211 protein-coding genes, 3 tRNA genes, 2 pseudogenes and 1 riboswitch (1 of these 217 cut by a window edge) are annotated in these 230,686 nt (G+C 66.8%); of the genes and pseudogenes, 103 read left to right on the top strand and 113 right to left on the bottom strand.

The features are described 5' to 3' along the window. Nucleotides 1-28: the beginning of an amidohydrolase family protein gene (locus ACLQ3I_RS07585; protein WP_425800982.1), read on the bottom strand. The gene continues 1,118 nt to the left of window position 1, outside the view; 28 of the gene's 1,146 nt are visible here — the first part of the coding sequence; its start codon is at nt 26-28; its stop codon lies off the left edge, out of view. 135 nt (nt 29-163) lie between these two features. On the opposite strand from ACLQ3I_RS07585, the gene ACLQ3I_RS07580 reads away from it, so the two are divergent. Beyond that, nucleotides 164-1,315 (top strand): FAD-binding oxidoreductase, encoded by a 1,152-nt coding sequence (locus ACLQ3I_RS07580; RefSeq protein WP_425792313.1) that lies wholly within the window; start codon nt 164-166, stop codon nt 1,313-1,315. Nucleotides 1,316-1,348: 33 nt separating this feature from the next. On the opposite strand, the gene ACLQ3I_RS07575 is transcribed toward ACLQ3I_RS07580, so the two are convergent. The 5 genes from ACLQ3I_RS07575 to dnaK all read right to left on the bottom strand — a co-directional run bounded on the left by ACLQ3I_RS07575 (nt 1,349) and on the right by dnaK (nt 6,906). After that, entirely contained in the window at nt 1,349-2,488 is a 1,140-nt protein-coding gene (locus tag ACLQ3I_RS07575; protein WP_425792312.1) for a hypothetical protein, read from the bottom strand. A gap of 63 nt (nt 2,489-2,551) precedes the next feature. Further along, nucleotides 2,552-2,947 (bottom strand): heat shock protein transcriptional repressor HspR, encoded by a 396-nt coding sequence (locus ACLQ3I_RS07570; RefSeq protein WP_425792311.1) that lies wholly within the window; start codon nt 2,945-2,947, stop codon nt 2,552-2,554. Between the two features lie 2 nt (nt 2,948-2,949). Further along, on the bottom strand, nt 2,950-4,149 hold the full coding sequence (gene dnaJ, locus ACLQ3I_RS07565; protein ID WP_425792310.1) for a molecular chaperone DnaJ: 1,200 nt from the start codon (nt 4,147-4,149) through the stop codon (nt 2,950-2,952). A 196-nt stretch (nt 4,150-4,345) separates the two neighbouring features. Further along, nucleotides 4,346-5,053: a nucleotide exchange factor GrpE gene (gene grpE / locus ACLQ3I_RS07560; protein ID WP_425800980.1), complete on the bottom strand. Its 708-nt coding sequence runs from the start codon at nt 5,051-5,053 to the stop codon at nt 4,346-4,348. Then, complete coding sequence (dnaK, locus tag ACLQ3I_RS07555) at nt 5,050-6,906, bottom strand: molecular chaperone DnaK (protein WP_425792308.1); 1,857 nt, start codon at nt 6,904-6,906, stop codon at nt 5,050-5,052. The genes grpE and dnaK overlap by 4 nt, the downstream gene beginning before the upstream one ends. 400 nt (nt 6,907-7,306) lie before the next feature. Between dnaK and ACLQ3I_RS07550 the strand changes: the two genes are divergently transcribed. Then, nucleotides 7,307-7,876, top strand: coding sequence for a TetR/AcrR family transcriptional regulator (locus tag ACLQ3I_RS07550; RefSeq protein WP_425792307.1), 570 nt, complete (start codon nt 7,307-7,309; stop codon nt 7,874-7,876). Between the two features lie 118 nt (nt 7,877-7,994). Here the strand turns inward: ACLQ3I_RS07550 and lon are convergent, their stop codons facing one another. Further along, nucleotides 7,995-10,322, bottom strand: a complete 2,328-nt coding sequence (gene lon, locus ACLQ3I_RS07545) for an endopeptidase La (protein ID WP_425800978.1) — start codon at nt 10,320-10,322, stop codon at nt 7,995-7,997. Between the two features lie 106 nt (nt 10,323-10,428). Continuing rightward, nucleotides 10,429-11,004 carry a hypothetical protein gene (locus ACLQ3I_RS07540; protein WP_425800976.1) on the bottom strand — a complete coding sequence of 192 codons (576 nt, stop codon included), beginning with the start codon at nt 11,002-11,004 and terminating at the stop codon, nt 10,429-10,431. A gap of 140 nt (nt 11,005-11,144) precedes the next feature. On the opposite strand from ACLQ3I_RS07540, the gene ACLQ3I_RS07535 reads away from it, so the two are divergent. The 3 genes from ACLQ3I_RS07535 (at nt 11,145) to ACLQ3I_RS07525 (ending at nt 14,286) form a co-directional block, all read left to right on the top strand. Beyond that, the gene (locus tag ACLQ3I_RS07535) at nt 11,145-12,656 is read left to right on the top strand and encodes an MFS transporter (RefSeq protein WP_425800974.1); all 1,512 of its coding nucleotides are present in this window, start codon (nt 11,145-11,147) and stop codon (nt 12,654-12,656) included. Between the two features lie 285 nt (nt 12,657-12,941). Then, entirely contained in the window at nt 12,942-13,589 is a 648-nt protein-coding gene (locus ACLQ3I_RS07530; RefSeq protein WP_425800972.1) for a cutinase family protein, read from the top strand. Between the two features lie 94 nt (nt 13,590-13,683). Continuing rightward, nucleotides 13,684-14,286: a dihydrofolate reductase family protein gene (locus tag ACLQ3I_RS07525; RefSeq protein WP_425792302.1), complete on the top strand. Its 603-nt coding sequence runs from the start codon at nt 13,684-13,686 to the stop codon at nt 14,284-14,286. Here the strand turns inward: ACLQ3I_RS07525 and ACLQ3I_RS07520 are convergent. The 3 genes from ACLQ3I_RS07520 to ACLQ3I_RS07510 form a co-directional block, all read right to left on the bottom strand. Further along, nucleotides 14,258-14,908 (bottom strand): dihydrofolate reductase family protein, encoded by a 651-nt coding sequence (locus ACLQ3I_RS07520; RefSeq protein ID WP_425800970.1) that lies wholly within the window; start codon nt 14,906-14,908, stop codon nt 14,258-14,260. The two genes, ACLQ3I_RS07525 and ACLQ3I_RS07520, sit on opposite strands and share 29 nt — an antisense overlap. A 71-nt stretch (nt 14,909-14,979) precedes the next feature. Continuing rightward, on the bottom strand, nt 14,980-15,399 hold the full coding sequence (locus ACLQ3I_RS07515; protein WP_425800968.1) for a hypothetical protein: 420 nt from the start codon (nt 15,397-15,399) through the stop codon (nt 14,980-14,982). Nucleotides 15,400-15,501: 102 nt separating this feature from the next. Next, nucleotides 15,502-16,086, bottom strand: a complete 585-nt coding sequence (locus ACLQ3I_RS07510; RefSeq protein WP_425792299.1) for a TetR/AcrR family transcriptional regulator — start codon at nt 16,084-16,086, stop codon at nt 15,502-15,504. Nucleotides 16,087-16,150: 64 nt separating this feature from the next. On the opposite strand from ACLQ3I_RS07510, the gene ACLQ3I_RS07505 reads away from it, so the two are divergent. Next, nucleotides 16,151-16,921: an SDR family NAD(P)-dependent oxidoreductase gene (locus ACLQ3I_RS07505; protein ID WP_425800966.1), complete on the top strand. Its 771-nt coding sequence runs from the start codon at nt 16,151-16,153 to the stop codon at nt 16,919-16,921. 59 nt (nt 16,922-16,980) lie between these two features. On the opposite strand, the gene ACLQ3I_RS07500 is transcribed toward ACLQ3I_RS07505, so the two are convergent. Further along, nucleotides 16,981-17,364 (bottom strand): VOC family protein, encoded by a 384-nt coding sequence (locus ACLQ3I_RS07500; protein WP_425800964.1) that lies wholly within the window; start codon nt 17,362-17,364, stop codon nt 16,981-16,983. 54 nt (nt 17,365-17,418) lie between these two features. Between ACLQ3I_RS07500 and ACLQ3I_RS07495 the strand changes: the two genes are divergently transcribed. Further along, complete coding sequence (locus ACLQ3I_RS07495; RefSeq protein WP_425800962.1) at nt 17,419-18,177, top strand: helix-turn-helix domain-containing protein; 759 nt, start codon at nt 17,419-17,421, stop codon at nt 18,175-18,177. On the opposite strand, the gene ACLQ3I_RS07490 is transcribed toward ACLQ3I_RS07495, so the two are convergent. From ACLQ3I_RS07490 to ACLQ3I_RS07475, 4 genes are all read right to left on the bottom strand, one after another. After that, on the bottom strand, nt 18,152-18,640 hold the full coding sequence (locus ACLQ3I_RS07490; RefSeq protein ID WP_425792297.1) for a DinB family protein: 489 nt from the start codon (nt 18,638-18,640) through the stop codon (nt 18,152-18,154). The genes ACLQ3I_RS07495 and ACLQ3I_RS07490 overlap by 26 nt on opposite strands. Before the next feature lie 57 nt (nt 18,641-18,697). Beyond that, complete coding sequence (locus ACLQ3I_RS07485; protein WP_425792296.1) at nt 18,698-19,309, bottom strand: glyoxalase; 612 nt, start codon at nt 19,307-19,309, stop codon at nt 18,698-18,700. Nucleotides 19,310-19,386: 77 nt separating this feature from the next. After that, entirely contained in the window at nt 19,387-20,523 is a 1,137-nt protein-coding gene (locus ACLQ3I_RS07480; protein WP_425801891.1) for an epoxide hydrolase family protein, read from the bottom strand. 17 nt (nt 20,524-20,540) lie between these two features. Beyond that, nucleotides 20,541-21,902: a glucose-6-phosphate dehydrogenase gene (locus ACLQ3I_RS07475; protein WP_425800960.1), complete on the bottom strand. Its 1,362-nt coding sequence runs from the start codon at nt 21,900-21,902 to the stop codon at nt 20,541-20,543. 77 nt (nt 21,903-21,979) lie between these two features. Here ACLQ3I_RS07475 and ACLQ3I_RS07470 point away from each other — a divergent pair, with 77 nt between their 5' ends. Together ACLQ3I_RS07470 and ACLQ3I_RS07465 are read left to right on the top strand one after the other, a co-directional pair. Then, entirely contained in the window at nt 21,980-23,743 is a 1,764-nt protein-coding gene (locus ACLQ3I_RS07470; RefSeq protein WP_425800958.1) for a glycoside hydrolase family 15 protein, read from the top strand. 179 nt (nt 23,744-23,922) lie between these two features. Continuing rightward, entirely contained in the window at nt 23,923-24,060 is a 138-nt protein-coding gene (locus ACLQ3I_RS07465) for a hypothetical protein (RefSeq protein ID WP_425792293.1), read from the top strand. Nucleotides 24,061-24,279: 219 nt separating this feature from the next. Here ACLQ3I_RS07465 and ACLQ3I_RS07460 read toward each other — a convergent pair whose 3' ends face one another. After that, on the bottom strand, nt 24,280-25,026 hold the full coding sequence (locus ACLQ3I_RS07460) for an SDR family oxidoreductase (protein WP_425800956.1): 747 nt from the start codon (nt 25,024-25,026) through the stop codon (nt 24,280-24,282). Nucleotides 25,027-25,201: 175 nt separating this feature from the next. On the opposite strand from ACLQ3I_RS07460, the gene ACLQ3I_RS07455 reads away from it, so the two are divergent. Continuing rightward, on the top strand, nt 25,202-26,032 hold the full coding sequence (locus ACLQ3I_RS07455) for a helix-turn-helix transcriptional regulator (RefSeq protein ID WP_425792291.1): 831 nt from the start codon (nt 25,202-25,204) through the stop codon (nt 26,030-26,032). A gap of 257 nt (nt 26,033-26,289) precedes the next feature. On the opposite strand, the gene ACLQ3I_RS07450 is transcribed toward ACLQ3I_RS07455, so the two are convergent. From ACLQ3I_RS07450 to ACLQ3I_RS07435, 4 genes are all read right to left on the bottom strand, one after another. Further along, nucleotides 26,290-27,231, bottom strand: coding sequence for an oxidoreductase (locus tag ACLQ3I_RS07450; RefSeq protein WP_425800954.1), 942 nt, complete (start codon nt 27,229-27,231; stop codon nt 26,290-26,292). A 184-nt stretch (nt 27,232-27,415) separates the two neighbouring features. Continuing rightward, nucleotides 27,416-27,691 carry a GlsB/YeaQ/YmgE family stress response membrane protein gene (locus ACLQ3I_RS07445; RefSeq protein ID WP_425792289.1) on the bottom strand — a complete coding sequence of 92 codons (276 nt, stop codon included), beginning with the start codon at nt 27,689-27,691 and terminating at the stop codon, nt 27,416-27,418. Nucleotides 27,692-27,741: 50 nt separating this feature from the next. Beyond that, nucleotides 27,742-27,939 (bottom strand): CsbD family protein, encoded by a 198-nt coding sequence (locus tag ACLQ3I_RS07440; RefSeq protein WP_425792288.1) that lies wholly within the window; start codon nt 27,937-27,939, stop codon nt 27,742-27,744. Between the two features lie 94 nt (nt 27,940-28,033). Continuing rightward, nucleotides 28,034-28,561 (bottom strand): hemerythrin domain-containing protein, encoded by a 528-nt coding sequence (locus ACLQ3I_RS07435; protein ID WP_425801889.1) that lies wholly within the window; start codon nt 28,559-28,561, stop codon nt 28,034-28,036. A 170-nt stretch (nt 28,562-28,731) separates the two neighbouring features. Between ACLQ3I_RS07435 and ACLQ3I_RS07430 the strand changes: the two genes are divergently transcribed. Next, the gene (locus ACLQ3I_RS07430; RefSeq protein WP_425800952.1) at nt 28,732-29,910 is read left to right on the top strand and encodes a zinc-dependent alcohol dehydrogenase; all 1,179 of its coding nucleotides are present in this window, start codon (nt 28,732-28,734) and stop codon (nt 29,908-29,910) included. Here the strand turns inward: ACLQ3I_RS07430 and ACLQ3I_RS07425 are convergent. After that, nucleotides 29,888-30,736 (bottom strand): RNA polymerase sigma factor SigF, encoded by an 849-nt coding sequence (locus ACLQ3I_RS07425; protein ID WP_425801887.1) that lies wholly within the window; start codon nt 30,734-30,736, stop codon nt 29,888-29,890. The two genes, ACLQ3I_RS07430 and ACLQ3I_RS07425, sit on opposite strands and share 23 nt — an antisense overlap. A gap of 237 nt (nt 30,737-30,973) precedes the next feature. On the opposite strand from ACLQ3I_RS07425, the gene ACLQ3I_RS07420 reads away from it, so the two are divergent. After that, a complete protein-coding gene (locus ACLQ3I_RS07420) occupies nt 30,974-31,384 on the top strand; it encodes an STAS domain-containing protein (protein ID WP_425800950.1) in 411 nt (136 codons plus the stop codon). Here ACLQ3I_RS07420 and ACLQ3I_RS07415 read toward each other — a convergent pair. After that, nucleotides 31,362-31,814, bottom strand: a complete 453-nt coding sequence (locus ACLQ3I_RS07415; protein ID WP_425800948.1) for an anti-sigma factor — start codon at nt 31,812-31,814, stop codon at nt 31,362-31,364. The genes ACLQ3I_RS07420 and ACLQ3I_RS07415 overlap by 23 nt on opposite strands. A 124-nt stretch (nt 31,815-31,938) precedes the next feature. Between ACLQ3I_RS07415 and ACLQ3I_RS07410 the strand changes: the two genes are divergently transcribed. After that, nucleotides 31,939-32,670, top strand: coding sequence for a HemK2/MTQ2 family protein methyltransferase (locus ACLQ3I_RS07410; protein WP_425800946.1), 732 nt, complete (start codon nt 31,939-31,941; stop codon nt 32,668-32,670). Then, complete coding sequence (locus ACLQ3I_RS07405; RefSeq protein WP_425792282.1) at nt 32,667-32,876, top strand: CDGSH iron-sulfur domain-containing protein; 210 nt, start codon at nt 32,667-32,669, stop codon at nt 32,874-32,876. Before ACLQ3I_RS07410 ends, ACLQ3I_RS07405 begins: the two co-directional genes overlap by 4 nt. A 5-nt stretch (nt 32,877-32,881) precedes the next feature. Here the strand turns inward: ACLQ3I_RS07405 and ACLQ3I_RS07400 are convergent, their stop codons facing one another. From ACLQ3I_RS07400 to ACLQ3I_RS07375, 6 genes are all read right to left on the bottom strand, one after another. Next, nucleotides 32,882-33,880, bottom strand: coding sequence for an iron-containing redox enzyme family protein (locus tag ACLQ3I_RS07400; protein WP_425792281.1), 999 nt, complete (start codon nt 33,878-33,880; stop codon nt 32,882-32,884). A gap of 110 nt (nt 33,881-33,990) precedes the next feature. Further along, a complete protein-coding gene (locus ACLQ3I_RS07395) occupies nt 33,991-34,173 on the bottom strand; it encodes a hypothetical protein (protein WP_425800944.1) in 183 nt (60 codons plus the stop codon). After that, nucleotides 34,163-34,321 (bottom strand): hypothetical protein, encoded by a 159-nt coding sequence (locus tag ACLQ3I_RS07390; protein ID WP_425800942.1) that lies wholly within the window; start codon nt 34,319-34,321, stop codon nt 34,163-34,165. Before ACLQ3I_RS07390 ends, ACLQ3I_RS07395 begins: the two co-directional genes overlap by 11 nt. A 428-nt stretch (nt 34,322-34,749) precedes the next feature. Next, on the bottom strand, nt 34,750-35,046 hold the full coding sequence (locus ACLQ3I_RS07385; RefSeq protein ID WP_425800940.1) for a hypothetical protein: 297 nt from the start codon (nt 35,044-35,046) through the stop codon (nt 34,750-34,752). 337 nt (nt 35,047-35,383) lie between these two features. Next, the gene (locus tag ACLQ3I_RS07380; RefSeq protein WP_425801885.1) at nt 35,384-35,788 is read right to left on the bottom strand and encodes a CinA family protein; all 405 of its coding nucleotides are present in this window, start codon (nt 35,786-35,788) and stop codon (nt 35,384-35,386) included. A 162-nt stretch (nt 35,789-35,950) separates the two neighbouring features. Continuing rightward, entirely contained in the window at nt 35,951-37,312 is a 1,362-nt protein-coding gene (locus tag ACLQ3I_RS07375) for a styrene monooxygenase/indole monooxygenase family protein (RefSeq protein WP_425800938.1), read from the bottom strand. Between the two features lie 200 nt (nt 37,313-37,512). On the opposite strand from ACLQ3I_RS07375, the gene ACLQ3I_RS07370 reads away from it, so the two are divergent. Both ACLQ3I_RS07370 and ACLQ3I_RS07365 read left to right on the top strand, forming a co-directional pair. Beyond that, nucleotides 37,513-39,651 carry an acyltransferase family protein gene (locus ACLQ3I_RS07370; RefSeq protein WP_425800936.1) on the top strand — a complete coding sequence of 713 codons (2,139 nt, stop codon included), beginning with the start codon at nt 37,513-37,515 and terminating at the stop codon, nt 39,649-39,651. A 264-nt stretch (nt 39,652-39,915) separates the two neighbouring features. Next, nucleotides 39,916-41,091, top strand: coding sequence for an acyltransferase (locus ACLQ3I_RS07365; protein WP_425792810.1), 1,176 nt, complete (start codon nt 39,916-39,918; stop codon nt 41,089-41,091). Between the two features lie 17 nt (nt 41,092-41,108). Here the strand turns inward: ACLQ3I_RS07365 and ACLQ3I_RS07360 are convergent, their stop codons facing one another. Then, nucleotides 41,109-41,723: a SanA/YdcF family protein gene (locus ACLQ3I_RS07360; protein WP_425801882.1), complete on the bottom strand. Its 615-nt coding sequence runs from the start codon at nt 41,721-41,723 to the stop codon at nt 41,109-41,111. Nucleotides 41,724-41,859: 136 nt separating this feature from the next. Between ACLQ3I_RS07360 and ACLQ3I_RS07355 the strand changes: the two genes are divergently transcribed. From ACLQ3I_RS07355 to ACLQ3I_RS07330, 6 genes are all read left to right on the top strand, one after another. Further along, on the top strand, nt 41,860-43,260 hold the full coding sequence (locus ACLQ3I_RS07355) for a WS/DGAT/MGAT family O-acyltransferase (RefSeq protein WP_425800934.1): 1,401 nt from the start codon (nt 41,860-41,862) through the stop codon (nt 43,258-43,260). Between the two features lie 265 nt (nt 43,261-43,525). Next, a complete protein-coding gene (locus ACLQ3I_RS07350) occupies nt 43,526-46,933 on the top strand; it encodes a heterodisulfide reductase-related iron-sulfur binding cluster (protein WP_425801879.1) in 3,408 nt (1,135 codons plus the stop codon). A gap of 146 nt (nt 46,934-47,079) precedes the next feature. Beyond that, entirely contained in the window at nt 47,080-48,333 is a 1,254-nt protein-coding gene (locus tag ACLQ3I_RS07345) for a pyridoxal phosphate-dependent aminotransferase (RefSeq protein ID WP_425792267.1), read from the top strand. Nucleotides 48,334-48,450: 117 nt separating this feature from the next. Beyond that, nucleotides 48,451-50,238 (top strand): SDR family oxidoreductase, encoded by a 1,788-nt coding sequence (locus ACLQ3I_RS07340; RefSeq protein ID WP_425800932.1) that lies wholly within the window; start codon nt 48,451-48,453, stop codon nt 50,236-50,238. Nucleotides 50,239-50,251: 13 nt separating this feature from the next. Continuing rightward, a complete protein-coding gene (locus tag ACLQ3I_RS07335) occupies nt 50,252-51,187 on the top strand; it encodes a metal-dependent hydrolase (RefSeq protein WP_425800930.1) in 936 nt (311 codons plus the stop codon). A 14-nt stretch (nt 51,188-51,201) separates the two neighbouring features. Then, nucleotides 51,202-52,341, top strand: a complete 1,140-nt coding sequence (locus ACLQ3I_RS07330; protein WP_425800928.1) for a PDR/VanB family oxidoreductase — start codon at nt 51,202-51,204, stop codon at nt 52,339-52,341. On the opposite strand, the gene ACLQ3I_RS07325 is transcribed toward ACLQ3I_RS07330, so the two are convergent. Next, a complete protein-coding gene (locus tag ACLQ3I_RS07325; RefSeq protein WP_425800926.1) occupies nt 52,303-53,880 on the bottom strand; it encodes a DHA2 family efflux MFS transporter permease subunit in 1,578 nt (525 codons plus the stop codon). The genes ACLQ3I_RS07330 and ACLQ3I_RS07325 overlap by 39 nt on opposite strands. Nucleotides 53,881-54,045: 165 nt before the next feature. Here ACLQ3I_RS07325 and ACLQ3I_RS07320 point away from each other — a divergent pair, with 165 nt between their 5' ends. Further along, nucleotides 54,046-54,621: a TetR/AcrR family transcriptional regulator gene (locus tag ACLQ3I_RS07320; RefSeq protein WP_425792262.1), complete on the top strand. Its 576-nt coding sequence runs from the start codon at nt 54,046-54,048 to the stop codon at nt 54,619-54,621. A 35-nt stretch (nt 54,622-54,656) separates the two neighbouring features. After that, nucleotides 54,657-55,427 (top strand): MerR family transcriptional regulator, encoded by a 771-nt coding sequence (locus ACLQ3I_RS07315; RefSeq protein WP_425792261.1) that lies wholly within the window; start codon nt 54,657-54,659, stop codon nt 55,425-55,427. A 1-nt stretch (nt 55,428) separates the two neighbouring features. Here ACLQ3I_RS07315 and ACLQ3I_RS07310 read toward each other — a convergent pair whose 3' ends face one another. From ACLQ3I_RS07310 to dcd, 3 genes are all read right to left on the bottom strand, one after another. Continuing rightward, complete coding sequence (locus ACLQ3I_RS07310; RefSeq protein ID WP_425800924.1) at nt 55,429-56,742, bottom strand: hypothetical protein; 1,314 nt, start codon at nt 56,740-56,742, stop codon at nt 55,429-55,431. A 64-nt stretch (nt 56,743-56,806) separates the two neighbouring features. Further along, nucleotides 56,807-58,228, bottom strand: coding sequence for a UDP-glucose dehydrogenase family protein (locus tag ACLQ3I_RS07305; protein ID WP_425800922.1), 1,422 nt, complete (start codon nt 58,226-58,228; stop codon nt 56,807-56,809). 126 nt (nt 58,229-58,354) lie between these two features. Continuing rightward, nucleotides 58,355-58,924, bottom strand: a complete 570-nt coding sequence (gene dcd / locus ACLQ3I_RS07300) for a dCTP deaminase (RefSeq protein WP_267630612.1) — start codon at nt 58,922-58,924, stop codon at nt 58,355-58,357. Between the two features lie 197 nt (nt 58,925-59,121). Between dcd and ACLQ3I_RS07295 the strand changes: the two genes are divergently transcribed. Beyond that, nucleotides 59,122-60,552 (top strand): hypothetical protein, encoded by a 1,431-nt coding sequence (locus ACLQ3I_RS07295; protein ID WP_425800920.1) that lies wholly within the window; start codon nt 59,122-59,124, stop codon nt 60,550-60,552. A gap of 23 nt (nt 60,553-60,575) precedes the next feature. On the opposite strand, the gene ACLQ3I_RS07290 is transcribed toward ACLQ3I_RS07295, so the two are convergent. After that, the gene (locus tag ACLQ3I_RS07290; RefSeq protein ID WP_425800918.1) at nt 60,576-61,637 is read right to left on the bottom strand and encodes a hypothetical protein; all 1,062 of its coding nucleotides are present in this window, start codon (nt 61,635-61,637) and stop codon (nt 60,576-60,578) included. Nucleotides 61,638-61,830: 193 nt separating this feature from the next. On the opposite strand from ACLQ3I_RS07290, the gene ACLQ3I_RS07285 reads away from it, so the two are divergent. The 5 genes and pseudogenes from ACLQ3I_RS07285 to ACLQ3I_RS07265 all read left to right on the top strand — a co-directional run bounded on the left by ACLQ3I_RS07285 (nt 61,831) and on the right by ACLQ3I_RS07265 (nt 63,429). Next, nucleotides 61,831-61,904, top strand: a tRNA-Gly gene (locus ACLQ3I_RS07285). A gap of 291 nt (nt 61,905-62,195) precedes the next feature. Further along, entirely contained in the window at nt 62,196-62,480 is a 285-nt protein-coding gene (locus tag ACLQ3I_RS07280) for a DUF2249 domain-containing protein (protein WP_425800916.1), read from the top strand. Beyond that, entirely contained in the window at nt 62,477-62,827 is a 351-nt protein-coding gene (gene fdxA, locus ACLQ3I_RS07275; protein WP_425792245.1) for a ferredoxin, read from the top strand. The genes ACLQ3I_RS07280 and fdxA overlap by 4 nt, the downstream gene beginning before the upstream one ends. A gap of 5 nt (nt 62,828-62,832) precedes the next feature. Further along, nucleotides 62,833-62,961: pseudogene (locus ACLQ3I_RS07270) on the top strand (helix-turn-helix domain-containing protein); the annotation flags it as partial. Between the two features lie 72 nt (nt 62,962-63,033). Further along, nucleotides 63,034-63,429 carry a hypothetical protein gene (locus ACLQ3I_RS07265; RefSeq protein ID WP_425792853.1) on the top strand — a complete coding sequence of 132 codons (396 nt, stop codon included), beginning with the start codon at nt 63,034-63,036 and terminating at the stop codon, nt 63,427-63,429. Nucleotides 63,430-63,483: 54 nt separating this feature from the next. On the opposite strand, the gene ACLQ3I_RS07260 is transcribed toward ACLQ3I_RS07265, so the two are convergent. Beyond that, nucleotides 63,484-63,933, bottom strand: a complete 450-nt coding sequence (locus tag ACLQ3I_RS07260; RefSeq protein WP_425800914.1) for a hypothetical protein — start codon at nt 63,931-63,933, stop codon at nt 63,484-63,486. Between the two features lie 185 nt (nt 63,934-64,118). On the opposite strand from ACLQ3I_RS07260, the gene ACLQ3I_RS07255 reads away from it, so the two are divergent. Continuing rightward, nucleotides 64,119-64,643 (top strand): DoxX family protein, encoded by a 525-nt coding sequence (locus ACLQ3I_RS07255; RefSeq protein ID WP_425800912.1) that lies wholly within the window; start codon nt 64,119-64,121, stop codon nt 64,641-64,643. A gap of 79 nt (nt 64,644-64,722) precedes the next feature. Next, complete coding sequence (locus ACLQ3I_RS07250; protein WP_425800910.1) at nt 64,723-65,892, top strand: alpha-hydroxy-acid oxidizing protein; 1,170 nt, start codon at nt 64,723-64,725, stop codon at nt 65,890-65,892. A 22-nt stretch (nt 65,893-65,914) separates the two neighbouring features. Here the strand turns inward: ACLQ3I_RS07250 and ACLQ3I_RS07245 are convergent, their stop codons facing one another. Next, nucleotides 65,915-66,466 (bottom strand): dihydrofolate reductase family protein, encoded by a 552-nt coding sequence (locus tag ACLQ3I_RS07245; RefSeq protein WP_425792241.1) that lies wholly within the window; start codon nt 66,464-66,466, stop codon nt 65,915-65,917. Between the two features lie 242 nt (nt 66,467-66,708). Here ACLQ3I_RS07245 and ACLQ3I_RS07240 point away from each other — a divergent pair, with 242 nt between their 5' ends. Beyond that, on the top strand, nt 66,709-68,292 hold the full coding sequence (locus tag ACLQ3I_RS07240; RefSeq protein WP_425800908.1) for a DUF222 domain-containing protein: 1,584 nt from the start codon (nt 66,709-66,711) through the stop codon (nt 68,290-68,292). An 18-nt stretch (nt 68,293-68,310) separates the two neighbouring features. On the opposite strand, the gene ppk2 is transcribed toward ACLQ3I_RS07240, so the two are convergent. Both ppk2 and ACLQ3I_RS07230 read right to left on the bottom strand, forming a co-directional pair. Beyond that, entirely contained in the window at nt 68,311-69,075 is a 765-nt protein-coding gene (gene ppk2 / locus ACLQ3I_RS07235; protein WP_425801876.1) for a polyphosphate kinase 2, read from the bottom strand. A 481-nt stretch (nt 69,076-69,556) separates the two neighbouring features. After that, entirely contained in the window at nt 69,557-69,802 is a 246-nt protein-coding gene (locus ACLQ3I_RS07230; protein ID WP_425792236.1) for a three-helix bundle dimerization domain-containing protein, read from the bottom strand. 261 nt (nt 69,803-70,063) lie between these two features. Here ACLQ3I_RS07230 and ACLQ3I_RS07225 point away from each other — a divergent pair, with 261 nt between their 5' ends. From ACLQ3I_RS07225 to ACLQ3I_RS07200, 6 genes are all read left to right on the top strand, one after another. After that, complete coding sequence (locus ACLQ3I_RS07225; RefSeq protein WP_425800906.1) at nt 70,064-70,582, top strand: MarR family winged helix-turn-helix transcriptional regulator; 519 nt, start codon at nt 70,064-70,066, stop codon at nt 70,580-70,582. Then, nucleotides 70,582-71,418, top strand: coding sequence for an MSCRAMM family protein (locus tag ACLQ3I_RS07220; protein WP_425792234.1), 837 nt, complete (start codon nt 70,582-70,584; stop codon nt 71,416-71,418). Before ACLQ3I_RS07225 ends, ACLQ3I_RS07220 begins: the two co-directional genes overlap by 1 nt. Next, nucleotides 71,415-72,236 carry a YceI family protein gene (locus tag ACLQ3I_RS07215; protein WP_425800904.1) on the top strand — a complete coding sequence of 274 codons (822 nt, stop codon included), beginning with the start codon at nt 71,415-71,417 and terminating at the stop codon, nt 72,234-72,236. Before ACLQ3I_RS07220 ends, ACLQ3I_RS07215 begins: the two co-directional genes overlap by 4 nt. 14 nt (nt 72,237-72,250) lie before the next feature. Beyond that, a complete protein-coding gene (locus tag ACLQ3I_RS07210; RefSeq protein WP_425800902.1) occupies nt 72,251-74,899 on the top strand; it encodes an MFS transporter in 2,649 nt (882 codons plus the stop codon). A gap of 142 nt (nt 74,900-75,041) precedes the next feature. Beyond that, the gene (locus tag ACLQ3I_RS07205) at nt 75,042-76,082 is read left to right on the top strand and encodes an NAD(P)-dependent alcohol dehydrogenase (protein WP_425800900.1); all 1,041 of its coding nucleotides are present in this window, start codon (nt 75,042-75,044) and stop codon (nt 76,080-76,082) included. After that, complete coding sequence (locus tag ACLQ3I_RS07200) at nt 76,079-77,680, top strand: FMN-binding glutamate synthase family protein (RefSeq protein ID WP_425800897.1); 1,602 nt, start codon at nt 76,079-76,081, stop codon at nt 77,678-77,680. The genes ACLQ3I_RS07205 and ACLQ3I_RS07200 overlap by 4 nt, the downstream gene beginning before the upstream one ends. A 5-nt stretch (nt 77,681-77,685) precedes the next feature. On the opposite strand, the gene ACLQ3I_RS07195 is transcribed toward ACLQ3I_RS07200, so the two are convergent. Continuing rightward, nucleotides 77,686-78,156 (bottom strand): nuclear transport factor 2 family protein, encoded by a 471-nt coding sequence (locus tag ACLQ3I_RS07195; protein WP_425792230.1) that lies wholly within the window; start codon nt 78,154-78,156, stop codon nt 77,686-77,688. 217 nt (nt 78,157-78,373) lie between these two features. Between ACLQ3I_RS07195 and ACLQ3I_RS07190 the strand changes: the two genes are divergently transcribed. From ACLQ3I_RS07190 to ACLQ3I_RS07155, 8 genes and pseudogenes are all read left to right on the top strand, one after another. Further along, complete coding sequence (locus ACLQ3I_RS07190; protein ID WP_425800895.1) at nt 78,374-79,510, top strand: DNA adenine methylase; 1,137 nt, start codon at nt 78,374-78,376, stop codon at nt 79,508-79,510. A 27-nt stretch (nt 79,511-79,537) separates the two neighbouring features. After that, entirely contained in the window at nt 79,538-80,419 is an 882-nt protein-coding gene (locus ACLQ3I_RS07185; RefSeq protein ID WP_425801873.1) for an LLM class flavin-dependent oxidoreductase, read from the top strand. Nucleotides 80,420-80,611: 192 nt separating this feature from the next. Then, nucleotides 80,612-81,807 (top strand): annotated as a pseudogene (locus ACLQ3I_RS07180) (NAD-dependent epimerase/dehydratase family protein). Beyond that, the gene (locus ACLQ3I_RS07175; RefSeq protein WP_425800893.1) at nt 81,804-83,714 is read left to right on the top strand and encodes a hypothetical protein; all 1,911 of its coding nucleotides are present in this window, start codon (nt 81,804-81,806) and stop codon (nt 83,712-83,714) included. The pseudogene ACLQ3I_RS07180 and the gene ACLQ3I_RS07175 overlap by 4 nt, the downstream one beginning before the upstream one ends. Next, nucleotides 83,711-85,576, top strand: a complete 1,866-nt coding sequence (locus tag ACLQ3I_RS07170; RefSeq protein WP_425800891.1) for a glycosyltransferase — start codon at nt 83,711-83,713, stop codon at nt 85,574-85,576. Before ACLQ3I_RS07175 ends, ACLQ3I_RS07170 begins: the two co-directional genes overlap by 4 nt. Nucleotides 85,577-85,679: 103 nt before the next feature. Then, the gene (locus tag ACLQ3I_RS07165) at nt 85,680-86,681 is read left to right on the top strand and encodes a TIGR00341 family protein (RefSeq protein WP_425800889.1); all 1,002 of its coding nucleotides are present in this window, start codon (nt 85,680-85,682) and stop codon (nt 86,679-86,681) included. 97 nt (nt 86,682-86,778) lie between these two features. Then, on the top strand, nt 86,779-88,668 hold the full coding sequence (locus ACLQ3I_RS07160; protein ID WP_425800887.1) for an alkyl/aryl-sulfatase: 1,890 nt from the start codon (nt 86,779-86,781) through the stop codon (nt 88,666-88,668). A gap of 209 nt (nt 88,669-88,877) precedes the next feature. Beyond that, nucleotides 88,878-89,669, top strand: coding sequence for an SDR family NAD(P)-dependent oxidoreductase (locus ACLQ3I_RS07155; RefSeq protein ID WP_425792223.1), 792 nt, complete (start codon nt 88,878-88,880; stop codon nt 89,667-89,669). On the opposite strand, the gene ACLQ3I_RS07150 is transcribed toward ACLQ3I_RS07155, so the two are convergent. Beyond that, entirely contained in the window at nt 89,654-90,958 is a 1,305-nt protein-coding gene (locus tag ACLQ3I_RS07150) for a PucR family transcriptional regulator (protein ID WP_425800885.1), read from the bottom strand. The genes ACLQ3I_RS07155 and ACLQ3I_RS07150 overlap by 16 nt on opposite strands. Before the next feature lie 204 nt (nt 90,959-91,162). On the opposite strand from ACLQ3I_RS07150, the gene ACLQ3I_RS07145 reads away from it, so the two are divergent. The 5 genes from ACLQ3I_RS07145 to ACLQ3I_RS07125 all read left to right on the top strand — a co-directional run bounded on the left by ACLQ3I_RS07145 (nt 91,163) and on the right by ACLQ3I_RS07125 (nt 98,143). Continuing rightward, entirely contained in the window at nt 91,163-91,933 is a 771-nt protein-coding gene (locus tag ACLQ3I_RS07145; RefSeq protein WP_425792221.1) for an SDR family NAD(P)-dependent oxidoreductase, read from the top strand. 10 nt (nt 91,934-91,943) lie between these two features. Further along, nucleotides 91,944-93,422, top strand: coding sequence for a class I adenylate-forming enzyme family protein (locus ACLQ3I_RS07140; protein WP_425800883.1), 1,479 nt, complete (start codon nt 91,944-91,946; stop codon nt 93,420-93,422). Nucleotide 93,423: 1 nt separating this feature from the next. Then, entirely contained in the window at nt 93,424-95,280 is a 1,857-nt protein-coding gene (locus tag ACLQ3I_RS07135) for a DUF3556 domain-containing protein (protein WP_425800881.1), read from the top strand. After that, on the top strand, nt 95,277-96,704 hold the full coding sequence (locus tag ACLQ3I_RS07130) for a phytoene desaturase family protein (protein WP_425792218.1): 1,428 nt from the start codon (nt 95,277-95,279) through the stop codon (nt 96,702-96,704). Before ACLQ3I_RS07135 ends, ACLQ3I_RS07130 begins: the two co-directional genes overlap by 4 nt. 68 nt (nt 96,705-96,772) lie before the next feature. Continuing rightward, a complete protein-coding gene (locus tag ACLQ3I_RS07125) occupies nt 96,773-98,143 on the top strand; it encodes a DUF1254 domain-containing protein (RefSeq protein WP_425792217.1) in 1,371 nt (456 codons plus the stop codon). 45 nt (nt 98,144-98,188) lie between these two features. On the opposite strand, the gene ACLQ3I_RS07120 is transcribed toward ACLQ3I_RS07125, so the two are convergent. After that, nucleotides 98,189-99,148, bottom strand: coding sequence for a hypothetical protein (locus tag ACLQ3I_RS07120; RefSeq protein ID WP_425800879.1), 960 nt, complete (start codon nt 99,146-99,148; stop codon nt 98,189-98,191). Between the two features lie 150 nt (nt 99,149-99,298). Then, complete coding sequence (locus tag ACLQ3I_RS07115; protein WP_425792215.1) at nt 99,299-99,952, bottom strand: GAP family protein; 654 nt, start codon at nt 99,950-99,952, stop codon at nt 99,299-99,301. Nucleotides 99,953-100,105: 153 nt separating this feature from the next. On the opposite strand from ACLQ3I_RS07115, the gene ACLQ3I_RS07110 reads away from it, so the two are divergent. Then, the gene (locus ACLQ3I_RS07110) at nt 100,106-101,794 is read left to right on the top strand and encodes a SulP family inorganic anion transporter (RefSeq protein ID WP_425792214.1); all 1,689 of its coding nucleotides are present in this window, start codon (nt 100,106-100,108) and stop codon (nt 101,792-101,794) included. A 45-nt stretch (nt 101,795-101,839) separates the two neighbouring features. After that, nucleotides 101,840-103,249, top strand: coding sequence for an amidohydrolase family protein (locus tag ACLQ3I_RS07105; protein ID WP_425792213.1), 1,410 nt, complete (start codon nt 101,840-101,842; stop codon nt 103,247-103,249). 91 nt (nt 103,250-103,340) lie between these two features. On the opposite strand, the gene ACLQ3I_RS07100 is transcribed toward ACLQ3I_RS07105, so the two are convergent. Further along, a complete protein-coding gene (locus ACLQ3I_RS07100; RefSeq protein WP_425792807.1) occupies nt 103,341-104,438 on the bottom strand; it encodes a carboxylate--amine ligase in 1,098 nt (365 codons plus the stop codon). A 234-nt stretch (nt 104,439-104,672) separates the two neighbouring features. On the opposite strand from ACLQ3I_RS07100, the gene ACLQ3I_RS07095 reads away from it, so the two are divergent. Then, the gene (locus ACLQ3I_RS07095) at nt 104,673-105,746 is read left to right on the top strand and encodes an EamA/RhaT family transporter (protein ID WP_425792212.1); all 1,074 of its coding nucleotides are present in this window, start codon (nt 104,673-104,675) and stop codon (nt 105,744-105,746) included. A 12-nt stretch (nt 105,747-105,758) separates the two neighbouring features. Here ACLQ3I_RS07095 and ACLQ3I_RS07090 read toward each other — a convergent pair whose 3' ends face one another. Further along, the gene (locus tag ACLQ3I_RS07090; RefSeq protein ID WP_425792211.1) at nt 105,759-106,643 is read right to left on the bottom strand and encodes an SCO6745 family protein; all 885 of its coding nucleotides are present in this window, start codon (nt 106,641-106,643) and stop codon (nt 105,759-105,761) included. Nucleotides 106,644-106,724: 81 nt separating this feature from the next. Between ACLQ3I_RS07090 and ACLQ3I_RS07085 the strand changes: the two genes are divergently transcribed. Both ACLQ3I_RS07085 and ACLQ3I_RS07080 read left to right on the top strand, forming a co-directional pair. Then, complete coding sequence (locus tag ACLQ3I_RS07085) at nt 106,725-107,177, top strand: nuclear transport factor 2 family protein (protein WP_425792210.1); 453 nt, start codon at nt 106,725-106,727, stop codon at nt 107,175-107,177. Beyond that, nucleotides 107,177-107,899: a phosphoribosyltransferase gene (locus tag ACLQ3I_RS07080; RefSeq protein WP_425792209.1), complete on the top strand. Its 723-nt coding sequence runs from the start codon at nt 107,177-107,179 to the stop codon at nt 107,897-107,899. Before ACLQ3I_RS07085 ends, ACLQ3I_RS07080 begins: the two co-directional genes overlap by 1 nt. Here the strand turns inward: ACLQ3I_RS07080 and ACLQ3I_RS07075 are convergent. From ACLQ3I_RS07075 to ACLQ3I_RS07050, 6 genes are all read right to left on the bottom strand, one after another. Continuing rightward, nucleotides 107,892-109,283, bottom strand: a complete 1,392-nt coding sequence (locus ACLQ3I_RS07075) for a wax ester/triacylglycerol synthase domain-containing protein (RefSeq protein WP_425792806.1) — start codon at nt 109,281-109,283, stop codon at nt 107,892-107,894. The genes ACLQ3I_RS07080 and ACLQ3I_RS07075 overlap by 8 nt on opposite strands. 41 nt (nt 109,284-109,324) lie before the next feature. After that, the gene (locus tag ACLQ3I_RS07070) at nt 109,325-110,809 is read right to left on the bottom strand and encodes an HAD-IB family hydrolase (RefSeq protein WP_425792208.1); all 1,485 of its coding nucleotides are present in this window, start codon (nt 110,807-110,809) and stop codon (nt 109,325-109,327) included. Next, on the bottom strand, nt 110,806-113,055 hold the full coding sequence (locus ACLQ3I_RS07065; protein ID WP_425792207.1) for a glycerol-3-phosphate 1-O-acyltransferase: 2,250 nt from the start codon (nt 113,053-113,055) through the stop codon (nt 110,806-110,808). The genes ACLQ3I_RS07070 and ACLQ3I_RS07065 overlap by 4 nt, the downstream gene beginning before the upstream one ends. A 113-nt stretch (nt 113,056-113,168) precedes the next feature. Next, on the bottom strand, nt 113,169-115,784 hold the full coding sequence (locus ACLQ3I_RS07060; protein WP_425792206.1) for a LuxR C-terminal-related transcriptional regulator: 2,616 nt from the start codon (nt 115,782-115,784) through the stop codon (nt 113,169-113,171). A 49-nt stretch (nt 115,785-115,833) separates the two neighbouring features. Further along, nucleotides 115,834-116,586, bottom strand: a complete 753-nt coding sequence (locus ACLQ3I_RS07055; RefSeq protein ID WP_425792205.1) for an ABC transporter permease — start codon at nt 116,584-116,586, stop codon at nt 115,834-115,836. Then, complete coding sequence (locus tag ACLQ3I_RS07050) at nt 116,583-117,545, bottom strand: ABC transporter ATP-binding protein (RefSeq protein WP_425792204.1); 963 nt, start codon at nt 117,543-117,545, stop codon at nt 116,583-116,585. Before ACLQ3I_RS07050 ends, ACLQ3I_RS07055 begins: the two co-directional genes overlap by 4 nt. Nucleotides 117,546-117,614: 69 nt before the next feature. Here ACLQ3I_RS07050 and ACLQ3I_RS07045 point away from each other — a divergent pair, with 69 nt between their 5' ends. Continuing rightward, nucleotides 117,615-117,905: a DUF1330 domain-containing protein gene (locus tag ACLQ3I_RS07045; RefSeq protein ID WP_425800877.1), complete on the top strand. Its 291-nt coding sequence runs from the start codon at nt 117,615-117,617 to the stop codon at nt 117,903-117,905. A 196-nt stretch (nt 117,906-118,101) separates the two neighbouring features. Here ACLQ3I_RS07045 and ACLQ3I_RS07040 read toward each other — a convergent pair whose 3' ends face one another. The 3 genes from ACLQ3I_RS07040 to thiO all read right to left on the bottom strand — a co-directional run bounded on the left by ACLQ3I_RS07040 (nt 118,102) and on the right by thiO (nt 120,210). After that, on the bottom strand, nt 118,102-118,884 hold the full coding sequence (locus ACLQ3I_RS07040; protein WP_425800875.1) for a thiazole synthase: 783 nt from the start codon (nt 118,882-118,884) through the stop codon (nt 118,102-118,104). Next, on the bottom strand, nt 118,877-119,074 hold the full coding sequence (gene thiS / locus ACLQ3I_RS07035; protein ID WP_425792201.1) for a sulfur carrier protein ThiS: 198 nt from the start codon (nt 119,072-119,074) through the stop codon (nt 118,877-118,879). The genes ACLQ3I_RS07040 and thiS overlap by 8 nt, the downstream gene beginning before the upstream one ends. Continuing rightward, nucleotides 119,071-120,210 (bottom strand): glycine oxidase ThiO, encoded by a 1,140-nt coding sequence (gene thiO / locus ACLQ3I_RS07030; RefSeq protein ID WP_425800873.1) that lies wholly within the window; start codon nt 120,208-120,210, stop codon nt 119,071-119,073. The genes thiS and thiO overlap by 4 nt, the downstream gene beginning before the upstream one ends. Continuing rightward, a riboswitch (TPP riboswitch) is annotated at nt 120,195-120,309 on the bottom strand. Its footprint overlaps the gene before it by 16 nt. Nucleotides 120,310-120,328: 19 nt before the next feature. On the opposite strand from thiO, the gene thiE reads away from it, so the two are divergent. Then, nucleotides 120,329-121,009, top strand: coding sequence for a thiamine phosphate synthase (gene thiE / locus ACLQ3I_RS07025; protein WP_425800871.1), 681 nt, complete (start codon nt 120,329-120,331; stop codon nt 121,007-121,009). On the opposite strand, the gene ACLQ3I_RS07020 is transcribed toward thiE, so the two are convergent. Further along, a complete protein-coding gene (locus ACLQ3I_RS07020; protein WP_425800869.1) occupies nt 120,999-121,241 on the bottom strand; it encodes a hypothetical protein in 243 nt (80 codons plus the stop codon). The two genes, thiE and ACLQ3I_RS07020, sit on opposite strands and share 11 nt — an antisense overlap. A gap of 369 nt (nt 121,242-121,610) precedes the next feature. Here ACLQ3I_RS07020 and ACLQ3I_RS07015 point away from each other — a divergent pair, with 369 nt between their 5' ends. Then, nucleotides 121,611-122,018: a hypothetical protein gene (locus tag ACLQ3I_RS07015; protein ID WP_425792197.1), complete on the top strand. Its 408-nt coding sequence runs from the start codon at nt 121,611-121,613 to the stop codon at nt 122,016-122,018. On the opposite strand, the gene ACLQ3I_RS07010 is transcribed toward ACLQ3I_RS07015, so the two are convergent. After that, nucleotides 121,993-122,475 (bottom strand): NUDIX hydrolase, encoded by a 483-nt coding sequence (locus ACLQ3I_RS07010; RefSeq protein ID WP_164310488.1) that lies wholly within the window; start codon nt 122,473-122,475, stop codon nt 121,993-121,995. The genes ACLQ3I_RS07015 and ACLQ3I_RS07010 overlap by 26 nt on opposite strands. 347 nt (nt 122,476-122,822) lie before the next feature. Between ACLQ3I_RS07010 and ACLQ3I_RS07005 the strand changes: the two genes are divergently transcribed. The 3 genes from ACLQ3I_RS07005 to ACLQ3I_RS06995 all read left to right on the top strand — a co-directional run bounded on the left by ACLQ3I_RS07005 (nt 122,823) and on the right by ACLQ3I_RS06995 (nt 127,844). Then, nucleotides 122,823-124,268 carry a hypothetical protein gene (locus ACLQ3I_RS07005; RefSeq protein ID WP_425800867.1) on the top strand — a complete coding sequence of 482 codons (1,446 nt, stop codon included), beginning with the start codon at nt 122,823-122,825 and terminating at the stop codon, nt 124,266-124,268. A gap of 71 nt (nt 124,269-124,339) precedes the next feature. After that, a complete protein-coding gene (locus ACLQ3I_RS07000; RefSeq protein ID WP_425792805.1) occupies nt 124,340-125,296 on the top strand; it encodes a glutamate ABC transporter substrate-binding protein in 957 nt (318 codons plus the stop codon). Nucleotides 125,297-125,315: 19 nt separating this feature from the next. Then, nucleotides 125,316-127,844: a tetratricopeptide repeat protein gene (locus tag ACLQ3I_RS06995; protein ID WP_425800865.1), complete on the top strand. Its 2,529-nt coding sequence runs from the start codon at nt 125,316-125,318 to the stop codon at nt 127,842-127,844. 20 nt (nt 127,845-127,864) lie between these two features. Here the strand turns inward: ACLQ3I_RS06995 and ACLQ3I_RS06990 are convergent, their stop codons facing one another. The 6 genes from ACLQ3I_RS06990 to fgd all read right to left on the bottom strand — a co-directional run bounded on the left by ACLQ3I_RS06990 (nt 127,865) and on the right by fgd (nt 135,404). Beyond that, a complete protein-coding gene (locus tag ACLQ3I_RS06990) occupies nt 127,865-129,076 on the bottom strand; it encodes an acetate kinase (protein WP_425800863.1) in 1,212 nt (403 codons plus the stop codon). Continuing rightward, nucleotides 129,073-131,175 (bottom strand): phosphate acetyltransferase, encoded by a 2,103-nt coding sequence (gene pta / locus ACLQ3I_RS06985; RefSeq protein ID WP_425800861.1) that lies wholly within the window; start codon nt 131,173-131,175, stop codon nt 129,073-129,075. Before pta ends, ACLQ3I_RS06990 begins: the two co-directional genes overlap by 4 nt. Before the next feature lie 28 nt (nt 131,176-131,203). Further along, nucleotides 131,204-132,871, bottom strand: coding sequence for an FAD-binding oxidoreductase (locus ACLQ3I_RS06980; RefSeq protein WP_425800859.1), 1,668 nt, complete (start codon nt 132,869-132,871; stop codon nt 131,204-131,206). An 88-nt stretch (nt 132,872-132,959) separates the two neighbouring features. Next, nucleotides 132,960-133,523, bottom strand: coding sequence for a TetR/AcrR family transcriptional regulator (locus ACLQ3I_RS06975; protein ID WP_425800857.1), 564 nt, complete (start codon nt 133,521-133,523; stop codon nt 132,960-132,962). A gap of 51 nt (nt 133,524-133,574) precedes the next feature. Next, nucleotides 133,575-134,219 carry a hypothetical protein gene (locus tag ACLQ3I_RS06970; RefSeq protein ID WP_425800855.1) on the bottom strand — a complete coding sequence of 215 codons (645 nt, stop codon included), beginning with the start codon at nt 134,217-134,219 and terminating at the stop codon, nt 133,575-133,577. A 171-nt stretch (nt 134,220-134,390) separates the two neighbouring features. Next, nucleotides 134,391-135,404, bottom strand: coding sequence for a glucose-6-phosphate dehydrogenase (coenzyme-F420) (fgd, locus tag ACLQ3I_RS06965; protein ID WP_425792189.1), 1,014 nt, complete (start codon nt 135,402-135,404; stop codon nt 134,391-134,393). A gap of 298 nt (nt 135,405-135,702) precedes the next feature. Between fgd and ACLQ3I_RS06960 the strand changes: the two genes are divergently transcribed. Continuing rightward, complete coding sequence (locus tag ACLQ3I_RS06960) at nt 135,703-137,259, top strand: DUF222 domain-containing protein (RefSeq protein ID WP_425800853.1); 1,557 nt, start codon at nt 135,703-135,705, stop codon at nt 137,257-137,259. A gap of 60 nt (nt 137,260-137,319) precedes the next feature. Continuing rightward, nucleotides 137,320-139,227, top strand: coding sequence for an ABC transporter ATP-binding protein (locus ACLQ3I_RS06955; RefSeq protein ID WP_425800851.1), 1,908 nt, complete (start codon nt 137,320-137,322; stop codon nt 139,225-139,227). A gap of 4 nt (nt 139,228-139,231) precedes the next feature. Here the strand turns inward: ACLQ3I_RS06955 and ACLQ3I_RS06950 are convergent, their stop codons facing one another. From ACLQ3I_RS06950 to ACLQ3I_RS06935, 4 genes are read right to left on the bottom strand one after another with little or no spacing between them, the layout of a single operon-like run. After that, a complete protein-coding gene (locus tag ACLQ3I_RS06950; protein ID WP_425800849.1) occupies nt 139,232-139,648 on the bottom strand; it encodes a TIGR03668 family PPOX class F420-dependent oxidoreductase in 417 nt (138 codons plus the stop codon). 7 nt (nt 139,649-139,655) lie between these two features. After that, nucleotides 139,656-139,901 carry a hypothetical protein gene (locus ACLQ3I_RS06945; protein ID WP_425792185.1) on the bottom strand — a complete coding sequence of 82 codons (246 nt, stop codon included), beginning with the start codon at nt 139,899-139,901 and terminating at the stop codon, nt 139,656-139,658. A 43-nt stretch (nt 139,902-139,944) separates the two neighbouring features. Next, on the bottom strand, nt 139,945-140,394 hold the full coding sequence (locus tag ACLQ3I_RS06940) for a YidH family protein (RefSeq protein WP_425792184.1): 450 nt from the start codon (nt 140,392-140,394) through the stop codon (nt 139,945-139,947). Next, complete coding sequence (locus ACLQ3I_RS06935) at nt 140,339-141,313, bottom strand: alpha/beta hydrolase (protein WP_425800847.1); 975 nt, start codon at nt 141,311-141,313, stop codon at nt 140,339-140,341. The genes ACLQ3I_RS06940 and ACLQ3I_RS06935 overlap by 56 nt, the downstream gene beginning before the upstream one ends. 249 nt (nt 141,314-141,562) lie before the next feature. Between ACLQ3I_RS06935 and ACLQ3I_RS06930 the strand changes: the two genes are divergently transcribed. Then, on the top strand, nt 141,563-145,450 hold the full coding sequence (locus ACLQ3I_RS06930; protein ID WP_425800845.1) for a Pls/PosA family non-ribosomal peptide synthetase: 3,888 nt from the start codon (nt 141,563-141,565) through the stop codon (nt 145,448-145,450). A gap of 76 nt (nt 145,451-145,526) precedes the next feature. On the opposite strand, the gene ACLQ3I_RS06925 is transcribed toward ACLQ3I_RS06930, so the two are convergent. Further along, a complete protein-coding gene (locus tag ACLQ3I_RS06925) occupies nt 145,527-145,952 on the bottom strand; it encodes a DoxX family protein (RefSeq protein WP_425792804.1) in 426 nt (141 codons plus the stop codon). Nucleotides 145,953-146,193: 241 nt separating this feature from the next. Between ACLQ3I_RS06925 and ACLQ3I_RS06920 the strand changes: the two genes are divergently transcribed. Both ACLQ3I_RS06920 and ACLQ3I_RS06915 read left to right on the top strand, forming a co-directional pair. Then, the gene (locus tag ACLQ3I_RS06920; RefSeq protein WP_425801870.1) at nt 146,194-147,549 is read left to right on the top strand and encodes a M1 family metallopeptidase; all 1,356 of its coding nucleotides are present in this window, start codon (nt 146,194-146,196) and stop codon (nt 147,547-147,549) included. Between the two features lie 25 nt (nt 147,550-147,574). Further along, nucleotides 147,575-148,855, top strand: coding sequence for a lipopolysaccharide biosynthesis protein (locus tag ACLQ3I_RS06915; RefSeq protein WP_425792180.1), 1,281 nt, complete (start codon nt 147,575-147,577; stop codon nt 148,853-148,855). Here the strand turns inward: ACLQ3I_RS06915 and ACLQ3I_RS06910 are convergent. Further along, nucleotides 148,798-149,670, bottom strand: a complete 873-nt coding sequence (locus tag ACLQ3I_RS06910) for a glycosyltransferase family 2 protein (protein ID WP_425792179.1) — start codon at nt 149,668-149,670, stop codon at nt 148,798-148,800. The two genes, ACLQ3I_RS06915 and ACLQ3I_RS06910, sit on opposite strands and share 58 nt — an antisense overlap. Nucleotides 149,671-149,721: 51 nt before the next feature. On the opposite strand from ACLQ3I_RS06910, the gene ACLQ3I_RS06905 reads away from it, so the two are divergent. Next, a complete protein-coding gene (locus ACLQ3I_RS06905; RefSeq protein ID WP_425792178.1) occupies nt 149,722-150,426 on the top strand; it encodes a glycosyltransferase family 2 protein in 705 nt (234 codons plus the stop codon). 19 nt (nt 150,427-150,445) lie between these two features. Then, nucleotides 150,446-150,787 (top strand): DUF2304 domain-containing protein, encoded by a 342-nt coding sequence (locus tag ACLQ3I_RS06900; RefSeq protein ID WP_425800843.1) that lies wholly within the window; start codon nt 150,446-150,448, stop codon nt 150,785-150,787. Nucleotides 150,788-150,792: 5 nt separating this feature from the next. Here ACLQ3I_RS06900 and ACLQ3I_RS06895 read toward each other — a convergent pair whose 3' ends face one another. Both ACLQ3I_RS06895 and rfbA read right to left on the bottom strand, forming a co-directional pair. After that, nucleotides 150,793-151,425, bottom strand: coding sequence for a dTDP-4-dehydrorhamnose 3,5-epimerase family protein (locus ACLQ3I_RS06895; RefSeq protein ID WP_425800841.1), 633 nt, complete (start codon nt 151,423-151,425; stop codon nt 150,793-150,795). Next, on the bottom strand, nt 151,426-152,301 hold the full coding sequence (gene rfbA, locus ACLQ3I_RS06890) for a glucose-1-phosphate thymidylyltransferase RfbA (RefSeq protein ID WP_425800839.1): 876 nt from the start codon (nt 152,299-152,301) through the stop codon (nt 151,426-151,428). A gap of 54 nt (nt 152,302-152,355) precedes the next feature. On the opposite strand from rfbA, the gene rfbB reads away from it, so the two are divergent. Continuing rightward, nucleotides 152,356-153,360, top strand: coding sequence for a dTDP-glucose 4,6-dehydratase (gene rfbB, locus ACLQ3I_RS06885; protein WP_425800837.1), 1,005 nt, complete (start codon nt 152,356-152,358; stop codon nt 153,358-153,360). A 7-nt stretch (nt 153,361-153,367) separates the two neighbouring features. Here the strand turns inward: rfbB and ACLQ3I_RS06880 are convergent, their stop codons facing one another. Beyond that, nucleotides 153,368-154,264, bottom strand: a complete 897-nt coding sequence (locus ACLQ3I_RS06880) for an alpha/beta hydrolase (RefSeq protein WP_425800835.1) — start codon at nt 154,262-154,264, stop codon at nt 153,368-153,370. Nucleotides 154,265-154,348: 84 nt separating this feature from the next. Between ACLQ3I_RS06880 and galE the strand changes: the two genes are divergently transcribed. Next, nucleotides 154,349-155,368 (top strand): UDP-glucose 4-epimerase GalE, encoded by a 1,020-nt coding sequence (galE, locus tag ACLQ3I_RS06875; protein ID WP_425792172.1) that lies wholly within the window; start codon nt 154,349-154,351, stop codon nt 155,366-155,368. Here galE and ACLQ3I_RS06870 read toward each other — a convergent pair. The 3 genes from ACLQ3I_RS06870 to ACLQ3I_RS06860 all read right to left on the bottom strand — a co-directional run bounded on the left by ACLQ3I_RS06870 (nt 155,353) and on the right by ACLQ3I_RS06860 (nt 159,389). Then, nucleotides 155,353-157,419 (bottom strand): DUF6541 family protein, encoded by a 2,067-nt coding sequence (locus ACLQ3I_RS06870; RefSeq protein ID WP_425800833.1) that lies wholly within the window; start codon nt 157,417-157,419, stop codon nt 155,353-155,355. The genes galE and ACLQ3I_RS06870 overlap by 16 nt on opposite strands. A 72-nt stretch (nt 157,420-157,491) precedes the next feature. Next, nucleotides 157,492-158,739 carry an MFS transporter gene (locus tag ACLQ3I_RS06865; protein WP_425800831.1) on the bottom strand — a complete coding sequence of 416 codons (1,248 nt, stop codon included), beginning with the start codon at nt 158,737-158,739 and terminating at the stop codon, nt 157,492-157,494. After that, nucleotides 158,736-159,389 (bottom strand): GntR family transcriptional regulator, encoded by a 654-nt coding sequence (locus ACLQ3I_RS06860; protein ID WP_425792169.1) that lies wholly within the window; start codon nt 159,387-159,389, stop codon nt 158,736-158,738. The genes ACLQ3I_RS06865 and ACLQ3I_RS06860 overlap by 4 nt, the downstream gene beginning before the upstream one ends. A 249-nt stretch (nt 159,390-159,638) precedes the next feature. Between ACLQ3I_RS06860 and ACLQ3I_RS06855 the strand changes: the two genes are divergently transcribed. Further along, nucleotides 159,639-160,868, top strand: a complete 1,230-nt coding sequence (locus tag ACLQ3I_RS06855) for an NAD(P)-dependent malic enzyme (protein WP_425800829.1) — start codon at nt 159,639-159,641, stop codon at nt 160,866-160,868. A 444-nt stretch (nt 160,869-161,312) separates the two neighbouring features. After that, nucleotides 161,313-161,900 (top strand): hypothetical protein, encoded by a 588-nt coding sequence (locus tag ACLQ3I_RS06850; protein WP_425800827.1) that lies wholly within the window; start codon nt 161,313-161,315, stop codon nt 161,898-161,900. Nucleotides 161,901-161,902: 2 nt separating this feature from the next. On the opposite strand, the gene ACLQ3I_RS06845 is transcribed toward ACLQ3I_RS06850, so the two are convergent. Continuing rightward, a complete protein-coding gene (locus tag ACLQ3I_RS06845) occupies nt 161,903-162,571 on the bottom strand; it encodes a VOC family protein (protein WP_425800825.1) in 669 nt (222 codons plus the stop codon). A gap of 47 nt (nt 162,572-162,618) precedes the next feature. Between ACLQ3I_RS06845 and ACLQ3I_RS06840 the strand changes: the two genes are divergently transcribed. The 4 genes from ACLQ3I_RS06840 to ACLQ3I_RS06825 all read left to right on the top strand — a co-directional run bounded on the left by ACLQ3I_RS06840 (nt 162,619) and on the right by ACLQ3I_RS06825 (nt 165,096). Further along, complete coding sequence (locus ACLQ3I_RS06840) at nt 162,619-163,215, top strand: hypothetical protein (protein ID WP_425792165.1); 597 nt, start codon at nt 162,619-162,621, stop codon at nt 163,213-163,215. An 18-nt stretch (nt 163,216-163,233) separates the two neighbouring features. Beyond that, nucleotides 163,234-163,704, top strand: a complete 471-nt coding sequence (locus tag ACLQ3I_RS06835; RefSeq protein WP_425800823.1) for a helix-turn-helix domain-containing protein — start codon at nt 163,234-163,236, stop codon at nt 163,702-163,704. Nucleotides 163,705-163,763: 59 nt separating this feature from the next. Next, nucleotides 163,764-164,195, top strand: coding sequence for a VOC family protein (locus ACLQ3I_RS06830; RefSeq protein WP_425792163.1), 432 nt, complete (start codon nt 163,764-163,766; stop codon nt 164,193-164,195). Between the two features lie 79 nt (nt 164,196-164,274). After that, nucleotides 164,275-165,096, top strand: a complete 822-nt coding sequence (locus ACLQ3I_RS06825; RefSeq protein ID WP_425800821.1) for a lipase family alpha/beta hydrolase — start codon at nt 164,275-164,277, stop codon at nt 165,094-165,096. 210 nt (nt 165,097-165,306) lie between these two features. Here the strand turns inward: ACLQ3I_RS06825 and ACLQ3I_RS06820 are convergent, their stop codons facing one another. The 4 genes from ACLQ3I_RS06820 to ACLQ3I_RS06805 form a co-directional block, all read right to left on the bottom strand. Continuing rightward, a complete protein-coding gene (locus ACLQ3I_RS06820; protein WP_425800819.1) occupies nt 165,307-165,795 on the bottom strand; it encodes a hypothetical protein in 489 nt (162 codons plus the stop codon). Between the two features lie 341 nt (nt 165,796-166,136). After that, nucleotides 166,137-166,439, bottom strand: coding sequence for a hypothetical protein (locus ACLQ3I_RS06815; RefSeq protein ID WP_425800817.1), 303 nt, complete (start codon nt 166,437-166,439; stop codon nt 166,137-166,139). 512 nt (nt 166,440-166,951) lie between these two features. Continuing rightward, nucleotides 166,952-169,387, bottom strand: a complete 2,436-nt coding sequence (locus ACLQ3I_RS06810) for a hypothetical protein (RefSeq protein ID WP_425800815.1) — start codon at nt 169,385-169,387, stop codon at nt 166,952-166,954. A gap of 3 nt (nt 169,388-169,390) precedes the next feature. Further along, nucleotides 169,391-169,765, bottom strand: a complete 375-nt coding sequence (locus ACLQ3I_RS06805; RefSeq protein WP_425792159.1) for a hypothetical protein — start codon at nt 169,763-169,765, stop codon at nt 169,391-169,393. Between the two features lie 127 nt (nt 169,766-169,892). On the opposite strand from ACLQ3I_RS06805, the gene ACLQ3I_RS06800 reads away from it, so the two are divergent. The 3 genes from ACLQ3I_RS06800 to ACLQ3I_RS06790 all read left to right on the top strand — a co-directional run bounded on the left by ACLQ3I_RS06800 (nt 169,893) and on the right by ACLQ3I_RS06790 (nt 171,340). Continuing rightward, a tRNA-Thr gene (locus tag ACLQ3I_RS06800) sits at nt 169,893-169,968 on the top strand. Nucleotides 169,969-170,102: 134 nt separating this feature from the next. Continuing rightward, nucleotides 170,103-170,315, top strand: a complete 213-nt coding sequence (locus ACLQ3I_RS06795) for a hypothetical protein (RefSeq protein ID WP_425800813.1) — start codon at nt 170,103-170,105, stop codon at nt 170,313-170,315. Between the two features lie 101 nt (nt 170,316-170,416). Next, nucleotides 170,417-171,340: a LysR family transcriptional regulator gene (locus ACLQ3I_RS06790; RefSeq protein ID WP_425800811.1), complete on the top strand. Its 924-nt coding sequence runs from the start codon at nt 170,417-170,419 to the stop codon at nt 171,338-171,340. Between the two features lie 3 nt (nt 171,341-171,343). Here ACLQ3I_RS06790 and ACLQ3I_RS06785 read toward each other — a convergent pair whose 3' ends face one another. Further along, nucleotides 171,344-172,603: a DNA polymerase III subunit delta' gene (locus tag ACLQ3I_RS06785; RefSeq protein ID WP_425792156.1), complete on the bottom strand. Its 1,260-nt coding sequence runs from the start codon at nt 172,601-172,603 to the stop codon at nt 171,344-171,346. A 171-nt stretch (nt 172,604-172,774) separates the two neighbouring features. On the opposite strand from ACLQ3I_RS06785, the gene ACLQ3I_RS06780 reads away from it, so the two are divergent. Continuing rightward, a complete protein-coding gene (locus ACLQ3I_RS06780; RefSeq protein ID WP_425792802.1) occupies nt 172,775-174,271 on the top strand; it encodes an adenylate/guanylate cyclase domain-containing protein in 1,497 nt (498 codons plus the stop codon). Nucleotides 174,272-174,483: 212 nt separating this feature from the next. On the opposite strand, the gene topA is transcribed toward ACLQ3I_RS06780, so the two are convergent. From topA to ACLQ3I_RS06765, 3 genes are all read right to left on the bottom strand, one after another. Continuing rightward, on the bottom strand, nt 174,484-177,504 hold the full coding sequence (gene topA, locus ACLQ3I_RS06775; protein ID WP_425800809.1) for a type I DNA topoisomerase: 3,021 nt from the start codon (nt 177,502-177,504) through the stop codon (nt 174,484-174,486). Between the two features lie 174 nt (nt 177,505-177,678). Beyond that, entirely contained in the window at nt 177,679-178,266 is a 588-nt protein-coding gene (locus ACLQ3I_RS06770; protein ID WP_425792154.1) for a hypothetical protein, read from the bottom strand. A 157-nt stretch (nt 178,267-178,423) separates the two neighbouring features. Continuing rightward, nucleotides 178,424-178,627, bottom strand: coding sequence for a cold-shock protein (locus ACLQ3I_RS06765; RefSeq protein WP_004022110.1), 204 nt, complete (start codon nt 178,625-178,627; stop codon nt 178,424-178,426). Between the two features lie 330 nt (nt 178,628-178,957). On the opposite strand from ACLQ3I_RS06765, the gene ACLQ3I_RS06760 reads away from it, so the two are divergent. Continuing rightward, nucleotides 178,958-181,285 (top strand): DEAD/DEAH box helicase, encoded by a 2,328-nt coding sequence (locus ACLQ3I_RS06760; protein WP_425792153.1) that lies wholly within the window; start codon nt 178,958-178,960, stop codon nt 181,283-181,285. Next, nucleotides 181,278-181,829: a hypothetical protein gene (locus ACLQ3I_RS06755; protein WP_425792152.1), complete on the top strand. Its 552-nt coding sequence runs from the start codon at nt 181,278-181,280 to the stop codon at nt 181,827-181,829. Before ACLQ3I_RS06760 ends, ACLQ3I_RS06755 begins: the two co-directional genes overlap by 8 nt. A gap of 7 nt (nt 181,830-181,836) precedes the next feature. Here ACLQ3I_RS06755 and ACLQ3I_RS06750 read toward each other — a convergent pair whose 3' ends face one another. Continuing rightward, on the bottom strand, nt 181,837-182,886 hold the full coding sequence (locus tag ACLQ3I_RS06750; protein WP_425792151.1) for a TIGR03857 family LLM class F420-dependent oxidoreductase: 1,050 nt from the start codon (nt 182,884-182,886) through the stop codon (nt 181,837-181,839). A 93-nt stretch (nt 182,887-182,979) separates the two neighbouring features. Here ACLQ3I_RS06750 and ACLQ3I_RS06745 point away from each other — a divergent pair, with 93 nt between their 5' ends. Further along, nucleotides 182,980-183,579 (top strand): TetR/AcrR family transcriptional regulator, encoded by a 600-nt coding sequence (locus ACLQ3I_RS06745; RefSeq protein WP_425800807.1) that lies wholly within the window; start codon nt 182,980-182,982, stop codon nt 183,577-183,579. Between the two features lie 89 nt (nt 183,580-183,668). Beyond that, nucleotides 183,669-186,083 (top strand): AAA family ATPase, encoded by a 2,415-nt coding sequence (locus tag ACLQ3I_RS06740; protein ID WP_425800805.1) that lies wholly within the window; start codon nt 183,669-183,671, stop codon nt 186,081-186,083. Here the strand turns inward: ACLQ3I_RS06740 and ACLQ3I_RS06735 are convergent. The 10 genes from ACLQ3I_RS06735 to ACLQ3I_RS06690 form a co-directional block, all read right to left on the bottom strand. Beyond that, nucleotides 186,024-188,789, bottom strand: coding sequence for an AAA family ATPase (locus ACLQ3I_RS06735; RefSeq protein ID WP_425800803.1), 2,766 nt, complete (start codon nt 188,787-188,789; stop codon nt 186,024-186,026). The genes ACLQ3I_RS06740 and ACLQ3I_RS06735 overlap by 60 nt on opposite strands. 219 nt (nt 188,790-189,008) lie before the next feature. After that, entirely contained in the window at nt 189,009-190,442 is a 1,434-nt protein-coding gene (locus ACLQ3I_RS06730) for a hypothetical protein (RefSeq protein WP_425800801.1), read from the bottom strand. A 128-nt stretch (nt 190,443-190,570) separates the two neighbouring features. Next, nucleotides 190,571-190,924, bottom strand: coding sequence for an Rv3654c family TadE-like protein (locus ACLQ3I_RS06725; protein ID WP_425792146.1), 354 nt, complete (start codon nt 190,922-190,924; stop codon nt 190,571-190,573). 5 nt (nt 190,925-190,929) lie between these two features. Next, a complete protein-coding gene (locus tag ACLQ3I_RS06720) occupies nt 190,930-191,316 on the bottom strand; it encodes a TadE family type IV pilus minor pilin (RefSeq protein WP_425800799.1) in 387 nt (128 codons plus the stop codon). Nucleotides 191,317-191,320: 4 nt separating this feature from the next. Continuing rightward, complete coding sequence (locus ACLQ3I_RS06715; protein ID WP_425792144.1) at nt 191,321-191,539, bottom strand: DUF4244 domain-containing protein; 219 nt, start codon at nt 191,537-191,539, stop codon at nt 191,321-191,323. Nucleotides 191,540-191,635: 96 nt separating this feature from the next. After that, entirely contained in the window at nt 191,636-192,280 is a 645-nt protein-coding gene (locus ACLQ3I_RS06710) for a type II secretion system F family protein (protein WP_425792143.1), read from the bottom strand. Then, complete coding sequence (locus ACLQ3I_RS06705; protein ID WP_425800797.1) at nt 192,277-193,071, bottom strand: type II secretion system F family protein; 795 nt, start codon at nt 193,069-193,071, stop codon at nt 192,277-192,279. The genes ACLQ3I_RS06710 and ACLQ3I_RS06705 overlap by 4 nt, the downstream gene beginning before the upstream one ends. After that, nucleotides 193,068-194,243 (bottom strand): TadA family conjugal transfer-associated ATPase, encoded by a 1,176-nt coding sequence (locus ACLQ3I_RS06700; protein ID WP_425800795.1) that lies wholly within the window; start codon nt 194,241-194,243, stop codon nt 193,068-193,070. The genes ACLQ3I_RS06705 and ACLQ3I_RS06700 overlap by 4 nt, the downstream gene beginning before the upstream one ends. Continuing rightward, complete coding sequence (gene ssd, locus ACLQ3I_RS06695; protein ID WP_425800793.1) at nt 194,240-195,301, bottom strand: septum site-determining protein Ssd; 1,062 nt, start codon at nt 195,299-195,301, stop codon at nt 194,240-194,242. Before ssd ends, ACLQ3I_RS06700 begins: the two co-directional genes overlap by 4 nt. Before the next feature lie 129 nt (nt 195,302-195,430). After that, nucleotides 195,431-196,396 carry an esterase/lipase family protein gene (locus ACLQ3I_RS06690; RefSeq protein ID WP_425800791.1) on the bottom strand — a complete coding sequence of 322 codons (966 nt, stop codon included), beginning with the start codon at nt 196,394-196,396 and terminating at the stop codon, nt 195,431-195,433. Between the two features lie 318 nt (nt 196,397-196,714). Between ACLQ3I_RS06690 and ACLQ3I_RS06685 the strand changes: the two genes are divergently transcribed. Next, nucleotides 196,715-197,632 carry an HAD family hydrolase gene (locus tag ACLQ3I_RS06685; RefSeq protein WP_425800789.1) on the top strand — a complete coding sequence of 306 codons (918 nt, stop codon included), beginning with the start codon at nt 196,715-196,717 and terminating at the stop codon, nt 197,630-197,632. Nucleotides 197,633-198,311: 679 nt separating this feature from the next. On the opposite strand, the gene ACLQ3I_RS06680 is transcribed toward ACLQ3I_RS06685, so the two are convergent. After that, nucleotides 198,312-199,067 (bottom strand): oxidoreductase, encoded by a 756-nt coding sequence (locus tag ACLQ3I_RS06680; protein WP_425792137.1) that lies wholly within the window; start codon nt 199,065-199,067, stop codon nt 198,312-198,314. A gap of 267 nt (nt 199,068-199,334) precedes the next feature. Here ACLQ3I_RS06680 and acs point away from each other — a divergent pair, with 267 nt between their 5' ends. The 5 genes from acs (at nt 199,335) to ACLQ3I_RS06655 (ending at nt 204,674) form a co-directional block, all read left to right on the top strand. Further along, nucleotides 199,335-201,287, top strand: coding sequence for an acetate--CoA ligase (gene acs / locus ACLQ3I_RS06675; protein ID WP_425792136.1), 1,953 nt, complete (start codon nt 199,335-199,337; stop codon nt 201,285-201,287). Nucleotides 201,288-201,399: 112 nt separating this feature from the next. Then, complete coding sequence (locus tag ACLQ3I_RS06670; RefSeq protein ID WP_425800787.1) at nt 201,400-202,077, top strand: HEAT repeat domain-containing protein; 678 nt, start codon at nt 201,400-201,402, stop codon at nt 202,075-202,077. Next, nucleotides 202,071-203,069, top strand: coding sequence for a MerR family transcriptional regulator (locus ACLQ3I_RS06665; protein WP_425792134.1), 999 nt, complete (start codon nt 202,071-202,073; stop codon nt 203,067-203,069). The genes ACLQ3I_RS06670 and ACLQ3I_RS06665 overlap by 7 nt, the downstream gene beginning before the upstream one ends. A gap of 117 nt (nt 203,070-203,186) precedes the next feature. Continuing rightward, nucleotides 203,187-203,726, top strand: a complete 540-nt coding sequence (locus ACLQ3I_RS06660) for a phage holin family protein (protein ID WP_425800785.1) — start codon at nt 203,187-203,189, stop codon at nt 203,724-203,726. Nucleotides 203,727-203,729: 3 nt separating this feature from the next. After that, nucleotides 203,730-204,674: an alpha/beta fold hydrolase gene (locus ACLQ3I_RS06655; protein ID WP_425792132.1), complete on the top strand. Its 945-nt coding sequence runs from the start codon at nt 203,730-203,732 to the stop codon at nt 204,672-204,674. A gap of 59 nt (nt 204,675-204,733) precedes the next feature. Here the strand turns inward: ACLQ3I_RS06655 and ACLQ3I_RS06650 are convergent, their stop codons facing one another. The 4 genes from ACLQ3I_RS06650 to nth are packed head-to-tail and all read right to left on the bottom strand — an operon-like array spanning nt 204,734 to nt 208,402. Next, nucleotides 204,734-205,933, bottom strand: a complete 1,200-nt coding sequence (locus ACLQ3I_RS06650; protein ID WP_425800783.1) for a MarP family serine protease — start codon at nt 205,931-205,933, stop codon at nt 204,734-204,736. Beyond that, nucleotides 205,930-206,814, bottom strand: coding sequence for an NUDIX hydrolase (locus tag ACLQ3I_RS06645; protein ID WP_425801868.1), 885 nt, complete (start codon nt 206,812-206,814; stop codon nt 205,930-205,932). The genes ACLQ3I_RS06650 and ACLQ3I_RS06645 overlap by 4 nt, the downstream gene beginning before the upstream one ends. A gap of 41 nt (nt 206,815-206,855) precedes the next feature. Next, nucleotides 206,856-207,608 carry a TlpA disulfide reductase family protein gene (locus tag ACLQ3I_RS06640; protein WP_425800781.1) on the bottom strand — a complete coding sequence of 251 codons (753 nt, stop codon included), beginning with the start codon at nt 207,606-207,608 and terminating at the stop codon, nt 206,856-206,858. After that, entirely contained in the window at nt 207,605-208,402 is a 798-nt protein-coding gene (nth, locus tag ACLQ3I_RS06635) for an endonuclease III (RefSeq protein ID WP_425800779.1), read from the bottom strand. The genes ACLQ3I_RS06640 and nth overlap by 4 nt, the downstream gene beginning before the upstream one ends. A gap of 158 nt (nt 208,403-208,560) precedes the next feature. Between nth and ACLQ3I_RS06630 the strand changes: the two genes are divergently transcribed. Both ACLQ3I_RS06630 and ACLQ3I_RS06625 read left to right on the top strand, forming a co-directional pair. Continuing rightward, on the top strand, nt 208,561-208,833 hold the full coding sequence (locus ACLQ3I_RS06630; RefSeq protein ID WP_425792128.1) for a hypothetical protein: 273 nt from the start codon (nt 208,561-208,563) through the stop codon (nt 208,831-208,833). A gap of 190 nt (nt 208,834-209,023) precedes the next feature. Then, on the top strand, nt 209,024-209,698 hold the full coding sequence (locus tag ACLQ3I_RS06625) for a Crp/Fnr family transcriptional regulator (protein ID WP_006330855.1): 675 nt from the start codon (nt 209,024-209,026) through the stop codon (nt 209,696-209,698). Nucleotides 209,699-209,778: 80 nt separating this feature from the next. Here the strand turns inward: ACLQ3I_RS06625 and ACLQ3I_RS06620 are convergent, their stop codons facing one another. From ACLQ3I_RS06620 to ACLQ3I_RS06600, 5 genes are all read right to left on the bottom strand, one after another. After that, complete coding sequence (locus ACLQ3I_RS06620; protein WP_425792127.1) at nt 209,779-210,618, bottom strand: MBL fold metallo-hydrolase; 840 nt, start codon at nt 210,616-210,618, stop codon at nt 209,779-209,781. Between the two features lie 78 nt (nt 210,619-210,696). Continuing rightward, entirely contained in the window at nt 210,697-211,809 is a 1,113-nt protein-coding gene (locus ACLQ3I_RS06615; protein WP_425800777.1) for an SPFH domain-containing protein, read from the bottom strand. Nucleotides 211,810-211,951: 142 nt separating this feature from the next. Continuing rightward, entirely contained in the window at nt 211,952-212,155 is a 204-nt protein-coding gene (locus tag ACLQ3I_RS06610; RefSeq protein WP_425792800.1) for a hypothetical protein, read from the bottom strand. Between the two features lie 86 nt (nt 212,156-212,241). Next, the gene (locus ACLQ3I_RS06605; RefSeq protein WP_425792125.1) at nt 212,242-212,715 is read right to left on the bottom strand and encodes a RidA family protein; all 474 of its coding nucleotides are present in this window, start codon (nt 212,713-212,715) and stop codon (nt 212,242-212,244) included. A 5-nt stretch (nt 212,716-212,720) separates the two neighbouring features. Next, nucleotides 212,721-212,885, bottom strand: coding sequence for a DUF4177 domain-containing protein (locus ACLQ3I_RS06600; RefSeq protein WP_161061438.1), 165 nt, complete (start codon nt 212,883-212,885; stop codon nt 212,721-212,723). Nucleotides 212,886-212,928: 43 nt separating this feature from the next. Between ACLQ3I_RS06600 and ACLQ3I_RS06595 the strand changes: the two genes are divergently transcribed. Continuing rightward, on the top strand, nt 212,929-213,954 hold the full coding sequence (locus tag ACLQ3I_RS06595) for an ArsA-related P-loop ATPase (protein ID WP_425792124.1): 1,026 nt from the start codon (nt 212,929-212,931) through the stop codon (nt 213,952-213,954). Next, entirely contained in the window at nt 213,955-215,148 is a 1,194-nt protein-coding gene (locus ACLQ3I_RS06590; protein WP_425800775.1) for an ArsA family ATPase, read from the top strand. Between the two features lie 161 nt (nt 215,149-215,309). Here the strand turns inward: ACLQ3I_RS06590 and ACLQ3I_RS06585 are convergent, their stop codons facing one another. Continuing rightward, entirely contained in the window at nt 215,310-215,624 is a 315-nt protein-coding gene (locus ACLQ3I_RS06585) for a WhiB family transcriptional regulator (RefSeq protein WP_161061435.1), read from the bottom strand. Between the two features lie 352 nt (nt 215,625-215,976). On the opposite strand from ACLQ3I_RS06585, the gene ACLQ3I_RS06580 reads away from it, so the two are divergent. The 3 genes from ACLQ3I_RS06580 to ACLQ3I_RS06570 all read left to right on the top strand — a co-directional run bounded on the left by ACLQ3I_RS06580 (nt 215,977) and on the right by ACLQ3I_RS06570 (nt 220,183). After that, nucleotides 215,977-218,421, top strand: a complete 2,445-nt coding sequence (locus ACLQ3I_RS06580; RefSeq protein ID WP_425792799.1) for a penicillin-binding protein — start codon at nt 215,977-215,979, stop codon at nt 218,419-218,421. A gap of 62 nt (nt 218,422-218,483) precedes the next feature. After that, nucleotides 218,484-219,485: a metallophosphoesterase gene (locus tag ACLQ3I_RS06575; RefSeq protein ID WP_425800773.1), complete on the top strand. Its 1,002-nt coding sequence runs from the start codon at nt 218,484-218,486 to the stop codon at nt 219,483-219,485. 23 nt (nt 219,486-219,508) lie between these two features. Next, nucleotides 219,509-220,183 (top strand): haloacid dehalogenase type II, encoded by a 675-nt coding sequence (locus ACLQ3I_RS06570; protein ID WP_425792121.1) that lies wholly within the window; start codon nt 219,509-219,511, stop codon nt 220,181-220,183. A gap of 43 nt (nt 220,184-220,226) precedes the next feature. On the opposite strand, the gene ACLQ3I_RS06565 is transcribed toward ACLQ3I_RS06570, so the two are convergent. After that, nucleotides 220,227-220,670, bottom strand: a complete 444-nt coding sequence (locus ACLQ3I_RS06565) for a nitroreductase family deazaflavin-dependent oxidoreductase (RefSeq protein ID WP_425792120.1) — start codon at nt 220,668-220,670, stop codon at nt 220,227-220,229. Between the two features lie 182 nt (nt 220,671-220,852). Here ACLQ3I_RS06565 and ACLQ3I_RS06560 point away from each other — a divergent pair, with 182 nt between their 5' ends. Then, nucleotides 220,853-221,272: a DUF7144 family membrane protein gene (locus ACLQ3I_RS06560; RefSeq protein ID WP_425792119.1), complete on the top strand. Its 420-nt coding sequence runs from the start codon at nt 220,853-220,855 to the stop codon at nt 221,270-221,272. Nucleotides 221,273-221,297: 25 nt separating this feature from the next. Here the strand turns inward: ACLQ3I_RS06560 and ACLQ3I_RS06555 are convergent, their stop codons facing one another. Continuing rightward, entirely contained in the window at nt 221,298-222,224 is a 927-nt protein-coding gene (locus tag ACLQ3I_RS06555) for a crotonase/enoyl-CoA hydratase family protein (RefSeq protein ID WP_425800771.1), read from the bottom strand. Here ACLQ3I_RS06555 and ACLQ3I_RS06550 point away from each other — a divergent pair. Continuing rightward, nucleotides 222,223-222,873 (top strand): LppP/LprE family lipoprotein, encoded by a 651-nt coding sequence (locus ACLQ3I_RS06550; RefSeq protein WP_425800769.1) that lies wholly within the window; start codon nt 222,223-222,225, stop codon nt 222,871-222,873. The two genes, ACLQ3I_RS06555 and ACLQ3I_RS06550, sit on opposite strands and share 2 nt — an antisense overlap. A 29-nt stretch (nt 222,874-222,902) precedes the next feature. Here the strand turns inward: ACLQ3I_RS06550 and ACLQ3I_RS06545 are convergent, their stop codons facing one another. Together ACLQ3I_RS06545 and ACLQ3I_RS06540 are read right to left on the bottom strand one after the other, a co-directional pair. Next, complete coding sequence (locus ACLQ3I_RS06545; RefSeq protein WP_425792117.1) at nt 222,903-223,181, bottom strand: hypothetical protein; 279 nt, start codon at nt 223,179-223,181, stop codon at nt 222,903-222,905. Between the two features lie 101 nt (nt 223,182-223,282). Next, nucleotides 223,283-223,356: transfer RNA gene (locus ACLQ3I_RS06540), tRNA-Pro, on the bottom strand. A 215-nt stretch (nt 223,357-223,571) separates the two neighbouring features. On the opposite strand from ACLQ3I_RS06540, the gene ACLQ3I_RS06535 reads away from it, so the two are divergent. Together ACLQ3I_RS06535 and ACLQ3I_RS06530 are read left to right on the top strand one after the other, a co-directional pair. After that, nucleotides 223,572-224,009 carry a DUF7144 family membrane protein gene (locus ACLQ3I_RS06535; RefSeq protein ID WP_425792116.1) on the top strand — a complete coding sequence of 146 codons (438 nt, stop codon included), beginning with the start codon at nt 223,572-223,574 and terminating at the stop codon, nt 224,007-224,009. A gap of 89 nt (nt 224,010-224,098) precedes the next feature. Further along, nucleotides 224,099-224,725, top strand: coding sequence for a lipocalin family protein (locus tag ACLQ3I_RS06530; protein WP_425800767.1), 627 nt, complete (start codon nt 224,099-224,101; stop codon nt 224,723-224,725). 31 nt (nt 224,726-224,756) lie between these two features. On the opposite strand, the gene ACLQ3I_RS06525 is transcribed toward ACLQ3I_RS06530, so the two are convergent. The 4 genes from ACLQ3I_RS06525 to ACLQ3I_RS06510 all read right to left on the bottom strand — a co-directional run. Then, nucleotides 224,757-226,397, bottom strand: coding sequence for a hypothetical protein (locus tag ACLQ3I_RS06525; RefSeq protein WP_425800765.1), 1,641 nt, complete (start codon nt 226,395-226,397; stop codon nt 224,757-224,759). Between the two features lie 345 nt (nt 226,398-226,742). After that, nucleotides 226,743-228,293 carry an acyl-CoA synthetase gene (locus ACLQ3I_RS06520; protein ID WP_425794513.1) on the bottom strand — a complete coding sequence of 517 codons (1,551 nt, stop codon included), beginning with the start codon at nt 228,291-228,293 and terminating at the stop codon, nt 226,743-226,745. 88 nt (nt 228,294-228,381) lie between these two features. Next, on the bottom strand, nt 228,382-229,974 hold the full coding sequence (locus tag ACLQ3I_RS06515) for a GMC oxidoreductase (protein WP_425801866.1): 1,593 nt from the start codon (nt 229,972-229,974) through the stop codon (nt 228,382-228,384). Nucleotides 229,975-230,101: 127 nt separating this feature from the next. Further along, on the bottom strand, nt 230,102-230,686 hold a 585-nt coding region (locus ACLQ3I_RS06510), incomplete at its 5' end, for a TetR/AcrR family transcriptional regulator (RefSeq protein ID WP_425800763.1).

Genomic DNA, 230,686 nt, shown 5'->3' with positions numbered 1-230,686 from the left:
CCGGCACCACGCCATCGAGCGAGCTCACATCACTGAGCCTGCCACACACTGCGCGAACCCGACATCGAATGATGGATCATCAGTCCTCGTCGAACGACCGCTAGGGTGATTAGTCTTGGGCGGGAAAATCCGCGGTACCGGTACAGGGAGGTGACCCCACGACGTGCCCAGCCACTCACGGCATACGCTCCATCACCTACGCACGGTGATCGGGCGCGATCCCGATCGATTCTCCGCAAACGTCTACACCAGGATGTTTGCCATCGATCCCGACCTCCGCGAGCTCTTTCCTGCGGTGATGGCGGGACAGCGGGATGCGTTCTATCACGTCATCGACCACGTCCTCGACGTGGTGCCACGCGAGGACGGACACGACGAACTGATCGAGTTCCTTGCACAACTCGGTCGGGACCATCGCAAGTTCGGCGTGCGGCCCGAGCATTACGGCATCATCTATCAGGCTTTGATCGCCGAGTTCGCATCGGTGCTCGGCGACTACTGGGACGACGAATCCGCGCAGACCGTGACGCAGGCGATGATGCTGACCACGGGTGTCATGCGTGGTGCGGCCGAGACGGCCCCGCATCCCGCGTTGTGGTCGGCCGAGGTGGTGGAGAAGTTCCGGATCACCCGTGACCTGGCGGTGGTTCGCCTGATCACCAAGGCACCGTTGCGCTTCGTCGTCGGGCAGTACCTGGAGGTGCAGATCCCGCAGCGACCTCGGATGTGGCGGAACCTGTCCCCTGCCATTCCGCCGAACCCCGCCGGTGAACTGGAATTCCATGTGCGCGCGGTGGCCGGTGGAACGGTCAGTTCTGCGATCGTCGGGGAGACCCGGAGCGGTGACACCTGGTATTTCGCGCAAGGCCACGGAACTTTACATGTCGAGCGTGATCAAAAGGTGCTCATGGTGGCGGGCGGCACCGGTCTCGCGCCGCTGCGGGCGCTGCTCATCGAGATGTCGAAGCGAGCGGACTCGCCGCCGACGCACATCTTCTACGGGATGCGTCATCCCGGTGAGCACTACGACCTTGCCGTGCTGCGCCGCATCGCCGGCACCAATCCGTGGCTGACCGTCACCGCCGTGTCGGAGGAGACCAGCGACCCGTGGTGGATCACCTCGACGGCGACGCCGGAAGCCCTCGGCATCGAGCACATCATCGGCACGCTGGGAGATGCGGTGGCCCAGACCGGTCCCTGGGATGACCGTCAGGTCCTCATCGCGGGTTCAGCCCAGATGATCGAGGCGACGCGGCGGCGGCTGCTGATCGCGGGCGTCCCGGCGAGCCGGATTCAACACGATCCGGTGACCTGAGCGCGGTCATCCGCGCCGCCGACCCGGGTCCGTTCACCGGCTGGGCTTGTCCTTCGTGTGCTTCGAAGCCCGTGGCGCCCACTTGTTCGCGGAGGCCTCGCCACCACCGCCGAACCTGGTCTCGGTCGTGGTCTCGGTCTCGGTCTCCGTCTCGGTGACCGTGGCCGGGTCCGACGCCGACTCCGTCTCGGTGGTCGTTTTGGTGACCGTCTCCCGATCCCGGGTCACCGTCGAGGTCTCGACGGCGGTCTGGGTCTCCGTGGTCGGCTGCGCCGTCGAGGTGACGGTGATGGTCGAGGGCGCAGCAGTCACCGTCGTCGTGGTCGGCGCCTTCTCCTCGGTTGCGTCGACGCCCGCGAAGACCGCCGACGCTGCGATCGCACCGAGCACCAGGGCACCGGCCATCGCTGCGCCGATCAGCCACCAACGGCGATTCGACGAACCGCGCGGCACCGCTCCGGGCCGCAACGCCAGGATCGCAGCGCCCACCGCGGAGGACAAGGCCGGCTGGTCGGCAGCGGCCACCGGGCGAGCCAATGCGTAACCCAATGCAGCTACCGCACCGGGCACGTCGGCGCCCGGTCCGGTGCACAGCACCGACGTCACCGACGATCCGCCGGGCGCCGCGATCACGGCCTCTGCGACCGAGGTGGCGTGTGCCGGATCGGTCACGGGTCCTGGCGAACCGTAGGCGAACTCCGCGGTCCCGAGCACCTCGCCGGTCGCCGAGTCCAGCGTCACCACGGACGAGCCCGGCGACGGGACGGCGGTCCGATCCAGATCGACGACGGCGATGATGCCGCGGACGCCGGCTGCGCCCCGCGCAACCTCGGCGAGCGCGGCGGGCATGTCGGTGACCGCGACCTTCTCGTACCAACCCGGACGTGACGTCCCGGGCGAGAGGTTCGCCTGCAGATAGCTCTGGGTGGCCGGTCGCGCACACGCGATGCCGATCCGGTCGATGTCGTACGGCACGGAGTCGACCAGCTCATGGATGGCGGTCTGCGCGCTCTGCGCCGAAGGGTCGGAGAGATCGACCAGATTGCTCGCGACGATCTCGCCGTCGGCACCGCGCACGACCGAGACGATCTGGTCTTCGATGACGGAGATGCCGAGCACCGAGCCGGCCGAGATCGAGCTGCCCTGGGTGCGGGTGCTCTGCGTCTCGGCCATGGTCCTGTCCTGTCTCCGGCGACGTTGTCGGGAGTCAGGGTAGCGGGTGGTTCCCGACGGCGATCAGTCGGCTTTGCGCTTGCGACGCGGCTGCCATACCACCAGTGCGCTGGTGCGCGGGACCGGCACGAGCTCGCCGCTGCGGCGGTGCGGAATGTTGTCCACCTCGGTCTGGAGTTCGCGCACCCGCTGTTGCAGAGCGTCGACCTGATTGCTCAGATCGATGATCCGCTTGATTCCTGCGAGGTTGACGCCCTCCTCCTGGGAGAGCCGTTGGATCTCGCGGAGCAAGTCGACGTCGCGCGCCGAGTACCGCCGCCCGCCGCCGCTGGTGCGCTGGGGTGTGACGAGACCGAGCCGGTCGTAGGTGCGCAACGTCTGAGCGTGCATGCCGGCGAGTTCGGCGGCAACCGAGATCATGAAGGTCGCGCCGCCCTCACTCTCGAACTTGCCGGCCATCATCATCGCCCCCACCCGGCGCGCGGATCGAAGCCGCCGGCCTTCTCGGCCTCGGCGTAGCGACGCATGGCCTCGGCCGCCGCGTCGTCGAGCTTGGGTGGCACCGCGACCTTCACGGTGACCAGGAGATCGCCTGCCCCACCGGAACGCTTCGGCACGCCTCGACCACGGACGCGGAGTGTGCGGCCGTCGGTCGTGTTGGCCGGGATCTTCACCCCGACCGTCCCGTCGAGTGTCGGCACGGACACCGTGGCGCCCAGGACCAGCTCCGAGATGCTCACGGGCAGTTGGACCTTGAGGTCATTACCGCTTCGGGTGAAGACCTTGTCCGAACGTACATGGACGACGACGTACAGGTCTCCCGACGGCGCGCCGCGAGGACCCGCCTCGCCTTGGCCCGCGAGCCGAATACGCTGTCCGTCTTCCACGCCCGCGGGAATGCGGACGTTGATGGTCCGCGCACGAACCCTCACGCCGGAGCCGTCGCAGTCGGTGCAGGGGTCGTCGATACGTGATCCGGTGCCCTGGCAATCCTGGCAGGGTTCGCTGAATCCGAACGCTCCCTGATTACGGCTGACGAATCCGGAACCGTTGCAGTTCGGGCAGACTCGTGGGCTCGTGCCGGGCTTTGCCCCGCTGCCGTGACACGTGGTGCACGGCGCCGGGCTGGTCACCCGGAGCGGGACCGTGGTGCCCTGCGCGGCATCCTTGAAGGTCAGCGTGGTCTCGGTCTCGAGGTCGTTGCCACGCTTGGGACGCGTCGCCGTCGACGACCGCGGCCCGCGATTGAACAGTCCCTCGAAGAGGTCGCCGAATCCGCCTGCCGAGTCGGCCGTACCGCCGCCGTTGCCGAACAGGTCGCCGATGTTGAAGTCGGCGCCACCCGTCGTCGTCGTATAGGTTGTGCCGCCGCCCGGGAAGCCGCCGGGAAAGCCGTTGCCGCCGCCACGGAATCGCCCACCGGCGAACATCGCGCGGGTCTCGTCGTACTCTTTGCGCTTCTCGGCGTCGGACAGCACGCTGTGGGCTTCGGACACCCGCTTGAAGCGCTCCTCGGCCGCCGTGTCACCCGGGTTCGCATCCGGGTGCAGCTCGCGTGCGAGCTTGCGGTAGGCCTTCTTGATCTCTTCAGCCGAAGCGTCAGAAGCAACGCCCAGGTCCTTGTAGAAGTCGTGTTCCAACCACTCACGCTGTGGAGCCACCAGACGTCACCTCCTTCGTTGTCTCAGTTGTCTGGATGTAGTTGTCTTCGCTGTCGCTCCGCTCCCCGAGGTGCGAGGGGCCGCCTCTCCGTTCCCTGAGGTGCGAGCGAAGCGAGCCACGAAGGGGCCTGCCGCAGCCGCCCCTTCGTGGCTCGTCGCTACGCTCCTCGCACCTCAGGGAGCGAGGACGGTTGCCTTATTGTGCACCAGTTTCTTCGTTTTCCGGCACTGCTCCGCCCGTGCTGCCGTCGGGGGTCCCGTCGACCGGATCGGTGACCGTCACCATCGCGGTGCGGATCACCCGCTCGCCGAGACGGTACCCACCGCGATACACCGAACCGATGACCGGATGGGCACCCTCGCCCTCGTGCTGGACCGCCTCGTGGAGTTCCGGATCGAACGCGTCGCCGGACTCTCCGAACTTGATCAGCCCTTCGGCACCCAGCGCAGCGCTGAGCTTGTCGGCCATGGTCCGCATGGGTCCGTCTTCGAGGTCGCCGTGCGCACGGGCGCGGTCGAGATCGTCGAGGATCGGGAGCAGCTTCTCGATCAGCACCTGCTTGCCGTAGGCGACCGATCCCTGCTTCTCGTCTGCGGCACGTCGCCGGAAGTTGGCGAACTGCGCGCGTTCACGCTGCAGATCGGTGGTCAACTCGGCGATACGCGCATCGACCTGATCGGCCGCCGCGTCCGCGTCGGTTTCCGCTGACTGGTCGGATTGCTCGTCTGCTGCCGGCTCGGCGTCCGCCGGGCCCGGTCCGGCGCCCGCCGCGTCGCGCACCTCGCCCGTCTCGGGGTCGATGCGTCGACGGTCGGACACCGTGACCGGCTCGTCGGGTCCATTGGGCCCGCTCGCTCCGCTCCCGGCACCCGGATACGTGCCTGCCGGCTCGCCAGCGGTCATTTGTTGTCCCCGGAGTTCGACGGCTCGTCGACAACCTCGGCGTCCACGACGTCGTTGTCGCCGCCGGCGGCCTCACCTTCGGCTGCCTCACCGTTGGGCGACTCCGCAGCCGAGGCGGCATAGATCGCCTGTCCCATCTCCTGGGACTCGGCCGAGAGCTTCTCGACGGCCGACTTGATCGCTGCGAGGTCGGTGCCCTTGAGGGACTCGTTCGCCTCCGCGATGGCCGCCTCGACCTTGTCCTTCACCTCGCCGGGGACCTTGTCCTCATTCTCCTTGAGGAATTTCTCGGTCTGGTTGACCAGCGACTCGGCCTGGTTGCGGGTTTCCGCCTCCTCGCGACGCGTCCGGTCCTCGTCGGCGTGCGCCTCGGCATCCTTGATCATCCGGTCGATCTCGTCCTTGCTCAGGCCCGAGCCCTCCTGGATGCGGATGCTGTTCTCCTTGCCGGTGCCCTTGTCCTTCGCGGTGACGTGCACGATGCCGTTGGCGTCGATGTCGAAGGTCACCTCGATCTGCGGGACACCCTGCGGTGCCGGGGCGATACCACCGAGCTCGAACGAACCGAGCAGCTTGTTGTGCGAGGCGATCTCGCGCTCACCCTGATAGACCTGGATCTGCACGGACGGCTGATTGTCCTCTGCCGTCGTGTAGGTCTCCGACCTCTTGGTCGGGATGGTGGTGTTGCGCTCGATCAGCTTGTGCATCACGCCGCCCTTGGTCTCGATGCCGAGGCTCAGCGGGGTCACGTCGAGCAGCAGCACGTCCTTGACCTCGCCGCGCAGCACGCCGGCCTGCAGGGCCGCGCCGACCGCGACGACCTCATCGGGGTTGACGCCCTTGTTGGGCTCCTGACCACCGGTGAGCTCCTTGACCAGCTCGGTCACGGCAGGCATACGGGTCGAGCCGCCCACCAGGACAACGTGATCGATGTCGCCGACGGCGATGCCGGCGTCCTTGATGACGGCCTGGAAAGGCGACCGGGTCCGCTCCAGCAGGTCCGAGGTGATCTTCTGGAACTCGCTGCGGCTCAACTGCTCGTCGAGGAACAGCGGGTTCTTCTCGGCGTCGACGGTGATGTACGGCAGGTTGATCGACGTGCTCTGCGAAGCAGACAGTTCGATCTTGGCCTTCTCGGCGGCCTCACGCAGCCGCTGCATGGCCATCTTGTCCTTGGTCAGGTCGATGCCGTTCTGGCTCTTGAACTTGTCGACGAGCCAGTCGACGATGCGCTGATCCCAGTCGTCGCCACCGAGGAGGTTGTCGCCCGAGGTCGCACGGACCTCGACCACACCGTCGCCGATCTCCAGCAGCGAGACGTCGAACGTGCCGCCACCGAGGTCGAAGACGAGGATGGTCTGTTCCTTCTCGCCCTTGTCGAGACCGTAGGCCAGTGCGGCAGCGGTCGGCTCGTTGACGATGCGCAGCACGTTGAGGCCGGCGATCTGGCCGGCTTCCTTGGTGGCCTGACGCTGCGAGTCGTTGAAGTAGGCGGGGACGGTGATCACCGCGTCGGTGACGTCCTCGCCGAGGTAGGACTCGGCGTCGCGCTTCAGCTTCATGAGCGTGCGCGCGCTGATCTCCTGGGGGGTGTACTGCTTGTCGTCGACACCGACGGTCCAGTCACCCTCGCCCATGTGGCGTTTGACCGAACGGATGGTGCGATCAACGTTGGTGACCGCCTGATTCTTCGCCGGCTGCCCGACCAGCACCTCGCCGTTGCGCGCGAATGCGACCACCGACGGGGTCGTCCGGGAGCCTTCGGCGTTGGCGATGACAGCGGCTTCGCCGCCTTCGAGCACGGAGACCACCGAGTTGGTGGTGCCGAGGTCGATTCCAACTGCACGAGACATGTGTTCTCCTCCTGGTTCATGGGTTGCACCCAAGTACGTGGCCGGGCCCGAGCCGTTTACTGCACGAACCGCGGATGTTTCGTCGAGACCCGCGTCGGAACCCGAACTTCAGTGCATCCGACTCATGTCCTACTGAACAAACAAGCCGGAGTCAACCTGGGTTGAGCCTACATGACTCAGGTCTCTCGATTTTCTCAACGGACCCACCTGGCGGATTGTTCCCGGATCGGCCAAGAAAGTTGAGCGAGGTGGACTCAATGTGGGGAGGATCTCCCTGCCCGTACCCCATGGTTTGGTACGGCACCGAATACACTCATGCGGCCGGGCGCACGCTCACGCCCCGGCGATTGCGGGCGTGACCTGGGAAATGATGGAGGCGGCGTGACCACGGATCTCGTTGATGGCTGACCGGCGCAAACTTTTCGGCGAGGCCGCACTCGAGGTCATCTCGACCGGAGGACTCCGTGCCCTCACCCATCGCTCGGTGGACGAGGCGGCCGGACTGCCGCTGGGTTCGGTGAACTACTACGCGCCGACCCGGGCCAGACTCGAGGCGTTGGCGCTGACCGAGGCGTACGAGCAGATGTACGCGATCGCCATCCGTACTTTCGGGCCGATCCTGGAGACCGACGTTCCGTCCACCGATCTCGTCCTCGACTGCACCACCGATTTCGTCACAGCGATGTCGGCGGAGACGGGTCTCGTCGCCGCCCGCCATGCGCTCCTCGTCGAGTCCCAGTTCGACGACGTCCTGCGCGAACAGGTGACGACCAATCGCACCGCCTTTGTCGCGTTCACCGAACCGTTTGTGCGATCGAAGGCGCCGAAAAGCCCGGCACGAACGGCCGAACTCATCGTGGCCCTGGTCGAAGGGCTGATCCAACAGCAGACGCTCGTTGCGACAACCAATTTCCACCGCCCGATGATCCGCGCCGCGATCGCACGGATCTTCGGGTTCGCCGGAGGTTGAGCCGTCCGTCAGCGATATGACTGCGGCGTGAGCGCACCGCGGCGACAATTATTGTCGTCACGGCTCGCCCACGCCGCGGTCGTATTCGGATTCCGATCGGTCGGCGGGCACGCGACCGTCAGGCGGCCGAGACCGCCAATTCCTCGACCGGTTCGAGCGCCTGCGTGATGATGTCGGCGACATCGACCATCGGCTTCACCTCGAGCGCCTCGAGGACCTCGGCCGGGACGTCGTCGAGGTCGGGCTCGTTGCGCTGCGGGATGAAGACGGTCCGCAGTCCATTGCGTTGTGCGGCAAGCAGTTTCTGCTTTACACCGCCGATCGGCAGCACCCGTCCGTTCAGCGTGACCTCGCCGGTCATGCCCACCTCGGCACGGACCTTGCGGCCCGTCGCCATCGACACCAGCGCCGTCACCATCGTGACGCCGGCGCTCGGACCGTCCTTGGGCACCGCACCCGCGGGCACGTGCACGTGGATGGTTTTGTCGAGCGCTGCCGGGTCGACACCGAGTTGCTCGGCGTGTGCTCGCACGTACGAAAGTGCGATCTGTGCCGACTCTTTCATCACATCGCCCAGTTGACCGGTCAGCTTGAGACCCGCCTCACCGTCGGTGCCGTTGACCTCGATGAACAGGACGTCGCCGCCCATGCCGGTGACTGCCAGACCGGTGGCCACACCCGGCACCGCCGTGCGCTCCTCCGATTCGGGAGTGAAGCGCGCTCGACCGATGTACTCCTTGAGGTCGGACTCCCCGATCTCGATCGGCGCCTGCGCCTTGCCGGATTCCAGGTTGGTCGCAGCCTTGCGGAGCAACTTGGCGAGCAGCCGTTCGAACTGTCGCACACCGGGTTCCCGGGTGTAGTTCGCGGCGATCTCGCGCAGTGCGTCGTCGGCGACGGCCACCTCGGCATCGGTCAGGGCTGCACGCTCGGCCTGCCTCGGGAGCAGGAAGTCGCGGGCTATCGCGACCTTGTCGTCTTCGGTGTAGCCGTCGATGGTCACCAATTCCATCCGGTCCAGCAGCGCCGACGGGATGTTCTCGACCACGTTTGCGGTGGCCAGGAACAGGACGTCGGAGAGGTCGAGATCCAGATCGAGATAGTGATCGCGGAAGGTGTGGTTCTGAGCGGGGTCGAGGACCTCGAGCAGAGCCGCCGCGGGATCGCCCCGGTAGTCCGAGCCGACCTTGTCGATCTCGTCCAGCAGCACAACCGGATTCATCGATCCGGCCTCGCCGATGGCCCGCACGATCCGGCCGGGAAGGGCGCCGACGTAGGTGCGCCGGTGACCGCGGATCTCCGCCTCGTCGCGCACGCCACCGAGGGCGACGCGGACGAACTTGCGACCGAGAGCGCGGGCGACCGATTCACCCAGCGACGTCTTGCCGACGCCGGGAGGGCCGGCCAGCACCATCACGGCACCCGACCCGCGCCCGCCGACGACCTGCAGGCCACGTTCCGCGCGACGAGCTCGGACGGCCAGGTATTCGACGATGCGATCCTTCACGTCGACCAGACCGTGGTGATCGGCGTCGAGGATCTCGCGGGCACCCTTGATGTCCGTCGAGTCCTCGGTCCGCTCGCTCCACGGGAGGTCGAGCACGGTGTCGAGCCAGGTACGAATCCAACCGGTCTCCGGTGACTGATCGCTGGCGCGTTCGAGCTTGCCGACCTCGCGCAGTGCGGCTTCGCGCACGTTCTCGGGAAGGTCGGCGGCCTCGACGCGACCGCGATAGTCGTCGGCACCTTCGGGCTCGTCCTCACCGAGTTCCTTGCGGATGGCGGCGAGTTGCTGGCGCAGCAGGAATTCCTTCTGCTGCTTCTCCATACCGTTGCGGACGTCGTCCGCGATCTTGTCGCTGACCTCGGTCTCAGCGATGTGCTCGCCGGTCCAGTCGATGAGCAGCGTGAGTCGCTCGGCGATGTCGGGGGTCTCCAGCAGCTGACGCTTCTGGATGTCGGTCAGCCACGACGAGTAGCCCGAGGTGTCCGCCAGTGCGGACGGGTCCGACATCTTGTTGACGCCGTCGATGATCTGCCACGCCTCCCGGCGCTGCAGCATCGCCAGCACGAGCGTCTTGTACTCGGCCGCCAGCGCCTTCACGTCGTCGGTGATCTCGGGGTCGTCGATCTCGGTGACCTCGACCCACAGCGCGTTGCCGTGGCCGGGCGCACCGGTGCCGATCTGGGCCCGGGACTCACCCTTCACCACCGCGGCGGTCTGCCCGCCGGGCATGCGCCCGACCTGCACGATCGACGCGATCACGCCGTAGCTGGGATACCGGTCGTCGAGTCGCGGCGCGACCAGGAGCTTGCCGGATTCGCTGGCCCGGGCCGCGTCCACGGTCGCCTGGGCGGCGTCGTCGAGTGGAATCGGAACCACCATGCCCGGCAGGACGACGAGGTCCGGAACGAACAGAACGGGCACTGAATATGTCTGTGACATTCATCCTCCAAAGTTCAGTCTGACCGACTCAACCCTGGTGGCGGAATGTTTGTTCCCGGGGATATTTCGCCAGGAGCGGAATGGTTGGCTGCGGGCCTTTCGCGGCTCAGCGCTCCTGCACATCGAGGTCGAGTTCGACAAGGAGGCCGATCTCCCCGTGAATGATGACGTCGACCTCCGGAGATCCGAAGAGCAGCGCTTGTTTGTCGAACCGTCGCGGTGCCACCTCGACGTCTCGATATCGGTGGGGTTCTCCCGGCATCAGCTCCCACCGGTCGCCGGCTGGGGCGTGGTATGGGATCGACACCACCTGCATCCGGGCGACCCGGCCCCGGACCACGCTGTCGGGGTTGTAGGACAGCCGGTACCAGTGACACAGACGGCCGGTCAGGGTGACTGGCCCGCTGCGTGGGCGATCGCCGCGCCAGGACGCCCGCCAACCGTCGCCGTAGAGGTCACCGGTCCAGTACCGGTGCTCACCCGACGAATCACGGGCCCTCTCAAAACTAGGGGTGGGGTGCAGGTCGAGAACACCGTCAACCGTCATCGCCTCGCGCGATGGTTCGAATGTCTCTGTGAACTCGAGCACCACAGCGACGATCGAGCCGATCCGCGGAGGGACCATCGCGCCATCGTCGATGAGCAGCCCATCGATCAGAACAGTGAGCGTACGGCGGCTCATGCGCCTTTCTGTCGACTCGACATTGACAGAATGTAGCACCACAGCGGAGGTTGAACTCGAACAATTTGGACAAACCACCCAAACTGCCGGAGACGCTTGAAGTTTCACCGCCGACCACGTCGACTGCCTACCCTGGAAAGATGTCCGAATCCGGAGTTGCCGACGGCAGGACCTCACCTATTCAGTGGGCGCACGCTCACGTGGTGGAACGTCATCTGCGCTCGCTGGGCGCGTTGATCCGCCGGAAACCGCCACTGACCGAAGAGTCCATCACCGTCGTGGACCAGCCGATGCTCAAGCGAGCCATTGCCGCAGCCGCACTGGGCAACACGATGGAGTGGTTCGATTTCGGCGTGTACGGCTATCTCGCCGCCACCCTCGGAAAGGTCTTCTACCCCGACGCTTCGTCGAGCGCCCAATTGCTGGCCACCTTCGCGACGTTCGCGGCAGCCTTCATCGTGCGGCCGCTCGGCGGGTTCTTCTTCGGCCCGCTCGGCGACCGGGTGGGCCGGCAGAAAGTCCTGGCGGTCACGATGATCATGATGGCTGCCGGCACCTTCGCCGTCGGCCTCATCCCGTCCTATGCCTCGATCGGCATCTGGGCGCCGATTCTGCTGCTCGCGGCTCGCATGGTGCAGGGCTTTTCCACCGGCGGCGAGTATGGCGGGGCCACCACATTCATCGCCGAGTACTCGCCGGATCGCCGCCGTGGATTTCTGGGCAGCTGGCTCGATTTCGGGACGTTCATCGGGTATTCGCTCGGTTCATTCCTCGTCACCGTCCTCAACGCTTGGCTCGGCGACGACACGATGACCTCGTGGGGCTGGCGCATCCCGTTCTTCATCGCCGGCCCGATGGGTTTGATCGGGCTGTATCTACGTCTGCGCCTGGAGGACACACCGGCCTTCCGGAAACAACTCGACGAGCACGACGCCCAGGTCAAGAGGGCCGAGAGCGCCAGCCGTGAGATCGGCGCCATCTTCGTGCGGTTCTGGCGACCGCTGCTGGTCTGCATCGGACTGGTGATCCTCTACAACGTCACCAACTACATGATCACCGCATACCTGCCGACCTACTTCACCGACGTCGTCGGGCGCAGCCAACTCAGTTCCGATCTGCTGGTGTTGCTTTCGATGCTCGTGGTGGTGGCGCTGATCGTGATGCTGGGCCGCCTCACCGACTACATCGGACGACGACCCGTCTTCGCCTTCGGCGCCGTCCTCCAGATCATCGTCGCAGTACCATGTTTCGTCCTGTTCGGAATGGACACACTCTGGGCGCCGATCGTCGCATGCGTCGTATTCGGTGCGATTCTGGCGTGTTTCGCCGCGCCGACCGCCTCGACGCTGCCCGCGCTCTTCCCGACGACGGTGCGCTACGGAGCGCTGTCGATCGGCTTCAACATCGCGGTGTCCGCGTTCGGCGGCACCACGCCACTGGTCGCCTCGGCACTGGTCAGCGCCACCGGAAACCATCTGGTACCGGGCTTCTACCTCATCGCGAGCGGGCTGGTGGGGCTCGTCGCGGTGGTGTTCCTGCGTGAGTCGGCGCGGCAACCACTGACCGGTTCGCCACCTCAGGTCGACTCACCGGCCGAGGCTGCTCGCACCTACGCTGCGGCACGCAAATCGGCTGCTGCGGTGAGCGCCTGACCCTCCGCGGTCTACTGGGCACTCCCCCACGGTCGAGTGACGATCTCCTCGACCGAAAGCCGTGACCGCCGCGCCCGCGCAGTATCGCGGCCGCCATTCGAGTCAACCGGCCCGAACAACTCCCGGAAAACAGGTGGACATCCGACCCATCCGAACGCCATCCACGTCCGAACAATGTGCATGAACCTTGAATCCCACAGTTCAACCAGTGCTCTGTCCAGCGTCGGCGCCCGATTGACCGTGTCGTTTCTCTGTTTGTTCGCGGCTGTTGCCGGCGGGGTGGTGATGAACGCTCCTAAGGCATCGGCCGCCACCTGCTCCGACGTCGCGGTCGTCTTTGCCCGCGGCACGGCCGAACCGGCGCCACCGATCGGATTGACCGGTCAGTCGTTCGTCGGGGCGCTCCGGTCGCAACTGCCGGGCAAGTCGGTGGCCGCCCAGGGTGTGAAATACCCCGCGAGCAGCGATTTCAACAATCGTCCGAAGTTCGTCAAGACCGTGGTGGACGGCGTAAAGGAAGCCCAGAACGAAGTGAAGACCATCGCCGCCACCTGCCCGCGAACCCGGATCGTCCTCGGCGGATATTCGCAGGGAGCCGTGGTCGCCGGTTACGCGACGAGCGGCAAGATCACGATCGCCGATCGCTACCGTCAGTACGAGTCACAGGTGCCCGCCCCGCTGCCCGCCAAGGTGGCGAGCCATGTCGCGGCGGTGGTGCTCTTCGCACCGCCTTCGGACCGGTTCATCAGCGACATCGGTGCACCGCGGATTCGCGTCGGTGCCCCCTATGAGCCCAAGACGGTCCGGTACTGCATCCCCGGCGACACCATCTGCAACGGCGCACCGGTGGGACAGCCCAACGCGCTGCACGTGCTGTACACCGTCAACGGCATGCCACTGGATGCCGCCCACTACGTGGTCGGTCGGCTGTAGAGCCTCACCGTCGAACGTTTCTCGCCCACTCCGATGAGTTCCTCGGTCGCGCCTGGTCACAACTGTTGACCGGCGCGATCGAGGAGGCTCGACCATGGGAAAAGTCATCACGCACATGACGATGTCGCTCGACGGCTTCATCGCCGACCCGAACGACGATCCGGGCGAGCTGTTCGCCTGGTACGACGCCGGCGAGACGGCGGTGCCCAGCGCCAATGAGGACATCGGGTTCCACGTCGACGATGCCGACGCGGACGTCCTCGGCGAGTTGACCGGCAACGCCGGCGCGCTCGTGTCGGGTCGACACCTCTTCGACATCACCGATGGCTGGGGCGACCATCATCCGGTCGGGGTCCCGGTCGTCGTCGTCACTCATCATCCGCCGGAGGACGCCACGGCACGGTGGCCGAACACCACCTTCGTCGACAACGTCGCCGCCGCCGTCTCACGTGCACGAGAGATCGCGGGTGCCGGCGATGTGATCATCGCCAGCCCGACGATCATCCAACAGGCTCTCGACCTCGATCTGGTCGACGAGATCTGCGTCAGCCTCGTGCCGGTGCTCTTCGGCGAGGGGATCCGCTACTTCGGCCCGCTCGCGAACGGCCACCGGCTCCTCGCGGACCCGACGGTCGTCCCCGGTCGCCGCGCCACCCACCTGCGTTATGTCACCGCCGCCAGAACAGGTGATGCGTGACCGCACCGCCAGGACTCGGCACGACGTCGCAGTGATAGCGATCGAGCAGCTCGTCGGGTGACTCCCAGAGTCGCACCCCGGACCCGAGCTCGACCTCCTCGGACACCGCCACGTGCAAGGTGTCGACCAGACCGGCGTCGAGGAATTCCCGCACGGTGGTCGCGCCGCCGCCGAGCCGCACATCCTTGCCGTCGGCGGCCGCCTTCGCTTTGTCGAGGGCCGCCGCCGGGTCGTCGTCGACGAAGTGGAACGTCGTATCCGACAGGGTGAATGACGGTCGCAGGTGATGGGTCAGGACGAACACCGGCGTGTGGAACGGCGGCTCGTCGCCCCACCAGCCGAGCCAGCTGTGGTCCTCCCAGGGTCCGCGGTACGGGCTGAACTTGTTGCTGCCCATGATCTCGGCACCGATGTTGTGGGAGAAGTCGCGGGTCAGGTAGTCGTCGAGCCCGCGGCTGCCGCCGGAGTCGGTGCGATTGGGCCAACTCGCGGTCGCGCCCGCCCACGACATCAGCGAAGCCGGATCGGCATGACCGAACGGCCGTTCGAGGCTCTGTCCGTCACCGGCCCCGAAGCCGTCGCGCGACACGGTGAAGTTCTGCACTTTCAGTAGCTGACCCATTCGACAATCCTGCACTCTCGACGTTGCTGACGATGGTCAGACTGCAAGAGCCCGGAGAAATCATCGGCCCGTCACGAGTTCCCTCGCCGCCGCTCGTCGTGGTCCGGCGACGCAGGCCGCGCGAGGGGGTGGTCGGTGGTCTCGAGGAAATCCAGCAACTCGAGAACACTGTCGCGCCGATCGGGCGGGAGCCGAGCGATCGCCACGGCCATCATCCACAGGTCGTGGTCGACCTCGAGCCGCGCGGTCCGGATCTCGTCGCCGGAGGCCGGCGTATCGCCGGCTTCTGCGAAATACTCCGGAGTGACGCCGAACCCGGCGGCGATGGCGATGACGGTCTCCACCGATGGATGCACGATATGACCAGACCGGGCGGCCGACAGCGTGCCGACGTCGAGGTGGTGGCCCCGCTCGCGAGCGCGCCCCACCACTTCCGCAGCCGTCAGGTCCGGCCAGAACTCGAAGAGCGCGTCGATGCGGTCAGGGATCACCGACACTGCCCACCCCCATCGAAGAATTCCCCTCGTCGAATTCCAGCGTGAGGCCAGCAAATCATAGACAGCGGCGTTTAACATCATCGGGGTTGCATCACCTCACTCGGGCCGCAGGTGCGCGAACAGGACGTCGAGCACGGCTTCGAGGTGAGCCGTGTCCCCCGTCGTCCGGAGAACCGTCACCCCTCCCTGGATACCGGCGATCAATGCGGCCGCGAGACCATCGGCGTCCACACCCGGGCGAGCGATCCCACTCGACTGAAGTGCGGTGATCCCCTGTCGCACTTGCCTTTGCCATCGCTGGAGCAACGCCGTCGCCACATCGGCAGCGCCCGGTGCCGCGCCCACCTGACTCATCAGGGCGGCGAGTGGGCAGTGCGGCCCCTGCGCCCGATACCGCGCGACGAGCACCTCCCGCCAGCGCTCCCACGCCTCCCAGGTGTCCAGGGTGCCCAGATACGGTTGCTGGTCCTCCAGCACCCGGTCCGCCTCGTGCCGGGCGACCTCCAACCACAGCTCCTCCTTCCCGCCCGGGAAGTAATGGAAGAGTTGACTCTTGCTGGTCCCGGTGACCGTGCGCACGTCGTCGAGGGTGACGCCGCCGGGGTCGCCCTGCCGCAGGTACGCGGCCGTCTCCTCGACGATCCGTTTGCGGGTCGCCCGCCCCTTCGTCGTCAATGCCACGTGACCCAGCCTACGACGTTTTTGGACTTGCCGGTCCAGAAATACCCGCCTACCGTCGGCGGACATGCAGCGACTCGACGGCAGGACCGCACTGATCACCGGCTCGACCAGCAACATCGGCCGTGCCATCGCCTATCGCTTCGCCGATGAAGGAGCGCATGTCGTCGTTTCCGGTCGAGACCCCGACCGTGGCCGGTCGGTCGTCGAGCACATCCGCGACCGGGGAGGCCGCGCCGATTTTGTCCGGGCGGACCTCGACGGCAGTTCGTCCGCGAGTGCAACACTCGCCCGCGAGGCCGTATCCGCGGCAGGCGGTCGACTCGACATCCTCGTGAACAACGCGGGGATCTTTCCCTCCTCCACCACCAGAACCGTCGACGACGACACCTTTGATCGGGTGTACGGCGTCAATGTGAAGGCGCCGTTCTTCCTCGTGCAAGCGCTCGTACCGACGATGTCCGCCTCCGGGGGCGGCGTCATCGTCAATCTCGGGAGTTGGGTGGCCAGGCTCGGTATCGGTTCGGGAGCCCTCTATGCGTCGAGCAAGGGCGCACTCGAAACCCTCACGCGTGCATGGTCTGCGGAGTTCCGTGCAGACAACATCCGGGTCAACGCGGTCTCGCCCGGCGTCATCCGCACGCCCGATCTCGACTCCGACGCCGTATATCCCGGGGAGGCCTTGATGATCGGTACGCCTGCCGGCCGCGCGGGCCACCCCGACGCGATCGCGGCCGCGGCGGCCTACCTGGCATCCGACGACGCAGAGTTCGTCCATGGCACCGTCGTCGACGTCGACGGCGGACGTGTCGGCGTCGCGGTCGTCACCGGGAGCTGAAATACCCGGCGTGTCAACATGACCGGTCGAGACGCGACGGTGGCGGTCGGCAGGCCGGGCTACCCCGCCTGATCGTCGTACTGCATCGCCCCGATCGGATTGCCGGCCGGATCGGCGAAGAAGATGAGATGGCCGACACCAGCAATGGTGAATCGCTCCATCAGGATCGTTCCACCCGCGTCGCGCACCGACAGCGCGGTGGCGTCTACGTCGTCGACCGCAAACGTGCATTCCAGCCCCAGGGTGGGGCGCCCGTCGACCAGTTCGCGGCGTTGCTGCAAAGCGCCGTCGACGCCGGGTTCGCCGTCGGAACCGGTGTGGATCTTGAAGAAGCCGGGCGGGCCCCATGCGCTGAACCGCCAGCCCAGCACCTTCTCATAGAACGTCTTGCTCTCGTAGACGTCGTCGGCATTGATGGCGAAGTGAGAAAGATTTGCGGTCACGACATGATCGTTGCACCGCGAATCGACGTCGCGCGACGTAATCTTTGCCAGGAAATGTCGAATACCCGACACGAGTCGGAGCCGATGCTCCGCGGTTACGCGGTCACCCATCCCGGTGGGCGCACCGTTGTTCCCGCGCAGGCCGGCTGGGACCGTCTCGTGTACACGGCCGCGGGAACCGTCACCGTCCATACCGCCCGGGACCTCTGGACCGTCCCGCCCCACCGAGCCCTGTGGCTGCCGGACGGCATCGCGGCCACCCTGGCCAATCGCCACCCGGTCGCGATCCGCACGCTGTACTTCGCGGCACACCTCGACGCCTGCCCTCCGACGGCACACGTGGTGGCACTCCACGGATTTCCTCGGGAGTTGTTGCTCCATGTGGTCCGTGTGTGTCCGCTCGACGATTCCCGCGAGATCGATCGGGCGCTGCTGAGCGTTCTGCTCGACCAGTTGCGTGCGCTGCCCCGCACCGGGCTCCATCTGGCGACGCCGCACACTCCGGAGACGCGACGGGCCGCCGACATCATCCGCGCGGAACCCGACGCAACCCTCGACGCGGTCGCACGGCAGGTGGGCGTGAGCCAACGAACGCTCGAACGGCGATTTCTCGGTGAGACCGGTGTCAGCCTCGGCGCGTGGCGGCGACGTGCACACATCCTGGACTCACTCGAGCCCCTGTCCGCAGGCGAGCCGGTCACCCAGGTGAGTGCCCGCGCCGGCTATTCGACCCCGTCGGCCTTTGTCACTGCCTTCACCCGGGAACTCGGCGAGCCGCCGAGAAGGTTCATGTCGGTGCGGCCTCGGCGGTGATGAGTTCGACCAGGATGTCGGCGTGCCCGGCGTGGCGAGCGATCTCTTCGATCATGTGCAGCATGAGCCACCGAACGCTCACGTCCGCACCGTGCGAGTTCTGAAAGGTGTCGGACATGTCGTACGAGGACACGATCTCGCGCGATTCCGCGGCGGCGCTCCGGAACTCGTCGACGACGTCGTCGAGCGACCGGCCGTCGGGGATGGCAAAGCTCGCCTCCCCCGGGGTGGCCGGTCCGCTACAGTCCTCTTTCGCCCGTCCGTCCAGGATGTGCTGAAACCAGAAACGTTCCGCCGCCGCACCGTGTCTGAGGAGGCCGATCGGCGTTGTCGCCGACGGCACGAGTCGCGACCGCGATGACGCGTCCGAGAGTCGGACGACGGACTCGATCAACGCCTCCCGATTGCGGTCGACCATGTTCTCCAGCAGGGCTCGTTCATCTCCGCTGATGATGCGCTCCATCGACTGATCCACTTCGCCGGGGTACGTGACGGCGACCAGCCTAATGCCCTCCCGGACCTACTGGGCCGGCTCCCACACGAAGCCATCGGGGTCGGTGAACGACGCACCGGAGCTGCCAACCAGCAGCCGATGCGACCCACTGCCCTCCGCATCCACCCCGGCATCCTTGGCCGCGGCGCGCCGTCCGTAGAGTGCCAGCTTCACCGAATCGGGCTCGCTTGCGAACTCGACATACTTGCGGCCGAAGCTCTTCGCGACGTCGAGTCCCTGCTCGACGTAGAACTTCTTGCTCGCGGCCACGTCGTCGGCGCCGATGAGGAGCACGATGTCGTCGAGCTGGCGGGCCGGGGCACCGGACGCCTTCTTGTTCGACGTCGCGACCTTCCAGATGGTGCCGTCCGGCGCCTGCACCACGCCGCCGTAGCCCCAGAAGGACTTCTTGGCGGGCTTGATCTCGGTGGCACCTGCGCCTAGAGCAGGCATGATCAGCGAATCGACGACGCCGGGATCGGCGACGACGAGGGACAGGACGAATCCCCGGAAGCCGGCGGTCGGCTGTTCGGCCGTGCGGAACCGGAGTCGATCGCCCAGGCCGAAGGCTTTGTCGTAGAAGGTCTCCGCGGCGGCGGTGTCAGGAACGTCGAGGGTGATGGCGGTGATTGTTGTCATGCGTATGACGTTAGGCCCGAACGTTCCGTAAGACTTCTCGATTCCTGCTCGATCACGCCGAGCGGTGTGCAGCCTCGTCAGTCTGCGAATCCGCTGCGGAACGGTCGAAAGAAGTCCCGGAGTTCCTGCGCGTACAGCTCGGGCTGTTCGAACGGCGCGAAATGCCCGCCGTGTTCCGGCTCCGTCACGCTGACGACATTCGCTGTTCGTTCGAGCCAGGCCCGCGGCGGTTTGAGCACGTCACCGCCGAACAGTGAGAAGCCCGACGGCACGTCCACATGTCGGGTGTACTGATCGAGCGGGATCACCGCATTGGCGTGGTACATCCGCATCGACGATCCGATACTGCCGGTCACCCAGTACTGGGTGAGCAGGGTAAGGATCTCGTCCTTCGTGAACACCGTCTCGAGGTCACCGTTGCAGTCGCTCCATGCACGCAGCTTTTCGACGATCCACGCCGCGAGGCCGGCAGGCGAGTCGGTGAGACCGACGGCGGCGGTGACCGGCTTGGTGCTGTGCATCGCCGCATACGCGCCTTCGGTGCGCGCCCACACCGTCCCCGTCTCGATCCAGGCGCGTTCGGTGTCGTCGAGTTCTTCCGGGTCTCCCCAGTACTTGGGCAATCCGGCATCCATACGATGCACGGCGACGACACGTTCGGGTTGGTCGAGTGCGAGAAACCTGCTGACCTGACTCCCCATGTCGCCACCGGCGGTACCGAACGTGTCATATCCGAGCTCGGTCATCAGTTCCGCCCACAGCATGGCCACCGCGATCGAATCGTACGCATGGGCCGGGTGATCGGAATATCCGAAACCGGGCATGTCGGGCACGATCACGTCGAAGGCATCGGCGGGGTCGCCACCGTGCGCCCCGGGGTTACTCAGCAGCGGAATCACCTTGAGGTAGCGCCAGAACGAGTCCGGCCAGCCGTGGTTGAGCAGCAGGGGCATCACGGGTCCGGCGCGGTCCGGCGCGCGGGCATGGATGACATGTATCCCCAGGCCGCCGACCTTGACCCGCAGGTGCGGGAGCCGGTCGATCTCGGATTGCTGTGCCGACCAGTCGAATTGGTCCGCCCAGTAGCCGATCAGCTTACGTAGGTAGTCGACATCGGCCCCCAGGGACCAACCGGCGGGAGAGTCCGGCCAGCGGGTTGCCCTCAGACGCATTCGGAGATCCTCGATGACCTGCGGATCCGTTCGCAGCGACATCGACTGCGGGCCGGCGCTCACGGCGCAGGCCAGTCCGTCGGCCCGCTCGAGCCGGCCGGGTACTCGTCAATCGGGACCTGATCGGACCGCCAGGCGTCGAGGATCGGCGCGACGATCCGCCAGCATTGCTCAGCGGTGTCGCCCCGCACCGCGAGAGTTGCGTCGCCGTCGAGGATTCCGGACAACACCTCCGCGTAGGCCCGAGGCGACCCGACCCCCAGATCGGCGTCGAGTTCGGTCGCCTTCAGGTCGAACGGGTGCGAACCGTCGTGCACGTTGAGCCGCAACGACATCGTGTCCGGACCGAAGGAGAACCGGAGAACGTTGCTCGCCGCCTCACCGCGAAACTGTTCCGGCAGATGACGGACCGGCCGGAAGGTGAGGGCGATCTCCTTGACCGCGGGTTCGATCGCCTTGCCCGACCGCAGGGTGAAGGGCACACCCGCCCAGCGGGCGGTACGCACCTCGAAGGTTGCCTCGGCGAGCGTCTCGGTGTTGCGCGACGGATCGACGCCCTCCTCGTCGGTGTAGGCCGGCAGCCGATGACCATCCACCTCACCCGAGGTGTACCGCGCCCGATGGGAGGCACGAATGGGATCGCCCTCCCAGACGCGGGTGGCGCGCAGGGCGGCCGCGGTGGCATCGCGCAGATCTCGCTCGCCCAACGACGCGGGGGAATCCATTGCCACCACCGAGAGGAGTTCGAGCAGGTGACTCTGCAACATGTCGACGAACGCACCGGCTTTGTCGTAATAGCCTGCGCGGCCTTCGAGTCCGAGTGTCTCGTCGTAGCGGATGACGACTGATTCGATGTGATCGGCCGACCACACCGGCTCGAACACACGATTGGCGAACCGCACCCCGATCAGGTCCAGGAGGATCGACTGGCCCAGGAAATGATCGACGCGGAACACCTGGTTCTCCGGGACGAGGTGGGCCAGGGTCTGGTTGAAGGCATGCGCGCTCGCCTCATCAGTGCCGAACGGCTTCTCGAGAGCGAGGATGGTGCCGGACGGTACCTCCACGTCCGTCATGGCCTCACACGATGCCTGTGCGATCGCGGGCGGGACGGCGAAGTAGAGGATCGGTCGGCCCTGCGCCGACCCGAGAATCGTTCGAAGCCCGTCGGCGGAACCGATATCCGCCTGCAGATAGGTCGTCGAGCCGGCGAGTCGGGCCGCGGCGGGCGCCGGCTCGTCACCGAACGCGTCGCGGACGCGGTCGCGCCATTGATCGTCGGAGACCTCTCGCCGCCCTACACCGACGAGCCGAACGTCGCGATCCGGCTCGAGAGCAAGGAGCTGCTCGAGTGCCGGCAACAGCAGGCGGGAGGTCAGATCCCCCGTCGCACCAAGGATGAAGAGTGTCGTCTCGGCCATGCCCGACGGTAACGCGCATCGAACTCGCCAGGGCCGAACTCGCCGATACATCGCACGATGGCGGTAAGAATCGATGTATGCGTCCGAACATCGAGGATTACGCCCTGATCGGCGACTGTCGCACCGCAGCGCTCGTGTCGCGTCGCGGCGAGATCGACTGGTTCTGTGTGCCCCGGTTCGACTCGGCGTCGATCTTCGCCGCGCTGCTCGGCGACGAAGAGCACGGCTGCTGGACGCTGGCACCACGGGAGGGATCGGCGCAGTGCAGTCGTGCGTACACGGGGGACACCCTCGTCCTCGTCACGCGATGGGAGACCTCGACCGGCGTGGCCGAGGTGCACGAGTTCATGCCCCTCGACGGCGGTCGGGTCGACCTCGTCCGACGCGTCGTCGGGCTGTCGGGCCACGTCGAGTTCCAGACCGATCTGCGGATGCGCTTCGACTACGCACGGGCGGTGCCGTGGGTCCTGCAGGTCGGCAACGCCGAGGGGCCCGCGCTGCGTGCCATCGCGGGCCCGGACGCGGTGGTCGTGCGGGGGGCGGCGCTGCACGCCGACGGCAACGTGCACCGCGGGTTCTTCACCGTCGAACCCGACGTGACCGTCGACCTCACGCTCACCTGGTATCACTCGCACCGGCCCGAACCCGACCCCCTCGACGTCGACGCGGCGCTCGACCACGCAGTCGGCTGGTGGACCGGATGGTCGAGCCGCATCGACCATTCCGGACCGCACCACGAGCAGATGGTCCGATCGCTGATCACGCTGCGTGCGCTGAGCAATCTCGACACCGGCGGCATCGTCGCCGCCGCGACCACATCACTCCCCGAACAGTTCGGCGGCAGCCGCAACTGGGATTATCGATATGTGTGGCTGCGCGACGCCTCGCTCACCCTGGAGGCGTTGGTGAATCACGGCTTTCTCCGGGTTGCCGAGCACTGGCGCATGTGGCTGATGCGCGCGATCGCCGGCAACACCAAGGAACTGCAGATCATGTACGGCATCGCCGGGGAGCGCGATCTCGAGGAGCGGGAGCTGACGCATCTGCCGGGCTATCAGAACGCCGCACCGGTTCGGATCGGAAACGGCGCGGTGAACCAATACCAGGGCGATGTGATCGGCGAGGTGCTCTGCGGTCTCGAGTCGGCACGGCAGGCAGGACTGCAGGAAACCCCGATGTCGTGGTCGCTGCAGAAGGCGTTGCTCGAGCAGGTCGAGGCGAATCTCGAACGTCCCGACAACGGGATCTGGGAAATGCGCGGGGACCCGCAGATGTTCACCCATTCCCGCGCGATGATCTGGGCGGCCTTCGATCGCGGTGTCCGTGCGTCCGAAGAGTTCGACCTCGACGGCTCACCCGAGCACTGGCGCGAACTCCGCGCCCGGGTCCGGGCCGAGATCGACAGCGCGGGGGTGGATCCGGCGGCCGGGCGATTTGTCCAATACGCCGGGACCGACGAAGTGGACGCGTCGTTGCTGCTGCTCCCACAGGTCGGTTTCTGCGCCGCCGACGACCCCCGGATGCTCGCGACCGTCGCCGAGATCGAGCGGGTTCTGATGCCCGGCGGACTGGTGCACCGGTATCGCACCGGATCCGGGGTCGACGGGCTCGACGGCGACGAACATCCGTTCCTGGCCTGCACCTTCTGGCTGGTCACGCAGTACGCGATGAGTGGACGGCACCACGACGCGGTGACGCTGATGGCCCGTGCGTGTGCCACCGCCAACGACGTCGGACTGTTCTCCGAGGAGTACGACGTCGGCGCGGGCCGCCAGGCGGGTAACACCCCGCAGGCCCTGTCCCACCTCGCCTTCGTGCGGGCGGCCGACGCGTTGGCGTGACCCTTCGAGACGCTCGCGAGCTCGCTCCTCAGGGAACAGGTCTCCCGACTATTGCGCCACCCGGTCGACCGCGCAAGGATGGACTCCAGCGAGGCTTCACCGGGCAACGTCCGCCCGGGTCGTTGGGTGGTGCCGCGCATCCACGATCGTTCGGTGAATTCCCGAGGGAGACAAGACCGATGAAAAGACGATTCATTGCTGTGCTGGCTGCGTGCGCCGCCATTGCCACAATCGGACTGGCCGGCACGGGCCCGGCGACCGCGGCCTGCATGGGCAACGGGATCGACGACCTGACCGCCGAACCCTGCGGCGACTGACCCACCGAGTAGCCCCACTCGTCCCGCCGATCGAGTAGCCCGGAGCGCTAGCGGAGGGCGTATCGAGATCACTGGCGCACCTGCGGGTTCGAGGGCGATGATCTCGATACGGGTCGTCGCTACGCTCCGTCCCTACTCGATCAACGGTGGGACCGGGTCGTCGCTACGCTCCGTCCCTACTCGATCAACGGGGGTCGCTACTCGATCAACAGGGGAGGATCACCCGGCCTGCTGCGCGAGAGCGGCCATCAGGTCGTCGTAGTTACCCTCATGCGCCGAGAAGCGCAGCGGCTTCACCCGATCAACCAGGATCTCGCGGGTCGCGGTCGGCAGCAGCGACACCACCTCGTCGAGGAAATCGTCGAGCGGCATGGCCCAGTCGGCCTCCGCCTGGCCGGGCATCAGGTCGGTCTGCACGGCCGGCGGAACCAGCTCCAGTACACCGATACCCTTGTCGGCCAGCTGAAGTCGGAGACTGTCGCTGAACGAGTGGATCGCCGCCTTGGTCGCGCTGTAGGTCGGTGTACCCGCCATCGGAGTGAACGCCAGCCCCGACGACACGGTCATGATGACCGCGTCCGGTTGTGCGGCAAGGAACTCGGCGAATGCCGCGACGAGCCGCAGCGGCCCCAGGATGTTCGTCTCGACCTCGGCGACTGCCGTGTCGAGAAAGCCCGCATCACTCAAATCCTCCGATCGCATGATGCCGGCCATCGCGATCAGGACATTGGTCTCGGGGAACCGCTTCTGCACTTCGGCGCAGGCGCGTGTGACATCGGCGGCATCGGCGGTGTCGATCCTGATCGTCTCCATCCCCGGATGGTCCGACGCGATCTGTTCCAGCAGCGCGACCCGGCGTCCGCCGACAATGACGCGATTGCCGGCCTCGTGCAATCGGAGCGCCAGGCCGAAGCCGATGCCGGAGGTCGCGCCGGGGATGAAAATGGTGTTGCCGGTGATCTTCATGATGTCTCCTTCGCTCCGATGTACTGCCACCTACGACTTCACCGCGTCCGCGCCCGCACTTCAAGGAATCGGTCATCCTTGGATTGCCGATCCCTGGATGCGGGCATCGCCATGCGGAACAGTGGTGGGTACCCACCACTCAGTACCCACCCCGCAGCCAGAATCGAGGAATGCAGTGATCGATCGGTCCGGGCTCGCCGAGTTCCTCCGGCGACGGCGTGAATCGCTCGCACCTGCCGACGTCGGGCTGCCACCCGGACAACGTCGCAGGACGAGCGGCCTGCGACGCGAAGAAGTCGCGATGATCGCCGGGATGTCGACCGACTACTACAGCCGCCTCGAACAACAGCGCGGGCCGCAACCGTCCGACCAGATGGTGGCGGCGATTGCACGTGCATTGCACCTCACTCTCGACGAGCGCGACCACCTCTTCCGCCTCGCCGGGCACAATGCCCCCGACCGCATGGCCATTCCCGACCACGTCGGTCCGGGCATGATGCGCATCCTCGATCGGCTCGCCGATACGCCCGCGATGGTGGTGAACAGTGCCGGAGAGACGCTCGTGCAAACCGCGCCCGGTGTCGCACTGGTCGGCGACGAGACACAGTTCACCGGCCTTCACCGCAGCATCGCCTACCGATGGTTCACCGATCCGGCCACCAGACAACGTTTTCCGGTCGACGACCACGATCACCATGCACGGGCACACACCGCCCGGCTCCGGGCGGCGGTCACCCGCGAGGGGGCAGGGTCACACGCGGCCGAGGTCGCCGACGCATTACTCGCGGCGAGTCCGGAGTTCGGCGAGATCTGGGGCCGGCACGACGTCGCCACGTCGCTGACCGATCAGCGCAAACGCCTTCTCCATCCGGATCTGGGGCTGATCGAGGTCTTCTGCCAGACCCTCCTCGACCCCGACGGCACGCAGGCCCTGCTGGTCTACACGGCGACACCGGGCAGCGAGAGCCATCAGAAGCTGGCGATGTTGAGCGCAGTGGGGGTGTGAGGGGCGTGGTCGGGTGATCTCGATACGCCTCGTCGCTACGCTCCTCGGCTACTCGATCAGCGGGGCACCGCCTCGTCGCTACGCTCCTCGGCTACTGGATCAGCGGGGCACCGCCTCGTCGCTACGCTCCTCGGCTACTCGATCAGCGGGGCACCGCCTCGTCGCTACGCTCCTCGGCTACTCGATCGGCGAAGATGCGCGGCCTCCCGCCGGTCGAGTAGCCGCGCGAGCGAAGCGAGCCGGCGTATCGAGACCACTCACCGCCCAAACGCGTACGTGACCCCGGTCAGCTCTTCCGCCTTGTCCCACAAACGCTTTCCGAGTTCTCCGTCGAACACCCGGGGACTCGGCACCACCAGCACCGGCGGTCCGCTGAACTGCCCCGGGCCCGACGGACCGAAATACTGGCCACCGATCACACCCGGATCGGTGGAAGCGCGCACGGACGGCAATGCGCCTTCCGGACCCTCCATGATGAAGGACCTGCGCAACCAGTGCAGCGACGGCGTGGTGAACAGCCACTGCAGCAGCCGGCCCGAATCGCGCATCACCCCACTGTGGGTGGCACCCGGATGCGCGGCCACCGAGATCGGCGCGGTGTGGCCGCTCGCCGACAGCCGACGCTGCAATTCCATCGCGAACACCAACTGCGAGAACTTCGCACGTGCGTAGGCACGTGAGGTGCTGAACGAGTGGTCCATCGTCAGATCGTCGAAATCGATGACGCCGGCGCGATGCGCACTGCTGCCGACCGTCACCACCCGTCCCGCATCCGCCGACAACAGGCGCTCGAGGAGCAGGCCCGTCAATGCGAAGTGGCCGAGAAAACTGGTCCCGAAATCCATCTCGAAGCCGTCGGCGGTGAATTCGCGTCGACCGGCCATGACTCCCGCGTTGTTGATCAGGACATCGACCACCGGATGGCTGTTGCCGATCTCGTCGGCCGCCTTGCGCTCCGACGCGAGGTCACCGAGATCGAGCTGCACGATGTCCAGCCGAGCAGCGGGCACACCGGCGAGGATGTCGGCGCGGGCGGCGGCTGCAGCGTCGACGTTGCGGCAAGCCATCAGCACGTGGGCACCCAGCCGCGCCAGGTGGCGCGTGGTCTCCAGGCCGATGCCCGTGTTGGCACCAGTGACCACCACGGTCTTGCCGTCCATCCGCGGCGCATCTGCCGGCGTCCACCCGTTCTTTGCCATCACCCTCACCCTTGTGTCCGTGTGTCCACCACCCCACGACGTTCGTGCCATTCTTCGCCGCTTCAGCCTGCCACAATGCCCGCCGAGCCCGTTCTGGGTGTCCGCTGCCGCGCTGGCATGAGGCACAGGTGAAATGGCGGCCACCGTGGATCACGGTGACCGCCACAAAGGGTTTCAGGGGAGATCAGTGGTGGCTGACCTGCCGTCCGCGTACCGCGAGGTATGCCGCGATCAGGGCGATGGCCACGACGACCCCCACGATGAACGGGATGACCTCCCAACCACCGTTGCTGTTGCTGTAGCCCACCTGATAAGTCAGCCACGAACCGATCAGTGATCCCAATATCCCGAGCACGATCGTCATGATGACGCCGACATTCTGCTTGCCCGGCATGATGAGCCGGGCCAGTGCACCGACGATCAGACCCACAACGATGGCACTGATGATGGTTCCGATCATGTTTCACCTATCCGTTCTTCGAGTGGCATCGACCGCACGAGATGGCCGGGTCAGTGCCCGGTCAACTTGTCCTTGACCTTGCCGGCTGCGTCCTTGACACTCTCGACGCCGTCTTTCACCGCCGACGACGCCTGGTCTCCCTTGCCCTCGTTCTTGAGATCACCGTCGCCGGTCACGCTTCCGGTGGCCTCTTTGGCCTTGCCTTGCAGGTCTTCTGCCTTGTTCGAGATCTTGTCGTCGAGACCCATCGTGTGCTCCTTGGATCGAATGTCGTTTGCGTACACTCTTGATACCCACCGGGCCGGTGGATCAAACATCGTCCCGCGGATGTCGACGACCCGCTCACCTCACGATCGCGTCGATGGTCTTCTTCAGGGCTGACGGCTGTGCGGGTGAGTGCGGCGCCTTCTTCTTCAATTCCAGCAGCTCTTCACCGAGCCGCTGGAGTTCTTTCCGGCCCAGTGTCTTACGCACCTCGGGAAACCATTCGGACTCTTCCTCCTCGATGTGATGCTCCACGTTCTCGATCAGAACGGTGGTCTTGGCATCGAATCGCTCGTCTTCGGGCTTCATCGTGACGAGTTCCATCACCAGCAGGTCGGCCACGTGGTGCTCTTCATACGACTCGAGGATGTCGTCCTCGACGGCGGGCACGGCCTTGCGGACCGCCGGGTACATCCCTTCGTTCTCGATGTAGGTGTGCACGGTGAGGGCGTCGATGATCTTCCCGACGATGTCACCTTTCGTCTTCGTCGCGTTCGGACCTGCGGCACGGAAATCGTTGAACAGCTTCTTGATCTGCTTGTGGTCGTCTTTCAGGATCACGATCGCATCTGTCGACGTGTGGTCTCCTCGAAGTAATGGTGCGATGGGTCGGCGGACGGTGACCAGGGCCGAGGCGCCGCTGCCCGTTCCGACGCTGACGGTGATGTATGCCCGTGGACCGCTCACGTCAAACCACCTGCGCCCGTCAGATCGGCGGAGGTTTGATCCTGATCCATCGCGGGCACGCTGCGAGTGAACCGATCAGAGGAGATCACATGCGCGCAGTCACTTGGCAGGGCACACGAAACGTCGCCGTCGAGGATGTCCCCGATCCGCAGATCCGAGAGGATTCGGACGCCGTCATCCGGGTCACCTCGACCAACATCTGCGGATCCGACCTCCACCTGTACGAAGTCCTCGGGGCATTCATGAAACCGGGCGACATCCTCGGCCACGAACCCATGGGTGTGGTGGAGGAAGTCGGCTCACAGGTCGGCGATCTCGCCGTCGGGGACCGGGTCGTGATCCCGTTCCAGATCTCGTGCGGATCGTGTTACACATGCACGCAGGAGCTGTACACCCAGTGCGAGACGACTCAAGTGCGCGAACAGGGAATGGGCGCGGCGCTCTTCGGCTTTTCGAGCCTTTACGGATCGGTTCCCGGTGGTCAGGCCGAGTACCTGCGCGTTCCGCAGGCACAGTTCACCCACATCAAGGTCCCTGGTGACGCACCGGATTCCCGATATGTCTATCTGTCCGATGTTCTTCCGACCGCGTGGCAGGCGGTCGCCTACGCCGACATCCCGGCGGGAGGATCGGTCACCGTCCTTGGCCTCGGCCCGATCGGCGACATGGCCGCACGCATCGCGGCCCACCACGGTGCCGAGGTGATCGCGGTCGACCGCGTACCCGAGCGGTTGGCACGCATACGGGCACGCGGCATCCACACCATCGATCTCGACGAGGTCGACGACATCGGAGATGCTGTCCGCGAGTTGACGCATGGTCGTGGCACCGACGCGGTGATCGATGCGGTGGGCATGGAGGCACACGGCTCCCCGGTGAACAAGATGATGCAACGGGTTGTCGCGATGCTGCCGGACACTGTCGCCGAGCCGATGATGCGCAAGACCGGTGTCGACCGCCTGTCGGCGCTCTACTCCGCCATCGACATCGTGCGTCGCGGAGGCACCCTTTCCATCATCGGCGTCTACGGCGGAACCGCCGACCCCCTGCCGATGTTGACGATGTTCGACAAGCAGATCCAGATCCGTATGGGCCAGGCGAATGTGAAGAAATGGGCGCCGGACATCATGCCCCTGCTCGGCGACGACGATCCCCTCGGTGTGGACTCCTTTGCCACACACGAACTCCCACTGAACGACGCGCCGCACGCGTACGACATCTTCCAGCGCAAGGCCGATGGCGCCGTCAAGGTGATCCTGAAACCGTAGGCGGTTGCGCACGCCGGTCAGGGTCGGTGGTCCGGGCCCCACTTCTCGGGCAGTGGTTCAGTTCGTCGCGAAGTCGGGCCAGCGTCCGGTTCAGCAGCCGCGAAACGTGCATCTGCGAGATGCCGACTTCTGCGGCGATCTCACTCTGCGACATCGAGTGGAAGAAACGCAGACTCACTATCTGCCGTTCCCGCTCGGGCAGGGTCTCCAAAGCCGGTCGCAGCGCCACGATCTCATCGATTTGAGCGATCCGCTCGTCGTCGGCGCCCAGGGTGTCGATGATCGATCGCCCGTCATCGTCATCGGGCTCGGAATCGATGGACGTGGCGTTGTAGGCAGAACGCGCCATCAGGCCGTCGATCACGTCCGCGACGGGGATGCCGAGGTATTCGGCGAGTTCGCTGGGTCGCGGCGACCTGCCCAACCGTTGGACCAGTTCGTCACTGGCCCGGTTGATACTCAGCGAGGTCTCTTTGGCCCGTCGTGGCACCCTGATCGCCCACATGCTGTCACGGAAATGACGCTTCACCTCACCCATGACCGTCGGCACAGCGAACGACAGGAAACTCCCTCCACGTCGCGGGTCGAAACGGTCGACGGAATTGACCACTCCGATGCGCGCGACCTGGACGAGATCGTCGACCGATTCCCCGCGGCCACTGAATCGGCGCGCGACGTGGTCGGCCAGTGGGAGGCATCGTTCGACGATGTCCGAGCGCATTCGCGCCCTGACCTGGTCGTCGGCGGCCTCGCGCAGCGCTTGGATCGCCGGCGCCACGTCTGCATAGTCGTCCACCCGAGAGTTGCCGGCCGACGTGTCGCGCAGCGCCGAATCGTTCTCGGGTGTCGAGGTCAAGCAATTCCTCCGGAGGGTGGTGTGGCATGCGAGGTCAGTATCACTCCAACGTAGCGGCTACCCGGGTGGTGTCCCTTCTAAACTCCACTTGTCGACGGATGGCCCGCGCCGTACGGTTGGTCATAGCGGTTCAGCCAACAGCTGCAGCAGCGAGACCTCGGAACGCGTGTCTCGCCGCACTCGTACAACTCGGAACGAGGCAGACGCATGAGCCTGGATTCACACATCACTTTTCGCGACTCGCTGGCGCCTGCGGCAGGTGCGAGACCTGCCGTAGGCAATCTCACTGCGGCCAGAACCATTTGTGTACAACAGTTCTCGGGTGAGATCGACCTACAGAGCGTGGCCGACTTCGCCGTGGCGCTGGATCGGCTGACCGGTCGCCGGCCAGAGTGTGTGCTGCTGGATCTGCTGCAGGTGCGTTTCCTCAGCACCTCCGGGCTGGCGGTGCTCGGCAAGTTCTGCGATGACGCCGCTCGACTTCACATACCAGTTGCCGTCGCCTGCGGTCGCGCCGTCGCGCGGCCCGTCGAGGCATGCCGCCTCGACGACGCGATCGATCTCCATGATTCGTTGGCTGAAGCCGGCAGGTCGCTCACCTCGGTCGAGTTCCGCTGAGCAACTTGGCCAGCCGAACCGTGGCATCACGGTGGTGGGCGGTGTCGACGTAGGTGACCGCTTGAGCATCGGTCACCGTCTCCACCACATGCCAACCGAAACCAGCCGTGTCCAATTCAATGGCGGGCTCGATCGCGCCCGCCACCTCGCCGACGAACCCGGCCTCCCCGACATGTAGTGAGACGCGCAGACGACCGGCGTCGACCGACGCCACGATGAGTTGCGAGCAGACCTCGTCGACCGCGAGTTGGATGTCGGCGACGTCGTCGATGGTCCAGTCGTCGGCATAGAGGGTGCCTTCCACCACTGCTCGAACGATCTGGAGTCTGTCGGCGCGTGCAGGCACACTCAACTCCACGGGCGCATCCGCCGACAGCGCGACGTCGTCGATGACACGGTGGTCATCGGTGATGTTGCGGTTCTCGGTCACTGCGTGCTCTCCTCACCCGCGACAATTCATCTCGCCGCAGTCATACCCCCACGTCGCCGGGCTGAAACCTCCGGGCCCGTCCTCCTTCGGTTTGACATGAGCGTCTACTGGGAACAAGAGAGGCATGACGCTCAGCTGTGATGCCCCAGTACCAGGCGGATTGGGACTACCGATCCCTCCTGAAACGGTCTACCGGCCACAGGAAGACTCGCAACTGTTGGTCGACGCAGTCCGGCGGTCCTGTCGTGTCCCCGGGACCCGGGCAGCGGACCTGTGCACCGGAACCGGCGTCGTCGCCATCGAGCTGGCCCGACTGGGTGCCGCCTCGGTGCTCGCAATCGATTCGTGCCCGGGCGCCGCGCAGTCCGCCGCGGCGCGCTGCCAGAAAGTGTCCGACATCGTCACGGTCGAACATCGCGATCTCAACGACCTCACCGGCCGGGACACATTCGACCTCGTGACCTGCAATCCGCCTTATGTACCGACGCCGCCCGACCTAGACGTCACCGACGAGTATGCCTGGCCGCGGAACGCCTGGGATGGCGGTCCCGACGGTCGGTCGGTGCTCGATCCGCTGTGCGCCGGCGCCGCCGAACTGCTCAATCCCGGCGGAACTCTCCTGCTCGTACAATCGGAGTTCGCCGACCCGGCCGAAACTGTCGCGGCACTGCGTCGTACCGGCCTCCATGCCGACGTCGTGGCGCGCCGTCGTGTTCCGTTCGGGCCCGTACTCACCGCTCAGGCCACCTGGTTCGAAGATCTCGGGCTCCTCGAGACCGATCGTCGGGTAGAGGAACTCGTGGTCATCCGCGCCGACCGACCATCCACATCCGCGGCGCCGCGAGGTCATCGATGAGCAGCTCGTCCGAACCGACTCGCGTCCGCATGGTGCGGGGTGGACCGATGCTGGTGTCCGGACCGGTGGACATCGAGATGCCAGACGGATCGCACGTCCGGTCCGACCGGTTCGCGGTCGCTGTGTGCGCATGCGGCCGCAGCCGGCGGTATCCGCTGTGCGACACCAGCCACCGGCGTCGTATCCGAGCCGACAATGCGGGCTGAGACCGTCACACGAGGAGTTCGCCCAGCTCCCAGACGGAACGCAGCCCCCGGTCGAAGGCGTCCTCCACCAACAGGAACCCACGGATTCCGAACACGACATCCGCCTCCAGATTCGGCTCGGCGCGCACGAGTTCGCCCACGACGTCGTGTCGCAGGATCTGCTCGTGGACAGCGTCTGCCTCGACGTGCTCGGCATAGAAGTGTCGGCACGTCTCCGGGGCGTCGAGACGTTCAAGGCCGGACAACAATCGCTGCGAGCCCGGCGGCGACGTGATCTCGGTGGCAGCGAGGTGTCCGACCGTGGCCCCGCGCAGCGATCGATGTAAACCGAAGAGTGACATGAGGTTCACCGGAGCCAGCGCCCATCCGGGCGCACCGTCGAGATAGGCGAGATAATCGGGGCGCAGGTCTGCCGCGGCCAACAGATCCGCGAACAGGTCTTGATGGACCGCTTCCGCACGGCCCCCACCGAATTCATCGAACTCGACCGCGACGAACGCAGCCTTCGCGGCGCCCCGCAGCCGCGGGATGGCCCATGCATGGGGGTCGGCCTCTTTGAGGTGGTACAGCGAGCGCATCGCGAACATGTCACGGAATTGCCGCCAGGAACCGCTGTCGCGCAGGATGAACGAGACGCCGTCGCCGTCGGCGGGCTCGACGCAGAGCCGATTCATTTCGATCTCGGGCGACGAGAAGTCGTCCGCGGGACCAATGTCGGCGCGTACCGCAGCCAGGAAATGCCGCTCGAGCTCTCGGCGGAACGCAAGGATCTGGATATCCCATTCCCGATCGTCGCGTACCCCGGTCCAGCCGGTGTAATGCATCTCGTAAGCGACGTAGAGCGCGAGCTGCAGGTCGTCGCCGTAAGGGTCTGCCTCATCCACGCCGATCGGCAGTTCGAGGGGACGCTCGCCCTCGAGCGCCTCGATCAGTGCTGCAGACAACCGGCCGCGCGATGCCGGCAATTCGGCCGTCACCGCGTGGCCGCGACGATCAGCAAGCATGGATAACCTCTCGCGGGCGGACAGTGGGGCGGACAATGGGCGGCACGTGACTACCCGATCGGGCCGGTCGCCAAACATCACCATCACCGACGCGCCTACGGATCGGACCGTCAATCCGGCGGTTCCGCATCCCCAGCTGCGGGCGGAGCCGGATCGCCGGTTCCCGAGTCGGTCGCCGCGGCCGGATCGACCTGCGGATTCTCATCCGGATCGGGGACGTCTACATGCTCGTCCTCGAGCTCGTCGACCGTTTCACGCGCGCCGCGCACATCGTCGGGAGTGTTATCCCGCATCGTCGACCTCGCCCTTGCGTGCGACCTCCGGGGCGACCTCCCGCGTCGCCATACCGCCGCTGCCGTCGTTGTCGGCGGGTCCCGGGTGGAGCACATCCCGCGTCTCACCCGACGTCGGCTCGGTCGAATCGGTGTCTGGTTCCCTCATCATCGCAACTCTCATTCGGTTGTGGGACCGCGTGGGGACGTCTTCGCCGGACGGCCACCCGAGCTGAACGATTGAACTCCGGCAGCCCGACCCCGCGAGATCACGCGGCACCAATGGCGGCTGGATTCCAGGCATACCCAAGATGCGGCGCCGTCAAACAGGAGGCACGCGCAGCTCGAATGTTTGGCGCCGACCGATAGTGGGCACTCACGCACGGCCAAAGAACGCGGGCCACGCAAACAATTTTGAGAGAAGGCCACTATGGCGGTCACCCCGAAGAAATCGACCAATTCTTCGGGAGCGTCTGACGTGGCGCCGAAGCTCGACTCCAGAACGTCCGACGACGTGGTGTGGCCTGATCCCTCTCCGCTACGCGATTGGTGGACTTCGGTCATGGACTCCGGTCAGGACGCTTCCGACGAGTCCGCTCACGATGTCGGGGAGACAACGTGAATGGTTCGAAATGGTCTGGACCAGACTGCGAGCTTCTGACTTTCGCAACTCAATGGGCGCGGTACGGCGGCGGACCGGCAGACCACATCAGAGACCGGTTCGGCATAGATGAGACCGAGTTCTTCGCTCGCATCCTCGATGTCACCGAGCAGCGTGAGTCCGACCACGACATCGAAGACCACGACATCGCCGAGTTGCGCAGGGTTGCTCGTCGGCGGCTCTGGCTGCACCGAGTCTGAAACCGCGAGCAGGTCGGTACGCGTGCCGGTCACGACCAGCGGCTACCGACGCGGGCAGACACGCTCACAGCTCGGACATCTCGTGCGATGTGTCCAACCAGCCCGCAATGGCTACTGCCCCAGGTGAGCAGCGCGCCACCCAGGAAGTTTCATGAGTGAGAAACAGAAGGTGCAGCAACACCTTCCGGGAACCATGGAGGGGCCGTGACCGAGCTCACGGCCCCGTTCTCGACATCGGAGTGTGGTCCGGGTTTAGACGTCCGCCACACCGGGTAGACCTGAACGCAACCGCGACGATCACCCGGGTGTTTGTCTCGGCCAGATCTCCAAGGTTCTGCGAGCAGCCTTGGAGGTCGCCCCCCTTGCTGCCTCAGTCGACCAGCCGGGATAACAGCAGCCGAAGTGCGTGCTCGACGGTGGCCCTCACGATCTCCGCCGGTTCACCGGCGAAACGCGCTTCGGCACTGAAGGTTTTGCCGTGGTCGAAGATGCCGAAACACACCGTGCCGGCTTCGTCCTCCTGGGGATCGGGCCCGGCCTCACCCGTGACGGCCACCACCAGGTCTGCACCCAGGAGCCGCGCAGCGTTCCGCGCCATTGCCTCGGCAGCCGTCGCACAGACCACCGGGCCGTCCGGAACGTCGAGGAGCCCGAACTTGACCTCAGGGTGGTAGGCGACGATCCCACCCGAGAACCAGTTGCCCGACCCGGACGCACGACTGAGACTGGCGGCGATGTTGCCGCCGGTGAGCGATTCGGCGACCCCGATCCGCATGGTGCCGTCGGCCTCGGCCGCGATGTCCTCACAGATCTGCTCCACTGCGTCGGCAGTCACGCATCACCACGCTACGTGAGCTCGACGCACACGTGATGTGGGTCGAACATCTTCGTCAGTGCGGACGGTTGCGCCGGACATCCCGATCCACCCACCGGCACCTCAGCTCGCGACTTTGTCACTCGCCGAACTGAACCGCCCGGCCGGTTCGAATCGGCCCAGCACATCGCCTGCGGGCTCGCCGGACACCGCGGCGATGAACCCGAGCACATCCTCTCGACTCTCCAGCGTGAGAAGCGGATTCGGCTCCGAGAGCAATCCGAACAGCGCGGACGCCACGTTGGCGTCGACGGCGGCGGCGGGGAACGAGAGTTCAAGGTGGGTGGCGTAGTCCGGATCGCCCAGATAGAGGCGGGTGACCTCGACCGCCGCGCGGCCACGCCGCTCCCAGTGCTTCTCGAACTCGGCTTCGAGCCAGTCGGCACCGAACGCGCCGTCGTGCGCCTTGGCCGCCTTCACCAGTTCGGCGACCTGGATCAGCGAGTTCTGGGCACCCTGGCCTGCGACCGGGTCCACCGCGATCGCGGTGTCGCCGATCGCGGCGACGACATGGCCGCCGCGGGTGGTGGAGACGACATGCCGCACCGTCGGGGTGACCGCACCCGTGAGCCACGACACCGGGTCCGACTCGATCACCTTCAACTGTTCGATCACCGGTGCGTCGTGAGGGAAATACTCGGTGAAGATGTCGACGAGCGCCGAGCGGGCCGACCCGGCATCGTCGACCTCGTCGATCGTCGGTGCCCATGCTCCGTCAGGTTTCGCGAAGACGATGAACGACCAGGTCGCGCCGGCGTCCTTGTGCAGGAACGGGCCGACGAAGATCTCCCCGTTTTCGCTGTCGAGGTTGAACAGGGAGTGATTGCCGCCCCCGCTGCTGCGATAGGCGAACGCGTCGGGTCCGTGGTCGAGGCCGGTGAGCGTCACCTGCAGTAGCTTGCGCTGCGGCTCCCGATAGTGCGTCCGCGACCCGTCGACCGGGAACAACGCCGACAACCCGCCCTTGCCGGTCGCGACCAGGGTGAGGTCGTGGGAGCCGGCGATCTCGTCGAGGCGGTCGACGTCCACCGCACCCACCTCGAAGCGCCCGCCGTGGTCCAGGAACCTGCCGAGCCGGTCGTCGGCGCGCAGGCGGAGGTCGACCGCCTGGGCGACATAGCCGTAGTCGGGGTTGAACTCGAGCACATCGGTGCGGTCGTCACCGCTTCCCGAATGCAGCCGAACGCTGATCCCGGTGGTGTTGCCGACGTCGTAGGTGTCCTCGATGATCTCGGCGTCCCACTCCCGCGATTTGCCGAACAGCACGCCCACCCCGGTGGGCGGCACCTTGTCGCGCAACGATTCCCGGTCCTTGTCGCTGTAAAGCGTCACGTCGAAACCCGCCTCGACGAAGCCGAGTGCCGCACTTGCGCCGGCCAGGCCCGCACCCACCACCCCCACACTCCTGCGTCCCTCGTCTGCCATGCCGTTCCCCTTTGCCTGTCGCTGTCCCGGTGTCTGCGGCGGCCGATGCCGTCGGCGTCAGCGTGCCCGCGGACGCAGTCCGGTTGAAGGGTTAGGCGCAGCGCGCGCATATCGGTGCGCCCACTGTTTGCCGATCTGCCTGGGGCTACACGGCGACTGCTGACCGGAATCACCACCAGAGCCAAGTAGCATCCCTGCCTGTGAGCACGGCCGTAACCACCCCGACAGCGACGCCCAACGAGGACGCCGCGACCGGCAACACGTCCGGTTATCGGCTGGATCTCGACGGCCTGCGTGGGGTCGCGATCGCCCTCGTCGCGATCTTCCATCTGTGGTTCGGACGCGTCTCCGGCGGCGTCGACGTCTTCCTGACGCTGTCGGGCTACTTCTTCGTCGCGTCGTTGCTCAAGCACGTCATCGCCACCCAACCCGCATCGGTGCCGTGGCGGACCGCGATCAACCCGTGGCCGCGGTTCTCGCGCCTCGCGCGCCGGTTGCTCCCCGCGCTGCTGGTGATCCTGGTGGTCGTCACCGCGCTCATCGCCCTGGTGATGCCGAAGACGAGGTGGGGGCCGCTCGGTTCAGAGGTGCAGGCCAGCGCGCTCTACTACCAGAACTGGCACCTGGCGCTCGATTCACAGGACTATCAGGCCGCGGACTCCGCCAACAGCCCGATGCAGCATCTCTGGTCGATGTCGATGCAGGGACAGTTCTTTGTCCTGACACTGCTGTGTGCCCTGGCCCTCGGCGGTCTCCTGCGCGTCCTGTCCCGACGGTTCTCCGCACTGTCGAATCCCTCGGTGATCCGCGGCATCGTCGGGTTCAGCCTCCTCGCGGTCGCCCTGGTCTCGTTCGCCTGGGCCAATCACCGGCACGCGGTGAACCAGCCCTTCAACTACTACGACACCGTCGCCCGGCTCTGGGAACCACTCGCCGGCGGACTCCTCGCGGTCTGGATGCCCCGGCTCGCGCTACGGCCGTGGATGCGCAACGTCCTCGGGGTGTTCGCCCTGGCCCTGATCGTCACCTGTGGCTGGTGGATCGCGGGCGTGCAGGAGTATCCCGGCGTGCTGGCGCTCGTGCCCGTCGGCGCGACGCTGCTCCTGATCTGGACGGGCTCGGCTGTCACCCGGCCCGACTCCACGGCCGGGCCGGGTTCGGTCAGCAGTGTCCTCGCACATCCGCGTCTCGTCTGGCTCGGCTCCATCGCGTACGCGCTCTACCTGTGGCACTGGCCGTTGCTGATCTTCTATCTGGCCTGGCGGTATCAGGACCACGTGAACTGGCTGGAGGGCACAGCCATCCTCGCGATCTCGGTGGTGCTGGCCTGGGCGACCACCAAGTTCATCGAGACGCCCTTGCGTGCCGGGCGGTCGACCGGGCTCGGACCACGATATCGGCGGGCACTTCTCGCGCTCATCCTGATCACCTCCGTCGTCGCGGGTTCCACCGTCGTCATCTGGCAGCGGAACGCGGCCAACGCCACCGTCAACACCGAGAACCTCGACACCCGCCTGTACCCCGGGGCCCGCGCCTACCTCGACGGCGCACCGGTTCCCAAGGTGGACCCGCAGCCGAGCCCCGAGGTGGTCGACAAGGACTGGCCGATCACCTCGTACGACTCGGTCATCAGCGGCTGGAAGGACCCGTCGATCAAGGTCGGGGTCTACGGGGACAAGAACGCCACCCGAACCGTCGCGTTGGTGGGAGGTTCGCACGCCGAATACTGGATCACCGCGCTCGACGCGATCGGGAAGCGACGCGGATTCAAGGTGACCACCTATCTCAAGGTGGGGTGTGCCCTGACCACGAGTCACGTCTTCATCTGGTTCGGTCAGAAGTATTACCAGTGCAACGACTGGTCGAAGCGGGTGATGAACCGACTCGCCGCCGACAAGCCCGACGTCGTCTTCACCAACTCCACCCGACCGGTGGAGGGCAGGGGTGCTCGCGGCGACTACGTCCCGCAGGACTACGAGGACATCTTCGCGCAGTTCCGGGATCGTGGACAACGCGTGATCGCGGTACGCGACAACCCGTGGGCGCACGGCCAGCTCAAGCCGCCGGAATGTCTGGCTGAGGGTAAGAAACCACAGGTCTGTGGAGTGCCACGGGACGTCGCGATGGCACCGACCGACCCGGCGCAGGCCATCGCCCCCCGGTTCCCGAACACCACCTTCCTCGACTACACCGACGCCATGTGCGGGCCGACCTACTGTCCCGCTGTCGTCGGCAACATCGTCGTCTGGCACGACTACCACCATCTGTCTGCGACGTTCGTGCGCAGCCTCACCCCGGCCGTCGAGGCCGATCTCGCAAAGTCACTGCACTGGTGGTGATCCCGGTCACACGACGATGAGTCGCGGCCGTCGCCGGTCAGCATCTCAGGGTGACCCCAGACTGCGCTGTTAAGGTGTCAACCGATGCTCGTGCCGCGGGCGCCCACGCGGGAGGCGCGGGGCCGCGACCGATCGCCACGAGCTCCGAGGACTCACGGGCGAGCCCCTCGGAACCGAGAAATCCATCAACGGTTTGGGGCTGAGACACGCGTGACCACCTTTGCGCCGGAGCGAGGTAGCGCCGCCGACGAGGGCGCGGGCACGATCGCACGCTCCGGACAGACGGTCCGCGGCGTAGGCCGGAAGGCCTACCTCCACCACCTCGACCTGATCCGGGTCACCACGTTCTCGCTGGTCATCTTTGTCCATTGCCTGACGCAGACGACCGATGAATTCACCAGCATGCCGGTCAACACGGCGTCGCTGCTGCTGCATTTCACGCGCAACACCTTCTTCGCGCTGACCGGCTTCGTGCTGATGTATCAGAACTTCGACAAGGCCGACTTCAGTACGACGGGGTTCTGGCGCAAACGCATCAAGCTGGTCATCTTCCCGTACCTCATCTGGTCGGCGATCTACTGGCTCGTGCAGGAGGTGTGGGCGAAGGACCGTATCGGCGACGTCTTGTCGAATCCGGTCGGGAGCCTGGCCGAGTTCGGCAGGCTGGCCGGCTGGGGCCTGTCCGGTTTCCAGATGTACTTCCTGTTCGTGATGCTCCAGGTCTACCTGCTGTTTCCACTGGTGCTGTGGCTGGTCCGGGCGACCGGCGGGCATCACGGCAAGCTTCTGGCAGCCAGCCTCGCCGTGCAGTTCGCGATCACCGCGACCATCACCTTCTGGCAGCCGCCCGCCCCCATCGCGCAGTACTGGTGGCATCACTACGCGACCTTCATCCCGTACCAGTTCTTCATCCTGTACGGCGCGGTGGCCGCGGTTCATCGCGACGCCACCGCCCGATGGCTCGCGGGCAAGGGCTGGTGGCTCTTCGGTGCGCTGCTGGCGACCGGCATCTTCGCCGTCGGCACGTACCTGTCCGGAGTCTGGTTCGGCGGAAAGCCGGTGCACGACAGCAACTCCGCCTTCCATCCGACCCTGATCCCCTTCATCGTCGTGGCCATCACCTGCCTGTACGCAGCCGCCGCGCACTGGGCGAGCACCTGGCGCGACGTCACGCCGCGGTTCGCCCGAGCCGTCTCCTTCGCGTCCAACCGCTCGTTCGGTGTGTTCCTCGGACACGTACTGGTGCTGTACTTCCTGCTCAAGCCGCAGTCCGGCGGCCGGCCCTGGATCCTGGCCACGCTCGGCCAGCCCTGGGGCACGTTGGTCACCTACGTCGCCACCATCGCGGGCTCACTGGTGCTGGTGGAGATCCTGCGCCGCGTACCCGGATCTCTGTACCTCACCGGGCGCCCCCGTCTGCCGCTCACGCTCAACCGCTGACCGGCCTCATCGCTGATTCACCGGCCGCTGATCGTGCCCAGCAACGCTCGCGGACGCGCCAGCATGAGTTCGCGAAGGTGGTTGCGGAGCACTGTCCACTCCGGGCAGTCACAACGGGCCGCCACCCCGGTTGCGTCGATCCCCCGGCTCCGGCACAACGCGATCGCTCGTGACAGGTGGAAGTCCTGCGTGATGATCACCGCGGCATGGACACCGAAATCTTCGTGGGCGCGACGACAACTCGCCTCGGTATCCATGCCGAGCGGGTCGTCGGTGATGTCGTCGGCGGCGACACCGTGTTGCTCGAGATAGTGGCGCATCACTGCGGGTTCATCACCAGCAGCGGCAGACCCGTTGCCCGAGATGATGATCCGGGCGACGCGTCCGGAGCGATAGAGGTCGACTGCGGTGTCGAGACGACCGCGCACATAGTCGCCGGGCTCGCCGTCGTCCACCAGCGATCCGAGTACCAGGGCTGTCGAACCGACCGGCACGTCGCCCTCGTCCAGCACTCGCCCCGACGACGAGATGTACACCCAGGTGGCCGCGATCGTGACGATCAGCTCGACGGTCACGACGACGACGAGAACCGCTCGAGCTGCCGGATGCACGATCTCACGGTAGGCGATCATGGCTCCCCCGACACCGACCGCTGAGTCGTTGATCACCACTTGACCCAATCGGGAGATGGGGGCCGGTCGGAGGCTGATACTGAGACGATCGCACTGCCCGCACGGTGCCCCACCCCGAGATCCAGAGGTCGCCACGATGCCCTATATGCCGGTCACCGAATCCATGTTCCTGATCGCGGAGACCCGCGAGCAACCGATGCATGTCGGCGGACTCCAGCTGTTCGTGCCCAGGGAAGGGCAATCGGGAACCGAACTCGCCGAGGAGATCTTCGAGACCTTCCAGGGTTGCACCGATGTGCGCCGACTGTTCCGCAAGCGACCCGCATCGCCGGCCTCACTGTTCGGCTACGCCGCCTGGTCCCACGACGACGAGATCGACTTCGACTATCACGTGCGGCGGGCCGTGCTCCCGCGCCCGGGACGCATCCGCGAGCTGCTGCGCTACGTGTCGCTCAACCACAGCGCCCTGCTCGACCGCACCCGCCCGATGTGGGAGCTCCACATCATCGACGGACTCGAGGACGGCCGCGTCGCCATCTACACCAAGATCCATCACTCACTGGTCGACGGCGTCTCCGCGCTACGCCTCTTGGAGAATTCGCTGTCCACCGATCCCGACGATCGCAACGGCACCGCGTGGTGGGATCCCCGGCTCGTTCGACGATCACGGACCACGTCGGCGTCGGGCTCACGCATACCGAAGCTCTCGGCGGTGACCGGCCTGGTCGGGCAGGCCGTCGGCGTCGCCGGACAGATCGTCGGGGCGGCGCCGGCCGCGGCCAGGGTCGCGTGGACCGCCGTCACCGACGACGACTTCTCCTCACCGTTCGTTCCGGCACCACGCACCATGCTCGACGTCTCGATCGGCAGCGCACGCCGATTCGCCGCCCAGCAGTGGCCGATGGAACGGCTCCGCGCGATCGCCTCGGCACTCGACATCACCCTCAACGACGTCATCGTCGCGATGTGCGGCGGGGCGCTGCGCTCTTACCTGATCGACCGCGACGACCTACCCGACACACCGCTCGTCGCGGCGATCCCCGTCTCGATGCACACCGACGACGCATCCGAGGGCAATCTGGTCACCGCCATCCTGGCGAACCTGGCGACCGATCAACCCGATCCGGAACGACGCCTGGCCACGGTGGTCGCCTCCACGCGCAAGGCGAAGCAGGTCATCCGTGGACTGTCACCGCTCCAGGCGCTGATGTTCGGCGCCGCGGCGTTCGCGCCACTGGCCCTCGCGCCTGTCCCGGGTTTCGTCCGCTACACGCCGCCCCAGTTCAACCTGATCATCAGCAACGTGCCAGGACCCTCCGAACAGCTCTACTGGAACGGCGCCCGGCTCGAAGGGGCGTATCCGGTGTCCATCGCGATGGAGGGTCTGGCGCTCAACATCACGGTCACGACCACGGCCGATCAGGTGAACTTCGGCCTCATCGGCGCACGCAAGGAACTACCCAGCCTGCAGCGACTCCTGACCCACCTCGACACCGCACTCGAGGAACTGGAGAAGGTCGCGGGAATCGTCGGCTGAGGCCGGATCGCCTCTCGCGCACCTTGTTGCGTGATGCTTCCCACACCGAGCGCACGGATCCCACACCTGACTCGACAGTAAGTTACTCACAAGTATCATCCACTGTGACAGTGGTGGCGGGACCGAGCGTTAGTTAGGTCATCCTTGGCAGCGCAACGCCCCCACAACAAACTACGGTTACCTGTAGTACACGTCGGCCCACGTGCGCCTGAGTCCTGCGCAAATGGGTCCGGCGATGACCTCAGAGAAAGGCCGGTACGCGCCCGTGACCTCCACGACGATTGCCATCGGCACGATCACGACGATCGTCAGCCTGTTCTGCTGGGCGATCTTCTTCCAAGGCATCAGCCGGATGGTCCGCACCATCAGCAAGGGCCAGAAGATCGACCGCTCCCGGATCTTCCCCATCCTGCCGCGCATGAAGACGGTGGTGATCGAGTTCGCGGCGCACACGCGCATGGCGAAGTTCCGCACCGTCGGCTGGGCGCACTGGCTCGTCATGGTCGGCTTCCTACTGGGTTTCATCTTCGTCTTCGAGGCCTACGGACAGGCCTTCAACCCGGACTTCCACTGGCCATGGCTGGGTGTGTGGGGCCCATACGTCCTCGCCGAGGAACTGCTCGGCTGGGCGACGGTGATCGGCGGGGTCGCACTGGTCGTCATCCGGCAGCTGAATCACCCGCGTGTGCCCGAGCGGATGTCACGGTTCGCGGGCTCGAACTTCGGTGCCGCCTATTTCGTCGAGGCTGTCGTCATCATCGAGGGCCTCGGCATGCTCGGCGTGAAGCTGTTCAAGATCGCGTCGGGTATCGAGCATGCACCGATCTGGGCTTCGCCCACACTCCACTACATCGCGATGCCTTTCGAAGGCGTGCCGGAGTGGTCGGTCTCCGCGATGGCCGTCGTCAAGTTGCTGTCGGCGATGATCTGGCTCGCCGTGGTGGGACGCAACATCAACTGGGGCGTCGCTTGGCACCGTTTCGCCGCGTTCTTCAACATCTACTTCAAGCGTGAGGCCGACGGCGGAGTCGCACTCGGCGCACTCAAGCCGATGATCAGCCAGGGGCAGGTCCTCGACATGGAGACCGCGGACCCCGATGTGGACGCATTCGGCGCCGGCAAGATCGAGGACTTCAGCTGGAAGGGCTGGCTCGACTTCACCACCTGCACCGAATGTGGTCGCTGCCAGAGCCAGTGCCCGGCCTGGAACACGGGTAAGCCGTTGTCACCCAAGCTCCTCATCATGTCGCTGCGCGATCACGGCTACGCGAAGGCGCCGTATCTGCTTGCCGGCGGCAAGAAGGACATGGGTGGCGACGAGGTCGGCCTCGTCGATGCCGACGGAAATGTGCTCGAGGACAAACTCGACGCGATCCCAGAGGCCGCGCGCGCAGAGGCCGCCCGCAAACTGGTCGGCGAGAGCAAGGGCGCACTCGGCGGCGGGAACGGCATCGAGGCCACCGACGGCGAGTTCGACCCGTCGGAACTCGGCGCCGTCATCGACACCGAGACCCTGTGGAGCTGCACCACGTGCGGCGCTTGCGTGGAGCAGTGCCCGGTCGACATCGAGCACGTCGACCACATCCTGGACATGCGCCGCTACCAGGTGCTGATCGAGTCCGACTTCCCGACCGAGCTCGCGGGCATGTTCAAGAACTTGGAGAACAAGGGCAACCCGTGGGGCCAGAACTCCTCGGCGCGCACCAACTGGATCGACGAGATGGACATCGAGATCCCGGTGTTCGGCAAGGACGTCGAGTCGTTCGCAGGCTTCGAGTACCTGTTCTGGGTCGGTTGCGCAGGCGCCTACGAGGACCGCGCGAAGAAGACCACCAAGGCCGTCGCCGAACTCCTCGACCTCTCCGCGGTGAACTTCCTCGTCCTCGGCGAGGGTGAGACCTGCACCGGCGACTCGGCTCGCCGCGCGGGCAACGAGTTCCTGTTCCAGATGCTCGCCCAGCAGAACATCGAGATGCTCGGCGAGGTCTTCGCGACCGCGCCCGAACAGCGCAAGAAGATCGTCGTCACCTGTGCGCACTGCTTCAACGCGCTGGGCAACGAGTACCCGCAGCTGGGCGCCACCTACGAGGTGGTCCACCACACCCAGCTGCTGAACCGGCTGGTCCGGGAGAAGCGTCTGGTCCCGGTTGCGCCACTCGGCGAAGGTGTCACCTACCACGACCCGTGTTATCTGGGCCGCCACAACAAGGTCTACGACGCCCCGCGCGAGCTGATGGGTGCGTCGGGATCGACGCTCACCGAGATGCCTCGCCACGGCGAGCGCTCGATGTGCTGCGGCGCCGGCGGTGCCCGCATGTGGATGGAAGAGCAGATCGGTAAGCGCATCAACCTCGATCGCGTGGACGAGGCGCTCGACACCCTCGGCGATCTCAGCGGCCAGGAAACCAAGAAGGTCGCCACTGGCTGCCCGTTCTGCCGCGTGATGCTGACCGACGGCGTGACCGCGCGGACCAGTGGCACCGAGCAGGAGGGCAAGGTCGAGGTCGTCGACGTCGCCCAGCTGCTCCTCGATTCGGTGAAGCGTGGCGCGCCCGAGGTGAGCCGCGGCGGCCGCTATCTGGGTCCGGCGTCGGTGCCGGCCTCGACGGCGTCCGCTGCGCCCGCCGTCGAGGAGAAGGAAGCAGACGCTGCACCGGCTGCTGCTGCGACCGCCACCACGACGGAGGCCAAGCCGAAGCCCAAGGTCGGACTCGGCATGAAGGGGGGCAAGAAGCCCGGCTCCGCAGGGAAGACCGAGGCCCCGGCCGGCGAGAAGGCCACCGAATCGGCACCGGCCGCGACGCCGCCTGCGGAGAAGAAGCCCGCCGCCAAGGGATTCGGCATGAAGGGTGGAGCCAAGCGCCCGGGTGCCGCCAAGCCCGAGGCCGGCTCCGCCGAGCCCGCACCGGCCGAGGCCGAGTCGTCGTCCGCCGTCGAATCTGCTGCGACCGAGAAGAAGCCCGCGGCAAAGGGCTTCGGCATGGGCAGCGCGAAACGTCCGGGTGTGAAGAAGCCGAACGCCGCTGCTGCCGACGCCGGGGTCACGGCACCTTCGGAGAGCAATGTCGCCGAGGCGGAGTCCGCGCCTGAGGCATCGCCGACTGCGGACACCGAGTCCGCCGGCCCGGCGGCCGTCACCGAGGAGAAGCCCGCCAAGGCCAAGGGATTCGGCATGTCGGCCGGCAAGAAGCGGCCGGGCGGAGCCGGCAAGGCAGCTGCCGCACCCGCGGCTGCTGCACCGACGACCGAGGCTGCACCCAGCGAGCCCGCCGAGTCGGCCGAGCCCGCACCTAGCGAGACCGCGGAGTCGTCGGCGGAGCCTGTCGAGGCGTCGAGCGAGTCCACCGCGGCCGCTGTCACCGAGGAGAAGCCCGCCAAGGCCAAGGGATTCGGCATGTCGGCCGGCAAGAAGCGGCCGGGTTCATTCGGCAAGGCCGCTCCTGCCGCAGCAGCTCCTGCCGCCGCACCCGAGTCGACGCCGGAGCCGGAAGCTCCGGAAGCGGAGACCGAGCCGGCGACGGCGACTGAGCCCGAGACGACGACCGAGCCCGAAGGTGGCCCGGAGGAATCGGCACAGTCGTCGAACGGCGGCCGGACGATCGCCGAGGCAGGCTCCTCGAAGGCAAAGGGATTCGGCATCGCTGCGGGCAAGAAGCGGCCCGGACACAGCTGATCCACGATCCCGACCACGTCGACCGCGCCCACAGTGGCGCGGTCGACGTGTTTCTGCGCCCGATCCCCGCTTAACTGACCAGACGTCGCGCAACCCTGACAGACACCCGGAAAACCGGTTTGCGCAGTGCTGTCACAATTGAACTCGTGAGTAGACCGCATGTATCGCATCTGAACCAGAACCTCAAGCCACTCGAGCAGTCGCAGAAGCTGCAGAACGTGTGCTACGAGATCCGGGGGCCGGTGCATGCGCATGCGGCACGACTCGAGGCCGAGGGCCACCGGATCATGAAGCTCAACATCGGCAACCCGGCCCTGTTCGGTTTCGAGGCACCCGATGTGATCATGCGCGACATGATCCACGCCCTGCCGTATGCACAGGGATACTCCGAGTCGGCGGGTGTCCTCTCGGCCCGACGTGCCGTCGTCACCCGATACGAGCTCATCCCCGACTTCCCGTATTTCGACGTCGATGACGTGATCCTGGGCAATGGTGTGTCCGAGCTGATCACGATGACCATGCAGTCGCTGCTCAACGACGGCGACGAAGTGCTCATCCCCTCGCCCGACTACCCGCTCTGGACGGCGATGACAGCGCTGTCGGGCGGGCGCGCGGTGCATTACCGCTGCGATGAGGACAACGGCTGGAACCCCGACATCGCCGACATCGCATCGAAGATCACCGACCGCACCAAGGCGATCGTGATCATCAACCCCAACAACCCGACCGGTGCCGTCTACTCACGCGAGGTCCTCGAACAGCTCGTCGAGCTCGCCCGAGCGCATTCACTGTTGATCATGGCCGACGAGATCTACGACAAGATCCTCTACGACGACGCAGAGCACGTGAACGTGGCATCGCTGGCCCCGGATCTCCTCTGTCTCACCTTCAACGGCCTGTCGAAGGCCTACCGGGTCTGTGGCTATCGCGCCGGCTGGCTGGTCCTCACCGGCCCGAAGGATCATGCGCGGGGATTCATCGAAGGTCTCGGCATCCTCGCCTCCACCCGGCTCTGCTCCAATGTGCCCGGCCAACATGCCATCCAGGTCGCACTCGGCGGCTATCAGAGCATCGACGCCCTCGTCGAACCCGGCGGACGTCTCTTCGAGCAGCGCAATGTCACCTGGGAGAAGCTCAATCAGATCCCCGGCGTCAGCTGCGTGAAGCCGATGGGCGCGCTCTATGCCTTCCCCCGCCTCGACCCCGAGGTACACGAGATCCACAACGACGAACTGTTCGTCCAGGACCTGCTCCTGCAGGAGAAGATCCTCGTCGTCCAGGGAACGGGCTTCAACCTCACCGACCACAACCATTTCCGGATCGTCACCCTCCCCTGGTCCCGCGACCTCGGTGTTGCCATCGAACGAATCGGAAACTTCCTGTCGTCATATCGGCAATGACCTGCGCGGATATAGCTCCGACCGAATACACGTGACGCCGCGTCACGGACACTCTGGTCAATTCATGTGACGCTTGGTAACGTCTAACTCCATTCGATCGTCTCGAAGGAGAGTCGCATGGTCGATTGGCGTAAGAGCAGTGTCAGCAACGACGGGATTCACCTCGCCGTTTTCGAAGTGGCGGGGTCGGCTCGGCCCGACGTCGCGGACCCCCGTCCGACGGTCCTGCTCGTCCATGGATGGCCGGACACCCATCACCTCTGGACCCACGTGGCACCGGCACTGGCCGAGGATTTCCGGGTGGTGGCCTACGACTGCCGCGGATTCGGGGAGAGCGACCGTCCCGACGGCGACGACCCGTACCGGTTGAGCGTCCTCGCCGACGACCTGTTCGCGGTGGCCGAGGCCGTCAGTCCCGATCGGCCGATCCACCTCGTCGCCCACGACTGGGGATCGGTGCAGGCCTGGGAGGCGGTCACCCGACCGGGCGCAGAACAGCGCATCGGATCGTTCGTCTCCGTGTCCGGTCCCAACCTCGACTACCTGGCCGACTGGGCGCGCGACAATCTCTCCCGCCCGACTCCGCGCAAACTGGGACACGCTCTTGCCCAAGCGACTTCGTCGTCGTACACGGTGTTCTTCCAGCTACCAGTGCTGCCGAGGATGTTCTTCGGCGCGGTGGGGACCCCAACGGTGTGGCGCGAGTTCCTCCATCGGGTCGAGGGCACGCCACGGGAGAACGTGGTGGTCGCAGACACATTGGGCGACGACATGATCTCCGGCCTCCGGCTCTATCGGGCCAACATCAGACAGAAGCTGCGCAAACCCGAGTCGCGTCCGACGGCGGTCCCGGTACTCGAACTGGTCAACGAGCGCGACATCGCGCTGCGCCCGGCGATCTTCGACGATACGTACCGGCACGCTCAGCGCCTGTGGCGACACAGCACTGCGACCGGGCACTGGCTCCCGTACACCAGACCCGGGTATCTTGCTGATGTGGCACGAGACTTCATCGCCACTCACTCCACGGGCTCGCGCACCGACACCACGGGCCGGATCGACCGCGCGCGAGTGTTCAGCAGGCCTAACCCCCTGTCCGGCAAGCTCGCCGTGATCACCGGTGCAGGCAGTGGCATCGGCCGTGCCACTGCGCGCGCCCTCGCCGAGCGGGGATGCGAACTCATCCTGGTCGACATCGACACCGCGGCCGTCGAGGAGACCGCCCGGGAGAGCAAGGCCGCCGGCGCCCTGGCGTCGTCGTATGAGCTCGACGTCTCCGATACCGCGGCAGTGGAGGACTTCGCCGGCGTTGTCCGCACCCGGCACGGAGTCCCCGACATCGTGGTCAACAATGCCGGGATCGGTCTGGCCGGTGGTGCTCTCGACGCGACGGACGAACAGGTCGACCGCCTGCTCGACGTGAACCTGCGCGGGGTCGTCTCCGGCAGTAGGGCATTCGGCAGGCAGATGGTCGAACGTGGCGTGGGCGGGCACATCGTCAACATCGCTTCCGCCGCAGCGTTCACACCGCAGCGGACGCTCGGGGTCTATGCGGCCTCCAAGGCGGGCGTGCTGCTGTTCACCGAATCACTGCGAGCGGAATTGGCCGAACACCGGATCGGCGTGACCGCGATCTGTCCGGGCATCGTGGACACCGCCATCGTGGGCAACACCCCGATCGCCGGGTTGGACACGACACAGGAAGTAGCCGAACAAGATCGGCTCGCCGGCCTGTATCGTCGCCGCGGCTTCACCCCGGACAAGGTCGCCGACGACATCGTCCGCGCCATCATCCGGGACAAGGCTGTTGTCCCGGTGACGGCCGAAGCCAAGATCGGCTACCGCGTTTATCGATTCACCCCCTGGCTGTCGCGGTTCGCGGCACGCCAGAAGGTCACCCGCTAAAGAGGATTCGACGATGTCTGCGACCGCACATGCCGACCATCCACATCCGATCAGCGTCGCTCGTGAGCCACGCGATGCGGACGGCTCCGATCCGGGGCCGGTGGAACTCCACGCCCGCAATGTCACCTTCGACTGGTCGGACACACCACTGCACTGGATTCCCGACCACCCGGTCGCGTCCAACTTCATCAGTGTCCTCAACCTCCTGCTGCCCGAAGGGGAACGATGGTTTGTGGAGACCTACAACGAAGCGCTCCCGCTCGTCGCCGACGACGAACTCGCCTCCACCATGCGCGGATTCATCGGGCAGGAGGCGATGCATGCCGAGGCCCACGACCACGTGCTGTGGGAGTTCCTCGACCATCACGGAATCGACCCGAGGCCCTACCAGCGGCAGATGGAATGGATCTTCCGAAAAGTACTGGGCCCCATGCGCAGCGGTAGCCCCAAAGCACGGCAGAAGCACCTCATCGAGCGCCTGTGGCTCATCGCCGCCCTGGAGCACTACACCGCGATCCTCGGCGATTTCGCCCTCAACAACACCTGGGTCGTATCCGGTGCCGATCCGGGGATGACCGACCTGTTCACGTGGCATGGCGCCGAGGAGGTCGAGCACCGTGCGGTCGCCCACGAGGTGGCGATCTATTTCGGCGACGGCTATCTGCGGCGCGGCCGCGCGATGCTGGTGGCTCTGCCCGTGCTGCTGTTGCTGCTCAACCGCGGCTTCCGGTTCATCATGAAGCAGGACACGTCGTTGTCGTACAACTACTTCCAGCGGCAGTACCACTACTTCCGCGGGGTCCATGCCGGCGTGCTGCCGAAGATGCGCAAGATCGTCCTGGCAACCTTCAGCTACTTCCGGCCTGGATTCCATCCCAACGAGATCGGCAGCACCGCGCAGGCCGTGGCCTATCTCGCCACGTCTCCGGCCGCCCGCAACGCCGGCTGACCCGAAGGCCTCCGATGAACCAGCGTGCACACCCACACAGCACCGAGATGACCGCTCCCCCTCCGCATCTGTACGGACGGTGGCGTCACGACCCGTTTCTCACCATGGGCACGGTCATGGCGAAGATGTGGTGGCCGTTCTGGCGGCCCCTCGCGCCGCTGCACCCAACCCCGGCCGACGACGGCGTGACCACTCTGCAGCTCGTCGACCGGGAAGTGGTGGCCGCCGACGAGAATGTCGTCGCGCTGACCTTGGCCGCGCCCGACGGCGACATCCTCGCCCGGTGGCATCCCGGTGCTCACCTCGACCTGCTTCTGCCGTCGGGCCGGATGCGGGAGTACTCGCTGTGCGGAGACCCGGCCGATCGGCACATCTACCGGATCGCCGTGCGTCGCATCCCCGATGGCGGCGGCGGATCCATCGAGGTACACGACGGCCTGCACGTAGGCGACCCGATCTCGATCAAGGGACCTCGCAACGCCTTTCCCCTGGCCATCCCGGGGCACGGGTCGCACGCGCGGTCGATCCGGTTCATCGCGGCCGGCATCGGCATCACCCCGATCCTCCCGATGCTGGCCGCCGCCGATCGATTCGGCCTCGACTGGTCGATGATCTACACCGGACGCACGATCGAGTCGATCCCGTTCCAGGACGAGCTGACCCGGTACGGCGACAGGATCACCATCCGCACCGACGCCGAACTCGGTCTGCCGTCCATGGACGAACTGCTCGGTCCGGTCGATCCCGAGACCGGCCGCGCGCCAGGCGGACTCGCGGTCTACTGCTGCGGGCCGGTACCGATGCTGGAGCGCCTGCGCAGACATCTGGCCGATCGCCCCGACATCGAACTGCACTACGAACGTTTCAGCCCACCGCCCGTGCTGGATGGCCGGCCCTTCACGGTCACACTCGCGTCGACGGGTCAGGAGGTCCCGGTGGCGGCCGACGAGACCGCGCTCGCCGCCATCCGGAAGGTCCTGCCGTCGGTCCCGTATTCGTGTCAGCAGGGCTTCTGCGGAACGTGCAAGGTGAGGATGCTGTCCGGCGCTCCCGATCACCGCGACAACATCCTCACCGAACCGGAACGCACCCAGGGCATGTTCCTCACCTGCGTGTCACGGGCGAACGGCGACCGCCTCACTCTCGACCTCTAGGCCTGCGGCGGCGTCGACGATCGGCGGCGCGTCGGTTTCCGGCCCACTCGGGACACCCCGCAGGAAGTACGCAGCCGCGAGCGCCGCGGCCGCGGTGACCGCGACCGCCACCCAGACGGCACTGTGCAGGCCTTCGACGAACACATCCTGCACCGCAAACCGCACCTGCTGCGCAACCTGGGACGGCGCTCGGGCGGCCACCTCGACTCCCGACATCACCGAGTCCTCCGCGATCCCTGCGGCAGCCCGCGGCACGCCGAGATCGGCGAGCCCGCCACCGACTCCCGAGGTGTACACCGAGGTCAACACGGAACCCAGCACCGCGACGCCGAGCGTTCCGCCGAGCTCACGCGTGGTGTCGTTGACGGCAGAACCGGCGCCCGCCTGCTCAGGCGTGAGTGCGTCCATGATCACCTGGGTGCACGGCCCCGAGATGAACGCGAGCCCCATCGCCATCAGCGACATCGACCAGATGATCAGTTCCCAGTAGCCCGACATCCGCGACGACACCTCGACGAGCGCGAAGCCGCCCGACATCAGCAACGCACCGACCACGGACACCATCCGCGGCCCGAATCGGTGCGACAGCGCCATCGCGACCGGCGAGAAGACCGCCATCACCAATGCGAACGGAAGGGTGCGCAGTCCGGCCTCAAAGGGACCGTAGCCCTTGACCGCCTGGAAGAACTGGGTGATCAGGAAGATGAAACCGAACAGCGCGAAGAACGCGACACTGATCATGCCGGCGGCCGCGGCGAAGTGACGGTTGGCGAACAGCCGAATATTCAGGATCGGATGCTCGATCGCCAGCTCCCGCCACGCGAAGAGCCCCAGCGCAACTCCCGCGACGATCAGCCCGCCGACGGTCCGCGGATCGGCCCAGCCGAAATGCGGCCCCTCGATCACCGAGTAGGTCAGCAATCCGAGACCGATGATCGAGAGCACCAGACCTAGTGCGTCGAAACGGGATACGGACTCCGGACGAGTTCCCGGTACCACCAGAACGATGGCCGGCGCGGCCACCGCCGCCATCGGCAGATTGACCCAGAACACCGACGACCACGAATAGTGCTCGAGCAACCAGCCGCCGAGTACCGGACCGATGGCCACTGCGATGCCCGACGTCGCGGCCCAGATGCCCACGGCCGCAGCACGTTGCCTGGACTCGGTGAAGATCGACATGATGATCGCCAGAGTCGCCGGGAACACCAGGGCGGCGAACAACCCGAGTCCGCCGCGGCTCGCGATCAATTGCCCCAGGGTGTGCGAGGACGCCGCCAGCACCGACACCACGGCGAATCCGGCGATACCGGTCAGCAGCATGCGACGGTGACCGAATCGGTCACCGAGATAGCCGCCGGTGAGCAACAGGCCGGCGAACACGAGCGTGTAGGCATCCACGATCCATTGGAGCCCGGAGATCCCGGCATCGAGATCGCGCGCCATGGTGGGCAGCGCGACGTTGACGATCGTGTTGTCGACCATCACGAGCAGTTCGGCAAAGCAGAGGGCCGCCAGGGCGAGCCAACGAGTCTTCATGACTTCTCCTTCGAATTTTCCGGTCCTGAGCAGCGAGCGTCACGTTTTTCGTTCCCTGAAGAGCGAGCTTGCGAGCGTCACGAAGGGCCGGAGGTCAGAACGCCGTCACATTGCTGTAGCACGTTGTTCTATTCAAGAAGAACACTGTTCTAGTAGGCTGTCAACATGTCGCCGCAGAAAACTGTCCGAACTCCCGCAACCGAAGTGCGCGCGAACCTCGTCTCCGCCGGGCGTCGGCTGCTGGAACGTGAGGGCGCAACCGCGCTGACGGTTCGCGCCGTGGCCACCGAGGCCGGCGTGGCGCCGATGGGCGTCTACAACCATTTCGACGGCAAGGACGGCCTGCTCGACGCCGTGGTGACCGATGGATTCGCCGAGTTCGCCACCACAGTCGCCGCACACGACGGCGATGCGACGACACGACTGCGCAACAGCGGCCGCAATTACCGGGCGTTCGCGGTCGCCAACCCGATCCTCTACGGATTGATGTTCTCGGCCGAGTGCACGGCCGACGACGAGGTGGCCGCCCGTGCCTTCGGGGTGTTGGCGGACATCGTCCGCTACGGCCAGGTGGCCGGGGTGATCCGTTCCGGCGATCCGACACAGCTGGCCGCGCAGATCTGGGCCTGTGTGCACGGCGCGGTGTCGTTGGAGCTCGGCTCGGTGTATCCGCCGTTCGTCGACGCGTCCGGCTCGTACGAGGAGGTCCTCGACCTCATCGCGCGAGGAGTCGCGGCCTGAGCCAAGCGGTCGACCCGATCTGGGACAATGTCGCGGTGACCGAATACCGGATCGACGATCTGGCACGGGCCGCGGGCACCACCACCCGCAACGTCCGTGGCTACCAGGACCGCGGTTTGCTCCCGCGCCCGCTGCGGCGTGGACGCATCGCCATCTACACCGATGCGCACCTCGCGCGGCTGCGGGTGATCAACGATCTGCTCAAACGCGGTTTCACCATCCGCCACATCGGTGACTTCCTCTCCGGGATCCAGCGCGGCGACAACCTCGCCGAGGTGCTGGGCCTCGAGGAAGTGGTGTCCGAGCCGTGGTCGACCGCGACGTCGACCACGATGGCGGCCGACGACCTCAAGGACCTGCTCAACTCCGGAAACCCCGCGCATTTCGCGCGTCTCGCAGAATTCGGCCTGATTGCCCCGAAGGGCGACGAGGCGCACCCAGAGCAGTACACGATTCTCGATCAGGAAACCGTCTCCGCGTACGGCCGCCTGGTGAAACTCGGGTTGCCCCTCAGCGGCATCCTCGACGTCCACGGCCGGCTCGACCAGGAGATGGCAGCGGTCGCAAAGGTGGTGATCTCCGCAGGACGTCGCGCCATCACCGAAGGTCACGAGGACGGCTGGTTGCCCCGTACGCCTGCCGAATCCGAGTGGGCGAAAGAACTTCTCGGTGAGATGCGGCGGGCCGGATCGGTCTCGGCGCACAACGCCCTCGACCGCGCCCTCGATCGAGACCTGGCGCGCCAGCTCAACGATTATCTCGGCCGGGCGCGCCACACGAATGCGGAGAACCCCTCGGTCGACTGACCTATCCCGGCAAGACGATCGGCGGCAGTCCGGGGATCGGATTGGGGAAGACGCGCTGCCGTGGGAGGGGGGGCGGCGCCGGTGCGGGTGCCGGCGCCGGCGCCTGTTGCCGCGGTCGCGGTGGCGGTCGCGGCACGGCCCTCCGCGACTCGCCGGTGCGCTGCCTGCCGGTCGTCGTCTCGTCGGATGACGATCCCTCGCTGGTCGTCTCCGGAGGTGGCGGGGGTGGCGGTACGTAGTTGACCGCCGGTACCCGCGCTTCCGTGAGGTCCGCCGGGTCGGCATAGGTCGAGTCGTTCTGCGACGTGGCCGTCGCGTCGTCGCCCATGGCAGACGGCTTATCGGAGTCCCCGCCACCGGTCACCGCCACCGCGGTCGCGGTACCGATCGCGATGATCGCGCAGATGGTGGCGATGCCGATGAGAGCACGCCTACCCGTCAGTCGCTGCCGCCACACCATCGCGCGGGTCGCCGGTCGCAGTTTCCCGGCGTCCGGCTCGGCCTCCCAGCCGCTCGGTTCGGCGACGGGACGAGGCGCGGGCAGCTGCGGCGGCTGCGACTGTTCCGGGTCCGGTTCCGGTGTGCTCGGTGGAACCGGCTCGGACACAACCAGTTCCGAGGCCAAGGGCGGCGACGCGGGCGGCCGGGTCCCGAGTGGCACCCCGTCGTCGTGGCGCCTTTCGGAGAGATCGGCCTCGGGAGTTCCTGGCGATTTCAACGCGATCACCGGCACCGGCGCCCGCCGTCCGAGCATCGCGGCGAGGCCGGGCCAGGACTCATGGCCGCCGGCGAGCACCAGAGAGGTGATGCGGCCGGGGGCATCTGCGGCCGCCTCTTCGCACAGCACACTCACCGCGTCCGCCTGGTCCGCGGTCGCCTCGTCGAAATCGCGTTGCGCGACGCGGAAGTACTCCACGTGGTCGCGCCCGACGATGAAGGTGCCGTCCGTCGTGGCGAGACGAGTTCGTCCTCGACACGCGAGGTCGAGCAGTTCGACAGACCACTCCTCGGTGGTCGGCTGTGCCACCCGCCCGATCCGGACCAGGTGTGCCGCCAAGAGATGGTCGAGCGCCGCAGGCCGGATCGCGGGGGCCATCAGCGCACTCACCGATGCATCGAGGCGCGGGTCCACCGTGGTGACCCTCAGGCCTTCGTCGGTGACATCGACCAGCAGGAACGGAAGGTCGGCGGGAATGCCCCGGGCCAGTTGTCGAGCGGCCACATCACCGAGGAGTTCATGGCTGACCGGGTGCGCGTGAACGTCGGTCGTGGTGGCCAATGCCCCACGACCAATGGTCGTCGCCTCGTCTGTCATCCGATCTGATGCCCTGCGTCGATGAACCCATCTGATATCCGGAATTCACGACAGTAACATGCAACTAGGGAGAATGCGGCGAAACGTTAGCTGCGACCTGCGGCAACGCCTGCCCGGCCACGCCCGGATGGGCCGTTCTCGGCGCGGTGACGGAACGCATCGGGCCACCGATCGCGTGAAACCGCCATCCCGCCGACCGCCACGCGCCGGCGTCGAGGCAGCGCCGCCCGTCGACGATGACGCGCGATCGCACGACGCCGGACAGCTCCTCGGGACCCATGTGGACGAACTCGGCCCACTCGGTGGCCACCACCACCGCGTCCGCCTCCTCACAGGCCTCCACGGCGCTCGGCGCATAGGACAGCATCGGGTACATCCGCCGGGAGGTCGCGGTGGCCTTCGGGTCGAACACACTCACCGACGCCCCGCGCAATGCCAGCTGTCCTGCGACGTTGAGGGCAGGAGAATCCCGGACATCGTCGCTCTCCGGTTTGAAGGCCGCACCCAGCACGGCGACATTCGCGCCGAGGACGTCGCCGCCGACGGCGTCGGCGACCAGCTCGACCATCGCCGTCCGACGGCGGTTGTTGATCGCGTCGACCTCCCGCAGGAAGCGCAGCGCGTCCCCGGCACCGACCTCGTCGGCGCGTGCCATGAACCCACGGATGTCCTTGGGCAGGCATCCGCCACCGAAACCGAGTCCCGCGTTGAGGAATCGGCGACCGATCCGCCCGTCGTAGCCGATCGCATCGGCGAGCGTCGACACATCCGCACCGACCACCTCGCAGATCTCGCTGATGGCATTGATGAACGAGATCTTGGTGGCCAGAAAAGCATTGGCCGACACCTTCACCAGTTCCGCCGTCGCCCAATCGGTCCGGATGAAGGGCACACCGGTCTCCAGGATCTCCCGGTAGATCTCGGCGGTCACCTGCTCGGCGTTGCCGGTGGCGGCGTCGTCGGGATCGGTCCCCAGCACGATGCGGTCGGGCTCGAGGGTGTCCTCGACCGCGAATCCCTCCCGGAGGAACTCCGGACTCCAGGCCAGTTCGATCTGTGAGCCCGGCGCGGTGAGTACCGACATCCGTTGTGCAAGCGCGGCCGCCGTTCCGACCGGCACCGTGGACTTTCCGATGATCAGGTGCTCACCCCGCAGCAGGGGTGCCAGGGCGTCGACCGCCGACTCCACGTGCGAGAGGTCGACGCCGTAACCGCGACGCTGCTGAGGTGTCCCCACCCCGAGGAAATGCACAGACGCAAACGATGCCGCGTCGCGGTGATCGGTGGTGAAGCGCAGCCGGCCCACATCGAGATTGCGGCGCAACACGTCACCGAGCCCGGGCTCGAAGAACGGCACATCTCCCGCCTGCAATCGCGCGACCTTGTCCGCGTCGACATCCACGCCGAGCACGTCGTGCCCGAGTTCTGCCATGCACGCCGCATGAGTGGCCCCGAGGTACCCGCAACCGATGACTGTCAGCTTCATGCCTTCAGTGAGTACGCGCGGTTTCCTGCGACGACGCATCCATGACATGACCCGTCCCGATCGGGCTGGTGAACACCGAACGGCCAAGGTGAACTGCACGCCAACGCGGCCCGCGTGGGAGCAGTGCTACGGCTTGGTGAAGTTCAGATACGCCTTCGACGGGGTCGGTCCGCGCTGGCCCTGGTACTTCGATCCGACGCTCGCGCTCCCGTACGGATGCTCCGCCGGGCTCGACAGCCGGATCAGGCACAACTGTCCGATCTTCATCCCCGGCCACAGGGTGATCGGCAGGTTCGCGACGTTCGACAGCTCGAGAGTGATGTGCCCGGAGAAACCCGGATCGATGAAGCCCGCCGTCGAATGGGTGAGCAGGCCGAGCCTACCCAGCGACGACTTGCCCTCCAGCCGCCCGGCCAGGTCGTCGGGCAGCGAGCACACCTCGAGGGTCGAGCCGAGCACGAACTCCCCCGGGTGCAGGACAAACGGTTCACCCTCGGGCGGTTCGACGAGGCTGGTCAGCTCGTCCTGGCGTTCTGCGGGGTCGATGTGTGTGTAGCGCGTGTTGTTGAAGACGCGGAACAGACGGTCGAGGCGCACGTCGACACTCGACGGCTGCACGAGTGTCGGATCGAACGGTTCGAGCGCCAACCGCCCACCGGCGATCTCGGAGCGGATGTCGCGATCGGAGAGCAGCACACGTGTGAGGTTAACCGACCGGCCCGGATGAACGCCGAATGGACGGTCGCCGTCGAACCAGATGCAACATGGGCCGAACCATGGTCAAAACGCTCAGGAATCTCTTAGAGTGTGCCCGGGGCCGTGATTCTCGTGTGCTCGCTGTGTGACTGCGACGAGATCCGGCGGGTCGGAACGAGCCGGGGGTGCGTGGGGGTATGTGGGGTCAGAGGCTGTCGGTGTCGATGATCGCGGTGGCGATCGTGACGTGCGTGACGCTGTCGTTCGGCGGGGAGAACGGCCTCGGCGCGGTGGCATCGGCGGCACCGATCGCACCTCACTCGGACTCGCGCAGCGCGTCGAGAAGTGCCGAACCGAAGGAATGCGTCGGATCTCGGTTCGCCACCTTCGGCGCGATCTACGACGCCGTCTTCGATTCACTGAAGCCCTATCTGCCACAAGAGATCCAGCAGAAGTCGACATCGATCAAGGCCGGCGCGCATCGTGACATGTCGCGACTGCGGATCTCCTCGCTGGCGGTGTCGAATCACCCGTACGACCTGGGGGCCGACGACAAGGACCCCATCATGAAGTACCGGGATCCGATCTCGCAGTGGGTGGTCACGCAGTTGGTCGCCGTTCGCGACGGCCGGGCCGGGGAGGCCATCCCGGTCGAGAACCTCACGCTGGCGCAGGCCGTCGAGAGCGTCTGGCTCTACCTCTATGTGACGGTCATGGTCCCGCTCACCGTGCTGCGACGCACCCTGCCGAGCATCGGTCCACTGGCAGGCCCGATCAGCATCGGCACGCTCATCACCCTGCCGATCCTTCTCGGCGTGTTCGCCGCCACCCAGCTCTACAAGTCGATCAGCGAGAAACTGGTCGACTCATGCGTCGTTTCCGTCACGCGATCGCAGAAGGCGAATGCCGGGAAGTCGGTCAAAGACCTCCGCTTCGCCTACGCGGTGCCCGGGATGGTCCGGGACATCGCCGGACAAGTCGCGGTGGCCGACGCGGACACGTGTAGGCCGATCGGCGATCTGCCGCTGACCCGGATCGTGACGCGCACCTCGGACTATCTGCAGGCGATCACCGCGAACCCCGCCACCGATCGACAGATCGCCGGGATGACGACGCGTCTGCAGGATTACCTGCGCACCACACGGGTTCACCAGAATCTGATCCCTGCCGACCCTGCCGACTTCAACACGCCGGAGTACATCCTCTCGCAGGTCGGGGTGCTGATCCCCTACGTCGGCGGCGCCCCGCTCGACGTGATCATCGGACTCAGTCACAACCGCAACAACAAGCAGGATTTTGCGGCGACCGTACCGATGTCGGATCTCACGGTGACCAAGTCGCTCACCGCGGCCTATTACGCCTACGCGCTGGCTGCGCACATGGTGGAGCTGGCCTGGCAGGAGGGCGGCACCGACCCGACGGCCGCGCTCGCCAACGATCTGTTCCCCGGTCTCGGGATCACCACCGACATGCTGCCCAAGTCGACCGGCATCGTCGGGGCGCCGAACCTGTACGGACTCGTCGTGTACCACAACGTACTTCGGTCGATGTGCCTCGCGGAGGACAAGCGTCCCGCGCCGGCTCCGACGTCGAGCAAGCGCGTCCCGGTGTCCGCGGCGCGGTGGTGACAGCCCTACCGCGCTCTCGAAACTCAGCCGGGTAACCGCGGCAGCACGATCGGCGGCAGCCCCGGAATCGGATTCGGGATGACCAGCCTGGGTGGTGCGGATCGTGGCCGATTCGGCTGACCGGGCGCCTGCGGCGTGCCGTCGGAGGAAACGTCGTCGGTGGTCGCCGGTGGCGGTGGCGTGTAATTCGTCGCGGGCTCCCGAGCGGCCGCGAACTCGGCGGGATCGGCATAGCTCGATGTCGGTGACGGTGTGCTCGAAGGGAATTCGAGGCTCGACGGGGGTCGGTGCGGTGAGTCTGCGCCGGTGACCGCGAGCGCAGTCACCGTGCCGGCGCCGATGACGGCGACGACCGCGGCCATTGTGATGGCGATGCGTTTGCCGGGGTAACGCGCGGAGGAGTCGGAGGAGATGGTCTGCTGCGGAGCGAGCGGCGACACGGGCTCGGGAGGGGCCGGCTCGGGAGGGGCCGGCTCGGCCGCCGGCATCGGTGCGGGCATCGGGACCGGCGCCGCGGCCGAGACGCCGGCTGGGACACCGACATCACGGATCCCGTCGACGGGCGGGACCGTGGCGACCACGGGCAGCTGCAGGGACCGCCGGAGGACCGCATCGAGGCCGGGCCAGTCATCGCGGTCGCGGCCGAGGACCACCGAGCCGGCGCGGAATTCTTGGGCCATCTCGCGCAGCACGCCGGAGACCTCGGCGGCGAACGGGGCGGTCGCCTCGTCGAGGTCTCGCCGACTGACACGGAAGAACCGCACGTCGCGCTGTCCCATGACGAACGTCCCGTCCGAGGTCGACAGGCGCTCGCGTCCACGTCCGGCGAGTTCCCGAAGTTCATTCCACCAATCGTCTGTCCCTGGCGTCGGCACACGACCGGCCCGGACCAGGTGTTCCGCGAGGGCCTGGTCGAGAGCGATGGGATGCACTGCCCACAGCACACGCTGGGCGAGGGCCGCTTCGACGGCCGGGTCGACGGCGGTGATCAGCAGTCCGTCGTCAGCGATGTCGACGAGCAGAAACGACTGGTCGGTCGGTACTCCGGAAGCGAGTTGGCGGTCGGCGATCTCGGCCGAGCGCATGGAATCCACGATGGTCACGACCCCCGAGTGCGCTCACGGACATTCAGGCATCAAGCTAGCACGTCGCAACCCCACGAGGTCCGATTCGAAGCTGCCCGACCCTCACCGACGGGCTCTCGGAATGCGGGTGTCCATGCGCAGGCTCGACCACGACGTTTGCTACTCTGTCGATCGCGAGGTCAGCGCCTCGCACGCCGATGTAGTTCAATGGCAGAACATCAGCTTCCCAAGCTGAATACGCGGGTTCGATTCCCGTCATCGGCTCCAGTATCACCGCAGTAGTGCGATGTTGAGCGCTCTGCCACTGTCTGCACTTTCAGTATCGAGCAGTCGCCACCGTTTCGTTGGCGAGCTTCCCATCGGGGCCGTCTCCGTTGATCGCGGGTGGCCCTCGGGTGGACGGTTGTTGTTCCCCGGGCGCAGGACGGGCCCCTCAACGCGCGAGTGTCACCGTGCACCGGATCAGTCCATTCCTGACAGGTGGCTACCGATTGCGCCCCACGGACGAACAGGCTAACTTTATTACAAGTCGAGCTTGTTTTTATTGAAAGGTGCACCATGCCGGACATCTCCCTGGATGTACGCGAGATTCCAAAAGCGCAGCGGCACCCGAAGATCTTCTCCATCTTCGATTCACTGGAGGTCGACGAGGCCCTCGTTCTCATCAACGATCACGACCCACGTCATCTGCATGGCGAGTTCGAAGCGAACCTGCCGGGTGCATACGGTTGGGAGTACCTGTCCCGAGAGAAGGGCGACTACCGGATCCGCATCAGCAGGACTGCACGAGCGTCTGCGCGCAAGCTGGGGAACACCGCCGAGCGCACGGCGGTGTTGGAGTGACCTACGTGATCGCACTGCCATGCGTCGACGTGATGGATCGGGCCTGCGTCGAGGAGTGTCCGGTGGACTGCATATACGAGGGTGGCCGGTCGCTGTACATCCATCCCGATGAATGTGTCGATTGCGGCGCATGCGAACCGGTGTGCCCTGTCGAGGCGATCTTCTACGACGACGACGTGCCCGACGAGTGGTTGGCATACGTCACCGACAACGTCGACTTCTTCGAGAAGACCCTCCCCGGACAAAACGGACCACTCGGCTCACCCGGCGGCGCCATGAAGCTGGGCCCGGTCCCAGCCGACGGCCCCCTCGTATCGACATTGCCTGCACAGAAGACCGAGGGTTGACGTCTGTGCGGACCGCCATTCTCGAGATCGTGCGCTCGGCCAGGTCACCGATGACTGTTGCCGAACTGGCAGACGCGACCGGGATACCCCAGACGACCGTCAGATTTCACCTTCGTTCACTCGTCGCTGACGGCCTTGTCGATTCCGAGACCGCTCAGCACCGAGGACCAGGCCGACCCAGACTGCTTTATCGTCCGAAGGCGGCGATGGATCCGTCTGGTCCTCGGAACTATGAGCTCCTCGCCGAGGTCCTGACCGAGGCGCTCGCATCGGTACCGGATGCCGAACGGTGTGCCGAGCAGGCCGGGCGCATCTGGGGCGAGCAATGCGCCCCGCACGGCGTCGACCCGATCGCCGACCTCCTGGTTGTTCTCGGCGATTTCGGGTTCGCCCCGGAGGCAACAGACAGTGGGATTCGGTTGAATCGCTGCCCGTTTCTCGAACTCGCAAGAGACCACCCCGGGGTCACCTGTGCCGTTCACCTGGGAATCATGCAAGGCGTTCTCGCATCACACGCGAGCCCGGTACATCTGGCCGGCCTGGAAGCCTTCGTCGACGCCGACCACTGTTTCGCCACGGTCACCACAGGAGGCCGTCCGTAGCGCAACATCAGGTAGCTGTCGACGAGCTCGCGCCCGTTGTTCGCAACATCCTGTTCACGGCTTGGCTCGGGGATCGTAACCCTGGCCCCCGGGGCCTTGCCCGTGGCGCGGCGGCCGGTCACCCTGCTCGTGGGGCTGCGGCTCGCGACGGATTCCGTCCCGCCCGACGTCGGGGTCGAGCTTGTCGGCGCGGGCGAACTCGCTGTCCACCTCTTGCCGGGACTCGGAGGCACGCTCCTGATGGGTGTTCGCATGCTCGCTGAGACGCTTGGCCTCAGCAGCCTTTTGGTCGGCTTCGGCCTTGGCCTTGCGTGCCAGCGCGTCGGACTCCTCGGCGACTGCTTCACGGTGGCGCACCTCCGACACCTGCGCGGTGGCGTTCTGCCGAATGTCCTGCGCCTCGATCCGCCGGTGTTGTCTGCGCTGTCGCAGGAACAACACCAATGCCACGAGCAGGATGGCCACGACGACGATGGCGATGATGACCCAGATTGCAGTATCCACGGTTCCGCTCCTTCGATGGCAAGGGACTTGAGAGTCATACCCAGAACAGAGCGAGATCAATCATTCGCAGCTCGATGACCTTGCAGCCGTTCGTCGGAGCCGCGTAAGCCACCTGAGTGACCTCTCAGCTAAGCGGACTAGAGTTCGCTTTAGCTGGACGCCACAATGCATGGAGGAACGACACGATGTCTACTGATGTTTCATCGCGAGCGAAGGCGCTCGATCTGGGGCTGCTGACGCTGCGCACCGCGGTGGGAGCGACGTTGTTCGCCCATGGCGCGCAGAAACTCACCGGCTGGTTCGGCGGGCCGGGCATCGAGGCGACCGCATCCGGCATGGATCAGATGGGCTTCAAGCCGGCCAAGCTGTCCGCGGTCACCGCCGGGGTCAGCGAAGCTGCCGGCGGTCTGGTCGCGTTGGGCGCGGGTACCCGGGTCGCCTCGGCGGCCGGAGCCGCAGCCATGATCGCGGCCGCCGACGTGCACCGGCCGAACGGCTTCTTCGCGCAGAACGGCGGGTTGGAGTACCCGGCGATCCTGGGCATCGCATCGGCAACGCTGGCACTGACCGGCCCGGGCCGCTACTCCCTGGACAGCAAGATGGGACATCGACTCGAGCGTGACCGGGTAGGGGTGGCCGCACTCGCCGCCGCGACCGCGGGCGCAGCAGCTGTGCTGTACCGCCGGAAAAAGGTGACAGCCGCCGCCTGACCTTGTAACCGGCAAGTCGTCCGGTAGCGATGTCGTACATTCGTCACGGATGGCGCATCGACACAAGGGAGACACTGACATGACACCGGACTACGGGGCTTTCCAACTGGAGATCTACCTGGCCGGTACGCAAGGAGTGCTACCCCGCTACCCGGTGGACTCCGAGTCGCTCGAGCGCAAGGCGCAGGAGGTGCTGCCGTCCTGGATCTGGTCGTACGTGGCAGGTGGCTGCGGGAACGAGCGGACCCAGCGCGCGAACGTCGACGCGTTCGAGAAATGGGGCATCGTGCCCCGAATGGGCGTCGGGGCGACCGAACGCGACCTGTCAGTCGAATTGTTCGGGGCCACACTGCCGTCGCCGGTCTTCATGGCGCCGATCGGGGTGATCGGGATCTGTGCCCAGGACTTCCATGGCGATCTCGCCGTCGCGCGAGCCGCCGAGCGCACCGGGGTTCCGGCCGTGCAGTCCACGCTGTCCATGGACCCGATCGAGGAGACCGGCGCGATCCACCAGGAGACGCCGGGATTCTTCCAGCTCTACATGCCCAAGGATCGTGACCTCGCACTGAGTTTCATCCAACGTGCGGAACAGGCCGGATACAAAGGAATCGCCGTCACCCTGGACACCTGGACACCAGGCTGGCGCCCGCGGGATCTCAATACCTCCAACTTTCCGCAACTCCGCGGCATGTGTATCTCCAACTACTTCACCGACCCCAACTTCCTCGGCAAGCTCGCCAAGAGTCCGGACGAGGACCTGCCATCGGCCGTCCTGCAGTGGGCCGTGAACTTCGGCCAGCCGGTCAGCTGGGACGATCTGGCCTGGATCCGTGAGGTCACCGATCTGCCTGTCATACCGAAGGGGATCTGCCATCCCGACGACGTCCGCCGCGCCATCGACGTCGGCGCCGACGCCATCTACTGCTCGAATCACGGTGGGCGCCAAGCCAATGGTGGACTTTCGGCACTGCAGCACCTCCCCGATGTGGTGGCCGCGGCAGGTGACACACCCGTCTTGTTCGATTCGGGGGTGCGCAACGGCAGCGACGTCGTCCTCGCCCTCGCACTCGGTGCCACCGCGGTCGGCATCGGCCGCTCCTATGCCTACGCGCTGGCCGTCGGCGGCGAGGACGGACTGGTCCATCACCTCCGGTCGATCCTGGCCGAGGCCGACCTGCTGATGGCGATCAACGGCTATCCGTCGATTGCCGACCTCCAGGCCGACGGGGCTCTTCAGCGCGCGATGTAGCGGGCGGCCGTGAAAGCCGCGGTCACCCGGCCGCGTACCTGAGCATCGCGACACCGTTGCCGAACGACTTCGCGTCGACAAGCGCCAAGGTCGGTACCTCGTATCCGTCCGGGAACAGCCGCCGGCCGCGCCCCTGCACGCTGGGATACACGAACAGCCGATATTCATCGACGAACCCTGCACCGATCAGCGCGTGGGTCAGCGTGATGCTGCCGGTCACGACGATGTCCTTGCCGTCCTGCTCCTTCAACGCAGCGACGCCCTCGGCCATCGAATCGCCGGGGATGATCGTCGAGTTCGCCCAGTCGGGATCGGTCATCGTCGACGTCACCACGTACTTTTTCACCGTGTTCAGATAGTCGGTGACGCCGGTCTGGTCGTCGTCCTGGTGCGGCCAGTAGCTGCGGAAGTCCTCGAAAGTCTGTCTGCCGACCAACAACGCATCGGCTTCGGCGTCCTGACGGTGCGACTCCTCGATCAGATCCGGGGTCGTGTCGCTCGGATCGAACCAGGATTCCAACATCTCGATCGACCCGTCCAGCGTGACGTTCTGCGTGACCACCAACGTGCGCATGGGTCCTCCTCGTCGAATGACACAGTGTTCCAGATGGGTAGACCAGGTGGCCCGCCACAGTTCATCGCCTGACACCGGGGTGCACGCCCGCGGACGAGGCTCACGAACGATTCTTGTCAGACCGGTTTCGTAGAGTAGTCATCAGCAGGATCAGTTGTTGATGAACCCGAGGTCGGCCCCCACCGGAGTGGCTGATGTTCGAAGAGATATGTGGGAACGGTCCTGTGTTCCCTGGTTTCTTCGTGCGAAAGGTGTTCTCGGTGTCGGGTTCGGCGTGGTCACTGTCGTCGTGGTGGGGTGTCCCCTCGCCGTGGCCCGATGTGGCACCAATGTTCACCGGTGGGGTGCCTGCTGAGGAGATCCACGACGCGGACACCAACGACCTGGTTGGCTCCTTCGTCTCCCTGCAGCGCGGTCAGTCTTTTCTGGCGTGGCAGAAGTACCAGACCGCAGCCGAACTGCATGCCCGCATCGTCGGCACCACCCCGGACCCGCATGCGCTGTTCCTCAAGGACAGCTTCGCCGACTGTGCCGCGCGGATCGCGATGGCGTTGAGCATCTCTCAGCAGGCCGCGGAAAAGGTCATCAATCAAGCTCTCGCCCTACGGGATCGGTTGCCGCAGATCGCCGAACGACTCCGGGACGGGCGGATCTCGGCCGAATTGGTCGCCACGGTCATCTCCCGCACCGATCTGGTTGAGGGTCATGAGTACGCCGTGGCGGTCGACGCAGAGATCGCCGCCGCGCTGGATCTGCACGACGGTGCGTGGTCCCGCGAACGCGTGCAGGACATGGTCGATCGGATAGTGTTCCGCCACGACCCGGACGGGGTACGTGAGCATCGCAAACGTGCGCTCGATGCCCGCGGGGTGTGGGTACACGACGGCAAGGACGGTACCTCGAAGTTCACCGCGACGATGGCGGCAGAGAACGCGCGGATCGCGATGGCCGCGGTCAAGGCACTCGCGGCGACCGCCTGTGAATTCGATGGACGTACGAAACTGCAGCGTGCCTCGGACGCGGCATTCGCGTTGATGACCGGGACTGCGTTCGAATGCCAGTGCAGCCACCCCGAGTGCAGTGCACAGATCCCCGAACCGGCAGCGATGCCGCAGGTCGACAGCAAGGTGATCATCCACGTCATCGCCGACGAATCCACCGTCGCCGGTACCGCCGACAATGCCGGGTTCCTCGCCGGGCACGGCGTCATCTCCGACGACCACGTCCGCGATCTGGTCGCGCGTCCCGATGCGGTGGTCCTACCTCTCGTACCGCCTGGTACGCAGCCGAACCCGGACGGCACCATCACGCTGCCGGCGCATCTGCCATCGGATCCGTACCGGCCGTCGTCAGCACTGGATCTGTTCGTGCGGATTCGTGACGGCTACAGCGTGATCCCCGGCTCCTCGGTGTCGTCATTCGACGCCGACCTCGACCACGTCGTCGAATACGACCACCGCCATCCGATGCGTGGCGGTCAGACGGCCCCGGACAATCTGAACGCCAAAGACCGCTTCGGGCACCTGCTCAAGACGTTCGGCGATTGGGTCGACGATCAGTACCGCGACTACACCGGCCGCCTGCGCATCGAGTTCACCACGCCCGAAGGTCTGATCATCCCGGGCGATCCCGAACATCTCGACGTCCTGTTCCCCGGGCTGCGACGGATCCGATTCGCCGCGCCCGCTCAGGCACCGCCGCGCACCGCAGAAAGTGCGCCGATACCACCTACTCGTTCGCAGAGTCGGGTGTCAGCCAAACACGCCCGCAGACAGCAGGAACGCGAACGCAACCGCAAACGCCGAATCAAGGAGGCTGACGACTAGAAGCCGAGACCCCCTTGCTCAGTACCGCACCGGAACCTCGGTCACGGCCAGATGAGGACTCGTGTACCCGCTGCGGACCCGTTCGGGGAGTTCGATATCCGGCGCAGCGAGAGGCGTGTACGGCACCTGGTCGAGCAAGTGGCCGATGATGTTGAGGCGTCCACGCTTCTTGTCGTCGGTGTTCGCGACATACCATGGCGCCCAACCGGTGTCGCTGTAGCGGAACATGTCGTCGCGAGCTTTCGAGTATTCGTCCCAGTGCGTATACGACTTCACGTCCATCGGCGACAGTTTCCAGTACTTGCGCGGATCGTCGATCCGGCTCTGCAGACGAAGGGTCTGCTCATCTTCGCTGACCTCGAGCCAGTACTTGATCAGCAGAACCCCGGACCGGACCACGGCACGCTCGAACTCGGGGACGTCGGCGAGGAACTGCGTGGACTGTTCCTCCGTGCAGAAACCCATCACCCGCTCCACGCCGGCACGGTTGTACCAACTGCGGTCGAAGATCACCACCTCGCCCGCCGCCGGGAGATGCGGCACGTACCGCTGCAGGAACATCTGGGACTTCTCACGCTCGGTGGGGGTCGGCAACGCCACGACTCGGAACACCCGGGGGCTGACGCGCTCGGTGATCGCCTTGATGACGCCCCCCTTGCCCGCGGTGTCCCGCCCCTCGAAGATCACGCAGACCTTGGCGCCGGTCGCGCGCACCCACTCCTGCATGGCGACGAGTTCGGCGTGGAGCGGCTTCACCAACTCCCGGAACTCCTTGTTCTTCATCGGAGACGCTGGTGCCGAATCTGATTCGAGAACCCTGGTGCGCTCTGGTGCCGACGCGGCGTCGCGGATCGCATTCTTCTTGGCGTGTGACTTCTTCTTGGACTTCTTCTTACCCACGAGCTGCTCTCCTCGATGACGAATGCCCGGTCGACCACCCCGACAAGGTTTCGCAGAATCCTACGCGGGTGCACACTCGGAATATGGAGTCGCAACATGTGTTCGTCACCGGCGAGCGCTCGGGACGATGAGCGGCCGAAACCATCCGTGCCTTACGATCCCCCGGTGACCGTTGGTGCAGAGGATCCGTCTCAGGCCCAGGCCCGGTCCTTGATCGCAGATCTCGAACGAGTGACCGACAGGATCGTCGCCGAGCTGGAATCGACCTCGATGCATCCGTCGAGCGCTAACCGTCGGCGCAGTGAACTCTACGAGGCGCGCGCCCTCATCCGGCTCCTGGAGACGCAATACGGCCTGTCGACGATCACTGCTCGCCGAGATGCGGCGGAACCTTCGCCGGATCTGCCATGACGGCCGATCCGCCCAGTTCCTGATTGGCCCGCCGCTCGACCAGCAACGGCACGAAATCACGAACACGCTTACCGTCGAAATGCCGGTATGCCGCCTCGACGGCGCCGGCCACATCGTCCGACGGGTGGGCCGCGTAGGCCTCCGTCAATCGAGTCCGGACCTCGTTGATCTGTCTGCGTTCGTCATCGTCCCCGGCCATCGCCCCACGCTACGACCGGGTTTGGGCAGCGGCCCGTCGCCCGCCGCGATTGTCACCCACTGTTCACGTCTCCCCGCCCCGGCGACCGGTCCCAATACCCCAAAATTGTCCGAATTGAGCTGATTTGCCCGTCTTTTCGGCGTAGATGTAGCCCAACTCACACCGTCTCGATGCGTGCTCACGCGGAGAACTACTTTAGTCTGGCTAAGTAATTTTCATTTAGCTTTACGAAGCAAGTTGTCCGCGGAGGGAAGTCTGTCTATGGGCGAGGGCGCAGTGGTCGGCCTGTCGTCTGCCGCAACCCTGAGCGACGCCGCCACCATCCATCGTGACCTCATCCGGATAGGGCGTGCGATCCGCGCCAGGTCCGGCGGCGGAGAACTTTCCGCAGGTCAGATGTCTGCATTGTGGACAATTGCCCAGAACGCGCCGATCCGGGCGACCGAACTGGCCGAACGGGAGGGCGTCGCCGCACCGACGATGTCCCGGGTGGTGGCCTCGCTCGAACGACACGGGATGGTCATGCGCACCACCGATCCGCGCGACGGACGGGTCAGTCTCCTGGCCCCGTCGGCCGAGGGGATGGACCACATCCGGGGCGCGTCGTCGCGGAACTCCGAGCTCTTCGAGATGGCCCTCGGCCAGCTCGCCGACGAGGACCGCGTGGCCGTTGAGCGGTCGATGCGCATTCTCGCCAACACCATGTGCGGCCTGGCCGCACCGACCGCAGACAGCCCAGATACCGCGGACAGCGCAACAGTAGAAGGAGGGGGATCCTGATGCAGCCCAACGTCAATGGCCACCGGGATGAGGACGGGATCGAGCCGTCACACACCATCGCCGGCGGAGCGATCCGCGGCGAGATCCGACGCGGAGACGGCGCCACCATCGCCGACGCGACGATCACCGTGATCGACCCGAACGGACGCCAGGCCGCCCGCACGGTGGGAGACGCCGACGGCACGTTCGGGATTGCGGTCCCGGGAGGCGGTCACTACGTCCTCGTCGTCTCGGCAGGCGGCCACGAACCATCCGCGGTGACCGTCACGGTCGGATCGACTCCGATCGATGTCGAGGTGGTGCTCACCTCGATGGCAGCGCTCTCCGGGAGTGTCACAACCTCCGCGACCGGCGAGGCCGTGGCCCAGGCGACGGTGGCCGTCGCCGATCATTCCGGCCATGTCACCGCGACCGCCGTGACGGGCGTCGACGGACAGTGGAGTGTCGCCGGCCTCGCAAACGGGACCTACACCGTCATCGTCACGGCTGCCGGATGCGATCCCGTCGCGGAGACCGTGATGATCAACGGAACAGCTTCTCCCGCTGTCGATGTGGTACTCCGCACGGCGGCGGAACTCGGCGGGACGATCACCGACGGCACCGGAGCCGACGGCGCACCGGTGGCACACAGCCAGGTCGCCCTGCTCAACGACTCGGGTGAGATGGCTGCGAGCGCATTGACCGACGACGACGGTCGGTATCTGTTCGCGAACCTCACACCCGGCGACTACACCGTGATCGCGAACGGGTACTCCCCCGTCGCGGCAACCATCGACATCGAGGCCGGGCGGTTCGTCTCCCACGAGTTCGTCCTGGGAGCAAGGGGGCAGGCATGAGCGCAACAATCACGGCACGCGTCGCGACGTCGAGCGGACGTCCGCTCGACGGTGCGGTCATGACCGTCATGTCGCAGGCCGGCGAGCAACGTGCGATCGCCCGCGCGAACACCGAGGGAGCCGTCGTCGCCGGCGACCTGGACACCGGAACCTACACCGTGGTGATCACCGCCGAGGGCTACCAGCCGACGGCGCGGGTGGCGGTGGTGACCGGATCGAGTCCGGTGAGTCTCGGCGAGATCTCCGCGGCACGGGCCGGGGGCGCGCCCACCCCGCAGCCCGGCCGCTGGGATATCGATCCCGGCCACTCGGTCATCGAGATCAGCGTGCGGCACTTCGGGATCGCCAGCATCAAGGGCCGGTTCACCGATTTCACCGGTCAGATCGAGGTCGGCGAGGACATCGAGCAGTCGTCCGTGCTGGCCGAGATCAAGACTGCCAGCATCGACACCGAGAACGAGACCCGCGACAACCACTTACGATCAGACGCCTTCTTCGACGCCGAGCAGTATCCGGTCGCCGAGTTCCGTGCCGTCCAGGTACGTCCGGCCACCGACGAGACGTGGACGCTGGCGGGATCGCTGACACTGCGCGGCAGCGCGGTGCCGGTCACCCTCGAGCTCTCTTACCTCGGCGAGGTCGAGGACCCGTGGGGTGGTCATCGAGCCGCCTTCCGCGCCACCGGAACGCTGGAGCGCACCGACTTCGGGATCAGCTTCGACGACAAGCTGCTCAGCGGGGTTGCGCAGATCGGCAGTACGGCGAAGGTCGTCCTCGACGTCCAGGCCGTCCGCAGCAGCACACATATTTCTGATTGATCCGAAAGGCACACATGTCGAATCACACAGTGGCGGAGAGGGGCGGGGCCGCGTCGGCGGCGTCCACTCGCCCCTCGCGCCAGAGATCCCTCGAGGAGCTCGGTCCGAACTACAAGTGGATCGCGCTCTCCAACACCACCCTGGGCATGCTGATCGCGACGATCAACAGCTCGATCGTCCTGATCGCCCTGCCCGACATCTTCAAGGGCATTCATCTCAATCCCCTCGAACCCCAGAACACCAGCTACCTGCTGTGGATGATGATGGGCTTCCTGGTGGTCACGGCCGTGCTGGTGGTGAGCTTCGGACGCCTCGGCGACATGTTCGGTCGCGCCCGCATGTACAACATGGGCTTCGCGATCTTCACGATCTCGTCGATCTTCCTGGCCATCACCTGGTTCGACGGCAGTGAGGCCGCCATCTGGCTGATCTTCTGGCGCATCATCCAGGGCGTCGGCGGCGCCTTCCTGATGGCGAACTCGTCGGCGATCCTCACCGACGCCTTCCCCGCCAACCAGCGGGGCCTCGCCATGGGCATCAACGGTGTCGCCGCGATCGCCGGCTCGTTCCTGGGCCTGCTGATCGGTGGTGTCCTCGCCCCGATCCAGTGGCACTTCATCTTCCTGGTGTCGGTGCCGTTCGGCGTGATCGGCACGATCTGGGCGTACCTGAAGCTGCACGACACCGGTGAACGCCGCAAGGCCAAGATGGACTGGTGGGGCAACATCACCTTCGCAGTCGGCCTCATCTCCATCCTGATCGCGATCACTTACGGCATCCAGCCCTACGGCTCGTCGAACATGGGCTGGGGCAACCCCTGGGTCCTCACCGGCCTCATCGGCGGTGTGATCGTGCTGGCCGTCTTCGTGTTCATCGAGACCAAGGTCGACAGCCCGCTGTTCGAACTGTCACTGTTCAAGAACCGTTCGTTCGCGTTCGGCAACATCGCCAACCTGATGGCGTCGATCGGCCGTGGTGGTCTGCAGTTCATCCTGATCATCTGGCTGCAGGGCATCTGGCTCCCGCAGCACGGCTTCGACTACTCGCGTACACCGCTGTGGGCCGGCATCTACATGGTGCCGATGACTATCGGCTTCCTGCTCAGTGCACCGGTCTCCGGGTACCTCTCGGACCGCGTCGGCACCAAGTGGTTCACCACCATCGGCATGCTGATCACCGCGGGCACCTTCGCGGCACTCATCGCGATCCCGGTCGACTTCACCTACTGGGTGTTCGCCGTGATCATGTTGATCAACGGCATCGGCATGGGTTTGTTCGCATCACCGAACCGCGCCGAGGTGATGAACAGTCTCCCGGTCACCTCGCGTGGCTCCGGCGCAGGCATGATGACGACCTTCCAGAACGCCGCCATGGTGCTCTCGATCGGCCTGTTCTTCTCGCTGATGATCGCCGGTCTCAGTACGCATCTGCCGGATGCGATGTTCGGCGGTCTGACGCAGGGCGGTATGCCGCAGGCCCCGGCCAGCGGCATCGCACACCTGCCGACGGTCGGCATCCTGTTCGCGGCGTTCCTCGGCTACAACCCGATCCGCGAGATCGGTGGCCAGGCGCTGCAGGGCCTGCCGCAGGCGAGTGCCGACCACCTGACGGGTCTGGACTTCTTCCCGCACCTGATCAGCGATCCGTTCTCCGACGGACTGACCGCGGCCTTCACCTTCGCGCTGATCTGCTGCGTGCTGGGTGCCATCGCGTCGCTGTTCACCGGTGGGTCGAAGTCGCCGGTGGAATCGCCGGAGACCGTGGGCGCCGAGCTGGCGGCCGTCGCGGCCGATGCCTCCGTGGCCGCTCCTTCGGAACTGATCGACGAGCCGCGCAGCACCGGGCCACGACATCTGTTGACCTCGGCCGGAAGTGCACAGTCCGAGGTCGAACGGCCGAGGATCGCGGGCCGGATCACCGCCTCCGACGGAATACCGCTGGGCAACTCCGCCGTGACCGTGACCGACATCCGCGGCCACCAGGCCGGGGCGACCGCGGTGCACGACGACGGGTCGTATGCGGTGCACGATCTGGCAGACGGCACCTACACCGTAATCGCGACGGCACCGGGACGCTCGCCCAAGGCGCTCACCGTGTCCGTGGTCGGCGACCTGGTGTTCCGCCGCGACTTCGCCCTCACCGGTGGGTCGGTGCTCCAGGGTTCGGTGCGTGACGAACAGCGTCCGCTGCCGGCCAATCTGATCGTCACCGATCAGTCGGGTGCGGTGGTCACCCAGGCACACGCCGATTCCGATGGACGCTTCGCCATCCACGGGTTGTCGGAGGGCGACACCGTCGCCGTCACCGCATCGGTTCCCGGCTACCAGCCGACCAGCCAGCTGGTCACCGTCGATGCGACGTCGCGTGCCGACATCGAGATCGTCCTGGTCGCGACCGGTGGGGTGCAGGGTTCGGTGCGAGCCGTGGACGGATCGCCGTTGGCAGGTGCCACCGTCTCGGCGATCGGCCCCGAGCAGACCATCGTCGCCTCGGTGATCACCGACGCGGACGGCCGGTATCGGATCGAGGGTCTGACCGATGCGCAGTTCACGATCGTGGCCAACATGTACGAGCCCGCCGCCGTGCAGGTGAATGTGGCCACCGGCCAACGGAACACGGCCGACATCGCCCTGGGTTCCGGCAACCAGACCAGTGTTTCCTAGCGCGGTGTCACGGCACATGTTCTAGAAAACCCAGCGTCACAACGCGTTCGGCCCGTGTGGTCCCATGAGGGATCACACGGGCCGTTCTCGTCGGCGAGGAGTAGAACAGAAGTAGCCACGAGAAACTCGACGAGGAGGAACCGTGAAGGCGATCCAGATGGTCAAGCCGGGCAGCGAGCCGGAACTGCGCGAAGTGGACAAACCGTCGCCCGGCCCCGGTGAGGTGCTGCTGAAGGTGACCGCCGCGGGTGCGTGTCACTCCGACGACTTCGTGCTGAACATGCCGGCCGAGGGCTTTCCGTATCCGCTCCCGCTGACGCTCGGCCACGAGGGTGTCGGGGTGGTCGCCGAACTCGGCAGCGGCGTCACCACACTGTCCGAGGGCACCGCGGTCGCGGTCTATGGGCCGTGGGGCTGCGGGGTGTGCCAATTCTGTTCGCGCGGACTGGAGAACTACTGCAGCAATGCCGCCGAACTCCAGATCGCGCCCCCGGGGCTCGGCGCCCCCGGCGCCATGGCCGAGTACGTGATCGTCGACGACCCGCGTCACCTCGTGCCCATCGGCGACCTGGACCCGGTCACCACCGTGCCCCTCACCGACGCCGGGCTCACCCCTTATCACGCCATCAAACCCTCGCTACCCAAGCTCGTCGGTGGCTCCACGGCCGTTGTCATCGGGAGCGGCGGACTCGGGCATGTCGCCATCCAGCTGCTCCGCCATCTCACTCCCTCCCGGGTGATCGCGCTCGACGTGACCCAGGAGAAGCTGGACTTCGCCAGGGAGGTGGGGGCTCACGAGACCGTGCGCAGTGACGCCGACGCCGTCGCCAACATTCGCAAGATCACCGGAAATGACGGGGCTACAGCCGTTTTCGACTTCGTGGGGTACCAGCCCACCATCGACACAGCGATGGGGGCGGTCGGCACGATGGGCGATGTGACGATCGTGGGTCTCGGCGACGGACAGGCAGCGGCCAAGGTCGGGATCTGGGCGCAACCCTACGAAGTGTCGGTGCGTACACCGTACTGGGGATCGCGGAGTGAACTCATCGAAGTACTCGACCTCGCGCGCGACGGCGCGCTCGACGTCGCCGTGCAGACCTTCGGTCTCGACGACGGAGTCGAGGCGTATCGCAAGCTCGCGGCGAATGACCTCCGCGGACGCGCCGTCGTCGTACCGTGATCCGTGTCGCGAGCGTCGTCTCGCTGGTGGTGGTCGCCCTCGCGGCCATCGCCATCGCATCGCTGGGCCCTTGGGGCTGGTGGATCCTGGCAGTCGCCCTGACCGCGATCGCCGGTGTCGGTGTCTACGACCTCATCCAGCGTCGCCACTCCGTGCTGCGGAACTATCCGGTGGTCGGCCACCTGCGGTTCCTGCTGGAGTCGCTGCGACCGGAACTGCAGCAGTACTTCATCGAGCGCAACTTCGACGGCAGGCCCTACGATCGCGACATCCGGTCGCTGATCTACGAACGTGCCAAAGGGACCGCGGCCGAACTGTCCTACGGGACCGAGCGCGACATCGACGCCGATGGTTACGAATATCTGGTCCACTCGGTCGCACCGATCGAACGGCCGTCGGAGCCGTTCCGAGTGCGAGTGGGCGGCCCCGACTGCCGACGCCCCTACGACATGTCACTGCTCAACGTGTCGTCGATGAGCTTCGGTGCGCTGTCCGGAAATGCGCTGCAAGCGTTGAACAACGGCGCCCGCAAAGGCGGATTCGCGCACGACACCGGCGAGGGCGGGCTCACGCCCTACCACCTGGGCGGGGCCGACGTGATCTGGGAGATCGGCTCAGGCTATTTCGGAACGCGAACCGAGGACGGGAATTTCGATCCGGACCAATTCGCCGACAAGGCCGCCGACGATCACGTCAAGGCGATCTCGTTGAAGCTGAGCCAAGGAGCCAAACCCGGTGTCGGCGGGGTACTTCCCGCAGCCAAGGTCAGCACGGAGATCGCCCGCTATCGCGGCGTGCCGGCCGGCGAGAAGTGCGTCAGCCCGGCGAGCCATGCCGAATTCACCACCCCGCGTGAGCTCATCGCCTTCGTCGCACGACTTCGCGAACTCAGTGACGGCAAACCGGTCGGGGTGAAGCTCTGCATCGGATCGAGGGTGGATGTGCTCGCCATCTGCAAGGCGATGCTCGCCGAGCAGATCACCCCGGACTTCATCGTCGTCGACGGCGCCGAAGGCGGAACCGCCGCAGCGCCACTGGAATACGAGGACCATGTCGGCCTACCGCTCACCGACGGATTGATGACGATGCACAACGCGCTCGTGGGCACCGGTCTACGAGACCGAATCCGGGTCGGCGCGAGCGGCAAGGTCGCGTCCGGCAACGACATCGTCAAACGCTTGATCCAGGGCGCCGACTACACCAATGCCGCGCGAGCGATGATGATGGCCGTCGGTTGCATCCAGTCGCAGCGGTGTCATACCAACCACTGCCCCGTGGGTGTGGCCACCCAGGATCCCCGACGTGCCCGCGCGCTCGACGTGGATGACAAGAGCGAGCGCGCCTATCGCTACCACCAGGCCACCGTCGACGAGGCCATGCGACTGATGGCCTCGATGGGCGTCACGGATCCCTCCCAGCTGTCACCCCACCTGCTTCGCAAACGGGTGTCAGCCACCTGCCAACGCTCCTACGCGGAGATCTACGAGTGGCTCCGGCCGGGCCAACTCCTCCACGAGGCCCCGCAGACCTGGGTCGACGACTGGACTCGCGCCGACCCGGATTCGTTCGCGCCCGACGGGACACGCGTTCGGGGGTGACCGCGCTAGCGAGACGGCTTCATGTCCCCGAAGTATCCCGTCCGCCACACCACCCGGTTCTGTAGCTGGGTGATGCGCCAGCCGTCCGGCAGCCGGGTCAGGCTCGCCGTCACCACGCCACCGGCGGTGAACGCTCTGTCGTTCAAGTCGGCGCCCTCGGGCCGGTCCTTCCACAGGTGGATCGCGACGAGATTGAACCGGAGATCGGCGATGTCGCCGGTCACCTGCACATCGTGGCCGGTCAGCAGATGCTGACTGCTCTCGAAACGCGCGAAATTGCGCGCGTGGCTGGCCGCGATGTCGTGCGGGCCGATCGTCTCCGAGCCGTCCGGACGAACGATCGTGGCGTCGTCATGAAAGATCTCGTGGAACCGCCACTCGTCGAAATCCTGTTCGTCGAGCAGGCGGAAGTAGCTGGTCACCAGTCGCACGACTCGCTGGGAATCGAGCCAGTATTCGAGGTCGGAAGGCTGCACGTCCCCATTGTGCGACAACGCCCGGCCGGCGCAAGGTCTACGCCCACCTCGAAGTAACGCGCACTCGCCACGAGCCCGCGCACGTCGCGACGTGCGCGTCATCTCGGGCTCTGCGCGTTCACCTTCGGTAATCCCGCCCACACCGACGCCATCAGGTGCGACGATGTCGGAACCGACCGACTCGATCCCCCCTGAATCGATCCGAGGTGGCAACGCGGTGAGCCTTGATCACGCGTCATCCGCTCCGCCGGCTGCGATCGTGGAGGACCCGCGCTACCTCTCCGATCAACTCCTCACCTACATCGGCAACAAACGGTCGCTGCTGCCCGTGATCGATGCGGCCGCCGAGCAGGTGCAGACACGGCTGGGCCGCCGACTGGTGGTGCTCGACGCGTTCTCGGGGAGCGGCGCCGTGTCGCGACTGTTCAAGGCGCGCGCCAGCCGGGTGATCGCCAACGACCTCGAATCGTATGCGCGGGTGATGAGCGAGTGCTATCTCTCCGACCGGGCCGACGTGGATCCCGACGAGATCGGATCGCTGGTGGAGACCATCAACACCCAAGTCGACCAGGGACTCTCGTTCGACGGATTCATCGAGGAGCTCTACGCCCCCGACGACGACGAGCACATCCGCCCCGGCGAACGGGTGTTCTACACCCGCGACAACGCGCGACGCCTCGATGCCTACGCCACGTTGATCCACCAACTCGACGACCGGGTGAAGCCCTATCTGCTGGCACCGTTGCTATCCCTCGCATCGGTCCACGCCAACACCTCCGGCGTGTTCAAGGGATTCCACAAGGACCGGCGCACCGGCATCGGCAGTTTCGGCGGGTCGGGTCGAGACGCCTTGGTGCGCATCCTCGGGACCATCCGCCTGTCGCCGCCGGTCCTGAGCCGGCACCGCGCCCAGACCCAGGTGCTCCAGATGGACGCCAACGCCCTGCCCGGCCGCGTCGGCCCGGTGGACGTCGCCTACCTCGATCCGCCCTACAACCAGCACCCGTACGGTTCGAACTACTTCATGCTCAATCTCCTCGTCAACTACCTGCGACCGACCGAGATCAGCCCGATCTCCGGCATCCCCGTCGACTGGAACCGCTCGCGTTACAACGTGCGGAAGGATTCGGCCACGCTGCTGCGAGACCTGGTGACCTCCCTCGACGCCCGGTTCCTGATCGTGTCCTTCAACGACGAGGGCTACATCGCCCCGTCCGAGATGGGCGACCTGCTCGCCTCGGTCGGGTCGGTGACCGAGTTCCGGTCCCGGTACAACACCTTCCGCGGCAGCCGGAATCTCCGGGCCCGTGCCGTCCACGTCACCGAGCACCTGTTCGTGGTCGAGAAGGGGTGATGCGAGAATCCACCCGTGCACATCGGAATGACCATGCCGGTGATGGAACCGGACCTCGACACCGACCTCCTGAAGGCCTGGGCGACCGCGATCGACGACGGCCCCTACTCCTCGCTGTGCTGGGGCGAACGCATCGCGTTCGACAACCCGGACTGTCTCACCCTGCTCGGCGCGCTGTCGGCCTGGACCGACCGAGTACGACTGGTCACCACCGTCGTGGTGCCCCAACTGCACGATCCGGTGATGCTGGCCAAGGCGCTGGCCACCGGCGACATGCTGTGTGGTGGTCGGCTGACGGTCGGCCTCGGTATCGGTGGACGCCATGAGGACTACCACGCGGTCGGTGCCGACACCTCCGCCCAGACGATGCGGGGGATGGCCGAGCGTGTCGACATCATGCGCCGGGTCTGGGCCGGCGAGAAGATCACCGAATCGGTGTTGCCGGTCGGGCCGCGCCCCCGTCAGACCGGTGGACCCGAACTCCACGTCGGCACCACCGGACCGAAGACCATCCGCAGCGCCTCGGCGTGGGCCTCGGGCGTCGCGGGTGTCACGCTGGACCTGGACCTGGTCCGGCAGCAGGAACTCTTCGACGTCGCGCGTACGGCGTGGGCCGATGCGGGCAAGCCCGCGCCCCACCTCGCCACATCGTTCTGGTTCGCGCTCGGAACGGGCGACGGCCCGCGCGAACAGGTGCATCGTCACCTGCGCCACTACATGAACTGGATCCCGGCCGATTTCGTCGACGCGATCGCCCCCACCACCGGCTGGGCCGGCACCGAAGACGAGCTGGCCGCGGTGCTCCGCCGCTTCGCCGAGATCGGCACCGACGAGGTCCAGCTCATCCCGACCAGTTCGGATCCCGATCAGCTGCGTCGCGCAACCGAGGTCGCGGCCGAGTTCGCCTGAGCGGGGGCGCGTACGGAACGCACGTTGCAGCGATGTTGCACCGCCTCGACCTCGCCGAACACCAGGAAATCCACGCCCGAACAATTTAGCCTGGGTAAACGTGGCCGTTGTTCGATCGATGTCCGACTCCTCACCACCAGTACCGGCACGCGTAGCGGACATTCGAACGGTGACCGGTGCAGAGGGGCGTACATGCGGATTCTGGTCCTGGGCGGCGACGGCTTTTGTGGATGGCCGAGTGCCCTGCACTTGTCGGCCGTCGGCCACGACGTGACCATCGTCGACAGTTTCGTCAGGCGCAGGATCGACGACGAACTCGGCGTCACGTCCCTGACCCCATCCACACCTTGGCCGAGCGGGTGGATGCATGGCATGAGGTGTCCGGGCGAGAGATCGGCGTGGCCGAGATCGACGTCGCGCACGACTACGCCGCGCTGGTCGAGCTGTTGGCCAGTTCGCGGCCCGAGGCCGTCGTCCACTTCGCCGAGCAGCGCGCCGCCCCGTATTCGATGAAATCGCCTGAGCACAAGCGTTACACCGTCGACAACAACCTGAACGGCACGCACAATCTGCTCGCCGCGATTGTCGAGACGGGCTTGGACATCCACGTCGTCCATCTCGGCACGATGGGGGTCTATGGCTACGAGACGGTGCCGGTGGACCTGCCCGAGGGGTACCTCACGGTCACCTATCCGGATCGAAACGGCGAGACACATACGCGCGACATCCTCTACCCGACCCAGCCCGGCAGCGTCTATCACCTCACGAAGTCGCTGGACCAGTTGCTGTTCCAGTTCTACGCCCGCAACGACGGCATTCGGATCACCGACCTGCATCAGGGCATCGTCTGGGGCACACAGACCGACGAGACCGAACGGGACCCACGACTCATCAACCGTTTCGACTACGACGGCGACTTCGGGACGGTGCTGAACAGGTTCCTGGTGGAGGCGTCGATCGGATATCCGCTGACCGTGCACGGGTCCGGGGGCCAGACAAGGGCGTTCATCAACATCCGCGACTCCATCCGGTGTATCCGGCTGGCCGTGGAATCGGGTTCGGAAGTGACCGAACAGGTCCGGGTGATGAACCAGATGACCGAGACCCACCGGGTCGCCGATCTCGCCCATCTCGTCGCGAATCTCACGGGTGGCGAGGTGGCCGAGGTGTCGAATCCGCGTGCGGAGGCCGACGAGAACCTGCTCGCCGTCCGCAACGAACGACTGCTCGGACTCGGACTGGATCCGATCCGCCTGGACTCGGAATTGCTGAGAGCTGAGATCGAGATCGCCCGGAAGTACGCTGAACGCGTTGACCGGCAACACATACCGTGTACGTCGTACTGGACCGAGACTCGCCGCACCGCGGCGGAGGAGCACGATAAGTGAGCGACGAGAAGCCAGAAGACACTCCGAATCCGACATCGGCTGCCGACGACAAGGACACGAAGAAGAAGGAGTACTTCACCGGCGAACGGGGGCGAACCGTGCCACGCGCGGCCTTGTTGGTCCTCGCCGTCGCTCTGGTGGTCCTCCTGGTGTTCGTGTTCATGCAGCCCAAGTGGTTCACCCGCGACGTCGACGACACGAGTCTCGACGTTCCCGCCGACCGCCACTTCACCAAGACGCTGGAAGGCGCCGGCTACCACGACGGCGCCTGGCTCACCGATGATTCACCATCCACGAGCTACCTCGTCACCTTCCCTGCTGACTCGTCGCGCGACGAGACGCGCCTGCACCTGTCGGGCACCTCGCAGGTCGCCGAGGACAGTGTGGTGTTCATGACGGTGAAGATGGACGGGCAGCAGGTCTACAAGAGCGAACTGCCCCGCGGTGAACACGGCGTCGACACATTTGTCGACGTACCCGACCAGATCGCCGACGACGGACGCGTCCGCGTCCAGGTGATGCTCACCGGAAGCCTCAGCAATCAGACGTGTGTCGCCGACCATTCGACGGGCATGCAGGTCCACCTGGATCCGGGGTCCGTCGTCGAAGCCGCCCTCACCGAACGGGTGCACACGGTCCGCGACGCGGTGGTCTCCTGGAATCGTGACGTCACGATCGTCATCGCCGGCCAGAGCGATGAATGGCGCACCACGGCAGCACAGTTGGGGATCGCACTGACTCGTGCCGGTCATCGGGTCACCTATGTGGACAGCGTGCCCGACTCGGATGTGCAGAACTCCGTCGTCGTCGGGCCGGCGCAGAAACTCGGCGAACTGGGCTGGTCGGCCTCCCAACCGTCCGACGACAGCATCGCGATGGGGACGGTGAACAACACACCCGTCGTCGGCATCGTCAAACCGCAGGGCGATCTCACCTCGAGCTTCCTGACCAGCACATCCGTGACCACCGCCGACTCGGATCAGAATGACCCGCAAACACTTCCGGTGGTCGCGGCGAGCGGAAACGAGGTCGGGCTGGAGACGCTCGGTGCGGGCACATCGGTGACCCAGATCGGCGACAATCACAAGTGGCGAGCGGCGTACGCACTCGCCGACCTGCCGGATGGCCGCCTGCCACAGGCGGTCCGAGTCGGCCTGCAACTGCCCGCATCGCCGGACGACCTCACCTGGATTCTCAACACCGAGCTCAACGGACAGCTCATCGACAGCCGTCGGCTGCCCAGGACCCCCACAACGCAGTCGACCATCCCGTTGCCACCGTCCGCGCAGCTGATGGACAACAGCCTGACGTTGACCGTCCAGCGTGACCGGAACATCGGCGGATGCGATGTGCGGGTGACCAACTATCCGATCCAACTCGAGTCGAGCTCCGCTCTCGTGCTCGGCAACGATCCGGGTGCGGGCTTCACCTCGCTCCCCCGGACCCTCACGCCCGGTTTCGCGGTCTACTGGCCGGATGCGGCCAAGTCGAGTGCCGTCGATGAACTGAACGCCGTGATACCGGCACTCACGAAGTTCGTGCCCGCCGGAACCCAACCCGCCTTCGAGTGGAACGCCCAGCCGGCGCCCGGTAAGCCGTTCGTCCTGGTCGGGCAGAGCCCGGAGGTGAACACGCTGGTCCACAACCAGGACGGGCGCATCGTCGCCGGCCCGGGCTCGTCCGCCCTGGACATCTCGTCGTTCGACAACGGGATGATTCTGCAGACCGCCACCAGCACGAGCCGGGCAGGCGGACTCGCGATCAACTACGCCGGTACACCCGGCCGGATGCGACTCCCCGAGTTCGGCCGCGAACCCGCACAGGTCGTGACCTCGCAGGCGAGCTTCGCGATCGGCCCCGACGGCAAGGTCATCGACGGTCCGGCAGATTCGGGAGCACCGGGATGACCACCTCGGTTCCGAATCCGCATGCCGAGGAGGCGATGACCGATCACTTCCGATCGGTCGACAGTGCACCGGCAGATTATGCCGTGGACCGTCCGGCCAGCGGTGTGAACGGCTTCCTCGTCACGTTCATCGCCTTGACCATCCTCGTCATGTGCGCACGGACACTCATGATCCACACCGGGTATTACGATGCCCCTCGCGATCTCGCACTCTTCACCGAGGGACGCGGAGAGGTCGTCTTCCCGTTGCGGATGTTCATCGTGCTGTTCTTCCTGACCTACGCGCTGTTCGCCTATTCCAACATCTGGCGCCGGGCGTTCCTCGTAGGGGCGCTGCTGGGAAAATTCCTCCTGTTCTGTATTGCCGTCGATACCATCTTCGGCGTGCTACGCGATGCGGGAATCGTGTCGATCTCGGTGTTCGGCGGTCAGATGATCTCGGGTCTCGCCGCACTCGCGATCTTTCCGCACACCATTTTGCGCCAGGCCCAACTCCCCACCCAGGGACCGATGTCCCGTGAACCACGTTTGCCACCGAAGGCGTTCTTCGCCTGGTTCCTCTCCCTCGCTCTGGCCATGGTCGGCGCAGCCATCGCGATCCACGTTCTCTTCAACATCGTCGACACCCTCAAGAACTGGGCCATCCTCGGTGGCATCGGTGCCGGTGTCTTCCTCATGCAGCAGATCCTGGCGGTCGCCACGGCCCTGCTCGGAATCCGCGCCATCAAGAAGTCACGCAGTCACGACTTTGCCCCTGCCACGGCAATTCTCGTGCCGGCGCACAACGAGGCCCACAGCATCGGGGCCACGATCGAATCGGTGGATCGGGCAGCGGAGACCTACCCCGGCAAGATCCACCTCTACGTGATCAACAACGCATCCTCGGATGCGACCCGCGAGGTCGCCGAGGAGACAATCGGCGCCTGCGAGTTCATCACCGGCGAGGTCATCGATTGCCCGACGCCGGGTAAGGCCATCGCATTGAACATGGGTGTGGATCTGATCCGGGAAGAGTTCATCGTCCGCATCGACGCCGACACGGTGATCGGCCCGGGATGCCTGGAAACCGCGATGCGCCATTTCGCCAATCCGGATGTCGGTTGTGTCGGCGGAATCCCGATGCCACTCGAGGAGAAGACCTGGATCGACAAGTCGCGCCTTGTCGAGGTGTACATGCGGCACGGGTTCTTCCAGGTCTCACTCGACGGCTATCAAGGTGTCATGGGGATTCCCGGGATGTTCGCCGTGTATCGCCGCGAACAGTTGATCGAGGTCGGCGGCATGGTGCAGGGCATGAACGGCGAAGACACCGACATCTGCATGCGGCTGACTGCCGCCGGCTATCACAGCATCGCCGACCCGAAGGCCGTGTACTACAGCGAAACCCCCGCCTCCTACGCACATCTGTGGGAACAGCGAACCCGCTGGTTCCGCAGTATTTATCACCTCACCGCGCGTAACCGCGCCATGCTCTTCGACGGTCACACCATGGTCGGGACATTCGTGTTGCCGTTCAATCTGGTCAACGCCGCCCGACGTGCGATGCTCGCACCGTTGCTCATCTTCGCGTCGATCGCCTTCATCGGCTTCCACGCGACGTTCACATCCATGCGGTGGCAGCCAGTGGTGGCCACCCTGCTCGGGATGTCGATGGTCATGACGGTGGCGGTCTGTGCGATCTGGCGTCCTGCCTCGATCAGACACATCCCCCTGTACCTCGGGTTTCGCGTGTTGCGCAGCTACTTCACGCTGGCGTCGGCATTGAGCCTGATCTACCCGCCGATGCAACCACGTATGCCGCGCTTGCGTTCACGACGACGGTCGCGTCGGAAAGCCACCGCGCACCTCACCCCATCGGAGTGACGGTGCCTCGATCGCCACGGTGCTAGATTTCGAGGAAACTCGACAAGGGACACGTCATGGCGCATCGGCCTGAGCGTTTCCGTGGGAGAAAAGGTCTCATGCGATGCTGGCTCTCATCCCCGACTCGCAACGGCGCACCCTCGACGAACTCGTCGAGAAACTCGATCTCTCGACAGGTGACCGCACATCGAAACGGTCGGCGTTCTGGATCATGCTCACGCTGTCGGGGATCATCGCCGTATCCGGCGTGGTTGCCGACAGCACCGCCACCGTGATCGGCGCGATGATCGTCGCGCCGCTGTCGACGCCGATCCTCGGGATCGGCCTGGGTATCGTCACCGCCCGCGGGAAACTCATCCTGGCCAGTGTCGGGTATGTCCTCGCCGGCGTCGTCCTGGTGACGGCGCTGGGTGTGATCCTGTCCCAGCTGTTGCCGAATCCCACGAACGTACTTGCCAATTCGCAAGTCCTCGGCCGCACGTCCCCCACCCTGGTCGATCTGCTCGCAGCCCTGGCAACCGGTCTGGTCGGCGCGATCGCCATCACCCGGCGCGACGTCGGCGACGTACTCCCCGGTGTCGCCATTGCCATCTCGCTGGTGCCCCCGCTCGGCGTAGTCGGAGTCTGTCTGGGATCGGGCGCTCCCTCGCTTGCGCTCGGGGCGTTTGTCCTGTTTGCCTCCAACGTGATCGCGATGATCATCACCAGCGTCGTCGTGTTGACGATCGGTTCCTACGGCCGGGAGGCCGCCGAGCAGTTGGCCGCCGAGACCGAGTCGGCACCGCCTCGCAGACACCGCCGGGCGTATGTGGTGCTCGCGGTCGCGCTCATCGTGGTGGCCATCCCGATGGTCCTCAACTCGTTGTCGTCGCTGTGGTCGCGTCAGATCGCGACCGCGGCCGATTCCTGGCTGCAGGATGCCGGGACGGGTTCGGCCGAGGTGACCGGGGTGTCGTGGACCGGCGGTACCGTGACGGTGAGCGTGCTGGGGCCGCAGCAACTGCCACCGGTCGATGATCTCCAACAGACTGTCGACGACCTCGTACCGTGGGACCCTGAGGTGGTGGTCGTGCACACCGTCGGCGGTAGGCAGGCGGCCGAGTGAGCTGATGTGGCAATCGGTCGGCATGCTCGACGTGGATGCATTGTTCTGAATCAGCGGTTCTCGACATCGTTTGCACCCCGGTGACATACTCGAGAATATGTCGATACCGAAACCAGCCACGCCAGTAATCGTCCAACACCAGCAGGCAGTTCGCGACGCACTACCCTTTGAGGACACTCAGGACTTCGACGACGCCACACGTGGGCTGATCGCCAAACGCCTCCCCAACGCGATCACCGCCGAGGACGGCACAGTGGTGTGGGACAACGATACCTATGACTTCCTCACCGGGGATGCCCCCGACACCGTTAATCCCAGCCTCTGGCGGCAGTCGAAACTCGTGGCCGAGCAAGGCCTGTACGAGGTCGTCGAAGGGATCTATCAGGTTCGAGGTTTCGACCTGGCGAATGTGACCTTCATCGAAGGTGACACCGGCGTCCTGGTGCTGGACCCGCTCGTCACCGAAGAGACCGCAGCCGCAGCGTTGTCGCTGTACCGCGAGAACCGCGGCGACAGGCCCGTCACCGGCGTTCTGTACACCCACCCGCACGTAGACCACTTCGGCGGCGTCAAGGGCGTCACCACCCAGGAGGACGTCGACGCCGGTCGGGTGCCGATCATCGCGCCCGAGGGTTTCACCGAGCACGCGGCATCGGAGAACGTCTACGCCGGCACCGCGATGGCTCGCCGCTCCGCATACATGTTCGGCGCCGCACTCGCCCGAGGGCCGCAGGGCGCGGTCGGTGCGGGTCTCGGACAGACGGTCTCGACCGGCAACATCACCCTCATCGCCCCCACCCTCGACATCACCACGACCGGGCAAGAAGAGACGATCGACGGCGTCCGAATGATCTTCCAGATGGCGCCGGAAACCGAGGCACCTGCGGAGTTCCTCGTGTACTTCCCGGAACACAAGGCCCTTTGTGCAGCCGAAGATGCCACGCACACTCTGCACAACCTCTTGACACTGCGGGGTGCCCTGGTGCGCAACCCACACGCCTGGACGCACTACCTCACCGAGGCAATCGACCTGTTCGGCAATGATCTCGAAGTCGTCTTCGCCTCCCATCATTGGCCCACCTGGGGACGGGAGCGCTGCTTGCGGTACATCTCCGAGCAGCGCGACCTCTACGCCTACCTGCACGATCAGACCTTGCGCCTGATCAACAAGGGCTACACCGGGATCGAGATCGCTGAGCACCTACCTCTCCCGCCCGCACTCGAGAACGCTTGGCACACACGCGGCTATTACGGCTCGGTCAGCCACGACATCAAGGCGATCTATCAGCGGTACATGGGCTGGTTCGACGGCAACCCCGCCCACTTGTGGCAGCACCCGCCTACCGAGCAAGGCAAGCGCTATGTCGAGTTCATGGGTGGTGCGGACGAAGTGCTGGAGAAGGCACGCAAGTCGTTCGACTCGGGGGACTTCCGTTGGGTTGCAGAGGTTGTGAGTCACGTCGTGTTCGCCGAGCCCGACAACAAGGCGGCACGTGACCTGCTCGCGGACACGCTCGAACAGTTGGGATACGGCGCAGAGAACGGCATCTGGCGAAACTTCTTCCTCTCCGGCGCGACCGAATTGCGCGAAGGCCAGTTCGGCACGCCGACCGTGTCGGCATCGGCGGACGTTATCTCGCAGCTGACGCCGCAGATGCTCTTCGACGCGATCGCGATCCAGATCAACGGTCCGGAGGCGTGGGACGAGAAGCTCTCGATTGACGTCGTCCTCACCGACATCGATGAACGCTATCGTTTGTGGCTGCAGAACGGGGCCCTGAGCTACAGCGCCGCGACGCAATCCGGCGACGCCGATGTCACGCTGACCACCACCACGAGTGGCCTGCCTGCGATCGCCACGGGGGCGCTCACACAGGATGCCCTCGCGAAGGCAGGGATCGAATTGAGCGGCGACGCATCGATACTCGGTCGTCTCGCAGCTGCGCTCGATCCGGGTGACAAGGACTTCGCTATCGTTACCCCCTGACTTTCGGCAGATACGGTGCCACGTGCGTCGGCCTACACGGAGGTGGGTGGCACCGTGGTCACCGTGGTCACCGTGCAGAGTGTGCATTGCGATTCGGCGCGGCACGTGATTGGTGTTGGAAACAGTCATGACCGCAAGACAACTGTCGCCCACAACTTTGTGTCCCGGACACGAGTGTCGTGTGTCACGTGCGCCCTACCGTTCCGGGCATGACCACCACAGCAGTTGTCACCGGCGCCGGTCGCGGCATCGGTCTCGCCTTTGCCCGACGTCTCGCCGATGCGGGACACCGAGTTGTCCTGACCGATGTCGACGGCGCAGCGGCTGAGCGCGCCGCGGCCGAGATCGGTCGCGGTGCAGTCGGATTCCAGCAGGACGTCCGAGACATCGCTTCCCACCGGAAGATCGCCGAGGAGGCTGCCGCACTGGGCCGCCTGGCCGTCTGGGTGAACAACGCCGGCGTGCTGTTCGCCGGCGACGCCTGGACCCATCCGGACGAGGAGATCGCCACCATTCTCGAGGTGAATGTGCGTGGCGCGATGGCAGGTTCTGCGGCCGCGGTCGCGCAGATGGGTCCAGCGGGCGGCGCCGTGCTCAACGTCGCGTCCATCTCGGCGCTCACGCCGGTACCCGGTCTGTCGCTGTACGCCGCCACCAAAGCAGCCGTGCTCTCCTACACGACCTCACTACAGGGGGACCTCGACCATGCCGGACTGCCGATCCGAGCTCGCGCGGTGTGCCCCGATGTGGTCGGCACCCAGATGGTGACTTCGCGCGCCAAGGATCCCGGTGCGGCGATGCTGTTCTCGGGACCGAAACCGTTGGACGAGGACACCGTCGCACGCGCGGGTATGGCTCTGATCGACAGTCGCCAGGTGTTCCGGGTGGTGCCGCGATGGCGCGGTGCGCTTGTCCGCGGGATCGACGCCGCACCCAGCCTCGGGCTGCCGCTGCTTCGAGTCATGCGCAAGCTGGGCGACCGCCGTCAGGCCCGTGCCTGACGAACCGTCCGGGGCAGAACCCCCGTGCCGAGCCACTGACAGGCCGTCAGTGCCAGCTCCAGATTGAGTCGGTCATCGTCGAGCGGCCGTCCCCGTGCGTCGAGGGCTTTGTCGACCCGATACTTCACGGTGTTCTTGTGCAGATGCGTCACCTCCGCGGCGGCCACATAGCTACTCTTTGCCTGGAGGAAGGTGAGCAGGGTGTCGCGGAGCTGCGCGGTGTTCTCGTCGTCGTCTGCCAGACCACCGAGCGCGGACGCGACGAGACTCCGTGTGGACTCGAGATCCCGCGCCAGGATCGAGCAGATCTGCACGCCGGGTTCGTCGAAGGTGACGACCCGGATGTCACTCGCGATCGCGGCAACGGCGTGGGCCCGGAGCGCCTCCTGATGGGTGGTCCGGAAGCCGGTCGCGGCGGCATGCGTCCGACCGAGTGCGACGCGGATGCTCGGACCGGTGGCCTCCACCAGGCGCCGGATGGCATCGAGATCGAACCGGTGACCATCCAGCGTGCGTCCCAAGGGAATCCAGCACCACGCCAGACTCCGGTCCTGCGGTAGGAACAACGCTTGCCCCGACGCGTCGACGGATTCCCCGATGGCGCCGACGAGTGACTCGAGCCGTCGCAGCTCGCTCGGCACACCGTCGTCTTCCGCAGTCCAGATCACCATCGCCAGGTGATGCTGGCGCAGCAGATATCCCAGGGCGGACTCCGCCGCCGCGAGGTCGTAGTCCCGCCCGGACAGCACCCTGGTCAGCATCGCGCTGCGGACCGTGTTGCGGTTGGCGAGCCACCGTTCGCGTTCGGACTCATACTCCGCGACGACCTGCTCGGCCACCCGATCCACGTACGCGAACGACATCGTCTGCAAGATTTGCGCCGCGGCGAACGCAACCTCGCGGTCGGGCTCGTTGCGGGCGACCTCGGCGACCACCCAGTCGAGCACTGCGTTCTGCCCCACGCGGTAGGCGCGCAGCAGTGCATTCGCCGAGATCGCACGCTGCGCGAGACGGTGCGCATACTCGGTGGCCGCGGACGGCGGGCGCACCTCGTCGATCGGGATGTCGTGTTGCGCCACGTGGAGGAAGGTCTCGACGTTGCTCTCCGAACTCGCTCGCAGCAACTCCAAGATCACGTCGTCGCCGCGGAGCTCCGGGATGGCGTCGGCGATCTCCGCATGCAGGGCGCTGCCCAGTCGAGGCAGCTCGGACCCCATCGCCCGCGCGACCTCTGCCACCCGGGCCGCAGCCTTGTGCCGGACTTGTTCTGGACTGAGCTGTCCACTCATCACAACGTCCTTCCGGAGCTCGTGCTGTTCTCGGGGACCAACCATCTTTTGGGACACTTGGTCGATGACCTCCCATCCGACCCCCTGATGTGAACTCTGCCACAACGCACGGGTCGAACTTTGTATCGAGAGAACAATCTTCCTGCCCACTGCTGTACCTAGGCTCATCCGCAGTCCTCAACCCGATACTGCGAAGGAAGTCCGATGTCCCACAACCTCCAGGGCAAGACCGCGATCGTGACCGGGGCCGCGCGCGGCATCGGCTTCGAGATCGCCCGCCAGCTCTCCGACGCCGGCTCCAACGTCGTCGTCTCCGACATCGACGAGGCCGCGGCCAAGGACGCTGCCGGTCGGCTGGCGAATGCCACCGCGATCGGCTGCGACGTGCGGGACGAAGATCAGGTCCGGGCACTTGTCGACGGCGCGGTCTCGACCTACGGCGGCCTGCACGTGATGATCCCGAACGCCGGGATCGCCGCGGTGTCCCCCATCGTCGAGATGGATCTGGCCGCGTGGCGCTCGGTGACGTCGGTGAACCTCGACGGCGTCTTCCTCGCCATCCGCTACGCCGCGCCGGCGATCATCGCGAGCGGCGGCGGCAGCATCGTCACGATGGGCTCGGTGACCGCCCTGGCCGGCACGCCCCTCATCTCGTCCTATGCCGCGACCAAAGCCGCCGTCGTCAACCTCACCAAGACGGCGGCAATCGAACTGCGTGCCCACGGTGTGCGGGTCAACGCGGTACTGCCGGGCTTCGCGGCCACCCACCTGGTCACCGATCAGGTAGACGCGTTCGAGGATGCGCTCGGGCTGCCCGCCGGCGGATTCGGCGCGATCATCGAGCAGAAGCAGGGCCGGTTCGGCACGGTCGAGGAGATCGCCAGGTCGGTCCTGTTCCTCGCCGGCGACGACTCGACGTTCTGCTCCGGCTCGGGCCTCGTCCTCGACGGCGGCCTCGACGCCGGACTCTTCTGAGGCGACCCCGATGGAACTCACCTACCTCCCCTGGAACCAGCCGATCGCCCGCGCCGACCGCCCGTGTGTGCGGGACGAGCGGATCGAACTGAGCTACGCGGAGTTCGCCACTCGCGTCGACGGTGCCGCCGAGCAGTTCGCCGATCACGGCGTCGGCCCCCGGTCGGTGGTCGCCGTGATGCTGCCGAACCGCGTCGAGCTCCTCGTCTGCCTTGCCGCGGCGTGGCGGCTCGGCGCGGCGGCAACCCCCATCAACCCGGTGTTCACCGCGTCGGAGGCCGGGTATCAGATCACCGATTCCGACGCGACGCTTGTCGTGACCGCGACTCCGGACACCACTACCGCCGGCCGCCGCAGCCTGGTCGTCGACGACTTGCGGCCCGCACCGCACGGGCACGCGCTACCCGAACCGGCCACCTCCGGGAACGACCTCGCGCTGCTGATCTACACCAGCGGATCGACCGGCCGCCCCAAGGGCGTCGAGCTCAACCACAGCAACATAGCCGCGATGGCGAACTCCATGGTCGAGGCACTCTCACTCACCGACGACGCGCACTGTCTGCTGGTGCTGCCGCTGTTCCACGTCAACGCCATCTGCGTCAGCTACCTGTCGACGATGATCGCCGGTGGGCAGCTCTCGGTGCTCGGCCGGTTCCATCCAGTCGACTTCCTCGGCGCCGTCGAACGTCTGCGCCCGACGTACTTCTCGGCCGTGCCGACGATCTACTCCCACCTGGTGTCGCTGCCGACCGGCGTCTCCGCGCACACCGGGTCGGTGCGCTTCGCGATCTGCGGCGCCGCACCGGCATCCGAAGAACTCCTGCGGGCCACCGAGGAACGCTTCGGCTTCCCGATCATCGAGGGCTACGGACTCACCGAGGGCACCTGCGCATCGACCGCGAATCCGATCGACGGTCCACGCAAGATCGGCACGGTCGGCGTCGCACTGCCCGGACAGGCCGTGGCCATCATGGACGGCGCGGGCAACCTCCTGCCGGCCGGCGAACGCGGTGAGGTGGTCATCAAGGGAGACAACGTGATGCAGGGCTACTTGAACCGGGCCGAGGAGACCGCGGAGGCGCTCGGCGACGGGTGGCTACACACCGGCGACGTCGGCGTCCTCGACGAGGACGGCTATCTCCGACTGGTGGACCGCATCAAGGACATGATCATCCGGGGCGGCGAGAACGTTTATCCCAAGGAGATCGAGACGGTCCTGTACGGCCACCCGGCCGTGCTCGAGGCCGCCGTCGTGGGTGCCCCGCACCCGGTATACGGCGAGGTCCCCGTCGCCTACGTCGCGCTCTACCCCGAGCGTGACGCCGCCGAAGACGAGCTTCGCGATCTGTGCGCACAGCACCTGACCAAGATCAAGATCCCGGTCTCGATCACCATCACGGGCACGCTGCCCAAGAATCCGGTCGGCAAGATCGACAAGCCCGCACTGCGCGCCCTGCTTGCCGCCGACCACGCACAGCAAGGAGTCTGAGATGGGTTTCATCTCCCCGTCGCCGCAGCCGGTTCCTCCGGCGGAGTTCCTCACACTCCCACTGCGCGAACGTATCCGCATCCTCAGCACCAACTGGGCCGACGACGGTTTCGGCACCCCCAAGGCACTGTCGCTGGTCTACGTCATCAAGATGCTCGGCCTGTATTTCGCTGTCGGACTGGCGATCACGGCGTGGACTACGCAATACGTCCACTTCACCGATCCGGGCTCCTGGTTCGACAACATCGTTGTCTATCAGAAGCTCGCGATCTGGCTGATGGTGCTGGAGGTGCTGGGGCTGGCCGGCGCGTTCGGGCCGCTGTGCGGACACTTCGCCCCGATGCTCGGCAACGTCCGATACTGGATCCGCCCCGGCACCATCCGGATGGCCCCGTGGGGCCGCCATGTACCCGGCACCGGAGGTGACACCCGTACCGTCTTCGACGTCGTACTGTTCCTGGCCGTGCTCGCCAGCCTGGTCTACCCGCTGGTGATCAGCGCCGAGCCAGTGCAGTTCCTGCCCGCGGGCACCGGGCCGCAGGAGTTGGTGCCGCCCACCGCCTTCATCCCGATCCTGATCACGATGCCGTTGATGGGCTTGCGCGACAAGGTGATCTTCCTCGCCGGCCGCTCCGAACAATATCTTCCGATCATGCTCTTCTCCGCCGTCTTCGGCGGGATCGTGATGAGCTCCGGAGCCGACGCCGCCGACTTCGTGAACCTGGTGGTGGTCTTCAAGATCATCATCTGCGTCGTGTGGATCGGTGCCGGGGTGTCGAAGTTCGGTGAACACTTCATCAATGTGGTGCCTCCGATGGTGTCCAACAGCCCCGGACAGTTCCGCGCCGTCAAGCGGTTGTTCTACCGCAACACGCCCGACGACATCCGGCCCGGCAAGGTCGCCTGGTTCATGGCCCACATCGCCGGCACCACAGTCGAGCTCGCGATCCCGCTCATCCTGCTCCTCACCACCAACAACACGATCGCGCTGCTCGGCGCCATCCTGATCCTGGCCTTCCACATCTACATCACCTCTACGTTCCCCCTCGCGGTGCCGTTGGAATGGAACGTGTACTTCGGCTACATCGCCATCGTGCTGTGGGTCGGGTTCGACACCTCGGTCTACAACATCTGGAACTTCTCTCAGCCGTGGCTGCTGATCCCGGTGTTCGCACTGCTCTGCTTCGGGCCGGTGCTGGGCAACCTGCGCCCCGATCTGGTCTCCTTCCTCCCGTCGATGCGGCAGTACGCAGGAAACTGGGCATCCGCGGTCTGGGCGATGAAGCCGGGTGTCGAGGAGCGACTCAACGAACTTCCGTTGGTGGAGAACCAGATCGACCAGCTGCAACGGATGATGCTCACCCCCTATGAACGCGACGACGCGGACATGACCCTGCAGAAGACGCTCGCGTGGCGGTCCATGCACAGTCAAGGTCGAGGCCTGTTCTCGGTCCTGCACGAGCATCTCGACGACATCGAGTCCCGCACCGTGCGCGAGGGAGAGTTCGTGTGCAACACCATCCTCGGCTGGAACTTCGGCGACGGGCACATGCATGACGAGCGCCTGATCGCCGCCGTGCAGAAGCGTCTCGGCCTCGCCCCCGGTGACCTCGTCGTCGCGTACTGCGAATCACAGGCCACCCCGTGGAGCAACCCGCCACAGCAATACCGGGTGATCGACGCCGCCCTCGGTGTCGTCGAGCGCGGCTCCTGGAACGTCAGTGACTGCGTCAAGGAACAGCCATGGCTGCCCAATGGCCCGGTGCCGCTGGCGGTGTCATGGACTGCGGACGGCTTTCGACGCCGGGAGACGCTCACCGGCGGTAGGCACCACACCGGCGAAGGTTCGATGGCATGACGACCGCGGTGGTGGTGGGCAGCGGACCCAACGGGCTCGCTGCCGCCATCCGGCTGGCACAGGCCGGCCTCGACGTCACCGTGTTCGAGGCCCAGGACCGGCCCGGCGGCGGCACCCGCAGCGGTGAGCTGACCGTGCCGGGACTGATCCACGACGAATGTGCCGCCTTCCACCCGACCGGGGTGGCGTCGCCGTTCTTCGCTTCGCTGGGACTCGAGCGCCACGGCCTGCGCTGGCTGTGGCCGGAGATCGATCTCGCACATCCGCTCGATGACGGGCGGGCCGGGCTCGCGGGGCGCGACCGGAGTCACACCGCGCGGTCGCTCGGTGCGGACGGGCGTGCGTGGCATCGCCTCTTCGCAAGCGCCACCGGCAATTTCGACGAGCTCATCGCGGAGGTCTTCCAGCCCCTGGCACACGTGCCGCGGCACCCGGTGGTGATGGGCCGGTTCGGTGTGCACGCCCTGGCGCCGGCCACCTGGACCGCTCGACGGTTTCGCGACGACCCGGCACGCGCGCTCTTCATGGGCGTCGCCGCCCATGCTTTCGGCCGCCTCGACACCCCGCTCAGCAGCTCGGTCGGGATGATGCTCACCGCGGCCGCCCATGCCGTCGGCTGGCCGGTCGCCGAGGGCGGGACCGAGAGCATCACCCATGCGCTGGTCGCCGAACTCGCGTCGCTGGGCGGCAAGGTCGTCACCGGCACGGCGGTCACGTCCCTGGACCAGCTCCGGGATCTGACCGGTGGCCGGCCCGACGTCGTCATGCTCGACACGGCCCCCGCCGGGGCCTTACGCATTCTCGGGGACACGCTGCCCGACCACGTCCGACGAGCGCTCGGCAGATACCAATATGGTCCGGCCGCATTCAAGGTCGACTTCGCCATCGAGGGCGACATCCCCTGGCGCAACGACGACTGCGCGCACGCGGGCACCGTCCATCTCGGAGGCACGGCGGAGGAGATCTCGCGGGTGGAAAAGGACACCGCGCGCGGCACGATGGCAGAGCGCCCGTTCGTTCTGCTCGGCCAGCAATACCTCATCGACCCGACACGCTCACACGGTTCGATCAATCCGATCTACGCCTACGCGCATGTGCCGCCCGCCTACTCCGGTGACGCGACCGAGGCGGTGATCGGACAGATCGAACGCTTCGCACCCGGCTTCCGTGATCGGATCGTGGCAACCTCCACGCGTGACCCCGCAGCGCTGGAGGCACACAACGCCAACTATGTCGGCGGTGACATCAGTGCGGGTGCGAACACCGCGCGACAGATCGCCTTCCGCCCCCGGGTTGCGACCAACCCGTACGCACTCGGTGTGCCAGGCGTCCACCTCTGCTCATCGGCAACGCCACCAGGCGCGGGGGTGCACGGCATGGGCGGCCTGCACGCTGCGCAAGCAGCACTTCGAGGACTTCACTGACCCGCCGGCCACCAATCAGTCCTATGGTGGGGCACACCACCGTCAAACAACGAAGGAGAGGACGAATCATGCCGAACGAGGTTGCCGGACCCACTGCTGGTTCTCGGATGCCGAGTGAGTTCATCAAGGCGGTGGGTCGATTCGCGTACATCTGGGGCTGGCCGATGGTGTCGATGATCAACCGCCGCACCGGACTGACGTCGGTGCCGGAGCCCGGGCTACGCGGCGGCGTACTGCCGAACGCGCCGTTGGGTGGGGTCTGCATGATGACCGACTACATCTCCCCCACTCAGCGATTCGTCGCCTGCACCAACCAGGATGTGTTGTACGGCTTCGGTTTCGGCAGCCTTGATGAGCAGCCGGCCGTTTTCCAGATCCCCGATTTCGGCGATCGATTCTGGGTCGCCGCCGCGTGGGATCATCGCACGGATTCCTTTGCGCAACTGGGCAAACAGTACGGCACAAAACCCGGCTTCTACGCTGTTGTCGGACCGAACTGGAAAGGCACACTGCCCGACGGGATCACCGGCAGCTTCCGCTCCCCGACCGCACTGGCGGCCTTCTGTCCTCGCGTGTTCATCGAGGACACGCCGGAAGACCGCGCCGCGGTCGCAGGACTGATCAAGCAGGTCAACATCTATCCGCTCGATCGGTTCGACGGGACGATGCAGAGCTATGACTGGGCGTCGGTGCCGAGCTTCCCCGTACCGGAAGCCGCGGGCAGCGCAGAGATCAGGTGGGTGGAACCGGATGCCTTCTTCGATCAGCTGCCCGAAGTGCTCGACACAGTTCCGCCGCTCCCCGGCGAGGAGGCGATGTATCAGCAGTTCCGCGCACTGCTGGCCGCTGCCGAGAACTCGCCCGAGGTGAAGCAGGCGCTCCTGGAGGCCGCGCGTGAGACCGAGAGCGAGGTCATCACCCCCTTGTTGCGGTGGGAGTTCAACGGGCCGGCCGCGGGCAAGAAGTGGTATTCGCCGAAGAACAATTCGGCATTCGGCACCGACTACCTCACCCGCACGGCTCTGGCGCGCTCGAACATGTTCGAGAACGCACCGCATGAGACCAAGTACATCTTCACCGATACCGATATCGACGGTACTCAGCTCGACGGAACGCACTCGTACACGGTCACATTCGGCGGTGGCGAGTTGCCGCCGGTCAACGGGTTCTTCTCGCTCACCCTCTACAACAAGCACCATTTCTACTACGAGAACGACCTCGGCCGGTACTCGCTGGGCACCAAGAACCCGGACCTCGAGTACGGCGACGACGGATCTCTCACGATCTACGTCAGCACCAACCCACCATCGGATGCTCCGAAGACCAATTGGCTGCCCGCGCCTCCCGACGACTTCTCCCTCTACATCCGTGCGTACTGGCCCGAGCAAGAGATTCTCGACGGCACCTGGAACCCGCCGACCATCGAGCGAGTCGGCTGAGCTCGCCTGCCGTCCGGGTCCGCGTCGACGCCGACCGGCCCTTCGTCAACTGGCGAACGGTCCGTTGGTGGGGAGCACGGGGCCGGTCGGCAGGCCCGTTTCGGTCGGGATCCCGGTCGGAAAGCCGGTTTCGGTCGGTGGGGTCGGCGTCGCGGAGATCTTGTTCAGGAACTCGACCGCGACGTCGTACTGGGGTTCTCCGCAGTTCGGGCATTCGGCGCCGCCGCCGGGGATGTTGAGCCAGTATCCGGTGGCACCGGCGGTCTTGGCGGCGTTGTAGACCTCGATCATGTCGTCGGCGGTCACCTGCCGGCCGTTGGGGTTGGTGCTGACTCCTGCCAATACCGGTGCACCACTGGGATTGGCAGCGTAGGCCGCCTGCACGGCTTCCTTGACGAACGAGGTCGCATACTCGGTCGCCTCCGTGCGCTGCGCCTGGATCTCGAAACCGTCGGCGATCGCAGCACCCGGGGTGACCAACCGGTCGATGAACGCCTGGTAGAGCGCATCCCCCGACAACCCGGGTTCGAGCACGTTCATCAGATCGATGGCGGGCGCGAAGATCACGCCCTTGCCGTAGCGATGGGCCACGTTCTCGGCACGACGCAGCGCGCCGATCGGATCGCGCTGGTCACGTGGCGGTGTCAACGACGACGCCTCCAGATCCAGCAGAACCCAGTGCATCGAATCCGGAATCTCACCGGCCCTCAGTGCACGCGCCAGGTCGGCCGTGCTGCGGAAGTTGAAGGTCGGGGTTCCGTTCGGCAGATAGCTGTTGGTGTAGACATGCTGGACCAACAGCAGCGTTGACGGATCGTTCAGATCGTCGAGCTCCGATTGGGGCAGCCCGGCGTCCACCAGACCGGGTACCGACCCGGAGACCATGATCCAGCGGGGAGCAGGCACCGACTGCGCCGACGGGGCGGCATCCGCGCGCGCCAAAGCGGCGGTCACGGCAGCGGCCACCACGAGCACGGCCACGATCAGACGTCGCTTCGCTACCACCTCATACCCCTAACAATGTCCGGCGAAATGTGCCTTTGCGACAGTGAAGGCGTGCTTTGGTGACGTTACCGGGGTTGCGCGTCGCCGACGGGCGATATGGTCATCCCGGTTGTGCGACATGTCCCGCAGTCCATCAGGATCCGGAAATGATTACCCCAGCCCCGAGATCCCCTTACCGATCAGCACGACCCCGATCACCAGGATCAGCGTCGCCATGACGGTCTTGTTGTTCTCCTGCAGCCAGGCCTTGAGCCGGTCCAACGGATCCCGCAAACGCTCGGCCGCCACCTGATACGCGAGAACGGGAATCACCACCGTCGTCGCGGCCAGTAGCGAGAACACCACCACCGCCACGATGTTCGAGCCGGTGGACAGGGCTGCGCCACCGATCGTCACACCCGCGGCAATACACATCATCAGGTTCTTCGGATTGATCGCGGAGAGGGCGAATCCGAGACCCAGCGCGGTGAACGGTTTCATCTCGTCGATGGCCGCCATCCACTTGGGCGTCGAGTGTTCGGCGCCGCGCGCCCGCCACTCGCGGATTCCCTCGGCGAGCAGCAGCACCCCCAGCGCGAGCTTGATCCAGGCACCGGTCTTCGAATCGGAGTCTCCGGCCGCACCACCGACGAACACGAAAATCGTGGTGGCGATGACGATCCCGGCCAACCATCCGATCGCGAACCCGATGCTCGTCGTCCGGGCGTGCTTGCCGAGCAGCATCAGGATCGCGCCGATGATGGGGATCGGTGAGATGGCCACCCCGACCGCCAGTGGCAGCAGATCACCCAATACCGATCCCACAGAACCTCCTCGGTCGTGCACGGCGACAGTCGTCTCGGTGACCGTATCCCAGAACTGCGGCCAACGTGCTCGCCTACTCGAACGTCGTGAAGTTCTGGGGAAATCGCGGTCGTTGGGTGCGTGGACGTGCGTTCGGACGCCTAGGCTGATCGAGTGTCTGTCGTGAACCGGTTCCGACGTCCCACCATCCGAATCTCGCGCCCGCGTCCTGCAGACGCGATCTCCGGGCTCGTGACCGCGTTGTTCTCTATCCCCGAGGGGATGGCCTACGCCAGCATCGGTGGCTTCAACCCGGTCAGTGGCCTCTACTCGGGGATGGTCTCGACCCTGGTCGGTTCCGTCTTCTCTCGCACCGTGCTCATGGTGACGACGCTGACCAGTGCGATCGCACTCTCCGCGCAGAGCGTGCTCTCGCAGGCAGGCCTCGACCCCCACGACATCGGGAACATCGCGATGCTGACGGTGGCCGTCGGTGCGGTGATGCTTCTGTTCGGCCTGCTCCGCATCGGCGCGATCATGGACTTCGTCTCGGGTGCGGTGATGACCGGCTTCACTGTGGGTATCGCCGTTCAGATCGTCGCAGGCGTGATAAAGGATGTCACCGGCTACAAACCCGATGCCCACAACACGGTGATGAAGTTCGTCGATGCCTTCGCGCACATCTCCCAATGGTCGTCACACGCGGTGCTCGTCGCACTCGCCACGGTCGCCGTCTGGGCGGTGTTCCGCTTCATCAAACCGCTCGAGTCCTATTCCACCCTGATCGCCTTGGTGGTGGTCACCGCCGTCACCGCCGTCATCGGGACCGATGTCGAGACCGTCGGTGACATCGCCGAGGTGCCGAACAGCCTCCCGCCGTTCACCGTCCCAGATCTCTCGGCGTTCCCGGATCTGCTGCTCGGCGCTTTCGCCATCGCCCTGGTGGCGCTGGCGCAGGCGGCCGGAATCTCGGCGGCCGTCCCCAACCCCGACAAATCGCGGCCGAGTGCCTCCGGTGACTTCTCCGCGCAGGGCGCGGCCAACCTGATCGGCGGTTTCTTCGGGTCGCTGCCCACCGGCGGCTCGCTGTCGCGCACCGGCGTCGCGGTGTCGGCGGGCGCCCAGACGCGGTGGGCGGGGATGTTCGCCGGCATCTGGCTGATCCTGCTCGTCCTGATCGCCGGCTCTGCCGCGCAGATCATCCCGATGGCGGTCATCGGCGGACTTCTGTTCGTCATCGGCTTCGAACTCATCCAGGGCCGGTGGTCCGACATCGTGCTGGTGTTCCGCACCGCCAGGTTGAGCGCCGTCGCCTTGATCGTCACGTTCATCGCCACCACCCAGATCCCCCTGCAGGACGCCATCCTCGTGGGCGCGGCGATCTCGCTGATCCTCTACTGCGTACAGGCTGCGCGCGCAGCGCGGTTGGTTGCTCTCGTCCCCGACGAGGGCGGCTGGCGGGTGGTCGACACACCGCAGACCCTGCCGGCCGAGGGCATCACCGTCCTGGACTATTCGGGTGTCGCGCTGTTCGCCGAGGTCCCGCGCATCGCCGAGACCTGGCCGACCATCGGCGACGACAACGGCCGCAGCGCGCTGATCCTCAGCGTGCGCACTCTGCCCGACGTCCCGTCGTCGACGTTGCAGAAACTGTTGCGCGCCCACGCCGACGAACTACGGGCCAAAGGCGGCAGATTCATGCTCGCGGGCGTGCGGCCGCCGCTGATGAAGGGCATCGAGAGCGCAGGTCTCGTCGATGCCATCGGCCGCGACAACATCTTCGAGGCCACCGACCGAGTGTTCGAATCCGTCGACGCCGCCTATGCGGAGGCCAAGCGGTGGGTCGATGCCGCACCGGAGTGACACTCTCATCCGGCCGACAGCCTCGGGCTGTGCTTTCGTGTTCGGGTGACCACGACCCATCTCGGCCAGATCTTCCACGTGGCCGGCCGTCCGGCGGTGACCGAGGCACCTGACGCCCTCGCCTGGATCCCAGACGGCGCACTGGTCCTGGACGGCGCCGGCACCATCGTCTACTGCGGCCCGCGCGACGGCCGGCCTGCCGCGCGCACCCCGGGGTCCGCCGAGCGCATTCACGACCACGGCGACGGGTACCTCATCCCCGGATTCGTCGACGCCCACATCCACTTCCCGCAGACCTACTCGGTGGATGCCTACGGCGGCGGACAGTTACTGGAGTGGCTGGAGACGTGCATCTTCCCGGCCGAGGCCCGCCTGGCCGATCCCGGTTTCGCCCAGCAGATCGCACGGGATTTCACCGCCCGCCGGATCGCGGTCGGGACCACCGCGGCCATGGTGTTCGGTTCGGCGTTTCCGCATGCCCAGGACGCGCTGTTCGACGAGACTCGGCGAGCCGGTCTCCGCCTGGTCAGTGGCCGTGGCATCCAGACCACGGGCGGCCCGTCGGCGAGTCCGCTGCTCACCACCGAGCAGCAGGCGATCGACCTCACGGCCGACGAGATCAACCGCTGGCACGCAGCCGATTCCGGCGACGTCTCCTCGGCACTGCTTCACGTGGCGATCGTGCCGAGATTCTCACTGTCGGTCAGCGCGGACACCCTGGCCGGGCTCGGCGAGCTCTACAGCGAGGTGCGCGAGCGTGGGGTCTACGTGCACACCCATCTCAACGAGAACAATCGCCCCGGCGACGGCGAGATCGACCTGGTGAAGCGCAGTTACGGGGTCGACTCCTACCTCGACACCTACGACGGCCGGTTTCTGCCCGGCAGTCGGGTCGGCGGGAAAGGCCTGCTCGGCCGTCGGACCGTGCTGGCGCACGCCGTGCACTGCACCGACGACGAGCTCACGCGGATGGCCGAGACCGGGACGTCGATCGCACACTGCCCGGTGTCCCAGCTGTTCCTCGGTTCGGGCACCATGCCGTGGAAACGGACCGTCGCCGCCGGGATCACGATCGCTGCCGGGACCGACGTCGGCGCCGGAGACGAATGGTTGATCTCGCGGGTGCTGTCCGACGCCTTCAAGGTTCATCTCAGCGAGCCGGGTGCGGAGAGTGTGGCGATGCACCCGGCCGAGATGTTGTTCACCGCAACGCTGGCCGGTGCACGAGCCCTCGACATGGAGAACCGCTTCGGGAACTTCGACGTCGGCAAGGAGGCGGATTTCCTGGTCATCCGACCCGAGCGGTGGACGCCTCTGGAATCGATGCTGCGCCAGGGCATCCGGGCCGACGACGAGGTCACCGCCCGCGATCAGACCCTGTTCGCGCTCTTGATGGGATTACGAGAACCCGCGATCGCGGAAGTCTACGTGCGCGGGCACCGAGTCCGCACCTGAGCGGTGCTGTCGGCGGGATTCCGGTTGCTCTCGGCGGGATTTCGGTTGCCGTCGGCGGGATTCCGGTTGCTGTCGGCGAGATGATGGGGTCTCACTCCGAGATCCGCAGACCGTCCCACTCGTGGTCGTGCATGAATCCCTCGGCGAGCCCGACCTTGTACTTGTAGCAACTGCGCAGGATGCCGAGGTAGGCGAACGGCAGGAGGAGCGCGGGCCGCTGGTCACCCGGGTGACTGATCACGTCGCTCGACGACCGGAAGGCGCGGAGGAATTCGCGCATGCTGCGCCCCCGGCGCGAGTCCTTTCGCCACCCGTAGAGCAGCATGCCCAAACCGATCATCTTGTCGACATCGGTTCCGGGAGTGATGATCTCATCATTGGTCCCGAAGAATGCACGGTCGACGCCGTCCTCCGGACCGAACATCATGATGCCGCTCGTCGCCCGCGGGTTGCACTCGATGCAGAACAGCCCGCGTTCCGGATCCTCGATGAAATCGAACCCGACCTGACCGGTGAAGTTCATGTCCCGCACGAACTTCGAGATCCATTCGAAGATCCCGTCATGCTGCACCGACTTGAAGTTCAGGCACGAACTCCCGCCGATCGCGTAATCCACCGGATAGGTGGCATGGGCATTGATCTGGCCGTCACGGCAGATCGAGTAGGTGCAGTAGTTCGTCCCGGAGAGCCATTCCTGCGCCAGCCACGGGTTGATCGGATCGAACTCGACCCAGTCCATCGGGTCGCCCGGAGTGACCTTGTGGACCTTCTGCGACCCCCGCGAGTAACACTCCTTGAGGGCGAACGGTGCGTCGAAATCGAGGGCCGCGATGTCGTCGGGACTGCGAACCTGCGCATATTTCAGCGCCGGAATCCCACGGGCGACGAGGAGCTCCTGGAATTCGAATTTGTTGTGGAGGCTGTTCTCGGTCTCGAAATCGGACAGGAACAATTCGCATTCGGGCGGGAAGATGTCGACCATCATCGAGAGGATGTCGGTCTCCTCGTGGATCGGGATGACCATGTCGACCTTTTCGTCGACGACGATCTGCGCGAGCGCGTGGCAATACGCCCGCGGCTCGAACTTGGGCGCCGGGACCCGATGAAAGGCGTCGGCCCCATGGGAGAACCTGCTCACGCCCACCGGGATGCTGTCGACGATGGTCACCCGATGCCCGGCTGCGGACATCAGGCGGGTCAGCTCGAGGGTCAGGAACGACCTCCCGAAGGTGATCAGTACATGCTTTTGTCCGGAAGTCCCCACAGTGCCCACCGGGTCGAGTCTAGGAGAGGGCCGATAGGGTGATCCATCGGCCCGCAGGTGACCTGCCGAAAAAGGAATAGTCGGTCGCCCGAAAGCGTTGCAGAATGCTGTTACGCCGGGTTGACCCGAACAGACAGGCGAGAGAGGCGGGGTTTTCTGATGTTCGTGATCGGCATCATCGCCGCTTGCCTCGCCGCCGTCGCCTACGGGATGTCCACGGTACTACGCGCGCTGGGTGCGCGTCGGGTGGCGACGGCGGCCCGCGACGAGGGCACCGAGGAGAACCAGACCAACGCGGCCGGCGGCCCCTCGCTGCAGTCCACCATGTCGACCTTCGTGGATCCTTCCTTCATTCTCGGCACGATGATGGTGGTGATCGGATTCGCCGGCGGCGCGCTGGCCGCGCGCTTCCTCCCGCTGTTCCTCTCGCAGACCATCGTGTCGGCAAATCTTGTGATCACCGCCCTGCTCGGCACCATCATGCTCAACATCGCGCTGCACACCCGCGACTGGATCGCCATCTGGCTGGTCGTGCTGTCGCTGTGCCTGCTCGGCATGTCCGCCGAGCACCACACCGGCGGCGGCGAGAGCGCCGTCTTCCATTGGGAACTGTTCGTCGCGACCCTGGGACTCTGCGCGATCGCCCTGTTCGGCGTGTACCGGCTGGGCAAGCACGCAGCCATCGTCGGAGGCGCCACCGCGGGGCTGCTGTTCGGCATGATCGCGATCGCGGTCCGCGTCCTCGACGGCGTCGCGCCGTTCCATCTCGTCACCCTGCTCACCGACCCGGCCGCCTGGACCATCGCGGTAGCCGGTGCCGTCGGCTTCTTCGTCCAGACGGTCGCTCTGCAGGTGGGCGCGGTGAACGGGGTGACGGCAGTGCTGGTCGTCGGCGAGACGGCCGGTCCCAGCCTCGTCGGCGTGCTGTTCCTCAACGACACGGCCAAGCCCGGACTCGGGTGGCTGGCCATCGTCGGCTTCATCGGCGCCGTCATCGGAGCGGTACTCGTCGCCTGGTACGGCTCCGGCGACCCAGATCACTTCGGCGAGGCGCCACCGCTGAAGGGCGGATGGCGGCGTGGCCGCGTCGACTCGTCCGGTGCCGACACCGGGGAGATCGACACCGGGTTCTACGGGTCGGATCTGTTCGGATGGTCGTCGTCATCGCGGTCGATCCGCCGCAGCCGCTCCTCCGACGACTCCGAGGGGCCGTCGGAGGACGCGCAGCGCTGAGCCGTTCCAGCGTCAGTCCTTCTTGCGGGTCCCCGGCAACACTCCCGCGTCGATCACGGCCTTCACGTACGGCCGCGTGCGTTCCAGGAGTTCATCGACCCCGGGCTTCGCCCAGGCCTGGGCCGTGATGGCATCGGTCTCGGCCTCGATCGCGCGATAGACGTCCAGGCCGGCATCGGTCAGTCGCTCGCCCGATTCCGCCCGGGTCGCCATTCCACGGCCGATCAGCCGGTCCACCGAGGCATCCCAGTCATCGTCCGACCACCCGCGAGTCAGCTGGATGAGCTTGCGGCCGAGAGTCCGCCGACGGACCGTCGGGTCCGGCAGCTCGGCCTCGTGGAAGATCACCGCGTCCAGGGCATCGAGGTCGTGGTTGACCAGCACCGCGACGTGGTTGTCGCCGCGCCATTCCCGGAGAACGGCGATGGCGTGCCACAGCGCGACATGCGGCTCGTCGGGCGGGGTGGCCGAGGCCCAGGCCGACGCCAGCGGACGACCCCCGAAGGGCAGATCGTCGGCCAGTTCCCGATAGCGGTGTGTCAGCTCGACGATCTCGGCGTCGCCGACCCGCTCGCCCAGGATCGCGCGCAGCTGCTCATCCAGCATCTGCACGCGCCGCGCCGCGACCTTCTCCAGCCCGACCGCCCGGGCGGCATCCCAACTCGTGGCGATGAGGTCGGACGCGAAGTTGTAGAACGACGACGTCACGATCGACGCGTGGCACTCCCCCATCGGGGCGCCGCGAGCACCGACGTAGAAGCCATGGCCGTCGAGGCCGGTGTCCTCCTGCGCCGCGCGCAGGCCGTGGTTGAAGTAGGCGAGCACGTGAAACGGCTCGATGCTCTCGTAGGCCTTGCGGGCGGTCTGGTGGGCGGTGTCATCGGCGATCGAGGTCATCGGTCCACACTTGCGGCCACCGGTTGCCGCTGTCAACTGATTCAGTAGGTCTTGGGCGGCAAGTCGGGTAGATGTTGAACCATGGACGATCTCGACGCGATCAAGCAGCTCAAATACCGCTACCTCCGTGCACTGGACACCAAGGACTGGGAGGTGTTCGAAAGAACCCTCACAGCCGATGTCACCGGCGACTACGGCAGCAGCCTCAAGTTCACCACCCGCGACGAACTGGTCGGCTTCATGCGCAACTCGGTCGGCCCCGGGGTGATCACCGAGCACCGCGTCGCACATCCCGAGATCGACGTGGAGGGCGACACGGCCACCGGACGCTGGTACCTGCAGGACCGGGTCATCGTCCCGGATTTCAAGTTCATGCTCATCGGTGCCGCGTTCTACGAGGACCGCTACCGCCGCACCGACGAGGGCTGGCGGATCTGCGGGACCGGCTACGACCGCACCTACGAGGCCAAGATGAGCCTCGACGACGTGCCGAGCTTCGCTCTCGACGTCGGCCCCGCGATCCGGATCGACTGATGTCGCGGCGCGCAGAGGTCTTCGCCGATCGGCAGGCAGCCGGCCGGGCTCTGGTCGAGCAACTTCGTAGCGCGCCGATTCCGACGCTGTCGATCCCCTCCGTGTCGATCCCCTCCGTGCCGATCCCCTCCGATTCGAGTGCGGGCTCCACGCCCGACCACCTCGTCGTGCTGGGTCTGGCGCGCGGCGGTGTGCCGGTGGCCCGGGTGGTGGCCGATGCCCTCGGTGCCTCACTCGACGCGCTCGTGGTCCGCAAACTCGGGGCACCCGGTCAGCCCGAGTTCGCGATGGGCGCCCTGGCGGCCGGGCAGGTCGTGGTCAACGACGATGTACCCCGCCGGCTCGGTGTCTCACCCGAACAGTTCCAGGAGGTGGTCGACCGCGAGGAGGCCATCCGCACCGACCGTGAGCATCGCTACCGGGGAGGTGCCGAACCAGTAGCCGTCGAGGGTCGCACGGTGATCCTCGTCGATGACGGGATGGCGACCGGATCGACGATGGCGGTGGCGCTGCGTGCCGTGGGTGCAGCAGGCGCCGCCGCCGTCGTCATCGCCGTGCCGACGGCACCCGACGACGCGATCCGGCGCTTCACCGCCGACCCGGCCGTCGACGCCGTGGTCTGTGTGAGCTCACCGGAGCCCTTCCACGCCGTCGGGTTGTCGTATCGCGACTTCCAGCAGGTCGGCGACGATGAGGTCACGCGCTGCCTCCGGCTCAGATGACGCGCCGCATCAAGCCTGCTGCACCCGAGCCTGTTTCGGCGCCAAGGGCCAGAACCTCGTCGAATCCGGCGACGAGGCAGTCGGCGAAGAGTTCCGGATCGGTGATCGAGGCGGCATCGTGGTTCAGCCCCAGGCAGGCGGTGCCGTTGTGGGTGATCATGGTGGCCATCACCGCGCACCCGGGCAGCGGCCCGAACGGGAACATGCGTTCCACCTTCGCCCCGGCAACGTAGGTGTCCCAGGGGATTCCCGGCACGTTGCTGGCCTGCAGGTCGTTTTGCGTTGTCGCACCACTGAACTGAGCGAGAACCTGGCCCGGCAGCCAGGCCAGCACCGAGCCGAGGGTGTTGAAGATGTCCACGGCGGGTTCGGTCCGCGCGGCACGAACCTGTTCGCGGATGGTGAGCACCCGCTCGAACGGATCGGCGATGCCGACGGGACCGGCCATGCGTCCGACCGCGATCCGGTTCCCGCCGGCCGGATCCTCGGGTCGGCGTACGGAGATCGGGATGGCCACCGGGATCGCGTCGACCGGCTGCCCGAGTTTCTCGTGATAGAACCGGAAACCGCCGATCAGCCCGGCGAGATAGACGTCGTTGACCGAGGCCCGGGCGGTGACGCCGGCAGCCTTCAGGTCGGCGAACGGGACCTCGAAGGCACTGAATCTCCACGAGATACTCCGCGCAGCGAGCAGCGGTGAGCCCGGCGGAGACACCAGGCCGGCCACCCGCGGCACCGATCGTCCGTACCGCAGGACGTCGCTCAGCGCCTTCCTCGGTCGGGTCAGCGCACGCAACCCACGCACAGCGCTGTCGACCCGATGCGGGAGTCGTTCTACCTCCTCGCCGAGCTGGCGCCCGACCACGTCGAGCGCCGAGATGTTCACCGGCTCGGGGCTGGGCGGCTGCGGCTTGCCGGGGATCGGATCGCGCGACGTCGAATGCAGCTGCGCCAGACCGAGAATCGCCCCCAGACCGTCGGTGAGAGCATGATGGGCCTTGAGGAAGTACGCTGACCGACCGTCGGGAAGACCTTCGATCAGAGTGCCCTCCCACGGCGGGCGGGCCGGGTCGAGTGCGGTCATCGCGAGTTGCTCACAGGCCGAGAGGAGTTCGCGCATCGAGCCGTCGCCGGCGAGGCGGATCCGTCGGAGGTGGTAGTGCAGGTCGAAGTCGGGATCCACCGCCCAACTCGGGGTGCCGGTGCCGAACGGGGAGTCGACGACGCGCTGCCGGAAACGCGGTGCCATCCGACTGCCCCACTCATGTGCGGCGAGCAACCGATCCCAATCCGGCACGCAATCATAGATTTCCAGCATGCTGATGGTGCCGCGCAGCCGACGATCGGTGTCACCTCGCCACATCAGGGCATCGACCGGGCTCATGTGCGGCTCGTTGGCCCAGTCCAGTGGCTGGTCGGTGCTGCTCACTCCCACACCCCCGTCGCTCGGGTCATCCGGCCGTCCTCAAACGATTCGACCGGCCAGTCGGCCAGTGCGCTGACGAACATCTGCCGGACCTCGTCGGCATGCTTCCCGGCGTCCTCCGGCCGCCACTGCGACGTGTCGACCGGCGGCAACACCTTGACCTCCACCGTGCCGGGTTTGATCAATTGCGAACCACGCCACATCAATTCACCGGTGTTGCGGAGCACCACGGGCACCACCGGTACGCCTGCCTGCATCGCGATGTGAAACGGCCCCTTCTTGAACGGCCCGATCCGCGGTGTCGACGACCGGGTGCCCTCCGGCGCGACCACCAGCGACACACCCTCGTCGCGGAGCTTGCGGACCGCGGGCTGCATCTGCTCGATCGCCTTGCCCGCATCGGCCCGGTCGATGAAGACCAGGCCTGCCGCGTCCAGGATCTGCCCTAGCACCGGCACCCGCTTGACCTCCTTCTTGGCGACGCCGGTCGCGTCGCGGCGGACCAGATGGATGATCACGGGCAGGTCGAGTTTGGACTGATGGTTGAACACGAACACGCATGGGCGGTTCGACGTCAGGTACTCGGCGCCGTCGAGAACGCGCACGCCGACGCCCGCGATGCGCAGCCCGAGATCGTTCCCGGCCGGGATGGCCGACTCCACGAGCACGCTCGGATCCCGGCGAACGAGTCCACCGGCGGCCCCGAGCACCGCCGACCCGATGAAGGAGCCGTAGAACGCGCCGGTCCGCGCCGCCATCGCCAGCCGGTTGTAGCTCGGGTTGCGCAGATCGAGGATCGGCCAGCCCCGCGCCTGGGCCTCCGCGCGCAGGCCATACCGGGGTGAGACCGCCGCCGGATGTCCGACCGACTCCAGGTAGGGGATGTCCTCGTTTCCGTCGCTGTAGGCGAACGACGCGTCGAGGTCCATCTCGTGTTCGCGCGCCAGCGCCCGCACCGCGGCGGCCTTGCCCGGACCCCACAGCGGTCGCCCGAGAATCTCACCGGTGACGATCCCGTCGATCACCTCGACGTCGGTCGCGAGTGCGTGGTCGGCCTCGATCTCGCGGGCGATGGGCTCGATCTGGAATCGCGTGGCCGACGACGCGATGACGATCCGATGGCCCATCTCGCGATGCGCCCGCAGCAGCTGCCACATCTGCGGACGCAGATGCGACGCGGTCTCGTGTCTGAACAGATCGTCGCCGAACGCGACCATCTCGGCATAGGTCTTGCCGGCGAAGGTCGGTCTGGTCGCCTCCAGCACTTCGGCGTAATCCTGCTCGGACTTCACCCCACGCAGCGCGATCAGCAGGAAGCTGCCGAGTTCGCCGAGACCGAACTCGAGACTCTTCACCCGGGCCCGCGTGATCGCGCTCGCGGAGAAGCCCTCGATGAGGGTGCCGTCGTAGTCGAAGAACGCCCCGACCTTCTTCCCGGTGGGCGCCGACCGGATCTCGCGCAGTCGGTCCGCGACCGTACTCATGCGAGCAATCCCGCCTGCTCGGCCTCGATCCAGGCGATTCGCCGCAACCGTTCGCGCATCGAGCGCACCTCGTCGAGCCACTTCTGCCGAGCGGTCGCGAGATCGGTGTCACCGCGACCGACGCCGTCGTCCGGAACGAGTCCCCGGTTCTCGGCCAGCTGATAGGCCGCGTCGTAGAGCTCCGTCGAGACCGAGTCCTTGCTGCGCACGATGCCCTGCAACGACAGTTGCCTGCCCAGGCCGAGGCAGTCGGCGAGCACCTGATCCTTTCCGAGCGAGCCGTCGCCCAGGCAGACGAGCCGTTCGGCCACCACCAGCTGGGCGTCGAAGAACGGCTGCAGGGTGCGGCGTGCGAACAGCGTGCCGGCATGGTCGTGCAGCACCCGATCGGTCCATTCGGGGCTCGGCGACACCTCGCGCCACCCAGGGGCGAGCAGATCGAGCTCGACGCCGAGCCGGTGCAGGAAGACGTCCTTGGTCGGGAAGAAGAACTCGAACTTCAGCAGATCCCGGATCCGCAATGCCTCCTGCTGGGCGGCCGGCAGCAACCCACCCTCGCCGACCACCAGCTCGCCGTCGGCGGTGGCCAGCAATCCCAGTTCGACGATCGCACGATCGACGAAATGGTGCAGCGCCCCGTTCCGGTAGTAGGCCGCGACGGCGTGGTTGTCGGGGGCGATCGACCAGACCGTGTCGGTGCCGCCGTCATAGGTGGTCAACACGCCCGCGTCGGTGAGCTCCCGCAAGGTGCGCCGCAATCCGACACCGCGGCACAACGCGGGATCGGGTCCGGGCAGCTCCCGTCGATCGATGTAGTCGAGCAGCGGCGCGAGGATCGCCTCGATCTCCGCCGCGGTGTACGCGCGATCGCGCGCACCGAGGATCGCGAAGCCGGCGAGCGATGTCGCCGAGATCGGTGTGGCGGCATTGATCTCGTCCATCACCTTGAACGCGACCTTGTCCAGTCTGGCCCGCCCCTCGCCGGCCTCGCGCAGCGCCTGCCGCAGCGAGAACGGTTCTCCGAAGCGAACGCGCGCCTCCCCGAGGTAGCTTCGCTGGGCCTTCGCGTACTTCAGCAGCCAGGTGATGCCCTCCGGCTTCTTGGTGCCGCCCGCGGATTCGGCCGCCATCGCGCCGATCTCGTGCAGCTGGTCGTAGACAATCGAGGTCGGCACCACCATCACGTCGGAATCCTCGAGTTGCTCGACCGCGTCGACGACGTAGGCGAGCAGACCGAGCATCGGCTTGCGCAGCTTGCCGGTCCGGCTGCGGCCCCCTTCGATGTACCACTCGAGGTTGAACCGTTTCTCCACGATGAACGACAGATAGGACCGCATCGCGAACTTGTAGACGGGATCGCCGCCGAATTTGCGGCGGATGAAGATCATCCCGGCCCGGCGGGCGATGGGCCCGACGGGCCAGAACGACAGATTGTTGCCCCCCAGAACGAGATTCGGCGGGAAGTCGTGACCACGCAGGACCTCGGCGAGCACCAGCGGATCGACGTAGGAGCGGTGCGACGGCAGGAACACCAGGCCGTGTGACCTGTTGAGGGTGCGCAGGCGGTTCAGCGTGTCGAGGTCGACCGACACGGTCCAGGTCCGTTCGTGCAGGTTGCTGAAGACCGAGGAGAAGACGTCGTCCATCAGACGGCTCTGGGTGGCGACGAAGTTCGACATCTTGTCGGTCGCCTCCTGCACCACCACCGCGGCCGGGCGACCGAGTTCGGCGGCGAGCTTGGCCGCCTTGGCCTGGAACCGCGCCGACGAGCTGATCTGTTCGGCGACCAGCCTCGGCACCTTGTACCGGTCACCGACGATCTGACGCTCGGCACGCTCCGCCGACAGCGACGCCTGCACGGACACGAATGCGGTGAACGGTTCCCCTTCGGCGAACTCGTTGGCGTAGCGCTCACGCAGGTCGGCCACCGTGGCCGGTTCCCCCTGCACCACGCGCAGCCGATCGGGTCGCCGATTCCTGATCGCCTTCTGCCGTATCGCCATGGGTCGTCGGGGATTGGACAGGACCAGCACGTCCGCCAACGAGACCCGACGCTCCCCCTGCCGCACCGCGGGCAGCCAGACAGCACGTGCGGGGATCAACTCGGTGTCGGGTTCCAGATCGTCGGCGGCCACCTCACGCAGTGCCCGCACCGGGGCGTCGGGATGGGTGGTCGCGGCCCACTCCCGCACCGCCTGCAGCTCACATTCCGTGCGCACCTCCGCGAGCACCAACGAGTCGCCCACGACACACCACCTCTCACGCCTCCCGACCCCGACGATCCGGACCGGTTGCGCTCATTGTGGCCCCAGATCGACCCACCCATGACTGGTTCGACCAGACAGGGTCCAGACCGTGCTCAGGCAGTACCCGCATTCGCCTTGAGCAGCAGGGTGGCGATCTCGGAACGGTCGGCGACGTCGAGTTTCGTGCAGGCCCGATAGATGTGGCCCTCGACCGTCCGCACTGACACCGTCAGGCGTCCGGCGATCTCCTTGTTGGACAGTCCCGCGGCCACCAGATTGGCGATCTCGCGCTCACGGGTGGTCAACGGAAGCGGCTGCGCCGCCTCGACCAGCGCCGGCGTCCGCAGACCGCCACATTCCGCGGCGAGGCGATTGGCGACCGCCGCCGCGGCGACGGTCGCCGCCCGGTGGCCCGCAGCCTCGTGCAGGACACTCGCCTGGGCGGCCGCGTCGGCCGCCGACAGCCGGACTCCGAGCTGTTCGAGTTCGGTTGCGCAGAGATCGAGTTCGACGGCGTCGCCGGCTGCCAGTGCCTCTGCGTGTCGCGCGTAGAGCTCCGCGAGCGGCCCGTCGATCCGGCCGGCCAGCTCCCGCAGGCGTTGCGCACCCGAGGAATCGCCGAAACGGGCCGCCGAGTGGAGCGCTTCGGCCTCGATCGCGTATTGCCCGGACTCCCGCGCTTCGCCGGCCGCCTCGCCCGCCGTCTTCGCCGCCACCGACACCGTGCCCGCGGCCGCCTCCTGCCACGACTTCGCGATCGCGAGCATCGGTCCGAACACCGCGATGTGCCTGCCGAATCGGTCCTGCGCCTTACGCAATGCGCGTTCGGCCCGCTCGGTACGCCCGGCCGCGCTGAGCGCCTGGACCAGATAGAACTGCGCCGGATAGTTCCAGGATTCGGCGGCCCGGCCGCTGTCGAGCGTCGCCAGGGTCTGGTCCATACGCCGGATCACCGCCGAGCTGTCGCCGCGCGCCAGTTCGACCACCGACACCAGGATGCCCGCCATCCCCCAGCCCAGATATTGGCCGACATTCGAGAACGCGACGTACCGCTGCGCCCGGACGTCCGCCTCGTCGAGCCGGCCCGTGAGCGTCAGAGCCAGGATCTCACCCAAACCGGTTGGGAACCTGAGCAATCCGTCGGTTGTGGTCTCCGCGATACGCGCCCGGGCGGCGAGTTCGGCGACCTCGTCGCCGCGACCCGACAGCGCTCGCGACAGGCCCCCGCCGAAGACCGCCCACTCCACCGCCCACGGAGATGGGTTCGGCGAACCGAGGACTTCGTCGGACAATGCGATCGCATCGTCGACTCGATTTCCGAACGCCGCACGCGCAGCGGCGTATCCCTTGACCACCAGCGACAGGTTGGGGTCGGTCACCTTCTCGCGCAACATGTCCAGCACCGGATCGGCACGCTCGGCATCACCGAGCGCCCAGAAGAGATTGCCGAATCGCATTCCGCCCCAGAGCACCAGCTCCAACTCGCTGAGCTCCTCGGGGCGAAACACGGCCAGCACGTTTTCCGCTTCTTCCGCGTATCCCTGCCACATCAGCGCCCGTGCCAACGGTTCGGCCGCCCCGACGCCTCCCTTCCCCTCGGCGGCAGCGGCGCGTGCGAACCGCTCACCGAGCGGGGCGTTGGCGAATCCGAGGGCGTCGCGCGCGGCCGCGCTCATCAGGTCCGCATCGACGCCGACGTCACTCTCCAAGGCGAGGTCGGCGAGACGGATGCGTTCCGTGGGCGTCTCCGCACCCCTCGCGCGGAGGGCCTTGACCAGACGCCCACGCAATCGTCGTGACGATGCCAGCCCGAGCCGGTGCCGAATGACCTCGCCGAACAATGGATGGTTGTAGCGAACCTGCAGGCTGCGGCCATCACGGGAGATGCGGACCAGGCCGGCGATCTCAGCCTCCTCGACCGCCTCTTCGCCTGCCAGCTCGGAGAGGATCTCGATGTCGAGCGGTTCGCAGAGGGCGAGGTACTTCAGCACATTCAGCACCGCGTCATCGAGCTGTTCGATGCGGCTCTCCAACAGCGACGCCAGTTCCGAGGTGATCGCGGCCCGTCCCCGCAGCTGCCACACACCGTTCACCTGACGAAGTGTGTCGGCCTGTCGCGCGCCTTCCACGAGATGCCGGAGGAACAGCGCGTTACCACCCGACGCCTCCCACATCAGGTCGGCCGAGAGTCCCTCCAGTTGTCCGCCCAACACCGACTCGATGAGCTCCACGCTCTGCTGTTTGGTGAACGGCGACAACGTGATCCGTGTGAGGTGATTGTCTTTCCACAGCGAGGTCACCGCATCCGGCACCGACTCGCCACTGCGGACCGTCGCGACGATGTGCACCGCGCGATCGATGGCCAGCTGATGCAGCAGCGTCGCGGACAACTCGTCGAGGAGGTGGGCGTCGTCCACGCCGATCACGACGTTCCCGTCGGCGAGCAGCGATTCGCGCGCCGCAGCCAGATAGGTCACCGGATCGCTGGTCGTGGCCGGTCCCACCAGGTGTGCGAACACCCCGAGCGGGATGCTCCTGGCCGACTCGGTACCCGCGACCCACCGCACGCCGCCGTCGAGCGCAGCCGTGACGTGACGCGCCAGGGTCGTCTTGCCGACCCCCGAATCGCCGGTGAGCACGACACCGCACGCAGCCGTCTCACCGCGCAGCGCGGATTCGATGATGCGGAACTCTTTCTCGCGCTCGACCAGAGGCCAGTTCGAGGACATGTGGGGATTTTAGTCTCATTGCCCGGTCGACAACACCGCGATTCGACCCCTATGCGTCACGGCGCTCGGTCATCACGATCCCGATCACGAAGATGATGACCGCGAAGACGGCGAAGTAGATCAGCGATCCGTAGACGTTCCAGTGGTATTGGGTGTCACCGGCTCCCTCGTTCAGGAAGCGGGAACCGTTGGCGAACGGCAGGAACGGCGCGATGTGCTCGCCCACCTTGGGGAGGATGGACAGGATCGACTCGAGGGCAAGATTCCAGATCAGCACGATCACGATCGCGCCGGCCGTGTGCCGGACGATGGCGCCCACACCGAGTCCGATCAGCACATAGAGCGCGGCGATCACGGGGGTGCCCCAGATCTGGCGCACCACGCCGGGGTCGCCGAGCTCGATGCCGCTCGACGAACCGGCGAGACCGCGCACCAAGAAGATGCCCACCACCGCGAGCACCAGCGTGACCGCCACGGCGAGCGCACCGAACACACCGGCCTTGGCGAGCAGGACGGTGGATCGTTTCGGGATCGCCTGGAAGGTGGTCCGGATGGTGCCGAAACGGTATTCACTGGTCACCGCGAGCACGGCCATGATCATCAGCACCAGCACGCCGAAGGCGTTCAGTCCGATCAGCGCGGTCCATGCGGACTCGCCCGGCGACGGTCCAAGCGGCGCCGTCGAGGTCGCCCCGGTGAGCGCGGCGACGGCGATCGCGAGCACGACGACCACGGCGATGCACCAGTACGGCGACCGCGTGGACGTCAGCTTGATGCGTTCGGCGTTCATGGCGGCGATCATCGCGGACCTCCCTGGATTCGAGGGTCGTTGCCGGGCTGGGCGGGAGGGCCGCCGCCCTGGTACTGGACCGCGCCCGCGGTCATCGACATGAAGACCTCTTCCAGGGATGCACTCGTACCGGTCAGTTCGTGCAACGCGATCCCGGCCTGCCCCGCGAGATCTCCCACCTGATCGGTGGTGACTTCGGCGACGGACAGCGCCGGGCGGCCGTCGGATGCGGTGAGGGGCACGACGTTCAGACCTGCCTCGGCGAGCACCCGGTGCAGGTCTGGTAGTCGAGGGCTGCGGACCCGCACGCTGCTCGAGGCCCGGCTGGTGAATTCACCGACCGAGCAGTCGGCGATCAGCCGTCCCTGGCCGATCACCACGAGATGGTCGGCGGTCAGCGACATCTCGGTGAGCAGGTGGCTCGACACCAGGACGGTGCGGCCCTGCCCGGCCAGATGCCGCATGAAGTTGCGAATCCAGACGATGCCCTCCGGATCCAATCCGTTGACCGGCTCGTCGAACAGCAGCGTGTGCGGGTCGCCGAGCAGGGCACCGGCGAGACCGAGCCGTTGCTTCATGCCGAGCGAGAATCCGCCAGAGCGTTTGGTGGCCACCGACGTGAGACCGACCATCTCGATCACCTCGTCGACCCGGCGCGCTGGGATGCTGCTGGAGGCCGCCATCCACCGCAGATGCGACCTGGCGCTGCGATTGGGATGCACCCACCCGGCGTCGAGCAGCGCGCCGACCTGCCGCAGCGGATGGTCGAGCTCGCGATACGGGCGACCATTGATGGTCGCGGTCCCCGACGTCGGTCGATCCAATCCGAGCATCATGCGCATCGTCGTGGATTTTCCTGCCCCGTTCGGGCCCAGGAACCCGGTCACCACCCCGGGCCGGACGTGGAAGGACAGATCGTCGACGGCACGCGTCCGCCCGAAGTCCTTGGTCAGCTTCTCGACTGTCAGCACACCTCGACCATAGACATCTCGGCACGCACCGGGCGTACTCCACACCGCGGGCCGTCATAGGGTGTGTCCATGCCGACCATGTTCACGGTGCTGCTCTGGCCGGTCACCGGCCAGGAGTCGGAATTGCATGCCTACGAGGACGATGTCCTGCGTTTGGTCGATGAGCACCGGGGTCGCGTGCTCACCCGCGTACGCAACGTCGACGACGATGCCGGCCATCCGCTGGAAACCCAGATCATCGAGTTCGCCGACGAGGCGGCCTTCGGCTCCTACATGCAGGATTCACGCCGGCAGGCAATGGCCCGGCGTCGCGACAGGTGCGTCGCGCGGACGCAGATGTGGCGGGTCGAATCCGCCTGACACCCCGTCCATCGGGTGCAGTTTCTCGCCGATCGGGCACAGTTTCTCGCCGACCGTGCACAGTTTCTCGCCGATCGTGCGCAGCTTCTCGCCGACCGTGCGCCGCATGGTGGTCAGTCGCACGCTCGACACGATTCTGTGCACGATGGACGCAGATCTGTGCACGCTCGGCGAGAAATCGGGCCCGGTCGACGGGCTACGCACGCGCCGGCGACGACGCCTGCGCCCAGAACCGCTTGGGCATCCGGCCCGCGCCGGCGGCGTACCGTCCGGCGATCACGGCATGTCGCATCGCGGTCGCCATCCGCTCCGGGTCGTCGGCGCGGGTGACCGCGGACGCGAGGAGCACCGCGTCACAACCGAGCTCCATCGCCAGTGCGGCGTCGCTGGCGGTGCCGATGCCTGCGTCGAGTACCACCGGGACCTGCGCCGCCTCGACGATCATCTCGATGTTGTGTGGATTCGCGATCCCCAGGCCGGTTCCGATCGGCGAGCCCAGCGGCATGACGGCGGCCACCCCGAGGTCCTGCAGCCGCGCGGCGAGGACCGGGTCGTCGTTGGTGTAGGCCAGCACGGCAAACCCGTCGTCGACGAGAGCTCTTGCCGCATCGATTAATTCGACCGCATCGGGCAGCAGAGTGCGCTCGTCGGCGACCACTTCGAGCTTCACCCAATGCGTTTCGACGGCCTCACGCGCGAGTTGCGCGGTCAGCACCGCCTCGGCAGTGGTGTGGCAGCCGGCCGTGTTGGGCAGGATCGCGATGTCCAGACGGCGGAGCAGCTCGACCATCCCGGTCCGGGACTCGGGACTCACCCGCCGCAGCGCCACGGTGGTCAACTCGGTCCCCGACGCCACCAATGCGCGTTCCAGCACAGCGAGATTGGTGGCACCGCCGGTGCCCATGACCAAGCGCGATGTCAACTCACGGTCGGCGATCCGCAACGGGGTGTCGGCCACGGCCGCGATCCGGCTATCCACCCTGCACCGCCGTCACGATCTCCACGCTCGCGTCGTCGTGCAGGGTCCGGTCCCAGCGGCCACGAGGAACCACCTCACCGTCGATCGCGACTGCGATCCCGCGCTCGGGGAGCCCCAGTTTCGCGACCAGATCCCCGACCGATGCGTCGGGCGCGAGATCGGTCGCCTCGCCGTTGACGACAATCGTCATGATGGCTCAGCTCCTTTCGTGGTGCTGCTGAGTCCGCCTGCAGCGACCCAGCGATCCGTCAGCAGTTCGAGAACCTTGTCGGCGGTGTAGGGCGCCAACAGGATTCCGTTGCGCCCGTGCCCGGTCGCCACGACGACCCGGTCGTCGACGCGCCGGATGATCGGCAGTCCGTCGGCGGTGCACGGCCGCAGGCCCGCGGCCGCCTCGGCGAGTTCATAGGTCCGCAATCCCGGCATCAAGTCGACGGCGTCGGCGAGCAGATCGGTCACGCCACCCACCTCGGGCTTCGCCTCGCTCTCGTCCGGCGGCTCGTATTGGGTTGCGCCGACGACGATCCCGTCGTCGCGGGGGACCAGATAGACCTGCCGTCCATGCATCCGGGCGCGGATCACCCGGGAGGGCTGGGCCACCGACCATCGCGTTCCGCGCAGCCGCAGGATCTCACCCTTTGCCGCGTGGAGTGCCACGTCGGGGACCAGCGAGCGTGTGCCCAGGCCGGCGGCGACCAGGATCTGGTCGGCGTCGACATCGGCGAGATCGGCCACCCGCTCGTCGACGAACTGCGCTCCCGCATCGATGAGGGCGTCGCGAAGGCGGCCCAGCAGCCTGCGGTTGTCCACCGCACCCTCCCCCACCGCCAGGTATCCGCTGTGCAGACGTGAGCTCAGTCCCGGTTCGCGTCGACGGATCTCGGCGAGATCGACCCGCCGGAGATCATCGTGCGCCCGCGGCGCGCGGGACCAGACGAACTCGGCGAGGTTCGACAGATACTCGGCATCTGCCGACGACGCCGCGACAAACAATGACTCGGTGGCGGCCATCACCGTCGGATCGCGTAAACGGGCCACCAGATCCGGCCAGCGTCGCACCGACGCCGACGACAGCGCCAGGAGATCGTCCTCGCCGGGGTGACCCTCGCCGAGGGAACCCAGCATGCCGGCGGCCACCCAGGCCGCGCGATCGGCGGTGCCCGCGTCGTGGACCCTGACCCGGTGGCCGGCGTCGACCGCGCCGAGCGCACACGTCAGTCCGATGACACCGCCGCCGACGACGGCAAGTGTCGGTGCAGATCGGTCGATGCTCGGTGCAGATCGGTCGATGCTCGGTGCCGATCGGTCGATGCTCAAGGGGGACATCCTTCCTTCGCCGGCATTACCCGGATCAGGTCAAACGGTCAGCGGAGGTTCGGCCCGCACTCTCAGCCCGTCGTACCCCGGGCTCCCGTGTCGTGACGCCTAGCCTACCGTTGCCTCCGTGACACCGACTCGAGGCCCGAGATCCGCCCGCCTGTCATCGGCCCGGGTGTATCTGTGCACCGACGCCCGGCGCGAACGTGGCGATCTGATCGAGTTCGTCTCCGCAGCGCTCGCCGGTGGTGTCGACATCGTCCAGTTGCGCGACAAGGGATCGCCCGGTGAGGCGCGGTTCGGCACGCTCGAGGCCCGCGAGGAACTCGAGATCCTCGCCCGGCTCCGCGACCTGACGCGCCGGCACGACGCGCTGCTCGCGGTCAACGACCGTGCCGATCTGGCCGTCCTCGCCGAGGCCGACGTGCTGCACGTGGGTCAGGGCGACCTGCCCGCCGGCCGCGCCCGGCAGATCACCGGCCCCGACGTCGCCATCGGGCTGTCCACCCACGACGAGGTACAGATGCGGGCCGCGGCCGTCGACGACGCGGTCGACTATTTCTGCGTCGGGCCGTGCTGGCCGACTCCGACCAAACCGGGCCGGGCCGCACCCGGACTCGATCTCGTACACGCTACGGCGTCCGTCGATCCGCCCAAGCCGTGGTTCGCGATCGGTGGCATCGACGCCGTTCGACTGTCCGAGGTCCGGGCCGCCGGTGCCGGTCGCGTCGTCGTCGTCCGGGCGATCACCGCCGCCGACGACGCGCAGGACGCCGCGCACGAGCTGCGGACCGCGCTCACTCGCTGACGAACGACACCGCCTCGTCCAGGTCTGCCCGGGTGGTCCGGAAGGTGTTGACCGGGGCGTCGGTGTCCACGTGGGCGAGAAGCGCCTCCCGCAGTCGTGCGGTGCCGTCACCCTGGGTGATCACCGTGTGCCACGGCTGGGTGTCGCACCAGGAAGGGGTACACGTCCACCGTTCGTCCATGAGCTGTTCGAGCACGGCCATGCCCGCCTCGCGATCGACAGTCTGGGTCATCGCCGACATCCCTCCGTCACGACCTGACCCTCGTTCGGTTCCCGACCCGACGCTGGCGGAGTGGACCGAAAGCCGGTTGCCGCGCCCCGGCGGGCGGGTCTATCGTGGTCGGCATCATGTTGTGCATGAAGAGCATTCTCGTAACCCGCCGCAGCGGGGTCTGATCGACCGACCCCCCGCTGCGGGGTCGTTGCGCTCTCTGCTCGTCGGTCACCTTTCCTTCGACCGAAACGTAGACACGAGATGCACAGCCTTCATCTTTCTCAGCAACCCTGTCCGTGTGACGCACCCGACCCCTTCGCACCCGACCCCTTCATTCGCCGATTCGGATGCGCCCTGCCCCGAGGCATGCGTGAGGAGGCAGCCGACATGACGTGGCAAGGATTCACCGACGAATACGCACCCACCGGCGCCATCCGGCTCGGCTCGTTCAGCATCGAGACCGGACGAGAGGACATGGTCACCTGCCGCGCAACCATCGCTTTTGCCGACCGGATCATGACGCTGCACGCCAGCGCGGCCGGACCGATCGGTGCGATGACGTCCATGCTCCATGACATCGGAGCGCCGATACAGATCCTCAGCCTCCACCAGCGCGAGGTCGGCGGCACGGTGACGACATTCCTGCTCTGCGAGGCCGACGACCGGCAGTGCTGGGCCTACGGCGACGGCGCCACCGGCGACGAGGCCAACGTCAACGCCCTGATCGCCGGGGCCAACCGGCTGCGGGACCCGATCATCTCTGGGGATATCAGCTCTGGGGGTCGAGAGCGCTGATGCGCTCTCGCAGTCCCGGCCACGCGTTGCCGAACGCCGGGTGCAGAGGCAGTTCCGCCACGTCGTTCTCGGGAACCCAGCGCAGTTCCGCGGACTCGAAATTGGCCACGGTGCGCACCGGCTCGTCGATATCCGCGATGACCGTGGTGTACGTCCAGCCGCTCGGCGCCTGATGGGTGACGAGCGCCGCGACCACGTGCAGGTCGTCACCGCCGACACCGGCCTCCTCATGCGCCTCACGGACCGCCGTGTCGATCGCGCTCTCGTGCGAATCGCGCGCGCCGCCGGGAAGCCCCCACGTCCCGCCCTGATGTGACCACACCGCGCGATGCTGCAACAGGATCGCCGTGGAACCGTCGGGCAGTGGTGCCCGCAACAGCAATCCGGCTGCCCCGTGACGCCCCCAGTAGCGCGAACCGTCCGGATCGATCACCCATCCGTCGCCGTCTCCGCGCACCCTGCCTCCTGCCGTCGGTTTCCCGTCCGGTGACCCAGACCCTCTCCACGGTATGTGAGTTGCGCGACACAGGCCAGGGAAAGTCATCGCGGATCTGCATCCCACCGACCCGGGGACACGGCCGCTCAAGTCGAGCCGGTCAGGGCGACGAGGACTAGGCTTGAGACCGGTGAGGAACACCGATCCCGACCGGGAGGGAATCGTCGCCGATACCGGAAAACCGGTACCTGAAACGTGTGCGCTGCCCGGTGCGACACACAAGGTGGAGACCGTGAGCCCAACGCCGGCATGCCCGGCACTACCGGAAAGCGACGCCGGAAACATGGAGAATTCGGAAGGACCGTGAGGTGACCGGCGACGTCTCGCACATGCGGACCGCGCTCACCCGCGCGGGCCGGACCATCCGGCCCACTTCTTCCGCCCCACCGATCCGGCAGGTACTCGCAGACCGACGGGATCTGGTCGCCGCCGCGCGTCAGCGCGCGCAGTCGCCGTTGACCACCCTGCGTCACTATGCGGTCACCAGCCCGGGCAAGCTCGTCCTGATCCTGGTGATCCTGGCCCTCGCCTGTCTGACCGCCGGCTTGTACGCATCCAACACCCTGGAGAAGCGCACCCAGACGCTGCAGGAGATGATCGACCGGACCGAGCCGCTCGCGGAGGCCTCGCAGGTCCTCTACAGCTCGCTGTCGATCGCCGACGCCGCGGCGAACTCGGCGTTCATCTCGGGCGGACTGGAATCCCCGGAACTCCGCACGCGCTACTCCGACGCGCTGGCCACGGCGTCGTCGTCGCTGATCACGGCGGCCGGCACCACCCACGACCTCGCCGAATCCGAGAACGCCACCGCACAGCGGGAGTCGAACGCCGATCTGCGGACCCTGGCCATCAACATCCCGGCATACAGCGGACTCATCGAGACCGCGCGCACCAACAACCGGCTCGGCAACCCGGTGGGCTCCTCATACCTGGGTCAGGCCTCGACGATGATGCAGGACAAGATCCTGCCCGCCGCCCAACGACTCTACGAACGTCGCTCCCGATCGATCGCCGATCCGCAGAGCACCCTCACCGTCCCGCCGTGGGGCGTGTACGCCGCGCTCATCGTGCTCATCGTCGGGCTCGTCGCGACCAGCCGATACCTCCGAAGACGTACCCGTCGCCGCTTCAACATCGGCGTGCTCGCCGCCCTCATCGCGGTGATCGTGGGCACGGTCTGGCTGCTGGCGTCGGGTCTCATGTCGGTCGCGGCGACCAACAACGCGCGCATCGACGGCGCCGATCCCCTCCGCGACCTCACGTCGGCGCGCATCATGACCCAGCAGGCCAGGTCCGCGGAGACGCTGTCGCTGGTGCGACGCGGCGATCAGGACGATCTGGACCGGACATTCACGGACGCGACCACGAATATCGGCCGCACCCTCGACCAATTGGGCAAGGATCGCGACGACTCGAGCGCGGTGTCGGCGGGACAGCTCTACAACGCCAACTACGTCCTGGCCCGCTGGAAGGAACTCGACGCGCAGGTCCGGTCGCAGATGAGCTCGGGCAATTTCGCGCGTGCCCGCACGATGACCGTGGGTGATGGCCCCAATTCGACAGCGAAGGCCTACGGCGATCTGGATCGGGCGCTGGTCGACACCATCACCACCACCCGCCTTTCCTTCCGCGACGACATCAACACCGCGCAGCGGGTACTCGGATACACGGGTACCGGCATCCTGCTGCTGACCCTGTTCGCCGGGGTGGCCGTGATCATCGGCCTCATCCCGCGTATCCGGGAGTACCGATGAGGTACCCGGGCACACGCGCGAGGCGACCCGACGACGGGATGGGCAGGTCCCGCGTGGGATGGGTGCGCGCGATGGTCGTCCTGCTGTTCGTCTGCGTCGCCGCCACGGGCTGCGTGCGGTTCCCGGCCCCTCCGTCGCCGCCACCGGTCGCGTTCGGTGTGCAGCCCACCCCGCCGGGCGCGGAGACCGATGCCGCCCGTGAGCCGGCACCGACCTCCGAGACCTGCGACGCGACGGCCAGCCTGCGGCCCGGTCCGATGCCGGTGCCCGCGCAGATGCCTCAGCACACCACCATGGCCGACATCCTCGGTCGCGGACGCCTGATCGTCGGACTCGACATCGGGAGCAACCTGTTCAGTTTCCGCGATCCCCTCACCGGCGACATCCAAGGCTTCGATGTCGACATCGCCCGCGCGATAGCCCAGGCGATCTTCGACGACCCGAACACGATCGAGTACCGCGTGCTGAGCTCCGCAGAACGCACCCAGGCCCTCGTCGACCACAGCGTCGACGTCGTGGTGAAGACCATGAGCATCACCTGCGACCGCGTTCAGGACGTCGCGTTCTCGAGTCCGTACTACATTGCCTCCCAGCGCATCCTCTCCACCCGGACCTCCGGTATCAACGGCCCGGCAGATCTGGCGGGCAAACGGGTCTGCTCCGCGCGCGGGGCCACCTCGATCGGCCGCATCCAGGCAATTCAGCCACGTGCCAGAATGGTCACCACCACCACCTGGGCGGACTGCCTGGTGATGATGCAGCAGGGCCAGGTGGACGCGGCCACCACCGACGACGCGATCCTCGCCGGTCTCGCCGAACAGGACCCGTGGGTGCAGCTGGTCGGCCCGAGCCTCGGCGAGGAGTACTACGGCGTCGGCATCCCCAAGGGCCAGGACGACATGGTGCGCTTTGTCAACGGTGTGTTGAACGAACTGCGCATCAGCGGCCGTTGGCAACAGATGTACGATCACTGGCTGTCCATCCTGGGTCCGGGCAACGGACCGCCACAACCCGTGTACCGCGACTGACCCGACGAGTGACTGCGAGATGAGCGAGCACCAGAAGCGCACCGACACAGCAACTCCCGCCGACGAGGCGGGAGAGGTCGACCTGGGCACGCAAGCGGTCAGCCGCGACGAGTTGATCGACGAGGACTTCGACGAACTCGACGTCGGGACCCAGGCCGCCGACCTCGCCGACCTCGACGTCAGAACCCAGGCTGCGGCGCCGGACTCGGGCAACACCCCGACCGACCGGGTCTCCGGGCGGTCGAGACCGACCATCCCCAACGAGGGAATCGCGGCGTTCGGTTCGTCCCGGCGGCTCATCCCCCGTAATCGGTCGATGGTGCACGACCGCCGGCTCGGCAGCGGTCTCGTCGAACTGCCCAAGATCACCGACATCGAGCCCGAGGATGCGGTGCTGGCCAATCCGGTCATCGCCGAACGCAAACGAACCTGCTGGCGGTGCGGAAAGCCGGTAGGGCGCAGCGCCGGCCGGGGAAAGGGCGATCTCACCGGAGAGTGCCCGCATTGCGGTTCACGCTATTCCTTCGTGCCCGGGCTGGCCCGCGGAACCCTGGTCGCCGACCAGTACGAGATCACCGGCGCGATCGCCCACGGTGGACTCGGCTGGATCTACCTCGCCATCGACCGCAACGTCTCGGACCGGCCGGTGGTCCTCAAGGGCCTGCTGAACTCGTCGGATTCCGAGGCGCAGGCGGTGGCCGTCGCCGAGCGGCAGTTCCTGGCATCGGTCAACCACCCCGGCATCGTCAAGATCTACAACTTCGTCGAGCACGTGAACGAGTACGGGGATCGCTTCGGCTACATCGTGATGGAGTACATCGGCGGTCAGACGCTGAAGCAGATGACGACCGACGAGGGCAGTTCCACGACAAGCGGCCCGACCAGCAGGGGAAGCGGCGACAGCACCCCCACCGGTTCACGCGGGAAAGTCGACACCCACCTGCTTCCAGTCGAGACAGCCATGGCCTACATGCTGGAAGTGCTTCCCGCCGTGGGATATCTGCACTCGGTCGGGCTGGTCTACAACGACGTCAAACCGGAGAACATCATGGTCGGGAGCGACGAGGTCAAGCTCATCGACCTCGGTGCCGTCTCCCCGATCAACGATTACGGCCACCTGTACGGGACGCCAGGGTTCCAGGCACCCGAGATCGTCAAGACCGGACCGCAGATCGCGACCGACATCTACAGCATCGGCCGCACCCTCGCCGCCCTCACGGTGGACCTGCCCAAGGCGGACGGCCGCCACCTCGACGGCCTACCGTCACCGGACGAGAACTCGGTACTGGCTGACAACCCGTCGTATTACCTTCTGCTGCAACGGGCCACCGCCTCCGATCCGGCCGAGCGCTTCGCCTCGACGGACGAGATGACCACGCAGGTCCTCAACGTCCTCCGCGAAATCGTCGCGGCGCACACCGGTGTCCCACGCCCGTCGCTCTCGACGGTGTTCACGCCGCAGCGATCCACGTTCGGCACCGACCTGATGCTGGCACCCGTCGACGGTTTCTTCGATCCGGATCAGGCCGCGTTCTACGACCCCGTCGACATCGCCCGAGCCCTGCCCCTGCCCCTGGTCAATCCGCTCGATCCCGCTGCCGCACTGCTGACCTCGGCAGCGCTGTCCGATCCGCGGCAGACTCTCGACTCGATCCATGCGGCACGCGCCGACGGCTTCGCCTCGCTGCTCGGCAGGCCGACCGACAATCCGCATCCGTCGCTGGAGATCGACCTCGCCGAGGCGCGCGCGCATCTCGAGCTCGACGACGTCGACACCGCACTGGAACTGCTCAGTGATGTCTCCGCACACCACGGGGATTCATGGCGCATACAGTGGTACATGGCCATCTGCGCGCTGATGAACGACGAGCCCGAGCTGGCCTATGAGCGGTTCAGCGATGTCCTGCAGGCGATGCCGGGCGAGGTGGCACCCAAGCTCGCGGTCGCGGGGACGGCCGAGCTCATCGGCCGGTGGTTCTCCGACGAGAACTCGTCGTCGGACGAGCAGGGCAGGCGCATCACCGAATTGTTCGACATCGCCGCGCACCACTACCACGATCTGTGGCTCACCGATCACGCGATCGTCACCGCCGCATTCGGTCTCGCGCGTCTGACGGTCGCCGCCGGCAAGGTGGACGAGGCGATCGAGCCCCTGGACGAGGTGCCACCGACGAGCCGGCATTTCAACACCGCCCGCGCGACGGCGGTCCTGGCGCTGGTCCACGGCAGACCGATGAGCACCATCACCCGCGAACACATCGTCGAGGCGGCGCGACGGGTGGGGGTGATGCCCGAGAGCGAACCCCGTAAGCAGCGCCTGTTGCTCATCGTCCTCGGCACGGCACTCGGCTGGGTCCACGAGAACCCGGACATGGACCCGGACCTCCAGCCGACCGTGCTGCTCGGGTACCCGTTCACCGAACCCGGTTTACGGGCAGGTACCGAGCGCTGTCTGCGCGGGTTGGCCCGGCAGACGCGCATCAACCGGGACCACCGGTTCATGCTGATCGATCTGGCCAACTACGTACGGCCCGACACACTGTTCTGACCGTCCGAGGCATCGTCGCCCTAGAGCTCGGCGACGATCTCCGCCGACTGCCGCGCGATCGCCAGCTCCTCGTTGGTGGGGACGACGAGCACATCGACCTCGCCGGCATCGGCCGAGATACGCCGGGCCTGCTTGGTACGCACGGCGTTTCGCTCATCGTCGATGACGATTCCGTAGTTCTCCAGATTCGCGAGCGCATCGGCACGAACCATCGCCGCATTCTCCCCGACCCCGGCCGTGAACGTGATCGCGTCCACCCTCCCGAGCTCGATCATGTACGCGCCGAGGTAGCGTCGGAGCCGGTGAATGTAGACGTCGTAGGCCTTACGCGCCCCGGCATCACCGGCCGTCATCTTCTCGGTGATGGCGCGGAAATCGTTCTCGCCGCAGAGCCCCTTGAGTCCCGACTGCTTGTTCAGCAGCGTGTCGATCTGGTCCACACCGAGTTTCGCCACCCGGTTCAGATGCATCACGATGCCGGGATCGATGTCACCACTGCGAGTGCCCATCACGAGCCCCTCCAACGGGGTCATACCCATCGACGTGTCGACCGGCCGGCCACCTGCGATGGCCGAAGCCGAGGCGCCGTTGCCGAGGTGCAGCACGATCTGGTTGACCTCGTCGACCGGACGGCCGAGGAACTCCGCGACCTGACCGGAGACGTACTCGTGGCTCGTGCCGTGAAAACCGTAGCGGCGGATGGCGTGCATGCTCGCGACGCCGCGATCGATCGCGTAGGTGGCCGCCGCGTCGGGCAGTGAGTGGAAGAACGCGGTGTCGAACACGGCCACCGACGGAACCTCGGGGAGCAACGCCCGCACCGCCTCGATACCGATCAGGTTCGCCGGATTGTGCAGCGGCGCAAGGGTAGAGATCCGACCGATCTCGGAGATCACCTCGGTGGTGATCAGGGTCGGCTGATGGAAGATCCGTCCGCCGTGGACGACGCGATGACCGACTGCTCGCAGGCCGACGGTGGCGAGATCCGTTCCGCGATCGGCGAAGAACTGCATCGCCGACTCGACCGCCGCCCGATGGTCGGGCAGCGCCCGCACCTCGGTCACCGAGTCGCCGCCCTGTTCGTGGGTGATCGACGAATCGTGCTCGCCGATCCGCTCCGCGATGCCGTCCGCCAGCACCTCTTCGGTATCCGGATGGAGCAATTGGTATTTGAGCGACGACGAACCGGCGTTCAGGACCAGCACCGCGCCTTCGGCGGACTGCGGACTCATCGTGCCTCCCCAGGCGTCGGGGCCTGCTGCGCCTGGATGGCGGTGATCGCGACCGTGTTCACGATGTCGGAGACCAGGGCACCCCGCGACAGATCGTTGATCGGTTTGTTGAGGCCCTGCAGGACCGGCCCGATCGCTATCGCGTTCGCGCTGCGCTGCACGGCCTTATAGGTGTTGTTGCCGGTGTTGAGATCGGGAAAGATCAGCACCGTCGCCTTTCCGGCCACCGCCGAATCGGGCATCTTGGTGGCGGCGACAGTCGGCTCGACGGCCGCATCGTATTGAATGGGCCCTTCCACCAAGATCTCCGGCGACCGTTCGCGTATCAGATCGGTGGCGATTCGCACCTTGTCGACGTCGGCGCCGGAACCGGACTGCCCCGTCGAATAGGACAGCATCGCGACCCGGGCGTCGATGCCGAACTGCTCGGCGGTCTGCGCGGACGAGATCGCGATGTCGGCCAACTGTTCGGCGGTGGGATCGGGGACCACGGCACAGTCGCCGTAGGCCAGCACGCGGTCGGCGAGACACATGAAGAACACGCTCGACACCGTCGAGACCCCGGGGCTGGTCTTGATGATCTCGAAGGACGGGCGGATGGTGTGCGCGGTGGTGTGCACCGCACCCGAGACCATCCCGTCGGCGAGTCCGGTGTGCACCATCATCGTGCCGAAATACGAGACGTCGCGCATGGTCTCGACGGCGCGCTCGAGGTCCATCCCCTTGTGCTTGCGCAGCTCGGTGTAGAGCGCGGCGAACTCGTCGAGCCGATCGGAGGTCGCCGGGTCGATCACGTCCACCTCGTCGATGTCGAGTGCGAGTTCCTGTGCGCGCGTGCGCACCACGTCCTCGTCGCCCAACAGGGTGAGCCGCGCGACCCCGCGCCTCAGCAGTCGGCTCGCCGCGCGCAGGATGCGGTCCTCCTCGCCCTCGGGCAGCACGATGTGCTTACGCTCCGAGCGGGCCTGCGCCACCAGGCGGTACTCGAACATCTGCGGGGTCACCACGGACGGGGCACGGACGTCGAGGACCTTCATCACCGCCTCCGGGGAGAGGTGTTCCTCCATCAGCGCGAGCGCGGCCTCGATCTTGCGTGCCGACCCGACGGCGATCCGACCGCGGGTGTGGGCGGCGGTCCGAGCCGTCTCGTAGGTGCCCTGCTCACACGAGATGATCGGCAGGGTCGGCTTCAGTCCGCTCACCAGTGCCTGGATCATCGGATGCGGGCGCAGTCCGCCGTTGAGGATGATCCCGGAGAGTCGGGGAAAGCCCTGCGCGGTATTGGCATTGACCAACGCGAGCAGCACGTCGGAGCGATCTGCCGGGGTGATGACCACCGTCCCGTCGGTCAGACGCTCCAAGATGTGCTCGACCGTCATGCCGCCGACCATCACCTTGAGCGCTTCCCTGTCGAGGAGTTCCTCGTCGCCGCTGTACACCTCGGCGCCGAGCGCATCCTTCAACTCGGCCATGGTCGGCGCGAACAGGACCGGCGCCTCCGGTAGACACCAGGTCGGCGTGCCCGTCTTCTCCACCTCCTTGCCGATCACCACCATCAGCTCTGGTTCACACCTGTTGACGACGATGGCGGCGGTGGTGGCGTGCACGGCCGATATCTCGGTGACGAGCAGATCTGCGAGCCCGTGGAGTTCGGTGGCGCTCCGACCGGTTGCCTTGATGGCCAGGATGATCGGCGCGGACAGATTGGCCGCGATGCGCGCGTTGTAACTCAGTTCGGAGGGGTTGCCGACGTCGGTGTAGTCCGACCCGATCACCAGGACCGTGTCACAGCGGGCCTCGACGGCGTGGAAGCGCGCGACGATCTCACCGATGGCGCCCTCCGGATCCGCGTGGACCTGTTCGTAGGTGACGCCGATGCAGTCCTCGTACGGCAGATCTACCGAGGCATGGTCGATCAGGAGGTCGAGGATGTAATCGCGTTCGCCGGCGGCAGCGCGCGAGATGGGGCGGAACACCCCGACGCGCCCGCCGGTCGCCGACAGCAGGGCCAGCAGGCCGAGCGCGATCGTGGACTTGCCCGTGTCGCCCTCTGCGGACGCGATGTAGATGCTGTTCGACGTGCCGGTGTCTGCACCCATGTACGCCAGCCTATCGGCAGCCGGTGATTCAGAGCAGGATGCCGGGATTGCAGACACCCGCCGGATCGAGCGTCTCCTTGACCGCACGCAGCGACTCGAGCGCGAGCTCCCCGATCTCGGCGTGGTAGGCATCACGATGATCGCGACCGACCGCGTGGTGGTGGGTGATGCTCGCGCCGGTCGCCCGGATCGCATCGTTGGCGGCGACCTTCGCGGCCGACCACTGGGCGATCGGGTCCTCGGCCTGCGGGCAGACCACCGTGAAGTAGAGCGATGCCCCGGCCGGATAGACATGGCTGATGTGGCACATCACCAACGGCGGTGTACCCGCGCCGGTGAGCGTGTCGGTGAGTGCCGCGGTGACGGCGGCCTTGAGGTCGGCCAGACGCGACCAGTATGTGACGGTCTCGAGGGTCTCCACCAGGACGCCGGCGTCGAGGAGCGGATCGCGCAGGTAGGGCGCCCGGAAACGGCCGGTGCGCCACGCCTCCCCGGGGCCGGTGCCCAGGCCGACGCCGCCGGTGCTCTCGAGAACCCGCGCCGCCGTCGCGCGCCGGCTCTCCGTCTCCTCTCGATGCCCCTCGTATCCGACCACCACGAGGCAGCCACCCTGCGCCGTCGCACCGGCACCGGCATCAGCGGCCGCATCTGCGGCGCCGGCGCCATCCGGGTCGGCGAGGTTGATCGCGGTCTCCGTCTCGTCTGACAGCCGCAGCACGGTGGGCATCGGCCCGTCCTGTGCGAGCGCACGCAGGGCGGCGGCGCCCGATTCGAAGTCGTCGAACCGCCACCCCTCGAACACCCGGTGCGCGGGGGCCGGACGGACGCGCACGGTGACCTCCGTGATGATGCCGAACGCGCCCTCGGAGCCGAGGACGAGTTGGCGCAGATCCGGCCCGGCCGCCGATTTCGGGGCCGTGCCGACCTCGATGGTCCCGCGCGGTGTGGCCAGGGTCAGTCCCTCGACGATCTCGTCGAATCGGCCGTATCCGGCCGAGGATTGACCGGCCGACCGGGTCGCGGCGTAGCCGCCGATGCCGGCACCGGCGTATGACTGTGGAAAGTGACCGAGTGTGTATCCCTTGGCGCGCAACAACTCCTCCGCACGGACCCCGCGGAGACCCGCCTGCAGCGTCGCGGTGCGAGAGATCTCGTCGATCTCGACCAGTCCGTCGAGCCGGGTGAGGTCCACACTGATGACGCCCGCGAACCCGGCACGATCCGGTGCGAGACCACCGACGACCGATGTGCCGCCGGTGTACGGCACCACGGCGACGCGATGGACCGCGCAGATTTCGAGGAGGCGGAGTATGTCGTGGTGTGATCCCGGGGTGACGACGAGATCGGGTGCATCACCGGCGTCGCCCCCGCGCAGCGCCAGGATGTCGGGAGTCGAGTAGCCACGGGTGTGGTCGATACGTTGCCGGTGATCGGCCGTCACGTTCACCTCACCCAGTGCGTCGACGAGGGCCGACCGCGCGGCGCCCGGGATCGCCGGGTCGTCGAGCACCACGTCGTCGGGGTCCACACCCCGTCGCTCGTTTCCCCGCTGCTCGCTGCCGTCCGCGCCGACCAGCGCTGCCGCGGCCGCCGGCAGTTCGCCGGGCGTTTCGGGGTCGCCCCAGCGTGGCCTGCGTAGATGCACGACCGGCAGGGCGGTCTCATCGGTTTTCGGTGAATCGGCGTGGATCTTCATGACGGCCGGCCTCCTCGGGAGCGTTACACATTCACCCTAACTGTCACGGGCATGGCGGCAGGCACGGCCCGGCCGGGCGCCGCCCGACTCACCTGACGATGGCACGCACGACGATGGCACGCACGACGAGGTCGGCGATCTCCTCATCGGACAGAGCGCTGTCGGGGATGAGCATCAACGAGTAGATGGTCCGCACGAGGAACTCGGCCGCCCCCGCAGGGTGCGGGTACAGCTGATCGCCGATCTCCGGTTGCAGGTCGGGGAGGGTTTCCGCCACGATCTGGTGGATCAGGGTCGGCCCACCCGCGTCCTTCGTCGCCACCAGTGCGCGCACGATCTCCTCGGGCTCGTTGCGCAGGACATATTGCAGCGCTTCGTGTTCGCGGATGTAGGGCAGCACGTTGAGGATCTGCGACCGCACCTTGCCTGCGGCGTCGGGCTCGGCGTCGGCCCACTCACGCAACTTGATGCGGAGGGTGGCCACCTCACGCTCGACGATCGCCGCGATGAGGGCGTCCTTGCCGCCGAACATCCGGTAGGCGGTCGCCCTGGCCACGCCGGCCTGCCGGGCCACCGACGTCAGGCTCAGCGCCTTGGCACCGAAGCGCGACACCACTGCCACCCCGACATCCACCATCCGGTCACGATCCATGGATGTCAACGGTATCCGACGTACGACGCAGGTAGGCCGCGCGCGCTGCGATCAGCCGACCGGTGGAGTCGTGGTCGTCGTCGTGGCGGTCGTCGTGGCGGTGGGCGTGGTGGTGGGCGTGGTGGTGGGCGGCGTGTGCGTCGGTGGTTGGAGGGGACGCGCCCGGGTGACGGTCGGCGTCCGCTTCGACGTCGCCGTCGGCGTCACGGTCGATCGGGGACGCACCGACGGTCGGGTTCTGGTCGAAGTGGACCGCTTCGGCGTCGCGCGATCGGGCGAGGAGAAGGTCGCGGTGAAGACGGCGCGACGTGCGACCTCCTTACCTACGGGCACCGCGCTCTGACAATCCACAACGTAGGTCTGTCCGCCCGGCAGCGCCGATGTCGCGCTCAGCACACCTCGCTGTCCCGGCCCCAGGGTGGTGGTGGCCGTGGGTGGCTGCGGGCCCACGCGGCCCAGCGTGCAGATCACCGGCACCGGCCGAATCCCGTTGTTGCGCAACTCGACACGCACTGTGTGGTCGGAAACGCGGGCGCCGCAGTCGGGAGCGGGTCCGGAGCCCTGGAACTGTCCGCACGACGATCGGGTGACAGATGGAGCGGCCGATGTCGGCGACGGATCCGCGACGAGCATGGTGACGCCGCTACCCGCGGCGACGAGCCCGCCTGCAGCGATGAGCACGACAAGTTTTCGCATACGTTCGCTCCTCGACGACGTGGATCAACCCTAGCCCGTTCGGGCAGGTGTCGGCACCTCGTCGTCGGAGATCCGCGGGCGCGATCTGGATGCGCCGCCATCATCGGGTCGCGGGCAGCCAGGCGGCCGACCGCGTCGTGAGTCTGCTGCGGTCGGCCGTCTGACGCCGGATCAGACCGACAGCTTGCGCAGCCGGGGCGCGAGGTCCTTCTCGAAGTTCTCCAGGAATCGGCGCTGATCATGGCCGGGCGCGTGGAACACCAGGTGGTTCAGTCCACAGTCGGTGTAGAACTTCACCTTCTCCACGGCCTCGTCGGGATCGGACGCGACGATCCACCGTTTGGCCACCTGCTCGATGGGCAGTTCGTCGGCCAGCCGTTCCATCTCGGTCGACGAGTTCACGCTGTGCTTCTGCTCGGCGGTCAGCGACAGCGGCGCCCAGAACCGGGTGTTCTCCAGCGCCAGTTCGGGATCCGGATCGTAGGAGATCTTGATCTCGATCATCCGGTCGATGGCGTCGAAGTCGCGCTCGGCCTTCTCCGCACCTTCCTTGACCGCGGGGATCAGCTTCTCCTGATAGAGGTCGGCACCCTTGCCCGAGGTACAGATGAAGCCGTCTCCGGCGCGCCCGGCGTACCGTGCCACCACCGGACCACCCGCGGCGACATAGACCGGGATCGGCTTCTCTGGCACGTCGTACATGTAGGCGCCCTGCGTCTTGTAGTACTCACCGTCGAAGTTGATCTCCTCGCCGGTCCACAGCTCGCGCATGAGCTTGATCGACTCACGCAGCCGGGCGAAGCGCTCCTTGAACTCGGGCCATTCACCCTGGAAGCCGGTCGCGTACTCGTTGAGGGCCTCACCCGTGCCGACGCCCAGCATGATGCGTCCGGGGTACAGGCAGCCCATCGACGCGAAAGCCTGCGCAATCACCGCCGGGTTGTAGCGGAACGTCGGGGTCATCACCGACGTCCCGATCTGCACCCGCTTGGTCCGCTCCCCCACCGCGGCCATCCAGGCCAGCGAGAACGGTGCGTGCCCGCCGTTGTGTCGCCACGGCTGGAAATGGTCGCTGACCGCGACCGAGTCCATGCCGTGCTCCTCGGCGGCCACCGCGATCTCCACCAGCTCACGCGGATCGAACTGCTCCGCCGACGCCTTGAAACCGAGCTTGAGTTCTGCCACGTTTACCTCGCTCCTGACGGCCGCGGCTTGTCGAGCGCGCGGACTCCTCACCGATCGATCACTCTGTTCCAACGTACTCAGGGTGGTGGGGTCGTGCTGTCACCGGTCGGCGAAATCGGGCGATCAAATCTGTCGGTGGGGTGACATAGAGTTCTTTTCAACGGGATCGACGAGTTGATGTGAGTACCGGAGCAAGCTGCTGCAGGGCCCAGTAGGGTTCGGCGGCTTGGTCTTTCAGAGAATGTGAATGCCGAATGTCGGTCCCGACGGTATTCGTTCGTTCTCTGAGAGGTGTCTGGTGTCGGGTCCGGCGTGGCGGTTGTCGTCGTGGTGGGGTGAGGTCTCGCCGTGGCCGGATCTGCCTGCCTTTTTCACCGGTCGGGTCGACGTCGGGGAGATCGGCGAGGCTGACACCAATGATCTGATCGGCAGCCTGGTCTCAGCCCAGCGCGGGCGGTCGTTTTTGGCGTGGCGCGATTATCGGGTGGCCGCCGAGTTGCATGCGCGGTTGGTGGGTACCGAGTCGGATCCGCACGATCTCTTGCTGGTGGATGGGTTCGCCGATTGTGCGGCGCGGATCGCGATCAGCTTCGGTATCGGGCAGGGCAAGGCCGAACAGATGGTCCGTGAGGCGCTTGCGTTGCGGAATCGGTTGCCGCGGGTGGCCGAGCGGTTGCGTGACGGCCGGATCTCGGCGGAGCGGGTCACATCGATCATCGCGCGCACCGACCTGGTCAACGGTCATGACTGTGCCGCCGAAGTGGATGCCGACATCGCTGCCCGCCTCGATCTGCACGAGGGTGCGTGGTCGGCGGAGCGGTTGCGCGACATGGTGGACCGGATCGTCTACCGACACGATCCTGACGCCGTACGCGAACGCCGGCAGAAAGCCTTGGACGCGCGGGGCGTATCCACCAAGCCGTTGCCCGATGGGATGGCGAAGTTCTCGGCGACGATGTCGGCGGAGGACGCACGCCTGTCGGACGGGTCGGTGAAAGCGCTGGCCGCGTGCGCGTGTGAGCACGATCAGCGCACTACGCAGCAACGACGCTCGGATGCCACGTTCGCGCTGTTGACGGGCACTGCGTTCGAGTGTGAGTGCGGACGTGAGGACTGCACCGCGCAGATTCCGGAGCCGGGCACCGTGCCGCCGGACAGCAAAGTCATCATCCACGTGGTCGTCGACGAATCCACCCTGAACGGGGACGCCGACAACGCCGGATTCATCGCCGGACACGGGGTGATCTCTGACGAGCACGCCCGCGACCTCGCGGGCCGGCCCGACGCCGTGATCAAGCCGCTGGTGCCGAAAGGGACGCCGCAGAATCCGGACGGCTCGTTCACCCTGCCGGCACATCTGCCGTCGGATCCGTACCGGCCGACCGCCGCCTTGGACACGTTCGTGCGCGTGCGCGACGGCTCCAGCGTGGTTCCCGGATCGGAGGTTTCTGCGTTCGATGCCGACCTCGACCATGTTGAGGAGTTCGACCACAACGATCCGTCGCACGGTGGACAAACCCTGCCCGACAACCTCAATGCAAAACACCGTTTCGGGCATCTGCTCAAGACCTTCGGTGACTGGGTCGACGACCAATACCGCGACCGACACGGCGTGCTCACGACCGAGTTCATCACCCCCGAAGGACTCGTCCTCCCCGGCGATCCGGAGAACCTGGAAATCCTGTTCCCCGGACTACGACGCATCCGGTTCAAAATCCCGCCCGGCGACGACGGCCAACCCGCCGAGCCGGGCAACGAGGAGGCTCCTACCCGCGCGATGACCCGGGTGGCGGCCAAACATGCCCGCAGACGTCAGGAGCGCGAACGCAACCGGCGACGACGCGAGCGCGACTGATGCTGCAGATCAGACCTCCGATTGGACTTCAAGTGAACTTGAGGTTCTACCGTGGTCGTCATGAGCATGGAATCGGTGGGCTGGGACACGATGTACAAATCGATGAACGCGCCGGAGGCACGGAACCTACGGGGCGAGCGAGGCACCACGTTGCGGCGTATCGCGCAGTTCGCGAGGCCGCATCGGCGGCGGATCGGCGTGTTCCTCGGGCTGTCGGTGCTGACCGCACTGTTGACGGTCGTGACACCGCTGCTGGCCGGACGGGTGGTGAACCTCATCACCGGCGGCGGAAGCGGTGGTGCGATCGCCGGCCTGGCGTTGCTCATCGCGCTCATCGCCGTCGTCGAGGCGGCGGCGGGCATCGGGACGCGCTGGTTCTCCGCCAACATCGGCGAGGGACTGATCCTCGATCTGCGTCGCTCGGTGTTCGACCACGTGCAGAAGATGCCGGTCGCGTTCTTCACCCGCACCCGGACCGGCGCCCTGGTGAGCCGTCTCAACAACGACGTCATCGGGGCGCAGCGGGCGTTCAGCGACACGCTGTCCGGCGTGGTGTCCAATGCGGTGACCCTGGTCCTGACGGTGGGCGTGATGATCGCGATCAGCTGGCAGGTGACGCTGCTCGCCTTGGTGCTGCTACCGGTGTTCGTGATCCCGGCGCGCCGGATGGGCAAGCGGATGGCGTCCCTCTCCCGCGAAGCCGCCGAGTACAACGCGCGGATGTCGACGCAGATGACCGAACGGTTCTCGGCACCGGGCGCGACCCTGGTCAAGCTCTTCGGTCGCCCCGACATCGAGTCGACCGAGTTCGCCGATCGCGCAGATCGCGTGCGCGACATCGGGGTCCGCCGCGCGATGCTGCAGGCCTACTTCATGACGGCGCTCACGCTGGTCTCGGCCCTGGCACTGGCGCTCGTCTACGGGCTCGGCGGATGGCTCGCCGTCGGGGGCCATCTGTCCGCCGGCGCGGTGGTCTCGCTGGCCCTCCTGCTCACCCGGATGTACGCGCCGCTGACCGCGCTGGCCAATGCACGCGTCGAGATCATGAGTGCCCTGGTCAGCTTCGAGCGTGTCTTCGAGGTGCTCGACCTCGAACCGCTGATCGCCGACAAACCCGACGCCCGACCCGTCCCGCACGGCCCGGTCTCCGTGCACTTCGACGACGTGTCCTTCGCCTACCCGTCGGCCGACAAGGTGTCGCTGGCATCTCTGGAAGAGGTTGCGCAACTGGACAACCGGGGCGGATCGACGGTCCTGCACCACATCGACCTCGACGTCCCGGCCGGGACGATGACCGCGCTCGTCGGCAGTTCGGGCGCGGGCAAGTCGACCATCGCGAACCTGGCGACGCGACTCTACGACGTCGACGCAGGCGCCATCCACCTCAACGGCGTCGATCTCCGCGATCTCCAGAGCGCGTCGGTGCATCGGACCGTCGGCCTGGTGACCCAGGACGGACATCTGTTCCACGACACGGTCCGCGCCAACCTTGCGCTGGCCGATCCGACCGCATCCGAGGAGCGGATCTGGGACGCGCTCGGGCGAGCACGCCTCGACGACCTCATCGCGTCCCTGCCCGATGGCCTCGACACCGTCGTCGGGGAGCGGGGATACCGGCTCTCCGGCGGCGAACGCCAGCGTCTGACCATCGCGCGCCTCCTGTTGGCGCAGCCATCGGTGGTGATCCTCGACGAGGCGACCGCGCACCTCGACTCGACATCGGAAGCGGCTGTGCAGGAAGCACTCTCCGAGGCGCTGGCCGGAAGGACGTCCCTCGTCATCGCGCACCGGCTGTCGACCATCCGCGCGGCCGACGAGATCGCCGTCCTGGAGCACGGTCGGATCGTCGAGCGGGGCGACCACGCGACCCTGCTGGCCCGCAACGGGCGCTATGCCGAGCTCTACCGCACGCAGTTCGCCGTGGAGGAGCCCCGATTGAATGTCTGTGACGAGGAATTGACGGCCTGACATTTCAGGGACGGGCGGCCCACTCCTGCCACACCAGGTCGCGCACCACGATGACAGGGCCGTCCGGCCGTTCCACGCGATATTGCGGATACTTCTCGGCGAGCAGGTCGATCGCGCAGGCGCCCACCGTCGTGTCGGCATCGACCACGTCGGCGCGGCCGTCGACGCGGACCCACCACAGCGCGGTCCAGTCGTCGGCGTAGTGGTCCACGAGCAGCGAGACCGAAGGGTTGGCGGTGATGTTCGCGAGCCGGCGCAGACGGCGGGTCCGTTTCGGCTTGTGGTCGACGCACGAGTAGAGGATGTCGTCGTCGGGAGCGAGCGTGAAGACGATGGGTACGAGATGCGGAACAGCTGCCTCGCCCACCGTGGCCAGCCGGGCGATCCTGGCCGTCTCGAACCGTTCCCGAGCGGAGGTCATCGGACGTTCAGTCGTCCGGATCGGTGGCGTTCGGCCGAGGGGGTGGTGTCAGCTTGCGGCGTCGGAACTGCAAGAAGATCAAACCGATGTTGACCACCACGATCGCGATCCCGATCACCACCCACAGCCACCGACCTTCACGCCACCAGTTCACGGTCAGCAGCGCCACGCAGACCATGAGGATCACCGAGCCGACGATGGTCATCCCACGGGAGAAGCCCAGGGCTCCTCGTTGGAAGTCGTTGTTGATCATCCCAGAACTCTCATCCCAGCTCTCTCATGGCAGCTCTCTCACGTCAGGTCTGAATCAGGATCACCGCGGCGATCGCCACGGCAATCACCACTATCGCAACGACGAGGAACACCACATGCGACGGCCCCGGCATCTCGCCCCCGTCGCGGAGGACGGCCATCGTGCGGCGCCATCGCCACGCACCGAGCAGGGCGATCGAGCATCCCAGGCCCACCATCACGAGTCCGAGCACAGCCTCCACCACCGGATGCGCGATGTCGTCGGAGACGTAGACGACGGCGACCCCGGCGGCCATGAAACCGAGAGACGTGCGTACCCAGGCCAGCACCGTTCGTTCGGCAGCCAGCGTGAAGCGGGCGTCGATCGCTCCCGGCGTGGCCGACGGTTCGGCCGACCGTTGTGCAGACGATTGGGTGGACGGTTGGGCGGACTCGGACTCAGCCGGCCCGTCGGTCCTTTCGGTGGTCAGCTTCCTTGGCCTCTCGGATTGCATGGGCAACGAATGCGGAGATCACCCCGATCGCGTGCACCGTCTCCGGATGACGTGTGGTGAGCACCGGAAACGCGTGCACCTGCCAAGAATAGCTGTGGCCGACGGCATCGACACCCGCGTCGTCGAGCTTCTCGACCAACTCGATCACATCTGCCTCGAGCATCTCGCCTTCTGCCGTGATGATCGCGGTCGGTGGGAAATCGGAGTCGACGATCGCCGGGATTCGGCGAATACCGGAGAACGGGATCGGTCCACGGCCGAACAGCTGCGCGAGCTGCACCATTTTACTCTGCGGGATGTATGCATCGGAGCGGCTCGAACGATCGGGATTGGTCCCCACGTCCAGGTCGAGCAGGGGCGAGACGCCGACGAAGGCCGTCGGTCGCGGTAGCCCCTCGCACGCGGCGGTCTCGACGACCTTGCCGGCCAGAAAACCACCCGCGGAGTCACCGGCGACGATCACACGTCGGTATCCGCGCTCGCCGATGAGTTCGCGATAGGCCTCCACCGCATCCGACACCGACGTCCCCACGCCGACCGACGGCAGTTGGCGGTACTCGAGGGAGAAGACGGGGAGTTCGCAGGCGCTCGACAGTCGGCTCGCGATCGACCGGTGGGTACCGAGTCCGCACACCAGGAACGCGCCGCCGTGCAGGTAGAGGATCGCCGTCTCGGAGTCGCGGCCTGACGGCCCGGACGGCATGATGAGCTCGACCGGCCGATCCGCGAGTCTCATCTGCTCGCGGACCACACCTCGAGGCTTCGGACCGACCGCGATCGCACGATCGATCAGGAACAGTCCCGCCATCCCCGCCCTGTTGAGCGGCCACAGCGACAACGTGGGTCGCAGCAGGGCCCGCGCGCCGAACCAGAGCGGATACGACAGGAGGCTGGGTTTGCGGTGGTGAACTATCGGCATGCTCGTGCCTCCTCATCCAGTGACGCTGAACATGCTGAGGCAGATGCTCGACACACCGGAACTCGGGACGTGCTGAGATACATCAGTCCGAAAGTTACACCGGTAAACTCCGGTGTCGCCTGCAATCCGTCGGGTTTCGCGTGCAACCTCACCGTGCGGAGACACCGGGATGCAAACCACTGACTGTTCACTCAGATCTCAGCCAATGGTCGTCTTGGTCGAGTAAATTTTCCGCTTCGTGTCGAAACAATGGTGCTAACAGTGGTCATACCCCCCCAGTTCCTTCTGTCTTCGCAGGCCAGCGCACCGCGCACGCTTTGTGACGTACTGGATCGGACTGCCCAGACGTATCCGGAGGCACCCGCCATCGACGACGGCGAGCTGTCCCTCACGTACTCGCAGCTCCTCGCCCTCGTCCGGCGCGGCGCCGAGCGCCTCACCGCATCAGGTGTCCGACGGGGCGGGCGTGTCGGAATCCGCATGCCTTCGGGTACCCGGGATCTCTACATCTCAATCCTGTCCACCCTCTACGCGGGTGCGGCCTACGTGCCCGTCGATGCCGACGATCCGGACGAACGTGCGGACCTGGTGTTCGGCGAGGCCCGCGTCGACGCGATCCTCGGCGCGTCGGGAATCCAGGCCCTCGAGGCGGCGGCGGACGCCCGAATCGAGCCGTCGTCACACGAGTCGCGACCCACGGTGGACGACGATGCGTGGGTCATCTTCACCTCGGGCTCCACCGGAACACCCAAGGGTGTCGCAGTGAGCCATCGCAATGCCGCGGCGTTCGTGGATGCCGAGGCGCGCATGTTCCTGGTCGACGAGCCATTGGGTCCCGGTGACCGCGTGCTGGCCGGCCTGTCCGTCGCATTCGACGCGTCGTGCGAGGAGATGTGGCTGGCGTGGCGCAACGGTGCATGCCTCGTCCCGGCGCCCCGGTCACTGGTGCGCAGCGGCATGGACCTCGGGCCGTGGCTCGTACAGCGCGACATCAACGTGGTATCGACGGTTCCGACGCTCGCGTCGCTGTGGCCTCCGGTGGCGCTGGAAGCGGTGCGGTTGTTGATCTTCGGCGGTGAGGCATGCCCACCCGAACTGGCCGAACGGCTCGCCGTCGAGGGCCGCGAGGTGTGGAACACCTACGGGCCCACCGAGGCGACCGTCGTCGCATGTGCCGCCCCCCTCGACGGTGTCGGTCCGGTGCGCATCGGGTTACCGCTCCCCGGCTGGGATCTCGCAGTGGTCGACACCGACGGCCAACCGGTCACCGAGGGCGCGGTCGGCGAACTCGTCATCGGTGGGGTGGGCCTCGCGCGCTACCTCGACCCCGCCAAGGACGCCGAGAAGTACGCTCCCATGCCGTCTCTGGGCTGGGACCGTGCCTACCGCAGCGGCGACCTCGTCCGTCTCGATCCGGCCGGCCTCCTGTTCATGGGACGCGCCGACGATCAGGTCAAGGTCGGTGGCCGTCGAATCGAGCTGGGCGAGATCGACAATGCGCTGCAACAACTCCCGGGGGTCAGCGGTGCCGCCGCGGCGGTCCGGAAGTCGGCGGCGGGCAACAGCCTCCTGGTCGGCTACCTGGTATCCACGCATCCGGACTTCGACGTCGCCGCGGCACATGCCGCGCTGGCCGGACAACTGCCCGCTCCGATGGTCCCGCGGCTCGCGCTGGTCGCCGAGCTGCCGACCCGCACGTCGGGCAAGGTCGACCGAAACGCACTCCCGTGGCCGCTGCCCGGCACCGAGTCGACCGACGACGCGGAGGAACTCAGCGAGACCGAGGAGTGGGTCGCGAGATGCTGGACCGACGTTCTCGGCGTGGTGGTGAACAACCCGCAGGCCGACTTCTTCACCGAGGGCGGCGGATCGCTCGCGGCCGCGCAGCTGGTCACCGCGCTGCGGACCCGCTACCCCGACATCACCGTCGCCGACCTCTACGACCATCCCCGCCTCGGGTCGCTCGCCGAGATGCTCGACGGGCGCAAACCGTCGACCGTCGTCACGCCCCGTGAGGTCACGCCGACCCCGCCGCGGACCGGCCTCGCGCAGATCGCACTGTCGGTGCCGCTGACCACCCTGACCGGCCTGCAGTGGGCGACCTGGCTCGGCGTGGTGAACAACATCGCCGTCGAGGTGGTCGACCGCACCGACCGCTACGTCCCGTGGCTGGTGCACGTGAACTGGTGGGCGCTGCTGGTCGCATTCCTGCTGTTCATCACCCCTCCCGGACGCATGGTGATCGCCGCGACGGGCGCTCGGCTACTCCTCGCCGGGGTCACCCCGGGTAGCTACCCGCGCGGTGGCGGCACCCATCTCCGGCTGTGGGTCGCCGAACGGCTGCTGGAGGCGAGTGGCGCATCGAATCTGTCGGGGGCGCCCTGGATGATCTATCTGGCCCGGGCGCTCGGGGCGAAGATCGGACGCGGCGTCGACATGCACACCATCCCGCCGGTGACCGGTTTCCTCACCATCGGTGAGGGCGCGTCGGTGGAACCGGAGGTCGACCTCACCGGGTGGTGGATCGACGGTGACGTCGTGCACATCGGGGAGATCGTGATCAAGCGTGGCGCATCGGTCGGCGCACGATCGACGCTGTTACCCGGCGCGGTGGTCGGCCGCGACGCCGAGGTCGCGCCCGGGTCGGCGGTCCGCGGCCGGGTGAAGGCGGGTCAGCACTGGGCGGGCTCGCCCGCGGCGAAGGTCCGCAAGGCCGAACACCCATGGCCGGATCACCGGCCGCCGCGCGGGAGCGCGTGGGTCTCGATCTACGGGGTGTCGTCGTTGCTGCTGGCCGCGATCCCGCTGATCGCGCTGGCGGCCGGACTCGCGGTGATGGGTTCGTGGGCCATCCACGCCGACCGGCTGCGCGGCGTCGGACTGCGCTGCCTGATCCTGCTGCCGGCCGCGACCGTGACCAGCCTGCTGGTGTTCGCGGTGGTCACCGCCGTGCTCGTCCGGCTGCTGTCGATCGGCCTGACGAAGGGCTATCACCCGGTCCGCTCGCGCGTCGGCTGGCAGGTGTGGATGACCGAGCGCCTCCTCGATGCCGCACGCACCTATCTGTTCCCGCTCTACGCGAGCTTGTTGACGCCGTGGTGGTTCCGGCTCCTCGGCGTCAAGGTCGGTGTGGGCACCGAGATCTCCACTGCACTGGTCCTGCCGAAGTTCACCACCATCGGCGACGGCGCGTTCCTCGCCGACGACACCATGGTGGCGTCCTATGAACTCGGCGGCGGCTGGATGCACATCGACGAGGCGAAGATCGGGAAGAGGTCGTTCCTGGGCAACTCGGGGATGACCGGTCCCGGCCGCAAGGTACCGAAGAACAGTCTCGTCGCGGTGCTCTCGGCCACCCCGGACCGCGCGAAGTCGGGGTCGAGTTGGCTGGGCAGTCCGCCGGTCCGCCTGCGGCGCACGGCGGCCGCCAGCGACACGTCGCGCACGTTCGATCCGTCGACTCGACTCAAGGGCGCGCGTGCCGTGGTCGAGACGTTGCGGATCATCCCGGTGATGGTGTCGTTCGGCCTCGGCCTGTTCATGCTGCTCGGCCTGCAATACATCGCCCAGCACACCCACTACTGGGTGGCCGCCCTCGTGAGCGGGTTGCTGCTGCTGGTGGCCGGCGCGGCCGCATGCTGCATCGCGGCAGCGGCGAAATGGCTGGTCGTCGGCCGTATCCGGGTGTCCGAGCACCCACTCTGGAGCTCCTTCGTCTGGCGCAACGAACTCTCCGACGCCTTCGTCGAGACGGTCGCGGCACCCTGGTTCGCCAACGCCGCCACCGGAACCCCGATCCTCAACCTGTGGCTCCGCATGCTGGGCGCGCGGATCGGCAAGGGCGTCTGGTGTGAGACGTACTGGCTGCCCGAGGCCGACCTCGTGACGCTCGGCGACGGCGCGACCGTGCAACGCGGCTGCGTGGTGCAGACGCATCTCTTCCACGATCGGGTGATGGCCATCGACCGGGTCACGCTCGACGCGGGCTCGACGCTCGGCCCGCACTGCGTGGCGTTGCCTGCGGCCGGGCTCGGCGAGAGCGCGACCGTCGGCCCCGCCTCGCTGGTGATGCGCGGCGATGTGGTCCCGGCACACACCCGCTGGCAGGGTAATCCGATCGCGCCGTGGAGCGGCTAGGGATCTCGATACGGCGCCTCGCTGCGCTCGATGCCTACTCGATCAACGGGCCAGCCGTATCGAGCTACGGAAAAGATCAGTCGACCACCGCGGCCCGGCGACGACGCCGGAACACATAGTGATCGGCCGCCGCGCTACCCGATTGGGCGAACCCGACCGCGAGGAGGCCGGCGATCAGCGCGAGCGGCAACTCGTAACCACCGTCGGTGCTCCAGAAGCCATGGTCCCAGTGCGCGTACGCGATCGCGCCGATCATGTCCGCGATCAGCAGGATCGACACCAACGGCAGCAACAGACCCAGGATGAGCAGGATGCCGCCGACGAATTCGACCCAGGTCGCGTACTGCGCTGCGAGGTTGGGAGCCGGGACGCCCATCCCGTCGAAACCCTTCTCCACATTGCTGATTCCGTTGGTGTGGAGCTTCTGCCAGCCGTGCATGATGAAGATGTAGCCGAGAATCAGCCGTGCCAAGAAGAACGTCACACTGCGTACGCCGAACATGATCTCCCTTTCGTCCCGACCCAGGTAACCGGACTTCAGTCCGGTTGTGGATCCCCACCGTCTCACGATCGCCACCGCCGCGTGCACCTCGGGTGCGGCAGGTAACCTAAGTGTCCGCGACGGCTCACCGCCGCCGTGGGACATACGCGCCGCAACTCGCACATCGTGCGGCGCATCCGTCCACCGGATCATCTCAGGTGAACGTGTGCCCGGGGTGCGTATCGATCAGGCAGGAGCGTCAGTGCCGGGTAAGTCGAGCAAGGGTCCGCGACAACCCCTCCTCGGCGCTCCACTCGATGCACTCGACCCATACCTGCCCGACAACGGCAACCTCGGTTATCGGATCTCGCGGTACGACCTCGAACTCGAGTACAAGGTGTCGCCGAACCGCCTGGCCGGCACGGCGACACTCACCGCGACGTCATTCATCCACCTGCGCAGGTTCACCCTCGACCTCGCGTCGGCGATGTCGGTGGCACGCGTGACGATCGACGGCAAGCGCGCCCGCCACAGCCACCGGAACCGGAAGCTGACGATCACTCCCGATACCCCGATCCCACCGGGCGGGGCATTGACCATCGTGATCCGCTATTCCGGATCACCGCGACCCATCCGCGGACCGTGGGGCGAGGTGGGCTGGGAGGAGCTCACCGACGGCGCGCTGTGCGCCAACCAGCCCAACGGGGCGGGGTCGTGGTTTCCCTGCGACGACCATCCCAACGCCAAGGCCCCCTACCGATTCTCGATCACCACCGACAGCCCCTACTACGCGCTCGCCAACGGCGTCCTCGAGTCCAAGCGGACCCGCGCAGCACAGACCACCTGGGTCTATCAGCAGGTGGAACCGATGGCGACGTATCTGGCATCCGTCCAGATCGGGATGTACAAGAAGAAGACACTGGCCACCAAGCCCGTTCCGGTCGAGGCGGTTCTGCCGCATCGGCTGATGCGAAATCTCGACATCGACTTCGGCCGTCAGACCGAGATGGTCGAGGCGTTCGTCGAGATGTTCGGGCCCTACCCGTTTCCCGTCTACACCGTCGTGATCACCGACGACGAGCTCGACATCCCCATCGAGGCCCAGAGCTTCTCGATCTTCGGCGCCAACCACTGCGACGGCAGCCGCCACGCCGAGCGGCTGGTCGCGCACGAGCTGGCCCATCAGTGGTTCGGGAATTCGGTGACGCTGTCGCGGTGGCGCGACATCTGGCTGCACGAGGGATTCGCCTGTTACGCCGAGTGGCTCTGGAGTCAACGGTCCGGCGGCCGGAGTGCCGCCGAGTGGGCGCGGATCTACTACGACAAGCTCGCCGCGCACCCGGTCCGGGCAACGCTCACCGACCCCGGCCCGCGCCACATGTTCGACGACTGGGTCTACAAACGCGGCGCATTGACCCTGCACGCACTGCGCCTGAGCATCGGCGACGGCAATTTCTTCGCGCTCCTGCGCCGCTGGACCGACAAGTACCGGTACGGGTCGGCGACCACCGAGGACTTCATCGCGCTGGCCGCCAACTACTCGACGATGTCGCTCGGACCGCTCTGGGACGAGTGGCTGTTCACCGCCACGCTGCCGGCCTTCCCCGGGCCGTCCTGAAACGGGTCACCTCGGTGGATCACCCATGCCCGACGACGTAGAACAGCAGGCGGTGCGCGGCACCATCGGCCGTGTCACCGTCGCCACGCTCATCGCCGCGGCCTCCGGCTATCTGGTGCTGCTGCTCGCCGCACGTGACCTCGGCGCCGCGGGCTACGCCGTCTTCGCGGTGTTCTGGGCGGCCTACGGCATGGTCACCGGCACGCAGAACGGCCAGCTGCAGGAGACGACCCGTACCGTGCGGGCCGCCCTCGATTCCCGCCACGACCACACGGCCGACGACAACTCGCCCCGCGCCCGCCCCGGGCTGATCAACGCGGCGATCGGGCTCGTCCTGGCGGCCGCCGTCGCCGCGACGTCACCGCTGTGGAGCGGCCACGTCTTCACCGAGGAGCGGTGGCTGTCGGTGCTGCTGCTGTCCGTCGGGGTCGCATCGTTCGCGGTCTATGCACATCTCGCGGGTGCACTTTCGGGGGCACTCGCCTGGGGGCCGTTCGCCGTCCTGCTCTCCGTCGATGCGCTCATCCGACTGGTCGGCGCGGTCGTCGCGGTGGCCCTCGACGGCGACGTGACGGCGTTTCTGGTGATCACGGTGATCGGATCGGTGTCGTGGATGGCCGTGCTGCTCACCTCGACGGCGGCCCGGAGTGCGCTCGGTCTGCGCAGCGACGTCGCGCCCGCGCGTTTCACCACCAACACGCTCACCGCGATGGCCGCCGCCGCCGCGAGCGCCGTGCTGGTGATGGGTTTCCCGGTACTGATCAACGCCACCGCCCGCGACGATGCGGACACCGCGACCGTGGGTGCGGTGGTCCTGGCCGTGACGCTCACCAGGGCGCCGCTCCTGGTGCCGCTGAACAGCTTTCAGGGCGTGCTCATCACCCGGTTCGTCGACGGCCGACGACACCTGATGGCCGCACTGCGTGCGCCTGCCGCGGTGGTCGCGGCGATCGGCCTGGTGGGCGCGGCGGCCGCGTGGCTACTCGGTCCGTGGTTGCTGACCAGCGTGTTCGGTGCGGATTTCCAGCTGTCGGGCGCCACGCTGGCCGCGTTCACACTCGGTGCGACCGCGCTCGCTCTCCTGACGGTGAGCGGCGCGGCGGCCATCGCGGTCGGCTCCCACCGCTGGTACGCGGCCGGGTGGTGGGTCGCCACGCTGGCGTCGATCGGACTGCTGCTACTACCGCTCGGCGTCGAGGGCCGGGTCGCCATCGCCCTGATCGGCGGACCGGTGATCGGGATGCTGGTTCACGGTGTCGCGTTCGCCCGGCGCCGCGTGCCCGCGGCCGCGAGCACGCGAGACTGAAAGTGGTTCAGCCGCGACGTCGCATGAAGACGTGCGGCGCGTGCGGCGCGATGCCATCCGAGCTCGGCGCAGCGTCGCGCCTCGGCGGCGAAGAAGGCGTTCTCCTCGGCGAACCGACGCCCGTCGACCGCCTGTAAGGAACTGACCGACGCGTCGTGGCGCCGGTAGCGGAACACCACCGTCGAGTCGTGGACCAGCGAGCCACCGGTCGCGGCCAGATCGACCAGCAGCGCGAGGTCGAGGACGACCTCCAGACCGGGACGGAACCCGACGTCGCGCACCGGCGCGGTGCGCCACAGCAAAGAAGGGAAATAGGTCCAGTTGCCGTGATAAAGGCTGGTGGCCATGGCCTCGCCGCTGCGGACCGTCGCCGCCCCGCCCGCCGCGGCCTTGGGCGTGAGGAACCCCTTGATCCGGTCGCCCAGCGGGCGCACCACGTCGCCGCGGTCGTCGATGACCTCGACCCCGGGGGCCACCACCGCGGCATCGGGATGGTCGCGGGCGAGTGCGCGAACGGTGCCGAGGTAGTCGGGCAGCATCACGTCGTCGCACCCCATCACCACGAAGTGGTCGGCATCGACCAGTTCCACGCAACGACGAAAGTTGCCGTTCACCCCGAGATTGGTCTCGTTGCGCAGGTAGTGGACCCGTGCATCCGCCAGTGACGTCAGCCATTCACGCGGTTCGGGATCTGGGTAACAGTCGTCGATCACCACCAGACGGAGGTCGCCGTCGCGCTGGTCGAGGACGCTGGTGACGGCCTGCCGGAACTGCCCGACGTCGCCGTAGAAGGGCATCATCACGTCGATCGGCACGCGACCAGACTAGTGCCGGGATATGGCCGCACCTCGGCTAGGGTTACCGGCATGGCCTCGGGTTCCACCAGCAACGATGACGTGTGGCTGGTGATACCCGTCTACAACGAGGCCGAGGTGATCCGGAAGGTCGTATCGGACGCCGCGCAGGTCTTCCCCAACATCGTCTGCGTCGACGACGGGAGCACAGACGACTCCGCCGCCGAGATCACCGCGGCCGGCGCGCGCCTGGTGCAGCATCCGGTCAACCTCGGCCAGGGCGCGGCGATCCAGACGGGCGTCGAGTACGCGCGGGTACAGCCGGGTGCGCGCTTCTTCGTCACCTTCGACGCCGACGGGCAGCACCGGGTCGACGACGTGGTCGCGATGATCGAGCGGCTCCGCACCGAACCGGTGGACATCGTGGTGGGTACCCGGTTCGCCGAGGGGCGCAGCGAATCGGTACCGCCGCTGCGCCGAATGGCACTGCGCACCATCGTGTTCCTCAGCCCGCGCACCCGCCGACTCGGACTCACCGACGCCCACAACGGATTACGCGCGTTCAACAAGACCGTCGCCGACCAGCTCGACCTGATGATGGGCGGGATGAGTCACGCATCCGAGTTCGTCGCCCTCATCGATCACTACAAGTGGCGGGTGACCGAACAGCCGGTCACCATCCTCTACACCGAGTACTCGCGCGCGAAGGGGCAGTCCCTGATCAACGGCGTGAACATCGTGGCCGACGGCCTGCTGCACGGCCGCATGCGGCGCTGAGAACGTTGGGAGACAACCGATGATCATCATCCAGATACTCTTGGTGGCCGCCGCCCTCGGGCTGGTGTGGTACTTCATCACCAACCGCGGCAACGCCCGCGCCTCGGCGGGCGTGAAACTGCTCTTCGTGGCGTTCGTGGTGTTCGGGATCTATGCGATGCTGCGCCCCAACGACATCACCGCCGTGGCCGAATGGGTCGGCGTCGGCCGTGGCACCGACCTGGTGTTGTACTGCCTGGTGATCGCCTTCGCCTTCACGACGGTGGCAACCTATCTCCGATTCCGCGAGTTGGAGATCCGCTATGCACGGCTCGCCCGGGCGATCGCGTTGCAGAACGCGGAGAACCAGAAGAACGGCTGACGCGACTAGCCGGTCGGCGGATCGGTCGCCAACGACCGCAGGTACGCCGTGACGTCGGCGTACTCCGGTAGCAGTCCATTGTCGCGAGCGGCCTCGAGTCCGGGTGCTGCCGTGTCCTTCTCGGAGAGTTCGTAATGCAGGGGCGACCCGTCGCGGGCGACGATCGGCCACTCGATGCCGAGCGCCGGATCGAGTGGGTGGATGCCGTGCTCAGCGCCCGGGTTGTATCCGGTCGAGCAGAGGTAGGTGACGGTGGAACCGTCGGCGAGGGAACAGAAAGCGTGGCCCAGCCCCTCGGACAGGTACACCGCGCGACGGTCCACGTCGTCGAGCAGCACGGTGTCGTAGGTGCCGAAGGTCGGTGACCCGACCCGGATGTCGACGATGACGTCGAGGATGGCCCCGGACGCGCAGGTGACGTATTTCGCCTGGCCCGGTGGGACGTCGGCGAAGTGGACGCCACGCAGCACACCCGCCGCCGACACCGAGAGGTTCACCTGTGCGAGGTCGAGCCGGTGGCCGATGACCTCCTCGAGCAGATCGCCCTTGAACACCTCCGCGAACAGCCCCCGAGCGTCGCCGTGCTGGACAGGCGTGAGTTCCCATGCACCGTCGATGGACAGTGGCCGCACCTTCATTCAGAATCCCTTTCCACGGTCCAGCAGTTCGAGCAGGTAATTGCCGTAACCCGACTTGCGGAGCTTCTCCGCACGCGCACGCAGATCCTCGTCGTCGATGAATCCCCGGCGCCAGGCGATCTCCTCGGGCACGGCGATCTTGAGGCCCTGCCGCTGCTCGACGGTGCGGACGAAGTTGCCCGCGTCCAAGAGCGAGTCGAACGTGCCGGTGTCCAGCCATGCGGTCCCGCGTGGCAGCACCTTCACCGCGAGCTTGCCGCGGTCGAGGTAGTGCGCATTGATGTCGGTGATCTCGTATTCACCACGGGCACTGGGTTTCAGGTTGCGCGCGATCTCGACGACGTCGTTGTCGTAGAAGTACAGTCCGGGCACCGCATAGTTGGAGCGGGGATGGTCGGGTTTCTCCTGCAGGGCGACGGCTCGACCGCCGTCGTCGAAGTCGACGACGCCGTATGCGCTCGGGTCGGCCACCCAATAGGCGAAAATCGCTCCACCGTCGACGTTCTCGAACCCCTGCAGCTGACTGCCGAGACCTGGTCCGTAAAAGATGTTGTCGCCCAGCACGAGTGCCACCGAGTCGTCGCCGATGTGATCGGCGCCGAGGATGAAGGCCTGAGCGAGTCCGTCGGGCGACGGCTGGGTGACGTAACTGATGGAGATGCCGAACTGCTCACCATTGCCGAGCAACCCGTGGAACGCGTCGCTGTCCTGCGGGGTGGTGATGATGAGGATGTCGCGGATACCGGCCAGCATGAGCGTCGAGAGCGGGTAGTAGATCATCGGCTTGTCGTAGACGGGCACGAGCTGCTTGCTGACGCCCTGCGTGATCGGGTGCAGACGGGTCCCGGTACCCCCGGCGAGAATGATTCCGCGCATGCCCCTCAGACTAGGCGACGGTAGGCTGATCGGCGTCAGCGAAAGGGGTAGTCCATGCGGGTTCTGGTCACCGGGGGTGCCGGTTTCATCGGCGCCAATTTCGTGCTGCGGACCCTCGAGCAGCGCCCCGACGTCGAGATCACGGTGCTCGACAAACTGACCTACGCCGCCAACCCGGCCACCCTGGCGTCGGTCACCGACCGCATCGACCTCGTCCAAGGTGACATCGCCGACGCCGACCTCGTCGACGGCCTGGTGGCGGCCACCGATCTGGTGGTGCATTTCGCCGCCGAATCCCACAACGACAACTCACTCGCCGATCCGTCGGCGTTCGTGCAGACCAACCTCGTCGGCACCTACAGCCTGCTCGAGGCGGTCCGCCGCCACGGCGTGCGATACCACCACATCAGCACCGACGAGGTCTACGGCGATCTCGACCTCGACGATCCGGCCCGTTTCACGGAGGCCACCGCCTACAACCCGTCGAGTCCCTACAGCTCCACCAAGGCCGGCAGCGATCTGCTGGTGCGGGCGTGGGTCCGGTCGTTCGGGCTGGCCGCGACGATCTCCAACTGCTCGAACAACTACGGCCCGTATCAGCACATCGAGAAGTTCATCCCCCGCCAGATCACCAACGTGCTCTCGGGCGTGCGGCCCAAGCTCTACGGCGACGGCCTCAACGTGCGCGACTGGATTCACGTCGACGACCACAACGACGCCGTCTGGACCATCATCGACAAAGGCGAGATCGGTGAGACCTACCTGATCGGCGCCGACGGCGAGGTGAACAACCGCACCGTGGTGGAGACCGTCCTGGAATTGCTCGGACAACCCACCGACGCGTTCGACTTCGTCACCGACCGACCCGGCCACGACCGCCGCTACGCCATCGACTCCACCCGCCTACGCACCGAACTCGGCTGGCGCCCACAGTATGTGGACTTCCGATCCGGACTCGCCGCAACCGTCGCCTGGTATCGCGAACACGCCGACTGGTGGCAACCGGACAAGCAAGCCGTCGAACAGGTTTACGCCGCGACCGAGAAGGTCATCGGCTAGACACGTCCTAGGCGTCCAGCGGCACCACCCGGTCGAGGAAGTCGACCTGATCGGCGACGACCTCCTCGAAAGCGTCCCCGACGTAGATGTCGAAATGCCCTTCCGGGTAACGGATCAACCGCGTGGTCGGACCGCGATGGGCGAAACGCACCGTCGGCCGGGCCGGCGCGACGGTGTCGTCGTCGCACACGCAGACCAGGACCGGGCAGGTGATCTTCTCCAGCGCACGACCTGGATTGTGCAGCGGGATGGCAAGACCCACGCGGGCCGCGACCTCGTTGCGGAACGGATGGCCGTCCGGGACCAGCGAAAGGTACCCGGGGATCACATCCGGCGCCGTCATCAATGCCGCCTGCCCGGCCTGCCCGGCCAGCCCGACCGTCACGGGCGCGCGACGGAGCACCGAGCCCGCCAGATCCGCGATGCCGCGGGCGGTCACCTTCAACGCCGAGACCGGATCGAGAGCCAGCGTCGACGCGATACCGCTGGTGAACGGGCATTGCGCGATGACCGCGGCCACGTCGCCGTCCCGGGCGCCGGCCGCCATCGCATGGCCACCGCCGAACGACGTGCCCCACAGAACCACGCGCCGGCCGTCGACATCGGGGATCGACCGCGCATGGGCGATCGCCGCCGCCCAGTCGGCCAGCTGCCGGCGGATCGAGAGCAACTGTCGGGGCTCACCGTCGCTGTCGCCGAAATGCCGGTAGTCGAACACCAGGCAGGCGTAGCCGGCGTCGGTGAACCGTTCGGCGAAGGCATCGAGTCGCATCTCCTTGACCGCGCCGAGTCCGTGCGCCATCACGATGATCGGTGCAGGCGACGCCGCGTCGGGCAGGTACAACCATCCCCGGCAGAGATCCCCCGCGCCGCCCGACCTGAATTCCACGTCTTGCCGCGACACACGCCGACGGTATCCCGAGACGATGAGGGCGACAACACAGCATCCCCGGAGCGAACGCCCAGGCCGATTGCATACCGTGGACCCATGCGCGTACTCGTCAGCGGCGGCGCCGGCTACATCGGCTCGCACACGGTCATCCGTCTCCTCGAGGCCGGCCACGATGTGGTCGTCGTCGACGACTTCAGCAACGCCAAGCCGACCGTCATCGGCAGACTGGAGGCCCTCACCGGCACATCGGTCCCGGTCCATTCCTTCGACCTGACCGACGTCGACAAGACCGAGCACCTGTTCGCCCACGAGACGATCGACGCGGTCATCCATTTCGCCGGTTTCAAGGCGGTCGGCGAGTCGGTGGCCAAGCCGCTCGACTACTACCAGAACAACCTGGACAGCACGTTCTCGCTGCTACGCGCCATGCGACGACACGATGTGCGGACGCTGGTGTTCTCGTCGTCGGCCACCGTGTACGGCGCCGAACCCCAACTCCCGATGACCGAGGACCTGCCGACGTCGGCGACCAACCCGTACGGCTGGACCAAGGTGATGATCGAGCAGGTACTCACCGACGTCGCCGCGAGCGACGACCGCTGGCGGATCGCCGCGCTGCGCTACTTCAACCCGGTGGGCGCACACGTCAGCGGCGACATCGGTGAGGACCCGAGCGGCATCCCGAACAATCTGATGCCCTTCGTCGCGCAGGTCGCCGTGGGACGTCGGGAGAAGCTGTCGGTGTTCGGCGACGACTACGACACCCCCGACGGCACGGGCGTCCGTGACTACATCCACGTCGAAGATCTCGCCGCCGGGCATGTCGCCGCACTTGATCGCATCAGCACGGGCACCAGCCCGATGTCGATCTGGAACCTCGGTACCGGGCAGGGTGTTTCGGTCCTCGACGTGATCAAGGCCTTCGAGCGCGCGAGCGGCAGGCCGATCCCCTACGAGATCGCACCCCGGCGTGCCGGCGACATCGCCGCGTCCTATGCCGACCCGTCGCGGGCAAACACCGAGCTGGGCTGGTACGCCACCAAGACCATCGACGACATGTGCGCCGACACCTGGCGCTGGCAGTCGAAGAACCCGAACGGTTACCCGGACGCCTGATCGGCGCCCGCGAACACCGAGTCGTTCACGCGATAGATCGTCACGTTGCCCCGGCGGAAGACCGGCGTCAGCCCCGGCGCGCCGTGCTCACGCAACGACAGGAACGGGTCGCCCTGCACACCGTGTTCCGGGTCGGGCACGCCGTTCTGGAACGGCCAGTAGCTGGGCGGACTGTCGATCAGGTAGTGCACGTTCATGTCCCGCACGATCTGATCGACGTGTGGATCGGCACCGATCTGGGAGACACCCCAGTACAGGTCGCGTTGCCGCTGGGAGAAGTCGTTGGCCCGATAGAACGGGAACATGGGCGTGACACCGGTGACCGGGTAGATCCAGCCGGTGCCCTGGTCCAGATTGTTCATGACCAGCGTGTCGCGGACGCCGGGTTGCCGTTCGAGCCAGTGATACGCGACGAGGTCGTCGGGCCCGACGAACTTGCCGTCCCGCTGCTTCGAGGCGATCTGTGCGTCCGACGGATATCGCCAGACCCCGGCGCCGGCGATGACCAGCAACAACACCGCCACCGCGGTCGGCGCCACCCAACGTGCGGATCGTGATCGCGCCTGCGTCGGCTCGGGCGAGACCAGCCGCGACACCAGCTGCGACGCGCCGAGCGCCATCGCGCCCAATGCGATCCCGGCCACTGCCGCCGACAGCATCGCGACGACGAAGGTCAACCGGTGCGGCGAGTTGTAGAAGTAGCCGCCGATGGCGCCGAGCGGATAGGTCAGCGGGCCGAGGGCGACCACCGAGTTGGCGGTCACCAGAACGAAGACCAGCCACGCGGCGAGTCCGGCCCAGCACCGCATCCACACCAGCACGCCCAGTCCGATCAGCGTGAGGACGATCAGACCCCAGATCGGGTAGTGATCCTGCAGTGGGATGGTGCCGTTGAACGCCGCCTGCCCGAGCGCGTTGAACACGCTGACGGATTCCTCGCGGAAGTCGAAGAAGGGCAATTCGTTGGTGTCGGACACCTTGATCGTCCCGGCCACCACCGGCGCGATGCCCACCAACGTGACCAGTGCGGTCAGCACCAGGGTCGTCAGGTCGGCGAGCCGCCCGTACGCGGGTCGCCACAGTCCCTCACAGAGCCACCACAGCGCGACGATGACGACGGCCAGGATGAGGCCGGACGGATGGGTCGCGGTGACTCCGGCGAGGGCAAGGGCGGCCGGCAGCACCCGCCGCCGATCACGCACCGCACTGATGATCAGGATGGCGGCGATCGGCGCGATCGACACACCCACCGCATTCGGCACGGACGTCAGCTGGATCTCGACGTAGGGCAGCGACGGGAACAGCGCCGACACCGCGGCCGCCGTGCCCGCGAGCACCGCCGATCGGTTCGTGTCGAAGCGATGGCGGGCCAGCCAGTACGCCAGGGACGCGACCCCGAAGGGCACCGTGATGGCCAGCACCGCAGGCGAATACGTGTTGTAGAGCTCGACCGGGTCGGCACCGGTCAGCGGGAAGAGCACGGCACCGAGGGCATGCCATGTGTTCGGGTAGTAGTTGAAACCGTGGGTGTCATAGTTCATCAACTCACCCATGCGCAGCGCCGAACCGACTCCGGTCTCGTGAATCCACCGCAGCGAACTCGCATGCCACAGGGAGTCCCACACCTGCGAGACATTGCCCAGCCCGGCGAACGCGGTCTTGACGAGCGGCCGGATGCAGGTGATCGCGATGATCGCCCCGCCGATCACGGCACCGCCGACCAGTGGAAGCGTCGCCCGACGGGTCAGCGGTGGGTCGTCGTCGGACGGGTCATCCGGTACCAGACCACGTAGTCGCCGGGTGCCCAGCAGCGCCGCGTACGCCCAGCCGACGAGGAGGGTGACCACCAGTGCCACCAGGGCCGTCACCGCGTTCCATTCGAACCCGATGGCCGAGTAGAGGACGGTGAAGAGGCTGACGATGGCAAAGGTGATCGGCGGGCCGGCCGCGATCGCCACCGGCCACGGCAACGTCATCCGACGTCCGACCAGCGCGCCGGGCACCACCAGCACCAGGGCCGTCACGACGGTGACCCACGCGCCCAGCAACATCGCCCGCAACCTCCCGTGCCTGAAGAATCACGATGAGGTTACCGGTCGGCATCTGAACCGGCTCCGGGCGGATCAGGTCGTCGCGATGTCACGTGCGCGATCGGCGCGGTGACCGAGCCCGACGATCACCAGGCAGACCACCGCCGCCGCCACCCCGACGCCGAACATCATCGGGTAGGTGATCGAGGCGAAGGTCTGCGACGTCCACGCGAGCACGGCGGGCACCGCGAAGCCGAGATAGGTGACGCCGTAGAACACCGCCGTGAGGCCTGCGAGGTTGTCCGGACCGGCGATCCGCTGGACCTCCAGCAGCCCGGAGATCATCGCCATGCCGTACCCGCACCCGAGCACGGCGGCGGCCAGCAGGGAGAGCCAGATCGTCAGCATCGCCGCGGCGGCCGCGGCCAGTGCCATGCCGGCAGCGAGCACGATCAGCGCGAGAACCACGCCACGTACCCCGAGCGGGTCGTCGATGCGGCGGCCGACGGACTGGATAGCGAAACCGGCCGCGAGTCCCAGCACGCAGCACAGCGCGGCAAAGGCGATCGGCGCACCGGAGGTGTGGGCCGTCATCAATGCGGGGATCACCGCATATGCCGACGCGCACGCGCCGAACACCCACGGCGCGACGGGCAGCACCACGAACAGGAACCGGCGGTGCGCGATCCCGGAGATCTTCAGGTCGTCGAGCAGCGGGCCCGGGTGTTCCTGACGGGGGCGGGTCTCAGGGCTGCCCGACAACCACAGCAGGGCCCCGACGGCGACCGCGATGTTGACCGCGTACGGCGTGACCGTCGGCCACGGTCCCCACTGGGCCAGCACACCGGCGAGCCCCGCGCCCACACCGAATCCCGCCGTGAGACTCATGGCCGCCCGGCGTGCGCCTGCCGGCGCACCCGATCCGTCGCGGGCACTGATCTCGGCTATCCAACTGCCGCCGACCGCCATCGACAGACCCAGCGCCACACCGCTGGCCACCCGCCCGACACTCAGCAGCGCGAACGAATGCGGACCGAGCGCCAGCAACACCGAGCCCAACGCGGCAAAGATCGGTGCAGGCAGCATCAACGGCCGTCGCCCTAATCGGTCCGACAACGGGCCACCGATCACCAGGGCCGGCACGATCCCGAGCACATAGGTGAACAGCAGGCTGTCCACCGCGACGTCGGACAGGCCCCCGTTCTGGCGGTACATCACCAGCAGCGGCGTGAACTCGTTGCCGCCCCAGGCGGCGGCGAACACCGAGGCGGAGACGGGCATCCAGCGACCGCTTGCGATCGCAGTAGCGGTCAGCGAGCGGTCGATCGCGCCGATGCTCATGATCGGTCTCCCGGCCTGATGTCGTGGACGCCGGCGAGATGCGCGCGCAGGGCCGTCCCGAAGACATCTGCGTCACCCGCCTCGATGGCTGCCAGCAGTTCACCGTGGTCGGACAGGATCCGGGCAGCGACGGCCGTGTCCCGGTGCACGCTCGCGGTGGTCATCCGACGGTGCCGTTCCCCGAGACTGACGAAGAAGTCGGCGAGCAAGGGATTGTCGCCGGCCGTCACGATGAGCTGGTGGAACTCGGCGTCGAGCCGGGAGAACTCGGCGATGTCGGCCGGATCCGCCGCGCGGTGGGCGATGAGATTCTCCGCGAGCCGTCCGGCGAGCGCACCGCGGACGGCGTGATCCCCCACGACCGACCGCACCGCGTGCCCCTCGAGAAGGGTTCGCGCCTCCACCACGTCGCGCGCCTCACGGTCCCCGATGGGCACCACGAGCGCGCCCCGCTTGGGGTAGAGACGCATCCATCCCTCGGCCTCCAGACGGAGGAAGGCCTCCCGGACCGGAGTGCGGCTGACGGCGCATCGAGAGGCCACATCGCCCTCGCTGATGAGCTCACCGCCGACTATCTCGTTTGTGAGAATTTTACCCTTGACCTCGCGATATACCCGCTCAGCAGCCGATTCGGGGTTGGTGCTCAACATAGACACAAGTTGTATCTTACAGAACCGAGCGATCATTCGGGGGGCACCTTGATCCGGTCGTCGACACGGTGGGACACTGAGCGGGTTCCGCGCCCAGTTGTTGCGTTATCCGGACGCGGCGGTCGCGACATCTGATGGGGTACACCCCACCCGATGTGGTTGCGACCGACGAGGTTTTTCGGGCGCCCCGCCGATGTGGCGCCACCGTCTACCCGCCTCATCGACGACGTGGGTTACGCAGGAGGAACAGTGGCCAGCACGGCAGACAACGTCCCGACCGACCGGCAAACCGGAGCGCCATACAACGAGCCGTCGATCGATGATGTGCCCATCACCGACGAAGAGATCTTCATGGCGCACGTCGGCGGCAAACTCTCGGTGGAGTTGCGATCCCCGATCGACACCCAGCGGGATCTGTCGATCGCCTACACGCCAGGCGTGGCACAGGTGTCGCGGGCCATCGACAACGAGGCCCATCTGGTGAACAAGTACACCTGGACCGAGCGGCTCGTCGCGGTGGTCAGCGACGGCACCGCGGTGCTCGGCCTCGGGGACATCGGCCCGCGCGCATCGCTGCCGGTGATGGAGGGCAAATCCGCGCTCTTTCGTACCTTCGCGGGCCTGAACTCAATCCCGATCGTGCTGGACACCAAAGACCCGGACGAGATCGTCGAGACCTTGATCCGCCTGCGTCCGAGCTTCGGCGCGGTCAACCTCGAGGACATCTCCGCGCCGCGCTGCTTCGAGATCGAACGACGCGTCATCGAGGCCCTCGACTGCCCGGTCATGCACGACGACCAGCACGGCACCGCCATCGTGGTACTCGCCGCCCTCAAAGGTGCGATGGCCCAGCAGAACCGCGATCTGCGCGACCTCAAAGTGGTCATCTCCGGCGCCGGCGCCGCGGGCGTGGCGTGTGCGAACATCCTCGACCATGCGGGGGTCACCGATGTCGTGGTGCTCGATTCCAAGGGCATCGTCAGCTTCCACCGTGACGACCTGAACGAGATCAAGCAGGAACTCGCCGAGCGCACCAACCCGCGCAGCCTCGGCGGCGGACCGGCGGAGGCCTTGGCGGGCGCCGATGTCTTCCTCGGCGTCTCGGCGGGCAAGATCGACGAATCGCTGATCGCCTCGATGGCCGACAACGCAATCGTGTTCGCGCTGTCCAACCCGGACCCGGAGATCCATCCCACCGTGGCCGCGAAGCATGCCGCGATCGTCGCGACCGGTCGCAGCGACTTCCCGAATCAGATCAACAACGTGCTCGCCTTCCCGGGCGTGTTCGCGGGAGCTCTCGACGCCGGCGCACGACGCATCACCGAACGCATGAAACTTGCTGCAGCGGAGGCGATCTTCTCGGTCGCCGCGGACGACATCCGCCCGGACCGGATTGTTCCGAGCCCGCTCGATCAGCGGGTCGCGCCGGCCGTCGCGGCCGCGGTCGCCGAGGCCGCGAAGGCCGAGGGCGTCGCCTGAGCGAGTGCCCGACCGACCGGTGACGACAATCGTCCCCGTGGACAGCACCCGAGGGGTATTCCCCTCCGACGCCGTTCACGGGGACGATTGTCGTCACACTGGATCCACTCGACGCTCTCGTGCGTCGGAAAGTGTGTGGAACTCGAATCGCGTGTGTACAGCCGAGAAGAACTCAACACGCTGGGAATCACCGACAGCGAGCTTCGTCGTGAAATCCGCAGCGGCCGACTGACGCGACCGAGCCGTGGGTGGTACGCGACCGCCGACACCGATCCCGAGGCGGTCGAGGCGGCCCGCCGAGGCGGTTGCATCAGCTGTGTGTCCGCACTTCGCCGACACGGGATCTGGATCCCGCCTGGATATCACGCCCTCCATGTACGGGGCTCGAAGCATCGTGGTTCCCAACGCTCCGACTTCTGCCGTACGCCCGGGCGCCCTCTCCCGGTGACGACGGCGCTGGACCAGACAGAGATCGCGCTCGCGTGCGCCGCGCAATGCATGAGCGAGGAGGACTGGATCATCACCGCGGACTCGGTTCTCGCCACCCTCAAGATCAGCGTGGACGAGCTCACGGCTCGGTTGCCCCAAACGACACGGAAAATCGCCAAGATGCTGGCCAAATGCGATCCGATGTCGCAATCGGGTACCGAGACCGCTGTTCGCCTGCGCCTACGTGCGCGAGGATTTCATGTCGAGGTTCAACCGCCCGTCGATGATGTCGGCCACGTCGATCTGAAGGTCGGACGGCTGATCATCGAATGCGACAGCAAGCAGCATCACACCAGTTTGGCGAACTATCGCAAAGACCGACGCCGGGACCGAAAAGCCCTGTCCCACGCACTGATGACGCTACGCGTTACCTACGATGACGTCCTCTACGGGTGGGACGAGACCCTTGACGACATCTGTTCGATCACCAATGCCGACCGCCATCGTCCGCCGAGAAAAGGGCGACAAACGTCCCCCTCCGCAGAGGCCGGGGGGAATACCCCTCGGACCTCGATGTCGGGGACGATCACCACACCCGGGTGAGGTCAGTCGCGGTTCCGCCAAGTGCAGAGGCAGACCTCATTGCCCTCCGGATCGGCGAGCACCCACCATTCGGGGGCGAACTCATCGGTGACTAGCGACCCGCCCGCGTCGACGGCGGCCGCGATGCGGTCCTCGACGACGTCGTGCGGGACCCAGAGGTCGACGTGGATGCGGTTGCGTTGCGGCCGCGGCTCGTCCATCTGCTGGAACCAGACGCCCGGCAGGATGCCCGCCGGATCGGCGAGATCTACCGACGTCTCCTCGGGTTCGTCCCGGTATCCGAGGACCGCCTTCCAGAAGGGCTTGATCTTGGGGATGTCGAGGGCATCGATGCCCAGTTCGAATCGGGCGGACGGCGCCGGCAGCGACTCGAGGTCGAGGTCGGCGGCGATCGCGGAAATCGTGTTCGCGAGTGCGACGTCGGCCTCCGTGAGTGCGTTGGCACTGTGTGTCGTCAGGGCGAGATGAACTGAGCCGTAGCGTAACTCGATGTCCGGATGATGTTGCACCGCCTCGGCGGCGTCGATGATCTTCGCGACGAACTCGCCACCCTTGACCATGCCGCCGGTCTGGTACGCGGCATAGACGGTGTCGGCGAGCACCCGCCACGGGTCGGAGATCGCCTCGGTTGCGGCCGCGGCACTGACTGGGGTTCCACTGGATCCGGTCATGTCTTCGACACTACGACCGGTTCGCGATCCTGGGTACCCTCGTGGCTGTGCTCCTTCCCGCCACGACGGCGCAAGGCGTCGCAGACGGCTCCATCGACCTGGCCTTTCGTCGATGGAAGGTCCCGCGTGTCACGGTCGGTTCGACGTTCGTCAGCTCGGCCGGGGTCGTCGAGATCGTGTCGGTGACACAGATCCGGGTGGACGACATCTCCGACGACGACGCCCGCCGCGCCGGATTCGATTCGCCGGCGAAGGCCATCCGCAAGCTGCGAACGAATGATGACCCGATCTTCCGCGTCGGCCTGCGGTGGGCCGGGCCCGACCCGCGCATCGCATTGCGCGAGGACGACGCCCTTTCCGACGACGACATCGACGATCTGCTGACCCGACTGGGCCGGCTCGATGCGCGGTCGTCGCACGGACCGTGGACGCGCGCGACGCTGGACGTGATCGCCCGACGACCCGCCGTCGTCTCGACCGAACTGGCCGCCGAATTGGGCAGGGAACGAAAGGATTTCAAACTCGACGTCCGAAAGCTGAAGAAGCTGGGCCTGACCCACAGCCTCGACGTCGGATACCAGTTGTCGCCGCGAGGTCGGGCGCTGCTGAACCAGCTCGACACAAATCGGGTGCGCAAGGGCTAGTCGGCGCATAATCGACACATGCCCAGCCCGCCCCCGGCTCGCCATCTGCTGCGCGCCAAGGACCTCGTCGATGCTCGGTTCGCCGAGCCGCTGACCGTCGACGAGATGGCGTCGGCGGCCGGCCTGTCGCGGGCACACTTCACGCGCGCATTCGCCGCGACATTCGGGGAATCCCCGCACGCGTACCTCCAGACCCGTCGGCTCGAGCGCGCGGCCGCCATGCTGCGCAACACCGACCGATCGGTGGCCGACATCTGCATGTCGGTCGGGTTGTCGAGCGTCGGGTCGTTCACGACCAGCTTCACCAAGGCGTTCGGCACACCGCCCGCTGCGTATCGGTCGTCGTTCCCACCCGCGAAGGCGTATGTCCCGGTGCCTACCTGCGTCATGCGTATCTACGGCCGTCCGGGGCCGACGACGCGCACGGCGAAGACAGTGCCCCCGAAGACAGCACACGGGAAGAAGACTCCGGACGTCGCCGGCTCCTAACGTGAGGATCACCGAACACCCTCAGATCCACGATAACTCGACAAGAAACGGTGATCATCATGATTCGTGTTGCCAGTGCACAACTTTGGGTGCACGACCAAGACCAGGCCCTCGATTTCTGGACACGCAGGGTCGGCATGGAGATCCGGCAGGACGTCAGCTTCGACGAGATGGGCGACTTTCGATGGCTCACCGTCGGACCGCCCGGACAGGACGACGTCTCCATCGTGCTGATGGCCATTCCCGGCCCGCCGATGATCGACGCAGGGACACAGGAGGAGATCGCCGCGCTCACCGCCAAGGGATTCGCCGGCACCGTCTTCCTCACCACCGAGGACTGCCAGGCCTCCTACGAGGAACTCGCCGCGCGGGGCGTCGAGTTCACCGAGACGCCGGAGCAGCGACCGTATGGGATCGACGCGGGTTTCCGCGATCCGTCGGGCAACAGTGTCCGGCTCACCCAACTCGCACCGGATCTGGCCACCGCCTGATCTGCCGCACCGACAGGGGTCGCCGGGGCAGAATGGCCGCACGCGCACGCTCAAGCGGCTCGGCCTGTCCGGCGGCCTCATGGTCATCGCAACGGCAGTCACCACAGTATTCGGAGGAATCGCGTCGGCCGCACCGCTCCCGGTGACCACCGATGTCAATCAGGCCATCGCCACCGGTTTCAGCACACCGGCCACCACCTCCCCGGCCGGCTCCAACCGTTTCGATTGTCGTGACCGGTCGGGCCGCGACCCGGTGATCCTGCTGCACGGTACGGCACTGAATCAGGACGCCAACCTGGCGTATCTCGCGCCCACCCTCGCGAATGCCGGATACTGCGTGTTCAGCATGACGTACGGCCTGACGAGCTGGAGCGGCAACGTCGGCGGGCTGGGAGACAAGAACCGGTCCGCCCGGCAGGTCGCCGCGCTCGTCGATCGTGTCCTGGCGGCGACGCACTCCCGGCGGGTCGACTTCGTCGGGCACTCCCAGGGTGGTGCGATCGCGCAACTGGTGAGTCAGCTACCGGGACGCGCCGCCCAGATCGACACCATCGTCGGCCTCTCGGCGCCGAACCGAGGCTTCTCCCGGACCAGCAACATCACCGACCGCCTGCCCGCCGCGCCACGCCAACCCGGCGAGAACGACTGGGGACCTCGCCACCCGAACATCCGCTACCTCAACCTGGCGACCATTCACGACGAGATCGTCACGCCGTGGCAGAACTCGCTGATGTCCCCGGGACCGAACGTCACCAACACCCGGGTCCAGGACGTGTGCACGGAATCCGAGATCGGGCATCTCGGGATGGCCTACTCGCCCACTGTTGCGGCGCTGGTCCGCAACGGACTCGATCCGGCACACCACGTGGCGGTTCCGTGCGGGGACGACTATCCGGGGTGATCCGCCGACGGGCCGCGGTGCATCAGGGCTGTCCGATGCGAGTCCACCCTGGGGACTGCTCCAGGGTTGGTTGGAAGGTCGGGTCGGGGAATCCGTTGGGATACATGCGTTTGGCGGGTGGTCCTGGATCCGTGACGCCCGGATAATTCTGCTGTGCCCATTTGTCGCACGCGGTCCCGGGTTGCCACGGCGCGTCCCAACCCGTGTCGGTCAGCGTCCAGCCTCGGAAGACTTCCAGTTGGGTGCGCGAGCCGAGCCCTTGTCGACATCGGAAGGCCAGGTACCAGTCACGCCAGTTCGGCGCATCGAGACAAACCAGGTCATCGCGCTGTCCATGTAGGGCCGACCACCAGGTCCGTAGTGCGAGGGAGAGCGACCGACCACCGACTCGAGCGGCCGGCCTGCCCACTCCTGCCGATACATACCGGCACGGTCGTCACATACAACCGCGCGAAGTTCAGCGCCCTCCACGGACAAGGACTGAACGAACAGACGTCGCGTGCCAGCCCATGGATGGGGTCGCTTCGGGTCGTCCTCGAGAACCTTGCCGGTCTGCGCGCCCAGGAACTCGACATAGCCAGGGAATGCCTCCGACTTCCTCCGATCTGTGGCGATCATGGTGCTCTCGAAGTAGGCACGGACGAGGGTCGCTTCCGGGCTGACCAGGCTCATGCCGGCGGCAGACCACGTGGTGGTCATGGGCCCCATCTCAGCCGGGAACCGGTACCCCGACACAGGATCCGAATGCGTGGCAGCACTGGCATCCGCCCCGCGACCGTCCCGTGGCGCGTCACCACAACCGCCGACAAGCGCAATCATGGCGATACCGAGAATCAATATTCGGATCATTCTTCACCCAAGAGGTTCCGCTTGTAGGCGTTGTAGTCGATGGCGTCATTGTCATTTCCTGCATAACCCTGATAGGTCGAGTCGTAGTCCCCCAAATCCAGCCCACGCGAACGCAACTGTTCCGCAACATATGTTCCGAGCTGATTCGTCCCAATCGTTCCGGGGGTGATCCGGAGGGAGTTCGCCACGCGTCACGGCTGTCCGACGCGAGTCCACCCGGGCGACTGCTCGAGGGTCGGCTGGAAGGTCGGGTCGGGGAATCCGTTGGGATACATGCGTTTGGCGGGTGATCCTGGATCCGTGACGCCCGGATAATTCTGCTGTGCCCATTTGTCGCAAGCTGTCCCGGGTTGCCACGGCGCGTCGAATCCCCGGTCGACAAGTTTCCAGCCCTCGAAAGCGTTCCAATTGGGCGCCCGGGACGAGCCCTCGTCAACCTTCCGTGGCCACTTGGCAGGGTCGCCAGCCTTACGCATAACCAGGTACCAGGTCATTGCGCTCTCCATGTAGCGGTGACCACCAGGTCCGTACAGATACGACGATGGGTCAGGCACAACATTCGGCGTACGGGCCCGCGACTGTAAATACATTCCAGCGCGATCGTCGCATACGACGGCCCGCACCTCGTCGCCCCTCACGGCCACCGACCTGAGGAGCAGCCGACGTGTACCGCTCCAAGGGTGATCACGGTCCGGGTCGGTCTCGGACACACGGGTGCCACTTGCGGCAATGAGGTCAGCGAACCCCGGGAAGGCGTCCGCCGTGCGACTCCACTCCGCGATGAACAGCGACTCGAAGAAGGCCCGAACCACTGTGGAGTTTCTATCGGTCAGGTTGACCTCTGGCTCCGCCTGCCACAGGGTCGTCATCGAGCCGAGGCTCGACGGAAACCTATAGCCGGACACGGGATCGACTGCCACTGACGCCGACGATGGTCGTCGTTCGTCCTGCCCGCCACACGCAGCCAACATGACAGCGAGAATCACGAGAAACAGCGACTTACACTTCATTCCTCACCCAGCAGATCCTTCTTGTACGCGTTGTAGTCCAGTGCGTCGTTATCGTTCCCTGCGTTCGCGCGATACGTCCCGTCGTAGTCTGTCAGGTCGTACCCGCCGGCCCTGAGTTGCTCAGCCAAGTAGGTCCTCAACTGGTCATTCGCGACGGACGGACCGGGCCCATGGTCAAAATTGTTCTGATCAAGTACCGAAGCGAGCGGCTTGAGATTTCCATCCGGACCAAACAAGACCTCATTCATGATTGGGTCCGTGCCCGGACTCGGATGCGTCGCCGCCCACGTCGCCCAATGCTGTTCCAGCAGTGTGTCGTCAACAGACACATGCGTCGGGATATTGCCCGAATCCCCGGCCTCATGCTGAGGCAGACTCGCCCAGTCGATACCGATACCGGCACCCAGCGAAAGCGCACCTCCGACCACCGGAACGGCACCAAGCCCTGTGGTGACAATGTCTTTCGTATTGGACTTCAGGTTGTTCACCACGTCGTCATCGATGTCGTTTCCGGGATGGGCATCATGCCAGTCGTCCAACTGGTCGGCCATCACACCGTCCCGCAACAGACTCTGCAACCACCCGTTACGCGCCGCGAGATCGCCCGCGAACCCGCGCCCTTCGGACAGCGCGAGCGGAACGTGCTCGGCGTTGTGCGCCTGCTGAATTCCGATGTCCCGGATGAGATCGGCCTGGGCATCGTCGCCCGATGAGATGACCCCGAAAAGCCGCCGCACTTGATCCTGCATGTCCCGGTCGTTGGCAATTTCCGGGCTGTCGCCCCCGAGGTGCAGGAGATGCCTGGTTGCTTCGTCGCTGAAACCGTAGTTGGCGGGATTGCCACCACCAAGGACGTTCAAGTAGGGGCGGGCGGCCTCTTCGAGAGACTTGGCCAGTTCTGGATTCACATCGCCCAACGACCCGGAATGAGCGCCGTCCATATCCATCAGGGACGTGAAATTCTTCGAGTCGGTGGTGAAGTCGTACATCCCTCGGAACGCGTCCGCCGACAGCCCGGCGCGGTAACCGTTGCCTTGATCGCCCGCGTAGTCGTCGATCCAGTCGGTGAGATGGCCTGCCGTGCTTCCGTTATCGGCCCAGTGATACCCGAACAACGCCTTCAACGTGCCGTCACGATCGTAGTCAGGTGCCAGCCCGGCGTCGGCGCCACCGTGTCCTGTCAGAATCGCGGTTGCCGACTCGTGGTTCAGCGTCCCGTCGCTCATCAGGCTCTGCACCATGGACTCGAACCTGGCCTTCGACCCCACCGCACCATCGGGGTGCAACGGGTCTTGCAATCCATGGTCGACACCCCACGGGGAACGCAACACCGCATCCGACATCACCATGTCGTAGGTGCGGGGGTGTGAGCGGGCGAGGTCGGTCATGTTGGCGGTCTTCTGCACAAGTTCAGAACCCATCCGCAGTCCCGGCTGGGTTGTGGCACCGCCGAGGAGCTGGCTCAACGCGAATGTGCGCGCGAACGCATCAAGACTGTCGGTCCCCCGCAAGTCTGCGGGTATACGCTCGGTCACCATGCCCTGCAGCCAGTCTGGCATCTCGCCGAAGCCGCCCGAAGTACCTCCGCCCGAGACTTTCTCGTTTCCGAGCGTATTGAGTCCGTCGGCGAACGCGGTGCCCGCCGCCGGGTCGCCGGCGTCCAGCCCATACCTCAGCGCCAACGCGTCCTTTGGGCTCAATCCGCCGAACATGTTGCGCAAGTACGACACGACACCAGGCGGCACGTCGGCCATCTTGCCGTCCATGAGCGCCTTGATCTGTTCGGGCGTGAGTTGAGCGTCCTTGAGATGTTGGCCGATCGTCCGCAGTTCCTCGGGCGTGTAGCCGCCTTTCGCCATGCCCGCGTCCCGTGCACCCATGGTCCCGTTGAGTGCCAAAGACGCGGGGGTCAGGGTTGTCAGCTGTCCGAGTTCGGATTGCAGCGAACTCGCCGCCGCCTGCACCGCGTGAAAGACCTCGTTTGCCTGCGCGACCAACCTCGTTCGCCACGACTCCATCGCAGCGGCGTCGCCGTCCTTCTCTTCTTCGCCTTCCTTACGCTTCAACGTCCAATTGGTGTCCCCGGTGGATCCGAGTTGGTACCCGGCATCGAGCGCACCGTTCTGCAAAGCGTCGAGAGCGGTCTTCTGGTTGGCGATGTTCGCGCAACCCTGCTCGATGGCCGTCGCCACATCTTCGAAGTTGTCTGACAGATTGGTCAGCCACTTCTTTTCGGCCTCGGCGCGATCGTCCGCTGACGCGCGGCTGTGACCGACCCAGCCGGTGGTGCGGTCGATGTCGGACACCACCGCGTTGCGAATCGGTCCTGACTTGGTCTCCAATGAACCGGCGACCGACCGGAGGGAGGCAGCGACGGGCAGCATCTGGTGGGGAAACCACATGTCGACGTCGGATCGAGCGGGTGTGGTCACGGATCAATTCCCCGGCGGTGTGGACGGAGCTGGCACATTGCCGGGATTCCACGGCTCGACGCTCGGTAGTTCACCCGCGTCCGAGAACCTGGTCGAATTGAAGTCGTCGGTCGACTCGGTGACGGACTTGGCGGCCCGCACCAACGCGCCGAACGCCTCGACCTGACCCCCGCAATTGCTGAGCGACGTCGTCACCGTCTGGTCAGCCCCGGCAGCGACGGGTTTGATCGGCGACGCGCAGTTCGGCGTGTCCGGGATGGCCTCGCCGAGCACCGACATCTTGGTTCCGAGCTCTAGCTCGCGAATCTCGCCCGCCAAGCCATCGAGCTTCGCCGCCGCGGCCGACAGTTGACCCGGCTCGACACTGAAGATTGCCATCGATCCCCCAACGCAGTCTGACCTGGGCACCTTACCAAGAACGTATTGCTGCGCAGTCGGTCGTTCGACTGGTTTTGTCCTTGTCCTCGGGGCTCGCTACACTCGTGTGCGCTGCCTTGCGCAGCACGCCGCCCTAGCTCAGTCGGTAGAGCAATTCACTCGTAATGAATAGGTCAGGAGTTCGATTCTCCTGGGCGGCTCCATCAAGGTGACGCGTGCGGGCCAGGGAGCCCCTGCCCCGAAGACTTCGGTCATTCTCGAAAGACTCCAGACGTCCTTATAGTGGTGTCGGGACCACCGGTCGAGCGGCCGGGCGAGGCGGCAAGGAGAGAACACGATGTCGGACTTCATCAACAAGATCAAAGAGGAAGCGAAGGCCGCCTCCGCTGCGTTCGATCAGGAGCTCACCGTCCTCGAGGGCGTCGACGGCTATGACGCGCTCCGTGAGGGGGACGACGCGTCCGCAGACTCCACCGACGGTGACGGCGACACCGATGCCGCGACCCCGTCCGACGACACCGAAGGCGGCGGATCCGCGACGGACAAGTGACCGCAGTCCGTCGCCGTCCCAGATGACACGACAGCGGCCGGCCGGGGTTGTCCTCGGCGCGACGATGCGCTCAGGTGCCATCTGGGACAGAAGGTCAACGCATGGTGCAACGTCGGCTCCCTGACATCCCCGCGCTCGACGTCGTGGTGACCGTCGCCCGGCTCGGCAGCATGGGCGCCGCCGCACGGGACCTCGGCATCAGCCAGCAGGCGGTGAGCGCCCGTGTGCGGGGGGTCGAACGCGAGCTGGGTGTCGAGATCTTCATCCGCTCAACCGGCGGAGTCGACGTCACCGCGAACGGCATGGCGGTGCTGGAATGGGCGAACGCACTCGTCGAGCGGGCGACCCAATTCATGGCCGGCGTCGACGCGCTTGTCGGCGCCCGGCACGCGACGCTGGTGGTCGCTGCGTCGAAGACGGTCTCCGAATACCTGATACCACTTTGGATCAGCACACTCGCACATCGCAGCGACGTCAAGATCTCGGTGCGCCCGATGAACTCGGCCGAGGTCATCGAGACCGTCCACGCTGGCAAGGCCGACCTCGGATTCATCGAGAGCCCCGGTCCGGCAGGCGATCTCGACAGCGCGGTGGTCGCCCGCGACGAACTCGTCGTCGTCGCGGCGCCCGGCCATCCATGGGCCGACGGTCGGAGTGTCGGCCTCGACGAACTCGCGGGCACACCACTGATCCAACGCGAACCCGGGTCCGGCACCCGCGTCACCTTCGAAGCCACACTGCGTGATTCGGGCGTCACGCCGGCCGATCCGCTCATCGAACTCCGCTCGGTCACCGCGATCCGGTCGTCGGTGCTGACGTCTCCGGGCGCCGCAGTCCTGTCGCGTCTCTCCGTCGACGACGATATCGCCGCGGGCCGCCTGGTCCGCGTCGACGTGGCAGGCCTTCGCATGGTGCGTCCCCTGCGCGCGGTGTGGACTCCCCACATCTCGCTGCGCGGCCCGGCCCGCGACCTGCTCGACATCGCGATGCAGGTCGGCGCGGCCGGCCCATCGGTCAGCGCTTGAGGTTCACCTACCCGAGTTCATCGCCAGACCGATCTTGGCCACCATCGCGTCGACCGCGAACTTCGGTTTCACGTTCACGTCGAGGGCGGTCCGACAGTCCAGGACGGCCTCGACACACCGCAGGAGACGCTCGGGCGACGCGTAGTGCGCCATCCCGCCGACCAGATCCGCCTTGTCCGGGTGCATCGCGGTCACCGAGGCACCGACCGACACCACCAACGCATCGCGGAAGAGAGCGGCGAGATCGACCAGCGCGCGGTCGAGCATGTCGCGGGAGACCCGGGTGGCCCGCGACTTCTGCCGTCGCTCCAACTCTTTCAATGCACCAGCGCTCCCACGGGGCGGTCGGGCGGTGCCCTTGCCGGTGCCGCCCGCGCCCAGCGCCGTCCGCATCTCCTCGGTCTCGGGTTCGTCGAGTTCGGCACTGATCGCCTTGGCGGCCTCCTCCGCGGACTTCACCAACGACTCCGCGGCGGCGTACGCCGTCGAATCCCGAGTGGCGGCCCGCGCGAGCCCGAGGGCCTTCTCGCGCTGGGCCCGAGCATCGTCGTCGGTGGCCAGCCGTCGAGCCCGGCCGACGTGACCTCCGCACACGCCCGCCGCCCAGGCCGCCCGCTGCGGTTCGATGCCGTCGCGGTCGATCAGGACCCGCTCGATGTCGGCCGGCCCCGGCGTGGTGAGGGCGACGTGCCGACACCGCGACCGCAGGGTGACCGAGATGTCCTCCGGGTCGACCGACGGCGCGCACAGCAGGAAGACCGTCCGGGACGCCGGCTCCTCGACCGCTTTCAGGAGGGCATTCGCCGCCTGCTCGGTGAGCCGATCGGCGTCCTCGACGATGACGATCTGCCAGCGGCCGGTCCCCGGGCGCCGCGCCGCGGCCTGCACCACGTCACGCGCTTCGTGCACCGACAGACTCAGCCCCTGGGGGACGACGTGCCGGATGTCGGCATGGGTCTGCGCCATCGCGGTGACACAGGCGCGGCACTCGCCGCAACCGACCTCGTCCTCGGCGTGGCATTGCAGCGCTGCGGCGAAACACGTCGCGGCCACCGAACGACCGCTGCCGGGCGGGCCGGTGAACAGCCATGCGTGGGTCATCGCCGCCCGGGACCGACTCGCGAATCGGTCGTCGTCCGGTTCGGCGGCGGCGGAATCGCCCTTGTCGAGTCGTGCGGCCACACCACGGGCGGCGTGGGCCGCTGCCTGCAGTTCCTCGGCCACGGCGACCTGGCCGATCAAACGGCTGAAGACATTCGTCACACCGCCACCCTAATGTGCTGCTCAGACACCTCCCACCGGGCTGCATGTGTTTAACAATTGCAAGCAGACAGCTACCGTTGTGACGTGATTGAACGGCGGTCTCGGTGGTCAAAGGGCCTGCATCTGGCCCGTTGGCTCGTGCACACACCGTGGCCGATCCTTGCCCTCGACATGCTGAGGGCAAATGTGGTCGGCGCCCTGTTCACCTTCGCGTTCCTCCGTTTCGGGATGCCGATGGAGGATTCGATCCGGCTCGACGAGATCACCGCGCTCAATCAGGTGATCTTCGCCGTCTACCTCGTCGGCGCGATGCTGGTCGGCGCGTTCCTGAGCATCCAACTGTCGCTGCCGGTACTGGTGTGGCATCGGCGGCGCACGCGCCTGGACAACGAGAACGCGCGACGGCGCGCGCTCAAACTCCCCTACCTGCTGTCGGTGGTCAACGCCGGTCTGTGGCTGGTCGGTGGGGTGCTGTTCACCCTGGTCAATTTCGCGGTCTCCCACCGGGACGCCTTCATCGTGGGCATGGCCAGCGCCATCGGCGCGATGATCACCTGCGTCCTCTCGTACATGCAGGCCGAGAAGGTGTTGCGACCCATCACGGTGGCCGCGATGGCGAACGAGCCCGACGGAGTGGTCGCGCCGAGCGTGACCACCCGCATCGCGGTGTTCTGGGTGATCAGCGTCGTCGCTCCGCTTGCGGTCATCATCGGACTGATCACCCTGCAACGGCTCGGCTGGATCGCGACCGATCCGGCCGGGCTGCAGCGACCGATCCTGTGGATGTCGGGTGCGGCGCTCGCGTTCAGCGTCATCGCGATCGTCCGTGTGGTCGCCGCGATCAACGATCCGATCAAACAGTTGCGGCGCGCCCAGAGCCAGGTGTCGGCGGGCAACCTGAACGTCGCGGTCCGGATCTATGACGGCAGCGATCTCGGCCTGCTGCAGGCCGGCTTCAACGACATGGTCGCCGACCTGCGCGAGCGACAACAACTACGCAACCTGTTCGGCCGGTACGTGGGTGAGGACGTGGCGCGGCGGGCGATCGAGACCGGCACCGAACTCGGTGGCCAGGAACGCTACGTGGGTGTGCTGTTCGTCGACATCGTGGGGTCGACGCGGCTGGCGGTGAACCGGCCGCCACGCGAGGTGGTCGAGTTGCTCAACGAGTTCTTCCGCGTGGTGGTCGCCGTCGTCGGCCGCCACGGCGGCTTCGTCAACAAGTTCCAGGGTGACGCGGCGCTGGCCATCTTCGGTGCGCCGCTCGACCTCGAGGACTTCGCCGGACGTGCCCTCGCCTCGGCTCGTGAGCTACGCACCGAGCTGTACCGCACCCTGGGTGACACCGACATCGGGATCGGGGTGTCGGCGGGCAAGGCGATCGCCGGCCACATCGGCTCCGAGCAACGTCTCGAGTACACAGTGATCGGCGACCCGGTCAACGAGGCCGCGCGACTCACCGAACTCGCCAAGGACGAACCGAGCCGAGTACTCGGCAGCGCACGCGCCGTGTTCCTCGCATCGCAGGAGGAGTCGGAGAACTGGGAGATCGGCGAGGGCGTCGAACTCCGCGGTCGCGGTATCGAGACGCTGCTCGCACGTCCGCTTCTCGAGCCGATGGGGACTGAGCAGACCGCCGACCAGGACCGACCACCGGTTGCCGAGTAGGCGGGGCCGCCCTCTTCGCCGGTCGAGTAGGCGCGAGCCGCTACCCCCGCCGGTCGAGTAGGTGCGAGCCGATAGGCGAGCACCGTATCGAGACCTCCTGCGGCACAAGTGGTCTCGATACCTCCCTCGCCTAGCGGCTCGGTCGTACTCGACCGGCGGGAGGAGCGGCTCGGTCGTACTCGACCGGCGGGAGGGAGAGACCCGCGGGGGACCTACTCGGTCGCCTTCTTGGCCGGGGCCTTCTTCGCGGTTGTCTTCTTCGCGGTCGTCTTCTTCGCAGCCGTCTTCTTCGCAGCCGTCTTCTTCGCAGCCGTCTTCTTGGCCGGGGCCTTCTTCGCGGCGCGCTTCTTCACGGGTCCACGCGCCCGACGGTCGGCCAGCAGTTCCATCGCCCGCTCCGGGGTGATCGAGTCGACCTCGTCACCCTTGCGCAGGCTGGCGTTGGTCTCACCGTCGGTGACATACGGACCGAAACGGCCGTCCTTGATCACCATCGGCTTCTCACTGACCGAGTCGTTGCCCAGTTCACGCAACGGCGGAGCGGCGGCCTGGCGACCCCGGCGCTTGGGCTCGGAGTAGATCTTCAGCGCCTCGTCGAGGGTGATCTCGAAGAGCTGTTCCTCATTGGTCAGCGACCGCGAGTCGGTGCCCTTCTTGAGATACGGCCCGTAGCGGCCGTTCTGTGCGGTGATCTCGTCGCCGGACTCCGGATCGACTCCGACCACCCGCGGCAGTGAGAGCAGCTTGAGCGCATCCTCGAGGGTGACCGTGGAGATGTCCATCGTTTTGAACAGCGATCCCGTCCGCGGTTTCGGACCGGCCTTCTTGGCGGCCTTTTTCGCGGCGGCCTTTTTCGCAGGGGCCTTCTTAGCGGTCTTGGTGCCGGTTCCGCCACCGCCGGTCGGCGCGTCGTCGAGGTGAACGACCTCGCCGCCGGTGTCGCCGTCGCGCGGCGTCGGCCCCGCGGGGACCGTGGCTGGCGCGCTGCCGGTGTCATCGTCGTCGTCCGACGGCAGGATCTCGGTCACGTACGGACCGAATCGGCCTTCCTTCGCGACGATCTCGTGGCCGGACTGCGGATCGACACCGAGGGTTCGCCCCTCCTGCGGCGTCGCGAACAACTTCTCCGCGACGGCGAGCGTCAACTCGTCCGGTGTGATGTCGGCAGGCAGGTTGGCGCGCTTGAGATCCGGTTCCGCACCCGCCTGGGCAACGTTGCGCTCGAGGTACGGCCCGTAACGACCGACACGGACGTAGACGGGCCGACCCTCTTCGTCGTCGAACAGGCGGATCGAGTTGACCTCGCGGGCGTCGATCTCCTCGAGGTTGACGCCGACCAGCTTTTTGAGCCCGCCGTGTTTGGCGATGTCGGATCCGGACGCTTCCGATCCCTCGGGCGCCTCGGCCCCGGCATCGTCGCCGAAGTAGAACTCGGTCAGCCAGCGGGTGCGGTTGGCGTTGCCGCTGGCGATCTGGTCGAGGTCGTCCTCGAGCGAGGCGGTGAAGTCGTAGTCGACGAGATTCTCGAAGTACGCCTCGAGCAGCCCGACGACCGCGAACGCGACCCACGACGGCACCAGGGCGTTGCCCTTCTTCACCACGTAGCCACGGTCCTGGATGGTGCCGATGATCGATGCGTACGTCGACGGCCTGCCGATCCCCAGTTCCTCGAGCACCTTGACCAGCGACGCCTCGGTGAAGCGCGCGGGCGGATTGGTGGAATGCCCGTCAGCGGTCAGCGAGGTCGCCGTCAGCGCCTGACCCTCGGTGAGGTTCGGGAGACGGTTCTCCTCGTCGTCGGCCTGCCCGCCGGTCTGCTCGTCGACGGTCTCGACGTAGGCCGACAGGAAGCCCGGGAACGTGATCGTGCGGCCGGACGCGGCGAACGTGCATCGCTCCCCCGTCGACGCCGTGCCACTGATCCGCAGACTCATCGTGGTGCCCTTGGCGTCGGCCATCTGCGATGCGACGGTCCGCTGCCAGATCAGCTCGTACAGCCGGAACTCATCGGTCTCGAGCTGACCCGCGACCTGGCCAGGGGTCCGGAAGGTCTCACCCGCGGGCCGGATCGCCTCGTGGGCTTCCTGCGCGTTCTTGACCTTGCGCGTGTACTGACGCGGCGTCGGATGCACGAACGACTCGCCGTACAGCTCGCGCGCCTGGCCGCGGGCCGCGTTGATCGCCGACTCGCTCAGCGTCGTCGAGTCGGTACGCATGTAGGTGATGAAACCGTTCTCGTACAGGCGCTGCGCGATCCGCATCGTGCGATCGGAGGAGAACCGCAGCTTGCGTCCGGCCTCCTGCTGCAATGTCGACGTCATGAACGGCGCATAGGGGCGGCGGGTGTACGGCTTCTCCTCGACCGAGGTCACCGACATGTCGGCACCGTCGAGGGCGTCGGCGAGGCCGGTTGCGCGCGCGCCGTCGAGCACGATGACGCCGTCGGATTTCTTCAGGACGCCGCGCGCGTCGAAATCACGGCCGGTCGCGACCCGGGCGTCGTCGACCGACACCAGCCGGGACCCGAAGGTCCTGGGCGTCGAACTGCTCTCGGCGCCGACATCCATGGTGGCGGCGATGTCCCAGTAGTCGGCGGAGACGAACGCCATCCGCTCGCGTTCCCGGTCGACGATGATCCGGGTGGCCACGGACTGCACACGGCCCGCCGACAGCTTCGGCATGACCTTCTTCCACAGCACCGGTGACACCTCGTAGCCGTAGAGACGGTCGAGGATGCGGCGGGTTTCCTGGGCGTCGACGAGGTCGTTGTCGAGGTCGCGCGGATTCTCGGCGGCCGCGCGGATCGCCGGCTCGGTGATCTCGTGGAAGACCATCCGCTTGACCGGGATCTTCGGCTTCAGCGTCTCCAGCAGATGCCAGGCGATGGCCTCGCCCTCACGGTCACCGTCTGTCGCGAGGTAGAGCTCGTCGACATCTTTCATCAGTGACTTCAGCTCGGTGACCGTGGACTTCTTGTCGGCGGAGACCACATAGAGCGGTTCGAAGTTGTCGTCGACGTTCACCCCGAGGCGCGCCCACGGCTGACCCTTGTACTTGGCCGGAACATCGGCGGCACCGCGAGGGAGGTCGCGGATGTGACCACGAGAGGACTCGACGACGTAGTTCGCCCCCAGGTAACCCGCGATCTTGCGGGCCTTGGTCGGCGACTCGACGATGACCAATCGTCGAATCGTGCTCCCGTTCGCGGGAGATGCGGTGCTGGTATCGGCCACCGGGCGTCCTTACTTCGCTATCGCTGCTCGTTGAGGTTTGTACCTTATATATAGCGTCATCTGCACATCTGGATTCCCTTCTCAAAGTCCCAGTGTGACAAATTGCGCCACGGTCAGCCCATAACCCCAGGTCACGGGATTTCCGTGAATTTCGGGTCTGTCGGGGGTGTTCGGTCAGATTCCGGTGACGATGGGCCAGTGTTCGGCCGCGCCGGGGAGTGCCGGCGCCTCACCGACGTACTCGAGCAGATGGGTGAGGCGGCGCTTCCCCGCGATCCGCAGGGCGGGCGACTGACCGCGGGTCCCGACCAGGGTCGGCGCAACACCGACCCGCATGAGTGCGGTCGCCAGCATCGCGTGTGTGTCGAGCGCGTGGGCATCGAGACCGAGGAGGTACCGCTCCCCCTCACGTTCACCGCCGGCGATCGTCCAGAGGCGCAGCGCGCGGGGCGACGGCACCCACCCGGCGGGCATCGCCTTGACCGCTCCGGCCGACCATCGCCGGTGCAACCCGTCGAGCTGATGGCTGTGCCCGGTCCGAGCGATCGGATTGCCCTCGTCGGAGGTGACGATCTCGACCGCCAGACCGGTGGCCGCGATCTCCTCGACGATCGCCGTGGCGCGCCACCTGTCGGCCACGACCACAGACACCCGCGTACCGGCATCGGAGCGGACCGCTTGGCCGTTGGTGGCCAGCAGACCCGCCAGATCGTCGTACGCGGGCTGATCGATCTGCGCCGAAAAGAACGACAACTGGCCCACATCACAGAGGTTACTGCGTGACGCAACAGACGGGTGGCGCGACAGACGGGCGTTCCACTCACTTCGACAGCACGACGAAAAGCCGCTCCCGGTCACCGTGACGGTGACCGGGAGCGGCTTCGCTCAAGCGTGCTTCGCAGCTTGCAGGAGGTGACTCCTAGACGGCGCGAACACCGGTGGCCTGCGGGCCCTTGGTGCCCTGACCGACCTCGAACTCGACCCGCTGGTTCTCTTCGAGAGTGCGGAAACCGGATCCCTGGATCTCGGAGTAGTGGACGAACACGTCGTCGGACCCCTCATCAGGTGCGATGAAGCCGAAGCCCTTTTCCGCGTTGAACCACTTCACAGTTCCCTGTGCCATTACTGCAATCCTTTACATACATTCCAACAGACGCGACACGATGGGTCTCGTGTCGTGGTCGGTTCCGACCGCCATACCTCGATGGACCCCTGCGGAGAACCCGCGAAAACCAGCCTCAGTACCACGGCCACAACACGATCTCGCTGCGCAACCGGCTGTCCGGCGCCTCACGAAAGCTGCGACCGCCACTAGTCAATCATGTTCGGCCCGCCTGCGATAGTCACCCCAACCAAACTGCGTAAAAACCTGGTCATTTTCGCTCGCGCGGACATCTCGCAGTAACATCAGGGTCCACGTTGGCGAACGCCGTCGACGATTGAGTCACCAACAATGCAGAATCTCACATTCGGGTCCGAACTCCTCCGCCAGAGCATGGCAGGCACCGACGCGATGGCGTCGTGCCTCACCCACATGTCGGTAATAGACTCGCGGACAGCTTCTTTCGCCAGGTGGCCGGAGTGGGTCCCGCCAGAATTGGTGACCGCCTTCATCGATTCCGGAATCGATGAACCGTGGACACATCAGGTGTCGGCCGCCGATCTCGCTTATCGCGGAAATCATGTCGCGCTCTGTACGGGAACCGCTTCCGGTAAATCGATGGCGTACCAGTTACCCATATTGACCACGCTGTCGAAGGATCCGAATTCGACAGCGCTGTATCTTTCACCAACCAAAGCGCTGGGTGCCGATCAGATCCGTTCGGTGAGTTCGTTACTCACCGGACATCGGGAGTTCACCCATCTGCAGCCGTGCGCCTACGACGGCGATACCGATGTGGAGATCAGGCAGTGGGCACGCGCGCACTCACGGTGGATCTTCACCAATCCGGACATGCTGCACATCGGCATTCTCTCCGGGCACGCTCGATGGCGGCACTTCTTCCGCCATCTCCGCTACATCGTGATCGACGAATGTCACCACTACCGGGGCGTCTTCGGCTCCAACACGGCGCTGGTCTTGCGGCGTCTGCTCCGGATCGCCCGATCTGCGGGCGGGAATCCGGTGGTGATCGGCACCAGCGCGACCATGGCCGAACCGGCAGAAGCGTTGACCCGCTTGATCGGCGAACCGGCGATCGCCGTCACCGAGGACGGCTCACCTCGCGGCGAACGTACGGTCGCGCTGTGGGAGCCCGACTTCCTGCCCGCCGTGACCGGCGAGAACGGCGCGCCCGTACGTCGTTCGGCAGGCTCCGAATCCGCCCGGCTGCTGGCCGATTTCGTCGTCGAGGGAGCGCGAACCCTCTGCTTCCAGCGCAGTCGCCGCGGCGTGGAGCTCACCGCACGCCAAGCACGTCACCTGTTGTCGCAGACCGCACCGGAATTGGTCGAGCGGGTCGCGGCGTATCGCGCCGGATACCTCGCCGATGACCGCCGCCGCCTGGAGCAGGCGATCTCCGACGGCGACCTCATCGGGGTGGCGACCACCAACGCGCTCGAACTCGGTGTCGACATCAGTGGTCTCGACGCGGTCATCGTGGGCGGTTATCCCGGTACCGTCGCCTCCTTCTGGCAGCAGGCGGGTCGCGCCGGACGGCAACGCACCTCGGGGGATTCGCTGGTGGTGCTCGTCGCCCGCGACGATCCGCTGGACACCTACCTCGTGCACCACCCGGAGGCGCTGCTCGGGCGCCCGGTCGAGGCGACGGTGACCGATCCGACCAATCCGTACATCGTGACCCCACACCTGTTGTGCGCTGCCGCCGAGCTGCCGCTGCAGGACAGCGAGATCGAGGCATGGGGAGCCGTCGACGCGGCGGCGGGGCTGGCGGCCGACGGGATGCTGAAGCGCCGCAAGGCGGGCTGGTATGTGGCGGCCGGCGTCGAGCCACACGCCGACATCGACATCCGCGGGGGCATCGGCGGCCAGGTCCTGATCGTCGACACCACCACCTCCCAGCTACTCGGCACCGTCGACTCGGGCCGCGCCATGTCGACCGTCCACCCCGGCGCGTTGCACATCCACCAGGGTGAGTCCTACGTCGTCGACGAGCTCGACCTGACCGACGGTCTGGCCCTGGCACATCCGGAGGAACCCGATTGGACCACCTCCGCCCGCGAGACCACCGATGTGACGATCACCGACGTGGTGGCACGCCGCACCTGCGGTCCGCTGACCGTCGCACTGGTGTCTGTGGACGTGACCCATCAGGTGGTCGGGTACCTCCGCACGCTGTTGTCGGGCGAGGTGCTCGATTCGGTGGAACTCGACATGCCGCCGCAGACGCTGAGTACCCGCGCGGTGATGTACACGCTCACACCGGAAGCGCTGGAGGAGGCCGGCATACCCGTCGGCCTGTTCCCCGGAGCACTGCACGCCGCCGAGCATGCCGCGATCGGGCTGCTCCCACTCGTCGCCTCCTGCGACCGCTGGGACATCGGCGGGCTCTCGACCAATCAGCACCCCGACACCGGTCTGCCCACCGTCTTCGTCTACGACGGCTACATGGGTGGAGCGGGCTTCGCCGACCGGGGATTCGCGGCGTTCGAGACCTGGATCGCCGCGACACGTGACGCCGTGTCGAGTTGCCGGTGCGAGAGCGGATGCCCGTCGTGCGTGCAGTCGCCGAAGTGCGGAAACGGCAACGACCCGCTCGACAAGGACGGTGCGATCACAGTGCTGACGCTGCTGAGTCGGCAATACTCGAGTGATGACTGACGACAGTGCCGAGGGTCGCCGCGAGCCCGCGCACGCCATCGCCTCGTCACGGGCGGCGTACTTCTTGCTCGCCCGGCCGACCGAGCAGGCCGACGAACTACCCGCCACCATCGGCGAGCGCGATGTGTTCTTCAGCGAAGACGAGGCCCTCGACGCGCTCGATCTCCACTACGCCTGGTGCGCCGCTCAGCACGGCGGACATCACTCCTCGGTCGTGGCGGGCGCACATTGGTATCTCCAGAGTGCGATGGTCGGGGCGCAGGTCACCGCGGGCCTGGGTGAGGTCTTCCTGGCGACCGGCACCGCCGAACCCGGCCGACCGCAGGCGGTCGCGGGTGGTTTCCTCACCGAAGGCGAGCTGATCCACTGGACCTCGTTCGTCCGGGCCGCGATGCGGTACATGGCCGTCCCGTCGACCTTGATGTCCTTTGAGCTCGTCTATCGCGGTGACGAATCCGTGGATTTCGGTCAGATCGGATTCGCACCCGCGCATTCGCGGCGCGTGTATCCGAAGCGGATCGTGGTGCGCGAGGACGACACCTGATGGTCGGTCACCTGTCTCCCGCGCGGTAGGCCGTCACCACCGGCTCGAGCTCGGCGGGGGTCGCGCCGTGCATGATCAGCGCATCGGCGCCGTACTCGAACTCCTGACGGATGCGGGCGGCGCACTGCTCCGGCGACCCCGTCGCCGACGGCTCCAGCCACTCGTCGGGAAGGAGCGTGGCGATGTGCTCGATCTGATCGGCGCTCGCCTTGTGATCGATCCCACCGGGAATCGACTGGACCACCGAATCGTCCCGAAAATGCTGCAGCACGGCCGGATCCCAATCGTTGGTCTTCACCAGCAAGTCGCCGTAGCCCTGTAGATACGTCGCCAGCCGCGCCACTGTCTTCTTCATCCGCAGCTCCTCGGACAGATGATCTCCGACGGTCGCGAAGCACGACCAGACGCGCACACTGTCCGGATCACGGCCCGCCTGCTCGGCGGCCTCCTTCACTGTTCGTACGCAGCGCTGCAACGTTTCCGGAGTGAAATAGGTGTGCAGGATGACGTCGTCGAACTCACGGCCGCCGAGGGCCAGGGTCTGCGGACCGAAGGCCACCACGGCCAGCCGGATGTCCTCGTCGAAGTCCGGGTCCAGGAACAGCAGGTCGTACTTCCCGATGGGGCCGTCGTGACCGAAGATCAACTCGCCGTGCCATAGTCGCCGCATCACCTGGGCGAAATCCTCCATCTGCGCCGTGGTCACCGCGGGGACCCCGAATGCCTTGTACATCGCGGCGATCCCACGACCGAGCCCGAGAGTGAACCGTCCACCGGAGAGCCGGTGCATCGTCGTCGCCCACGACGCGGTGATCAGCGGGTGACGGGTGTTGTGATTGGTTGCCGCCGTGGCGATCTGCATGCGATCGCTCACCGCGCACGCGGCGCCGACCAGCGACGACGCCTCCTTGACGTTCCAGCGTTCGGAGATGAATGCGGTCCCCAGCCCCAGCGCCTCACCCGCACGGGTCTCGTCCATCAGGGTGGCCGGCCCCTCCCCGCCGGCGCCGGCCAGCAGGTAGTAGCCCAGTTCGTCCAGCGCACGTGGATCGCTCACGCCCCACACCCCTCCGATGAAGTTCTCGACACTGAACACACAAGTTAGTTGTCGAGCGTCTAATATGCAATGGTGCCGTCACCCACCCGAGGAATGAGTCAACCCCAGCGCGTGGCGGTCTCCAACCGTCGGCTGGTCGAGGCCGCGGCCGAACTCATCGTCGAAAAAGGCTGGGAGGCAACCACGGCCGCCGAGATCGGCAGGCGTGCCGGGTACAGTCGGGCGATGGTGCACGCCCGGTTCGGGAACAAGGAGGCGATCCTCGAAGCTTTCTTCGAGCACGACTACATCCGCCGTCTCACCCCGGACCTCGACCCCGGGGATCCCGGCCTCGAACAGGCCATCTCGCATGTCACGCACGTCCAGCAGCTACATGCCGAGGACCCCGACTTCCTGCGTGCGATGTTCGTCGCGACCTTCGAGGCCGTCAAGGCGACCTCGGCACTGCGAGACCGAGTACGGCACAACATCGATCAGGGTCGCGCCAAGGTAATCGCCGGACTGGAAAAGGGACTGCGCGACGGTTCGGTCCGCGCCGATATCGACCTCGATCGCGCCACCAATGACATCGGCTCGGCGGTGTTCGGTCTCAGCTACCAGTGGATCGTGTCGCCGGATCTCTACGATCTCCCGAGCGAACTGACCTATCTCGCCGGGCGTTTCCGGGCGGCCTACGGCACCGGGACGCCATAGCAATCCGGGGGCAATCGGGGATCCGGTCATTGGCGCAACCTACCGGGCAGTAATATGACGGCAACAGTCCTTCTCCCCGAAGCGAGTCCATGGCCGATCCCGCCCGCCACCTGCATGGACGTTCCGAGCTCGTGTCCGCGCTCGGCGCCTTCGTCACGGCGCCATCCGGCGGGTCGGCGCTCATCGTCGGTGAGCCCGGGTCGGGCAAGACCAGCCTCGTCCGCGCGGCGGGATCGATGGCGATCGACGCCGGGGTCACCGTCGTACGGGTCATCGCTGATCACCGGGGCGGACCATATCCCGCCCTACGTTCCGTGGTCGCCGCCCTCGACGACCCGCTCCTCGCACTCGACGGCGACCGCCGACACCTCCTGCAGGTCGCGCTGGGCGGTGTACCCGGCGCGCCGCCGTCGCGGCTGGCGCTCTCGGCCGCGGTGCTCGACCTCATCCGGCGTCGGGCGCACCGCGACGCCCTGCTCCTCACCCTCGACGACGCGCAGCACATCGACCGTGCCAGCGTCGAGATCCTGGCCTCCGTCGCGCGCCGGCTGCGCTCCGAACCGGTGGCGATCCTGGCCGCCGCGCCTCCGGGTGAGGGCGTGTTCGTCGAACGTTACGTCGATCAGTCGTGGCACCTCGGCCCACTATCCGCATCGGCCGCGCACCGCGTGCTGCGCGACCAGCTGCCGATGTTGCCCGACACAGTGCGCGCACACGTGGTCGACACCGTCGCGGGCAACCCCCGAACCCTCATCGAACAGGCATCGGCCGAACTCTCGCGTCTGCCCGCCGTCGACCACGCGGACACCGTCAACGCCGCCGATCACCCCGGTGTCGCACGCCTTCTCGACAGTGTGGCGATCCGGGCGATGCGGCGCGGTGATGCCCGGGCGGCCGCCTTCGTGCTCGAGCGCGCGGTGGAGACGTCGACCGAACCGTCGGCGCGGGCGCGACGGCTGGCCGCGGCCGCGTGCCTCTCCGCCGACGTCACCGGAGACCTGCCGGCACTGGGCCACCTACTCGGACAGGCGCTGGGCGCCGACCCGCGGTCGGACCACTCACTCGAGGCCGTCATCGCCACATCGTATGTGGCACTTCACGGTAGTGAAGGGATCGCCGACATCCATCGACGACTCGTCGACGCGATCGGGGACCGTCGACACGAGATCGGACGCTGGGTGTTCGAGGAGGCATTGTGGGCGCTGTACCTGTTGTGCTGGTTCGGCAATCAGCGCGAGCACTGGCACGACTTCCGTGCCGTGGTGGAGGCCGACGTCGCCCGAACCCCACCGTGGGCCGTACTCGCCGCACGTCTGGAATCCCACTCCGCGTTCGACGATGCCGACCTCGACGCACACGCCGATCAGCTGATCGAGAACCTGGCGTTCACCACGGATCCGTCGGCGGTGGTGCGCATCGCCTTTGTCACCCGTGGCCGTGATCGCCGCTTCTGGTGGCGCAACGCCCTGCAGCGACTCTGGGCCGACGAGCACAGCCCGTTCGCCTCGGTCGTCTACGCGGGCGCGCTGCTCGCCGCGGACGGCCTGGGCTCCGGGAACTGGAAAGCGGTCGAACAGGTGACCCGCCAAGCGTTGAACCTCTGTGAGACACATGACTATCGGATGTATGCCGAGCCGTGGCTACGACACTCGCGCGCGTTGCTCGCCGCCTATCGCGGTGAGGAACAGATGGCGCAATCGGCCGTCACCCTCCTACAGGGGTGGGCGGACGACCGTGGCTCCGCTGCGTTGCACTGGCGGGCCCTGCACTGTCGGGCGGTGATCGCGCTCGGCGCGGGCCGGCCGCGCCGGGCGTACCGGCTTCTCCGGATGATTCCCGGCACCGACGGATTCGGTGCCGTCATCGAATTCGACGACCGGACCGCCCTGGACTTCGCCGAGGCGGCGGTGCTGGCCGGCACCCGCGACGACATCGAGTCCCTCCGAGCCATCGTCTCCGCGCGCCCTGTGGACGGCCGCTCCGCGGCGGATCGCCGGACCTTGCTGTACGCGGGCGCACTGGCCATCATCTCCGATGACGATCTGTATTACCAACGCGCAGTGACCATGCCGGAGGCCGACAGGTGGCCGTTCGACCTCGCGCGCATCCAGCTGAGCCGTGGACGTGCACTTCGTGCACAGGGTTCTGCGACACAGGCGCGTCGAGCACTCCGCGCGGCGGCCGTGACGTTCCGGTACCTCGGTGCGGCACCGTGGCTCACACAGGCACGCGAGGAACTCCGGCGCCTGGGCGCGATCGACGCAGGAGATCACCTGCTGCACAACACTGACCAGGTATCCCCCATTGGTCGCCGGGTCGCCGAGCTGGCCGCCACCGGGCTGTCGAACCGCCAGATCGGCGGTGTCCTCCACATGTCCCCGAGCACCGTCGGTTCGCACCTGTCCCGTGTCTATGCGACGCTCGGCGTCCATTCCCGTGCCGGACTACGAGATTCGCTCCGATCCGACGATGCGGCCGGCGTGCCCGGTGTTCGGCACGCATAGCGCGTCCCGGAGACCGCCGCGGGAGGCGACGTCGAGCTTGCGGTAGGCCTTGTGGAGATGATTTCCGACGGTGCGATGCGAGATCGCGAGGCGCTCCGCGATCTTCTTGTTGCTCATGCCCTGTGCCGCCAGTTCCGCGATGTGCCGTTCCTGCGGGGTGAGGGATCGGGCCATCGCCTCGGTCACCACCACCCGGGTGGCTCCGGTCGCCTCGAGTTCCGCGCGAGTCCGGTCCGACCACGGCCGGGCGCCCAGACCATCGAACGTGGCGAGTGCTTCCGCCAGCAGGGGCCGCGACGCCGCTGCCTCGTGATGGCGGCGCAGGTGCGCACCGAACATGAGTTGGGCACGGGCGTGGTCGAATCGCCACGTCGTCGCGTTCGGGACCGCCAGCGCCTGCCGGTACAGTGCGCGAGCCTGCTCGTCATCGGCGATCAGGGCGTGGGCGGTCAGGTGGATCATGGCCAGTCGCGGCGACAACCTGCCGTACTCGATGCGGTCCATCGCATCGACGTGTGCGCGGGCGAGATCCGGTCGTCGTAGCCGTACCGCGGCGTCCACGACGTCGAGGGCCACTGAGATCGCCATCCACGCATGCGAGGCGAACTCACCGATCGGACTGATCGATGTGGCATGCGCCAGCACACCTTCGGCGTCGCCACGCCCAGCCGCTGCCGTCGTCTCCACATGCTCGACGCAGGCGATGACCGTGGTCGCCCGGCGAGGGATCGCCCATGCCGCCATCGCGTCGGTGAGCACCGCCATCGATGCCCGATCTCCCCGCGCGGCCGCGAGCCATGCCATCTCGTAGTCCGCGGCCCAGAGGAGCAGGTTGTAATCCGCGCCGTTGGCCAGCCGGCGTGCGCGATCGACGGCGTCGACGCCGGTCTGCCAGTCTCCGCGGTTACGCCCGTCGCGAGCGATCATGAGCAGTGCCCAGATCGCCGGGAGGACGGGACCACGGTGTTCGGCGGCGTCGACGATTCGGTCGAGCGCCACACGGCAATCGGGTAACCGGTCGAACGTGACCGCCATCTCGGCGATCTGGATGACCTGGACGGGGTCGGTCTCGGCATGCATTCCGCGGATCAGTGCGTCGACCTCGTGCAACGTCGTCGCGGTGGTGCGGGCGGGATCGAGAGATGTACGACTCGCGAGGTCGGCGACGATCGGGGGACGGGGGGTCAGTCGATCGAGAGCCCGGTAATACGCGGGCCACAGCTCTGCTCGTCCACCCAGCCAGCAGACCCACCGCAGTTCACCGATCGCCTCCACGAGCGCCTCGTCCGCCGGATCCGTGTGATGGGCGTATCCGTCGATCGCCCGCACGAGGATCTGGTGAGCCATGTCGATGTCGCCGTCGTGGCCACTGGCGATCACGGTCGCGGCTGCACAGGCTGCGGTGAGCGACTGGGTGAAACCGGGGTCCAACCCCCGGATCTCGTCGATCAGCCGGAGTGCGATGGACGAATCGGAACCGGCTGCGATGTAGGCGGCACGCGCGAGCCGTCGGGCCCGGTCGGGCGGTGTCGGTGTGAGGCCCGCGGCGCGGGTGAGCAGCGTGAGTGCCTCCGTCCAGTCTCCCTCTCGGAACGCGGCCTCCGCAGAACGCTCGAGATGCGATGCGAGGGGTTCGTCATGGTGGCCGACCACGTGTAACGCGCCGGGCCCGGTCACCTCGTGAGGTGTGTGGGCGAGCAATCTGCCGAGCCGACGGTGTGCGTTCGTGCGTTCCTGCGGCGTGGAGTCGGCGAACAGCGCAGACCCGAGCAGCGGATGGGACAGTCTGATCCGGGCTTCGGCGCCGACTCCGGCGATGGCGATCACGCCGGCGTCGGCCGCGTCGACGATGGCACGCGTCGCCGATCCATCCGGGAACGCCCCGGCGAGATCGGCCCGCGATGCGGTCGGTTGGAGAACATGCAGGAGGAGGAGAAGTCTGACCTCGGCACTCAGCGAGGCGAGCTGCGGGGCGAACGCATCGCGCAGCCGATGAGTCAGTGGCAGCAGCCGCGGCACAGGCGTGATACCCGAGTGCTGTTCGGCCGAGAGCGCCGCGGGCAGGTCCACCAGCGCGAGCGGGTTGCCCTGTGCCTCGGCCAGTAGTCGCGCCCGCACCGACGGTGCGAGCGATGGGCGAATGGCGTCGAGCAGCGATGCCCCGTCGGCATCATCGAGGGGGCCGAGGGTCATCTCGTTGCGGCCCGACATACCGCGGTCACGCGTGGCCGTGAGGATGCCGACGCGGTCGAGCTCGAGGCCGGCCAGGCCGTCGAGCACCGCGCGGCTCGCTGCGTCGGCCCAGTGCAGGTCGTCCACGATGACCAGCACGGGTGCATCGGCGGTGAGCTCCCGGATCGAGCTCGTCGTCGCTCGCAACACGGCGGTGATGTCGGAGGTCGCGTCGTCGTCGAGGCCGAGAGCTGCCCGCAATGTCACTGCCCAGGACCGGCCGGTCGCCCTCGGACTGTCGACCACGGGGAGCAGCAGTTCCTGCAGCGTCGCGAAATCGATGTCGGTCTCGAACTCGACACCCGTTGCGTGCAGCACACGGTAACCTCGGGATTCGCCGAGCCCGGCCGCGCTGGTGAGGATCTCGGTCTTCCCGATCCCCGGCTCCCCGACGACGGCGAGTGACCCGCTCGACCCGTCGATGATCGTGGCCAGCAGCTCACAGATGCGGTCCACGTCGCCCGTGCGGCCCACCGGCGCGGGTGAGTCGCCGCGACATCGCCCGTCGACAACATCTGCTGACAACTCGTCCGTCTCCCCCGCCAGGGCCACGTTTGACCTGGCCTTCCGTGGATGAACGCTAATTCACGCCACGCCGGCGGGTCAATATCGTCCGACGACGCGGAGAGTCCGCCCCGACGACCTCGGTGGCCGACGGGACGGACTCTTCTGATGCTGCTGCGACCTGGGTGTCTAGGCGGCCGCGCTCGTGCTGCTCGAATCCGAATCGCTCGACGAGGAGCCGTCAGACGACGAGTTCGACGTTCCGGTGGATGCGGCCGAACCCGAGGCGTCGACATCCGTGGAAGCCGAACCCGAACTGTCCGACGACGATCCGGCGGTGTCCGCAGACGACTCGGCTGCGTGGCCGTCGGTGGTGGTCCCGGCGCCCGGCGTGGTCGATTCCGCCGTGGTCGAGTCGGCCGTGGTCGATTCCGCCGTGGTCGATTCCGCCGTCGTCGAATCTGCGGGAGTCGAGTCGGCAGTCGTCGAATCTGCGGGACTCGAGTCGGCAGTCGTCGAATCTGCGGGAGTCGAGTCCCCGGCAGTCGAGGCGTCGGCAGTCGAGGCGTCGGCCGATTCCGATGCGTCGCCGGCCGACGGTGCCGCCGATTCGCTGCTGTCCGTGGATGATTCGATCGTGGCGTCGTCACCCCCTGCCGTGTCGGTGTCTGCCGCCGATCGCAGACCGGCAAGGGTCGCGGTGGCCGGCGGGGTGATGCCGTACAGGATGCTCTGCTGGATGCCCTGCAGGGACGCCAGCGTGCCCGGCATGATCAGGCCGCCGTCCGCGGTCGCGCCACCATTGCCCAGCAGTCCCCCGGCGTAGATCGTCAGGCCGGGGATGTCGAGGCCGATGAGCGGCCCGAGGTTGGGACCGTAGCCGCCGTTGAGGAGGCCGTCGAGCATCACCGCCGGCGCCTTCGCGAGGGCGTCGACGATCTCCGTTGCGCCGCCCCCGCTCTGAGCCGCGTCGATGACGCCCTGGATCGCGGCGCCCAGACCGCCGACCCCGCCGTAGATCGGGCCGACGAGGGCCAGGCCGGCGTTGAGCGCGATGTTCGGCACCTGCTCGTTGATGACCCGGGCCAGGTTCTCCACCGGTGCGGCGAGCGCTTGCTGGATGGCGGGGATGAGCTCACCCGACACCGGGTTGATCGCGGAGAAGATCGGGAGGATCACCGCCGTCAGCACGCTGTTGAGGGCCGTGGCGACGTCGCCGCCCCGGAGCGCGGTCGAGGCCGCTTCGAGGAGACCGGGAACATCGTCGTTCAAGGAGGTGGTGAGAGCCGTGCCGGCGGACTGCAGACCGCTGATCAGGGTCTGGCCGTTGGCGGACTGGTTCTCGAGGATCTGACGCAGGATCGGGAGCGCTCCCCGGGCATCCGACGTCGCGGCGATGCCCTCGAGATTGGTGATCGCATGCTCGATGGCTTCTTGATAGGCCGCGAACGAACTCAACCGGACGTTGGGTGAGACGACGCTGTGTACCTGTGCTCCGAGGTCATTCGTCAGCGACGGCGCTCCGGACATGGCGAACGGGGTGGCGGCGATCGCGGTCGCGCTGACCAGCGACACTCCGGCCAACAGGTATGGGCGCAGCTGTGGGCGGCTGAGGACGTGCAATGTAGCTCTCCTTGACAACAGAAACGAACCGACACATGTCGGACAATTTCGAAGTCTGGACCGTGGTCCGTATCTCGATGCCAGGAAATCGGAACAGTGTGGACAAATGACTCATGCTGCAGTCGCCCTCACCCCACCGGGCCGGCCCGCGCGACGGCCTGCGCGCGATGGACACCGAACGGTCCGAGCTGGACCGGAACCGCCACGGTCACCAACATGTCGGCACCCTCCGCCACGCACCGCTCGACCTCGGCACCGACGTCCTGGGCAGCGGCAATCCGGCGCGCAGCGGCACACGGATCCGGCTCGGCGGCCACCTGCTGCTGCGCCGCGGCGAGCACCGCGAGATCGGCGGCCGACTGCGCGCGATGCCGGGCGACGACCGCAGCTCCGACGTACAGCAGGGTGACCACCGTCGCCGCGATCGCTGCGATCGCGAACGCCCCGGCGACGGTCGCGAAACCCCGGTCGTCGCGCCACATCCGGATCACGGCGGGGATGCCTGGGCCGGCGCGTCGTCGTCGGGCTCCTTCGCCGCCACCGCCCGGGCCGACACCGCCACCTTCGGCAGCAACGGGATCGACGACCGCACGACGACCTCGACGCGGGTGTCGGTGCCGGTGATGGTGATCTGCGCGGTCCGCCCGACCACCCGAGCAGCGACGTCTTGGGCGGCGGCGTCCCCGGCAGCGGCCAGTCGGGCGGCCTCGCGGGCCGCGTCGGTACACCGGATCTGCACCGTGGCACCGACCACCGCGGTGATGCCGAGGACCACGGTGGCCACGATCGCCGCGATGGCATACGCGCCCTCGACGGTGACCATGCCACGCTCGTCACGCCACAGGCGCCGCAATGCGATCACCAGACCGAGCACCGCCTCAGCCCACCGAGGTGTTCAGGGCCTTGCCGATGATGCCGGTGAGGGCACTGACGATGTTGTCACCGGTCACGACTGTGTAGAGGATCGCCCCGAAGGCCGCGGCGGCGATGGTGCCGATCGCGTACTCCGCCGTACTCATCCCCTCGTCGTCGGCGACGACCCGCAACACCTCGGCCTGCAATCGCACGATCGGACGTCGAAAGATTCTGTCGGACATGATGTTCTGACCTCCCCTGGCCACGCACCTTGCGTGTCACAGATAAGACGCAGCAGATCACGGTTCGGATCCACTGCGCGACAATGAATCCATCGATCAGCCGCCGAGGACGGATCCGGCGAGGCCGACAACCACCGGCACGATCCCGAGGCAGACGAATGCCGGGAGAAAGCACAGTCCGAGCGGACCGCTGATTGCGACACCCGCGCGTTCGGCGGCCGCCAGCGCATCGTCGTGCGCCTCTCTGCGCGTGCTGTCGGCCAGTTCGGTCAAACCTCCGGAGAGCGACGACCCGGACCGCGCCGAACGCCGCGCCAGCGTCGCCAGCGCCTCGAACCGGTCGGCGTCTACCTCCTTCCCCGTGGGTCTCCGGCCCTCGGCGGCGGGCGGCCGCTGACGACGCCAGGCGTGTTCGGGGTCGGCGCCGAGCCCCAGGAGTTCGGCCGCCGACGCCAACGGACGGGCGAGTCCGGGCGGCGCGGAACGCGAGACCACGCCCGCCGCCGCGGCGATCGGCATCCCGGCGCGCAGGCATACGGCGAAGAGATCGAAGGACGCGGCGACCGCGAACGGGTCGTCGGGACCGGGCCGCGGATGCGCAGAATCGTGCTCGCCCATCACCGACACCGGATCGCCCACCACCCGATGCAGTGCCCAGCCCGGAGCAGGCCACACCCACAGTGCCGCACCCACCGCGACAAGGGTGCTCAGCGAAAAGGTGCTCAGCGAAAAGACGCTCATCGGTCGAGCACCCGATCGGTGATCCGCTCCGACCACACGAGCCCGGCCACCGACAACGCCGTGCCCACGATGAGCAGGACCCCACCCAGTCCACTCCCGAGGAGCACCCCGATGGGGTGCGCACCCATGAGCTCGCCCAGCAGGATGCCGATGACCGGCAACCCGGAAAGCACTGCCGCGGTGGCCCGCGGGCCGGCGAGTCCGGCTCGGGTCCGGGTGGCGAACTGCCTGCGTGCGAGCAGATCGGCCCGCACCGATTCCACCAACTCGATCATCGGCAGACCGTGCCGGTCGGCGGTCTGCCAAGCGACCCCCACGCGATGCCAGGAGAGCTGGTCGGACGCCTCGACGTCGGGCATCACCTCTCCGCCGAGTTCGGCCCGTCCGGCCATCATCGTGAGGCCGTCGGCAACCGGCGACCTGGGCTGCCCGACGCCGAGTTCCCGCGCCGCAGCCGCACACGCCGGCGCGGGCGGGGCACCGACCGACAGCTCGGCCGTCATCACCGACAGCGCCAGCAGCAGATCGGAGGTCTCCCCGTCGCGCGAGCGAAGCCGCTGCACGCGGTGCCGTCGCCACATCACCGTCGCGGACACCAACGCCGTCGCGATCGCCGCATGGAACCCGACGATCACGGCTGCCGCCACCGGGGCGCCGACGGCGACCGTTGCCTGCCACGGAACACTCCGCGCCCGCGATGTTCCCGGCGTGAGCGTCACCAGCCGGTACTGGGCGTGGGTCGCCGGCCACCAGAGCACCGCGGCCGCGAGCGCCAGGATGACCGCGATCATCGGTGCGTCCGGGAACGCACCAACGCATCGAATCCCGCCATCTCGTCGGTGAATCCGTGCGCGCGCATCCACACGGGTCGGATGTGCACGAAGCCGTCGTGGTCGCGGGACACCAGGCCGATCTCGGTCAGGCCGCGCGAGCCACCTGGCGTTCGCGCGACGCCCAGCACCACGTGAACCGCCGCCGCGAGTTGGCTGTGCAGCGCGTCGCGCGCCATCCCGCCGAGCGCCGCGAGCGCCTCCATCCGTGCCGGGACCTCCGACGTCGAGTTGGCGTGCAGGGTGCCGGCACATCCCTCGTGTCCGGTGTTCAGCGCCGTCAGCAGATCGATCACCTCCGCACCGCGGACCTCACCCACGACGATCCGATCCGGTCGCATCCGGAGCGCCTGCCGCACCAGGGCCCGCACCGGGACCTCGCCCACCCCCTCCACATTCGGCGTCCGGGCGACCAGACGCACGATGTGCGGATGAGGCGGGTCGAGTTCGAGCGCGTCCTCGACACAGAGAATCCGTTCGGCCGCATCCATCTCACCGATCAGCGAGCCGAGGAGTGTGGTCTTACCCGATCCGGTCCCGCCCACGATGAGGAACGCGAGTCGTGCGCGCAGCATGGCGCGCAAGGCGTCCACCGCCTCGTCGGGGACGGCGCCGAGCGCGACGAGTTCGTCGAAGTTCCGGGTCGCGGTGCGCAGGACTCGGAGCGAGATGCAGGTTCCATCGGTGGCCACCGGTGGGATCACCGCATGCAGCCGGACCGCATGGCCGCGCCGCCCGAGGTCGGCGAGCTGGCCGTCGACCCAGGGCTGCGCGTCGTCGAGCCGCTTTCCCGCACTGAGCGCCAGCCGGCTCGCGAGACGGCGGACCGCCGCTTCGTCGTCGAACCGGATATCGGTGCGCTGCAGCCCATTTCCCCGATCGACCCAGACCCGCTCGGCGCCGACGACGAGGATGTCGGCGACGTCCGGTTCGGCCAGGAGATGCTCGAGCCGCCCCGCTCCGATCAACTCGGTCTGCAGAAAACGCAGAGCGGCAAGGAGGTCCGTGTCGCCGAGCATGCCCCGCGACTCCGAGCGGATCGCGTCGGCGATGACCTCCGCCGTGGGCTCGACAGCTTGCGTCGCCAGCCGGTCACGCACACGGTCGAGCAGCGCATCGTGCGGGCCGTTCACGCCGCGAGCCGTACGGCCGCCCCCACCTTGCGGCAGACCGCCCGCGCCGCGCGACCGAGCGGGCTGCGCGGCGGAACCCGCAACCTTCCGGATTCCATCCGGCCCGGCAGTCCGGGATCGGATCGGTATGCGGTGAGCAACGGCAGGCCCACGGCGGAGGCCACCTCGGCGGCGCGCAGCCCGCTCGGCGCCGGACCCCGGACCGCCAGCGCCGCCGCGACCCCGCGCTCGGCCAGCCGGGCGGCGACGGTCCGCGACGACGCCACCCCGTGCACACCTGCGGCGGTGACGAGCACGACGAGATCGACGGAATCGAGAACGGCATCGGTCACCGGGCCGGCCGTGCGGGGCAGGTCGACCACCACGGTGTCGCCGTTCACGCGACCGGCGTCCATCGTCGCGACGACCGCCTCGACGCTGATCCGCAGCCGGCTGTCGCGGCGGGGCGCGAGCACCGACAGCCTGTCGTTCACCTGCGGCAATGCACTGTGCAGCGATTGCGCCCGGACCGCGCCGCCGGCCAGGGTCAGGTCCTGCCAGCGGAGTCCGGTACGGCCCTCGATCCCGAGAGTGAGGTCGATACCCGCACCGAATTCGTCGACATCGAAGAGCAGTACGTGTGCGGACTCGTCGGCCGCGGTCAGGGCCACTGCGGCCGCCAGGGTCGTCGCGCCCGCGCCGCCGTGTCCGCCGATCACGGCGACCGCGCCCGCCGGGGTGGCGAGCGGTGATCGGAGATCGGTGAGGAGTCCGACGAGTATGGATTCCTCGGCGGGCAACGACACCGCCCGATCTGCACCGAGACCCATCGCCGACCGCCAGATGTCTGCTGCGGGTTCGCCGTCGGTGACCATGACGACCCCCGCGCGCCGCGGTGGCCCGAGTTCGGCCAGCACCCGCGTCGCGTTCGCATCGGCGACCACCGCATCCGCACGCAGCCACTCCCGGCGGCAGTGTTCGGGGTCGGCGCGCAGCATCCGATATCCCGCCGCGGCCGCACACCGGGCGACGTCGTCGGAGAGGTCGGGACCCACCAGGGCGAGGAGTTCGTCGGTCATGGACCGATCATGCTGCGACATCGCCCCTCGACGGGGGTGTCGGCGGCGCGACGGCCCGATCTGTGGAATCTCTCGGATTTGTGGATGACCCGGATTGCGAATGACCCGGTTTGCGGGCGACCGGTGCCGTCAGCCCGTGAAAGGGGGCACGAACTCACACGGGACGCGGACCGGATGCCGCGGATCGAGGGCGTTGAGCACCATGTACGCGGCACGCCGCGAGCCGGCGAGCGCGAGATGATCGCTGTGGTCGGCCGCGCAGGTGTCCTGGACGACGATGTTGCGGACCTTCTCGCCCGCGCGGCCGGGAACCTGTCCGCTGGTGTACGGCAGGACGAGTTCGTCGTAGCGGGTCGAGATGTTCGTGTAGTCGACGCCCTTGACGTACGGGCTCCCCCCGCGCCAGATCTCCCGGTTGAAGGCCGATCCGGCGGTCATCTGGCCGCACGCGGCACAGATCGGCAGATCCCGGCCGCCCAGCAGCGCGTCGGTGAGGCCGGTCAGCGGAGTGCCACCGAAGGTGCCCCGCCACAGGGGTGCGAGCGAGATGTACTTGCTGACCTTGCCCGCACCGCCCAGGTTCTTCAGGTAATAGGTGGGCATGTACGTGCCCTGGGAGTGCCCGACGAGATCCACGGTCTTCGCGCCCGTACCTGCCAGCACCTTGTCGACGAATCGGGAGAGCTGGCCGGCGCTGCCCTCGATGGGTGTCATGCCCCCGATCGCCGACACCGGCCACGGAGCCCCCGGCAGTGCGCCGTAGGTGAGCGCGAAGACGCAATACCCACGATTGGCCAGCATCGCCACGTACGCACCCCAGTTGGTCTGCTGCGATCCACCCGTTCCGTGCACGAGTACCACCGGTCGAGGATGCTGCGCCGTGGGCTTGCAGCTGAAATCGTTGGAGCCGGGCAGGGAACCGCCGGGATGCGAGAGCTCGGCCGGGATACCGGAGAAGAAGTTGTAGGTCTCCGGCAGCGGCGTCGGTGGTGATGGCGGGGCGGCGTGAGCAGTGCCCGCGCCCAACACGACGGCCACCACACAGGCGACCACCGAACCGATCAATCCCACCCGTGTCCTTGTACCGATCGACATACCCACTCCCCCATTCGGCTGACGTCCGCCCAGAACCTAGCAAGTGCTTGGTCAAGCGTCCCAGTTTTCGGAAAACCGCCGAATACCCGCGAGAGATGGTTGCTGCCGAGGTGAAACCGACCCCAGACAGAGGACGACCCCGGCCAGGGGGGGAGGAGGCCGGGGTCATCGCGTTTCAGCCCCGGGGGGTCGGGCTGAAAGGCACCGGTATTAACCGGTTACGGCCGACTATACACACGAGATTTCGTTGATTGCAACCACAACAAAGATCGATCCGAGGTCACATTTTTATATCGCTGCCTGCGCATTCACGATGCAATGACGTTGCATCGGGGCTATCGCCGACGGCGTGTCAGACCGTACTCTGACTGGGTGACGGACACCTCACCGAAGGCGACCGGGTCGCCACCTTCGGTACCACGTCTGAACGACCGACGCCGCGTCGCGGCCTTCTTCGATCTCGACAAGACGGTCATCGCGAAGTCGAGCGCGCTCGCATTCTCTCGACCGTTCTTCGACGAGGGACTGATCAATCGGCGGTCGGTGCTGAAGTCGAGCTATGCCCAGTTCCTGTTCCTCGTGACGGCGGCCGACCACGATCAGGTGGAGAACCTGCGTCGGCACGTGACCGACATGTGCCGCGGGTGGGACGTGGAGCAGGTGCGGGCGATCGTCAACGAGACCCTCCACGACATCGTGAATCCGTTGATCTTCGCCGAGGCCGCCGAACTGATCGCCGGCCATCAAGCGCGCGGACACGACGTCGTCCTGATCTCGGCCTCCGGTCGCGATATGGTCGAGCCGATCGGCGATCTCCTCGGGGTCGACCACGTGGAGGCCAGCGAGATGAAGGTCGTCGACGGTCACTACACGGGCGAGCTCGAGTTCTATTGCTACGGAGAGCACAAGGCGGCCGCGATGGCCACCCTCGCCGAGGCCCGTGGCTACGACCTCGCCGAGTGTCACGCGTACTCCGACTCCATCACCGACCTACCCATGCTCACCGCGGTCGGCCACCCCGTCGCGGTGAATCCGGATCGGCAACTCCGCAAGCAGGCAGCCGATCGAGGCTGGCCGGTGCTGGGCTTCAATCGCCCGGTGCCGCTCCGCAGACGGATCCCCACGCCGTCGTCGCGGGCGGCCGCCGCCCTGGCGATCGGCGCCGGCGTGGCGGCCGTCAGCGGCGTCGGAATGCACTCGTTCCTGCATCGGCGGCATCGCCCACGTCGCACCTGAGACTCCTACGAACACCACCGAATGTTGGTGCGAAAGGCCCTTGATGTGACCGCGGTCACGGTGTACAAAAGGTGTTACGGAATCTCGGAAGGCAAAGTCCGATCCGGAAGAGAAGGAGCGGACCCCCACGCCGAGCGCTTCCCAGCACGGGCGGCAAGCACCCACGCGGAGCACGCCGCAATAAGGCAAAAGCGTTGTGCGCCTGCGACATCGTAGGCTGGCAAGGGCAAGCCGATGGCCATCAACGGGCCGTATGCGGGAACATGAGGAGTTCCCCGTCGGGCCGGACGAATCGATCCGATCGGAACGGACCAACTGGTCTGTGAGACGGAACGAATCGATCCGATGAAGCTCGATTCGATTGCACGGCACCGTCATTCGTAAATGGTTCACATCGGGGCGTACCGACCAGTACCGCGGTCCCTCGCCGAGGCGATTCACACAACCCACCGAGCACGCTTGGTAACTTGAGTCCGTGCTATGCGGGCGGCAACCCGGCCGGTTTCATCCGGCCGAGCGGCCGCCCGCATTGTATTGTCCAGGTGTCGTGCGGGACTGAGAGTTCGCTTGCCGCTTCTGTTTTCGTGCGGGGGATACCCTTCGAGGCTCGCTACGCTCGCACCTCAGGGAACGGGACGGACACGGGCGCGCTCGCACCTCAGGGAACGGGACGGCAGAGCTAGCCTGCGCGCGCCGCGTCGGCGATCGAGCGGGCCTCGCCGGCACCGGCCTCGAGCGCTTCGCAGCACAGCACGATCCAGGCGCCCACACCTGTCGGGTCACCGTCGGCGAACCTCGCCGACAACGAGCGGTAGTCGTCGAGGCGACGCAGCCACGTCACCTCCGGGACGCCGAGGTTGTGCGGATCCAGGCCCGACGACGTGCACACCAACCGCGAGGCCGCCCGCGCCACCACTCCGTTCGCGGTGGGGAACGCGCCGACTCCGAGCAATTCGCCGTGGACCACGGCAGCGAGCACCGGCGCCGGGACCGACGTGGCGCCGGTGACCAGCTGGCCGAGCAGATCGAGGCGTCCGGCGACTCCGGCCTGCGCGCTCGGGCGGCCCAGCTCGTCGGGGTCGGCGACGAGATCGGCGGCGGCGAGCATGTGCAGCCGCGCGAATGCCTGCGCAGGAGCCCGACGGAAGACCCCGGTGAGCTGATCGAGGGCATCGCCGTCGAGGGCCTGGGCCACGCGCATCGCGCCGGCCAGCAGCGGATCGTCGAAGTCGCCGTCGCGACGCAGTTCCACGCTGCCACCGTCGATCGCCGCCGAGGATCGGCCGGCCCGCCAGGACGCCTCGGTCGCGGTCTTGTCCCATCCGCGGAGGTTCGCCGGATGACGATGTACCGCGCTCAGGGCGTCGCGTGCACGGTCGGCGGCGTCGCGCACACCGGGCAGATCGAGCAGCGGCGCGAGCGGATCAGAGGTCACGCCTTCCCACGATAGTGATGAGGGGTCGGCCGCCGTCCGCCCGGTGACGACGATCGGCGTCGTGCACCACTCGTCGTGTCCATGGGACCATTCGTCGCGGAACTCCGGGGCCCGGCCGACGGCACCTGCAACGAGCTTCCAACGTGACTACCCTCACAATGAGTAACCAGTATGAGTGCACGTCACGCCAGTGTGCGGGCACCCAGCATGCACACACCACAGCACGCATCCACATCGTCTCCTCGACAGTGAAAGGTCGCCTCACCGATGACTCCCGCCACCACTTCGTCCGCCCAGGGATATCCGCCGTCGGAGGACTTCGTCGCGCAGGCCAATGCCGGGGCGGAGCTCTACGACCGGGCCGACGCGGATCGTCTGGAGTTCTGGGCCGAGCAGGCCCGCCGGCTGGACTGGGTCACCGATTTCGACCAGATCCTGGACTGGACGGACGCACCGTTCGCCAAGTGGTTCGTCGGCGGCCGGCTCAACGTGGCCTACAACTGCGTCGACCGACACGTCGCCGCGGGCAAGGGCGATCGGGTCGCGATCCATTGGGTCGGCGAGCCCGGCGACACCCGCGACCTCACCTACGCCCAGCTGCAGGACGAGGTGTCCAAAGCCGCCAACTACTTCGCCTCGATCGGACTGGTCGCAGGCGACCGCGTCGCGATCTACATGCCGATGGTCCCCGAGGCCATCGTCTCGATGCTCGCCTGCGCCCGGCTCGGGTTGACGCATTCGGTGGTGTTCGCCGGGTTCTCCTCGGGCGCACTGCGTTCGCGCGTCGACGACGCCGAAGCCAAGCTCGTCATCACCACCGACGGACAGTACCGTCGCGGCAAGCCCGCCCCCCTCAAGACCGCCGTCGACGAAGCGCTCGGCACCGGCGACGACGCCGCGAAGTCGGTGGAGAAGGTCCTGGTGGTGCGCCGCACCAACGACGATCCCGATCTGCCGTGGGTCGAGGGGCGCGACGTGTGGTGGGACGACACCGTCGACGAACAGTCGACGACGCACGAGCCCGAGGCCTTCGACGCCGAACACCCACTGTTCCTGCTCTACACCTCGGGCACCACCGGCAAGCCCAAGGGCATCGTGCACTCCTCCGGCGGCTACCTCACCCAGGCGTCGTACACCTTCCACTACGTGTTCGACCACAAGGAAGGCCGCGACGTCTTCTGGTGTGGCGCCGACATCGGCTGGGTGACCGGACACTCCTACCTCGTCTACGGACCACTGAGCAACGGTGCGACCGAGGTGGTCTACGAGGGCACCCCCAACTCCCCCAACGAGCATCGTCATTTCGAGATCATCGAAAAGTACGGCGTCACCATCTATTACATCGCGCCGACGCTGGTCCGCACCTTCATGAAGTGGGGTCGCGAGATCCCCGACGCCCACGACCTGAGCTCGGTGCGGCTGCTCGGCTCCGTCGGCGAACCGATCAACCCCGAGGCATGGAAGTGGTACCGCGAGGTCATCGGCGGCGACAAGGCGCCCATCGTCGACACCTGGTGGCAGACCGAGACCGGCGCCATCATGATCTCCCCGCTACCCGGAGTGACCACCACCAAGCCCGGCTCTGCGATGGCACCGCTGCCCGGCATCTCGGCGAACATCGTCGACGACCAGGGCAAGCCCGTCGGCGCCGGGGAGCAGGGCTATCTCGTCCTCGACCAGCCGTGGCCGTCGATGTTGCGCGGTATCTGGGGCGACGAGGAACGGTTCCGGGAGACCTACTGGTCACGCTTCGCCGAGCAGGGCTGGTACTTCGCCGGCGACGGCGCCCGCTACGACGACGACCACGCATTGTGGGTCCTCGGCCGCGTCGACGATGTCATGAACATCTCCGGGCACCGCATCTCCACCGCCGAGGTGGAGAGCGCCCTGGTCGGACACTCCGGGGTCGCCGAGGCCGCGGTCATCGGCGCCGCCGACGAGACCACCGGTCAGGGCATCGTCGCCTTCGTCATCCTGCGTGAGGGCGTCGAGAACACCGGCGACCAACTCGTCAAGGAACTGCGCGACCAGGTCGCCGTCGAGATCTCGCCCATCGCCAAACCCCGCGAGATCAACGTAGTGCCCGAACTGCCCAAGACCCGCTCCGGCAAGATCATGCGGCGCCTCCTCAAGGACGTCGCCGAGGGCCGCGACCTCGGTGACACCTCCACCCTGGTGGACCCGTCGGTCTTCGAGGCCATCCGCGCCCGCAAGTCCTGAGCAACGCCGTCTCCGCCCCGACCCACGACCGACCCGGCCGGGGCGGAGACGAAATCCTCCTTGACCTTGACACGGTGACAAGGTCTTGACTGGTGTCGAGGAGGTGATCGCGATGAACAACGCGATTCGTGACAATCGGCAGGCCCGCCTGATCGAGGCGCTGGCGGATCCGCAGTCGTCGACACGGCTGCAGGCAGCGCTGGCCGCCGGGACTCACCCGGATGATGCGCTGGTCGACGTACTCGTGGATCGCTGTGCTGTCGAACCCGACTTCTTCGTGCGCGACATGCTGACGTGGGCTCTCACCCGCTGCGCAGCCGGCGTCACCATCGCACGGCTGCTACGCGAGCTCACCTCACCCACAGCGCAGGCCCGCAGTCAGGCGTTGCACACGTTGTCGAAGATCGGCGACCACACCGTCTGGGCGAAGGTTCCGTCCGGGCTTCTCCACGATCCCGACGACGACGTCGCACGCAGCGCCTGGCGCGTCGCGACTGTCCTGGCTCCCTATGAGAAAAGAGACGTTCTCGCAAGGGAATTGGCGACCGAGCTCGGCCGCGGCGACCGCGACACGCGGCGCAGTCTGAGCCGCGCGCTGATCACTCTCGGCGACGCGGTGGTCCCGCTGCTCGCGGCCGCACGTTCGGGTCGAACCCCGGAGGTGCGCGAGCATGCCGTCGCCACCGAGCACCTCATGGAGGACCCGGACAGCGATTTCTCGGCCGCCGTGGATCAGGCGCGACGGACTCTCTCCCTGAAGGACGCGCCGTCGCCGGGCACCAAATGCTGATCGGTGAGGTGTCGCAGCGATCCGGCGTGAGCACCCGGATGCTGCGGCACTACGACCGGCTCGGCCTCGTGGCGCCTGCCGGACGTACGTCCGGCGGGTACCGCGAGTACTCGACGGACGACATCGCGCGACTGTTCCGGGTGGAGGGCCTCCGGTCACTCGGTTTGTCGCTCGCCGAGGTGCAGCGGGTGCTGGAAGCACCCGGATCCCCAGGACCGACCACGCTGATCGGCGAACTCGTCGACTCCTCACGCCGACGTCTCGCCCGTGAGGAGGAGCTGCTGGCCCTGCTCCGGCGCATCGAGGCGTCCACCCCGGCGGATTGGGACGACGTGTTGCGAGCGGTGCGTTTGATGCACGACCTCGGTTCGGATTCCGCCGGCGTGCGCTATCGGGCCGCGCTCGCGGCAATGGGTCACCAGCTCTCCTCCGAGGCCGTCGCCGACGCCGTCCTGGCCGAGGCGGACCCCAACGTCTCCGGCGCCCTGACCTGGGCACTCGCTGCCTCCGGCGACACGGCGGGCACGGCCGTGCTGGCGACGGGCCTGCGATCCGACGATGTGGAGGTACGACGACGCGCGGTGTCGGCCGTCGCGGAACTCGCGGGTCCGCTGGTGGCCGACGTGCTTCGCGGCGCCCTCACCGACCCCGACATCGTCGTCCGCAGCCGCGCGGCGCTGGCTCTCGGGGCGCGAGGCGACCGGGAGGTGGTGCCGACGCTCATCGACATGGTGGTCGCCGGGACCAACGATGTCGACGCCGCCGACCTGCTCCGCGATCTGGCGCACAGCTCCGGCACCGCTGATCAGGTCGCGGCCGATCTCGGGCGCCTGCTCGACGACGCCGCGACACCGCCCGCGGCGCGGAGCCGTCTCGCACAGGCTCTGGTGGAGCTGCCTGGCGACATGGCCGTGGCCATCCTCGCCAGGATGGTCGACGACGACGATCCGGCGGTCGCGGCGGTCGCGAAGATGACACAGCACCGGAGGTGATCTCGCCGGTCGCGGGCCCGGTCGCGCGACTCGCGGCGGGACGACCCGGGTGGCCCGCGCCCCGACCGCCCATCGCATGGCACCATAAGCGCAGAGCACCGAGATACGGAGGATGCAGTGAGCCGCAACGAGCACGGCCAACCCGCAGAAGGCACCGGATCGGTCCCGTCCATCCCGCTGTCGGACCCAACGCTGGGTCGGGACGGCGAGCCCAGTATCGGGAACCTGGTGAAGGACGCCACCGCGAATGTGTCCACGCTGTTCCGGTCCGAGGTGGCACTGGCGAAGGCAGAGCTCGTCGGGGAGGCGAAGAAGGCGGGCGCCGGCACCGGCCTGCTGGTCGTCGCCGGGGTGATGGCCCTCTATTCGAGCTTCTTCTTTTTCTTCTTCCTCGCCGAGCTGCTGGACAACTGGATGCCCCGCTGGCTGGCATTCCTGATCGTCTTCCTGATCCTGGTGCTGATCACCGTCATCATGGCGTTCGTCGGCTATGTGCTCTTCCGCAAGGTCAGGGGCCCCAAGAAGACGATCGAATCGGTCCGGGAGGTGCAGACGGTGCTGCCGGGCAAACACCCCGCCGACATCCCGCCGACGTCCGCGACACGAGCGGGCGAACATCCCGAGATCCCACGCGCGCACGACCCCGGGCGGAGATGACCGTTGGCGGTTCCGCCTGACCCGTCGAGCGTCCGGGTTCCCGGGAACTGGCATCACTTCGACGTCCGGGCGAACGGGGTCCGCTTCCACGCTGTCGAGGCGGACGGCCGATGGCTCGCCGACCGCCCCCTGGTTCTGCTTCTGCACGGCTTCGGTGAGTTCTGGTGGAGCTGGCGACATCAGATCGCCGCGCTGACCGACGCCGGATACCGGGCCGTCGCCGTCGACCTGCGCGGGTACGGCGACTCCGACAAGCCGCCGCGCGGCTACGACGGCTGGTCGCTGGCCGGTGACACGAACGGTCTGGTACGCGCCCTGGGACACACCGAGGCCACGCTGGTCGGGCATGCGGACGGTGGCCTGGTGTGCTGGGCGACCGCCACGCTGCATCCCCGGGTGGTGAACCGGATCGCCGTCATCGCGTCACCGCATCCGCGCGCACTGCGCCGGGAGGTGCTGCGCAACCGGGCACAGCGATCGGCCTTCCTCCCCGGATTCCTGCGGAACCAGTTGCCGCGGAAGGGCGAACGACACCTGACACGCCGCGACGGCGACTACATCGAGCAGTACTTCCGCGAGCGCGCCGCCGACGCCTGGCAGCAGACCGACGAGTTCGCCGAGGCCGTCGAGCGGAACCGGTCGGCGATCCAGATCCCGTACGTCGCTCATTGCAGCCTGGAGTATCAGCGCTGGGCGTTCCGGTCGCAGTTCCGGCCCGACGGCATGCGCTTCATGGAGTTGATGAATCAGCGGCTGCACATTCCCGTGCTCGCACTGCGCGGCCGGGAGGATCCGTACATCCTGGATCACCTGATGACCGCAGGCAACCGATGGTCCGCGCACATGGATTACCGGCAGATAGACGGCAGCGGCCACTTCGCCCACCAGGAACGGCCCGCTCAGGTCAACGAACGACTGGTCGAGCTGCTCTCGCGCGATCCCGCGTAGCCGTATCCGTCATCCCCATGTCGTCGATCGGGCACACTTTCGTGCCGATCGGGACGCGCTCAGGCGTGAACGCAGGATTCGGTACTGACCCGCGACGACCGGTTCTCCGAGTCGGTGAAGTTCGACTGAACCTGCTTGGCGGTCAACACGAAGCCGGTCTGGTCCGTGGTGTCCTCGGCAGCACCGAAGACGACGCCGAGCACCTCGCCGTCCGAGTTGATCATCGGGCCACCCGAATTGCCCTGACGGATCTGGCCGCGGACGGTATAGACCTCGCGCAGAATCCGGCCGGTGCGATAGATGTCCGGGCCGGACAGGTTGATGACCTCGCGTACGCGAACGGGATTCACCGCGAACGGTCCCGCCTCCGGATAGCCGAGGACGATCGCGTCGTCGCCGGGTGACGCCTCCTTGTCGGCGAACTTCAATGGCGGCGCGGTCAATCCCGGGACATCGAGCACGGCGATGTCGTTGCTGCTGTCGAAGAGCACCACCCGCGCAGGCAATTGCTGGCCGCTCGGGGCGGAGACAGTGAGGCGGCGTGTGCCCGCGACCACGTGGGCATTGGTCATCACGCGTTCGGGCGACACCACGAAACCACTGCCCTCGAGGGCCTGCCGACAACTGGGCGCGGTCCCCTCGATCTTCATGACACTTGGACGCGTCTGGTTCACGACGGGGAGCTGGACCACCGACGGATCGGGCGGACCGACGTTGACGACGGGAGTCCGGCCGAACGGTCCGATCACCTGCGGCAGGCCCGAATTGTCCAACAGCGCACTGAAGTCCCGGGGCAGATCGCGCAGCCACTGCGGGGCGAACACGTCGACTCCGCCGAGGACCTTGGAGCCGCGGACCGCGGACGAGAGCTGGGTCTCGGTGGAACTGCTCAACGGGATCGCCAGCAGCCATGCCGCGACCAGCACCGCGATCACCTGCAGGACCAAGCCGATCACGCTGTCGACGCGGCGGACGCCCCGCGACCGGATACCGCTGCGCGCCGCCCGGCCGAGGATCATTCCCGACACCTCGCCGACGATGATCAACGCGACCAGCAGCACCACGCCGACCAACAGCCGCACGGTGCTGTCGTCGAACCGCGAGATGATGTGCGGCGCAAGCAGGATTCCGGCAACGGCCCCCAGGATGACCCCCAGGAACGCCAGTGCCGAGGCCACCGCGCCCTGACGGTACCCACTGGCCGCAGCCAGCACGGCGATCACCACGACGATGAGGTCCACCCATCCGGAACCGCTCACCTATGTCCACCCTCACCGCGATCGGGATCGCCGACCGCCTGACGCATCGCCTCGGGCAACACCGCCGAAAAACCCGTCGTCTGGGGACTCCCGGCGTCACTGGCCCCGCTCGCTACGCTCCCGGCGGCCGCATGCTCGATGGCGTCCTCCAGCGGACGCACATCCGACTTGTCCCACGGCACATCCCATCCCGACACCTCGCTGATGGCCGCGATCAGACCCCCGGTGAATCCCCACACCAGCAGACCGTCGACCATGAATGCCGGTCCACGATAGGCACTTGCCCCCATGACTTTCCGTTGCACCTGGAAGCGGCTCTCCGGCGCGAGCAACGAGCGCAGGTTGACCCGGGCGACCCGCGACGTCTCCGCGGTGTCCATCACCTGCACGTCACCCGGCCGCTGCCAGTGCGCGAGGACGGGGATGACGTCGAACGCGGACACCGGGACGGGGAACGACGGCAGGTTCGCCACCACGTGGACGCCGTCGGCGGTCAGACCGGTCTCCTCGTTCGCCTCTCGCAGCGCGGTGCCCACCGGGTAGTCGTCGCCGGGATCCATGGCACCGCCGGGGAAGGCGACCTGTCCACTGTGCTGCCGGAGCGTCGCGGCTCGTTCGGTCAGCAAGATCTCGGCGTCGGCCGGCAGTCCACCCGGATGGTCGGGCGCCTCGTCCCAGCTGCCCGAGATCAGCACCAGGACAGCGGCGGCACGACGGTTCCGGCCGAGCATCGACGCCCACCGGGTCCGATCTCCGCCTCGATTGAGCACCGCGTCGGTCACGGCACCGACATTGCCCGTCACCGCGCGCATCCACGGCGGGATCTGTCCGGTCGGCACCAGCGGCCCGACCGGTGAGACCTGCTCGTCGTGATCGGTCATGTCGTGGTCGGTCATGTCGTGATCGGTCATGTCGTGATCGGTCATGTCGTCACCCCCAGGTATTGGTGGACCGCGGCGGCGATCTGGTCGGGATCGTCGAAGACCTGCGGGAGCACCTTGGCGACGGTGCCGTCGGCGCGCACCAGGATCGTCGACGGAAAGACCCGCGGAGCCTTGAGCGCGCCGGCGATGCGGGCGTCGGGGTCCAGGACGACGGGCAGGTGGACGTTGTTCTCGGCGAGGAACCGCAACGCCAGATACGGATTCTGCGCACCCTCCTGGGCGTGGACGGCCAGGACCGTCACCTTGTCACCGGCGCGCTGGGCGTAGTCGGCCATCTCCGGCAGCTCCCGACGACACGGCAGGCACCACACGGCCCACATGTTCACGACCATCGGTTTCCCGGCGGTGCCCGCCCCGACGTCGTACGGCTTGCCGTCCGCCAGACACGGCGCGGTCACGCCCGCGAGGACCGACGCCGGACCAACCGGCAGACCGGTCTGGGGGCAGGGTTCGAGCGCGGCATCACGGCGGGCCTGGGCCAGCTGACCCTCGTCCACCTGCGCGTCGGTCGCCTTCGGACCGGTCGCTGTCGCCGGGTCCGACCCGCCGGCCGTGTCGTCGCCGCCGCCGCGTGGCCAGATCGCCACGACCAGGGCGATCATCACGACGATGAAGACCAGGGTCCATCGGGCTGACGCCGGGAAGCGGCCGCCCGGGGGTCGCGACGGTTCCGGTGGACCGGGCTCGGACTCCGCGGCACCCGAGTCCGCGTCGGTGGGGGTCTGATTCACTGCGCTGCGATCCCCGCCAACTCGAGCAGGTGATCGGTCTCGGGTCCCTTGACCAAACGAGCGGCCTCTGTCTTGTCCATCGGACCGGTTCCCACCGCCGGGCAGTCCTTGGCCAGGATGCAGACGCCACAGGCCGGCTTGCGGGCGTGACACACCCGTCGTCCGTGAAAGATCACCCGATGCGAGAGATCCGTCCATTCTTTCCGTTCGATCAGCTCACCGACCGCACGCTCGATCTTGACCGGATCGGATTCGGTGGTCCAGCCCCACCGACCGACCAGCCGCGCGAAATGGGTGTCGACGGTGATGCCGGGCACCCCGAAGGCGTTCCCTAGTACGACGTTGGCGGTCTTGCGCCCGAACCCGGGCAGCGTGACCAGCTCTTTCAGTGTGTTCGGGACCTCGCCGTCGAACCGCTCGACGAGCGCCTGACCCAGGCCGATGATCGAGTTCGCCTTGTTCCGGTAAAAGCCGGTCGAGCGGATCATCTCCTCGAGTTCGGTGCGTTCGGCCTGCGCGTACGACACCGCGGTCGGATACTTCGCGAACAGCGCGGGGGTCACCATGTTGACCCGGACGTCGGTGCACTGGGCCGACAGGATGGTGGCGACCGACAGCTCGAGCGGCGTGGTGAAGTCCAGCTCGCAGTAGACGTGCGGGAACGCGACCTCGAGGGTCCGGTTCATCCGACGGGCGCGCCGCACGAGCCCGAGGCGTGTCTCGGCCCCGGCGCTCCGCCGCGGACGGGCCGGCGGTGCCGGCACCGTGGAGTCGGTCCTCTTACGTGCGCTCACCGATTCAGGTTAGCCAGATCGCCGCCGTGTGACCGACAGAGACCGTGCGCATCGCCGGGAACGGGTATCCCACGACGGTGCTACGCATTGGTAACAAGTCAGTGAAGGCCGCCACTCTGGTTGGCGGGAGACGGATCCGATTGTGTTTACTGGTCCCCATGCAAGGACTCGCGGCGCTGCTGTTCCCAGCCGTCCTCATGCTTTTCGCGCTGGCGATGGAGAAAGTCCAGGGTCGGATCGATCGCCTCGCCGTTTCCCGCGACCACGTGGAGGAATTCCTCGAATCGGCCGACGCCGCACACGTGGACACCCTGGCCAAGGAGGGTTTTCCCGCCGCGCTCGACGAGTTCCGCAGTCGCCGCGGGATCGGTGAACCAGCCCTGCCGACGTCGGATTCGATGCTGTCGTCGTCGCCGAAGCGCGCCAGCTGACCGGCAGAACCCCCATAACCGACGAAGCCGACTCGCCGCAATGGTCCGGTCCGTGACCCATTCAACACTTATGCTTGGGGCGAGAGTAGCGTTGCACGGGGCAACGCGTCGGCGGGGCGGTATCCACGTGTTTGAGAACGCCGGTGACCAGTTGCCACGCGAGTGTGATTTGGACGAGAAAGGTTCCTAGGTGGAGGACGTACTGGCGCGGGCTGGCATATTCCAGGGTGTCGAGCCCTCGGCCGTCGCAGCGCTGACCAAGCAGCTTCAACCGGTCGATTTCCCTCGCGGCCACGTGATCTTCCACGAGGGCGAGCCCGGTGATCGGCTGTACATCATCCTGTCCGGCAAGGTGAAGGTCGGGCGTCGTTCGCCTGATGGTCGCGAGAACCTGCTGACGATCATGGGACCGTCGGACATGTTCGGCGAGCTCTCGATCTTCGACCCCGGGCCCCGGACCTCGTCCGCGACCACGGTGACGGAGGTCCGCGCGGTCTCCATGGATCGCGACGCCCTGCGCGCCTGGATCAAGGACCGCCCCGAGATCGCCGAGCAGCTCCTCCGGGTGCTCGCCCGCCGCCTCCGCCGGACCAACAACAACCTGGCGGACCTCATCTTCACCGATGTGCCGGGACGCGTGGCCAAGCAGCTCCTCCAGCTCGCACAGCGATTCGGCACCCAGGAGGGTGGCGCGCTGCGTGTCACCCACGACCTCACGCAGGAAGAGATCGCGCAGCTCGTCGGCGCGTCCCGCGAGACGGTCAACAAGGCGCTGGCCGACTTCGCGCAGCGCGGCTGGCTGCGCCTCGAGGGCAAGAGCGTGCTCATCGCCGACTCCGAGCGCCTGGCGCGCCGCGCGCGGTAGCAGAACCCGAACGTCACAGAACTCCCACGAACACGAGGCAGTGTTCGTGGGAGTTCTGCGTTCGGGTTTGTGAACGTGGCTCAGTCCCTGAGGTACTCCAGCTGCGCCTTGACCGACATCCGGGCGGCGGGCCACAGCTTCTTATCGACGTCCGCGTAGACCTTCCGGACCACCTTCATCGGTTTGGCGTCCTTGGCCGACACCCCGAGTTCGTCGAGGGCGGCCACGATCTGGTCGATGCGTTCTTCGCGGTGCGCCTTGTAGTAGCGCGCCACCGGGCCGACCCGGGGATGGTCGGGGCCGTGCGCGGGGAGCAGGACGGCGTCCTCCCCCTCGACGATGATCCGGTTGAGCGAGTTCAGGTAGTCCCGCAGAGTGCCGTCGGACGGATCTATGACCGTGGTCCCGCTACCCAGGATGGTGTCGCCGGTGAGCAGGGCGCGCTGTCCGTCGCACTCGACGAGGAAGCTCACCGAATCCCCGGTGTGCCCCGGTGTGTCGAGCACGGTGATCCGGACGCCCGCCACCTCGATGACCTCTCGATCAGTGAGGGTGGGCGCACCGTGGGTGAATTTCGACGATCGCGCCCGCACCGGGGCGTCGACGCGTTTCCGCAGGCGCTTGATGGCGCCGGTGTGGTCGAAATGGCGGTGTGAGATCAACACGAGCGCGATGCCCGGTTGCTCTGCGATGCGCTTGACGTGGCCCTTCTTGTTGGGCGGCCCCGGATCGACCACCACGCACTCCGCATGCCCCGGCGCCCGCAGAATCCACGTGTTGGTGCCGTCGAGCTCCATGTTCCCCGGGTTGTTGCACAACAGCACCGACGCGAACGGCGTGACCTCTCGGACCACACCGTAAGCGGGATGGGCGGGCTGGGCAGGCGCCGACCCCGTGTCGTCACTTCCGTTGTCGGTCATGTCATCCGACACTACCCACAGCGTCTCCGAGGGCAGTGCTTCAGGTCACCGGTGATGCGGAGTCCGGCGAGGTCGTGGCTACGCCGACCGATCGACGTCCTCGACGATCTGGGGCGCGAACTCGCTCTGCAGACTCTTCAGCAGCGACGCTCCTTGCGTGACGATGCCCGTCATCAGTTCGTTCACACCTTCTGCTCCGTTGAAGACGGTGAGATTCGACGTGCCGAGGCCCTTGGCGACCTCACCGACGAGCGCCGGCAGTTGCTCGATGAGTTGCTGGTCGAGCGCGATCCGATTGTGCTTCGCCGCCGCCGCGGACTGGATCTCGACGGCACGCGCCTCTGCCTCCGCGATGATCTGGGTACGACGGGCCTCGGCCTCCGCCGGCTTCACCACCTCGGAGATCAGCTCCTGCTCGCGCAGATCGGCCTGGGCGTGAGCCAGCAACGACTGTTCGCGGGTGATCTCCTGGCTGACCCGGGCCTCGGCCAGTGGACCCGCCTGGGCCGCCTCGGCGTCGGCCTTGTCGGTCTCGGACTTGATCTGGGCCCGCTTGATCGCCGTCTCCCGCTCATAGTCGGCCTGGTTCCGGAGCGACTCCTGCTGGGCTTTCGACGCCTCCTGATCGGCTCGAGCGCGTTCGACCGCCGCCTCCCGCTGCACCTTCGCGATGTTCGGTGCCGCGAGCGCGTTGATGTACCCCGAATCCATGTCATCGATGGACTGGATCTGGAACGAGTCGACGACCAGACCGATCGAACCCATCTCCCGTTTCGACGCCTCGAGCACCTGCCGCGCCAGGGTGTCACGTTCCCGGATGATCTGTTCGACCGTCATCGACCCGACGATCGACCGCAGGTGGCCGGAGAAGACCTGGCCGGTGAGCTGGTTCATCTCGTCCTCCTGCTCCGAGATGAACCGCTGTCCGGAGTTGACGATCGACGCGACGTCGCTGCCGACCTTGTGCGCGATGACCGCCCGCACGTTCAGCTGGATGCCCTGGGTGGTCACACAGACCTCGCGGATCTGGGCCTCGTGCAACGCCATCGACAGGAACCGCACCTTGCGGAGGATCGGCATCACCCACTTGCCGTGGCCGACCACGACGTCGAACGGCGCGCCGCCGTCCTGGGCCTTCTTGCCCGAGATCAGCATCGCCTCATCGGGTTCGGGAACGTGGTAGCCGAGCATGGTGGTCCTCCTCAGTCGCCGGTCGCGCCGCGACATCACCGGTGCGCGAACACGAATCACCTATCTGACGGCTCATGCTACGGCTCGGTTCCAGGGTGTCGTTCGGGCAGACGACACCCTGGCCAGGCCTGGCGTCATCGCGTCAGGTCGGCAACGGCAGCCAGGGTTCGACGTCGACGATCCGGCCGGGCCGGACCCCGATCACGAGTACCGTCGCGTCGACGCCGACCGGTTCGGACGCCACCGCCAGGAACTTCTCGGTGCCGCCCGCGAGGCGCAGTTCCACCTCGCCGAGGGATTCACCGCCGCCGATCGCGAGGGTGACCACGCCCGTCGTCCCGATCACGTCAGCACGCTCGGCGAAGATCTGTACCCGATCGGCGAAGATCTGCGCCCGATCGGCGGGCAACTCCCGTCCCGCGGGTCACCGGATCAGGCGACCTCGACGATGAGCTCGACCTCCACGGGCGCGCCCATCGGCAGCTCGGCCACACCGACCGCAGAGCGGGCATGGACGCCCATCTCGCCGAAGATCTCCCCGAGGAGGTCGGAGGCACCGTTGATCACACCGGGCTGGCCGGTGAATCCGTGCGCGGAGGCGACGAACCCCACGACCTTGACGATGCGCACGACAGAATCGATGCCGACCAGACCGTCGACGGCGGCGAGCGCGTTCAGGGCGCATTGGCGCGCGGCCGCGTTGGCCTGATCCGGGTCGACGACGCCCTCGGCACCCTCGTGCACCTTGCCGGCGACGTCGAGCTCACCGGCCACGATCGGCAGCTGCCCGGCCGTGTAGACGAGGTTCCCGGTCCGCACCGCGGGTGCGTAACTCGCGACCGGCGAGACCACCGGGGGCAGTTCGATACCGAGCTCGGCCAGACGCTGGGTCCATGTACCTGCCATCGGTGCTATCCCTTCGGCCGCTTCAGGTAGGCGACGTGCTGCTCACCGGTCGGGCCGGCCAGCACGCTGACCAGTTCCCAGCCGTCGGCGCCCCACTGATCCAGGATCTGCTTGGTGGCGTGCGTCAACAACGGCACGGTCACGTACTCCCACGCGGTCACTTCACTCATGGACCCACCCTAACGGGTCGACGGTTGTCGATATGGTGATGCAGTGGTGAACGAAACACCGGCCGACGACGCCGGGCACGCCAACGAATGGCCCGAGTCCGCCGAGCGCGCCCGCCTGCACTTCGTGTCCGGTAAGGGCGGTACCGGCAAGACCACCGTCGCCGCCGCCCTGGCTCTCGCCCTGGCCGCCGACGGCAAAAAGGTCCTCCTCGTGGAATGCGAAGGCCGACAAGGCATCGCACAGCTCTTCGACATGCCGCCGCTGCCGCCGAACGACACCCGGATCGCCACCGCCTCGGGCGGGGGCGAGGTGTCGGCGCTGGCCCTCGACATCGAGCACGCCCTCCTCGAGTACCTCGACATGTTCTACAACCTCGGATTCGCGGGTCGCGCGATGAAGCGCATCGGCGCCGTCGACTTCGTCACCACCGTCGCGCCCGGACTCCGCGACGTCCTCATCACAGGCAAGATCAAGGAACGGATCATCCACACCGACAAGCAGGGCAAACGTGTCTATGACGCGGTCGTCGTCGACGCCCCGCCGACCGGCCGGATCGGGAACTTCCTGGACGTGACCAAGGCGATGGCCGACATCGCCAAGACCGGGCCGATCCGCAACCAGAGTGATGGCGTGGTGAAACTCCTGCATTCCGAGGACACCGTCATCCATCTGGTCACCCTGCTCGAGGCGATGCCCATCCAGGAGACCGTCGAGGCGGTGGCGGAGCTGCGCGAGAAGGACCTCACGATCGGCACGCTCATGATCAACCGCGTGAGCCCGACCCATCTGCCCGCGGGCTTCATCGACGAGATCGCCGAGAGCCGGATCGATGCACCGCGGGTGCTCGAGCATCTGAATGCGGCCGGTATGAACGTCTCCGACGAGGACCTGGCCGGCCTGCTCACCGAGACCATCGAGCACGCGACACGACTGCAGGCCCAGCAGGTGGCCAAGGCACAACTCGACGATGTGGAGCTGCCGACCCTGGAGCTGCCGACCCTCGGCGACGGCATCGATCTCGGGGCGATCTACGAACTCGCCAACCTCTTGCAGAAGGCAGGTGCCTAGATGCCGCTGGACCTGAAGATGGGCTCGGTGCTCACCGATCCCGCCACCCGCGTGGTCATCTGCTGCGGCGCGGGCGGCGTCGGCAAGACCACCACCGCCGCCGCCATGGCGCTGTACGCCGCCGAGCAGGGCCGGACCGTCGCGGTGCTCACCATCGACCCGGCCCGACGACTGGCGCAGTCACTGGGCATGTCCGAGCTCACCAACGATCCGCAGCCGGTGGACCTCGGCGCCGGGAGCGGAGCGAGCGGGCCGGCGGATCTCGGCGCCGGGAGCGGAGCGAGCGGGCCGGCGGATCTCGGCGCCGGGAGCGGAGCGAGCGGGCCGGACAAACGCGGCTCGCTCGACGCCATGATGCTCGACATGCGACGCACCTTCGACGAGATGGTGCTGGAGTACTCCTCACCCGACCGGGCGGCCGCGATCATGGAGAACTCCTTCTATCAGACGATGGCGTCGTCGTTCTCCGGGACGCAGGAGTACATGGCCATGGAGAAGCTGGGCAAGCTCCTCGAGCGGGACCATTGGGACCTCATCATCGTCGACACCCCGCCGTCGCGGAACGCCCTCGACTTCCTCGACGCACCGCAGCGACTCGGCTCGTTCCTGTCGGGCCGGCTGATGAAGGTGCTCGTCGGCGGTGGCCGCGGCGTGGGTCGGATGGTGACCGGCGCGATGAGCCTGGCGATGCGCGGTGTCTCGACGATCATCGGCGGTGACATGCTGCGCGACGTCGCGATGTTCGTGCAGTCGCTCGACTCCATGTTCGGCGGTTTCCAGGACCGGGCGCTCAGGACCTACGAGTTGCTCAAGCAGCCCGGCACCCAGTTCGCGGTGGTCGCGGCGGCCGAACCGGATGCGTTACGCGAGGCGGCGTTCTTCGTCGATCGCCTCTCGGAGGAGTCGATGCCGCTCGCGGGCCTGATCCTCAACCGCACCCACCCCAACCTGACGTCGATCTCCGAGTCGTCGGCGCGGGCGGCTCTCGAGAGCGTCGACGACGAACTGACCCGCGGCATCCTCGAGATCCATTCCGAACGTGCGGCCCGGGGCAAGCGGGAACTCCACTTGTTGCAGCGGTTCACCGCATCGCACCCCGCCGTCCCGATCGTGGGGGTCCCGTCCCTCCCGTTCGAGGTGGCCGACGCGGTCGCCCTGCGTGCGGTCGCCGAGCAGATCGTCAGCCGCGGCTGACAGCTCTTCCCCACTCTCTTTCCGAACCGGGCGCTCGTTCCGAACAGGATGCTCGTTCCGAACAGGGCCCGGTCCCGAACAACGCACTCTCCCGAACAACGACGATGGCCGCCCCTTGTGGGCCGGCCATCAGTGTCGTGCGACTGTCGTTCAGCGGTGGGTCACACCGCGTCGGCGCGTTGCCGGCGTCGTTGGGCGTCGAAGAATGCCGCCCAGGACGTGACCTCGGGATGCTGTCGGAGCAAGGCCCGTCGCTGCCGCTCGGTCATGCCGCCCCAGACCCCGAACTCGACTCGGTTGTCGAGGGCGTCGGCACCACATTCGAGCTGCACCGGGCAGTGCCGGCAGATCGTTGCGGCCTTACGCTGGGCCGCTCCGCGAACGAACAGGTCGTCGGGGTTTCCTCCCCGGCATCGAGCTTGTGACACCCACATCAACCGAGCGTCATCTCCGGTGGAAACTGCCGCAATCGCCATCCGCCGACCCCTGTCTGTCGTTGTGTCCCGCCGGGTCGCGTCCGTATCTCCGCACCGATCCCGACTTCCTGACCGTGAACGTGACCCCACCGACAAATGGGTTTGCGCTGGTCATGAGACCCGCTGCGCCTTGTCCGCTTCACATCCCCGAGGGAATGTTAAGTGAGTCACATTCTGCACTCAATTTAAGGATCTGTGCATGGGAGCGCAACCCCTGGAGCAAAGAAAATGGCACCATCGTCCAAACAAGTGACATCCACGCAGGTCATCTGTCCCGCTCGCCGCGCGCGACCCCCCGTGACCCGTGGTCGGCCGAAGTTCCGCCCATCACACGTATCCTGTGCGTGTGCCGATCTCGAAGAAGCTGTGGCCGCTGGCCGGAGCCTGCCTGTTGGCAGGCGTGTTGGTGGCCGGTCTGCTGTACCCGGTCGCCAGCGGTATGGGCGTGGTGTCCAACCGTGCGGCCTCCGCCGTCGAAAATGTCTCATCGGAGCTGCTCAACGGCACTCTGCCGGAGGTCACCACGATGACCGACTCGGCAGGTACGCCGATCGCCGTGCTCTACGACCAGTACCGCTATCAGGTCGGCTACAACGACATCTCGCCGGACATGATCCGCGCGATCATCTCCATCGAGGATCGCCGGTTCCTCGAACACGACGGCGTCGACTGGAAGGGCACCATCCGCGCGGCGCTCAAGAACTCGTCGTCGGGCGAGGTTCAGCAGGGCGCCTCGACGCTCGATCAGCAGTACATCAAGAACTATCAACTCCTGGTCCTCGCGCGCACCGAGGCCGACCGGCAGGCGGCGATCGAGACCACCCCGGCGCGCAAGCTGCGTGAGGTCCGCATGGCGCTGACCATGGAACAGTCGCTGACCGACCAGGCGAAACGGGACAAGGGTCTCGACGACGCAGCGGCCAAGCAAGAGGCCAAGAAGCAGATCGTCACCCGCTACCTGAACGTGGTGCCGTTCGGCAACAACTCCTACGGCATCGAGGCGGCGGCCCAGACCTATTTCGGCAAACACGCGAAGGACCTGGCCGTCGAACAGGCGGCCATGCTGGCCGGGATGGTGCAATCGAGTTCGGCCCTCAACCCGTACAGCCATCCGGAAGCCGCGACCAAACGTCGGAACACCGTCCTCGACACCATGATCCAGAACTTCCCGGATCGCCGGGCGGAACTCGTCGCGGCGAAGGCCAAACCGCTCGGTGTGGTGCCCAACCCGCAGACCCCGACGCAGGGCTGCATCGGGGCGGACAACAACGGGTTCTTCTGCGACTACGCGTTGCAGTTCCTCGCCGAGAACGGCATGTCACGTGACTCGGTGGCACGCGGCGGCTATGTGATCCGCACGACCCTCGACCCTGATGTCCAGCGGTCGACGATGCGGGCCGTCAAAGCACAGGCCAATCCCGATTCCGACGGCGTCGCCGACGTGATGAGCGCGATCCGGCCGGGCAAGAAGTCGCACGACATCCTGGCGATGGCCTCCAGCCGCGACTACGGGCTCAACCTGAAGGCCGGCCAAACGGTGCAGTCACAGCCGTTCTCGATGGTCGGTGACGGCGCCGGATCGGTCTTCAAGATCTTCACCACCGCGGCGGCCATGGAGAAGGGCCTCGGTCTCGCCTCCAACATCCAGGTACCCGGCTTCGTCGCACTCGAGGGCATGGGCAACAGCAATGGCTCCAACGGCTGTCCGGCGAACTCGTATTGCGTCAAGAACGACGGAAAGTATCCCGCCTCGATGTCGGTGACGAATGCGCTCGCGCAGTCCCCCAACACCGCATTCGTGAAACTGCTGCAGCAGGTCGGCGTGAAGCCGGCAGTGGACATGGCCGTGCGTCTCGGTCTGCGGTCCTACACCGTGCCCGGGTCGTCGGGCTACGGCGACAAGAGCATGGCAACCTACGTGAAGGAGGGCAACTTCGGCTCGTTCACGCTGGGACCACTCCCGGTCAACGGCCTCGAGTTGTCGAACGTCGCCGCCACTCTGGCGTCGGGCGGCACCTGGTGCCCGCCGAACCCGATCGCGTCGATCAGCCGCATCAAGCGCGATCAGTACGGCAATCCGGTGCTGGGTCCCGACGGCAAGCCGGCGATGACCGCTGTCCCGTTCAATCCGCCGCCGTGCGAGCAGGCCGTCGAGGAAGGCCTCGCCAACACCCTCGCCAACGGCCTCAGCCACGACGACAAGGGCGGCGGTACGTCCGCAGGGTCCGCCGGCGCCGCAGGCTGGACCTTGCCGGTGTCCGGTAAGACGGGCACCACCGAGTCCCACCGCTCGTCGGCGTTCCTCGGCTTCACCAACAACATCGCCGGCTCCTCGTACGTCTACAACGACGGCCCGAACCCGACCGGGATCTGCAGCAGCCCGCTGCGGCAGTGCTACGACGGCGATCTGTACGGCGGCATGGAGCCCGCGCGAACCTGGTATACGGCGGTCAAGCCGGTGGCCACCAAGTTCGGGCCGGTACGTCTCCCACCGACCGATCCGCGCTTCATGGCCGGCAACGACCGCGGTCGGATCCCGTCGGTCAGCGGGCTCCCGGCCAGCGCCGCGACATCCCGACTGCAGGGCGCCGGGTTCAAGGTGAACCAACTCGACGTCGACAGCAACCGACCGCAGGGCACGGTGGTGTTCACCGCGCCATCGGATTCGGCGATGCCGGGCAGTGTGGTGACGATCTATGTCAGCAACGGCCGACGCGATGACGACGACAAGGGTCCCACCGAGACGACGGTGCAGGTCCCGGGTGTCGGGCCGGTGGTGATCCAGCTGCCGGGCTGAGTCCCGCGGGGGCCGGAGAAACCCATGGGCACCGCCGGCCTGTCACTGCGTATCCTGAGTGAATGGTTCACGTCGACAAAGCCCTCGCGGGCCGAATCACCTCAGCGGGCCTGACCTCCGCGGCAGCCGTGCGCGCGGCGGGCGGACTGGCCGGTCTGGCCGCCGCGGGTCTCTTCTATTCGACGGTGGTCGAGCGCAATGCCTTCACGCTCCGGCACAGCACTCTGTCGGTACTCGAACCCGGGGCCGCGCCGCTGCGTGTGCTGCACATCAGCGACCTCCACATGACGCCCCACCAGCGCCTCAAGCAGGCGTGGGTCTCCGAGCTCGAGGCCCTGGAGCCCGACCTGGTGATCAACACCGGCGACAACCTCGCCCACCCACAGGCGGTCCCGGCGGTCATCCAGTCGCTGGGCGGGCTGCTGTCGCGGCCCGGCATGTTCATCTTCGGCTCCAACGACTACTTCGGACCGCGCCTGAAGAATCCCTTCCAGTACTTCCGGAGCGACCACACCCGGACCTTCGGCGACCCGCTGCCGTGGCAGGACCTGCGCGCCGCGTTCATCGAGCGCGGCTGGCTGGATGCCACTCACACCGTGCGCGAACTCGAGGTCAGCGGGGTGCGCGTGGTGGCCGCCGGTGTCGACGACCCGCACATCGAGCGCGACCGCTACGAGACCATCGCAGGGCGGCCGAACCCGCTCGCGCATCTACGTCTGGGACTCACCCACTCGCCGGAGCCCCGGGTGCTCGACCGCTTCGCCGACGACGGCTACGACCTCGTGATGGCCGGACACACGCACGGCGGGCAGCTGTGCCTGCCGTTCTTCGGGGCGCTCGTCACGAACTGCGAGCTCGACCGCTCACGTGTCAAGGGCGTCTCCAGTTGGGGCTCGACGATGAAGTTGCATGTCAGCGCCGGCCTCGGGACCTCTCCGTATGCGCCCGCCCGGTTCTGCTGCCGACCCGAGGCGAGCCTGCTGACGCTGACGCCGGTCTCGAACGGCGACGCCGAGTTCGCCGAGGATCACTCATTGCCGCAGTTGGCATCGGAGATCGGCTGAGCGAGCTCGCCGACGGTCCGAAGGTGCTCGCCTTCGACACGTTCGGCACCGTCACCGACTGGTTCACCGGGATCTCCTCGACCGTCCGGGAGGTCGTACCGGGCGTGGACGCCGGCGCTTTCGCTCGTGAGTGGCGCCGTCGGTACGGGCCGATCCTGGCGCGCGTGGAATGCGGAGAGCTGCCGTGGCGGCGTCTCGACGATCTGCAGACCGAGACCGTCCACGAGGTCGCGACGCGGTTCGGCCGGACGCTCGACCACGTGCAGGCGACTCGGCTCGTCCGCGCGTGGCGCACCATCCCGGGATGGCCGGATGCGGCCGACGGAATCCGCAGACTCCGAACAGGTTTCATCGTGTGTGCGCTCAGCAACGGCACCGTCGCGCTGCTCACCGACATGGCCCGGCACAACGGCTTCGAGTGGGATGTCATCGGCGGCTCCGATCTCTGGCGGCACTACAAGCCGGCCCGCGAAACCTACTGCGGGCTGGCCGATCTGCTCGAGGCCACGCCGGCGCAGGTGATGATGGTGGCCACACACCAGCACGACCTCGATGCGGCCCGCTCCTTCGGCCTGCGCACCGCATTCATCGAACGCCCGATGGAGTGGGGCGGCGACCCGAAGGACGACTCGGGCTCGCCCGAGAACGACATCCACGCCACCGACGTCCTCGATCTGGCGCGGCAACTCGGCTGCTGATCCGGTTCGGGGAAAGGCGCCCCGGATTCAGGTCCAGGCGAGTTCAGGTCAGGGTCAACCTCACCAGCGGCACGTCGTCGATCGAGAGACCCGTGGATTCCTCGATGACCCCGGACAACTCGGCATACGCACGGGCATGCGCGTCGCGATATCGGTCCATGACGGCGGTCGCGTCATCGGTACCGAGCACCTCGGCGAGTGCCGGACGGCGCGACGACCACCCGATGGACACCCGGCAACGGGGATCCGCCTGAAGATTCTTGAACCACTGGGCACGCGGCCCGAAACCCGATGCGATCACCACCTGTGCCGGTGTGGATCGTTCGACGGTCTCGAGCACCACATAGCGTGCCTCCCCGGTGCGACGCCCGGTGTGCTCGAGCAGCAACAGACGACCACCGAACAGGAAGCCGAGACGGGCGCGGAACAGGATGATCGGTGCACGCACCAGCCACCGGGTCTGCAGCATTCGGGCGGCGATGCTCACTGGGACCTCCTCGTCGTGCGCCGGTATCCACCGATACCCACCGGTACCAACGACATCTACCGCGTCCATCACCGACCCGCAATCACCCGCTACGGGGGATGTGGCTGCCGCATTCGTCCACGACCATGCGGTAGAGGTGACGCGACAACGCTTCCGGCACCCCATCCGAGAGAAAGGTTGCCATGACCACACCACAGTATGAGGAACCACGGTACGAGGACCATCGCGTGCAGCAGGGCTTCGCCGGCGGCACGACGATCGCGGCCGCGATCCTGCTGCTCACCGGCGGCATCCTCGGACTCCTGCAGGGCATCTCGGCGGTGGCCAAGGACGATCTTTTCGTCGCGGGCCCCCAGTACATCTACAAGTTGGACATCACTGGTTGGGGATGGATCCACATCGTCGTCTCGATCGTCGCGATCGGCATCGCGATCGGGATGTTCACCGGCGCGGCATGGGCGCGGATCGCGGCCATCATCGTCGCGGCGCTGTCGATCATCCTGAACTTCCTGTGGCTGCCGTACTACCCGTGGTGGTCGGTCCTGGTGATCGCCATCGATCTGGTGATCATCTGGGCGGTCGCCACCTGGAGAACCGCCTGAACAACTCGGAGCCGCCGCACTGACCTCAGGCCCGGTCTGTACCTGCCACATCGGCGGGTGCGGGCCGGGCCTCGGCGGCTCCATGGCGACCGGCCCCACCGGCGAAACGTCGGGCCCCGGCCAGCGTGTCCGCGGCCAGCGACTCCGTGCCGTGGCCGAACTCGTTTGCGATGGCGGCGGGCTCGTCGAGGCCCTCCTGCTCAAGCATGGACAACCGGTCATGTCGGAGGCAGGTCTGCGGGAGTCCGGCGAGCTCGGTGGCCAGTCGGATCGCCGCGTCGAGCGACGTCCCTGCCGGGACAACACGATTGGCCAGTCCGATGTCGAGTGCCTCCGACGCCGACACGGCCCGTCCGGTCAGGATGAGGTCCATCGCCCGGCTCGCACCGATCAGCCGCGGTAGTCGCACGGTTCCGCCGTCGATCAGCGGCACGCCCCAGCGGCGGCAGAACACCCCCAAGACGGCGTCGTCGTCCATCACGCGCAGGTCTGCCCACAACGCCAGCTCCAGCCCGCCTGCCACGGCATGCCCCGAGATCGCGGCGATCACCGGCTTGGACAACCGCATTCGCGACGGGCCCATTGGGCCGTCGCCGTCGTCGGCGATCCGATTGGATATCCCGTCGGCGATGGCCTTGAGATCAGCTCCCGCACAGAAGGTTCCACCTTCGCCATGCAGGACCGCCACCGACGACGAATCGTCGGCGTCGAATCGACGGAAGGCATCGGCGAGAGCGTCCGCGGTGGTCCGGTCGACTGCGTTGCGCACCTCGGGCCGATTGATACCGATGATCCGGACGGGCCCGTTCGAACGCTCGATGATCACCCCGCCGACGATACGCCGCAGGCCCTCCGGCGAGGCCGGGATCTGTCGCCGTTTCCGGTAACCGTGTCGGCGGTTATCGCGATAGACGAGGTAGGTCGGGACATCGACGTCCGAGGGGCGAACCATGACGATCCAGCCGCAGTCGCGCGTCGCGTGCGTGGTCGCGACAGTGCTGACCGTGGCGACAGCACTGGCAGTCGCGACGGCCTGCGGCACCGCCGAGACCGCCCAGCACGACGCGCTTCCCGCGGAGACCACAGCGATGAACACAGGGATGAGCACCGCGATGAGGCCGGGGACCACCGCGGTGACGCCACGCATGACCGCGCCCGGTACCGGACCGAGACCGCAAGCTCCACCTGCCGGCAGTGGTCACCGATTGTGCCTCGACGCGAACTCGGCGTTGGTCCACAACGCCGTCGCGTCGCTCGGCAACGACCCGAACGGTGGACAGTGGCAGGTCGAGAGGGCCTCCGACAACCCCCTCGGACGCGGCTGCGACCTCGACTTCGTGCTGGTCACCGGGTCGGGGTACAACGATGCGACCGCCACGAGCCGGGTGTTGCTGTTCCACGGCGGCGAGTTCGTCGGGACTGTCGAGTCCAGGCCGTATTCCTATACGGGCATCGCTGGATTCAGCCGCAATTCGGTGGCCGTGCGCTATCGGTGGCTGCTCGGCGACGACGCCTTCTGCTGCCCCACCGGTGGTCCGGCGATCGTGACCGCCACCTATGACGAGGGCATCCGGCGAGCAGGCGCCTTCCCGCCGGGCTGACCACCGACAGCCCGATCAGATGCCGATCCTTACCCCTGCCCTGCGGCCCGATCGCGCAGTTCGGCGAGCGATGTGAGCACTGTGACCTGGTCATCGGCCAACGACTCGTCGTCGCGATCGAGCTCGGTGAGCGCGAACTGCTTGAGGTTCGCGAGATTGACGAGAAAGACGTGGTGGTCCGCATTCGTCGACAGACCGATGGGTTCGTGCCCCCGAATCACCTCGCGCACAAACGTCAGGACGTCCGGCGCGGATTCGGTGAAAAGGATCCGGACGTCGAGCTCATCCGAGGTCAGAAGTGTCGGCATAGCCCATGTTCACACACGGGTGGGCCGAGGAATGCCGGAAACGAGGAAGCCCTGACCGGATCTCTCCAGGCCAGGGCCTCTTCTGCAATCTCAACCTTGCGTCGGGGTGGCGGGATTCGAACCCACGACCTCTTCGTCCCGAACGAAGCGCGCTACCAAGCTGCGCCACACCCCGTGTGCAACCTGCGATAGCTTACCCCCACGTCCCCCTGGCGACTAAATCGGCTGGTCAGGGCCGAGTTGGCCCCTGCGCCGGCGCCGACAATCCCGCATGTCGCGACATAACATTTCGACCTGCGCGGCGCGTTTGCCTCATTTCATTTGCTTCGGCAACTTAATCTGATCGTGCACTATCGTCCGATCGTCTGAACCAACGAAGGGAGGCGCACCATGACCGCCGAGAGAACCGATGTGACCAAGCCCGACCGCGACGCCGACTACGGAGCCAAGACCGGGTTCGCATTCGGGATCTCGATAGTGGCGGCCGCGCTGATCTTCGTGGCCAGCTTGGTGGCGATCTTCCAGGGCATCTCTGCGTTGGCCAAGGACGACCTCTTCGTCCTGGGCAACCAGTACGCCTACAAGTTCGACCTCACGACCTGGGGTTGGATTCACATCGTCATCGGCGTTCTCGGAGTACTGGTGGCAGGCGGCCTGGCGGTCGGCGCGGATTGGGCACGCATCGCGGCGGTGGTCATCGCGTCCGTGTCGATCATCGCGCAATTCCTGTGGCTCCCCTACTACCCGCTGTGGGCGATCCTCATCATCGCGCTCGACCTCATCGTGATCTGGGCGGTCGCGACCTGGAAGCCCGCCGAGGAGTACTGACCGGGCGCATTCACCTGACGGCTCCACCCATCCACGCCGACGACGGCTCCGAATCGCTGGCACTATCCAGCACACCGAACGGAGCCGCCATGCGCACCATCCGCACGACCCGCCCGCTGTTCACACTGTTCGCGACCGTTGCACTCACGATCGCAGCCTTGTTCGTCGCGACGGCGCCCGCATCGGCCGCTCCTCTGCAGCCGATTCCGAAGCTCGACGCAGAGCGGTACCTTGGTTCGTGGTGGCAACTCGCCGCGGTGCCGGCGTTCTTCAACCTGAACTGCGCCAAGGACACCAAGGCCACGTACACGCCGATCAATGCCAAGACCATCGGCGTCGAGAACACCTGCGCCACATTCACCGGCCAGACCAATCGCGTGCAAGGTCGCGCCACGGTCGTCGACCCGGTCACCAAAGCCCAGCTGTCGGTGACGTTCCCCCAGGTTCCGGTGAGCATCAATCCCGGCAACGCTCCCAACTACATCGTCGCCTGGATCGCCGACGGCAAGACCCCGACCGACCCGTACCGCTTTGCCGTCGTCGGCGACCCCACTCGGACATCGGGATTCCTGCTCTCGCGCGACAAGGTCGTCCCCACCTCGACGCTGCGTATGTTGCGCGGCGAGATCGAAAAGGTGGGTTTCAACTCGTGCACCTTCCTCGTATCGCCGACAACCGGTGGGCGGACCGACCATTCGCCGCTCTGCACCGTCTAGGCCACGTGTAGGCGACGGTGGCCGGATCTGGCTATCGCGGGTAGGTGACGATTTCCTGTCCGGTTGTGGGGTTGTGCCAGGTGATGGTGCGGTCGGTGTGCATGGTGGGGAGCCAGATCGCCAGGTGTTTGCGGTGGTGGTCGGGGCGGCAGAGCGGGATGATGTTGTCGGGCAGGGTCCAGCCGCCGATGTGTGGGTCGGCGTGGTGGTATTTGACGAGGTGGTCGAGTTCGCATTCATGGGATGGTTTGCTGCACATCGGGTATCGGCACCACAGGTCGGTGTGCAGGATGTGGTCGCGGAGTCGTCGTGATGGTGTGTAGGTGAGTGCGCCGGGTGGTGGGTGCTCGAAGCCGCCGTGGCCGGTGGGGTCGACCGGTGGGGCGGGTCCACGCTCGCCGGTGACCACGATCAGTCCGGAGGGTCGGCGGTGGCCGGTGGCGGGTGGGGTGATGAGGGTGGCGTGCTCGGCCAGTCTCTCGGCCAGTGTGGGGTCGATGGCTCCGTAGCCGCGCAGTCGGGGTACCTCGAGGCCGGTGGGGTCGGACATGAGTGTCCAGGTCGGCGGGCTCGCTGCGTCGACGACGGAGGCACTGCCTGGATCCACCACATCGACCGGCTCGACCGTCTCCGCGGGATCGACCGGCTCGACGGGGTCCACCACATCGACCGGCTCGACCGGGTCGACCGGGTCCGCGGGATCGACCGGGTCCTTGGGATCGATGGGATCGACCGGCTCGACGGGGTCGACCGGGTCGGGGCCGGGGCGTTGCGGGCAGTCGGGGTGTCCGCATCGGCAGGACAGTGTTTTGCCGGGGACGCCGGTGATCTCGGCGAGGGCCATCACGCGTTGTTGCCCGATGCGGCGGGGGTCGCGGCGGCAGACTCGTTGGGCGATCAGGGTGCTGATGCGTTGGGACAGGTGCACGCCGTCTTCGGCGGGTACACACGCATCGAGGTTCATGTGGCCTGATGAGTCGGCGGTGACGGTCAGGTTTTGCCAGGCTTCGGCGAATTCTTCGCGGGCGTGGGCGGCGCCGTCGGGGTCGAGGCTGATCACGGTTTCGGCGAGTTGGTCGGCGAAGACTTTGTCGGTGGTGGGTCGTGCCTCCAATTCCAACGCCAGGTCCTCGAAATCGAGGGTGGACCCAGCATCGTCGACAACACCACCATCATCATCATCGGAATCTGGGGTGTCGGTGGGATCGGTGGAGTCGGGTTGGTCGAGGTCGGCTATCGGATCGGCGTCGATGACCGGGTTGTCGATGATCAGGTCGTCGGGGACCAGTTGTGCGGCGTACACCATTTTTGACATGCGGTGGGTGCTGAACTCGCCGGCCAGATATGCGGTGCGGATCTTGGGGAGTCGTTGCAGGGCGTCGCCGAGGTTGAACCAGGTGCCCGCTTTGGTGCGTGACAATTCGAGCTGCAGTGAGATCTCGCCGACGGCGGCTTTGTCGGCGGCCCTGCGCACGGTCATCTGTTGGGTGGTCGACAGCGATACCAGCATGTCGTCATAGACCGATTGGCCCAGTCGGTAGGCGCTCAGTAGTGAGCGGGCTTCGTGTTGGCGGCTCGTGCGTAGATGATCGCGTGCGGCCGCGGCGACGTCGGTCGATGACGCCGACGCGATGGCCGCATCAGCGGCAGCGGGATCAGCACATGTGAACACGACAGCAGGGGCCTTCGCAGATCGAAACCGACAGGACACCAACAACATCTGCCCGTCATAGGAAACGAAAAGCCCGCATCACCATCAACTGGAAACAACCATATCGGGGAGCACCGACAAGATCGGCTGACAAGCCGTTTGTGGAGGCTTGGTTTCGATACGCACGCTCGTTCCTCGCGGGCTACTCAACCAGCAGGATGTGTACACGCGCTTTGTTCGCGGCTACTCGACCAGCGGGATGGGTACACGCGCTTTGTTCGCGGCGGGGTGGGCTCGCTGGTTCCGCGCGGGTTACTCAGGTCTGCCGTGGCACGGCGATCCGCGTGTACGACCTCCGGGGGCGGGTCAGCTCACCGCCTTCGGCCAATATCGCTTGCGCAGTTCTCCTTTCACGAGCTTGCCGGTCGGCGTACGGGGAAGATCGTCGACGAAGTCGACGGTACGCGGGGCCTTGTACGATGCGAGCGACTCCTTGGTGAAGTCGATGAGCTCGGCGGCCAGCTCGGAGGACGGAGCAAAGGCCGGGTCGAGCTGGACGCAGGCCTTCGCCACCTCGCCGAGGTCGTCGTCGGGAACTCCGATCACCGCCACGTCGTAGATCGCGGGGTGCCCGACCAGCACGTTCTCCGCCTCCTGCGGGTAAATGTTCACTCCGCCGGAGATGATCATGAAGGCCTTGCGATCGGTCAGGTAGAGGTAGCCCTCGTCGTCGACGTAGCCCACATCTCCGGTCGTCGACCAGTTCTGGTGGTCCGGATGCTGTGCCTTCCGGGTCTTGTCGGGGTCGTTGTGATACTCGAACGCGACGTCCTCACGTTCGAAGTACACCGTGCCGACTTCTCCGATCGGCATCTCCGCACCGTCCTCGTCGCAGATGTGGACGACGCCGAGCAGGGGCTTGCCCACGGACCCGGGATGGTCCAGGGCCTCCTGCGGGCCGATGAAGGTGGCGCCCGCCGCCTCGGTGGATGCGTAGTACTCATGGATGACCGGGCCCCACCAGTCGATCATGGCGCGCTTCACCTCGATGGGGCACGGTGCGGCCGCATGGACCGCGACTCTCATGCTGCTGACGTCGTACTTCGCCCGTACGTCGTCGGGGAGCTTGAGCATCCGGATGAACATCGTCGGCACCCACTGACTGTGGGTGACGTGGAATTGTTCGATGGCGCCGAGCGCGGCCTCGGGCTCGAAGCGATCCAGGAAGACGACCGTCCCGCCGACCGAATTCGTGACACCGCAATAGCGCAGTGGCGCAGCGTGATACAGCGGAGCAGGGGACAGGTAAACGGTGTCGGTGTCGAATCCGTACATCGGTGCGAAGATCGCCGTGTAGGCATCCGGGATCTCGTCGACCTGGCCCTGCGGCAAGGGGGTCTTGATGCCCTTGGGCCGGCCGGTGGTTCCTGACGAGTACAGCATGTCGGTGCCGCGAGGCTGTTCGGCCCGTGGCGCGTCGGACGCTCCGGCGAGGACCGTGTCGTATGAGTCGAATCCGGGTATCTCTCCGCCCCAGGCGATTCGCCGACCCGGAACGCTCAGGGCCGGAATCGCCGTGGCGTCGGCCACCGCGTCGGCGACCGAGGCGCCGGCGAAAACCGCTTGCGCATTGCAGTCGGTGAGGATGTAGTCGGTCTCCACGGCGGTGAGGTGATGGTTGATCGCCGTGACATAGAGTCCGCTACGTAGTGCCGCCCAGTAGACCTCGAACATGTGCAGGTCGTTCGGCGAGATCATGGCGATGGTGTCGCCAGGACGCAGGCCGAGGGTTTCCAGGTGGTTGGCGAGCCGAGTCGAGTTCTCGTCCAGTTGCCGGTAGGTCAACTGCTCTCCGGTGGCGGCACGAATGATCGCGGGCTTGTCCGGAGTGGACTTCGCGAATACTCCAGGGAACAAGGGGCACTCCTCTGACTGACAGTGGGAACAGTCACCCCGACCGGGGCTCTACCGAGCGATCGATCGGGGTGCTGTGCGTCACATTACCCTACGCGTGCGGCATCGCAGGAGCCCGCCGATGCGTCGCGAGGAACCTATCCATGGTTCGCTCCGCGAGCGCGGTGATCGTCAGCGACGGGTTCACCAATCCGACGGCGCCGGGCACGAACGAACCGTCGACGACGTAGAGGTCGTCGTAGCCATTGACCGCGCCGTTCGTCGACGCAGCCCTTCCCATGACGACACCGCCGAGGCCGTGATAGGTGCTTGCCGAACCGAACCCGATGAGCCGGGAGGAGAGTGGAATCCCGTTGGCAGGGTGGCCATACCGTGTCTCGGTTCGGTAGTGGAACCGCTCGACGAACGCGTTGGCGCGCCGATCGAGTTCACTGACTCCCTCCGGGTACGGATAGTTGAGGACCCCTCTGCGGGTGGCGTGGTCGAAGTCGATGCTGCCGCGCTCATCGGTGTGTACCTGGACGAGGTTGGTGGTCAGCGCCTTGCCGAGCGGCGACGGCAGCGGTGTTGCCTGGTACACCATCGATGCGGACCCACCCGGAAGGTCGTCGTCGTAGATCCGCGCGTAGCCAGGGCCGCCCTGGACGGCACCGAAGTCTTCGCGCGGATTGGACCGGGTGGTCAGAAAGTCGCCGTTGCCGCCGAATCCCTCACCGATGCGTGGTGAGAGCCGTGGCAGGATGCCGAGTGCCCGCGCCCGCACGAGGAGCTCGGTGGTGTGGAAGGAGCCTGCGGCCAGGAAGAGGTGATCGGCCTCGGCCCGGACGGTCCGCACTGTCCGGCCACTCTCGTCGAGAACCCGCGCCGTCACGGCAAATCCCCTGCGGCGTGGTCGTTGCCGGATGTCGAAGACTTCGTGCATCGGCAGGATGCGCACGTTGCCGGTCTGTTCCGCGGCAGGCAGATATGTGTGGTCCAGCGATTTCTTGGCGCCACTGTTGACGCCGTAGGTCAGGTCGCCGATCGAAACGCCCCGGGGTCGTGTACCGCGTAGCTCGGCGCGAACGAGGTCCCAGTCGATGGCGAAATCGAAGAAGTGGGGTTCGGCACCGTAGCGGTCGACGACCTTCAACCACGACCGGGTGCCCACGTAGTCGGGATGGGCCACGATGTCCGACGGCATCGGTGAGACGCCGAGCATTCGTTTCGCGCGTGGATAATACGAGCGCTCAAGTTCCGGGTAGTCCGCCGCGGCAGGGAAGATGAGTTCGAAATCGCGACGCCTCGGCACTGGCGTGAATGACCCGAACACCAACGATCCGCCACCCACGCCTGCGCCGTAGACCGCCTCGATCCCGTTGCCCATCACATGGTCGAGCACCCCGGGGTAGGGCTCTACCGGTATCGCGGTCGAGAGGTTCGCACCTGCGGGACTGCCGAACCAGGCAGCTCGCTTGTCCGGGCTGATGAAGGTGGCAAATGTGTCGCCGTCCGGTCGGATCGGCCAACGGCGCCCACGCTCGAACACCGTCGTCCGGATGCCGGCCCGGCCGAGCCGGAGCGCGGCGACAGATCCACCGAACCCGGTACCGATGACGATGGCGGTGCGCTCCGTAGCCGAGTCGGCCGTTCCGGCTCTGCCGGCGGCCGCGAGCCCTCCGGCAGCGAGGGCTCCCGTTCCGATCGCCCCGCGGAGAAATGACCGACGCGTGAGAGACCGCCGGGGCGGATCATGCGGCGAGGGAACGTTGGCGTCCACCCAGTGACCGTATCGGTCGAAACCTGAAGGTGACCTGAAACGCCAGGATTTCCTAATGGGCCGGTCGAACCGACTCTTCCACGAGGTCGAGAACCGCGGTGAGGTCACCCGTGGGTTGCCCTGTCGCGAGGCGGGTTATCAGGCCGTCGAGAACGAGGTCGAGGTATTTGACGAGCACCTCGGTCGGTACGTCGTCGCGCAGTCGACCGGCCTCGCGTCGGTGCTCGAGCCGTCTCAGCGTGGCCTGTTCGACATCGGCCGAATGAGACAACCAGGCGGCCCGGAACGACGCATCGGTGCGCAACTTGCGGGCGATCTCAAGTCGCGTTCCCAGCCAGTCGAAATCCTGTGGCCGAGCGAGCATGTCGCGCATGACCTGGACCAGGCCCTGCTCGGCGGCCACGTCGGCCATCCGCTCGGCATCCTCCTGCGCGAGCGCGAGGAAGAGGGCTTCCTTGTCGCGGAAGTGATGGAAGATGGCGCCGCGTGACAATCCGGTCGACTCTTCGATGCGTTTGACGGTTGCCCCGTCGTATCCGTAGTCGGCGAAGCAATGCCGCGGGGCGGCGCGGGTAGCTGGACGGGGCGCCGGGCGCCCGGGGACACAGACACAGGGGCCCGGAAGAGGTCCCCGACA

Source organism: Gordonia sp. DT101 (genome assembly GCF_049844895.1).
Taxonomy (GTDB): domain Bacteria; phylum Actinomycetota; class Actinomycetes; order Mycobacteriales; family Mycobacteriaceae; genus Gordonia.
Note: the sequence above shows the minus strand (reverse complement) of the source record. Positions and strands in the feature narration are given on the sequence as shown.

Coding starts and splice junctions, on each gene's coding strand:
- ACLQ3I_RS07130 (WP_425792218.1), top strand. CDS start 95,277: ATGACGACCGCGGTGGTGGTGGGCAGCGGACCCAACGGGCTCGCTGCC.
- ACLQ3I_RS07280 (WP_425800916.1), top strand. CDS start 62,196: ATGCCGGACATCTCCCTGGATGTACGCGAGATTCCAAAAGCGCAGCGG.
- ACLQ3I_RS07495 (WP_425800962.1), top strand. CDS start 17,419: ATGTCGAATACCCGACACGAGTCGGAGCCGATGCTCCGCGGTTACGCG.
- ACLQ3I_RS07445 (WP_425792289.1), bottom strand. CDS start 27,691: ATGATCGGAACCATCATCAGTGCCATCGTTGTGGGTCTGATCGTCGGT.
- ACLQ3I_RS07090 (WP_425792211.1), bottom strand. CDS start 106,643: ATGACCTCGATCGCCGATGACACCGCCCACCAGACCGCCCGCAAGGCC.
- ACLQ3I_RS06535 (WP_425792116.1), top strand. CDS start 223,572: ATGACCGCCGAGAGAACCGATGTGACCAAGCCCGACCGCGACGCCGAC.
- ACLQ3I_RS06530 (WP_425800767.1), top strand. CDS start 224,099: ATGCGCACCATCCGCACGACCCGCCCGCTGTTCACACTGTTCGCGACC.
- ACLQ3I_RS06665 (WP_425792134.1), top strand. CDS start 202,071: ATGCTGATCGGTGAGGTGTCGCAGCGATCCGGCGTGAGCACCCGGATG.
- ACLQ3I_RS06685 (WP_425800789.1), top strand. CDS start 196,715: ATGACGTTGCATCGGGGCTATCGCCGACGGCGTGTCAGACCGTACTCT.
- ACLQ3I_RS07145 (WP_425792221.1), top strand. CDS start 91,163: ATGTCCCACAACCTCCAGGGCAAGACCGCGATCGTGACCGGGGCCGCG.
- ACLQ3I_RS07080 (WP_425792209.1), top strand. CDS start 107,177: ATGTCGCGGCGCGCAGAGGTCTTCGCCGATCGGCAGGCAGCCGGCCGG.
- ACLQ3I_RS06740 (WP_425800805.1), top strand. CDS start 183,669: ATGGCCGATCCCGCCCGCCACCTGCATGGACGTTCCGAGCTCGTGTCC.
- ACLQ3I_RS07325 (WP_425800926.1), bottom strand. CDS start 53,880: ATGAAGACTCGTTGGCTCGCCCTGGCGGCCCTCTGCTTTGCCGAACTG.
- ACLQ3I_RS07075 (WP_425792806.1), bottom strand. CDS start 109,283: ATGAGCCCGGTCGATGCCCTGATGTGGCGAGGTGACACCGATCGTCGG.
- ACLQ3I_RS07460 (WP_425800956.1), bottom strand. CDS start 25,026: ATGAAGATCACCGGCAACACCATTTTCATCCCCGGCGCGACCTCCGGC.
- ACLQ3I_RS07255 (WP_425800912.1), top strand. CDS start 64,119: ATGTCTACTGATGTTTCATCGCGAGCGAAGGCGCTCGATCTGGGGCTG.
- ACLQ3I_RS06765 (WP_004022110.1), bottom strand. CDS start 178,627: ATGGCACAGGGAACTGTGAAGTGGTTCAACGCGGAAAAGGGCTTCGGC.
- ACLQ3I_RS07150 (WP_425800885.1), bottom strand. CDS start 90,958: ATGAGTGGACAGCTCAGTCCAGAACAAGTCCGGCACAAGGCTGCGGCC.
- ACLQ3I_RS06790 (WP_425800811.1), top strand. CDS start 170,417: ATGGTGCAACGTCGGCTCCCTGACATCCCCGCGCTCGACGTCGTGGTG.
- ACLQ3I_RS06830 (WP_425792163.1), top strand. CDS start 163,764: ATGATTCGTGTTGCCAGTGCACAACTTTGGGTGCACGACCAAGACCAG.
- ACLQ3I_RS07520 (WP_425800970.1), bottom strand. CDS start 14,908: ATGGGTCAGCTACTGAAAGTGCAGAACTTCACCGTGTCGCGCGACGGC.
- ACLQ3I_RS06605 (WP_425792125.1), bottom strand. CDS start 212,715: ATGGCAGGTACATGGACCCAGCGTCTGGCCGAGCTCGGTATCGAACTG.
- ACLQ3I_RS07490 (WP_425792297.1), bottom strand. CDS start 18,640: ATGGAGCGCATCATCAGCGGAGATGAACGAGCCCTGCTGGAGAACATG.
- ssd (WP_425800793.1), bottom strand. CDS start 195,301: ATGACCGACGAACTCCTCGCCCTGGTGGGTCCCGACCTCTCCGACGAC.
- ACLQ3I_RS07375 (WP_425800938.1), bottom strand. CDS start 37,312: ATGGCAGACGAGGGACGCAGGAGTGTGGGGGTGGTGGGTGCGGGCCTG.
- galE (WP_425792172.1), top strand. CDS start 154,349: ATGCGCGTACTCGTCAGCGGCGGCGCCGGCTACATCGGCTCGCACACG.
- ACLQ3I_RS07475 (WP_425800960.1), bottom strand. CDS start 21,902: ATGGCCGAGACGACACTCTTCATCCTTGGTGCGACGGGGGATCTGACC.
- rfbA (WP_425800839.1), bottom strand. CDS start 152,301: ATGCGCGGAATCATTCTCGCCGGGGGTACCGGGACCCGTCTGCACCCG.
- ACLQ3I_RS07380 (WP_425801885.1), bottom strand. CDS start 35,788: ATGCGGATCGGGGTCGCCGAATCGCTCACCGGCGGCAACATCGCCGCC.
- ACLQ3I_RS07340 (WP_425800932.1), top strand. CDS start 48,451: ATGGTCGATTGGCGTAAGAGCAGTGTCAGCAACGACGGGATTCACCTC.
- ACLQ3I_RS07570 (WP_425792311.1), bottom strand. CDS start 2,947: ATGGCCGGCAAGTTCGAGAGTGAGGGCGGCGCGACCTTCATGATCTCG.
- ACLQ3I_RS07540 (WP_425800976.1), bottom strand. CDS start 11,004: ATGAGCCGCCGTACGCTCACTGTTCTGATCGATGGGCTGCTCATCGAC.
- ACLQ3I_RS07360 (WP_425801882.1), bottom strand. CDS start 41,723: ATGATCGCCTACCGTGAGATCGTGCATCCGGCAGCTCGAGCGGTTCTC.
- ACLQ3I_RS07320 (WP_425792262.1), top strand. CDS start 54,046: ATGTCGCCGCAGAAAACTGTCCGAACTCCCGCAACCGAAGTGCGCGCG.
- ACLQ3I_RS07185 (WP_425801873.1), top strand. CDS start 79,538: ATGACCATGCCGGTGATGGAACCGGACCTCGACACCGACCTCCTGAAG.
- ACLQ3I_RS06835 (WP_425800823.1), top strand. CDS start 163,234: ATGCCCAGCCCGCCCCCGGCTCGCCATCTGCTGCGCGCCAAGGACCTC.
- ACLQ3I_RS06995 (WP_425800865.1), top strand. CDS start 125,316: ATGAGCGAGCACCAGAAGCGCACCGACACAGCAACTCCCGCCGACGAG.
- ACLQ3I_RS07070 (WP_425792208.1), bottom strand. CDS start 110,809: ATGAGTACGGTCGCGGACCGACTGCGCGAGATCCGGTCGGCGCCCACC.
- pta (WP_425800861.1), bottom strand. CDS start 131,175: ATGGGTGCAGACACCGGCACGTCGAACAGCATCTACATCGCGTCCGCA.
- ACLQ3I_RS07160 (WP_425800887.1), top strand. CDS start 86,779: ATGTCGATACCGAAACCAGCCACGCCAGTAATCGTCCAACACCAGCAG.
- ACLQ3I_RS06975 (WP_425800857.1), bottom strand. CDS start 133,523: ATGGATCGTGACCGGATGGTGGATGTCGGGGTGGCAGTGGTGTCGCGC.
- ACLQ3I_RS07440 (WP_425792288.1), bottom strand. CDS start 27,939: ATGGGTCTCGACGACAAGATCTCGAACAAGGCAGAAGACCTGCAAGGC.
- ACLQ3I_RS06925 (WP_425792804.1), bottom strand. CDS start 145,952: ATGTTCGGCGTACGCAGTGTGACGTTCTTCTTGGCACGGCTGATTCTC.
- ACLQ3I_RS06545 (WP_425792117.1), bottom strand. CDS start 223,181: ATGCCGACACTTCTGACCTCGGATGAGCTCGACGTCCGGATCCTTTTC.
- lon (WP_425800978.1), bottom strand. CDS start 10,322: ATGTCACAGACATATTCAGTGCCCGTTCTGTTCGTTCCGGACCTCGTC.
- rfbB (WP_425800837.1), top strand. CDS start 152,356: ATGCGGGTTCTGGTCACCGGGGGTGCCGGTTTCATCGGCGCCAATTTC.
- ACLQ3I_RS07330 (WP_425800928.1), top strand. CDS start 51,202: ATGAACCAGCGTGCACACCCACACAGCACCGAGATGACCGCTCCCCCT.
- acs (WP_425792136.1), top strand. CDS start 199,335: ATGACTCCCGCCACCACTTCGTCCGCCCAGGGATATCCGCCGTCGGAG.
- ACLQ3I_RS06795 (WP_425800813.1), top strand. CDS start 170,103: ATGTCGGACTTCATCAACAAGATCAAAGAGGAAGCGAAGGCCGCCTCC.
- ACLQ3I_RS06555 (WP_425800771.1), bottom strand. CDS start 222,224: ATGGTTCGCCCCTCGGACGTCGATGTCCCGACCTACCTCGTCTATCGC.
- dnaK (WP_425792308.1), bottom strand. CDS start 6,906: ATGTCTCGTGCAGTTGGAATCGACCTCGGCACCACCAACTCGGTGGTC.
- ACLQ3I_RS07250 (WP_425800910.1), top strand. CDS start 64,723: ATGACACCGGACTACGGGGCTTTCCAACTGGAGATCTACCTGGCCGGT.
- ACLQ3I_RS07000 (WP_425792805.1), top strand. CDS start 124,340: ATGGTCGTCCTGCTGTTCGTCTGCGTCGCCGCCACGGGCTGCGTGCGG.
- ACLQ3I_RS07310 (WP_425800924.1), bottom strand. CDS start 56,742: ATGACAGACGAGGCGACGACCATTGGTCGTGGGGCATTGGCCACCACG.
- ppk2 (WP_425801876.1), bottom strand. CDS start 69,075: ATGAAGAACAAGGAGTTCCGGGAGTTGGTGAAGCCGCTCCACGCCGAA.
- ACLQ3I_RS07480 (WP_425801891.1), bottom strand. CDS start 20,523: ATGTCGCTGCGAACGGATCCGCAGGTCATCGAGGATCTCCGAATGCGT.
- ACLQ3I_RS07420 (WP_425800950.1), top strand. CDS start 30,974: ATGAGCCTGGATTCACACATCACTTTTCGCGACTCGCTGGCGCCTGCG.
- ACLQ3I_RS06940 (WP_425792184.1), bottom strand. CDS start 140,394: ATGCAATCCGAGAGGCCAAGGAAGCTGACCACCGAAAGGACCGACGGG.
- ACLQ3I_RS07265 (WP_425792853.1), top strand. CDS start 63,034: ATGGATCCGTCTGGTCCTCGGAACTATGAGCTCCTCGCCGAGGTCCTG.
- ACLQ3I_RS06905 (WP_425792178.1), top strand. CDS start 149,722: ATGGCCTCGGGTTCCACCAGCAACGATGACGTGTGGCTGGTGATACCC.
- ACLQ3I_RS06715 (WP_425792144.1), bottom strand. CDS start 191,539: ATGTCCGACAGAATCTTTCGACGTCCGATCGTGCGATTGCAGGCCGAG.
- ACLQ3I_RS07305 (WP_425800922.1), bottom strand. CDS start 58,228: ATGAAGCTGACAGTCATCGGTTGCGGGTACCTCGGGGCCACTCATGCG.
- ACLQ3I_RS06755 (WP_425792152.1), top strand. CDS start 181,278: ATGACTGACGACAGTGCCGAGGGTCGCCGCGAGCCCGCGCACGCCATC.
- ACLQ3I_RS07140 (WP_425800883.1), top strand. CDS start 91,944: ATGGAACTCACCTACCTCCCCTGGAACCAGCCGATCGCCCGCGCCGAC.
- ACLQ3I_RS06805 (WP_425792159.1), bottom strand. CDS start 169,765: ATGGCAATCTTCAGTGTCGAGCCGGGTCAACTGTCGGCCGCGGCGGCG.
- ACLQ3I_RS07095 (WP_425792212.1), top strand. CDS start 104,673: ATGTTCGTGATCGGCATCATCGCCGCTTGCCTCGCCGCCGTCGCCTAC.
- ACLQ3I_RS07055 (WP_425792205.1), bottom strand. CDS start 116,586: ATGATCGCCGCCATGAACGCCGAACGCATCAAGCTGACGTCCACGCGG.
- ACLQ3I_RS07020 (WP_425800869.1), bottom strand. CDS start 121,241: ATGACCCAGACTGTCGATCGCGAGGCGGGCATGGCCGTGCTCGAACAG.
- ACLQ3I_RS07400 (WP_425792281.1), bottom strand. CDS start 33,880: ATGCTTGCTGATCGTCGCGGCCACGCGGTGACGGCCGAATTGCCGGCA.
- ACLQ3I_RS06645 (WP_425801868.1), bottom strand. CDS start 206,814: ATGACCGATCACGACGAGCAGGTCTCACCGGTCGGGCCGCTGGTGCCG.
- ACLQ3I_RS06870 (WP_425800833.1), bottom strand. CDS start 157,419: ATGTTGCTGGGCGCGTGGGTCACCGTCGTGACGGCCCTGGTGCTGGTG.
- ACLQ3I_RS06705 (WP_425800797.1), bottom strand. CDS start 193,071: ATGATCGCGGTCATCCTGGCGCTCGCGGCCGCGGTGCTCTGGTGGCCG.
- ACLQ3I_RS06945 (WP_425792185.1), bottom strand. CDS start 139,901: ATGATCAACAACGACTTCCAACGAGGAGCCCTGGGCTTCTCCCGTGGG.
- ACLQ3I_RS07165 (WP_425800889.1), top strand. CDS start 85,680: ATGCTGGCTCTCATCCCCGACTCGCAACGGCGCACCCTCGACGAACTC.
- ACLQ3I_RS07505 (WP_425800966.1), top strand. CDS start 16,151: ATGCAGCGACTCGACGGCAGGACCGCACTGATCACCGGCTCGACCAGC.
- ACLQ3I_RS07045 (WP_425800877.1), top strand. CDS start 117,615: ATGCCGACCATGTTCACGGTGCTGCTCTGGCCGGTCACCGGCCAGGAG.
- ACLQ3I_RS06970 (WP_425800855.1), bottom strand. CDS start 134,219: ATGCGAAAACTTGTCGTGCTCATCGCTGCAGGCGGGCTCGTCGCCGCG.
- ACLQ3I_RS06550 (WP_425800769.1), top strand. CDS start 222,223: ATGACGATCCAGCCGCAGTCGCGCGTCGCGTGCGTGGTCGCGACAGTG.
- ACLQ3I_RS07100 (WP_425792807.1), bottom strand. CDS start 104,438: ATGTCCGCAGCCGGGCATCGGGTGACCATCGTCGACAGCATCCCGGTG.
- ACLQ3I_RS07225 (WP_425800906.1), top strand. CDS start 70,064: ATGGGCGAGGGCGCAGTGGTCGGCCTGTCGTCTGCCGCAACCCTGAGC.
- ACLQ3I_RS06560 (WP_425792119.1), top strand. CDS start 220,853: ATGACCACACCACAGTATGAGGAACCACGGTACGAGGACCATCGCGTG.
- ACLQ3I_RS07085 (WP_425792210.1), top strand. CDS start 106,725: ATGGACGATCTCGACGCGATCAAGCAGCTCAAATACCGCTACCTCCGT.
- ACLQ3I_RS06615 (WP_425800777.1), bottom strand. CDS start 211,809: ATGCTCGGCTACCACGTTCCCGAACCCGATGAGGCGATGCTGATCTCG.
- ACLQ3I_RS06780 (WP_425792802.1), top strand. CDS start 172,775: ATGCTGAGGGCAAATGTGGTCGGCGCCCTGTTCACCTTCGCGTTCCTC.
- ACLQ3I_RS06820 (WP_425800819.1), bottom strand. CDS start 165,795: ATGACCACCACGTGGTCTGCCGCCGGCATGAGCCTGGTCAGCCCGGAA.
- ACLQ3I_RS06585 (WP_161061435.1), bottom strand. CDS start 215,624: ATGGCGATTGCGGCAGTTTCCACCGGAGATGACGCTCGGTTGATGTGG.
- ACLQ3I_RS07135 (WP_425800881.1), top strand. CDS start 93,424: ATGGGTTTCATCTCCCCGTCGCCGCAGCCGGTTCCTCCGGCGGAGTTC.
- ACLQ3I_RS06745 (WP_425800807.1), top strand. CDS start 182,980: ATGAGTCAACCCCAGCGCGTGGCGGTCTCCAACCGTCGGCTGGTCGAG.
- ACLQ3I_RS06670 (WP_425800787.1), top strand. CDS start 201,400: ATGAACAACGCGATTCGTGACAATCGGCAGGCCCGCCTGATCGAGGCG.
- thiS (WP_425792201.1), bottom strand. CDS start 119,074: ATGACGATTGTCGTCAACGGCGAGGCGACCGATCTCGCGCCCGACGCA.
- ACLQ3I_RS07395 (WP_425800944.1), bottom strand. CDS start 34,173: ATGCGGGATAACACTCCCGACGATGTGCGCGGCGCGCGTGAAACGGTC.
- ACLQ3I_RS06825 (WP_425800821.1), top strand. CDS start 164,275: ATGGTCATCGCAACGGCAGTCACCACAGTATTCGGAGGAATCGCGTCG.
- ACLQ3I_RS07230 (WP_425792236.1), bottom strand. CDS start 69,802: ATGGCCGGGGACGATGACGAACGCAGACAGATCAACGAGGTCCGGACT.
- ACLQ3I_RS07535 (WP_425800974.1), top strand. CDS start 11,145: ATGTCCGAATCCGGAGTTGCCGACGGCAGGACCTCACCTATTCAGTGG.
- ACLQ3I_RS07530 (WP_425800972.1), top strand. CDS start 12,942: ATGAACGCTCCTAAGGCATCGGCCGCCACCTGCTCCGACGTCGCGGTC.
- grpE (WP_425800980.1), bottom strand. CDS start 5,053: ATGACCGCTGGCGAGCCGGCAGGCACGTATCCGGGTGCCGGGAGCGGA.
- ACLQ3I_RS07470 (WP_425800958.1), top strand. CDS start 21,980: ATGCGTCCGAACATCGAGGATTACGCCCTGATCGGCGACTGTCGCACC.
- ACLQ3I_RS07015 (WP_425792197.1), top strand. CDS start 121,611: ATGACGTGGCAAGGATTCACCGACGAATACGCACCCACCGGCGCCATC.
- ACLQ3I_RS07210 (WP_425800902.1), top strand. CDS start 72,251: ATGTCGAATCACACAGTGGCGGAGAGGGGCGGGGCCGCGTCGGCGGCG.
- ACLQ3I_RS07290 (WP_425800918.1), bottom strand. CDS start 61,637: ATGCGCTCGGCCGAGATCGCCGACCGCCAACTCGCTTCCGGAGTACCG.
- ACLQ3I_RS06725 (WP_425792146.1), bottom strand. CDS start 190,924: ATGTGGCGCGACGACCGGGGTTTCGCGACCGTCGCCGGGGCGTTCGCG.
- ACLQ3I_RS06815 (WP_425800817.1), bottom strand. CDS start 166,439: ATGACCTGGTACCTGGTTATGCGTAAGGCTGGCGACCCTGCCAAGTGG.
- ACLQ3I_RS06600 (WP_161061438.1), bottom strand. CDS start 212,885: ATGAGTGAAGTGACCGCGTGGGAGTACGTGACCGTGCCGTTGTTGACG.
- ACLQ3I_RS07245 (WP_425792241.1), bottom strand. CDS start 66,466: ATGCGCACGTTGGTGGTCACGCAGAACGTCACGCTGGACGGGTCGATC.
- ACLQ3I_RS07355 (WP_425800934.1), top strand. CDS start 41,860: ATGCCCTATATGCCGGTCACCGAATCCATGTTCCTGATCGCGGAGACC.
- ACLQ3I_RS06845 (WP_425800825.1), bottom strand. CDS start 162,571: ATGACCGGATCCAGTGGAACCCCAGTCAGTGCCGCGGCCGCAACCGAG.
- ACLQ3I_RS06950 (WP_425800849.1), bottom strand. CDS start 139,648: ATGACCTCCGCTCGGGAACGGTTCGAGACGGCCAGGATCGCCCGGCTG.
- ACLQ3I_RS07390 (WP_425800942.1), bottom strand. CDS start 34,321: ATGAGGGAACCAGACACCGATTCGACCGAGCCGACGTCGGGTGAGACG.
- ACLQ3I_RS06860 (WP_425792169.1), bottom strand. CDS start 159,389: ATGTTGAGCACCAACCCCGAATCGGCTGCTGAGCGGGTATATCGCGAG.
- ACLQ3I_RS06620 (WP_425792127.1), bottom strand. CDS start 210,618: ATGACCGACAACGGAAGTGACGACACGGGGTCGGCGCCTGCCCAGCCC.
- ACLQ3I_RS07060 (WP_425792206.1), bottom strand. CDS start 115,784: ATGTCCTCGAACTGGCCTCTGGTCGAGCGCGAGAAAGAGTTCCGCATC.
- ACLQ3I_RS06990 (WP_425800863.1), bottom strand. CDS start 129,076: ATGAGTCCGCAGTCCGCCGAAGGCGCGGTGCTGGTCCTGAACGCCGGT.
- ACLQ3I_RS07125 (WP_425792217.1), top strand. CDS start 96,773: ATGCCGAACGAGGTTGCCGGACCCACTGCTGGTTCTCGGATGCCGAGT.
- ACLQ3I_RS06865 (WP_425800831.1), bottom strand. CDS start 158,739: ATGAGCATCGGCGCGATCGACCGCTCGCTGACCGCTACTGCGATCGCA.
- ACLQ3I_RS07525 (WP_425792302.1), top strand. CDS start 13,684: ATGGGAAAAGTCATCACGCACATGACGATGTCGCTCGACGGCTTCATC.
- ACLQ3I_RS07155 (WP_425792223.1), top strand. CDS start 88,878: ATGACCACCACAGCAGTTGTCACCGGCGCCGGTCGCGGCATCGGTCTC.
- ACLQ3I_RS07220 (WP_425792234.1), top strand. CDS start 70,582: ATGCAGCCCAACGTCAATGGCCACCGGGATGAGGACGGGATCGAGCCG.
- ACLQ3I_RS07430 (WP_425800952.1), top strand. CDS start 28,732: ATGCGCGCAGTCACTTGGCAGGGCACACGAAACGTCGCCGTCGAGGAT.
- ACLQ3I_RS06575 (WP_425800773.1), top strand. CDS start 218,484: ATGGTTCACGTCGACAAAGCCCTCGCGGGCCGAATCACCTCAGCGGGC.
- ACLQ3I_RS07335 (WP_425800930.1), top strand. CDS start 50,252: ATGTCTGCGACCGCACATGCCGACCATCCACATCCGATCAGCGTCGCT.
- ACLQ3I_RS07450 (WP_425800954.1), bottom strand. CDS start 27,231: ATGGCAAAGAACGGGTGGACGCCGGCAGATGCGCCGCGGATGGACGGC.
- ACLQ3I_RS06760 (WP_425792153.1), top strand. CDS start 178,958: ATGCAGAATCTCACATTCGGGTCCGAACTCCTCCGCCAGAGCATGGCA.
- ACLQ3I_RS06590 (WP_425800775.1), top strand. CDS start 213,955: ATGCCGCTGGACCTGAAGATGGGCTCGGTGCTCACCGATCCCGCCACC.
- ACLQ3I_RS07410 (WP_425800946.1), top strand. CDS start 31,939: ATGACGCTCAGCTGTGATGCCCCAGTACCAGGCGGATTGGGACTACCG.
- ACLQ3I_RS06980 (WP_425800859.1), bottom strand. CDS start 132,871: ATGAAGATCCACGCCGATTCACCGAAAACCGATGAGACCGCCCTGCCG.
- ACLQ3I_RS07485 (WP_425792296.1), bottom strand. CDS start 19,309: ATGACAACAATCACCGCCATCACCCTCGACGTTCCTGACACCGCCGCC.
- ACLQ3I_RS07215 (WP_425800904.1), top strand. CDS start 71,415: ATGAGCGCAACAATCACGGCACGCGTCGCGACGTCGAGCGGACGTCCG.
- ACLQ3I_RS06915 (WP_425792180.1), top strand. CDS start 147,575: ATGCCCGACGACGTAGAACAGCAGGCGGTGCGCGGCACCATCGGCCGT.
- ACLQ3I_RS06710 (WP_425792143.1), bottom strand. CDS start 192,280: ATGAGCGTCTTTTCGCTGAGCACCTTTTCGCTGAGCACCCTTGTCGCG.
- ACLQ3I_RS06955 (WP_425800851.1), top strand. CDS start 137,320: ATGAGCATGGAATCGGTGGGCTGGGACACGATGTACAAATCGATGAAC.
- thiO (WP_425800873.1), bottom strand. CDS start 120,210: ATGTCCCCCTTGAGCATCGACCGATCGGCACCGAGCATCGACCGATCT.
- ACLQ3I_RS07170 (WP_425800891.1), top strand. CDS start 83,711: ATGACCACCTCGGTTCCGAATCCGCATGCCGAGGAGGCGATGACCGAT.
- ACLQ3I_RS06930 (WP_425800845.1), top strand. CDS start 141,563: ATGGTGCTAACAGTGGTCATACCCCCCCAGTTCCTTCTGTCTTCGCAG.
- ACLQ3I_RS07575 (WP_425792312.1), bottom strand. CDS start 2,488: ATGGCCGAGACGCAGAGCACCCGCACCCAGGGCAGCTCGATCTCGGCC.
- ACLQ3I_RS07295 (WP_425800920.1), top strand. CDS start 59,122: ATGTGGGGTCAGAGGCTGTCGGTGTCGATGATCGCGGTGGCGATCGTG.
- ACLQ3I_RS06895 (WP_425800841.1), bottom strand. CDS start 151,425: ATGAAGGTGCGGCCACTGTCCATCGACGGTGCATGGGAACTCACGCCT.
- ACLQ3I_RS06935 (WP_425800847.1), bottom strand. CDS start 141,313: ATGCCGATAGTTCACCACCGCAAACCCAGCCTCCTGTCGTATCCGCTC.
- ACLQ3I_RS06900 (WP_425800843.1), top strand. CDS start 150,446: ATGATCATCATCCAGATACTCTTGGTGGCCGCCGCCCTCGGGCTGGTG.
- ACLQ3I_RS07550 (WP_425792307.1), top strand. CDS start 7,307: ATGGCTGACCGGCGCAAACTTTTCGGCGAGGCCGCACTCGAGGTCATC.
- ACLQ3I_RS06690 (WP_425800791.1), bottom strand. CDS start 196,396: ATGTCGATCGGTACAAGGACACGGGTGGGATTGATCGGTTCGGTGGTC.
- ACLQ3I_RS07405 (WP_425792282.1), top strand. CDS start 32,667: ATGAGCAGCTCGTCCGAACCGACTCGCGTCCGCATGGTGCGGGGTGGA.
- ACLQ3I_RS07465 (WP_425792293.1), top strand. CDS start 23,923: ATGAAAAGACGATTCATTGCTGTGCTGGCTGCGTGCGCCGCCATTGCC.
- ACLQ3I_RS06630 (WP_425792128.1), top strand. CDS start 208,561: ATGCAAGGACTCGCGGCGCTGCTGTTCCCAGCCGTCCTCATGCTTTTC.